The organism is Mycolicibacillus koreensis, assembly GCF_002104795.1.
GTDB classification, from domain to species: Bacteria; Actinomycetota; Actinomycetes; order Mycobacteriales; family Mycobacteriaceae; genus Mycobacterium; species Mycobacterium koreense.
This window is the reverse complement of sequence record NZ_NCXO01000002.1, coordinates 1-183,513: the sequence shown is the minus strand read 5'-3', so window position 1 is coordinate 183,513 and position 183,513 is coordinate 1. Positions and strand designations below refer to the sequence as shown.

Genomic DNA, 183,513 nt, shown 5'->3' with positions numbered 1-183,513 from the left:
CCGACCACCTTGCCCCGTTTCACGGCCCCGGTCCGGGTGCTGCCGTCCCCGGTACCTGCCGCATCCGGCGTCCCGGCGGTGCCGTCACGTCGGGCGCCGGCGCGGGCGGTGGTCTCCGGCGGGGTGGGCGCGCTGGCCGCCCTGGCGGCGGGCTGGCTGTGGTGGGAGCGGGGCCGCAGCACCCGCGCACCCTCGGGCGGGCGACGGGCACGGGGGCGGCGCGCGACGCCATGGGCCGCTACCCTGTGAGGGTGAAATCTGTGAACTTGTCCGCGTCGCACCTCGCCCGCCTCCTCGGTTCGGCGGCCGCGGCGATGCTCGCGATCAGCTTCCTGCTCGTCACCCCGACCGCCCTGCCGGCGGCCGCGGCCGACGGCGACTGCACCGACGTCGAGGTGATCTTCGCCCGCGGCACCAGCGAGGCGCCCGGCATCGGCCGGGTCGGTGCGGCCCTCGTCGACGCGCTGCGCCAGCAGACCAGCCAGAACATCGGCGTCTACGCGGTGAACTACCCGGCGGGGCGTCTGCAGCTCGGCGGCGGTGACGGCGCCAACGACACGATCAACCGGGTGAAGTTCATGGCCGACAAGTGCCCCGAGACCCAACTGGTGCTCGGCGGCTACTCCCAGGGCGCCTCGGTGATGGACATCGTCACCGGCACCCCGGTCGGGATCAACTGGGGCTCCTCACTGCCGGCGGAGTACGCCGACAACGTCGTCGCGGTCGCGGTGTTCGGCAACGCCGCCAACCGCATGGGGGGCCCGATCTCCAGTCAAAGCGCGCTGTTCGCGTCCAAGGCGATCGACCTGTGCAACCCCGGCGACCCGATCTGCCACGAGGGTGAGGGCAACGACTGGAAGGACCACACCGACGGCTACATCCCGGTCTACACCAACCAGGCCGCCGCGTTCGTCGCGGGCAAACTCGCACCGTCGCACCTGACCCCCGAGGGCTTTATCAATTAGGTGCGCTAACATATCGACGTGGCTATCCTTCGTCGTGGTTCCCGCATCCTGGCCGCAGCGGTCGCTCCGGTAGCGCTGCTGATGGCATCCGCACTGCTGCCGGCGCCGTTCTCCGCGGTGCTGCCGAACGCCTCGGCGGCGTGTTCGGACATCGAGGTCGTGTTCGCCCGCGGCACCAACGACTCCCCGGGGGCGGGTCGTGTCGGGGATGCGTTCATCAGCGCCCTGCGCTCCCAGGTGGGGGGCCGCTCGGTGGGGGTGTACGCGGTGAACTATCCGGCCAGCTACGACTTCCGGGCGGCCGCCGACGGCGCCAACGACGCCAGTGCGCACGTTCAGGGCACTGTCAACGACTGCCCGGACACCCGGATCGTGCTCGGCGGCTACTCGCAGGGCGCGGCGGTCATCGACGTGATCGCCGCCTCCCCGGTGCCCGGGCTGGGCTTCTCGATGCCGCTGCCGCCGGGCACCGACTCCCATGTCGCGGCGATCGCGGTGTTCGGCAACCCGTCGGCCAAGCTGGGCCAGCCTCTGTCGAACAGCCCGGTCTACGGCAACCGCACCATCGACCTGTGCGCCAACGGGGACCCGGTCTGCTCCGCCGGCGACGACTTCGACGCCCACAGCGGCTACGTGCCGGGGCTGACCAACCAGGCCGCCGCGTTCGTGGCCGGGCGGGTGTAACGGCGCTACAACTCGTCGCGACACCGCACGTCGCGGGTGACGACGGTGCGGGCGGCAAGCTGGTCGTCGGGCGGGTAGTCCACCCCCACCAGGGTGAGCCCGCGCGCCGGCGCGGCGGCGAAATCGCTGGACCGGCTGGTCACGGTCAGCAGCCCGGCGAGCCAGCCGCCGTCGCGGCGGCCCTCCCCCACGGCGAGGACCGCGCCGACCAGTGAGCGCACCATGTTCCAGCAGAACGCGTCGGCGACCACCCGGGCGCTGACCCGGTGATCGGCGCGGCTCCAGGTGAACTCCTGCAGGTCACGGATCGTGGTGGCGCCGGGGCGGTGACGGCAGAACGCCGCGAAATCGTGCAGGCCGTGCAGCGGCGCGCACGCGGCGTTCATCGCATCCACGTCGATGTCGCGCGCCCAGGCGGTGACATAGCGGGCCTGCTGCGGGTCCACCCCGTAGGGCGCGGTGGACAGCCGGTAGCAGTAGTGGCGGCGCAGCGCCGCGAATCGGGCGTCGAACCCGGCCGGGGCACGGCGGATGGACCGCACCCGCACGTCGGGGGGCAGGAACCGGGCCAGCCGACGCACCAGCGGCAGGAATTCGGGCTGCCCGGGCCGCGGGCTGCGCGGATAGCCGTGGTGCAGCGCCGCGGTGGGCACGTCGACGTGGGCCACCTGCGCCTCGGCGTGCACCCCGGCGTCGGTGCGCCCGGCCACCACCAGCCGCAGCGGGGTGCGGAACACCGTCGCCAGCGCCTCTTGCAGGGTGCCCGCGACGGTGCGCTGCCCCTCCTGGACCGCCCAGCCGGCGAACTCGGTGCCGTCGTAGGCGAGATCGAGGCGCAGCCGGGTCGTCGGCTCGCTCACCCCGCTCAGGTCCGCTCTAGGCGTCGTCGGTGTCGTCCGTCTCGGACGCCGCCCCATCAGCAGCCTCAGCGGTCTCGGTCTCCGCGGCCGCTACAGTCTCCTGGGCCTCCTCGGGGGCCTCCTCGGGGGCCTCCTCGGCAGCGGTCTTGGCCCGCGCGTTGTCGGCGGCCTGCTTGGCCGCGGCGCGGCGCGCCCGGTCGGCCTCGGAGGTGACGGTCTTCTCCTGCACCAGCTCGATCGCCGCCATCGGGGCGTTGTCGCCCTTGCGCGGCTCGAGTTTGATGATGCGGGTGTATCCGCCGTTGCGGTCGGCGAAGTGCGGGCCGATCTCAGCGAACAGGATGTGCACCACGTCCTTGTCGCGGATCTTCTTGAGCACCTCACGCCGGTTGTGCAGCGCACCCTTCTTGGCGTGGGTGATCAGCTTCTCGGCGTAGGGCCGCAGTGCCCGCGCCTTGGCTTCGGTGGTCCGGATCCGGCCGTGCTCGAACAAGGACGTGGCCAGGTTCGCCAGAATCGCCTTCTGGTGGGCGGAGGACCCGCCGAGGCGGGGACCCTTGGTGGGCTTGGGCATTGCGACTTCTCCTCAGTGGGGCCGACCCCCGTATCAGGTAGGGCCGGGACGGGCCTTTATCAATGTGTCTGTCAATGTGTCCGGGTCCTCAACGGCCGCAGCGGACCGCATCGTCACCGGACAGCGGTTACAGCTGCTCGGTTTCGGCGTAGTCCTGGTCGTCGTAGGCGGCGTCAGCCGACCAGGTGCCGCTGGCGGCGTCGTAGCCGGCGACCTCCGACGGGTCGAAGCTGGCCGGGCTGTCCTTGAGCGCCAGGCCCAGCTGGTGCAGCTTGACCTTCACCTCGTCGATGGACTTCTGACCGAAGTTGCGGATGTCGAGCAGGTCGGACTCGGTGCGGGCGACCAACTCCCCGACGGTGTGCACGCCTTCACGCTTGAGGCAGTTGTAGGAGCGCACGGTCAGGTCCAGGTCGTCGATCGGCAGCGCGAACGACGCGATGTGGTCGGCCTCCGCCGGCGACGGTCCGATCTCGATGCCCTCGGCCTCGACGTTGAGCTCGCGGGCCAGCCCGAACAGCTCCACCAGGGTCTTGCCGGCCGACGCCAGGGCGTCGCGGGCGGTGATGGAGTTCTTGGTCTCGACGTCGAGGATCAGCTTGTCGAAGTCGGTGCGCTGCTCGACACGGGTGGCCTCCACCTTGTAGGTCACCTTGAGCACCGGCGAGTAGATCGAGTCGACCGGGATCCGGCCGATCTCGGCGCCGGTGGCCTTGTTCTGCACGGCGGGCACGTAGCCGCGGCCGCGCTCGACGACCAACTCGACCTCGAGCTTGCCCTTGTCGTTCAGGGTCGCGATGTGCATGTCCGGGTTGTGCACGGTGACCCCGGCCGGCGGCACGATGTCACCGGCGGTGACCTCACCGGGACCCTGCTTGCGCAGGTACATGGTGACCGGCTCGTCCTCCTCGGAGGAGACGACCAGGCCCTTGAGGTTCAAGATGATGTCGGTGACGTCCTCTTTGACCCCGGGCACGGTGGTGAACTCGTGCAGCACCCCGTCGATGCGGATGCTGGTGACGGCCGCACCGGGAATCGACGACAGCAGGGTGCGCCGCAACGAGTTCCCCAGGGTGTAGCCGAATCCGGGCTCGAGCGGTTCGATGATGAACTGCGACCGGTTCTCGGCGATGACCTCTTCGGACAGGGTGGGACGCTGAGAGATCAGCATGGGTGTTCCTTCTCCTTCTCGGCACCCGCTATTTGATGCCGCTAGGTGGTCCCGCGGTGATCGGCGCCGGCCCGGTGTCGCCGTGCCGGCGTGATCGCCGCGGGTGCCCCCGCACCTCGCGGTGCGGAAGTACTGCTACTTCGAGTAGAACTCGACGATCAGCTGCTCGGTGAGCGGGACGTCGATCTGGGTGCGCTCCGGCAGCTGGTGGACCAGGATGCGCTGCCGCTCCCCGACCACCTGCAACCAGGCGGGGATCGGGCGGTCGCCGGCGGTCTCGCGGGCGATCTGGAACGGCAGGGTGTTCAGCGACTTCTCCCGCACGTCGATGATGTCGTACTGCGACACCCGGTAGCTGGGGATGTCGACCTTCACACCGTTGACGGTGAAGTGGCCGTGGCTGACCAGCTGGCGGGCCATCCGGCGGGTCCGGGCCAGCCCGGCCCGGTAGACGACGTTGTCCAGCCGGCTCTCGAGGATCTTCAGCAGCTCGTCGCCGGTCTTGGCGGCGCGGGCGGCGGCCTCCTCGTAGTAGCGGCGGAACTGCTTCTCCATCACGCCGTAGGTGAAGCGGGCCTTCTGCTTCTCCTGCAGCTGCAGCCGGTATTCGCTCTCCTTGACCCGGGCGCGGCCGTGCTGGCCGGGCGGGTAGGGACGCTTCTCGAACGCCTGGTCGCCGCCGATCAGGTCGACACCGAGTCGACGCGATTTGCGGGTGGCGGGTCCGGTGTAACGAGCCATGTTTGTTCTCCTCCTCGAACCCGATTAGACCCGGCGCCGCTTGGGCGGACGGCAGCCGTTGTGCGGCTGCGGGGTGACGTCAGAAATCGCGCCGACCTCCAGGCCGGCAGCCTGCAGCGACCGGATCGCGGTCTCCCGGCCGGAGCCGGGGCCCTTGACGAACACGTCGACCTTGCGCACGCCGTGCTCCTGGGCCTTGCGGGCGGCGTTCTCGGCGGCCAACTGCGCGGCGAACGGGGTCGACTTGCGCGACCCCTTGAAGCCGACGTGACCGGAAGACGCCCAGGCCAGCACGTTGCCGGCGGGGTCGGTGATCGTCACGATCGTGTTGTTGAAGGTGCTCTTGATGTGGGCGGCACCATGCGGGACGTTCTTCTTCTCCCGCCGGCGGGACTTCTGCCCCTTCTTGGCGGAGGACGACGTTTTCTTCGTTGCCATGGGTTACCTGGCCTTCTTCTTGCCGGCGATGGTGCGCTTGGGGCCCTTGCGGGTGCGCGCGTTGGTCTTGGTCCGCTGACCCCGGACCGGCAGGCCGCGACGGTGACGCAGACCCTGGTAGCAGCCGATCTCGATCTTGCGGCGGATGTCGGCCTGGACCTCGCGGCGCAGGTCACCCTCGACCTTGAGGTTGCCTTCGATGTAGTCACGCAGTTGGGTCAGCTGGTCGTCGGTGAGGTCCTTGCTGCGCAGGTCCTTGTCGATGCCGGTGGCGGCGAGGATCTCCCGCGACCGGGTGCGGCCGACACCAAAGATGTAGGTCAGCGCGATCTCCATCCGCTTGTCACGCGGCAGATCGACGCCCACAAGTCGAGCCATAAGTGGCGTTCCTTACTTCTTCATGGGGAGGTCTGGTCCCAGCCCATCCCGGCCGACTGCTCCGGGGCCCGGCCTCCGTCCGGACGTGCGATGAGCGGCCTATCCGCTCACAGGTACTGGGAGGTCTGCATTCAGTTGTGTCGCTGGCGGGTCGATCCCGGACGGGCCCGGGCTCTAGCCTTGGCGCTGTTTGTGCCGCGGATCGGAGCAGATCACCATGACCCGCCCATGCCGGCGGATCACCCTGCATTTATCGCAGATCGGCTTGACGCTCGGGTTCACCTTCACGGCTGTTGTGATCCTGTTCTCGCTGGTTGCTTACTTGTACCGGTAGACGATGCGACCTCGGGTGAGGTCATAGGGGGACAGCTCCACCACCACCCGGTCCTCCGGGAGGATGCGGATGTAGTGCTGGCGCATCTTGCCACTGATGTGGGCGAGCACCTTGTGTCCGTTCTCCAGCTCAATGCGGAACATCGCATTGGGCAGCGGCTCAACCACTCGGCCTTCGACCTCGATGGCGCCGTCTTTTTTGGCCATGACTTCTCGGCGATCCTCCGTTTTGCCTGCTCCGGTGTGTCAGCGCAGCCCCGTCCGACTCCCAAACGTGAGCCGATGGTCGGAAATTCTGCGAATCAATTCTGCGAATCGTCGAAGACTTCCAGGACAGGGCACGCAACGAGTCGGCGCGGTGGCCGCACCGACGCTCCACGATACCCGCATCCCCGGCGTCGGCCAAAATCCGTGCCGAGGGACCCGCGCGGGCACCGATCCGGGCCGCGTCACCGGCCCGGTGATGTTGGATTCTGCCAGGACGTCGGGTATAGACCGGGGTGAACCCCACCGCGCCGCGCGGTGACCCACTCACCCCGATCCCCCGCCGCGGTCCCCGACCACAGACCCGAACCACACAGACCCGAACCACAGACCCCCGAGGAGCCATCCGATGACCGACGCGATCGCACTCAAGCCCGACCTGGGCCGCTACGGCGTGTGGACCTTCGGCCGGGTCACCGCCGAACAGGCCCAGACCGTCGAGAAGCTCGGCTACGGCGCACTGTGGGTGGGCGGCTCCCCCGGCGCCGAACTCGACTTCGTCGAACCGATCCTGGAGGCGACGTCGACGCTGCAGGTCGCGACCGGCATCGTCAACATCTGGTCGGCTCCCGCCCCGGAGGTGGCGGAGTCGTATCACCGCATCGAGGACGCCCACCCGGGCCGGTTCGTCCTGGGCATCGGCGTCGGCCACCGCGAGCACACCGAGGATTACCGCAGCCCCTACCGGGCGCTGGTGGACTACCTCGACGCGCTGGATTCCGCGGCGGTGCCCACCAGCCGCCGGGTGCTGGCGGCGCTGGGCCCGAAGGTGCTGGAGTTGGCCGCGCAGCGCAGCGCCGGCGCCCACCCGTACCTGACCACACCCGAGCACACCGGGCAGGCCCGCGAACTCGTCGGCAACACGGTGTTTTTGGCCCCGGAGCACAAGGTGGTGCTCGACTCCCACGACTCCGACGCCGCGGCGGCACGTTCGCTGGGCCGCGACGCGCTGGCGATGTACCTGGGCCTGTCGAACTACGTGAACAACTGGCACCGACTGGGCTTCACCGCCGAGGATGTCCGCCCACCCGGCAGCGACCGGCTGGTCGACGAGATGGTCGCCCACGGCAGCGCCGAGCAGATCGCGGCTCGCCTCGGTGAGCACCTCGACGCCGGCGCCGACCACGTCGCGATCCAGGTGCTCGGCGGCTGGGACGCGTTTGTGCCGACGTTGACCGCCCTGGCCGAGCCGCTGGGCCTGTAAACGGCCTGTCACCCCCCCCCCCGGCTCGCGTCGAGCCGCACGCTTTGGTGCGTTTTACGGCCTTGAGTTCAAGGGGTAAACGCACGCAAACGTGAGTCTGGACGCCCAGCCCGGTTAGGGTTTGGCGCATGCGGCTGCTGGTCACCGGGGGTGCGGGGTTCATCGGCGCCAACTTCGTGCACACCACGGTGCGCCACCGCCCCGACGTGGCGGTCACGGTGCTCGACGCGCTCACCTACGCCGGCAGCGAGGAGGCGCTCGCCCCGGTCGCCGACGCGGTTCGGCTGGTCCACGGCGATGTCGCCGACGCGGCGGTAGTCTCCGCGCTGGTCGCCGAATCCGACGCGGTGGTGCACTTCGCCGCCGAAACCCACGTCGACAACGCCCTGGCCGACCCGGCGCCGTTCCTGCACTCCAACGTGGTGGGCACGTTCACCGTGCTGGAGGCGGTGCGAGCCCACCGGGTGCGGTTGCATCACGTCTCCACCGACGAGGTCTACGGCGATCTTCGCCTCGACGACCCGGCCCGGTTCACCGAGGCCACCGCCTACAACCCGTCGAGCCCGTACTCGTCGACCAAGGCCGCCGCCGACCTGCTGGTCAAGGCCTGGGTGCGCTCCTACGGGGTGGCCGCGACACTGTCGAACTGCTCCAACAACTACGGGCCGTACCAGCATGTGGAGAAGTTCATCCCCCGCCAGATCACCAACCTGCTCACCGGGCGGCGCGCCAAGCTCTACGGCCGCGGCGCCAACGTGCGCGACTGGATCCACGTCGACGACCACAACGACGCGGTGTGGCGGATCCTGGAGGCCGGCCAGATCGGGCGCACCTATCTGATCGGCGCCGACGGTGAGCGCGACAATCGCACGGTGCTGCAGATGATCCTGGCGCTGATGGGCCACGACCCCGACGACTTCGACCACGTCACCGACCGGGCCGGCCACGATCTGCGCTACGCCATCGACCCGACGCCGCTGCGCGAGGAGTTGGGCTGGCGCCCCGCGCGCACCGACTTCGAGGCGGGCCTGCGTGCCACCATCGCCTGGTACCGCGACAACCAATCCTGGTGGGCCCCACTGAAGGACGCCGTGGAGACCGGCTACGCGAAACGGGGGCAGTGAGATGACCGTGCGTGAACTCGCCGTCCCGGGCGCGTGGGAGATCACCCCACGCCAGCACCGCGATGCGCGCGGGGTGTTCTTCGAGTGGTTCACCGACCGGGAGTTCACCGGGTTCGCCGGGCACCGGCTGGATCTGCGCCAGGCCAACTGTTCGGTGTCGGCCGCCGGGGTGCTGCGCGGGCTGCACTTCGCCGCGGTGCCGCCCGGCCAGGCCAAATACGTCACCTGCGTGGCCGGGGCAGTGTTCGACGTCGCCGTCGACATCCGGGTGGGCTCCCCGACGTTCGGACACTGGGACGCGGTGCTTCTCGACACCCGTGAGCGACGCAGCGTGTATCTGTCCGAGGGGCTGGCGCACGGCTTCGTGGCCCTGCAGGACGACTCGACGGTGATGTACCTGTGCTCGGCGCCGTACCGCCCCGAGGCCGAACACACCATCGCCGCCACCGACCCGGCGCTGGGCATCGACTGGCCCGACCGGCATCGGCTGATCGTCTCCGAGCGCGACGCCGCCGCCCCGAGCCTCGCCGAGGCGCAGGCGGCGGGGCTGCTGCCGTCGTGGACACAGACCCGCGCCTTCGTCGACGGGTTGCGCGCCGAGCACGACCGTCAGGGGCCGTAGCGCAGCCACAGCGGCATGACGGTATCCAGCCGCTGCATGAATTTGCGCAACCCCACCCGGTACTGCCCCGAGCCCAGCGGGTCGACCCAGTACTCGGGGTAGGCGATGCCCACCCCAAACAGCCCGGGCGCGAGGATGCCGGTGGCCGGGTCGTAGGCCGGCACCGGCGGCGTCGAGGCGATGCTGCGGGCAACGAATCCGACCGTGTGCACGACGCGGTCGCAGCGCCGCAGTGCGGCCGGCAAGGCCGGGTCGTCGACGTGGTAGCGGCGCAGCCGCGGCGGGGGTGTGCCGTCGATGTTCTCCCGCGCCCAGTGTGCGGCGTGGCCTTTGAGGCCGGTGTCGTCGTAGACGGTCCAGTCCTGCAGCGCCACCGCGTAGCGCAGCGGGCTGCGGTAGACGTTGATCACCGTGGCAGCCGCGGTGTCCAGCAGGTTCGGCAGCGCGATCATCGCCGAATGCGAGGAACCGAACACCGCGACGGTCGCACCGTCCAGCGGCTCGGCGGCCAGCTTCTGCGGGTCGAGCACCGTGTCCAGCGGGATCTCCGGCGCGGCGACGCCGGGCAGGCGGGTGGGCACCGACCCGATCGCCAGGATCACGTTGTCGGCGGTGATCGACCCGGCTCCGGCCGCGGCGCCCGCCTTGTGGTCGAGATCGAGGTCGAGGACCCAGCGTCGCTCGCGCAGCGCCAGGTGGGTCACGACGGTGCGCAGGGCGCACACCCGCGCACCCAGCCGCTCGGTGATCGCCTGCAGCGGGTCGGCGACCAAGCCCAGCGGGCAGGTCTGGTGCGGGTCCAGCGAGCTCAGCGGGAATCCCGCGGCAGCGCTGAAGCCGAACGCCGGGGAGGCGGTGAGGTAGTCGAGGAAATGCGCGACGGTGGTGTTGCTGGGCACCGCGCGCCACTTCCCCCCGAAGTCGCCGACGACGAACTCCGGGTCGATCCAGGCGATGGTCGACGCGGCCACACCGTGGTCGAGCAGGCGCCCCACCGCGGCGATGCCCGCCGGCCCCGCTCCCACAACCGCCCAGCGGTAGTCGCTCATGTCCGTCGCCTCACTCGGTCCCTGGCGCCCGGTGACGCCGAACCCGATGCTGCCGAACCATCGCGGCCACCGGTAGGGGTGCTGTTCTTGGCGGGGCACAAGGTGGGCTTGTGGCCGGGGTGCGGCCGGGGCGCCTCTACGGCGAGGCAGGGGGCCCGAGCGCGGCGATGTGGGCCAGCAGGTCACGGACGGCGCCGGCCGGCGGGGTGCGCCCGCCGAGCCAGATCGCGCGCAGCTCGCGACGCAGGTCCAGCCCGGCCACCGCGACCGGACGCAGCCGCCCGACGGCGAGGTCTTCGGCCACGGCCAGCCGGCTCATCACCGCCGGCCCGGCCCCGGCGAGCACCGCGCCGCGCACCGCGGTGGCCGAGGACAACTCCAGCACCGGGTCGGCCACCGGCGTGGTCGCACCGAGCGCGGCCTGCAGCGCCACCGTCAACGAATCCCGTGTCCCCGAACCGGGTTCGCGGCAGACCAGCGGGGTGTCGGCGAGTTCGGCGGCGCCGACCGCGGTGGTGCGGCGGGCCCATTGGTGATCGGGTGGGACGACCACCACCAGCTCGTCGCGGGCGACGAGCCGGCTGCGCAGCCCGCCCGGCTCCCCCGGGCTCTCGATGAACCCGAGGTCGGCGGTCGCGTCGCGGACCGCCGCGATGACGTGGTCGCTGTTGGTGGCGGTGAGCACCACCTGGGGCGCGGTGGTGCCGTGGCGGGCGGCCGCGGTCCGCAGCGACACCAGCCATCGCGGCATCAGATGCTCGGCAACGGTCAGGCTCGCCGCGACCGTGACCCGCTGGCGGCTCTCGGTGCGCAGCGACGCCAGCCCGGCATCGACGTGGTGAGCGACGTCGAGCAGCCGGTCGGCCCACTCGGCCACCACCACCCCGGCCGCGGTCAGCCGTGACCCGCGCGCGGTGCGGACCACCAGTTGCACCCCGGCCTGCGATTCCAGCGACGTCAGCCGCGCCGACACGGCCTGCTGGGTCAGCGAGAGTTCGCGGCCCGCCGCGCCGAGGCTGCCGGTGCGGGCCACCGCCAGCAGCACCTCGAACGCGGAGAGCTGCGGCATCCGCGCACTCAGCCTCATCCCGCCATCCAAACACGCACCCGTCGCGCACCGATCGGGTCTTGCCCACACCCCCGCCGATTTACTAGGATGTCCTAGTAAGTTTTTCGACTGCACACTCCGCGGGACGGCCATGACACGACAGATCGACCACTTCATCGACGGGCAGGCGAACGCCGGCACGTCCGGGCGCACCGCCGAGGTGCTCAACCCCAGCACCGGCGCGGTGCAGGCGACCGTCGCGATGGCCAACACCGCCGACGTCGACGCCGCGGTCGCCTCCGCGGCGATCGCCCAGCGCGACTGGGCAGCGACCAACCCGCAGCGCCGCGCGCGGGTCCTGATGCGGTTCATCGAGCTGGTCAACGCCCACAGCGACGAACTCGCCGCGCTGCTCTCCGCCGAGCACGGCAAGACCCTGGTCGACGCTCACGGCGACATCCAGCGCGGCATCGAGGTCATCGAGTTCTGCGTGGGCATCCCGCACCTGCTCAAAGGCGACTACACCGAGGGCGCCGGCCCGGGCATCGACGTGTACTCGCTGCGCCAGCCGCTCGGCGTCGTCGCCGGGATCACCCCGTTCAACTTCCCGGCGATGATCCCGCTGTGGAAGGCCGGCCCGGCCCTGGCCTGCGGCAACGCCTTCATCCTCAAGCCCTCCGAGCGGGACCCGTCGGTGCCGGTGCGTCTCGCCGAGCTGTTCGTGGAGGCCGGTCTGCCGCCGGGGGTGTTCCAGGTCGTCCACGGCGACAAGGAGGCCGTCGACGCGTTGCTGCACCACCGCGACGTCGCCGCGGTCGGGTTCGTCGGCAGCTCCGACATCGCCCAGTACATCTACGCCACCGCCGCCGCGCAGGGTAAACGCGCCCAGTGTTTCGGCGGCGCGAAGAACCACATGATCGTGATGCCCGACGCCGACCTCGACCAGGCGGTCAACGCGCTCATCGGCGCCGGCTACGGCAGCGCCGGGGAGCGCTGCATGGCGATCAGCGTGGCCGTGCCGGTCGGCGCGGAGACCGCCGACCGGTTGCGCGCCAAACTGGTGGAGAAGATCGGCCAGCTGCGGGTCGGGCACAGTCACGACCCCAAGGCCGACTACGGCCCGCTGATCACCGGGGCGGCCCGCGAGCGGGTGCGCGACTACATCGGCCAGGGCGTGACCGCCGGCGCCGAGCTGGTGGTCGACGGCCGCGAGCAGGGCAGCGCCGATTTGCAGTTCGGCGACGACAGCCTCGAGGGCGGGTTCTACCTCGGGCCGACCCTGTTCGACCACGTCACACCGGAGATGTCGATCTACACCGACGAGATCTTCGGACCGGTGCTCTGCATCGTGCGCGCCGACGACTACGAGGAGGCGCTGCGGCTGCCGTCGGAGCACGAGTACGGCAACGGCGTGGCGATCTTCACCCGCGACGGCGACGCGGCCCGAGACTTCACCGCCCGCGTGCAGGCCGGCATGGTCGGGGTCAACGTGCCGATCCCGGTGCCGGTGGCCTACCACACCTTCGGCGGCTGGAAGCGGTCCGGCTTCGGTGATCTCAACCAGCACGGCACCGCCTCGATCCAGTTCTACACCAAGGTGAAAACCGTCACCCAGCGTTGGCCGTCGGGCATCAAGGACGAGGCCGAATTCCACCTGCCCACCATGGAGTAGCCGGGCGATGAGCAGCTTCGACCTCGACGACGACGAACGGGTCATCACCGAGACGGCCGCCGCGTTCGCCGCCAAACGCCTCGCCCCGCACGCCCTGGACTGGGACGCCGACGGGCACTTCCCCGTCACCGAGCTGCGTGCGGCCGCCGAGTTGGGGATGGCGGCGATCTACTGCGGCGAGGATGTCGGCGGCAGCGGGCTGCGCCGCCTGGACGCGGTGCGCATCTTCGAACAACTCGCGACCGCCGACCCGACCGTGGCGGCGTTTTTGTCCATCCACAACATGTGCGCCTGGATGGTCGACCGGTTCGGCACCGCCGAACAGCGCGGCACCTGGGTGCCGCGGCTGGCGACGATGGAGGCGATCGCCAGCTACTGCCTCACCGAACCGGGTGCCGGCTCGGATGCGGCGGCACTGGCCACCCGCGCGGTCCGCGACGGCGAGCACTGGGTGCTCGACGGGGTCAAGCAGTTCATCTCCGGCGCGGGCAGCTCCGATGTGTACGTGGTGATGGCACGCACCGGCGAGCCAGCCGCCGGGCCCCGCGGCATCTCGGCGTTCCTGGTCGAAAACGGCACCCCGGGGCTGAGTTTCGGTGCGCAGGAACACAAGATGGGCTGGCACGCCCAGCCGACCGCGCAGGTGATTCTCGACGGGGTGCGCATCCCCGCCGACGCGATAATCGGCGGGCCCGGCGGCGAGGGAACCGGGTTCGGCATCGCCATGCAGGGACTCAACGGCGGCCGGATCAACATCGCCGCGTGTTCGCTCGGCGGGGCGCAGGCCGCCTACACCCGCACCGTCGACTACCTCGCCGACCGGCAGGCGTTCGGCGGCGCCCTGCTCGACGAGCCGACCATCCGGTTCACCCTGGCCGACATGGCCACCGCGCTGGAGACCTCCCGGCTGCTGCTGTGGCGTGCCGCCGACGCCCTCGACGCGGACGCGCCGGACAAGGTGACGTTGTGCGCGATGGCCAAGCGCTACGTCACCGACGCCTGCTTCGACGTCGCCGACGCCGCGCTGCAACTGCACGGCGGCTACGGTTACCTGCGCGAGTACGGGCTGGAGAAGATCGTGCGGGACCTGCGGGTGCACCGCATCCTCGAGGGCACCAACGAGATCATGCGCGTGGTGATCGGCCGGGCCGAGGCCGCGCGTGCCCGCACCTAGCCCGCGCACACCCCCCGGCGAAGGAGAACCGATGACACAGACGGCCACGGTGGCGTTTCTCGGCTTGGGCCACATGGGTGCCCCGATGGCGGCGAACCTCGTCGCCGCCGGGTTCACGGTGCACGGCTTCGATCCCGCGCCCGCGGCGCTGGCCGGGGCGGTCGAGGACGGGGTGGTCGGATTCGACTCGGCCGCCGACGCGGTCGCCGGGGCCGACGTGGTGATCACCATGCTGCCCAACGGCGCGGTGGTGCGCCGCTGCTACGAGCAGATCCTTCCGGCGGTGCCCGAGGGGGCCCTGCTCATCGACTCCTCCACGATCTCGGTCGACGACGCCCGCGCCCTGCACACCCTGGCCGCCGAGCACGGTCTCGCGCAGCTGGACGCGCCGGTCTCCGGCGGGGTGCCCGGCGCGGCGGCCGGCACGTTGGCGTTCATGATCGGTGGGCAGCCCGACGCGGTCACCCGTGCGCGCCCGGTGCTCGAGCCGATGGCCGCCAAGATCATCCACTGCGGCGCCAGCGGCACCGGCCAGGCCGCCAAGATCTGCAACAACATGGTGTTGGCGGTGCAGCAGGCGGCGGTCGCCGAGGCGTTCGTGCTCGCCGAGCGCCTCGGACTGTCGGCGCAGTCGCTGTTCGACGTGATGACCGGGGCGACCGGCAACTGCTGGGCGGTGCACACCAACTGCCCGGTGCCCGGACCGGTGCCGACCTCACCGGCCAACCACGACTTCGCGGCCGGTTTCGCCACCGCCCTGATGACCAAGGATCTCGGGCTGGCGATGGATGCGGTGGCCTCCACCGGCGCGCGCGCCCCGCTGGGCGGTCACGCCGCCGACCTCTACACCGAGTTGGCCCGCGAACATCCCGACGAGGACTTCAGCGTCGTGATCACGACGCTGCGCTGAGCCCCCGGTCGGTCAGCCAGCGGCGGCGCAGCTGCTGGCAGCCGGCGGCCAGCAGCGGACCGCTGCCGTCGGTGTAGCCGTCGTATCCGCGGCGCACCGCCGCGGCGTCCGGGAACGCCGGGGTGCGTCCCGGGGCGATGACCACCGCGGGCAGGCCCGCCTCGGCGGCCGAGCGCAGCGCCCGGTCGGTGCCGACCACCGCGAGCGCCTGCTCGGGGGGCACCCCCAGCTCCCACAGCGCCAGCCGGTGCGCCTCGGTGCGCCGCCGGGGGCAGCCGTCGGGCAGGTCCTCGCCGGTGACGATCGTTTCGACCAGGCCGTCGCCGATCAGCTCGCGCACCATCACCTGGGTGCGGCGCCGACGCCCGGTGCTGACCACCGCCACCCAGATCCCGGCCACGAACAGGCTCATGACCAGATCGATCAGGCCGGCGCGCGGGGTGGGGTCGCCGTCGGCGTCGATCTCGCCGAGCGCGTCGATGTCGAACACCACCGCCCGCAGCGGCGGGACCTCCGGGGCGATTGGACGTTCCCGGTCCCACCAGAACGTCCGCGTCTCGCGGCTGGTTCGCATGCTCTTCAGCCTGCACCGCCGCGGCGGTGCGCGCCTCCCCCAGTGGGGGGAGGCCGGTGAGGAGTTTTGCGCGCCGGACGCCGGGGCGGCTCTAGAGTATGGCCATGACCGAAGACCCCGGCGGCGCGCCGGTGCGCCTGGTCCTCGTCGACGACCACGAGATGGTCATCGAGGGTCTCAAGGCGATGCTCACCGCGTTCGCCGACCGGGTGGAGGTCGTCGGGCACGCCGTCGGCGCCGAACGGGCGGGGGCGGTCATCGCCGACCTGCAGCCCGACGTGGTGCTCTGCGACGTGCGGATGCAGGGCGCCAGCGGCCTGGACCTGTGTCGTCAGCTGCGCGAGGACGACCCGCAGCGCAAGGTGGTGATGCTCTCGGTCTACGACGACGAGCAGTACCTGTTCCAGGCGTTGCGGGTGGGGGCGCGCGGCTACCTGCTCAAAAGCATCAGCAGCGACGACCTGGTCCGCCAGCTGGAGTTGGCCCACCGCGGCGAGCTGGTGATCGACCCGGGGTTGGCCGCTCGCGCCGCCGACACCGCCGCGCGGCTGCAGCGCGACGAGTTCTGGCCCGGCGCCCGTCAGGGCCTGACCCAACGGGAAAGCGAGATCTTGTCCTACATGGTGGCGGGGCTGTCCAACCGCGGCATCGCCACCAAACTGGTCATCGGCGAGGAGACCGTCAAAACCCACCTGCGGGCCATCTACCGCAAGCTGGAGGTCTCCGACCGCACCGGGGCGGTGGCCACCGCGCTGCGGGAAGGCATCTACCAGTGAGCGCCACCCGCGGCCGGCACGCCCGCGGCTCGGAGGCGGTGCGCGAACTCGTCGACAACGCCCACGAGCTGGCGCTGCTGCGCGAACTCATCCAGGCCGCCTCCGCCGGCCCCGGGGTGGAGCCGCTGGCCGCGGCGGCCGCGCGGATGATCACCGCCTCCACCGGCGCGGACGTCTGCTTCGTGCACGTGCTCGACGACACCGAACGGTCGTTGACGCTGACCGGGGCGACCCCGCCGTTCGACGGGCAGGTCGGCAAGATCCGGCTGCCGCTGGGGTCGGGGATCTCCGGGTGGGTCGCCGCCCACCGCCAGCCGGTGGTGATCACCGACGACAAGGAGTCCGACCCGCGGTATCTGCCGTTCGAGTCGCTGCGCGGGCGCGATTTCACCTCGATGGTGTCGGTGCCGATGGAGACCGATCCCGGCGGGCTGGTGGGGGTGCTCAACGTGCACACCGTGACGCGCCGAGAGTTCACCGACGGTGATGTGGAGCTGCTGCTGGTGATCGGCCGGCTCATCGCCGGGGCGTTGCACCAGGCCCGGCTGCACCGGCAGCTGGTGGCCCGCGAACGCGCCCACGAGCTCTTCGTCGAGCAGGTCATCGAGGCCCAGGAGATCGAGCGACGTCGCCTCGCCGGCGACATCCACGACGGCATCTCCCAGCGGCTGATCACCTTGTCCTATCGTCTCGACGCCGCCGCCCGGGCCGTCGGCAGCGACCCCGCCGACGCCTCCGAGCAGCTCGACGAGGCCCGCGACCTGGTCCGGTTGACGTTGGAGGAGGCGCGCGCGGCGATCGGCGGTCTGCGCCCGCCGGTCCTCGACGATCTGGGGCTGGCCGGCGGGCTGGCCAGCCTGGCCCGGTCGGTGCCGCAGCTGGCGTTGGAGGTCGACCTGGCCGACATCCGGCTGCCCGAACACATCGAGGTGGCGCTGTACCGGATCGCCCAGGAGTGCCTGCAGAACATCGTCAAACACGCCCACGCCAGCATGGCCCGACTGCGGTTCGGCGTCGCCGAGCAGGTGGCGCGGCTGGAGATCACCGACGACGGGGTCGGCTTCGACACGTTCGAGAACCCGCTGGGCGGCGACGAGATGGGCGGCTACGGACTGCTGTCGATCGCCGAGCGGGCCGAACTGGTGGGTGGGCGGCTCAACATCCGCTCCCGACCGGGCGTGGGCACCACCGTGACCGCGCTGATCCCGGTCGGGGTGGGCGCCGCGCAGCGCTGACCGGGGTCTCGGCGTGCCGGTCTCGGTGTGCCGGTCTCGGCGTGCCGGTCTCGGCGTGGCCCCCGTCGGTTGTGCCGATTCGTCCGCGACACGCCGCTTGGGGCGGACCGATCCGCACACGGACCAGCCCGCCGCGAGTCCCCCGCGCCTCCTCGCGCGGCCGGTCAGAAGTCGCCGGCGGTGCGGCGCAGGGTCTCGATCACCGCGGCGAGGGTCTGCGACTCGCGCGCCGACATGCCGATGTCGGCGAACACCTCGGCGTTCAGCGCCAGCGTGGCCTGCTCCACCGTGGTGCGCCCGCGGTCGGTGATCGCCACCAGCGTGGTGCGCCCGTCGGTGGGGTGCGGGCGCCGGCGCACCAGCCCGGCGCCCTCCAGCCGGCGGATCGCGTGGGTGACGCTGGTGACGTGCACCTGCAGCCGGTCGGAGGCCTTGGCGATCGGCAGCGCCCCGGTGCGGCTGAACGCCAGCAGCCGCAGCAGCTCGAACCGGGAGAAGCTCAGGTCGTAGGGCTTCAGCGACGCCTCCACCCGGGCCAAAAGGATCTGATGGGCCCGCATCACCGAGGTGACCGCGACCATGCCGTCGGCCACCTCCCCCCAGCCGGCGCGCTCCCAGTTGGCCCGCGCCGCCGCGATCGGATCACCGTGGTCGGCCCGAGCGGCCGGATCGGATGCAGCCACGCCTTTTCCTACCGCATTCCCGGCCGCGCCGTCAGGCCAGCGTCAGGATGCGGGGGCCGTCGTTGGTGACCGCGACGGTGTGTTCCCAGTGCGCGGCGCGCGAGCCGTCGGCGGTGACCACGGTCCACTCGTCGTCGAGCACGACGGTCTCGGCGGTGCCGAGGGTGAGCATCGGCTCGATGGCCAGCACACTGCCGTGCTCGAGGCGCGGGCCCCGCCCGGGCGGGCCCTCGTTGGGCAGAAACGGGTCCATGTGCATCTGCCGGCCGATGCCGTGCCCGCCGTAGCCGGCGACGATGCCGAACGCGCGGCCCAGCCGGGTCCCCGCCGCGCGGGTGCCCGACTCGATCGCGTGCGAGACGTCACCGAGCCGGTTGCCGGGCACCATGGCCGCGATCCCGGCCTGCAGCGACTCGCGGGTGGCCGTCGACAGCGCCTCGTCGTCGGCCGACACCGCCCCGACCCCGAAGGTGATCGCCGAATCGCCGTGCCAGCCGTCCAGGATCGCACCGCAGTCCACCGAGACCAGGTCGCCGTCGCGCAGCGTCTCGGTGGCCGCCGGGATACCGTGCACCACCCGGTCGTTGACCGAGCTGCAGATCGACGCCGGATAGCCGTGATAGCCCAGAAACGACGGGGTGGCCCCGGCGTCGCGGATCACCGCTTCGGCGATCCGGTCGAGTTCGCCGGTCGACACCCCGGGCCCGGCCGCGGCCCGCACGGCGTGCAGCGCGGCCGCCACCACCGCACCGGCGGCGGCCATCGCGTCGAGTTCACCGTCGCTGCGCTGCGGCACGACCCTGCGGCTGCGCCAGCCGGGCAGCGCCATGGCCTAGCGTCCCAGGGCGCGCAGGGCCCGCTCGAAGACCTCCTCGACGTCGCCGACGGCGTCGACGGTCTTCAACTCGTCGCGGTAGTACTCCAGAAGCGGTGCGGTCTCGTCGCGGTAGACCTGCATGCGGTGGCGGATCACGTCGTCGGTGTCGTCGGCGCGGCCGCGCCCCTTGAGCCGGGCCAGCAGCTCCTCCTGGGAGACCTGGAAGTCCACGACCGCGTCGACGCGGGTGCCGCGCCGCTCCAGCATGGCCTGCAACGCCTGGGCCTGCTCGGTCGATCGCGGATAGCCGTCGAGGATGAACCCGCCGGCGGCGTCGGGCTGATCGATGCGGTCCTCGACGAGGGCGTTGGTCAGCGATGCCGGCACCAGGTCGCCGGCGTCGAGGTACTTCTTGGCCTGAACGCCCAGCTCGGTCCCGGTGGAGATGTTGTGCCGGAACAGATCGCCGGTGGAGATCTGCGGAATCCCGAGCTTGTCGGCCAGCTTGACGGCCTGGGTGCCCTTGCCCGCCCCGGGCGGTCCGAGCAGAACGACTCTCACTTGAGGAACCCTTCGTAGTTGCGCTGCATGAGCTGGCTCTCGATCTGCTTCACCGTGTCCAGACCCACACCGATCATGATCAGCACCGCGGTCCCACCGAACGGCAGGTTCTGCACCGCCCCGGTGTTGCCGATCTGCAGGAACAGGTTCGGTAGCACCGAGATCACACCGAGGTAGATCGACCCGGGCAGCGTGATGCGGTTGAGCACGTAACGCAGGTAGTCCGCGGTCGGGCGGCCCGGGCGGATGCCGGGGATGAAGCCGCCGAACTTCTTCATCTCGTCGGCACGCTCGTCGGGGTTGAACGTGATCGAGACGTAGAAGTAGGTGAAGAAGATGATCAGCCCGAAGTACACGGCGATGTAGACCATGTTCGACGGGTCCGACAGGTAGGTGCCGACCAGCTTGTCCCACCAGCCGTCGCCGGCGCCGCCGCTGCCGCCGCTGCGCACCAGCTGGGTGACCAGCTGCGGGATGTAGATCAACGAGGACGCGAAGATCACCGGGATAACACCGGCCTGGTTGACCTTGAGCGGCAGATAGGTCGAGGTGCCGCCGTACATCTTGCGGCCCACCATCCGCTTGGCGTACTGCACCGGGATGCGGCGCTGACCCTGCTCGACGAAGACGACGCCGACGATGATGATCAGTGTCGCCAGGCAGACCATGGCGAACACGGTGCTGCCGCGGGAGTCCAGGATCGACTTGCCCTCGATCGGGATGCGCGCGGCGATACCGATGAAGATCAGCAGCGACATCCCGTTGCCGACACCGCGCTCGGTGATCAGCTCACCCATCCACATCACCAGCGCCGCGCCGGCGGTCATCACCAGCACGATCACCACCAGGGTGAAGATCGACGAGTCGGCGATGATCTCGTGGGAGTAGGTGCAGCCCTGCAGCAACCCGCCGTTGGCGGCCAGTGCCACGATCGAGGTGGACTGCAGGATCGCCAGCGCGATCGTCAGATACCGGGTGTACTGCGTCATCTTGTTCTGGCCGGACTGACCCTCTTTGCGCAGCTCCTCGAACCGCGGGATCACCACGGTGAGCAGCTGCACGATGATGCTGGCGGTGATGTAGGGCATCACGCCCACCGCGAACACCGTCAGCTGCAGCAACGCACCGCCGGAGAACAGGTTGATCAGGGAGTAGACCTGCGCGGCCTCCCCACCGCTGACCTCCTCGATGCACTGCTGCACCTTGGGGTAATCCACCCCCGGGGACGGGATCGCCGCCCCCACCCGGTAGAGGACCACGATCCCCAGCGCGAACAGGATCTTCCGTCTCAGGTCGACTGTCCGCATCGATGAGATGAAAGCCGAGAGCACTCTTCTCCTCCTGCACACGCCGGGTTCTTCGGCACGGCGTGTAAATGGGCTGGTCGCACCAGCGTCCGGACAGTCCTACATCATGCGTCGAGCCCCCGAAGGCCGTGCCAGACGGCCTGACGCGTGAAGCAGTCTATGAGAGTAACAGTCCCCCCGACCCGGTCTTGAACAACGGCTGGCCCGCCACCGGCGCCCACCGGCCACCGACCGGCCCCCGTGCGCATATACTTACCGTATCTAAATAACTTGGAGAGAGGGGGCGGTGATGGCACGCACCGATAACGACAGTTGGGACCTGGCCTCCAGCGTGGGGATCACGGCGACCGCGGTAGCCGCCGCCCGGGCGGTGGCCAGCGACGAACCCGACGCGATCATCGATGACCCGTTCGCCGCGCCGCTGGTGCGCGCGGTCGGGGTGGAGGTGTTCACCCGCCTGGTCGACGGGGAGCTCACCGCCGCCGACCTGGACGCCGACGGCACCGGCACCGGCGCCGATCAGCGGCGGATGACCGCGATGATGGCGGTGCGCACCCGCTACTTCGACGACTTCTTCACCGCCGCCGCCGACGCCGGGATCCGCCAGGCGGTGATCCTGGCCTCCGGGCTGGACTCGCGCGCCTACCGGCTGGCGTGGCCGGCGGGCACCACCGTCTACGAGATCGACCAGCCCGCGGTCATCGAGTTCAAAACCCGCACCCTGGCCGACCTCGGCGCCGAACCCACCGCGACGCGCCACGCCGTCGCGGTCGACCTACGCGATGACTGGGCGGCGGCGCTGCGCACCGCCGGCTTCGACCCGACGGCGCCCACGGCGTGGAGCGCGGAAGGACTGCTGGGTTATCTACCCGCCGACGCCCAGGACCGGCTGCTGGACACCATCACCGCCTTGTCGGCCCCGGGCAGCCGCCTGGCCACCGAGAACACCCCGGCTCCCGGCCCGGACCGCCAGGAGAAGATGCTGCAGCGGATGCGCGTCACCGCGCAGGGGTGGCGCCGCCACGGCCTGGACCTCGACCCCGACGGGTTGTTCTTCCCCGGGGAGCGCACCGAGGCCGCCGTCTACCTCAACGAGCACGGCTGGCAGGTGCAGTCGCGCGCCGTCACCGACCTGCTCGCCGAGCACGGGTTCCCGCCCTTGGGCGACTCCGGGGGCGACTCCGGGGAAGATCCCGGGGAAGACCCCGCCGGCGACCCCGGGTTTTTGGACCTGCACTTCATCACCGCCACGCTTTAGGGTGAAGCCAATGTCACGCACCGACTCAAGAACGCCCGGAGACAGCTGGGATCTGGCCTCCAGCGTGGGAGCGACCGCCACCATGGTGGCCGCCGCGCGCGCCCTGGCCAGTGACGAACCCGACGCGATCATCGACGACCCGTTCGCCGCGCCGCTGGTGCGTGCGGTCGGGGTGGAGTTCTTCACCCGGGTGGTCGACGGGGAGATCACTTTCTCCTCCGACCCCTCCGACCCCGCCGACCCCGCGGCCGACGGGCCGGCGCTGATGACCGCGATGATGGCGGTGCGCACCCGGTTTTTCGACGACTTCTTCACCGCCGCCGCCGACGCCGGGATCCGCCAGGCGGTGATCCTGGCCTCCGGGCTGGACTCGCGCGCCTACCGGCTGGCGTGGCCGGCGGGCACCACCGTCTACGAGATCGACCAGCCCGCGGTCATCGAGTTCAAAACCCGCACCCTGGCCGACCTCGGCGCCGAACCCACCGCGACGCGCCACGCCGTCGCGGTCGACCTGCGCGATGACTGGGCGGCGGCGCTGCGCACCGCCGGCTTCGACCCGACCGTGCCCACGGCATGGAGCGCGGAAGGACTGCTGGCGTATCTGCCGCCGCAGGCGCAGGATCAGTTGTTCGACACGATCACCGCGCTGTCGGCCCCGGGCAGCCGTCTGGCCACCGAATACCACCCCGACGGGGGCAAGGCGCTCGGCCAGCGCAGCCAGGTGATCAGCGACGCGTGGCGTGAGTACGGCTTTGACGTCGACCTCTCGGAGCTGTTCTACACCGGCGAACGCACCCCGGCGGCAGAGTATCTGCGCGATCAGGGCTGGCAGATCAGCTCCCGGACCCGCCCGGAGGTCTTCGCCGACTACGGTCGCCGCTACCCGGATTCCGATGCCGTGGATTCGATGCGTAACTCGGTGTCGATCATCGCCACCCTCACCCAAGGAGATTCCGATGGCCCGCACCGACGATGACACCTGGGATCTGGCCTCCAGCGTCGGGTCCACCGCGACGATGATCGCCGCCGGTCGCGCGATGGCCACCCGCGACCCTCGCGGACTCATCGACGACCCGCTGGCGGCCCCGCTGGTGCGTGCGGTCGGGGTCGACTTCTTCACTCGGCTGATGGACGGCGAACTCGACCTGGCCGCGGTCGAAGAGGGCGCCGCCGACCGGATGCAGGCGATGGTCGACGGGGTCGCGTTGCGCACCAAGTTTTTCGACGACTACTTCCTGGCCGCGACTGCTACCGGGGTGCGCCAGGCGGTGATCCTGGCGGCCGGGCTCGACGCGCGCGCCTACCGGCTGGCATGGCCGGCGGGCACCACCGTCTACGAGATCGACCAGCCCGCGGTCATCGAGTTCAAAACCCGCACCCTGGCCGACCTCGGCGCCGAACCCACCGCGACGCGTCGCACCGTCGCCATCGACCTGCGCGAGGATTGGCCGGCGGCGTTGCGGGCAGCGGGTTTTGACCCCGAGGAGCCGACCGCGTGGGTGGCGGAGGGCCTGCTGATCTACCTGCCGCCGGAGGCTCAGGACCGGCTCTTCGACAACATCACGGCCCTGTCGGCGCCGGGCAGCACGATCGCCACCGAATATGTGCCCGGTCTCAAGGATTTCGACCCGGAGAAGGCCCGCGCAGCCTCAGAACGGTTCCGCGAACACGGCTTCGACCTCGACATGGGGGACCTGATCTTCACCGGCGAGCGTCACCACGGCGCCGAGTACCTGCGCGAGCACGGCTGGACGATGAACGAGCTCTCCCGCGCCGAACTCTTCGCCCGCCACGACATCCCGCTGCCCTCCCTGGAGGACACCGATGATCCGCTGGGCGAGATCATCTACCTCGACGGCACCCTGAGCGCGTAACCGCGCTCAGCGGCGCGGGTCCCCCAGCCACAGCACACTGGCACCGTTGACGGTGCGGTCGATCTCGTCGACCACGCCGGTCAGGGTCCGCATCAGCAGCCCACCGGCGGCCTCGCTCAGCGACGCCGCCGCCGGCTGCGATGACGGCCGTGGACGCAGCAGCTCCAGCAGCGACGAGCCCGGATAGTGCAGCGTGCGGGTGTCGGCGTCGGGTTCGAGGCCGGCGAGCACGCGGGCCCGCCGGATCGCGGTGCGCAGCCCGCCGAGTTCGTCGACGAGGCCATGGGCGAGCGCGTCGGCGCCGGTCCAGACCCGGCCGCGGGCCACCTTGTCCACCGCGTCGACCGCGAGGTTGCGGCCCTCGGCGACCCGCTGCACGAAATCGGTGTAGAACAGGTCGGCTTCGGCTTCCACCTGGGCCTGCTGTTCGGCGGTGAACGGGGCGTTGATCGACCAGGCGTCGGCGTTGGCGTTGGTGCGCACGGTGTCGCTGCCCACGCCGAGGCGTTCTTTGAGGTCGCGGGCGACGAGTTTGCCGGTCACCACGCCGATCGAACCGGTGATGGTTCCGGGATTGGCGACGATCGCGTCGGTGCCGGCCGAGATGTAGTAACCGCCCGACGCGGCGACCGCGCCCATGGAGGCCACCACCGGTGTGCCGTCCTCGCGCGCCTTGGCCACCGCACGCCAGATGGTCTCCGACCCGGTCACCGACCCGCCGGGGCTGTCCACCCGCAGCACGATCGCGGCGACCTCCTCGCTGGCGGCGGCCTCCCGCAGCGCCGCGGCGATCGTGTCGCCGCCGGCATTGGCCCGTCCCAGCGGGGACGGTTGGGGCCCACCGCGGCCGCTGACGATGCCACCGGCGACGGTGACGACCGCGATCGCCGGTTTGGGTTTGCGGCCCGGCAGGCTCGGCAGTCCCGGACGCGGCGCATTCGCCTGGGCGTAGCGCGACAGGTACAGCCGCGGCGGTGCGTCCGCATCGTTGTCGGGATCACCGCTGTCGGCGGAAATCCCTGGCGCGCCGATGAGTTCGGCGATACGGCCATAGGCTTGGTCGCGGAACCCGATCCGGTCGACGAGTCCTGCTTCCACCGCGTCGTCGCGCAGCAGCGGCGCCCGGTCGGCCAACGCGTCCAGCGCCTCGGCGGTCACGCCGCGCGACTGCACCACGGCGTCGCGCACCTGCGCGTGCAGACTCTCCACCAAGGCGGTGTCGGCCTCCCGGTGCGCCTCGGTGTAGCCGTCCTCGGTGAAAAGGTTTGCGGCGGATTTGTATTCACCGCGAGCGACGAACTGCGCCTCGATACCGGCCTTCTGCAGGGCGCTGCGCAAAAACAGTGCGTTGGTGGCGAATCCGATCAGGCCGACGGTCCCCGACGGCTGCATCCACACCTCACCGAACGCCGAGGCGAGGTAGTACGACAGCGTCCCCGGATAGGTCTCGGCCCAGGCCAGGGACGGCTTGGCGGCGCTGAATGCGGCGATGGCGTCCCGCAGTTCCTGCACCGGTCCGGCGGTGGCCGCCGGAAGCTGCACCCGCGCAATCAGTCCGGCGACCCTCGGGTCTTCGGCGGCCCGGTACAGCGCGTCGACGACGTCGCGCAGCACCGGTGGGCGCCCGCCGGCGCTGAGGATCGCCAGCGGGTCGAAGGTGCTGGTCTCCCGCGGCACCGCCTGCAGGTCGAGTTCGAGCACGCAACCGTCGGGCACACCTCGGTGGCGCGCGGTGTCCACACGGCGCAGCACCCCGCGCAGTTCATCGGCGCCGGGCAGGTCGGGCAGCAAGGAGAACATGGTCTGAGCCTACCGACGTAGCGTGAGGAGGTGCGATGGTCCATCTCGATCCCGCAGTTCGACCTCACCGGCGACGACGCTCCGGCGCTGCGGTCCTATCTGGCTCGCGCCGAAGCGTTGGGTTTCGAGGGCGGCTGGACGCTGGAGCAGGCGCTCGGCGCGGCCCCGGTACTGGCTCCCCTGGAGGTGCTGGCCTACGCCGCGGCGTGCACCGAGCGGCTGCGGCTGGGCGTGGCGGTGCTGGTGAGCACCGTCCACGACCCGCTGCAGTTGGCGGCGGCGGCCACCACGATCGACCGCCTCAGCGGCGGCCGGCTCGACCTCGGCATCGGCACGGGCGGCCCGTCGCGGCGCTTCGCGGCGTTCGGTGTCGAGCGCGCCACGTTCATCGCCCGGTTCACCGAGGGCGTCGAGCTGATGAAGGCGGCCTGGTCGCCGGATCCGCGGATCAGCTTCACCGGGCGTTTCCGCCAGCTCGAGGACGTCGCGATCGCCCCCAAACCGATCCAGCGTCCCCATCCCCCGCTGTGGTTCGGCGGGCACGCCGACGCCGCCCTGGCGCGCGCGGTTCGCCACGGCGACGGGTTCATGGGTGCCGGCTCGGCGACGACGGCCGCGTTCGCCGAGCAGGTCGGTGTGCTGCGTCGGGAACTGGCCGCCCAGGGTCGCGACGGGTCGGGGTTCCGGATCGGCAAACGGGTGTATGTGACGGTCGACGCCGACGCGGACCGCGCCCGGCAGCGGGTGCTCGCCGGAATCGACCGGATCTACGGGGGCCGGTTGCGCGATGCGGCCGCCGTCGCGGTGGCCGGCACCGCCGCCGATGTCGCCGGCGGGCTGGCCGCGGTCATCGACGCCGGCGCCGAGACCGTCGTGCTCAACCCGGTCGGCGCCGGGGTGCCCGAGGATCACGACCAGATGGAACAACTGGCCGCCGAGGTGCTGCCGCAGCTGTTATAACCGCGGGATGCCCCGTAAAACCCCGGTTCCTGCTGACGCTGTCCACGGCGACGTCGACGACGGATACGGCCCGGTCGCCGATGCGTTCCGGGCGAATTTCGCCCGGGGCGCGGAAATCGGGGCGGCGGTGGCGGTGTATCGCAACGGGCGCAAGGTCGTCGACCTGTGGGGTGGCTACCGTGACGGCCGGACCCGTGCACCGTGGCGTCCCGACACCGTCGTCAACCTCTACTCCACGTCCAAGGGGATCTCGTCGCTGGCGCTGGCGGTGGCCGCCTCCCGCGGTCTGCTCGACTACGATGCCCGCGTCGCCGACTACTGGCCGCAGTTCGCCCGGGCCGGCAAGGCCGACATCACGGTGCGCCAGCTGCTGGCCCACCAGGCGGGCCTGCCGGCACTCGACACGCGGTTGCAGGTCAGCGACCTGGCTGATACCCAGCGGCTCTCCGATGCGCTGGCCGCCCAGGCCCCGGCGTGGCCGCCGGGCACCCGGCACGGCTATCACGCGATCACGCTGGGCTGGTACGAGTCCGAGCTGCTGCGCCACGCCGACCCGGCCGGGCGCACCCTGGGCCGATTCTTCGCCGACGAGGTCGCCGCGCCCCTGGGGCTGGATCTGCACATCGGCCTGCCGCCCCAGGTCGATCGCGACCGGGTCGCCCACCTGCACGGCTGGCACCGCGCCGCCGCGCTGCTGCATCTGGGGGCGCTGCCGCCGCGGCTGGTGCTGGCGTTGCTGAACCCGTTCGGCTTGACCGGGCGCGCGGCCAACATCATCGCCGGGATCGACCCGACGCGCGACTTCAACCGCGAGGAGATCCGCACCGTGGAGATCCCGGCCGCCAACGGCATCGGCACCGCCGATGCGGTGGCGCGCGCCTACGGGTGCGCCGCCACGGGAGGCCGGGAGCTGGGGCTGACCGCCGCGACGCTCGCCGAGTTGGCGACCCCGGCGCCGACGCCCAGCGGCGGTCCGCGCGACAAGGTGCTCCACGTGGATTCGGCCTTCTCGCTGGGCTATTGCAAACCGGTGCCGCATTTCCGGTTCGGTTCCTCCGATGCGGCGTTCGGCACACCCGGCCTCGGCGGATCGTTCGGGTTCGCCGACCCTGACACCGGCACCGGGTTCGCCTATGTGATGAACCGGATGGGCTTCCACCTCTGGAGCGATCCCCGCGAACTCGCTGTGCGCCAAGCCCTGTTCGCCGACGCGCTGGGTGCTCGCGCGCAGACCTGACCCGCAGACGCGAAAGCCCCCGGCACGCCGGGCGTGCGGGGGGCTGTTGCGTCTGCTCGCGGGTCGCTGGGACCTACAGTTCGGTGGCCGATCCGCCGGCGGCGGTCAGCTTCTCGCGGGCGCTGCCGGAGAACTTGTGGGCGGTGACGTCGAGTTTGACGCTCACCTTGCCGTCGCCGAGCACCTTGACCAAGGTGTTCTTGCGGACCGCACCCTTGTCCACCAGCTCGTCGACCCCGACGGTCCCGCCGGACGGGAACAGCCGGGCCAGGTCGCCGACGTTGACCACGGCGTACTCGGTGCGGAACCGGTTGCGGAACCCACGCAGCTTGGGCAACCGCATGTGGATCGGCATCTGGCCACCCTCGAAGGTGACCGGCACGTTCTTGCGGGCCTTGGTGCCCTTGGTGCCGCGCCCGGCGGTCTTGCCCTTGCCGGAGCCGTCACCGCGACCCACCCGCATGCGCTTGGTCTTCGACCCCGGGGCCGGCGCCAAGTCGTGCAGCTTGATCGGCGTCATGATGCCTCCTCAACATTCACCAGGTGGTGGACCGCCTTGATCAGACCGCGGGTCTGGGCGTTGTCCTCGCGGACGACCGTCTGGCGGATCTTGCGCAACCCCAGTGTGCGCAGGCTCTCCCGCTGGTGCCACCGGGCACCGATGGTGGAGCGCACCTGGGTGATCTTCAGTTCTGCCATGGCTATGCGGTTCCTTCGCTGGCTGTCGAGGCGGCCACCGCCTCGCTCTCCCGCCGGGCCTGCAGCATCCGGGCCGGCGCGACGTCTTCGATCGGCAGACCACGGCGGGCCGCAACCTCTTCGGGGCGCTGCAGCATCTTCAGCGCGGCCACCGTGGCGTGCACCACGTTGATCGCGTTGTCGCTGCCCAGCGACTTCGACAGGATGTCGTGCACGCCGGCGCATTCGAGCACCGCACGCACCGCGCCCCCGGCGATCACACCGGTACCGGCGCTGGCCGGGCGCAGCAGCACCACCCCGGCCGCGGCCTCGCCCTGCACCGGGTGGGTGATGGTGCCCCCGATCATCGGCACCCGGAAGAAGGCCTTGCGGGCTTCCTCGACACCCTTGGCGATCGCGGCGGGCACCTCCTTGGCCTTGCCGTAGCCGACACCGACCATGCCGTTGCCGTCACCGACGACCACCAACGCGGTGAAGGAGAACCGGCGGCCACCCTTGACCACCTTGGAGACCCGGTTGATCGCGACGACGCGCTCCAGGTAGTTGCTCTTGTCGTCCCGGTCCCGGCCGCCCCGGCCACCGTCGCGACGGCCGCGGCCACCACCGGTGTTCGGCGCGCCCGCGCCGCTCGGCTGCTCCGCCATCATGCGGTCCTTCCGTAGCTGATCGTCATTAGAAGTTCAATCCGTCCTCGCGGGCGGCATCGGCCAACGCCGCGATCCGTCCGCCGTAGCTGTAGCCGCCGCGGTCGAAGACCACCGACTCGACGCCGAGGGCCTTGGCCCGCGCGGCGATCAACTGTCCGACCCGCACACTGTGGGCCTTCTTGTCGCCGTCCACGGCGCGCACATCGGGTTCGATCGACGACGCGGCGGCCAGCGTGGTGCCGTTGAGGTCGTTGACCAGCTGCACGTGAATGTGCCGCGACGACCGGTGCACGACCAGACGCGGACGCTGCGCGGTGCCGGAGATGGTTTTGCGCAACCGGGCGTGCCGACGCTTGCGGGCGACCCGTCGCGCTGCGGAGATGTTCTGCCCCACCGGCTTCCAGTCGGTGGCTGGCTGTGTTTGCGCCATGACTACTTACCTGTCTTTCCGACCTTGCGGCGGATCTGCTCGCCGGCGTAGCGCACGCCCTTGCCCTTGTAGGGGTCGGGGCGGCGCAGCCGACGGATGACCGCCGAGATCTGACCGACCTGCTGCTTGTCGATACCGGAGACGGAGAACTTCGTCGGGGACTCCACCGCGAAGGTGATGCCCTCCGGGGCCTCGATCACCACCGGGTGACTGAAACCGAGAGCGAACTCGAGGTTGGAGCCCTTGAGTTGCACGCGGTAACCCACGCCGTGGATCTCCATGTTGGTGGTGTAGCCCTGGGTCACCCCGGTGACCAGGTTGGCCACCAGCGAGCGGTTCAGCCCGTGCAACGCCCGGTTGTCCCGGTGGTCGTCGGGGCGGGTGATGACGATCGCGCCGTCGTCGTTGCGGGAGACGCCCAGCGGCTCCGAGACGTTCAGCTCCAGAGCTCCTTTGGGACCTTTGACCGAGACGTGCCGGCCGTCGATGGTGACATCGACGCCCGCCGGCACCAGCACCGGATCCTTACCAATTCGCGACATATCTTCTACCTAAGCTTCCTGTCCCCGCTACCACACGAAGGCGAGGACTTCGCCGCCCACGCGTTGCCTGGCTGCCTGTCGGTCGGTGACCAGCCCGGAGGATGTGGAGATGATCGCCACGCCCAGACCGCCCAGCACGCGGGGCAGGTTGGTCGATTTCGCGTACACCCGCAGCCCCGGCTTGGAGATGCGACGCAGCCCCGCGAGGCTGCGTTCCCGGTTCGGGCCGTACTTGAGTTCCACCACCAGCGTCTTGCCCACTCGCGCGTCCTCCACGTGGAAGTCGCTGATGTAGCCCTCCCGCTTGAGGATCTCGGCGATGTTGGCCTTGAGCTTGGAGTGCGGCAGGCTCACCTCGTCGTGGTACGCCGAATTGGCGTTGCGCAGACGCGTCAAAAAGTCTGCGATGGGGTCCGTCATCGTCATGACAGCCGGGTCACCTTCCTTGCGGTGGTTCCCTGCTGGGCCTTCCGCATCTGTGGGGTTCGGGTAAAGGGGGCCGCGTTCATCGGCTCACCAACTGCTCTTCTGCACGCCGGGCAGTTCGCCGGCGTGCGCCATGTCGCGCAGGCAGATACGGCACAACCCGAACTTGCGGTAGACCGCGCGCGGGCGCCCACACTTGTTGCAGCGGGTGTAGCCGCGCACCTTGAACTTGGGCTTGCGCTGGGCCTTGTTGACCAGTGCCTTTTTTGCCATCTGTTCAGTTCTCCTTGAACGGAAAGCCGAGGGCCCGAAGCAGCGCTCGTCCTTCATCGTCGGTCGTCGCCGAGGTGACGACGGTGATGTTCATCCCGCGGGGCCGGTCGATGGAGTCCACGTCGATCTCGTGGAACACCGACTGCTCGGAGAGCCCGAAGGTGTAGTTGCCGGTGCCGTCGAACTGCTTGGGCGACAGGCCACGGAAGTCGCGGATACGCGGCAGCGCGATCGAGGTGAGCCGGTCGAGGAACTCCCACATCCGGTCGCCGCGCAGCGTCACCCGCGCCCCGATCGGCATGCCCTCGCGCAGCTTGAACTGGGCGATCGACTTGCGGGCCCGCCGGATCTCCGGCTTCTGACCGGTGATCAGCGACAGGTCGTTGACCGCGCCGTTGATCAGTTTCGCGTCGCGGGCGGCGTCACCGACACCCATGTTGACCACGACCTTGACCATGCCGGGGATCTGCATGACGTTGGCGTAGCCGAATTCCTTGTTCAGCGCGTCGCGGATCTCCTCGCGGTAACGCACCTTCAGGCGTGGCTGAACTTTCTCTGCAGTGGTCATCAGATGTCCTCGCCGTTGCGCTTGGAGACCCGGACCTTCTTGCCGGTCTCCTCATCGACCCGGTACCCGACGCGGGTCGGCTTGCCGTCGGAGTCGACGACCATCACGTTGGAGACGTGGATCGACGCCTCCTGGGTGACGATGCCGCCGGACTGCGCCCCCCGCTCGTTGGTCGACACCGCGGTGTGTTTCTTGATCCGGTTGACGCCCTCGACCAGCACCCGGTTGCGGCTCGGGTAGGCCTGAATCACCTTGCCCTTGGCGCCCTTGTCCTTGCCGGCGACCACCAGCACCGTGTCACCTTTGTGCACTTTCATCTACAACACCTCCGGGGCCAGCGACACGATCTTCATGAAACGCTTCTCGCGCAGTTCCCGGCCGACCGGCCCGAAGATGCGGGTTCCGCGCGGGTCGTTGTCGGCCTTGATGATGACGGCGGCGTTCTCATCGAACTTGATGTAGCTGCCGTCGGGGCGGCGGCGTTCCTTGGCGGTCCGCACGATCACCGCTTTGACCACATCGCCGCGGCTGACGTTGCCGCCGGGGATGGCGTCTTTGACGGTGGCCACGATGATGTCGCCGATCCCGGCGTAGCGCCGCCCGGACCCGCCGAGCACGCGGATGCACAGGATCTCCTTGGCGCCCGTGTTGTCGGCAACCTTGAGCCGCGATTCCTGCTGAATCACTCGATCTCCTGACCTGGTGGTATAGACACGCCAGATACCGACCTGGACGTGCGCGGTCTTGTCGTTGGCCACGGGCACGCGGGGCCGACCGGTGACGGCCAGCCGAGGTCTGCCCTAGGCAACCCCTACATACTAGGGTGACCACCGCCTTTCCGCCAAATTGGCGCCGGTCGGGCACCTACACTGCAGCCCATGGCCACCACGACGACGCGACGGGGGTGCGACGGTACCCCCGCGGGGTCGGCCGCGGTGGTCCACGCCGAGGGGTTGACCCGGCGGTTCGGCGCCCACCGCGGGGTGAGCGACGTGGCGCTGAGCATCGACGCCGGTGAGGTGTTCGGGTTTCTCGGCCCCAACGGCGCCGGGAAGACGACGACGATCCGGCTGCTGCTGGGCCTGTACGCGCCCACCGCGGGGCGTGCGCGGGTGTTCGGCCACGACCCGTGGACCGAGGCGGTGGCGGTGCACCGCCGCATCGGTTATCTGCCCGGGGAGCTGACGCTGTATCCACGGTTGACCGGCCGGCAGATCCTCGACCGGTTCGCCCGCATCCGCGGCACCGACACTCCCGGCGACCGGCGCTGCCGCGACGACCTCGTCGACCGGTTCAGCGCCGAACTGGATCGCCCGATCCACACCCTGTCGAAGGGCAACGTGCAGAAGATCGGCCTGCTGCACGCCTTCGCCCACCGCCCGGAGCTGTTGGTGCTCGACGAGCCCACCTCTGGGCTGGACCCGCTGCTGCAGGACGAGTTCGCCCGGCTGGTGCGCGAGACGGTCGCCACCGGGCGCACGGTGTTCTTGTCCTCGCACGACCTCGACGAGGTGCAGCGGCTGGTCGACCGGGTGGCGATCATCCGCGACGGGCGGATCGTGGTCACCGACACCGTGGAGAACCTGCGGGCGACGGCCCCGAAGACGGTGCGGCTGCGTTTCGCCGCCCCCGTCGACCCCGTGCGGTTCGCGGCTCTGGACGGCGTGGCGGTGCTCGGCGGTGACGGCCGCGAAGTCGAGTTGTCGGTGACCGGCCCGATCGGGGCGCTGCTGCGGGAGGCCGCCGAGGCCGACGCGGTGGACATGACGGCGCGCCCGGCGAGCCTCGATGAGCTGTTCCGCGACTATTACCGCGGCGAGGAGCACCGCGGGGAGGAGCCGCGATGAGCACGGCGGTCACCCTGCTGGATCTGCGGCTGCGCCGCCGGCTGATCATCGGCTACAGCCTGGGGATGGCGGTGTACGTGTTCCTCGTGGTGACGCTGTACCCGGTGGTGAAGAACGACACCGACCTCGACGCGCTCACCAACTCCACCCTCGGCGCCCTCGTCGGCGCGGCCGGGTCGGGGCTGACCTCCCCGGACGGCTGGCTCAACGCCAACCTGTACGGCAACTTCGTGCCGCTGATCGTGTTGATCGCCACCATCGGCTACGGCGGGTCGGCCATCGCCGGGCAGAACGAGGACGGCAGCTTGGCGCTGGTGACGACGCTGCCGGTGAGCCGGCGCTCGATCCTGCTGGCCAAGCTGGCGGCGTTGGCCCTGCAGGCGCTGCCGGTGCCGGTCGTCACCGCCGTGTGCGTCCTGACCGGGCGCTGGTTCGATCTGCGGATCGGGTCGGTCGCGCTGGTGGGAGTCACCGTCGGCGTGTGGCTGTTGGGGCTGGTCTTCGGGACGCTGGCGTTGCTGATCGGGACGGCCACCGGCAGCCGCGGGCTCGCGCTGGGGGTGACATCGGGGATCGCGGCGGCCACCTACCTGATCAACTCGCTGGCGCCGGTGGTCGACTGGCTGCATCCGCGGCGGTTTTTCTCCCCGTTCTTCTACGCGGTCGGCGACAACCAGCTCCAGCACGGCCTGTCGTGGGCCTGGGCGCTGGCGCTCGCTGCGATGACACTGGTGTTCGCTGCGGCGGCGCTGGTCGCGTTCCGCCGCCTCGACGTGCACTGAGCCGCACCCGGGCCCGGCTCACGAGGCGACGTGGCCCTCCTCGGCGGGCAGCGGCGGCGGCAGCGGGGTGCTGGGGGCCGGGGTGTCGGCGGGGCTCTGCTCCTCCGGCGGCGAACTGTCGGTGTCGGTGTCGGCATCGGTGTCGGTGTCGGTGTCGGGCTGCGCGCCGTGGAAGTCGACCATCGGCTCGGTGCGGATCGTCCGGTCGCCGTCGGTGATCCTCAGCGATGCCGCCGACACCGTGTAGGTGATCCCGTCGCGGGTGGCGGTGTAGGTTCCCGACCCCGACGAGGACGCCGCGGCGATCAGCTTCGCGCCGTCTTCGATGCGCACCCCGCGGTACTGGTAGCCGCCGTCGCCGTCGTCACAGATCGCCACCCGGGACCGCTCGGTGGCCCCGAAGACGACGGCGGTGGTGCTGCAGCGCGCCGTGGAGTTCACATAGCCCTGCTCGTCGAAGTCGGGGGCCGCGCCGGCCGGCGCGGCCACAGCCAGCCCGACCAGCGCCGCCGCGACGGCCGCCAGCGGGTATCGCATCGAGATCACCGGGTAGCTCATCGGATCCAGCAGACCATGACCGGTGGCGTTGTCCGCGCCGCGGCACGCCCCTGCAACCGAATCGTTAACACCGCGCCGGGGCCGCCCACGCCGAGCGGCTTCCGCGGTCCGCCGGCACGTCATCGCCCTACTATGGGAGCGCGACGGCGGCGACCACCGACAGCGGGAGCGGATATGGGCACAGCGGACGTGGCGGCGGACCGGATCGCCGACGAGCAGGTCGATACCTGGCGGGTGGCGACCTGGGCGGTGCCGATCACGGCCGAGATCGTCATCGCGGTCATGATCGGCGTGTTGTGGCTGTTGGCGACGACATCGGCCTTCGCGGACCTGGAGCTCGGTTGGCTGTTGACCGGGGCCGCGATCACCGCGGGGGCCGCGATCGCCGCAGCCGGGTATTTGACGCGGGCCCCGTCGTCGTGGCGACGAGGCCTGGGCCTAAGTGTCGCGGCGTCGGCCGGCATCGTCGCCGTCGGGGCCACCGCTATCGGCGTCGTCTTCCACCGGTGAGGCTCCGCAGATGACCGCGTCCACGGAGCAGCGCAGCGCACAGCGCTACGGCGCTGCGGGTTTCCTGGCGGCCGGCCTCAACGTGCTGCTGGGCAATCTCGCGGCCTGGTTCGCGGTCCCGTATTTCCTGCTTTATCTGCTGTTCGTCCCGGTCATCGTGGTCGACCTGGCGGTGGCCGCCGCCCTGGTCCGCCGCGGCGGCCGGTCCGGGCAGATCGGTCGCGGCATGCTGATCGGGCTGATCTCGGTGCCGCTGGCACCGGCCGCGATCGCCGCCGGCTACGCGATCGCCGCCGTCGCCGGGCTGGCGAGCGCCTGAGCGGAATCGGGGACCCGCCTCACCCGTCGGGGCCGCTGACGCAGCGGAACCCGATGTGGCTGGTCGCGGTGTCCTGGGCTTGCGGGGAACGCGCCGCGGGACGGTAGCGCCGGCAGTACTCGGGGGCGCACAGATGCGAACCGCCCTTGAGGACCTGGCTGATGTCCGGGTCGGCCCGGTGCGACGGGGCGCAGCATGCCGCGTCGGGGGCCTCGGGGGCCTCGGGGGCACTGCCACCGTGGCGCGCGGCGAAGCGGGTGGCGGTCCACTCCCAGACGTTGCCGATCATGTCGACAAGACCGAAGCCGTTGGCGGGAAACGTCCCCACCGGGGAGGTGCCCACCCAGCCGGCGGCGCCGTCGTTACGGTACGGGAACGCGCCCTGCCAGGTGTTGGCCATCAACCGCCCACCGGGGTGCATCTCGTCGCCCCACGGGTAGACGGTGTCGGCGCCGGCGCGCGCGGCGTACTCCCATTCGGCTTCGGTGGGCAGCCGCCGGCCCGCCCACCGGGCGTAGGCCGCCGCGTCGGGGTAGGCCACCTGCACCACCGGGTGATCGGGGATGGCGTCGATGCTGCTGCCGGGACCGCGGGGGTGACGCCAGCACGCCCCGGGCACCCACGACCACCATTGGCGCCAATCCCGCAGATCCACCGGTCCGGCGGTGGGCGTGAACACCAGTGCCCCGGCGACCAGGTCCGCCGCGTCGGCCCCCGGGTACAGCGCCGGATCGGGGGGCTGCTCGGCGACGGTCACGTAACCGGTGTCGGCGACGAACCCGGCGTACTGCGCGTTGGTGACCGGGTGGCGCTCCACCGCGAACGCCGCCACCGTGGCGGGGTGCGCGGGCGCCTCCTCCGGGTAGAAGCCGATCGCCCCCATGGTGAAGGTCGCGGCGGGCAGATCGACCAACTCCGAGAGCATGCGAGCAGCCTACGGCGGTGACGGCCTCGCTCAATCGCGCGCGAACGCCGCCGCCAGCTCCCTTTCCACGTCGATGTAGGGCTCACCGGACACATCCACGGTGACGTCGCGGATCCGTCCGCCGGTGAACGGGTACGGCGCCACGTACGCGTTCGACACCGCTTGGCCGGTGTTGCGGCCCACGCTCACTCCCCCGCCGGCCAGGGCGAACGCGCCGGGCTGGGTGATCATCTCCGGCAGGGTCGCCACCGCGGTGTCGTCGACGTACAGCGTCGCCGTCCCGATCCCGGTGGGGGTGGCCGGCACGGTGCCGGACCGCTCGTAGCGCACCCCGAGGATGTGCTCACCCACCCCGACGGGCTGCGGCGCCGACAGCCACTGTTCCCGCTCGCCGAGGAAGTTGTAGACGTAGTGCAGGTGCCCGTCGCGCAGGAACAGCACGTGGCCGCCGTGGCGGGCGCCCTGCTTGATCAGCACCCCGGCGGCGTCGCGACGTTCCACGTGCACCCGGGCGAGCAGCGCGAACGAGCGGCCCCGCAGTTGGACGCACGCCCCCAACGGCACCTCCGCGGTGCCGGGATAGTAGACGTAGCGGTCCCGTTCACCGGCCAGGGTCGGGCGGTGCCGGGCCATCATCTCCAGGACGTTGAGGTCGCTCAGCGGCAGCGCCTGGTATTTGTGCGCCTCGGCGGACCACAGCGTTTGGAGCTCGGCGAGCTTCTCCGGGTGCTCGGCGGCCAGGTCGCGGACCTGGCTGCGGTCGGACTCGAGATGGTAGAGCTCCCAACGATCGGCGTCGAAGTGGCCCCAGCCCGACGGTGCCGCGGCGTGCACCGTGCCGGCGAACCAGCCTTGATGCCAGATGCCGCGGGTGCCCAGCATCGAATAGAACTGGGTCTGCTTCCCGGTCGCCGCGGCCGGGTCAATCAGCGCCGCTTTGAAGCTCACCCCCTCCAGCGGCTTCTGCGCGACACCGCGCACGGTGGCGGGCGGGGTGATGCCGAGCAGGTCGTAGACGGTCGGCGTCACGTCGCAGACGTTGATGTAGGTGTCGAGCACCCGGCCGCGCGCCGCGATCCCCGCCGGCCAGGAGATGATCGCCGGGTCGGCGATCCCGCCTTCGTGCGAGGCGTAGCGTTTGAACAGCTTGTAGGGGGTGTTGAACGCCATCGCCCACCCGATCGGGTAGTGGTTGTAGGTTTCCGGGGAGCCGAGCAGCTCGAGGGCTTGGGCGGCCTCCTCGGCGGTGTCGAGGTAGCCGTTGAAGAACTTGTTCTCGTTGGCGGAGCCGTTGGGGCCGCCTTCCCCGCTGGCGCCGTTGTCGGAGATGACCACGATGACGGTGTTGTCGAGCTGGTCGGTGTCGGCCAGATAGTCCAGGACGCGGCCGATCTGGGCGTCGGTGTAGGACAGGAACCCGGCGAACACCTCCGCCATCCGGGCGAACAGGCGTTTCTCGTCGGCGCTGAGGGTCTCCCATGGCCGCACGGTGTCCAGCGCCGGCCAGGGGTGCCCGTCGGCGCTGGTGGCGTCGGCATACGGGTTGACCGCCGACAGTGCGGTGTCGGCGGGCACCAGGCCCAACCGCTTCTGGTTCTCCAGCACGATCTCGCGGTAGCGCTCGTAGCCCATGTCGAACCGGCCGGCGTAGCGGTCGGCCCACTCGGCGGCCACATGGTGCGGGGCGTGCCCCGCGCCCGGGCACACGTAGGCGAACCACGGTTTGTCCGGCGCGATCACCGTGGCGTCGCGGATGAACTCGATGGTCTTGTCGGCGATGTCGGCCGACAGGTGGTAGCCCTCCTCGGGGGTGGCCGGCGGGGCGACCGGATGGTTGTCGTACACCAGGTCGGGGTACCACTGGTTGGTCTCCCCGCCGAGGAACCCGTAGAAGCGTTCGAAGCCGCGCGCGATGGGCCAGTGCCGTTTACTGCCCGCCAGGTTGGCCTCCTCCAGCGGCGTGAGATGCCATTTGCCGGTGGCGTAGGTGTTGTAGCCGTGCTCGGCGAGCACCTCCGAGAGCAGGGCCGTCTCGGCGGGGATACGGCCGTGGCTGTTGGGGAATCCGTCGGTGAACTCCTCGATGGTGGCCATCCCGACGGTGGTGGGGTTGCGTCCGGTCAGCAGCGCCGCCCGAGTCGGCGAGCACAGCGCGGTGGTGTGGAACTGCGCCAGGCGCACCCCGGCGGCGGCGATCCGGCTCATCGCCGGCATCTCCACCAGCCCGCCGAAGCAGTCCCAGGTGGCGATGCCGACATCGTCCCAGACCAGGTACAGCACGTTGGGCGCCCCGGCGGCGGCACGCGGCGCGACGTAGGGCTGCCAGTCCGGCTCGGAATCGCGGATATCCAGGCCGATCTTGCCGTCGAATTCCATGGGCCGCCTCCCGGGTTCACCCGCCGGACTGACACGAAAGTCCCCGCACGCTCGGCGTGGCGGGGACTTTCGTGTCTGCTCGCGCGGCTTGTCTGGCCAAAGACTAGCCGGGAAGCCGCGGGCTACTTGGCCTTTTCCAGGATGTCGACGAGGCGCCACCGCTTGGTGGCCGACAGCGGACGGGTCTCCATCAGCGACACCCGGTCGCCGACGCCGGCGATGCCGTTCTCGTCGTGCGCCTTGACCTTGGTCGTGGTGCGGATGATCTTGCCGTACAGCGGGTGCTGCACGCGGTCTTCCAGTTCGACGACGATGGTCTTCTGCATCTTGTCGCTGACGACGTACCCGATGCGGGTCTTACGCCGCCCCCGGGTCCGCTCGGTGCGCGGGGTGTGCTTGGGCCCCTTGGTCTGGTTGTCTGCCATTACGATTCCTCACCATCGGGGCCCGACGCCAGGCCCAGCTCACGTTCGCGCAGCACGGTGTAGACCCGCGCGATCTCCCGACGCACGGTGCGCAGCCGGCGGTTGTTGCTCAACTGGCCGGTCGCCATCTGGAAGCGCAGGTTGAACAGCTCTTCCTTGGACTCGCGCAACCGGTCGGTCAGCTCCTCGTCGGACAACTCGCGCAGTTCACCGGCGGAAACTCCCACTGCCATCAGAACTGCTCCTCTCGGGTGACGATGCGCGCCTTCAGCGGCAGCTTGTGCATCGCCCTGGTCAGTGCCGCCCGGGCGATCGCCTCGTTGGGGTAGCTCAGCTCGAAGAGCACCCGGCCCGGCTTGACGTTGGCGACCCACCACTCCGGCGAGCCCTTACCCGACCCCATCCGGGTCTCGGCGGGCTTCTTGGTCAGCGGGCGGTCCGGGAAGATGTTGATCCACACCTTGCCGCCACGTTTGATGTGCCGGTTGATCGCGATACGCGCCGACTCGATCTGCCGGTTGGTGACGTAGGCGTGGCTGAGCGCCTGGATACCGTAGTCACCGAAACTCACCGTGGTGCCACCGCTGGCCAGGCCACGCTGGCGGGGGTGGTGTTGCTTACGGTGTTTGACCTTGCGGGGAAACAACATGGTTCAGCTCTCCGTGCTCTGCGGTTCGGCCGCCGGCTCGGTGGCACCTGCGGTGGCGGGCGCCTCCTCGGCGCCGGATGCGGCGCGACCGGCGTCGGTGCTGGTCGCGGTCGTGCCCGAGGCGCCGCTGCGACGCGGCCGACCCCCGGCGGGGCGTTCCCGGCGCGGACGGTCGGCACCGGCCGGCGCGGCGACCAGTTCGCGTTTGCCGCCGACGACGTCGCCCTTGTAGATCCACACCTTCACGCCGATGCGGCCGAAGGTGGTGCGGGCCTCATACAGGCCGTAGTCGATGTCGGCGCGCAGCGTGTGCAGCGGCACCCGCCCCTCGCGGTAGAACTCCGAACGGCTCATCTCCGCACCGCCGAGACGCCCGGAGCACTGCACCCGGATGCCTTTGACGCCGGGCTGACGCATGGCGGACTGGATCGCCTTGCGCATGGCGCGGCGGAACGCGACACGGTTGCTCAGCTGCTCGGCGACCCCCTGGGCCACCAGCTGGGCGCGCGACTCGGGGTTTTTCACCTCGAGGATGTTCAGCTGCACCTGCTTGCCGGTGAGCTTCTCCAGGTCGCCCCGGATCCGCTCGGCCTCGGTGCCGCGACGACCGATGACGATGCCCGGACGCGCGGTGTGGATGTCCACCCGAACCCGGTCACGGGTGCGCTCGATCTCCACGTCGGCGATGCCGGCGCGTTCCAGACCGGTCGAGAGCAGCCGCCGGATCGCGACGTCTTCCTTGACGTAGTCGGCGTACTGCTTGTCGGCGTACCAGCGGGACTTCCAGTCGGTGGTGATACCGAGCCGGAAACCGTGCGGGTTGATCTTCTGGCCCACTACTGCGAGCCTCCCTTCGCGTCAGGGGTCTCGGGAGTTTCAGACGGGCCGGCCTTCTCAGCCTTCTCGGCCTTGGTGGCTGTGGTGGCTGTGGTGGCCTTGGCGGCCGGTGCCTTCTTCGCCGCGGCGGCCTTGCTGGCCTGGGCGCGGCGCGCCCGGGCGCTGCTGGCCGACCCGCTGCCGCGCTGACCCTTGTCCGGGCGGCTCTCCACCACCACGGTGATGTGGCTGGTGCGCCGCCGGATCCGGAACGCGCGGCCCTGGGCGCGCGGACGGATCCGCTTGGCGGTGGGGCCCTCGTCGGCGTAGATCGCGGCGACGACCAGGGTGTCGGGGTCGAGCCCGTCGTTGTTCTGGGCGTTGGCCGCCGCACTGGCGATCACCTTGGCCACCGGAGTGCTGGCCTGCTGCGGTGCCCAGCGCAGGATGTCGAGCGCCTGGGCCACCGACTTACCGCGCACCAGGTCGATGACCCGGCGCGCTTTCATCGGCGCCACCCGCACGAAGCGGGCCTTGGCGGTCGCGGAGGGGTACTCAGTGGAAACACTCATCGGCGCTTGCTCTTCCGGTCGTCCTTGATGTGACCCTTGAACGTGCGGGTCGGCGCGAACTCACCAAGTTTGTGGCCCACCATCGATTCGGTGACGAACACCGGGATGTGCTTGCGCCCGTCGTGCACGGCGAAGGTGTGCCCGATGAAGTCGGGAATGATCGTCGACCGACGCGACCAGGTCTTGATGACCTGCTTGGTGTTCTTCTCGTTCTGTGCGTCGACCTTCTTGAGCAGATGGTCGTCGACGAACGGACCCTTTTTCAGGCTGCGTGGCATCGCTGGCTACTCCTCGACTTCCTAGCGCGACTTCTTGCCGGTGCGCCGGCGTCGGACGATGAGCTTGTCGCTCGGCTTGTTGGGTTTACGGGTACGTCCTTCGGGCTTGCCCCACGGGCTGACCGGGTGGCGACCACCGGAGGTCTTACCCTCACCACCACCGTGCGGGTGGTCGACCGGGTTCATCACCACACCACGGACGGTGGGGCGCTTGCCCTTCCATCGCATGCGGCCGGCCTTGCCCCAGTTGATGTTGGCCTGTTCGGCATTGCCCACCTCGCCGACGGTGGCGCGGCAGCGCACGTCGACGCGCCGGATCTCACCGGAGGGCATGCGCAGCGAGGCGTAGCTGCCTTCCTTGCCGAGCAGCTGGATGCTCGATCCGGCGGAACGGGCCAGTTTCGCCCCGCCGCCGGGACGCAGCTCGACGGCGTGGATGACGGTACCGGCCGGGATGTTACGCAGCGGCAGGGCATTGCCCGGCTTGATGTCGGCGTTGGGACCCGACTCGACGACCGCGCCCTGCTTGAGGCCCTGCGGGGCGATGATGTAGCGCTTCTCGCCGTCCAGGTAGTGCAGCAGCGCGATGTTCGCGGTGCGGTTCGGGTCGTACTCGATGTGGGCGACCTTGGCGTCGACGCCGTCCTTGTCGTGGCGACGGAAGTCGATCACCCGGTAGGCACGCTTGTGCCCGCCGCCCTTGTGGCGCGTGGTGATCCGGCCGTGCGCGTTGCGCCCGCCCTTGCCGTGCAGCGGACGTACCAGCGACTTCTCCGGCGTGGACCGGGTGATTTCAGCGAAATCGGAGACGCTGGCACCGCGACGACCCGGGGTCGTCGGCTTGTACTTGCGAATTCCCATAGCTATTACGTCTTTCTCTATCGACGGCTAGGCCGGCGCTCCGAACAGGTCGATGGGCTTGCTGCCGTCCACCAGCGTGACGATGGCGCGCTTGGTGTTCTTGCGCTTGCCGAACCCGACCCGGGTGCGCTTGCGCTTGCCCTGGCGGTTCGCGGTGTTCACCGACGCCACCTTGACGCCGAAGATCTTCTCGACAGCGATCTTGATCTGCGTCTTGTTCGAGTTCGGGTGCACGAAGAACGTGTACACGTTGTCGTCGATCAAGCCGTAGGCCTTCTCCGAGATGACCGGGGCCAAGATGATGTCGCGGGGATCGGTGATCGTTGCCATCAGGCCGAAACCTCCTCGGTACTGGCGGTGTGCGCCTCGATGTAGGCGTTGAGCGCCTCCACCGAGAACACCACGTCGTCGGCGCGCAACACGTCGTAGGTGTTGAGCTGGTCCGGCGAGAGGATGTGCACGCCCGGCAGGTTGCGCACGCTCTTGGCGCCCACCTCGTCGCTGCGCCCGATGACCAGCAACACCTGCTTGCGCTCGGTGAGGGTGGCCAGGAACGCCTTGGCGCTCTTGGTCGACGGGGTCTGGCCGCTGACCACCTCGGTGATCGCGTGGATGCGGTCGTTGCGGGCCCGGTCCGACAGCGCCCCGCGCAACGCGGCGGCGATCATCTTCTTCGGGGTCCGCTGGCTGTAGTCGCGCGGCTTCGGACCGTGCACCACACCACCACCGGTGAACTGCGGGGCGCGGATGGAGCCCTGGCGGGCGCGACCGGTGCCCTTCTGCCGGTAGGGCTTACGACCACCGCCGCGGACCTCGCCGCGCGACTTGGTCGAGTGGGTGCCCTGGCGCGCGGCGGCCCGCTGTGCGGTGACCACCTGGTGCATCAACGCCACGTTGGCCGGGGCGTCGAACAGCGCCGCCGGCAGCTCCACGGAGCCTTCCTTCTTACCGGACGGCGAATGCACGTCAATCTTTACCGAAGCCATTACTTCTCACCCTTTTTGATCGCGGTGCGGACCATGACCAGCCCACCGGCGCGGCCGGGGACCGCGCCCTTGATCAGCAGCACGCCGTTTTCGGCATCGACCTTGTGCACCAGCAGGTTCTGCGTGGTCACCCGGTCGTTGCCCATCCGGCCGGCCATCCGGGTGCCCTTGAACACCCGGCCGGGGGTGGCGCAGCCACCGATGGAGCCGGGGCGACGGTGCACCGCCTGGGTGCCGTGGCTGGCGCCCTGTCCGGCGAAGCCGTGCCGCTTCATGGTCCCGGCGAAACCCTTGCCCTTGGAGGTGCCGGTGACGTCGACGTAGCTGCCGTCGACGAAGATCTCGGCGGTCAGTTCCTGACCGACCTCGTAGTCGGCGGCCGCGGCTTCGTCGTCGAGACGCAGCTCGGCGAGGTGCCGACGCGGGTTCACCCCGGCGGCGGCGTACTGGCCGGTGACCGGCTTGTTGACCTTGCGGGGGCTGATCTCTCCGTAGGCCAGCTGCACGGCGGAGTAGCCGTCGCGCTCGGGGGTGCGGATGCGGGTCACCACATTCGGACCGGCCTTGACCACGGTGACCGGGACGACCCGGTTGTTCTCGTCGAACACCTGCGTCATGCCCAGTTTGGTGCCCAGGATGCCTTTACGTGCCATGGTTTCTCTGAACTCCCGGATCCCTATTGGATGTTGACGTCGACGCTGGCGGGCAGGTCGATGCGCATCAGGGCGTCGACCGTTTTCGGAGTCGGATCGAGGATGTCGATCAGCCGCTTGTGGGTGCGCATCTCGAAGTGCTCCCGCGAGTCCTTGTACTTGTGCGGGGACCGGATGACGCAGTACACGTTCTTCTCGGTCGGCAGCGGCACCGGACCCACCACGTTGGCCCCGGTCCGGGTGACCGTCTCAACGATCTTGCGCGCCGACGCATCAATAGCCTCATGGTCGTAGGCCTTGAGCCTGATGCGGATCTTCTGTCCCGCCACGCTGTTCCTACCTCACTCCTCGAAGGCCCGCCCTGGGCCTCAGTGGTCCGTGGTGCCCCACACCCGCAGGTGGGAGGCGTTGCCGCCGCTGTTTACCTGTCCTGGTACACCGGTCCCCCGCGGTCGGGTGTGTCGCCCGTACCTGCACCGGGTCGCGCCGAGAATTCGTCGCGCTCCGAGGTGGGACCGGAGGCGCCCGGGTGGGCGCCGGTCGGATGCCCTGCCCGGACACAGCCCGGCTCAAGGCAACCTGAACAGTATGCCCCAGATCGGGGCGTCGGCCAAATCCGCCCCCACCCCGCCGGCGAGGGCCCCACCGGCGGGTTTGTCACCGTCGCGGGCCGCCGCGCCCGGTGGTGCTCAAACTCACAGCCGCCGCGTGCGACGCGAGCACCGACGGCTTGATCTTACTCCAGAGTAAGGTAGCGGGTAGGGTCTGACGGTATGACCGATTCCACCAGCACCTACCGAGCCTGGCAGCGCCTGGCCGGCCGTCCCGGCGGCAGCCGGTTGTTCTCCGCGGCGGCGATGGCGCGGGTCCCCTACTTCGCCTCGGTGCTGCCGCACGTGGTGCGCATGGAGCCCGGACTGGCCCAGGTGCGGATCCCGAAGTGGTTTTTCATCCACAATCATCTGCACACCGTGCACGCGATCGCCTCCTGCAACGCCGCCGAGATCGCGATGGGAATGCTGATGGAGGCCACCGTGCCGAAAAGCCACCGCTGGATCCCCAAGGCGATGACCGTGCAGTACCTGGCCAAGGCGACCACCTCGCTGCGCGCCGAGGCGCGCCTGCCGGTGATCCCGGACTTCGCCGCGATCACCGAGGGCACCGAACTGGTGATCCCGGTCAGCGTGACCGACCGGGACGGCACCGAGGTGGTCCACGCCGAGATCACTACCTGGGTGACCCCGGCCGACTGAGCGGTGCCGGCCCCGGGGCGCGGCTCAGCGCTCCCGGGCGGCCAGCGCGTCCCAGAACCCGCACTGGTGATCGGCGGCGAAATCGGTGATGACCCGGCTGCCGTCGGGGCGCAACGACATCCACCGGGCTCCACCGGTGCGGTCGGTGAAGGCCGGCCAGCGGGGCTGGCCGGGGCCGTTGGGATCACCGGTGATCACGAAGCGGGTCCAGTAGTCGATCATCTGGTCGGCGAGGCGCCGTTGGGCGGGGCTGGGGGCCGGTAGCCCGGCGATGTCGAACAGGTAGCCCACCTCCAGCGCGTGGCTGGCGCCGAGCGGAAACGGGATCCCGGCCAGCCCCTGCGGCGCCGGGGGGTGCGGATCGGCGAACTCGTAGGCGTACACCGGCGGCGGGTGGGCGGCCAACGCCTCGGCCATCCGGTTGGCGACGCAGGCGAACACGTGGTCACCGACCGCCGCGGAGAACGCCAACGAGACGCTGCCCCCGTGGCGGGCGGGCGGATACTGGGCGCGCACCGCGGCCGCGTCGTCGCCCATCGTGCGCGCCAGCGCCGCCGGGTATTCCGCGGCGGTCAACGTCGCGCCGGTGCGCCGATAGGTCAGCGCGGCGAACATCGTGAACTCGTCGTGGTTGCTGCCCACCAGCACCGGCACCCGCGCACCCCGGCCGGCGGCGAAACCGTCGACCGGGTCGACCGGCAGCACCGCGGTGCCGGTGACCGGGCCGGTCAGCGAGTGGGTGTCGATGTGGACGTACCACGGCGAGGTCGCCAGCCGGTCGGCCGGCAGGGCGCGCAGACACCGGGCGATGTCCTGCGGGTCACCGTCGGGGCCACCGCAGCCGAGGTCGGCGGCGAACGTCTCGCTGATCCGTTCGCCGGTGTCGATGTCGACCTGGGCGTGGCACGGCCCGCTCTGGATGATCGCCGAGCGGAACAGCCCCGCCGACGCCGGCGCCACGAGGTGATCGCAGACCGACATGGCGCCGGCGGACTCCCCCGCGATGGTCACCTTGGCCGGATCACCACCGAAGTGGCTGATGTTGTCGCGCACCCACCGCAGCGCCGCCTGCTGGTCGAGCAGACCGTAGTTGCCGACGCGGCCGTGCGGCCCGAGGGCGGGGTGGGCCAAAAACCCCAGGGCGCCGAGCCGGTAGTTCAGGGTCACCACGACGATGTCGCCGCGGGCGGCGAGCCGGCGGGCGCCATAGATATCGCCGTGGCCGTTGATGAAGCCGCCGCCGTGGATCCAGACCAGCACGGGGCGGCGCTGGGCGGCCCGACGCACCGGAGTCCAGACGTTGAGGGTCAGACAGTCTTCGCGGCCCGCCCCGGTGAGGTCCTGGATGCACGCCGGGCCCGGCCGGGTGGCGTCGCGCACCTCGGTCCACGGGGCGGGCGCGCGCGGCGGCTGCCAGCGCAGCGGACCCACCGGCGGCGCCGCGAAAGGGATTCCGGCGAAGAGCCGGTGGTCGGCCTCGACCACACCGCGCACCGGGCCGGATTCGGTGCCGACCACGGCCGCATCCGGGGTGACCACCGCCGCCGGTGGCGTCGCCTCGAGCGCCGCGGCGGGCACGGCACCGTGGCCCTGGGCGCAGCCCGAACCCACCAGCACCGTCACCAGGGCCATCAGCAGCAGGCGCATCCACGCCCGGCGGCGTGACGATCCGGTCCACACGCCTTGGAAGCCTACTGGGAGCAATCGCCGCAACGCGCCCCGACAGGCCCACCGATCGGCCAGACTGGACACCAGTTGACACCCGTCACGTGGAGGAGCGCCGGATGCCCGCACCGATCGTCGACCAGGCCGCCGCGGTGCTGGCCGACCCGACCGCCTACACCGACGAGGACCGCCTGCACGCAGCGCTGAGTCATCTGCGCGTCCACGCCCCGGTGTCGCTGGTGGACCGTCCGCCGTATCGGCCGTTCTGGGCGGTCACCCGCCACGCCGACATCATGGACATCGAGCGCGACAACGCGCTGTGGATCAACGCGCCGCGCCCGGTGCTGACGACCGCCGAGGCCGACGACATCCAGCAGGCGCAGCTGGCCGCCGGCATGGGTCTGCGCACCCTGATCCACATGGACGACCCGCACCATCACAAGATGCGGGCCATCGCCGCCGACTGGTTCCGGCCCAAGGCGATGCGGGCGATGAAGGCGCGCGTCGACGAACTGGCCAAGATCTACGTCGACAAGATGGCCGAGATCGGACCCGACTGCGACTTCGTCCAGGAGGTCGCGGTCAACTACCCGCTGTACGTGATCATGTCGCTGCTGGGGTTGCCGGAGTCGGATTTCCCACGGATGCTCAGGTTGACCCAGGAACTCTTCGGCGGAGACGACGACGAGTACCGGCGCGGGTTCACCCCCGAGGAGCAGTTCCCGGTGCTGCTGGACTTCTTCAACTACTTCGCCGCCCTCACCGCGCAGCGCCGTGCCACCCCGACCGACGATCTGGCCTCCACCATCGCCAACGCCCGCATCGACGGTGCGCCACTGTCCGACGTCGACACCGCGTCCTACTACGTCATCTTGGCCACCGCCGGGCACGACACCACCAGTGCCGCCATCGCCGGGGGTCTGCGCGCGCTCGTCGAACACCCCGATCAGCTCGACCGGTTGCGTGCGGACCCGACGCTGATGCCGACCGCCGTGGAGGAGATCATCCGCTGGGTCACCCCGGTCAAGGAGTTCATGCGTACCGCGACCGCCGACACGACCGTCGCCGGAGTGCCGATCCCCGAAGGGGACTCGGTGTACCTGTCGTATGTGTCGGCCAACCGCGACGAGGCCGTCTTCGACGATCCGTTCCGCTTCGATGTGAGCCGCGATCCGAACAAGCATCTGTCGTTCGGATACGGCGTGCACTTCTGTGTGGCGTCGGCGTTGGCCCGCATGGAGATCAACAGCTTCTTCACCGAGTTGGTCCCACGGCTGGAGTCGATCGAACTCGCCGGTGAGCCGCAGTTGATCGCCACGACGTTCGTCGGCGGGCTCAAGCACCTGCCGATCCGCTACCGGGTGCGTTGAGCGGACCCGTCTCCGACGAATTCTGCCGCCCGGTGGGCGAGCATCGCGATCGTGGCGTGCGGGCCGCGGCGGGGAATCACCGGTAGCGCCGCGCCGTCGATCACCCACAGCCCGTCGACGCCGTGGACCCGGCAGCGCTCGTCGATGACTTGGCCCATCGGGGCACTCCCACACAGATGCTGCGATGTGGCCCACACCGGCGACGAACCCGCCGCGCCGACGAGTTCGTCGACCAGCAGTGCGCCCCTTTCGAGGTCGGCGACATCGGCGGGCTCCCGGTCATAGTCCTGCTCGATCCGCGGAGCGATCGACGGATCCGCCGAATCCAGCGTCACAAGAACCCGCCGTCGCGGTCGCATCAATGCCACCCCGATATGAACCGGATCATCCTGCCCGCCAGTCGATTCACCGACCATCGATCTGAATCCCGTAGTATAGGGCCGAATTTCAAGACCATCCGCGGTGGTCAGAACCACTTCCAACGGGGGATGCCCCGACACCGCGGGCCACTCGACCGCAAACAGCCACTCGGGATGGTCGACACAGTTAAGGCCGACCGGTAATGGCTGCACCAACGGGATCCCCAGTCGGCCCAACAGGCCCTCGTCGCCGATCCCGGAAAGCATCAACAGCTGCGCTGTCCCGATAGCACCGGCGCACAACACGATTCGGTCCGCATAGATCGTCGACGGACCGTCGGGACCGACGATATCGACCCCGACGACCCGCCCGGCGGCGATCTGTAGCCGCACCGCGGTCGTCTCGGTCATCACCGTGACATTGGGTTGCCCCGCCACCGGCTGCAAGAACGCTGTTCCCGGGTCACTCCTGTTGCCCTGCAGAATGTTCAACGGCACCGCCCCGACCCCGTCGGGCAGGTCGTGTCCGGCGTCGTTGAGGTCGGGGATCCACCGGAATCCGGCGTGTCGCGCTGCGGCGACAAACGCCTCGGTGGCACCGACGAAATCGCTGCTGCGCGCCACCACGATGGGTCCGTCGTGGCCGTGGGCGGGGCCGGCGAAGTCGCGGTCGTCTTCGAGCGCCCGGAAGTGTTCCAGTGCCTGCGGCCAGGCCCAGCCGGGCGGCCAGCCGGTGTCGAAGTCGGCCGGCATCGCGCGGCAGAAGTATCCACCGTTGACGGCACCGGACCCGCCGACGGTGCAACCTCGCACCAGCTGCGTCCAGCGCGGTGGCGCGGCCGTGAGGCGGCTGGGGTACCGCTGCACCACGGTGGAGCGCTCGCCGAGCGGAAGCCGGGCCGCCGACCGGGTTCCGGCAGGCGGGTGGGTACCGGTCTCGATCACGGTGACCGCGCAGGAGGGGTCGGCGGCGAGGCGGGCCGCCACGACAGAGCCCGCGCTGCCGGCACCGATGACCACCACATCGCGGGTCGGCGCGGACAACGTCCTAGGCCCGGATCACGGGCCGCAGTGCCCGAAGGCTGTGCTCGCGGGCCATCCCGTTCCAGACGCCGACCCCGTAGGCGAGATCGTCGAGACGCTTGAGCAGCAGGTAGATCAGGGGGCCGATCGGTTTGAGGTCAGATTCGGCGGTGCGACTGCGGCGCAGCCAATCCACCAGCCCCTCGACCACGGCGATGATCACCACCGCCTGCCGGCACCTCCGTGACACCAGCACCCCGATCAGCGCCAACGGCCAGTACTCGCGGCACAGCGCCGACGCCAGTTGCAGCACCGAGGACATCAGTCCGCGCAGCAGCACGACGACCACGTCGTAGGCCCGGGTATCGGGTCCGCGCATCGCCCGCGCGACCCTTCCGCCGGTCAGCGCGGCCAGAACCAGCGACGCCGGATAGCCCACCCGAGCGCCGAGCATCATCACCGCCCAGATCGCCATCGTCCACCCGGAGACCACCAGCGGCGCGGTCTTGTCGGGGTGGCGCTCGCTGAGCGGCGCGGCGGACTGACCGTAGTAGGCCTTGCGGGAGAGCCAGCCCCCGAGGCGGGTGCGGTGATCGTGGGCGACCAGCGCGACCGGCTCGTAGCGCAGCCGGGCACCGGTTTCCACCAGTCGCCAGCACAGGTCGACGTCTTCACCGGAGCGCATGCCCTCGTCGAAACCGCCGATGTCGGTGAGGATGTCACGTCGGCAGATGATCGCAGCGCTCGGCACATACGACACTGTGCTGTACGGGATGACCGGAGCCTCACGCCCGCCGAGATCGAGCGATGAGTGCACCGCCTCGTAGCGGGCGATCGGGGTGTCGTCGTGGGCCAGGCTGACGATGCGGGGGGCGACCAACGCCACCGTCGGATCGCAGAAATGCCCCAGCAGCGCCTCCAGCCAGCCGCGACGTGGCACCACGTCGGAGTCCAGGAAGGCGACGTAGTCACTGGCGGCCGCCCGCAGACCGGTGTTGCGGGCGGCGGCGGGCCCGCGGTTGCTGCCGTGGCGAAGCACCTCAACGGCGCATTCGGCGCCGCCGAAATCCTCGGCTCGGAGCGGTTCGGCCGAGCCGTCGTCGACAATGATGACCCGCAGTCCGCGTAGCGCACGCATCAGCCGGTGCACACCGGATGCGTTGTCGCGCACCGGGACAACAACAGTCACGTCGTGATGCGAGGGGCCGCTTTCGGGCCGGGGATGGGCCACGGTCGCGTCCAGCAGTGTGCGCGCGAGCCGGGCGCTGTCGGCGTCGCGCACCTGCAGCCGGCCGTCGGTGAGCATCATCTGAGCTGCCGGCGCCAGCCGCAGCAGTCGGGTCGGCGACCCGCCGAGCAGCGCCGAGCCGCGGCCGAGCACCCGGACCCGGCGGTCCATCTGCACGGCGAAGCCATCGGGCAGGCGAGGCTGGTTCATCCCAGCATCCCGTCAGCACCCACGGCCCCGGCGGTGATCCGCCGGACACACTCGGCGACCATTTCGGTGAAGATTCGCTGACCGTCGCTCGCGGTCGCCGTCGTCGGATCCCCCAGCACCCCTACCTCGCTCACCGCACGGATGCCGCCGCGCCGGATGGCCGGCATCAGCTCGGCCAACGATGCGTCGTTGCCCCGTTGGAGCCGGTCGGTCACCACCTCCAGCGGCGACAGATACAGCATCACCGACGTTTCGGTGTGCCCGGCGTGTGCGTCGGCGCCCACCGTAGTACACGGCACCCAGGCGACGTCGCGGCCCTCCCGGCGCAGCAGGGCCACTGCGGCCCGCAGGGCCTGCACGTTGCCGCCGTGGCCGTTGACGAAGACCAACCGGGGCGCCCACTGCGCGGCGGACCGACCGTATTCCACCAGCACCGTCGTCAGGACCTCCGTGCCCAGCGAGATCGTGCCGGCAAAACCCTGGTGCTCACCGCTGGCCCCGTAGGCCAGGGCGGGAGCCAGCCTCCACGGCGTGTGCTCGGCCAGCCGCGCGGCGGCCCCACCGGCCACCGCGGTGGCGATGCGGGTGTCGGTGTCCAGCGGGAGATGGGGGCCGTGCTGCTCGGTCGACCCGACCGGGACCAGCAGCGCGGCCGAGGACTCAGACACCTGTGCAGCTGTCAACCCACCAAGTTCGACAGGGAAAGCCACTCGCCGATGGTAGGTCGAATCCGCCTGGAGCGCGAGACTTTCGCCGGGTTCGGCGGAGTTTTTCCGCCCAACCGCACCCGGCGATGAACAGGCCGTCACGTTCGTCACGCCTGCACCGTCCGCACCGTGACTCAGCGGCCGAGGCGCTCCGCTGCGTCGACTCCGAGCGGACGGGCGAAGCCCTCGGGGATCAAGATGTGCTCCGGGGTGAGGTCGTGGACCGACGAGCAGCCCAGCCCCATCAACGCCGAGTCGATCCCGCCGCGCAGGATGTCGAGGACGTTCTCCACCCCGGCCTGCCCCGCGGCGGCCAGCCCCCACAGATAGGCGCGCCCGATCATCACCGCGCGCGCTCCCAGTGCGAGCGACTTCACGACGTCACTGCCACGGCGGATACCGCCGTCGAGAAGGACCTCGATCTGGTCGCCCACCGCGTCGGCGATCGCCGGCAGCGCCCGAATCGCCGCGGGTGTGCCGTCGAGGTTGTTGCCGCCGTGGTTCGACACTGAGATCGCCGAAACTCCCGCGTCGACAGCCTTTTTCGCGTCATCGACCCGCATCACACCCTTGAGCATGAACGGGCCGCCCCACAGCTCGCGCAACCAGGCGATGTCATCCCAGGTCGGCGGCGGCGTGCCCATCCACTCGCCGTAGGCGTCGAAGAAAGGCGGCCCCGCCTCGCCGCGTTTGCCCTGGTTGGGCACCCGCAGGTTGGGCGGGTGCAGCGTCTTGCCGAAGCGCCACAACCAGCCCGGACGCGCCAACGCCTCGGGCATCATCCGGGCCATGGTGCGCAGATCCATCTTCTCGGGGATCTTCGGGCTGCCCCAGTCCCGGCCGTGCGAGAACGACCAGTCCGTCGTGGCGATCAGGCCGACCGCCCCGGCGGCACGGGCCCGTTCCACCCGTTCGGCGATCGCGTCGCGTCCACCGAGCCAGTAGATCTGGAAGAACACCTGCGGGTTGGCCGCGATGACCTCCTCCATCGGCTTGCTGGCGAACGAGGAGAGCCCCATCGCCGTCCCCCGTGCGGCTGCGGCGCGCGCGACGGCCACCTCACCGTCGGGGTCGACAGCCTGAACACCAGTCGGGGAGATCACGACGGGCATCGAGATATCTTGGCCCATAACGGTTGTGGCAAGATCACGTTTAGCCGGCGCCCCGACGACGTGCGGCGCGAATCCGAGTTCGCCGAAGGATTCGACGTTGTCCGAAACCGTGATTCCCTTTTCGCTCGCCGAGATCAGCGATGAATACGCCGATTTGGGCAGTCGCTTCTTGGCGCGCTGTTGCGCGATAGCGACTGTCTCGAACCACTGGTCACGGGCCATCACTACACCGGGCTTTCATCACAGAGTCGTTTGGGCGGTGCGCTGAGGGTCAGCGGCACCGGCGTGGCGGGCCGACCCCGGTGGGAGTGGTCACCGCTGGGTCGGGGCTTCTGGCGGTCAGCGGCCAGCGCCGATTCGCCGTAGCCCTGGATGCATTCGGGATCCGGGCCATCCAGGGGCAGCCCGGTGAAGAACTTGGCCGCCATGCACCCGCCGCGGCAGCTGTCGAAGAACTCGCAGGTGGCGCACGCCCCGGCGGCCTGCGGCTCGCGTAGTTCCAAAAACAGCGGGGCGTTCTTCCAGACGTTGTCGAATCCGCCGTCGCTCAACACGTTTCCCGCGAGGAACCGGTCGTGGATGGCGAACGGGCAGGCGTACACGTCGCCCACGGGATCGATCAGGCAGACGACCCGGCCGGCACCGCACAGGTTGAGCCCCGACAGTGCGCCGGGTTGCCCCAGTCCGGACAAGTGGAAGAACGAGTCCCCCGTCAGCACGTGATCACCCTTGGCGACCAGCCAGTCGTAGAGTTGACCCTGCTGGGCCGCGGTGGGGTGCAAGTCATCCCAAACATCCACGCCCCGACCGGAAGGGCGCAGCCGGGTGATCCGCAGGGTTGCTCCGAAGCGGTCGGCCAGCGCGGCGAAATCGTCCAGTTGGTCGATGTTGTGCCGGGTGGCGACCACCGAGATCTTGGCGTCGGCGAAACCGGCGTCGGCGAGGTTCTGCAGAGCCCGAATGGCCATGTCGTAGGAGCCGACCCCGCGGACGGCGTCGTTGACCTCCGCGGTGGCACCGTCGAGGGAGATCTGCACGTCGACGTAGTCGCTGGCCGCCAGCTTGGCAGCCACCTCCGGGGTGATGCGCAGGCCGTTGGTGGAGAACTTCACCCCCACGTGGTGAGCGGTGGCGTAATCGACCAGTTCCCAAAAGTCCGGCCGCACAGTCGGTTCGCCACCACCGATGTTCACGTAGAACACCTGCATACGTTCGAGTTCGTCGATGATGTCCTTGCACTGCTGGGTGGACAGTTCCCGCGGGTCACGCCGGCCCGACGAGGACAGGCAGTGCACGCACGCCAGGTTGCAGGCGTAGGTCAGCTCCCAGGTCAGGCAGATCGGCGCATCCAAACCGCTTTCGAACTGGTCGACCAGACGTGGGACGGGGGCTACGGAGGTCATGGCTTCTCCTCGGGGACGAGCATGTTCGAGCGGGCCAGCACGCCGAGGGCGTGAAGATAAGGGGCGCTGTCCTCGTCGGCGATGCCGGCCGCCCGACACGCCGAACGCGCGTCAGGGTGCTCGGCCAGCAGGTTCACCACCTCGACGATGGTGCGGTTTTTCAGAAACGACAGCTTGCGGGTTCCGAAGTGGTACAGCAGCGCCCCGAACGGTTCGGGGCGCACCGCCACCTGAGGATGCAACCGCCAGGTGACGTCGGGGTCGAAGTCCGTCACGGCGGGTGCGGGCACGCTCAGTAGACCCCGCACATCCCGTCGATCGAGACTTCCTCCACAAGGCTCTCGGTGACGAGTTCGGTGTTCTCGGTCTGCTGGTCGGCGTCCATGAGACTGGCCTTTCGTCGGCGGGGACTCGACATGGGGCTGTCGGGTCGGTCACAATCGGTGACCATAATATGGCATCGAGTGCCAGAAAAGGAAGACGGTGGTCGCCATGCAACGTGGTCCGGGCCCCTCTCCGCGGACTCGGGCGGGGCGTCGCCGGTCGACGACCCCCGACCACATCAGTGATGTGGCGATCGACCTGTTCACCGCCCGCGGTTTCGGTGAGGTCAGCGTCGATGACGTCGCGCAGGCCGCCGGGATCGCCCGGCGCACCCTGTTCCGCTACTACGGATCGAAGAACGCTCTGCCCTGGGGCGCCTTCGATGACCACCTGCAGACGCTGCGCGCACTGCTCGACCACGTCGATGACGCGGTGCCGTTGGGCGATGCGCTACGCGATGCGCTGTTGACGTTCAACACGTTCGACGAACTGGAAACCGCGCGGCATCGTCAGCGGATGCGGGTGATCTTGGAGACCGCGGAGCTGCAGGCGTATTCGATGACCATGTACGCCGGGTGGCGTGCGGTGATCGCCGAGTTCGTCGCCGAGCGCACCGGCACCCCCGCCTCGGCGCTGGGACCGCAGACGGTGGCCTGGACGATGCTCGGCGTGGCGTTGAGCGCCTACGAGCGCTGGCTGGCCGACGACTCGGTGTCGCTGCCGCAGGCGCTCGGTGATGCGTTCGACGTGGTGCGCGGCGGATTCGACGCCGCCTTCTAGTCCATCACCTCGGTGATCGGGGCGCCGGCCGCGATCTTGGCCCGCACCTTCATCACCTTGCCCGGCAGTCCCGCTCCGACCACCCCGGCGATCACCCCGTCACGGTCGTAGTAGGCGAGGAACTTCCGGCCGTCGTCCTCGACGAGGTGGACGACGTCGGTGGCGGCGGGCTCGCCGAGGCATTGGATCTTCACGTCGTACTGGTCGCTCCAGAAGTAGGGAACGACCACCGTGGCGGGTGCGTCCTGGCCGAGCAGCGCCGGCACGACCACCCGGGCCTGTTCGGCGACGTTGCTCCAATGCTCCACGCGCACCTGGTGTCCGGACTGGTCGCGCCAGGAGGCGACGTCGCCGAGTGCCCACACGTGCGGCGCACTGGTGCGCCCGGCCGGGTCGCACAGCACCCCGTTGTCGACGTCGATGCCGCTGCCGTCAAGCCAGTCGGTGGCCGGGCGCGACCCGATGCCCACCACGACCAGGTCGGTGTCGATTTCGGCGCCGTCGCTCAGGACCACCGACTCGACGTGGCCGTGCCCGCGGATACGCGAGACCCCCACCCCGGTGCGCACATCGACCCCCTCGTCGCTGTGCAGCCGGGCCACCAGGGCGCCGATCTGTTCACCGAGCACCGACGCCAGCGGTGCGGGCTGCGGTTCCACCAGCACCACCTGCACGTCGAGCCCGCGCAGGCTGGCCGCGACCTCGCAGCCGATGAAGCCGGCCCCGATGACCACCGCGCGGCGGGCCGAGGCCGCGGCACGGCGCAGCGCCAGGCTCTCGTCGAAGGAGCGCAGCACACAGATGCCGTCGAGGTCGGGCATGTCAGGAATGCGTCGCGGCACCAGCCCGGTGGCCAGGACCAGCTCGTCGTAGCCCACGGTGCCGCCGTCGGCGAGGCTCACGGTGCGGGCGGCGGTGTCCACGCCGGCGGCCGCCGCACCGAGGCGCAGCGTGATGTCGTTGTCGTCGTAGAACTCCTGCGGTTTGAGGGTGACGTCGGCCAGGCCGTGGTCCTCGCTGCGCAGAACCTCCTTCGACAGCGGCGGCCGGTCATACGGCAGGTGCTCCTCGTCGCTGAGGATGGTGATCGGGCCGGAGTAGTCGGCTCGGCGCAGCTGCTCTGCTGTGCGTGCCGCCGCCAGCCCGCCGCCGACGATGACGATCCCCTGCGTTCCGCTGCTACTGCCCATCTGAAGTTCATACACGATCGCGGCGGCCCTTGTGCATCCGGCCGTGAGCATTCCTGCCGCAACGTGCCGGCGGGCCAGAAAACCGTGCCGGGCCGGCCGCCGCCGGCGACAGAAAGGCCCCGGTGGTCGTCGTACCGCGTCAGTTGGTGCCCCGCAGGCCGTCGAACGCTACCTACAGTGAGCCGCGTGGGCCGCGTCAGTACTTCAGCGAGCCCTTGTCGATGGGGATCTGGGCGCCGGACAGGGTCGCCGAGGCGTCACCGGCCAGCCAGAGCACCACATCGGAGATCGCGTCGGGGCTCATGAAGCCGTCGTTTTTGACCGGCATCGGCGGGAATGCGTGCAGATACGCCGGATGATCGGCGAAAACCTTTGCCATCGCCTCGGGTTCGATCATCGGGGTGTCCACCGAGTAGGGGTGAATCGAGTTGACCCGGATACCGTACTCGCCGACCTCCAGCGCCAGGGTGTTGGTCAGCGCGACCAGCCCGTGCTTGGTCGCCGAGTAGTGGCCGTTGGCCGGGGTCGCCTTCACCCCGGCCGAGGAGGAGACCACCACGATCGATCCGCCGTTGCCGGCGGCGATCATCGCCGGGACCGTCGCGCGCAGCGTGCGCCAGGTGCCGGTGAGGTTGACATCGACGATGGTGTTCCACTGTTCGTCGCTGAGTTCCCACAGCCGGCCCCAGGTCAGCACGCCGGCGTTGGCGACGACGATGTCGAGGCGACCGAACTGCTCGACGGTGTCGGCGACCAAGCCCTGCAGCGCGGCGTCGTCGCGGACGTCGACCTGACGCGCCAGCGCCTTTCGGCCCTCGGCCTCCACCAGTCGGGCCGTTTCGGTCAACTCCTCCGGCGTGGCCGGCGGATAGGTGATGCACTCGGAGACCGGGGCGCAGATGTCGGAGATGACGACGTCGGCGCCGGCGCGGGCCAGACGGACCGCATGCGACCGGCCCTGCCCGCGGGCGGCGCCGGTGACGAACGCCACCTGTCCGTCCAGCGGCTTATCGGGGTTCTGGTTCTCGCTCACCCAGGTGAGGCTAGCAGCCTAAACTGCAACACGTTCCACCCGTCGGCGAGGGCGTGACGCGCAGAATGCGAAAGTCCCCGGCACACCATGGTGTCGGGGACTTCCGCATCGGCTCGCGCCAGGGGCTCGCGCCCTGCGTTGAACCTACTTGATGATCTTGGTGACCTGGCCGGCACCGACGGTGCGCCCACCCTCACGGATGGCGAACCGCAGGCCCTCGTCCATGGCGACCGGCTGGATCAGCTTGACGGTCATCTCGGTGTTGTCACCGGGCATCACCATCTCGGTGCCCTCCGGCAGCGTCACCACACCGGTCACGTCCGTGGTCCGGAAGTAGAACTGCGGACGGTAGTTGGTGAAGAACGGCGTGTGCCGACCGCCCTCGTCCTTGGACAGGATGTAGGCCTGGCCCTCGAACTCGGTGTGCGGGGTGGTGGTGCCGGGCTTGACCACGACCTGGCCGCGCTCGACGTCCTCACGCTTGATCCCGCGGATCAGCAGACCGACGTTGTCACCGGCCTGGCCCTGGTCGAGCAGCTTGCGGAACATCTCCACACCGGTGACGGTGGTCTTGGTGGTATCCGGACGGATCCCGACGATCTCGACGTCCTCGTTGACGTTGATCACGCCACGCTCGACACGGCCGGTCACCACGGTGCCACGCCCGGTGATGGTGAAGACGTCCTCCACCGGCATCAGGAACGGCTTGTCGGTGTCGCGGACCGGGTCCGGCACCTTCTCGTCGACGGCCTCCATCAACTGGGCGACCGACTCGACCCACTTCTCGTCACCCTCGAGGGCCTTCAGCGCCGACACCCGGATCACCGGGGCCTCCTCGTCGAAGTCCTGGGCGCCCAGCAGCTCGCGGACCTCCATCTCGACGAGCTCGAGGAGCTCCTCGTCGTCGACCATGTCCGACTTGTTCAGGGCGACCACGATGTAGGGCACACCGACCTGACGGGCCAGCAGCACGTGCTCGCGGGTCTGCGGCATCGGGCCGTCGGTCGCCGCGACCACCAGGATCGCGCCGTCCATCTGGGCGGCACCGGTGATCATGTTCTTGATGTAGTCGGCGTGGCCGGGCGCGTCGACGTGGGCGTAGTGCCGCTTGTCGGTCTGGTACTCCACGTGGGAGATGTTGATCGTGATACCGCGCTGCTTCTCCTCGGGCGCATTGTCGATCTGGTCGAATGCGCGCGACTCGTTCAGGTCGGGGAACTTGTCGTGCAGAACCTTGGTGATAGCCGCGGTCAGCGTGGTCTTGCCGTGGTCAACGTGACCGATGGTCCCGATGTTGACGTGCGGCTTCGTCCGCTCGAACTTCGCCTTCGCCACTTCTGTGTCCTCCTGGACTTGTTGGTGCCTGTTACAGCAGTGTGGATGTTTTCAGTTGTGCCGCGGTAGTGACCGGGCAAGATTACTCCGGGTGCGTCAGCGGACGCTCATGCACCCGTCGTCGTGCGGTGTCGTGGGCGGGTGCTCACTCCCCCGTCGCCTTGGCGATGATCTCCTTCGACACCTGCGCCGGCACTTCGGCGTAGGAATCGAACACCATGGTGTAGTTCGCCCGGCCCTGTGACTTCGACCGCAGGTCGCCGACGTAGCCGAACATCTCCGACAGCGGGACGTGCGCCTTGACGACGCGGGCACCGCTGCGCTCTTCCATGGCCTGGATCTGGCCACGGCGGGAGTTCAAATCACCGATCACATCGCCCATGTACTCCTCGGGCGTGGTGACCTCGACAGCCATGATCGGCTCGAGGATGACCGGTTGGGCCGCCGTCGCGGCCTTCTTCAAAACCTGGGAGCCGGCGATCTTGAACGCCATCTCCGAGGAGTCGACGTCGTGGTACGCGCCGTCGAGCAGGGTGAGCTTGAGGTTCACCAGCGGGTAGCCGGCCAGCACGCCGTACTGCATGGCGTCCTGCGCCCCGGCGTCCACCGACGGGATGTACTCGCGCGGGATGCGCCCCCCGGTGACCTTGTTCTCGAACTCGTAGGTCGCGCCCTCCTCGTCGGTGAACGGCTCCAAGGTGATGATGACCTTGGCGAACTGCCCCGAGCCACCGGTCTGCTTCTTGTGGGTGAACTCGACGTTCTCCACCTTGCGCTTGATGGTCTCGCGGTAGGCCACCTGCGGCTTACCGACGTTGGCCTCGACCTTGAACTCGCGGCGCATCCGGTCGACGAGGATGTCCAGGTGCAGCTCGCCCATCCCGCCGATGACGGTCTGGCCGGTCTCGGCGTCCAGGTGCACCTTGAAGGTGGGGTCTTCCTCGGCGAGCTTCTGGATCGCCAGCGACAGCTTCTCCTGGTCGCTCTTGGTCTTCGGCTCGATGGCGACCTCGATGACCGGGTCCGGGAACGTCATCGACTCCAGCACGATCTGCTTGTTGGCGTCGCTGAGGGTGTCGCCGGTGGTGGTGTCCTTCAGTCCGATCACCGCGTAGATGTGGCCGGCCGACGCCGACTCCACCGGGTTCTCCTTGTTGGAGTGCATCTGGAACAGCTTGCCCAGCCGCTCCTTTTTGCCCTTGGTGGAGTTGACGACCTGCGCACCGGAGTCGACCTTGCCGGAGTAGACCCGCACATAGGTCAGCTTGCCGAAGAACGGGTGCACGGCGATCTTGAACGCCAGCGCCGAGAACGGCTCGTCGACCGACGGCTTGCGGAAGATCTCCTGGTCCTCGTCGCCGGGCACGTGGCCGCGCACCGACTCGACGTCCAGCGGCGACGGCAGGTAGTCGATGACCGCGTCGAGCATCGGCTGGACGCCCTTGTTCTTGAACGCACTGCCGCACAGCACCGGGTACATCTCGCTGGAGACGGTCAGTTTGCGGATCGCGCCCTTGACCTCCTCGACGGTGAGTTCCTCCCCGCCCAGGTACTTCTCCAGCAGCGCCTCGTCGGTCTCGGCGACCGCCTCGAGCAGCTCACCGCGGTACTGCTCGACCTTGTCGGCGAGCTCGGCGGGGATCTCGACGGTCTCGTAGGTCTCGCCCATCTTGGTCTCGCCGCGCCACACCTTGGCGGTCATCTCGACCAGGTCGACGACGCCTTCGAAGTCGTTCTCCGCACCGATCGGCAGCTGGATGACCAGCGGCTTGGCGCCGAGGCGGTCCTTGATGGTGCCGACGGTGAAGTAGAAGTCCGCACCGAGCTTGTCCATCTTGTTGACGAAGCAGATCCGCGGCACGTCGTACTTGTCGGCCTGGCGCCACACCTGCTCGGACTGCGGCTCCACGCCCTCTTTGCCGTCGAACACCGCGACCGCACCGTCGAGCACCCGCAGCGACCGCTCCACCTCGACGGTGAAGTCGACGTGGCCGGGGGTGTCGATGATGTTGATCTGGTTGTCGTTCCAGAAGCAGGTGACCGCCGCGGAGGTGATGGTGATCCCGCGCTCCTGCTCCTGTTCCATCCAGTCGGTGGTCGAGGCGCCGTCGTGGGTCTCGCCCATCTTGTAGTTGACGCCGGTGTAGAACAGGATTCGTTCGGTCGTCGTCGTCTTGCCGGCGTCGATGTGCGCCATGATGCCGATGTTGCGGACCTTGTTCAGGTCGGTCAGCACGTCCTTCTGTGCCACAGAAGTTTTCCCAACTCTTTTCGGTTACTTGACTTCGATGTTCGTCTGCGCCGGCGGGCGGCGCGCCAGCTCACCAGCGGTAGTGAGCGAAAGCCCGGTTCGCCTCGGCCATCTTGTGGGTGTCCTCACGGCGTTTGACCGCGGCCCCCAGGCCGTTGCTGGCGTCGAGGATCTCGTTGGCCAGCCGCTCGACCATGGTCTTCTCCCGACGCTGCCGGGAGAAGCTGACCAGCCAGCGCAGCGCCAGCGTGGTGGAGCGGTCCGGACGCACCTCGACCGGCACCTGGTAGGTGGCGCCACCGACACGACGGCTGCGCACCTCCAGCGACGGCTTGACGTTGTCCAGCGCGCGCTTGAGCGTGATGACCGGGTCGGTGCCGGTCTTGTCGCGGGCCTGTTCCAGCGCACCGTAGACGATGCGCTCGGCCAGCGATTTCTTTCCTTGCACCAGCACCTTGTTCACCAGCTGGGTGACCAGCTGCGACCCGTAGACCGGGTCGTTGAGCAGGGGACGCTTGGGAGCCGGACCCTTACGCGGCATCAGCTCTTCTCCTTCTTGGCGCCGTAACGGCTGCGGGCCTGTTTGCGGTTCTTCACACCCTGGGTGTCCAGCGAGCCGCGGATGATCTTGTAGCGCACACCGGGCAGGTCCTTCACCCGGCCGCCGCGCACCAGCACCATCGAGTGCTCCTGCAGGTTGTGGCCCTCGCCGGGGATGTAGGCGGTGACCTCCACGCCGCTGGTCAGCTTCACACGCGCCACCTTGCGAAGCGCCGAGTTCGGCTTCTTCGGTGTGGTGGTGTACACGCGGGTGCACACCCCGCGGCGCTGCGGGCTGCCCTTGAGGGCCGCGGTCTTGACCTTGGCGGGTTTGTCGCGGCGCCCTTTGCGGACCAGCTGCTGAATGGTTGGCATCTACCGGCTTCCTGTGTCGCTCCGTTGTTAAAAGTTTGTCGTACTGCAGTTATGCCCTGCCGCAGTACCCCGCGACCGGGTGTGTCGCATGCGCTGGCCGCGGATTTCCTCCGTTGCACACTGGACACGCGAATCGGCCCGGCTGCACGCCTGACGGTCACCCGAGGCGCCGTCAGCGGCCAGGCACGAGGTCCTACGATACCCGCCGCTGGTCGGGCAGGTCAAAGCAGCAGCCGTCACCGGGGCCCGGCGGCGCGCCCGGCACCGGTCCGAGACCGGTCTAACACCGGCCCGGCACCCTCAATGGGTGCCGTCAGCGCCACCGCTGCGCCCCGACAGCGCCGACCCGACGGCCTCGGCGGGCGCGGATTGCTGCTGGCTGACGCGGAATCGCGGCAGCGCATCGGGGTAGGTGCGCTGCAGCCAATCGATCAGGCCTTCGCGCACCGCACAGCGCAACAGGAACAGCGAGTCGGCGTCGGCGGCGCTGACTGTCGGACGCACCCGCAGGTAGCCGCCGACGGCGTCGGTGACCCGCAGCGAGGAGGCGCGCCCGTCCCACAGTTTGTTGTCGGCGAGTATGCGCTGCAGTTCGGCGCGCATCTCGTCGACCGGGACGGTGAAGTCCACATCCATCTCGACGGTGCCGAACAGTTCGGTGGCGTTGCGGGTCCAGTTCTCGAACGGGTTGGTGGTGAAGTAGGTGGTGGGCAGCACCAGCCGGCGCTGGTCCCAGATCTGGACGACCACGTAGGTCAGGGTGATCTCGTCGATGCGGCCGTACTCGCCCTCCAGCACGACGATGTCTCCGACGCGGATCGCGTCGGAGAACGAGATCTGCATGCCGGCGAACACCGATCCCAGGGACGTCTGGGCGGCCAGACCGGCCACCACCGAGAGCACCCCGGCAGAGGCGAACAGTGTGGTGCCGATCTGGGTGAACCCCGGGAAGGTCATCAGTGCGGCCGCCGCGCCGAGCACGATGATGATGACGATCGCCAGCCGCCGCAGCGTCATCACCTGGGTTTGGATCCGGCGCCGACGCCGGTGCCCGCCGGTGAGGTGGTCGTCGCCGACGGTCAGTCGGGCCACGGCGCGCCGCTCGGCGACCATCACCAGGCTGGCGATCAGCCAGGTCAGCGCGGCGATGATCACGATGTGCAGCCCGTGGTCGATGCGGGGGCGCCAGACGGTGTCGGCGGGGACGGTGGCGGCCAGCGCGATGTTCGCCGCGATCGCCATCAACGTCGTGCGAAACGGCCAGCGGGTGAACGTCGCCAGGTCGTGGACGATGCCGCTGTCGTGGCCGAAGCGCCGCAGCAGCCAGGAGATCACCCAGCCCAGCAGATACGCCACGGCGATCGCGGCGATCACCCAGGTGGCGATCCCCGCGATGTGGGTGACCGAGGAGAGTCGGGGGTTGGAATCCAGCTCGAATCCCTCGAGCATGCGTTATCAACTCCTGCGAGTCGCGGCCGGTTGGGATCTGTGTCCAACCCTAGGGCAGATCGGCGTTCCCGTCAGGCCCCCGCCGGGGCCGGCCCCGGCGACGTTCAGCGGGTTCGGCGTTCGATCCCGGAGGCGAGCCGTTGCACCATGTCGGTGTAGAGCGCATCGGGGTCGACGCCCTGCATCGCCCCGGTCATCTCCAGCAGCACGAATCCGTGCATCGCCGACCAGAACTCCAGCGCGGCGCCGAACGCCTCCTCCCCGCCGAGCCCGTAGGAGGCCAGCACCGCGATGATCGGTCCCGCCGCCGCCCGGGTGGCGGCGGTGAACTCCGGATCGTCGCCGGCCAGCGGCATCCGGGTGAACGCCGAGTACCGGCCGGGGTGGTGGTGGGCGTAGCTGCGGTAAGCGCCGGCCATCGCCACGACCGCGTCGTCGCGCTCACGGCCCTGACCGACCCGGTTGAGCATCCCGATGATGTCGTCGACGACGCGCATCCGCACCGTGCGGAGCAGATCTTCGAGACTGTCGACGTGGTTGTACAGCGACGGGCCCTTGGTTCCGAGCTGGGCGGCGAGGGCGTTGATCGTCAGCGGCTCCCAGCCCTCCCGGTCCAGGAACGTCAGGGCACCGTTGACGATGCTCTCCCGACTCAGCCGCGCCGGCCGCGTTGTCATGCGTCTCCATCCCGCTCATGTTCCACGGCCCCGCCGCCGCTTCGCCGCGCCCAGACGCGTTCAGACCGCACTGTAGTGGACCGCCCGTGCCGCGGAGTCGGCCAACTCACCCATCACCGGCCCACAGCGCCCCCGACCGTCGTAGTCTGCTCGTAGTGTTCTCGGGGGCTTCTCGGGGACACCTCTAGGCTCGTCATGGGCTCGTCATAGGCTCTCGGGACCGATCCGAGCAATCGGATCATCCGCGACTCCCCCGGAGGTGGTGCACGGTGAAATCGACGACCGTCGGCGCGCTGGCCGCAGGGTGCGCCACCGGCCTCGCCGCGGCGCTGATCGTCCCGATCGCCCCGGCCGGGGCGATCTACGGCGACACCCACATCATGGGCCAGGGCATCCACCAGACCGTGGACTGCAACAACGCCACGCTCTATGTGAACGGCTCGCAGAACGTCATCAACGCCGTCGGCACCTGCTGGGCGGTGACGTTGCAGGGCTCGGGCAACACCGTCATCGCCGACACCATCGTCAACGACATCACGGCGTTCGGCATCGACCAGACGGTGTTGTTCCACAACGGCGAGCCGGCGCTGATCGACCGCGGCCGCGAGTTGGGCATGGCCAACCGGTTGCAGCGCATCCCGGCCTAGCATGCGCCGTCACCGCGTCCCGGCCGCGCTCGCGGTGCTGCTGCTCGCCGGCGTGCCGGTCGGGTGCGGTTCGCGCCAGGACTCCGCCGAACCCGCCTCCGGCAGCCCCACGGCGCAACTGCAGGTCGGCGACACCGTCAACTACGGGTCGGTGGGCACCACCGCCGAACTCGACTGCGGGGACGGCAAATCACTCAACGTGGGCGGGTCGAACAACACCCTGACGGTGACCGGGACCTGTCACTCGGTGAAGATCGGCGGCACCGACAACAAGATCACCGTCGAACGCATCGACGCTGAGTTGTCGATCGTGGGGTTCAACAACACCGTCACCTACCGCGACGGCGATCCGGCCGTCAGCGACCTCGGTTCGGAGAACACCGTCCACCGGGGTTAACCGGGTGCGCCGTGCCGGCCCGCCCCGGCACTGAACCGCCCCGCCCCGGCGGCGGCTTCGGCGGCGACCGCGGCGAAGCTGTCGAACTCAGATGCCAACGCGTCGGCCTCCGGGCGGCCCCACTGGTGCAGCACCGAGGACCGGTCGGCGCGCAGGCAACGCTGCGGCAGGCCCGCGAGTTCGGCGGCCATCTCCTCGGCGGCGACCCGCGCCTGCCCGGCCGGCACGACCCGGTTGGCCAACCCGATCGCCGCGGCCTCGCGGGCGCCGACCGCGCGGCCGGTGAGGATCATGTCCATCGCGCGACTCTGACCGATCAGCCGCGGCAGCCGTACCGTGCCCCCGTCGATGAGCGGCACGCCCCACCGGCGGCAGAACACCCCGAACACCGCGTCCTCGGCGGCGACCCGGAGATCGCACCACAGCGCCAGTTCCAGTCCGCCGGCGACCGCGTAGCCGTGCACCGCGGCGATCACCGGCTTGGACAGCACCATCCGCGTCGGCCCCATCGGGCCCGGGCCGTCGGGGGCGACCCGGTTGACCTCACGGGTGCCGAACGCCTTGAGATCAGCTCCGGCGCAGAAGCTTTCGCCGGCTCCGCAGAGCACCGCCACGGCGGCGTCGTCATCGGCGTCGAAAGCGGCGAAGGCGTCGTAGAGCGCCTCGGCCGTCGGGCGGTTCACCGCGTTGCGTGCCGCGGGCCGGTTGATCACCACAGTGGTGACCGGTCCGGACCGGTGCACCTCGACCAGATCGGTCATGACACCTCCACACTGTCAGCGGCGAATTCGGGATGCGCGGCGCCACCGGGCAGGCGCGCGGAGAATTCGGCGGCGAATTCCCGGTAGGCCCGGCGCAGCCGCTCGCCGGGCCACCGGTCGGGCAGCAACTCGCTGGGCAGCACCGGGTCGGTGAGCAACAGCCTCACGATCGCTGCGGCCACGACGAACCGGCCCGGGACGTCGCCGGCGTCGGCCATCTCGGTCAGCAGGGCTTCGCCGTCGCGCGCCCACCGGGTCAGATCCCACAACTGCCGAGCCAATTCACGCGGCGCACTGTCACGCGAGCGCAGCACGCGCAACCGGGCCGCTGTGGCGTCGTCGAGGACCGGCCGTAGATTGTCCGGACGCATCCACACCCCCTCGCGCAATTCGGCGAAACGGTGGTGCTGCAGGGTGGTTCGCAGCTCCGCACGGGAGCGCGCATCGTTGCCGATACTGGTGATGATCAGCGTCGTCCAGTCACCGTGCCAGCTGCGGGTCTGCGGGTCCAGCGCTTCGTCCTGGCGGCGCTGGCGGGCCAGCAGTCTCGGGGCGAGCCGATAGCCGTCGTCGGACCGGATGAGATCACCGGCGCCCACCAGGCGGGTCAGCGCTACCCGCAAGGTGGTGTCTCTGATGCCGAAATCATCAGTGAGACGGATCAATTCGGCTGCATCGGCGTGTGCGGGGTGCGCGCCCAGCAGCACCGACAGCACCACCGATCGGGCGGTCAGCCGTCGCGGCGGGCCCGGCACCGGCTACACCCCGGAGGCGCGCCGGCCGTGGTCGCCGAACGGTTCGTCACGGTGGCGCACCGCCTCACGGAAGCCGTTGCCGGTGGCGTCGTCGACGAAGGCGTACCCCTCCGGGGTGTGGCGGGCGATCCCGTCGAACACGGTGGAGAGCATCTGGCTGGTGGCGACACCTTGTTGCAGCAGCGCGCTGTTGAGCGCCAGTTTGGCCATGATCAACTGGTTGACCGGCATCGCGGCGATCCGGGCGACCAACCGCTCGGTGCGCTCGTCGAGGTCGGCGGCCGCGGGCGCCTCCACCGCCAGGCCCCACTCGGCGGCCTGCGCCCCGGTGAGGCAGTCACCGGTGAACAGCAGTCGTTTGGCGCGCTGGTCACCGAGGCGGTGGGCCCACAGTCCCGCCGCCGGGACTCCCCACACCCGCATGGGCGGGTAGCCGATCTTGGCGTCGTCGGCGGTGATGATCTGGTCGGCGTGCAGTGCGATGTCGGTGCCGCCGGCGATGCAGTAGCCGTGGATCTTCACCACGGTCGGTTTGTCGGCGCGCATCAGCGAGGAGAAGCCGCGCACGAACCGGCTCATCATCTGGTAGTCGACCATCGGGTCCCAGGGCCGGTCCGGGCGATGGTTGTCGGCCTGGACCTTGCCGTCGAGCACGCTGCCGCGGTAGTTCTCTCCGCCGGCCGGGGCGCTGCCCTCGGCGTAGGCCCCGAGGTCGAAGCCCGCGCAGAAGCCCTCCCCGCGGCCCGACACCAGGATCACGTGCACGTTCGGATCCAGGTCGGCGCGCTCCACCAGCGCCGAGAGCTCCAGCGGGGTGTCGGCGGTGATCGCGTTGCCCCGCTCGGGACGGTTGAACGTGATGCGGGCGACGCGGTCGGTGACCTCATAGGTCATCGTCCGCAGGTTGTCGTATTCGACCGGGGCGATGTGGTGGCGCATGCCGTCAGTCTGTCACCAGGACACGCCCGAGGATGGGATCCAGATCCAACCCGCTCGGCAATGTCCCGTACGCCGATCCCCCCTTGCGGTCAAAGCGGGTCGCCAGAAACGCCTCGCTGACCGCCGGGTTGCCGTGGCGGATCAGCAGCATGCCCTGCAGGGCAAGGGCGATGTCCTCGGCGATCTGGCGGGCCCGGTACTGGGCGCCGGTCACGTCATCGAGGTCGCCGAGGGTGGCCTTGAGGGTGTCGACGTGGCGGGCCAGCCGCGGGTCGGCCCCGGCGGTGCTCGCCAGGTCGTCGAAGAGCACCTCAACCGATTCGGGGCGGGTCACGATGGCGCGCAGGGTGTCCAACGCGCTGACGTTGCCCGATCCCTCCCAGATCCCCATCAGCGGCGCCTCCCGGTACAACCGCGGCATCTGCGAGTCCTCGATGTAGCCGTTGCCGCCCAGGCATTCCATCGCCTCCGCGGCATGACCGGTGGCGCGTTTGCAGACCCAGTATTTGCCGGCGGCCAGGCCGATGCGCCGCAGCGCACCGTCGCGCTCGTCGCCGCGGATGGCATTGTCGGTGGCCCCGGCCATCCGCATCGCGAGCAGGGTGGCGGCCTCGGCCTCCACCGCCAGGTCGGCGAGCACGTTGCGCATCAGGGGCTGGTCGATCAGGTAGTCGCCGAATGCCCTGCGGTGCTGGGTGTGATAGATCGCCCGGCTCAGTCCGGCGCGCATGCTCGTCGCGCTGGCCAGGGTGCAGTCCAGGCGGGTCAGGTTGACCATCTCGATGATCACCGCGACGCCGCGGCCCTCCTCCCCCACCAGCCAGGCCGTGGCGCCGTCGTATTCGATCTCCGAGGAGGCGTTGGCATGGTTGCCGAGTTTGTCCTTGAGACGCTGCAGGTGCATCCGGTTGCGGGTGCCGTCGGCCAGGATGCGGGGCAGCAGGAAGCAGCTCAGCCCGCCGGGCGCCTGGGCGAGCACCAAAAAGATGTCGCCCATCGGCGCGGAGGTGAACCACTTGTGCCCGGTCAGGGTGTAGCTGCCGTCGGCGTTGGGGGCGGCCTCGGTGCTGTTGGCGCGCACGTCGGAGCCGCCCTGTTTCTCGGTCATCGACATGCCGGCGGTGATCCCGGCCTTGGTGGCGGGCACCGTCAACTGCGGGTCGTAGGTGCGGCTGGTCAACAGCGGTTCGTAGATCGCGGAGAGTTCGGGGTTGTAGCGCAGGGCCGGCACCACCGCGTAGGTCATCGAGATCGGGCACAGATGACCCGGCTCCGGGGTCCACACCCCCATCTTGGCCGCACGCACCACGTGGGCGCCGGGCCGGTCATCGGCCCACGGCGCGGCGTGCAGACCGTGTTCGAGCGCGGTGCGCATCAGCTCGTGGTAGGCGGGGTCGTATTCGACCTCGTCGATGCGGTTGCCGATGGTGTCGTGGGTGTGCAGGATCGGCCGGTTGCGGTCGGCGAGTTCTCCCCAGCGCTGGGCCTGGGCGGACCCGGAGAGTGCGCCGAGTTCGGCGACCTCCTCGACGCCCCACTCACCGCCCTCCCGGATCAGGGCCTCGCGGAGCACCGGCGATGTCGCCGGGTTGTAGCCCTGCAGGGGCGCCACTTGGTTGGTGACGGTGTGCGTATCAGCCATAACCTAGTGTTACATTATTGCGCCAATCGCACAAGAACTGTAATTGCAGGTGGGGCGGGGCCTGCCGGTGCCCCGCCGGGGCCCACTGGCCGAAGTCATGACTGAGATCGATGCCCCAGCGGACATACACCCGCGTATATGACGGTGTGTGTCCGCTGGGGCGTCGATCTCAGCAGCATCTGCGGCTTTCGCCGCCGCCTCAACGCCCGAGACGGGGCGAGGTTTGGCACTCCGGGGCGCGCGGCGATTCAGCGCCCGGCGGCCACGTGCTCTTTGAGGAAGGCGATGTCGTCTTTGCGCCCGTCCTCGGCGGTCTCGCAGATCACCGGTGCGCCGGCGGCTTTCACCACCGCCACCAGCAACTGCGGGTCGATCTGGCCGGTGCCGAGGTTGGCGTGCCGGTCACGGCCGGACCCGGCGGCATCCTTGGAGTCGTTGCAGTGCACCAGATCGATGCGCCCGGTGATCGCGGTGATCCGCTCCACCGCGTCGATGAGCGCCTCACCGGCCGCCCAGGTGTGGCAGGTGTCCAGACAGAAGCCGACACCGGTGTCGCCGATGCGGTCCCACAGTCGGGCGATCACGTCGAAGCGGCGCGCCATCGCCCGCTCCCCACCGGCGGTGTTCTCCAGCAGCACCGGCACGTCGGAGTCCAGTTGGTCGAGGGCTTTGCGCCACCGGGCGAACCCCTCGGCGAGGTCATCGTCGAGTTCGGAGTCGGCGGTGACGTGGCCGCCGTGCACGATCACCCCGGCAGCCCCGATGTCGGCGGCGGCGTCGCAGGTCTGCTGCAAGATCTTGCGGGATGGGATCCGAACCCGGTTGTTCGCCGAGGCCACGTTGATCAGATACGGCGCATGCACGTAGATCGGCAGATCCGCATTACGCAGGGCTGCAGCGTCGGCACGCGGTGTCGGCGGCTTCCAGCTCTGCGGGTTGGACAAAAAGATCTGCACCACGTCCGCGCCGTCGGCTTTCGCCGCCGCTATCGGATCCTTGGGGCTGACATGAGAACCGATGAGCACGCCGGCCAGTCTAGTGACCGGCCGAACCGGTCCCGCCCCGCCGCACGCCGACCGCGTGGCCACGCGCACGCCCACCGCGCGCCGAACGTGAAGATAAGTTCACCCTCGGCGCCTAACGTGAAACCAGCTTCACGTTCGGCGCCGAGGGTGACTCGAGGGTGACTCCAAGGGCGACTCGGGGGCGCCTTCGAAGCGCAGGCAGGCGCCCTTACCGGTAGTCGGAGTAGCCGTAGTCGTCCAGGGGCACGGCGGCACCGGTGGCGGTGCCGAAGTCCGGGCTGTAGTACTGATCTTCGTACGACGGGATCGTGTACGCAGCGGCCCGAGCCTCCTCGGTGGGCTGCACCTGGATGTCGCGGTAGCGGCTGATTCCGGTCCCGGCCGGGATCAGCTTCCCGATGATCACGTTCTCCTTCAGGCCCTCGAGGCGGTCGCTGCGGCAGTTGATCGCCGCGTCGGTGAGCACCCGGGTGGTCTCCTGGAACGATGCCGCGGACAGCCACGAGTCGGTGGCGAGGCTCGCCTTGGTGATCCCCATCAGCACCGGACGACCGGCGGCGGGCTCCCCACCCTCGGCCATCACCCGACGGTTCTCGGCCTCGAACTCCGCCCGCTCGGTCAGCGACCCGGGCAGGAACTCGGTGGAACCGGAGTCGATGATCGTCACCCGACGCAGCATCTGGCGCACGATCACCTCGATGTGCTTGTCGTGGATCGACACACCCTGGGCGCGGTAGACCTCCTGGACCTCCTTGACCAGGTGGACCTGCACCTCCCGCGGGCCCTGCACGCGCAGCACCTCGTGCGGGTCGGCGGAGCCCTCCAGCAGCTGCTGACCCACATCGACGTGGTCGCCGTCGGCCAGGAGCCGCTCGGAACCGTCATCGTGCTTGTAGACCTTCAGCCGCTGACGCTTGGACAGCTTGTCGTAGACCAGCTCCTCACCGCCGTCGTCGGGGATGATCGTGATCTTGTAGAACCGCTCATCCTCCTCCAGGCGGATGCGCCCGGCGACGTCGGCGATCGGCGCCTTGCCGCGCGGCACCCGGGCCTCGAACAGCTCCTGCACGCGCGGCAGACCACCGGTGATGTCCTCACCGACACCACCCTGGTGGAAGGTGCGCATGGTCAGCTGCGTGCCCGGCTCACCGATGGACTGGGCGGCGACGATGCCGACGGCCTCGCCGATGTCGACCAGCTTGCCGGTGGCCATCGAGCGGCCGTAGCACAGCGCGCACACCCCGGTGCCGGTGGCGCAGGTCAGCACCGAACGCACCTTCACCGCGGTGATGCCGGCGGCCAGCGCCGCCTCGATCGCCGGGTCGCCGAGGTCGTGGCCGGCCTCGACGATGACGGTGCCGCTGTCGTCGACGGCGTCGACGGCCAATGTCCGTGCGTACGCCGAGGTCTCGATGAACGGGTCCCGGATCAGCGTGCCGTCGGGCTGGCGCTCGGCGAGCTCGACGGTGATGCCGCGCTCGGTGCCACAGTCGTGCTCGCGCACGATCACGTCCTGCGACACGTCGACCAGACGACGGGTCAGGTAACCGGAGTCGGCGGTGCGCAGCGCGGTGTCGGCCAGACCCTTACGGGCACCGTGGGTGTTGATGAAGTACTCCAGCACGGTCAGGCCCTCGCGGAAGCTGGACTTGATCGGACGCGGGATGAACTCACCCTTGGGGTTGGTCACCAGACCCTTCATCCCGGCCAGGGTGCGGGTCTGGGTGAAGTTACCGGTGGCGCCGGACTCCACGATCGTGATGATCGGGTTGTCGCTCGGGTAGTGCTCCCGCAGCGCGTTACCGACCTCCTCGGTCGCTTCCTTCCAGATCTCCACCAGCGCCTCGGTGCGCTCGTCGCGGTTGAGCGCCCCACGCTGGAACTGCTTTTCGACCTTGTCGGCCCGCTCCTCGTAGGCGTCGAGGATCTCCTTCTTGCGCGGCGGCACGAGCACGTCGGCCATGGAGACGGTGACACCACTGCGGGTGGCCCAGTAGAACCCGGCGTCTTTGAGCTTGTCGACGGTCTGGGCGACGACGATCATCGGGTAGCGCTCGGCGAGATCGTTGATGATCGCGGCCTGCACCTTTTTGTGCATCTGCTTGTTGACGAACGGGTACCCGACCGGCAGCAGCTCGTTGAACAGCACCCGCCCCAGCGTGGTCTCGGTGGTCCAGGCGTCGCCGGGGCGCCACCCGTTCTCACCGAAGAGCTCGGTCTCCACCTCGACCGGCGGACGCTGGTCGGTCAGGCGCACCTTGATCGTGGCCCGCACCGACAGCGCGCCGCGGTCGGCGGCCATGATCGCCTCGGCCGGCGAGGAGTACACACCGGATTCCGGGGCGTCCTTGGCCGCCGGGGTGTATTCGCCGGTCTCACCCTCGATCTCGGTGGTCAGGTAATACAACCCGGTCACCATGTCCAGACGCGGCATGGCCAGCGGCCGGCCCGACGCCGGCGACAGGATGTTGTTGCTCGACAACATCAGGATGCGGGCCTCGGCCTGCGCCTCGGCCGACAGCGGCAGGTGCACCGCCATCTGGTCACCGTCGAAGTCGGCGTTGAACGCCTCACACACCAGCGGGTGCAGCTGAATCGCCTTGCCCTCCACCAGCTGCGGCTCGAAGGCCTGGATACCCAGACGGTGCAGGGTGGGCGCACGGTTGAGCAGCACCGGGTGCTCGGCGATGACCTCTTCGAGGACGTCCCACACCTGGGGGCGCTGGCGCTCCACCATCCGCTTGGCGCTCTTGATGTTCTGCGCGTGGTTGAGGTCGACCAGCCGCTTCATCACGAACGGCTTGAACAGCTCGAGTGCCATCAGCTTCGGCAGACCGCACTGGTGCAGCTTGAGCTGCGGGCCGACGACGATGACCGAGCGGCCCGAGTAGTCGACACGCTTACCGAGCAGGTTCTGACGGAAGCGTCCCTGCTTGCCCTTGAGCAGATCGGAGAGCGACTTCAGCGGGCGGTTGCCCGGGCCGGTGACCGGCCGGCCGCGACGACCGTTGTCGAACAAGGCGTCGACGGACTCCTGCAGCATCCGCTTCTCGTTGTTGACGATGATCTCGGGCGCGCCGAGGTCCATCAGACGCTTGAGCCGGTTGTTGCGGTTGATCACCCGGCGGTACAGGTCGTTGAGGTCGGAGGTGGCGAACCGGCCACCGTCGAGCTGCACCATGGGGCGCAGCTCCGGCGGGATCACCGGAACCGCGTCGAGCACCATGCCCATCGGCGAGTTGCCCGACTGCTGGAACGCCGCAACCACTTTGAGACGCTTGAGCGCCCGCAGCTTCTTCTGGCCCTTGCCGTTTTTGATGACGTCGCGCAGCGACTCCGCCTCGGCGTCGATGTCGAAGTTCTCGATCAGCTTCTGGATCGACTCCGCGCCCATCGCGCCGGTGAAGTACTCGCCATAGCGGTCGACGAGCTCGCGGTAGATGCTCTCGTCGATGATGAGCTGCTTGGGGGCCAGCTTGGTGAACGTGGTCCAGATCTCCTCGAGCCGGTCCAGTTCGCGCTGGGCACGGTCACGCAGCTGACGCATCTCGCGCTCACCGCCGTCACGCACCTTGCGCCGCGCGTCGGCCTTGGCTCCCTCGGCCTCCAGCTCGGCGAGGTCGGCTTCGAGCTTCTGCGCCCGGGCCTCCAGGTCGGCGTCACGCTGGTCCTCGACGGCCTTGCGCTCCACGCCCATCTCGGCTTCGAGGGTCGACAGCTCGTTGTGCCGCATCTCGTCGTCGACCGCGGTGATCACGTAGGCGGCGAAGTAGATGATCTTTTCCAGATCCTTCGGCGCCAGGTCCAGCAGGTAACCGAGCCGGCTCGGCACACCCTTGAAGTACCAGATGTGGGTGACCGGGGCGGCCAACTCGATGTGGCCCATGCGCTCACGGCGCACCTTGGCGCGGGTGACCTCCACGCCGCAGCGCTCACAGATGATGCCCTTGAAGCGGACCCGCTTGTACTTGCCGCAGTAGCACTCCCAGTCGCGAGTCGGTCCGAAGATCTTCTCGCAGAACAGGCCGTCCTTCTCCGGCTTGAGGGTGCGGTAGTTGATGGTCTCCGGCTTCTTCACCTCGCCGTAGGACCATTGCCGAATGTCCTCGGCGGTGGCCAGACCGATTCGGAGTTCATCGAAGAAGTTGACGTCGAGCACGTAACTCCCTTTCCCCTTGCGGGTTTTGGTAACGAATAAAGCTGATGGCTAGTCGATAGCGGCGATAACTAGGCCAAGTCCTCGACGGACGCGGACTCGTTGCGCGACAGGTTGATCCCGAGGTTCGCCGCGGCGCGCTCCAGGTCGTCGTCCTCGCCTTCGCGCAACTCGATGGCCGCACCGTCAGACGACAGCACCTCGACGTTGAGGCACAGCGACTGCAGCTCTTTGAGCAGCACCTTGAACGACTCGGGAATCCCCGGCTCGGGGATGTTCTCGCCCTTGACGATCGCCTCGTAGACCTTGACCCGCCCGACGGTGTCGTCGGATTTGATCGTCAACAGTTCCTGCAGCGTGTAGGCCGCACCGTAGGCCTGCATCGCCCAGCACTCCATCTCACCGAAGCGCTGACCACCGAACTGCGCCTTACCGCCCAGCGGCTGCTGGGTGATCATCGAGTACGGCCCGGTGGAGCGGGCGTGGATCTTGTCGTCCACCAGGTGGTGCAGCTTCATGATGTACATGTAGCCGACGGTCACCGGGTACGGGAACGGCTCCCCGGACCGGCCGTCGAACAGCACCGCCTTGCCGTCGCTGTTGACCTGGACGTTGCCGTCGCGGTCGGGCAGCGTGGAGGCGAGCAGGCCCTGCAGCTCCTCCTCCTGGGCGCCGTCGAAGACCGGGGTCGCGGTCTTGGTGTCGGGCCCGGACTCCAGCAGTTCCTCCGGCAGTGTGGTCGCCCACTCCGGGGTGCCGGCGGCGACGTCGACGTTCCAGCCGGTCTTGGCGATCCACCCCAGGTGGGTCTCCAGGATCTGGCCGATGTTCATCCGTCGCGGCACACCGTGGGTGTTCAAGATGATGTCGACCGGGGTTCCGTCGGGCAGGAACGGCATGTCCTCCTGCGCCAGGATCTTGCCGATCACACCCTTGTTGCCGTGCCGGCCGGCCAGCTTGTCACCGTCGGAGATCTTGCGCTTCTGCGCGACGTAGACCCGGACCAGCTCGTTGACCCCGGCCGGCAGCTCGTCGTCGTCCTCGCGGGAGAACACCCGGATTCCGATGACCTTGCCGGATTCCCCGTGCGGCACCTTCAGGGAGGTGTCGCGGACCTCGCGGGCCTTCTCCCCGAAGATCGCGCGCAGCAACCGCTCCTCGGGGGTCAGCTCGGTCTCCCCCTTCGGGGTGACCTTGCCGACCAGGATGTCGCCGTCGCGGACCTCCGCACCGATGCGCACGATGCCGCGCTCGTCGAGGTCAGCGAGCACCTCGTCGGAGATGTTGGGGATGTCGCGGGTGATCTCCTCGGCGCCCAACTTGGTGTCGCGGGCGTCGATCTCGTGCTCCTCGATGTGGATCGAGGTGAGCACGTCATCTTCGACGAGCCGGTTGGACAAGATGATGGCGTCTTCGTAGTTGTGCCCCTCCCACGGCATGACCGCCACGAGAAGGTTCTTCCCGAGCGCCATCTCGCCGTCTTCGGTGCAGGGACCGTCGGCGACGACCTGGCCGGCCTCCACCCGCTGCCCGGCGTCGACGATCGGACGCTGGTTGGCGCAGGTGCCGTGGTTGGACCGGTTGAACTTGCGCATCCGGTAGGTCCTGCGGGTGCCGTCGTCGGCCATCACCGTGATGTAGTCGGCGGAGACCTCCTCGATCACCCCGGCCTTCTCGGCGACGACGACGTCACCGGCGTCGATGGCGGCACGCAACTCCATGCCGGTGCCGACCAGCGGGGCCTCGCTGCGCACCAGCGGGACCGCCTGACGCTGCATGTTCGCGCCCATCAGGGCACGGTTGGCGTCGTCGTGCTCGAGGAACGGGATCATCGCGGTGGCCACCGAGACCATCTGGCGCGGCGAGACGTCCATGTACTCCACCTCCGCGGAGGACACGTACTCGACCTCGCCGCCCTTGCGGCGCACCAGCACACGCGGCTCGCTGAACCGGCCCTGCTCGTCGAGCGGGGAGTTGGCCTGCGCCACCACGTAGCGGTCTTCCTCATCGGCGGTGAGGTAGTCGATCACGTCGGTGACCACCCCGTCGGTGACGCGCCGGTACGGCGTCTCGATGAACCCGAACGGGTTCACCCGCGCGTACACCGACAGCGACCCGATCAGACCGATGTTGGGGCCTTCCGGGGTCTCGATCGGGCACATCCGGCCGTAGTGGCTCGGGTGCACGTCGCGGACCTCCAGCCCGGCCCGCTCCCGCGACAGACCACCGGGCCCCAGCGCCGACAGACGGCGCTTGTGGGTCAACCCCGACAGCGGGTTGTTCTGGTCCATGAACTGCGACAGCTGGCTGGTGCCGAAGAACTCCTTGATCGCGGCGACCACCGGGCGGATGTTGATCAGGGTCTGCGGCGTGATCGCCTCGACGTCCTGGGTGGTCATCCGCTCGCGGACCACGCGCTCCATCCGGGACAGCCCGACCCGGATCTGGTTCTGGATCAGCTCGCCGACGGTGCGCAGGCGCCGGTTACCGAAGTGGTCGATGTCGTCGGTCTCCACCGGGACCTCGACCCCGCCGGGCACCGTCATCTCGGTCTGGCCGTCGTGCAGCCGCACCAGGTACTCGATGGTGGCGACGACGTCCTCTTCGGTCAGCGTGGTCGAGGTGATCGGGGTGGACCCGTCACCCAGGCCGAGCTTCTTGTTGATTTTGTAGCGCCCCACCCGGGCCAGGTCGTAACGCTTGTCCTTGAAGAACAGGTTCTCCAGCAGGGTCTGCGCCGACTCCTTGGTGGGCGGTTCGCCCGGGCGCAGCTTGCGGTAGATGTCCAGCAGCGCCTCGTCGGGGCCGGCGGTGTTGTCCTTCTCCAGCGTCGACATCATGATCTCGGAGAACCCGAAGCGTTCCCGGATCTGCTCGTTGGTCCAGCCGAGCGCCTTGAGCAGCACGGTGACCGGCTGACGGCGCTTGCGGTCGATGCGCACACCGACGGTGTCGCGCTTGTCGATGTCGAACTCCAGCCAGGCGCCCCGGCTGGGGATCACCTTCACCGAGTGCAACGTCTTCTCGGTGGACTTGTCGATGCTCTCGTCGAAGTACACCCCCGGCGAGCGGACCAGCTGGCTCACCACGACACGCTCGGTGCCGTTGATGATGAAGGTGCCCTTCTCGGTCATGATCGGGAAGTCACCCATGAACACCGTCTGGCTCTTGATCTCACCGGTGTTGTTGTTGATGAACTCGGCGGTGACGAACAGCGGGGCCGCGAAGGTCATGTCCTTGTCGCGGCACTCCTCCTCGGGCGCCTTGACGTCATCGAAACGCGGATCGGAGAACGACAGCGACATCGTGCCGGAGAAGTCCTCGATCGGCGACAGCTCGTAGAGCACGTCCTCGAGGCCGCCCTTCGGGTCGATCTCGCCGCGGTCGATCGCTTTCTGCCGCCACTCGTCGGCACCGATGAGCCACTGGAACGAGTCGATCTGCACGTCGAGCAGACCGGGAACTTCGAGCGGCTCGCGCAGCTTCGCGAAGGAGACCCGGTTGGGCGCGCCGGGCACGGAGCCGTTGCGTGGGGTTGAGGGGTTCGTCTTGCTCTGGCGGGAGACTGCCAAGATGCGTCCTTCCAGCACCTCATGCGACCGGCGGGTCGACCGACCCGTTCGCCGCGATATCTGCGTCGGTTCGGCTGGCAGACGGCCTGTCCGGGTCTCACCCACACGGCCGAGTCACTGAGCGTGGAGCGAGCTCAGGCTAGGGCCACGATGTCTGATGGGCGTGAGGTGGGCAGGGGGCAGCCAGCGCAACCTCACACGATAGCGCAGCGCCCGGCATTCCTCAACCGCGATGCCTCGGCGACTCCGCGGACCGTCGGGCGCTGGCTACCGCCCGATTCGTCCCAACCACTTCCGGCAACGACATGTTGACCAACAGATTGACCTGTTTACGGCCTTCCGTCAAGCATTTCCGCGGACCGATCTGCCGCGGCGGCGGGGGGCCGCCGCACCGGTCGCCCGCCGGATACACGAAACCCGGCAGGTGAGTTTCCTCACTGCCGGGTTTCGTGAACGACGCGCGGTGGTCAGCCCTGCTGCGGGGGGATCACCGCGGTCGGCGCCTCATCGGGGTACTCGATGACGTCGGTGCCGAGCTCGTTGGGCTGGTAGGAGCGGGTGTCCTCCAGCGACTCGCGGATCGCGTCCTGAGCGGCCTGCGGCAGCGTGTGCATGATCGAGCGCACCCGATCCTGGCGCCGGTGCACCGCCTGGCGGTCGGGCATCCCCGGCGAGGCGGACAGCTGCGGCGGCACGCCCTCGATCTCCTCGACACCGCCGTGGTGCTGGCCGGCGTCGAGCATGGCCTGCTCCTCGGCCATCGTCGACTCGTCCTTCTCCTCCGACATCCCGATCGGGCCGATCCGGCGACCGTTGAGGAACTGCTTGACCACCGGCTCGTCGCTGGTCAGCAGCACCTCGCGGGGGCCGAACATGACCAGCTCCTTGCGGAACAGCATGCCCATGTTGTCCGGCACGGTGCGCGCGATGTTGATGTTGTGGGTCACGATGAGGATCGTGGCGTCGATCTGGGCGTTGATGTCGATGAGCAACTGGCTCAGGTAGGCGGTGCGCACCGGGTCCAGACCGGAGTCCGGCTCGTCGCAGAGGATGATCTGCGGGTCGAGCACCAGCGCGCGGGCCAGCCCGGCACGTTTGCGCATACCACCGGAGATCTCCCCGGGGAACTTCAGCTCGTCGCCGCCGAGCCCGACGAGGGTGAGCTTGTCCATGACGATGTCACGGATCTCGCTCTCCTTCTTCTTGGTGTGCTCACGCAGCGGGAACGCCGTGTTGTCGAAGAGGTTCATCGACCCGAACAGCGCGCCGTCCTGGAACAGCACCCCGAACAGCGTGCGGATCTCGTAGAGCTCCTTGGCCGAGCACTGGATGATGTCGGTGCCCTCGATCTTGATCGAGCCGCGCTCGGGACGCAGCAGACCGATCAGCGACTTGAGGAACACCGATTTACCGGTACCCGACGGGCCCAGCAGAACGCTGACCTCGCCCGCCGGGATGGTCATCGTGACGTTCTCCCAGATTCGCGACGAGCCGAAAGACTTGGTCAGCCCCTCGACCTCGATTGCTACGCCCACGCGACATCCTTCCGCTTTACGCTTGTGGCCACCTGCGTTACCCCTGTGGCACCCGTCACTGTAACTCACGGGCGGGCGCTGCATCACGTTTGTGCGCGCCCACCGAAATTTGCCTGTCGCAGCACACTACGACAACGCCCGTCTCCTGATGCGCAGAACCCCCGGGATACCGCGTATCCCGGGGGTTCTGCGAACGGTCGACTACTTGAGGGTGACGGTGGCCCCGGCAGCCTCGAGCTTGGTCTTCGCCTCCTCGGCGGCCTCCTTGGCGACACCTTCGAGCAGCGGCTTCGGTGCGCTGTCGACCAGGTCCTTGGCCTCTTTGAGGCCCAGACCGGAGACGACCTCGCGCACCACCTTGATGACGCCGATCTTCTTGTCGCCGGCGGCCTCGAGGATGACGTCGAACTCCGACTGCTCCTCGGCGGCCTCGGCGGCACCGGCCGGGGCGGCCCCGGGGGCGGCGGCCACGGCGACCGGGGCGGCCGCGGTGACGTCGAAGGTCTCCTCGAACTTCTTCACGAAGTCCGACAGCTCCAACAGGGTCATTTCCTTAAAGACGTCGAGCAGTTCGTCGGTGGACATCTTGGCCATGGTGTGGGTCCTTTCCTAGTTACCAGGGTGGGTTTCGGGGTGGGGTGTGTAGTTGTGGTGCGCGCCGGTGCTACTCGGCGCTCTCCGGGGTTTCCTCGGCAGCGTCGGCCGGGGCCTCGGCGGTCTCGGGGGCGTCACCGGTTTCAGGGGCGGCGGCGGTGTCCGCCGCGTCGGCCGGCTTTTTGTCCTGCAGTGCCGCGGCCAGCCGCGCCACCTGGGAGGCGGGGGCGCTGAACAACCCGGCCGCCTTGGACAGGTTGGCCTTCATCGCGCCGGCCAGCATCGACAGCAGCACCTCGCGGGACTCCAGGCTGGCGATCTGCTCCACCTCGGCGACGCTGAGCGGGCGGCCGTCCATGTAGCCGCCCTTGATGACCAGCGCCTTGTGGTCCTTGGCGAAGTTCTTGATGGCCTTCGCGGCGTCGACGGGTTCACCGTCGATGAACGCGATCGCCGTGGGACCGACGAACAGATCGTCGAGACCTTCGATGCCGGCCTTCGCAGCGGCACGCTTGACCAGCGTGTTCTTGGCCACCGAGTAGGTTGCCGAACCGCTCAGGGAGCGGCGCAACTCGGCCAGGTTGCCCACCGTCAGGCCCCGGTATTCGGTGATGACGGTGGCAGTCGATGCCTTGAACTGCTCGGCGATGTCCGCAACCGCGGCGGCTTTGTCAGCCCTCGCCATGCGTACCTCCTGAGGGTCGTATGGTGGCGGGTCGGTCGCCGCGGGCGATCAGCGCAGAAGCCCCGAGAAAACGCGAACGCCCCGACGCAGGATGCGGTCGGGGCGTGAACAGCGATCGGAGCGCCCGATCGTGGTGCCTCGTCCTCCTGCGCAGGTCGCCGGGTTTTCCCGGACCTTCAACCGATTGCTCGGTGACCGACGGTCTTCGGTGGATCTGTGGTGGAACGCCGACCACCTTAGCGTGGCGGGCGCCGGTCAGCCAAAACGCGGTCCGTGCGGCCGGGTCAGCGCGGCCGCCCCGACCAGCCCGGCGTCGGCGCCGAGCGCGGCGGGAACCACCCGCAGCCCGCGCAGGAACGCCAGCCCGGTGTGGTCGGCCAGCGCGGCGCGCAGGGGGTCGAACAGCACCGCGCCGGCGCGGGAGACGCCGCCGCCGACCACGACGAGATCCAGATCGCAGGTCGCGGCGACCGAGGCGATCATCGCCGCCAGCGCCGCGGCGCCGCGGGCGAACGCCGCGGTCGCCACCGGGTCGCCGGCGGCGGCCGCGGCGGCCAGCGTTTTGGCGTCGCTGCCGGTCCAGCCGTTGCTGCGGGCCCAGCCGACCAGCGCCGGCGCCGCGGCGACGGTCTCCACGCAGCCTCGCCCGCCGCAGTGGCACGGCGCCCCGGCGGGATCGACCACCACATGCCCGACGTGCCCGGCGTTGCCGGTGCGCCCCGGGTAGGGCGCGCCGTCGAGGATCAGTCCGCCGCCGACCCCGGTGGAGACCACCATGCCCAGCATGCTGGGGACCCCTCGACCGGCCCCGCGCCAGGATTCGCCGAGCGCCATGGCCGTGCCGTCCCCGCCGAGGTGCACCGCCACCCCGGGCAGCGCCGCCTGCACCCTCGCGCGCAGCGGGAAGGAGCGCCACGCGGCGATGTTGATCGGGCTGACGGTGCCGGCGTCCCGCTCGATCGGGCCGGCCGAGACCACCCCGGCGGCGCGCACCCGCCCGCCGGCGGTGCGCACCGTCTCGGCGATCAGGGCCGCGACCTGGGCCCACACCGTTTCGGCGTCACCGTGGGGGGTGGGGCGCACCGCGGTGTGCACCAGGGTGCCGGCCGCGTCGACGAGGCCGACGGCGATGGTGGTGCCGCCGATGTCGACGGCCAGATCGGCGGGGGCCGGCGCGCTCACCGCACCACCAGCCGCACCGCCGGGCTGTAGAGCAGCTGCCCGGCGGCGCCGACCCGGATCAGCGCCCACCACTGCCCCGGGCTCACCCAGGGCGGCGGCGCCACGGCGAACCGCAGCGTGGCGGTCCCGCCGGCGGGCACGGTGGCGCCGCGACACGGCGGACCGGTCCATTCCCAGGTGCCCCACGGGCTGATCAGGTGCGCCTCGACCGCCAGGTCGGCGCGGGCGTCGGTGCCGACGGTGACCGACAGCGTGGCCCGGTCCCCGGCGCTGAGATCGACCTCGGCGGGCTCGTCGACCAGGTACAGCAGCCGCGCGGCGGCCGGGTCGCCGACGGTGACCACGCACACGTCCTCGACGGGCTGCCCCCAGGCGGCGGGCAGGCCGGGGTCGGTGAGCCGCAGCCGCGCGGTGACCGGATACAGGCCGGCCTCGGCGTGGGCGGGCACGTCGACCACCACCTCGGTGTCGGTGTGGGCGCCGGGGGCCAGCGACACGGTGCGTACCGGCGCCGTCGCCCAGCCGGGTGCGCCGGTGACGGTGAGTTCGGCGGTGAGGGCGGTGTCGGTGCAGTCGCTGGCCGCGGTGAGCCGCAGCCCCAGCCGCTCGCCGGGGCCCGTCTGCGCGGCCGGGGGGTGCAGGTGCGCCACCGCGGGCAGCCCACCGAGCGGGGCCGGCCCCCGGTTGTGCAGCCAGTAGCGGGCGAACAGCGGCTGGGCGGCCTCGGTGTCCAGCCGCGGATCCGGCGGGCTTGGTCTGGTGGGGATCGGGTCGACGTGCAGGCGGGTGAGCACGGTGGCGGTCTCGTAGCCGTGCAGTCGCCGCGGGGTGTCGTGGGCGCGGGGCTGTTCGAGCAGATCGGCGCGGCCGAGCACGTCGAGGCGGCCGGGTCCGGTCCGCAGGTCCACCTCGGCGGGCCGGCCGTGGGTCTCGGTGAGCCGCACGGTGACCGCGGCCGGGTCGACGGGGCGGGCGCTGCCGTGCGCCAGCGGGTTGCCGGTCGGCTTGACCGCGCCGACGCGCACCGCCCCGTCGGTGTCGGCGCGCAGCAGCGCCCCGGTGGGGGGCAAGGCCCCCGCGGTGTCCGCCGCCGGTGGCAGCACCGCCTGCAATTCGGCGGCGAACCGCGCGGCGTGTCCGGCGATGCCGGCGGCGCGCCAATCCCCGTCGGCGGCGACCAGCGCGTAGTCGAAGGTGTGCGTCCAGTGCATCGACTGGAAGGGGCTGCCGTCGGGTGCGGTGCGGCGCGGCCCGTCGGTCCAGGCTCCCGACGGCCATCCGGTGCAGGAGCGCAGCAGCGCGGTGTGCAGGGTGCCGGCGGTGTCGACGGCCATACCGGGGGTCCCGCGGTTGAGCAGCGCGATTGTGCGGTCCTCGAACGGTTCGGGTTCGGCGGCACCGGGCGGGGGGTGCTGGGCGACGGCGATCTCGGCGTCGACGAGGTCGTCGACGAGCGCGTCGACGGCGGCCTGCCCGCCGGCGACGATGAGCACCGGCAGCGCCCGCGGCGCGCGCAGATCCACCGGGCCGTCCTCGGCGGTCCACACCGCGGTCAGCGGGGTGGCCGCCGGCACCCACACCCGGGCGTGCCCGCGCGCCTCGAGCTGGCGGTTCAGTTCGGCGGTGTAGGCCGGGTCGGCGGCGGCCAGCACCGCCCGGGTGAAGGTGTTGCGCTGCGGACCGCCGATCGCCAGGCGCACATCCGGCAGGTTGGAGTCGACGCTCAGGTCGCCGTAGCGCGGCCGGTCGGCGTGCCCGCAGGTGGCGGTCACCCCGGCACCGGCCAGCGCCGTCATCAGCCGGCGGGCCTCGATGCCGGACCCGGCGGAGAGCACCACCTCGGCCACACCGATCGCGCGCACGACCGCGCCGATGCGCACCCGCGCGGTGCTCGACAACGCGAACCACCGGTGCGCGGCGGTGTCCAGCGTCCACGGCTGGCGGGCGGTGTCCACCGAGCGCCCGTCGGCGGTGTGCAGCAGGGCGAAACCCCGGCCGATCACCGCGTCGCCGACCTCGGCGACCGGCAGGGCGGCCCCGGGGACCGGGCACGGCCACCGCAGCCGCAGCAGCTCGTCGGAGCCGGTGAACCCCTCGACGCGGGTGGTGCAGTCGACCCGGTCGATGCCGTGCCAGACGGTCAGGGTCTGGGTGTAGGCCAGCCGCGGCCCGAACCGCCCGGCCAGCCGGCCGTGCACCACCAGCCGCTCCCCCAGCGGTCCGCGGTAGGCCTGCACCCGCTCGGCCGGGCAGTCCGCCGAGCCGTCGACCCGGCCGCTGGGCACCAGGTGCCACGGCCCCTCCCCGGAGCGCGGATGCGCCGGATACTCCTCGTAGAGCGCCAGTTCGTTGCCGACGGCGCCGTCGGCGATCAGCTCCCGGCCGTCGCGGCGCCACGAGGCCACCCCGCCCCCGCGATCCGGGTCCACCGCGATGTGGTGACGGCCGTTGGTGATGCCGGTGCCGGCGATCGGCGTCCAGCCAGTGACGGTCTCGGCGGGCACCAGCCGATAGCTCTGCCAGCCCAGCGACGGCATCTGGTCGGCACGCCAGGTCACGGTGTGCCCGTTGTCGTCGACGTGGGCGGGCACCACCGAGCCGGCGACGTTGAGGACCCGCACCCCCGCCGGCAGTGGCGCGCCGAGATGCACGGTGACCAGGTCGGTGCGGTCCTCGGCGACCGGGTTCCACACCACCACGTCGCGGACCCCGCCGACCGCCGCCGACAGCGCGGCCAGCGCGTGACGGCGTGCGGCGGTGCCCAGCTGCCAAGCGTCCCGCCACCCGGTCAGCAGATCCAGGTACACCTGGTCGGATTCCGAGCCGGTGATCGCGTCGTGGTGGGCCCCGTAGGCCAGCTGGGTCCACGCCTTGGTCAGCGCGGCCTGCGGGTAGTGCATCCCGGTGAGCGCGGCGGCGAACGTGGCGAAACGTTCGGCGTCGCCGACCACCTGTTCGGCGGCGCGGTGGGCCTGTTTGGTGTCGATGTAGGACACCGCGCACCCGGTGTAGATCGGGTTCATGTCCCGGGTCTGCGGGGCGGGCTCGACGCGGCGCGCGGCCAGCTCGGCGCGCACCGCCGCGAAGAAGTCCCGCGGCAGGGCGCAGACGAACCGCGGCCAGGTGTAGCGGGCGGCCCAGTCGCGGTGGATCGCGGTGATCCACCGGTTCGGCGGGGTGAAGTCGGTGCCGACCGGCAGCAGCACGTTGCGGGTGGCGGCGACCTTCTTGAGCCCGCAGAACAGGTCATAGACCGCCTCCTCGGCGGCGGCGAGATCGGTGGCGGCGTCCATCCACCAGCCGGCGGCGTAGTGCGCCGGCATGTAGTGGGTGAGCACACCGCGCCCGCTGGGCGCGATCCACTCGAATTCGCTGGGGAACTGCATGCGCCGCGGGTCGCCGCCGTCGGCCATCGGCCCCCACTGGTGGTGCGGGCCGCGCGCCCAGGCGGTGGAGGACAGGCCCGCGTCGGCGGCCAGCCCCGGGTACTGCGGGTCGTGGCCGAACACGTCGAGCTGCCAGCCGGTGGCGGGGTCGGCGCCGAGCACGTCGCGCTGGAAGCCGATGCCGTGGATGAGGGTGCGCACCGTGGTCTCGGTTCCGGTCAGGGTGGTCGACGGCTCGTTGTAGCAGCCGCCCATCACCTCCACGCGGCCGTCGGCGAGCAGGCGGCGCAGCTCGGCGCGGTGCTGCGGGTGGGTGTCCCAGAACGGCTTGAGATAGTCCAGTTCGGCGAGCACGAACCGGTAGTCGGGGTCGCGGCGGGCAAGCTCGAGGTGCGCGGCGACCAGGTTGAGGCCGTTGTCCTGACGGCAGGCGCCGGGCGGGTCCTCGGTCCAGGCGCTGGTGTAGTTGGCCTGGGTGTTCCACCACACCGGGTCGTAGTGGAAGTGCCCGATCAGATACATCGTCCAGCCGGGCTCGGCGACGGTGAAGGTGAAGTCGGAGCCGGCGTCGGCGCTGTCACCGGTGTGCAGTCGGGCGTGGCGGCGCTGCCCGGGCACCGCGCCGTGCACCCGCACCGGGATCTCGAGGCACTCACGGGACGGGTCGGCCACCGCCCGCCCGGACACCCCGTCGCCGCCGATGTGCACCGGGGTGGGGGTCACGCAGCCGGTGTAGGTCAGCCGCACCAGTTGCTGGGGGTCCTGCGCCGGGCCGACGAACAGTTCGGTCGCCTCGACGCTGAGAACCCGCATCACCGCACTGTACGGCCGCGGTCCGCCCCGCCGACGCGATTCCGGGTCTGCGCACCGGGCGACACCGCTGGTGAGGGCGCTCACGATAGTTGCCAGCCGCCACCGGAGATTTGGCACACTACGGGGATGACTCCCACCAACAATCGTGAGGTGGCCACGCTGGACCGGGTACCGCTGCCGGTGGAGGCCGCCCGAATCGGCGCGACGGGGTGGCAGCTGACCCGCACGTCGCTGCGGGTGTTGACCAGCCTGCCGGGGCGCGGTTCGCTGCAGCACAAGGTGATCCGGCAGATCCCGCAGACCTTCGCCGACCTGGGCCCCACCTACGTCAAGTTCGGTCAGATCATCGCGTCGAGCCCCGGGGCGTTCGGGGAGCCGCTGTCGCGGGAGTTCCGCAGCCTGCTCGACGCGGTGCCGCCGGCCGACCCGGCCGCGGTGCAGAAGCTGTTCATCGAGGAGCTCGGCGCCCCGCCGGAGGAGCTGTTCGCCAGTTTCGATCACACGCCGATCGCCTCGGCGTCGATCGCCCAGGTGCACTTCGCCACCCTGCACAGCGGCGAGAACGTCGTCGTCAAGATCCAGCGTCCCGGCATCCGCCGCCGCGTCGCCGCCGACCTGCAGATCCTCAAACGGTTCGCGCAACTGGTGGAGATCGCCAAGCTGGGGCGGCGGCTGTCCGCCCAGGACGTGGTGGCCGACTTCGCCGACAACCTCGCCGAGGAGCTCGACTTCCGCATCGAGGCGCAGTCGATGCAGACCTGGGTGACCCACCTGCACGCCTCCCCGTTGGGGCAGAACATCAAGGTGCCCGATGTGCACTGGGATCACACCAGCCGGCGGGTACTGACGATGGAGCGGGTGTCGGGCATCCGCATCGACAACGCCGCACAGATCCGCAAGGCCGGTTTCGACGGGGTGGAGCTGATCAAAGCGCTGTTGTTCGCGACGTTCGAGGGCGGCCTGCGCCACGGGCTGTTCCACGGCGACCTGCACGCCGGCAACCTGCTGGTCGACGACGCCGGCCGGGTGGTGTTCCTCGACTTCGGCATCATGGGCCGCATCGACCCGCGCACCCGCTGGCTGCTGCGGGAGCTGGTGTACGCGCTGCTGGTCAAAAAGGACCATGCCGCCGCCGGCAAGATCGTGGTGTTGATGGGTGCGGTCGGCACGGTCAAGCCCGAAGGGCAGGCCGCCAAGGACCTCGAGGCGTTCGCCACCCCGCTGACGATGACGTCCCTCGGCGACATGTCCTACGCCGAGATCGGAAAGCAGCTCTCCGCCCTGGCCGATGCCTACGACGTGAAACTGCCCCGCGAGCTGGTGCTGATCGGCAAGCAGTTCCTCTACGTGGAGCGCTACATGAAGCTGTTGGCTCCGCGCTGGCAGATGATGTCCGACCCGCAGCTGACCGGATATTTTGCGAACTTCATGGTCGATGTGAGCCGCGAACACACCGACGATCCGGCCGCGGCGATCGCCGCGATCGATCCCCCCGCCGACGGCGAGGTGTGAGCATGGAGGTCCGCACCGGCACGGCACGCTCCGGCGAGCTCGACATCGTCTATGAGGACATGGGCGACCCCGCCGACCCGGCGGTGCTGCTGATCATGGGGCTCGGCGCGCAGCTGCTGCTGTGGCGCACCGGGTTCTGCGAGCGCCTGGTCGCCCAGGGGCTGCGGGTCATCCGCTACGACAACCGTGACGTCGGACTCTCCAGCAAACTGGACCGTCGTCGCACCACCAGTCCGGTGCCGGTGCGGATGGTGCGGTCGTGGCTGGGCTGGCGCAGCCCGGCGGTGTACACCCTGGAGGACATGGCCGACGACGCCGCCGCGGTGCTCGACCATCTCGGGCTGGAGCGCGCCCACATAGTGGGCGCCTCGATGGGCGGGATGATCGCCCAGGTCGTCGCCGCCCGCTTCGCCGAGCGCACCACCTCCCTCGGGGTGATCTTCTCCAGCAACAACCAGCCGTTCCTGCCGCCACCGGCGCCACGGGCGCTGCTGTCGCTGCTGACCGGGCCGCCACCGGACTCCCCGCGGGAGGTGATCATCGACAACGCGGTGCGGGTCAGCCGGATCATCGGCAGCCCCGGCTACCCCACCCCGGAGGCGCAGCTGCGCGCCGACGCCATCGAGGGCTACGAGCGCAGCTTCTACCCGTGGGGCGTGGCCCGGCAGTTCGGGGCGATCCTGGGCACCGGCAGCCTGCTCGGCTACGACCGGCAGGTCGATGCGCCCACGGTGGTGATCCACGGCCTGGCCGACAAGTTGATGCGCCCGTCCGGGGGCGCGGCGGTGGCCCGCGCGATCGACGGTTCACGGCTGGTGCTCGTCGAGGGCATGGGCCACGACCTGCCCGAACCGCTGTGGGACAGGGTGGTCGGCGAGCTGACCGCCACGTTTGCGCTCACCCGGTGACCGGATCGCTCAGTTTGGGCGCGACCCCCGCCGCGAGGTAAGATCGGAGATTGGTCTATTCCGCGCCGCCGGATAGTGCGGTCAACGTCACAGTCACGCCATCGAACGGTTTGGGAGATTTAATTTCATGGCCAAATTGGAGCCAAAGTACGAGGAACTGCAGTCGATCTACGACATCTCCGACGAGTTCTACGAGCTGTTCCTCGGGCCGACGATGGGCTACACCTGCGGGTACTTCGAGCGTGACGACATGACCACCAGCGAGGCCCAGAACGCCAAGTTCGACCTCGCGCTGGGCAAACTCGGCCTGGAGCCGGGGATGACGCTGCTCGACATCGGCTGCGGTTGGGGCGGCGGCCTGCAGCGGGCGCTGGAGACCTACGACATCAACGTGATCGGGTTGACGATCAGCAAGAACCAGCAGAAGGCGGCCGAGGAACGGCTGGCCAAGATCGAGACCGACCGCACCGTCGAGGTGCGCCTGCAGGGCTGGGAAGAGTTCGACGAGAAAGTCGACCGGATCGTCTCGATCGGCGCGTTCGAGCACTTCGGGTTCGACCGCTACGAAGCGTTCTTCGACACCACCTACAAGGCGCTTCCCGCCGACGGTCGGATGCTGCTGCACACCATCTGTGTGCACGACTTCACCGACCCGGACGGCGAGCACCCGCCGGTGACGATCAGCACCGCGAAGTTCACCAAGTTCATCATGGACGAGATCTTCCCGGGTGGGCGGCTGCCGACGATCGCGATGGTCGAACAGCACGCCGAGGGTGCCGGCTTCGCCGTCAACCGGGTGCACTCGCTGCAGCAGCACTACGTGCGCACCCTGGAGCTGTGGGCCCAGGCACTGCACGCCAACAAGGAGAAGGCGCTGGAGATCCAGGGCCAGGTCGCCTACGACCGGTTCGACAAGTACCTGGTCGGTTGCGCCGACTTGTTCCGCGGCGGCTACACCGACATCAACCAGTTCACCCTGCAGAAGTAGGGCTGCGGCTCGTCGTCGGCGAGCACCCCGCGCCCCCAGGCTGCGGCAGTAGCATGGGGCGATGGCCGAGCTGACTCCCAAATACGGCGAGCTGCAGGCGATCTACGACATCTCCAACGACTTCTTCGAGCTGTTCCTCGGCCCGCGTTCTTCGAGAAGGCCTACCGGGTGCTGCCCGCCGGTGGGCGGATGTTGCTGCACACGATCACCGCGATCACCCAGGACGACGCCCAGCGGCTCGGCCTGCCGCTGACCATGTCGCTGGTGCGGTTCAACAAGTTCATCATGACCGAGATCTTCCCCGGGGGTCGGTTGCCCACGGTGTCGATGGTGCAGGACCACGCCGAGCAGGCCGGCTTCACGGTGTCCCGCGTGCACGAGATCGGGCCGAACTATGTGCGGACCCTGCAACTGTGGGCCGAGGCACTGGAGGCCAACCGCGAGCAGGCCATCGCCGCCCAGTCCCAGCAGGTCTACGACCGTTACTACAAGTACCTCACCGGCTGTGTGGGCCTATTCCGAGACGGCTACACCAGCGTGCACCAGTACACCCTGCAGAAGTGACCGGAGCGCCCCGGCGGACGGCGGGGCACCCGGCGCCGGGTCTTCGACGTCAGGCCTCGGTGAAGTTGCGGGTGATCGACGGGTCGACCGGGATGCCCGGGCCGGTGGTCGTCGACACGACGATCTTCTTCAGGTAGCGGCCCTTGGACGCCGACGGCTTGAGCCGCAGGATCTCATCGAGGGCGGCGCCGTAGTTCTCCGCCAGCTTCGTCTGGTCGAAGGAGGCCTTGCCGATGATGAAGTGCAGGTTGGCCTGCTTGTCGGCGCGGAAGTTGATCTTGCCGCCCTTGATGTCGGTGACCGCTTTGGTCACGTCGGGGGTGACGGTGCCGGTCTTCGGGTTGGGCATCAGCCCGCGCGGGCCGAGCACCCGGGCGATCCGACCGACCTTGGCCATCTGGTCCGGGGTGGCGATCGCCGCGTCGAAGTCGAGGAAACCGCCCTGGATCTTCTCGATCAGGTCGTCGCCGCCGACGATGTCGGCGCCGGCGGCGGTGGCCTGCTCGGCCTTCTCCCCGACCGCGAACACCGCCACGCGGGCGGTCTTACCGGTGCCGTGCGGCAGGTTGACGGTGCCGCGCACCATCTGGTCGGCCTTGCGGGGGTCGATCCCGAGCCGGATGACCACCTCGACGGTGGCGTCCTGCTTGGTCGAGGAGGTCTCTTTGGCCAGCGCGGCGGCCTGCAGCGGGGTGTAGAGGTTGTCGCGGTCCACCTTCTCGGCGGCGGCGCGGTATGCCTTGCTGTTCTTGCTCATTGAAAACAATCCAATCGGTGGTGTTGGAGTCGTGGTCGGCGGGCCGAAGCGAGCCCTCCCACGCGGTTCGTATTCAGTTGTGGGGCGTTCAGTTGTGGGGCGTTCAGGTGTGGGGAACGCCGCTACTCGACGGTGATCCCCATCGACCGGGCGGTGCCGGCGATGATCTTCGCACCGGCCTCGACGTCGTTGGCGTTGAGGTCGGCCTTTTTGGTCTCGGCGATCTCACGCAGCTGGTCCCAGCTGACCTTGGCCACCTTGTCCTTATGCGGCTCCCCGGAGCCCTTGGCCACACCGGCCGCCTTCAACAGCAGCTTGGCAGCGGGCGGGGTCTTCAGCGCGAACTCGAAGCTGCGGTCTTCGAAGACGGTGATCTCCACCGGCACGACGTTGCCGCGCTGGTTCTCCGTCGCGGCGTTGTACGCCTTGCAGAAGTCCATGATGTTGACGCCGTGCTGGCCCAGCGCCGGACCGACCGGCGGGGCGGGGTTGGCCTGACCGGCCTCGATCTGCAGTTTGATCAGCCCGATGACCTTTTTCTTCGGGGCCATGAGTGGGGTCCTTTCTCGCACTCGGTGATCGCCGGCGCGCAGGTCGCGCCGAGATCGCTCTAAATCTTGGAGACCTGGGTGAAGGTCAGTTCGACGGGGGTTTCGCGACCGAAGATCGACACCAGCACCTTCAGTTTCTGCTGCTCGGCGTTGACCTCGCTGATGGTGGCCGGCAGGGTCGCGAACGGACCGTCCATGACCGTGACCGACTCGCCGACCTCGTAGTCGACCTCGATGGTCGGCTGCTCCAGCCCGGACTCGGTGACCGCGGCCGCGGTGCTGGCCGCTCCCTTGGCGGCCTTCTTGGCCGGGGTGCGCGGCAGCAGGAACTTCACGACGTCGTCGAGCGACAGCGCCGACGGCCGGGAGGTGGCGCCGACGAACCCGGTGACGCCGGGCGTGTTGCGCACCGCCGCCCAGGAGTCGTCGGTCAGATCCATCCGCACCAGGATGTAGCCGGGCAGCACCTTGCGGTTGACCTGCTTGCGCTGGCCGTTCTTGATCTCGGTGACCTCCTCGGTGGGCACCTCCACCTGGAAGATGTAGTCACCGACGTCGAGGTTCTGCACACGAGTCTCGAGGTTGGCCTTCACCTTGTTCTCGTAGCCGGCGTAGGAGTGGATGACATACCAGTCGCCCGGCTTGGTGCGCAGTTCCGCCTTGAGCGCGACGGCAGGGTCGACCTCTTCGACCTCGTCAACCGCTGCTGCGGTGTCGGCTGCGTCCACCGCCTCAGCGGACGGTGTGTCGCCGTCGAAGGTAGTCACGGCTGTCATTCCTCTCTATTGCTCGGTTCGTCGCGGTAGTCGGTCACGTGTTCTGCCCGAATACCAGCATCACCAGCTTGGCCAGACCGTAGTCGGAGAGCGCCACCAGGGTGACCATGAACACCAGGAACGCCAGCACCACCGAGGTGTAGGTGATCATCTGCTTGCGGTTGGGCCAGATCACCCGGCGCAGTTCGTTGACCACCTGCTTGAGGTAGTTGAAGACGAACAGGAACGGGTTGCGCGACGGCCCCTGGGAGTCTTTGGAATCTTTGGCGCCTTTGGAACCCCTGGCGCCCTTGACCGATTTGGCGCCCTTGCCGGTTTTGGCGTCTTGGGAATCTTTGGCGTCTTTGGGCTCTGCGCCCCCCTTGGCGTCCTTGGACTTGACCGCCTCGTCCCGATCGGCGGCAGCACTGTCGGCAGCGTTGGCGAGCTGACGCGACCGTTTACCGGTGGGCCGCTTCGGCTGGGTCACCACAGCGCCCTGGGCGTCGGCTGCCCCGGCATCGGTGGCGTCGGCACCGTCGAGCTCGTCGCTCACCGCGTGCTCCTTACGTTCGGTCGTCGGTCATGCTCGGCGTCACTGTCCTAGTGTCCACCATTACACGTATTCACTTGAGCACGGGCGACAGGACTTGAACCTGCAACCTGCGGTTTTGGAGACCGCTGCTCTGCCAGTTGAGCTACGCCCGTTTGAGGTTGGCAGCCCAACCCGCACGCCGAGGCTTACACGAGCGCCGCCGCTTCCCATCGGCGTCGGCGTTCATGACTAGCGCGCTCCCCGTCCGGCCGGTGAAAACCGATAGGCAGCGCGCTGGTAGAGGGAAAACCCCGAGGTCCGAGTGTACCCTGCCGCAACCCTCGGTTACTAATCAGTCCTTGCGGACGACCTGACCGGTCTCGGGATCAAACCTCACCCCGATCGAGTCGTCGCCCTCATGGCCCATCATGGTGGTGTATCCCTCCATGACCAGGTCCCCGTCGTCGTCACGCAGGCTGTTCTTGGTGACCACGATGTCGGCGCCGAACCGTTCGTTGACCGACTCGACCTCCATGCGCGCCCACACCTTGTCGCCGGCGTAGAGCGGCTTGTGGTAAACGAACTTCTGGTCGACCTGCACGATCTGCATGGTCTCCATGCCCATGTCGACCACGCGGAAGAAATGCTGCTGCACCAGCAGCGCCATGGTGGAGATGAAGGTCAGCGGGGCGACCAGAGCACGGTGTCCGAGTTCGGCGGCGGCGTCCTCGTCGAAGGTGGCAGGGTCTTCGGCCTTGACCGCCTTGGCGTATTCGCGGACCTTCTCCCGCCCGACGATGAAATAGTCCGGATAGTCGTGGACCATCCCGCGGATATCCCTGTTCAGTGCCATCGGCTCGGGACCCGCCTACGCCAGCTTCGCCGAGGCCGTGGCACGCCCGAAGATCTTCTTGCCCCCGGTGGTCGCCGACATCGCGATCGTCACCGACTTCGATTCGGGGTCCACCGACTTCACCCGGCCGGAGAACACGATCTCCGCACCCTTGCCGTCGTTGGGCACCGGCACCACCGCGGTGAACCGCACGTTGTACTCAGTCACCGCGCCCGGGTCGCCGACCCAATCGGTGATGTAGCCGCCGCCGATGCCCATGGTCAGCATGCCGTGGGCGATCGCGGTGTCCAGCCCGACCAGTTTCGCGATCTCGTCGTCCCAGTGGATCGGGTTGAGGTCGCCGGAGACGCCGGCGTAGTTGACCAGGTCCTGCCGGGTCAACGGAATCGTTTTCTCCGGCAACTGGTCACCGACCTGGACCGAACTGAACTCACGCAGTGCCATCGGAAAAGCCACTCTCCCCATCTTCTTCGCTACGCCCCGCGAGCGTGGTGTAGCTCTCCTGTACCACTTCGTCGTCCCGGTTGGTGACGATGTTCTTGGTGACGATGATGTCGGTGCCGTGCGCGGTGCGCAGCGAGTCGACGCTCACGTCGCAGTAAAGCTTGTCTCCGGCCACCACGGGTCGGTGATATTTGACCACCTGGTCGACCTGAACGATCTGAGCGTCGTTGAGGGAGACACCGACGTGGTCGAAGAACGCGATCTGGGCCTTGTAGACGAACACCGAGATGAACGTCAGCGGTGCCGGCAACGTCGCATAACCGCGTTCAGCCGCGATCGCTTCGTCCTGGAATATCGCGTCGGAGTTTTTGACCGCGAGGGTGAACTCGCGAATCTTTTCCCGCTCCACCTGGTAATGGTCGGGGTAGCGGTAGTGCTTCCCGACGAGCTCTTGAGATAGCGCCACGTTCTGCGATCCTACGGGTTTGGCGCCTTAGCGCGACTCGCGGTGCGGCTGATGCTTGCCGCAGTTGGGGCAGAACTTCTTCAGTTCCAGCCGGTCGGGGTCGTTGCGCCGGTTCTTCTTGGTGATGTAGTTGCGGTGCTTACACACGTCACAGGCCAAGGTGATCTTGGGCCGTACATCGGTACTGGAGGCCACGTCTGCTGTCCTCTTTCACACTTGGGGGTTGACTTGTAGCGATGGCCGGACTTGAACCGGCGACCTAACGATTATGAGTCGTTCGCTCTAACCACCTGAGCTACATCGCCTCGGGTACCCGCCGCCAGCCTGCCCGGCGTCACCGAGCCCCCTAACGGAATCGAACCGTTGACCTTTTCCTTACCATGGAAACGCTCTGCCGACTGAGCTAAGGGGGCCTTACCCGCTGGTCGCGCAGCGGGCCAGAAAAGAGGGTACCGTCTGGCCCCCATCCGCACCAAACCGCAGGTGACTACGCTGTGTTCATGGCTGATTCCGACCGCCTCTACTTCCGCCAGTTGCTCTCCGGACGTGACTACGCCGCCGGGGACCCGATCGCCACACAGATGCGCAACTTCTCCTACCTGCTCGGTGACCGGCAGACCGGCGAGGCGGTGGTGGTGGACCCGGCCTATGCCGCCGCCGATCTGGTCGACGCGGTCGAAGCCGACGGGATGCGCCTGACCGGGGTCCTGGTCAGCCACCATCACCCCGACCATGTCGGCGGGTCGATGATGGGCTTCGAGCTCAACGGCCTGGTGGAGTTGCTGGAACGGACCAGCGTGCCGGTCCACGTCAACAGCGCCGAAATCGACTGGGTGTCGCGGGTGACCGGGGTGGCCGTGGGTGACCTGACCGGCCACGAGCACGGCGACCGGATCACTGTCGGCGACATCCCGATCGAGCTGCTGCACACCCCGGGGCACACCCCGGGCAGCCAATGCTTCCTGCTCGACGGACGGTTGGTCGCCGGCGACACGTTGTTCCTCGACGGATGCGGCCGGACCGATTTTCCTGGCGGCGACTCCGACGAGATGTATCGCAGCCTGCAGAAAATCGCCGCGTTGCCGGGTGATCCCACGGTGTATCCGGGCCACTGGTACTCCACCGACCCCAGCGCGGCACTCTCGGAGGTCACCCGCAGCAACTATGTGTTCCGCCCCACCACCCTGGAACAGTGGCGCATGATGATGGGCGGCTGACCCCGGCTGTCAGCGTCGGCGGCGGTATGAGCGGAGGATGATTGTGACCAGGTGGCTTGACGACCGGTGGTATGACCTGACACACGCCGGGCCGGTGACGTGGTTGGCCATCGCGGTGTGGTTGACCCTGGTGCTGGCGCTGCTGGCGCTGCTGTTCGTGCTCAGCCAGCTGCGTAAGGCCCGTCAGCTGCGCGCCGAGGAGTCCCGGCCGGCGGCGGCGATGTTCATGGAGCCGCACCCCACCGACTGGCATCTGATCGAACTGGTGGTCCGCAACTTCGGCCAACGCACCGCCTACGACATCGGGTTCTCGTTCACCAGCCCGCCGACGGTGGCGGCCTACGAGAACGCCGCCGACGGTTTCGCCGACGTCGTGGAACTCGACCTCCCGGAGCGTCTGCCGAGCCTGGCGCCCGGGCAGGAGTGGCGGCTGGTCTGGGATTCGGCCCGCGACCGCGCCCAGATCGGTAGTCAGATCGAGTCGGTGTTCACCGGCACCCTCACCTATTACGACCGGCCCGCCGACGGCGGCGGCCGGTGGTGGCGGGGCCGGCGGTCGCGGCGCACACCGCTGCGCAGCGAGATTCTGCTGGACTGGACCGCGCTGCCGCCGACCCAACGCATCGAGTTGATGACCACCCACGACCTGGCCCGCCGGGAGAAGCAGAAGCTGGAGCTGCTGCGTGGGGTGCTCAGTTACTTTCACTACGCGGCCAAAGAGAACCGCCCCGAGGTGCTGCGCGAGGAGATCGACCGGATTGAGCACGCCGCCCGCGACGTCCAGGAACGCTGGCGCGACCAACAGGCCCCTCCGGCGCCCCAGGGCCCACCGCCCCCGCAGCAGGGGGTCGACCCCGACGCCACCGTGCGCCTCGACACCGCCGCGGCGGGCCGCCACCGCGGACTGCCCGAGACCCCTCCCCGACCCAGGAACGGTGACGATCCACGATGAATAACCCCGTCAGCTATCGCCGCGAGGACTCGATCGCGACGATCACCCTCGACGACGGCAAGGTCAACGCGCTCGGCCCGGCGATGCAGCAGGCCATCGGCGAGGCCCTCGACCAGGCGGACCGCGACGATGTCGGCGCGCTGGTGATCGCCGGCAACCAGCGGGTGCTCAGCGGCGGGTTCGACTTGAAAGTGCTGACCGGCGGCGACATTCAGGCGGGCATCGGCATGCTGCGCGGCGGGTTCGAGTTGGCCCACCGGTTGTTGTCGTACCCGAAACCGGTCGTGATCGCCTGCACCGGCCACGCCATCGCGATGGGGTCGTTCCTGTTGTGCTGCGGCGATCACCGGGTGGCGGCCCCGGCCTGCAACATCCAGGCCAACGAGGTCGCCATCGGGATGACGCTGCCGTATGCCGCGTTGGCGATCATGGAGTTGCGGCTCACCCCGTCGGCCTACCAGCAGGCGGTCGGGCTGGCCAAGGTGTACTTCGGGGAGGCTGCGCTGGCGGCCGGCTGGGTCGACGAGATCGTGCTGCCCGAGGTGGTGCTCGACCGCGCCGAGGAGGCCGCCCGGGAGTTCGCGGGGCTGCACCAGCGGGCCCACGCGGCCAGCAAGCTACGCGCTCGCGCCCGGGCGCTGGAGGCGTTGCGCGCCGGAATCGACGGCATCGAAGCCGAATTCGCGACCTGAGGAACCGCCTTACGGGCCGTCAGGCGTCGTCGGCGGGTGACTCGGGATGCCCGTCTCGGGATGAACCTCGGGATGCACCTCGGGTTGCACCTCGGGATGCACATAGTGCGATCGATCGAACATGCGCAGATAGGCCGGCCAGTCCCAGGTCGTGAGGAATTCCTGCATCGCGGCGTAGCCGTTGTCGCACAGTTGCTCCAGCCGCGCGCGGGACACCCCGAAATCGAGCACACCGATGTCGGTGGGGTTGACCCGGATCGCGCGCACGTTGACCCACGGCTGGGTGAGGTAGGCGTGATCGTGGCCGACCAGGATGGTCGTGATCAGGTTCTCCAGCAGCGAGGCATGATCGAAGAGCCGCAAGGGTTTCAAGACCGGCACCAGTTCTTCGATCCCGCCCGGGCCGGCGCTGAGTTCGGGCATCACCGTGATCCCGAACGTCGGCCACAACGGTGCGCGACCGTCCCGACGGTCGAACGAGTACACCGGAAAATTCGACAGCACGCCGCCATCCACCAGGGTCGACATCCGGCCGTCGACGCTGCGCAGGGTGACGGGCCGGAAGAAGAACGGCACCGCCATCGACGCGCGCACCGCATCGGCGACGGACTGCTCGTCGGGATCCAGGCCGTAGACCCGCCGGTAATCCCACGGCAGGCGCACCAACTGCCCGGTGGTCACATCAGCGACGTTGACCACCGCCCGGTAGCGGCGCTCCGGTAGCAGCGCATCGCCGTCGTAACGCAGATCCCCCCAGGTCCGCACGCCGAGGTTGGCCAACTCGCCGCGGATCCAGTCGTGGGCAACATCGCCGCGATAGAGCGCGGAGTCGCGCAGCAACCCCCAGGCCTGCCCGACCAGGGGCAGCGGGCCGGCGTCACGCCATCGCCGCAGCGGCACCGACAGCGCCAGCTCCTTGATCTCCGCCGGGGTCAGCTGATCGCCCACCGACGCGGCCGCCAGCACCGTACCCACCACGGAGCCGCCGGAGACCCCGGCAACCCGCTCGACGGAGTATCCGGCTTCCATCAGCGCGACGACGGCGCCGACCAACCCGATGAATCGCACGCCGCTGCCGGACAGGACCAGATCGGCCCGCAGCGGCGAGCCCGCAGATGCCTCGGCCGGTGCCACGGTTGTCGATGCTAACTCGGCCGCCCCGCGCCCGTGACCGCTATCACCGGTTATCGCCGGTTACCGCTCGGCGGCGGAAACCCACTCATAGGGAAGGAATTTGCCGTCGAAGGTCACCACCACCCGATCCCCGCTGGGATGGGGTTTTTTCTGCAGGTCGACGCTCATGTTGATCGCGCTCATGATGCCGTCGCCGAACTGTTCGTGGATCAGTTCCTTGATCGCCGTGCCGTAGACCTGCACCGCCTCGTAGAACCGGTAGATCGTCGGATCGGTCGGCACCGGGGAATCCAGGGCGCCCCGCATCGGCACCGCGGCGAGCACCGGCACCGCCGCCGCGTCGAGTCCGAGCGTGTCCACCACGATTTTGGCGGCCTCCACCGGCAGCGGATGCTGACCCAACAGCGCCGAGGTGGTCCACACGACCGGGCGGCCGATGGCGTCGGCCAGGTCCTGCCAGCTCAGCCCCGCCTGCAGCCGGGCCACCACGATCTGTTCGGTGATGTCGTTTCTGTTCATGCCTTCCAGCATGCGCCCTCCCGGATCGGTACGGTGGTCGGCAATGTCCACCGTGGTGCCTTCGCTGCCGTCGTCCACCGCCGTGGGGCGCCGTGGCCGGCTCGCCTCGCTGCTGGTGGCGCTTGTCGGTGTGCTGCTGGTGTTCGCCGGCTGCGGCAGCGCCGCGGAGAATCCGCCGACGTCGGGTGAGGGCCCGCCGCAGCTGCAGTTCCAGGCGACCACCCTCGACGGCGACGCCTTCGACGGCGCCACCCTGCGCGGCACCCCCGCGGTGTTCTGGTTCTGGGCGCCGTGGTGCCCGACCTGTCAGCGGGAAGCCCCGATGGTCGGCGCCGCGGCCGACGCCCACCCAACGGTGACGTTCGTCGGGGTCGCCTCCGCCAGCCAGCCGCCGGCGATGCGGGAGTTCGTCGAGAAGTACTCGCTGGGGCAGATGACCCACCTGGCCGACACCGACGCCACGGTGTGGAAGAAGTTCGGCGTCACCGCGCAGCCGGCGTTCGCGTTCGTCACCGCCGACGGCGAGGTCAGCGTCGTCAAAGGCGAACTCTCCGCCGACGACCTCGACCAGCGGGTGGCGGCGCTGACCGGATCGTGATCGACACCGCGGCCCTGGGCCTGGCGTTGGGTGCCGGCCTGGTCGCCGCCCTCAACCCGTGCGGTTTCGCCTTTCTGCCCGGCTATCTGATGCTGGTGATCGCCGGCGGCGCCCAGCCGCGATCCCAGCCGGCCGCACTGACCCGGGCGGCAGCGGCCACGGTGACCATGGCCGCCGGGTTCCTCACCGTCTTCGGCGTCTTCGGGTTGCTGATCGCACCGCTGGTCGTCTCCGCGGAGAAGTATCTGCCGCTGGCCACGATCGGGATCGGGGTGATGCTGATCGGTGTGGGCGCCTGGCTGCTGTCGGGTCGGGATTTCACGGTGCTCATGCCCAACCCGGTCGGTGAGCGTGCTCCGGGCGCGGGCCTGCGGTCGATGTACGGCTACGGCGTGGCGTACGCGACGGCGTCGCTGTGCTGCACCATCGCCCCGTTCCTCGCGGTCGTGGGCACCGCGTTCCAGCAGGGCTCCGTCGTCACCGGTCTGCTGGCCTTTCTCGCCTACGCCGCGGGGATGACGATCACGGTGGGTCTCGCGGCGCTGGCGGTGGCGTTGGCCGGTGCGTCGGCGGCCGCCGCGCTGCGCCGGGTGCTGCCGCACATCAACCGGATCGTCGGGGCGGTGGTGCTGCTCACCGGGCTCTACGTCGCCTACTACGGCTACTACGAGGCGCGGATGTTCTTCACCGACTCCACCCCCGACGACGACCCCGTCATCGGCGCGGCCGCCGCGGTCCAAGGCTGGCTGGCCGGGCTGGTCGACGCCGTGGGGGTGTGGCCGCTGCTGGCGGGTCTGGCGGCGCTCGTGGCGCTCGCCGCGGTGCGGTGGCCCCGGCGAGACGGCGCCGCGCGCAGCGACTGACCGACGTCGCACCCGCACCCTAGCGAGTCACCCCAGTCCGATATTAATATTTCGGATGTCCAAACTTTTTGTTGAGGAAGGGTGGCATATGGAGTCGGTCGTGATGGTGCGCAGCGCCCGATGACCGCGCCGGTCTGGATGGCGGCGCCGCCGGAGGTGCACTCCACGTTGCTGCACTCCGGGCCCGGCCCGGCCGCACTGCTCACCGCCGCCGACTCCTGGGCCGCGCTGAGCACCAGCTACGCGGAGGCGGCCGCGGACCTCGAAGCGGTGCTGGCGGGCGTGCAGGCTGAGGCATGGCAGGGCTCCACCGCGACGATCTACCGCGGCGCACACCTGCCCTACCAGGCATGGCTGCAGCAGGCCAGCCTCGACGCCGCGACAGCCGCCGGGCGCCACGACGCCGCCGCGGCGGCCTACACCACCGCGCTCGCCGCGATGCCGACCCCACCGGAGTTGACCGCCAACCACGCCGTGCACGCCACGCTGGTGGCGACGAACTTCTTTGGGATCAACACCATTCCGATCGCGGTCAACGAGGCCGACTACGTGCGGATGTGGGTGCAGGCGGCGACCACCATGAGCCTCTACCAGGTCGCCAGCGAAACGGCCCTGGCGGCGATGCCGGCCACCACGCCCGCTCCACCGATCCTGCGCGCCGAGACCACACCGGCCGAGCCCACCGAGCCGTCGCCGGCCAACCCGCTGCAGCCGCTGCTCGATGCGCTGGAGCCGTTGCTGAAAAGCCTCGGGATCGAGAACTCCCAGACCGCGCATCAGCCGATGATCTCCAACGCCCTCACCGATGTGGTGGCCCGCGTCCTCGACGTGTTCGGAGTGCACTGGGATCCCGCCGCCGGGCTGCTCAACGGCAACCCGTACGACTACTACTGGAATGCGGCCGAACCGATCTGGTATCTGGCCCGCTCGCTGGAGCTGTTCGAAAACGCCTTGGAGTTCGGCCAGAACCCGGCGCAGGCGCTGCAGTCGATGCAGTATCTGGTCGCGGTGGCCCTGTTCGACTGGCCCACCCACGTCGCGCAGATGATCACCGCGATCAGCCAGTCGCCGCAGTTGCTGCTCGCGGTGGCCGGCGCCGCGCTCGCCCCGGTCACCGCCGGCGGCGGGCTGGCGGGGTTGGCGGGCCTGGCCGCCCTGGCGCCGCCCGCTCCGCCGGCGACGCTGCCGCTGCCGACCGACCTGCCCGCCGACTGGACCCCGCCCGCGGCCGCCGGCGCTCCGGTGGCCGCCCCGGGAACACCGGCGCCGGCGCCCGGTTCGGCACCCGCCGGCCCGGCACCGGCACCGGCCTCCGGCGGGCCGCCGCCGTCGGCACCGCCCGCGACCGGCGCGGCGACGGTCGTGCCGCCGTTCGTCGCCGGGCCGCCGCGCATCGACATCGATTCGGGGATGCGTACCGGGGCCGGCACACCGCGGCAGGCCCGCGAACCCGACGGCGCCGCGGCCGCCGCGGCAGCACGGGCGGCGACCGCCGCGGCACGTCGTGCCCGCCGGCGTCGCCACGCCACCCGACACGACCACGGCAACGAAACCGTCGACATGACCGTCGAGGTCGAACCGCAGTGGGCCGGGCCGGCCGCGACCGGCCCCGCCACGACCACCACGGCCTCCGAGCGGGGTTCGGCCACGGTGGGCATGCCCGGAACCGCCGCGACCGTCGAACCGATCGCGGCATCCGGGCTCACCCGGGCGGCCGGCCAACCCCACCCCGAAGACGACACCGCCGGCGGCCGGATGCCGCTGCTGCCGGGGACCTGGGGCTAACCGGCGGGCCCGGCGCTGTCGGGTTTCGTGGCGGTCACCAGATGCGTTGGCGCCCAAGGACCGCCGTACCACATGCGCCACCCCAGATTGCGGCGCAGCACCCGCTGCCAACCCAGTTCACCGAGTCGGTGGGCGTGACGGTCGGTGCCCCACAGGTCGGCGATCGCCAGCCGCCCACCGGGACGCAGCACCCGCACCGCCTCGTGCAGGGCGGCCAGCCGGCCCTCCTCGCCAGGAATGTTGTGGATCGCCAGGTTGGAGACCACGACGTCGATGCTGGCGTCCTCCAGCGGCAGCGCGGTCATGTCGGCGGTGCGCACCTCCACCCGGTCGGCGACCCCTTCCAGGGCTGCATTGGCCAAGGTGGTCTGCGGGGTGTTGCCGGTCTGGTCGGCCTGCCACAGATCCACACCGATCGCATGGCCGGTGGTGAGCCGCGCTGCCGCGGCGCACAGCACCGCACCGCGGCCACAGCCCATGTCGAGCACGGTCTCGTCGCCGGTGAGCGCGAGCGCATCGAGGATCTCCGCCCACACCGCGAACTTGCCGCGCCGGGTGGCGTGCAGATACAGCCCGGCCTGACCGCACAGCCCCGCGTCCAGCGCCGCCGCCACCGCCGCCCGCCCCCAGCGGGATCGTGACGCGCTGCGCAGGGCGTATCCGCCCAGGCCGACCGCCGCGACGGTCAGCGCCGCGGCCTGTCCGCGCGCCGACACCGTGTGAAACGACCCGTCGATCCCGTACTGCCCGCGCGGGGCCGTGCTGGCTGCCATGGGCCCATTGTCGCACCGGCTCCCACCGGGATTACGCCGCCGATACGGAAGTCCGCCTACACCGGCACCACGTCGATCAGGGCCTCCAGTCCACGGAATTCGTCGACGTTGCGTGTGTAGAGCCTGGCCGAGTGTGCATGGGCGGTTGCCGCAATGAGCAGATCCATCGAGCGGGCACGTGGCTGCCGCCCGGCGTCGAGCACCGCAGCGCCGATCTGCCCGAAGCTCGCGGCCACAGCGCCATCGACCGGCAGCGCGTCGAAGGACCGTTGCAGCACCAGCAGTCGACGTAACCGTTCGGCCCGAACCGTGCGTTGCGCGGCCGCCAGGACACCAAAATGCAGCTCGGCCAGTGTTACAGCGCTGATCGCGAGGTCTCCGTCCAGTGGACCGACATCCGTGGCGACGACCACGCTCGTGTCCAGCAGAGCCTTCACCGGGGCCCGTTCGAACCGTCCATCACTGCTGTGAAGGCCAACACCTGCCCGAAACGCGCGGTCAGCCGGGGCGTGGCGGTGTATTCGGTCACGGTGCTCATCCTCCCGATCTGTCTGCCAGCCGGGCATGAGGTCTCGCCGGCCGGGCCGCGGTTCGGTGTCGGGGCGAGGTCCTAAGGTGGGCGATGTGCCGCTCCATCTGCACCGCGCCGAGCGCACCGACCTGCTCGCCGAGCGGCTCGGTGCGCTGCTGGCGGTCCCGCCCACCGACCCGTTCGCCACCGATGTGGTGATGGTGCCGGCCCGCGGCGTGGAACGGTGGCTGTCCCAGCGTCTTTCGCATCTGCTGGGCGCCATCGGCGGCGACGGGGTCTGCGCCGGTGTGCAATTCCGGTCCCCGGCGTCGTTGATCGCCGAGCTCACCGTGCACACCGGGATCGACGGTCCCGAGCGGGCCGACCCGTGGTCACCGGAGGCACTGACCTGGCCGCTGCTGGCGGTCATCGACGCCCACTGCGATCAGCCGTGGTGCCGCATTCTCGCCGCCCACCTGGGCCACTTCGACGACGGCGCGGAGGCGCTGCTGCGGCGCGGCCGCCGCTACGCGGTGGCGCGCCGGCTGGCCGGGCTGTTCGCCTCCTACGCCCGGCAGCGCCCGCACCTGCTGGTCGACTGGCTCGACGGTGCGGACACCGATGGCGCCGGCGGTCCCCTCGACGAGGACCTGGCCTGGCAGCCGCCGCTGTGGCGGGCCCTGGTCGCTCTGGTCGCCGTGGACGGGGTCGTCCCCCCGCATCGGCGCCACCAGCAGATGCTCGACCGGCTGCGCGCCGCGGCGCTGCCCGCGGTGCCCGCCCGGCTGTCGCTGTTCGGGCACACCCGGCTGGCGGTCACCGATGTGGAACTGCTGACCGCGTTGGCCACCCACCACGAGCTGCACCTGTGGCTGCCGCACCCCTCCGACGCGCTGTGGCGTCAGATGCAGGACATGGCGACGGGACCCGCGGTGGCGCGCCGCGACGATCCCAGTGCCACGGTCACCGCCCATCCCCTGCTGACCACGCTGGGCCGCGACGCGCGCGAGCTGCGCCGCGCCCTGCCGACGGCAGCGACCGACGACTATCTCGGGCCGGCACCCGCCGCCGACACTCTGCTGGGGTGGCTGCAGTCCGACATCGCCGCCAACGCGGTGCGCCCGGCCGGGCGCCACCACCGCGCCGGGGACCGCTCGGTGCAGGTGCACTCCTGTCACGGCGCGGCCCGGCAGGTCGACGTGCTGCGCGAGGTGCTGCTGGGCCTGCTCCACGACGACCCGTCCCTGCAGCCCCGCGACATCGTGGTGATGTGCCCGGACATCGAGACCTACGCCCCGCTGATCGCCGCCGGGTTCGGTCTCGGCGAGCTCGCCGGGGAGAACCATCCGGCGCATCTGCTGCGCGTGCAGCTCGCCGATCGGGCGCTGCACCAGACCAATCCGCTGCTCGCGGTCGCCGCCGAACTGCTCGACCTCGCTGACGGGCGGGCCACCGCCTCGGCGGTGCTCAACCTGGCGCAGGCGCCGCCGGTACGGGGCCGGTTCGCCTTCACCGACGACGACATCGAGGTGATCACCGGCTGGGTGCAGCAGACCAACATCCGCTGGGGTTTCGACGCCGAGCATCGACGCCGTTACGGCCTCGGCGATTTCGTGCACAACACCTGGCGGTTCGGCTTGGACCGGATCCTGACCGGGGTGGCGATGTCGCAGGATTCGCAGGCCTGGCTGGGCACCGCGCTGCCGCTCGACGACGTCGGCAGCAACCGGGTGGAGTTGGCCGGTCGGCTCACCGAGTTCGTCGACCGGGTCCAGCGGGCCCTCGACTCGCTCACCGGCGCTCAGCCGTTGCCCGCGTGGCTGGCCGCGCTGACCGATGCGGTGGCCGCTCTGACCCGCGTCGACACCGACGACGGTTGGCAGCAAGGACAACTCGACCGCGAATTCGCCCAGGTGCTCACCGATGCCGGTGACCGCGCCGGGACCGACCTGCTGCTGCCCGACGTGCGGTCGCTTTTGGGCAACTGCCTGGCCGGGCGGCCCACCCGGGCGAATTTCCGCACCGGGTCGCTGACCGTGTGCACCATGGTGCCGATGCGGTCGGTGCCGCATCGGGTGGTCTGTCTGGTCGGCGTGGACGACGGGGTGTTCCCCCGGCTGGATCTGCCCGACGGCGACGACGTGTTGGCCCGTGCGCCGCGCACCGGTGAGCGCGACATCCGTTCCGAGGACCGCCAATTGCTGCTCGACGCGGTCTGCGCGGCCACCGAGACGCTGGTGATCACCTACACCGGCGCCGACGAGCACACCGGTAAGACCCAGCCGCCGGCGGTGCCACTGGCCGAGCTGCTCGACGCGTTGGACGCCACCACCGCCGAGCCGGTGCGCACCGCCGTGCTCACCGGTCACCCTCTGCAACCGTTCGACGCCGCCAACGTTCGCCCCGGAGCCCTGGGCATCCCCGACACCCCGTTCACCTTCGACCCGGTCGCGCTCACCGCCGCCGAGGCGGCGGCCGGGCGGCGCAGCGACCCGCCGGCGTTGTTCGGAGCCCGGCTGGCCACCCCGCCCGCCACCGACGTCGCGTTGACCGACCTGCTGGGTTTCTTCGCCGACCCGGTCAGGGGGTTCTTCCGGGCCCTGGATTTCGCCCTGCCGTACGAGGTCGACGGCGTCGACGACGCCATGCCCGTCGAGATCGACAACCTGGCCAAATGGTCCGTCGGAGACCGGATGTTGCACGACATGCTCGCCGGGATGCACCCCGATTCGGCGGCCAACGCCGAGTGGCGCCGCGGAACGCTGCCGCCCGGGCGCATCGGGATGCGCGCGGCCTGCGAGATCCGCGACCAGGCCCGCGGACTGGCCGAGGCGGCGCTGCCGCACCGGGTCGGCGATCCCGCCGGCTACGACGTCGACGTCGACCTCGGTGACGGCCGGCGCCTCAGCGGCACCGTGTCCCCCGTCTACGGTGAACGCACCGTGGCGGTGACCTACTCGCGGCTGGCCGCGAAACATCTGTTGCAGGCCTGGATCCCGCTGCTGGCGTTGGCGGCCGGCCATCCGGGACGGCAGTGGAGCGCGCTGTGCATCGGACGGGGTCGCGGCACCCGCGCCGCGCAGCGGCTGCTGGCGCCGTCGCCGGACCCGGCGGCCACCCTGGCCGAACTGGTCGCCTGCTACGACACCGGCCGGTGCGAACCGCTGCCGCTGCCGTTGAAGACGTCCTACGCCTGGGCCACCGCCCGGCGCAACGGCGACGACCCCGTTGCTGCGGCCGCCGCCGAATGGAACAACGGGAGGTTCCCCGGCGAGAACGACACCCCCGCGCACCGGATGGCGTGGGGCGCCGGCGCCGACCTGCAGCGCCTGCTCACCGCGCCGCGCCCCGAGGAGGCCCGGGCCGGGGAGGCAACCCGGCTGGGCGCGTTGGCGATGCGGGTGTGGACACCGCTGCTGGCCGCGGAGACGACGCTGTGAGCGCCGCGCCGTTCGAGCTGTCCGGCCCGCTACCCTCCCCCGGGTCCACCCTGGTGCTGGAGGCCAGCGCCGGCACCGGCAAGACGTTCGCGCTGGCGGGCCTGGTCACCCGGTACGTCGCCGACGGCCACGCCACCCTCGACCAGTTGCTGCTGATCACCTTCGGCCGGGTGGCCAGCCGGGAGTTGCGCGAGCGGGTGCGCGACCAGATCGCCGCCGCACTCGCGGTGCTCGAAGACCGGCGCAGCCCGGCCAACACATTCGAAACCCAGCTGCGCGACGTCGACGAGGCGGTGCGCGCCGAGCGGGTGCGCCGGCTTCGGGCGGCGCTGGCCGGGTTCGACGCCGCCACCATCGTCACCATCCACCAGTTCTGTTCGCTGGTGCTCAAATCGTTGGGGGTCGCCGGGGACACCGACCCATCGGTGACCCTGGTGGAGAGCCTCACCGATCTGGTCACCGAGATCGTCGACGACCTCTATCTGGCCCGGTTCGGCCACGACGAGAACCCGCCGGCGCTCACCCGCAACGAGGCCCTGGAGCTGGCGACCCGCGTCGTCGAGGACCCGGCCGCACAGCTGCGACCGCGTGATCCCGAGCCGGGCTCGGCGACCGCCGCGCGCCGGCAGTTCGCCCTGGAGGTGCTCGACGAGCTGGACCGGCGCAAACGCCGCCTGGGGGTGCTCGGCTACAACGACCTGCTGACCCGGCTGGCGGATTCGTTGAGCCAGGCCGGATCTGATGCCGCCGAACGGATGCGGCGGCGCTGGTCGATCGTGATGGTCGACGAGTTCCAGGACACCGACCCGGTGCAGTGGCAGGTCATCGACCGGGCGTTTCGCGGCCACTCCACGCTGGTGTTGATCGGTGACCCGAAACAGGCCATCTACGGGTTTCGCGGCGGCGACATCTACACCTATCTGGCCGCCGCCCGCAGCGCCGACGACCGGCGCACCCTGACCACCAACTACCGCAGCGACGCCGTGCTGGTCGACAGCCTGCAGGTGCTGCTCGGCGGTGCGCAGCTGGGCCACCCGGAGATCGTGGCGCAGCCGGTCGCGGCGGACCGGCCCGGTCACCGGCTCAGCGGGGCACCGCACAACGCGCCGGTGCGGCTGCGGGTCGTGGCCCGCGACACCGTGGGCGCCAGCGGAACCCAGACGGTGCCGATCTCGGTGCTGCGCGACCACATCCCCGCCGATCTGGCCGCCGACATCGGCGCATTGCTGGGCTCCGGGGCGCAGTTCGACGGCCGGCCGGTGCAAGCCGGTGACATCGCGGTCATCGTCGGTGCGCACGCCGACGCCCGGGCCTGCCGCGACGCACTGGTCGAGGCGGGCATCCCGGTGGTCTACACCGGCGACACCGACGTGTTCACCTCACCGGCCGCCCGGGACTGGCTGTGCCTGCTGGAGGCGTTCGACCAGCCGCACCGCAGCGCGCTGGTGCGGGCCGCGGCGTGCACCGCGTTCTTCGGGGAGACCGCCGAGACGTTGTCGCGCGAGGGCGACCTGCTCACCGACCGGGTCGCCGACACGCTGCGCGAGTGGACCGATCATGCCCGCAGCGCCGGGATCGCCGCGGTGCTCGAGGCCGCCCAACTCGCCGGGATGGGCCGGCGGGTGCTCAGCCGGCACGGCGGGGAACGGCTGATGACCGACCTGGTGCACGTCGGTCAGCTCCTGCAGGAGGCCGCCCACCGTGACCGGCTGGGGCTGCCCGGCCTGCGCGACTGGCTGCGCCGGCAGTGCGAGGAGCGCACCGGCGCCGCCGAACGCAACCGCCGGTTGGACAGCGACGCCGCGGCCGTGCAGATCATGACCGTGTTCGTCGCCAAGGGCCTGCAGTTCCCGATCGTGTACCTGCCGTTCGCGTTCAACCGGCACATCTTCCGCGACGAGATCCTGCTCTATCACGACACCGCCGACGGCGCCGACGTCCGCTGTCTACACCTCGGTGGGCGGCACGCCCCGGATCGGCGTGCGGTCAACGAGTTGCACCGGCTCGAGGCCGCCCGCGACAACATCCGGCTCACCTATGTCGCGTTGACCCGGGCGCAAAGCCAGGTGGTGGCGTGGTGGGCCCCGACCTACGACGAGGTCAACGGCGGGTTGTCGCGGCTGCTACGCGGCCGGCGCCGCGGCGAGGCGGAGGTCCCGGTGGCCTGCGAGCGCGCCGTCACCGACGCCGACGCGTGGGCGGTGTTCACCGACTGGCAACAGGCCGGGGCGCTGACGCTGGAGCCCTCGGTGGTGGGCCCGCCGGTCACCGCGCCCCGGCAGGAGGCCGACGGCCCGTTCGCGGTGCGCCACTTCGATCGCGCGATCGACCTCGGGTGGCGGCGCACCTCCTATTCGGCGTTGCTGCGCCACGCCGAGCAGGCCGGAACCGCCGGGGTGCATTCGGAGCCGGAGGTCGCGGTGCGTTCCGACGAGCCCTTCGATGAACCCTTCGACGAACCCCAGATCGCCGCGGCCGCCACCGGCGTCGCCGACACTCCCGGTACCCAGATCCGTTCGCCGATGGCCGATCTGCCACGCGGGGCGGCGTTCGGGTCCCTGGTGCACGCCACGCTGGAGACCACCGACCCGACGGCAGCTGATCTGACAGCGGCGTTGCGCACCGAGATCGAACGGCACACCCAATGGTGGCCGATCGACGTTGCCCCCGCCGATCTGGCCGTCGCGTTGCTGCCGATGCAGGACACCCCCCTGGGGCCGCTGGCCGAGGATCTGACCCTGCGTCAGATCGGTCTTCAGGATCGGTTGTGCGAGTTGGATTTCGAGATCCCCCTGATGGGCGGTGACGGCCCAGACGGCCCGGAGTTGCGACTGGCCGACCTCGCCCCGCTGCTGCGTGAGCACCTGCCCGCCTCCGATCCGTTCGCCTGCTACGCCGACCGGCTGGCCTCAGAAGCCCTCGGCGGCCAATCGTTGCGCGGTTACCTGTCCGGGTCGATCGACGCCGTGCTGCGCCTGCCCGGCCCCCGCTATCTGGTGGTCGACTACAAGACCAACTTTCTGGGCGAGTCGGCGGGCGACTACGGCCCCGCGGCGCTGGTCGAGGCGATGCTGCACTCGGACTACCCGCTGCAGGCACTGCTGTATGCGGCGGTGGCACACCGGTTCCTGCGGTGGCGCCAGCCCGACTACAATCCGCGGCGCCACCTCGGCGGTGTGGTGTATCTGTTCCTACGCGGCATGTGCGGGCCCGACACCCCCCGCATCGACGACCATCCGACCGGGGTGTTCAGTTGGCTGCCGCCACCGGGATTGGTCACCGCCCTCTCGGAGTTGCTGCACCGCGGGCCGGTGGCGTCATGACCGCGACACCCGACGGCGCGACGCCGTGGACCGGGCCGGACTGGCGGATCGCCGCCGGAGCCGGCGGCGTGCTGCGGCAGTTCAACGACGCCGGGGTCCTGGAGACCGCCGACGTGCACACCGCCCAGCGCCTCACCGCCCTCGGCGCCGATCCCGATCCGTCGGTCGCACTCGCGGTGGCGCTGGCGGTGCGCGCACTGCGAGCCGGGTCGGTCTGCGTGGATCTGCACCGGGTGGCCGCCGAGGTCGCGGCCGCAGCACCCGGCGACGGTGTGGACCCGGCCACGCTGCCGTGGCCGGAGCCGCGGCAGTGGCTGGCGGCGATCACGGCCAGTCCCCTGGTGGCCGCGCAGGTGCTGCACGTCCACGACGACCGGCTGCTCTACCTGGATCGCTACTGGCGGGAGGAACAGCAGGTCTGCTCCGATCTGCTGGCGCTGTCCGCACCGCGACCGGTCAGCACCGACGCGGCCGCCTTCGACCGGTACTTCCCACCCGGACGCTACGGCGAGCAGCGCGCCGCCGCGGAGGTGGTGTTGGGGCAGTCGGTCACCGTGCTCACCGGCGGCCCGGGCACCGGCAAGACCACGATGGTGGCGCGACTGCTGGCGCTGCTGGCCGCGCAGGCTCAGCACGACGGGCGGGCCGGGCTGCGGATCGCGCTGGCCGCCCCGACCGGCAAGGCGGCCGCCCGACTCACCGAGGCGGTCGCGGAGAAGGTGGCCGAACTGTCGGCCGCGGACCGTGACCGGCTCGCCGGGTTGCAGGCCACCACCGTGCACGCGCTGCTGGGTTGGCGCCCGGGCAGCTCGGTGCGGTTCCGCCACGACCGGACCAACCGGTTGCCCTACGACGTCATCGTCATCGACGAGACCTCGATGGTGTCGCTGACGTTGATGGCGCGGCTGCTGGAGGCGGTGCGCCCCGACACCCGGCTGGTGCTGGTCGGTGACCCCGACCAGCTGGCCTCGGTCGAGGCCGGGGCGGTGCTCGCCGACCTCGTCGACGGGTTGACCGCCCGCCCCGACACCCGGGTGGCGACCCTGGCCACCTCCCACCGGTTCGGCGAGTCGATCGGGGCGCTGGCCAGCGCGATCCGGGACGGTGACGCCGATGCGGTGATGGGGCTGCTGGCCGCCGGCGGCGAGCACCTGGAGTGGATCGGCGCCGACGACGGCGTCGACCCGGCACCGCGGGTGCGCGCGGTGGTGGTGCCGCACGCGTTGGCGGTGCGCCGCGCCGCCGTGAGCGGCGACGCCGAGGCGGCCCTGGCGGCCCTCGACGCGCACCGGCTGCTGTGTGCGCACCGCAACGGCCCGCACGGGGTGGCGCACTGGAACCGGCAGATCCGCCGGTGGGTGGCCGAGCAGACCGACGACCCGGCGTGGGCGCCGTGGTACGCCGGTCAGCCGCTGCTGGTCACCGCCAACGACTACGGCCTGGGTGTGCGCAACGGCGACACCGGGGTGGTGGCGGTGCACGGTGAGGGGCTGCGCGCGGTGCTGGCGACGGCGAGCGGGCCACTGCCGGTGGCCACCAGCCGGCTCGCCGACGTGGAGACCATGTACGCGATGACGATCCACAAAAGCCAGGGCAGCCAGGTCGACGAGGTCAGCGTGCTGATGCCGCCGATGGAGTCGCGGCTTTTGACCCGGGAGCTGTTCTACACCGCGGTGACCCGCGCGCAGCACAAGGTCCGCATCGTCGGCTCCGAAGCCGCGATCCGCGCCGCGCTGCAACGCCGCGCCGTGCGGGCCAGCGGGCTGGCCGAGCGGCTGCGCACCACCTGAGCCGCCGCGCCACCGGGTCGAGTCGGGGGCTCTTTTCGCCACCCCCGGGCCGATAGACCACACTGGTGCCATGACGGAAACCGGCGACACCCGGGTGGCGGTCTACCTCGACTTCGACAACATCGTGATCTCCCGCTACGACCAGGTCAACGGACGCAACTCGTTTCAGCGTGACCGGGCCAAGGGCCTGGACAAGTTCACCGAGCGGCTGGCGCGGGCCACCATCGACGTCGGCGCGATCATCGACTACGCCTCCTCGTTCGGCACCCTGGTGCTCACCCGCGCCTACGCGGACTGGTCGGCGGAGGTCAACGTCGGCTACCGCCACCAGCTGGTGGGGCGCGCGGTCGATCTGGTGCAGCTGTTCCCGGCCGCCGCCTACGGCAAGAACGCCGCCGACATCCGGCTGGCGGTCGACGCCGTCGAGGACATGTTCCGGCTGCCGGATCTGACCCATGTGGTGATCGTGGCCGGCGACTCCGACTACATCCCCTTGGCGCAGCGGTGTAAACGGTTGGGCCGCTATGTGGTCGGCATCGGGGTGGCCGGGGCGACCAGCCGTGCACTGGCTGCGGCCTGCGACGACTTCGTCAGCTACGACGCGGTGCCCGGGGTGCCGCCGCTGGCCCCGGTGGACAAGGCCACCGACAAGGATGCCGAGGACGCCGAGGACGCCGACGGCGAGGCGGATCTGGAACCCGAGGACGCCGGTCCCGATCCGCAGGAGGACGCCACCCGGCTGTTGACCCGGGCGCTGCAGATCGGCTCGGAGAAGGACGACGTCGACTGGTTGCACAACTCGGCGGTCAAAGCGCAGATGAAGCGGATGGACCCGTCGTTCAGTGAGAAGTCGCTGGGGTTCAAATCGTTCAGCGATTTCCTGCGTTCCCGCTCCAAGCTGGTGGAACTCGACGAGAGTTCCACCACCCGGATGGTGCGGTTGCGCGGTTAACCGCGATTGCGCCGGTAGCGCTCGGCGAGCCCAGCGCCGGCGGCGGTGCGGATGACCGCCTCCGCGCTGGCCAGATCGTCGAGCGCGGTGGGGTTCGCCAGCCCCGGAATGCAGACCGTCTCCCCCCGCTCCAAGGCGAGCAGCGAGGCGGTCACCACGTCGCCGGCCGGCATGCCGCCGTCGTCGTGCACCTGTTCCCGGGCACCGGGCACCGGGGTGCTGCCGTCGCTGAGGTGGAATTCGGTGGCGGTCAGCCCCGGGCACAGCGCCTGCACCCGCACGGTGGTGTCGGCCAGCTCGGCGGCCAGCACCCGGCTCAAGGTCACGATGTAGCCCTTGGTGGCCGCATAGACCGCTCGGTGCGGCATCGGCGCCGCCGGCGGCACCCCACCGGAGAACGCCAGCACCGACGCGACGTTGATGATCGCCCCGCCGCCGCGTCCCAGCATCGCCGGAACCGCGGCCCGGGCCAGCGCGGTCGGTGCGGACACGTTGACCTCGACGACGCGGGCCAGCAGCGCCGGGCCGGTCTGATCGAACGGGCCGAACCCGCTGATGCCGGCGTTGTTGATCAGCAAGCCGATGTCGCCGGCGCCGAACCGGGCGGCAACGGCGGCGGTCTCGGTGGGCACCGAGAGGTCGGCGACGAGCACCTCGGCCTCGATGGCGTGGGTCTCGGCGAGGCGCCCGGCGAGACCCTCGAGGCGATCGGCGCGACGCGCCACCAACACCAGGTCGTGTCCGCGCTCGGCGAGTTCTTCGGCGAACGCCGCGCCGATGCCCGAGGAAGCGCCGGTGACCAGCGCCCGCTCGCGTGGTTTGCTTGAGCCGGCCATGAAGGAACGATAGGCGGCTCGGCGCGGTCGCTGCCAGTCGACACCGGCGCGCCGGTGCCCGTATCCGACGCGATCTGGAGGTGGGGATGTGAGCGAACCGACCGAGGAGCCGCGCGCGTTCTGGGAACAGTTCTACGGCGAGACGGAACGCACGTGGAGTGGCCGCGCAAACGCTCAGCTCGTCGCCGAGGCGGCTGAGCTGACGCCGGGCCGCGCGCTGGATTTGGGTTGCGGTGAAGGCGCGGATGCGGTGTGGCTCGCCGAGCAGGGCTGGCAGGTGGTGGCCGTCGACATTTCCGCGACCGCGCTGCAGCGTGCCCAGGCTTTCGCCGAAGAACGAAACATGGCATCACGCATCCGTTTTGAGCGCCACGATCTGTCTCAGAGTTTTCCCGAGGGGACCTTCGATCTGGTGTCGGCGCAGTTTCTGCACGCGCCGGTGGAGCTGGACCGCGCCGCGATCCTGGGTCGTGCCGCCGGTGCTGTCGCCGACGGCGGGGTGTTGCTGATCGTCGATCACGCCGCCGCCCCCTCCTGGGCGCCGGATCACCACGAGCATCACTTCGACACCGTCGATGAGGTGCTGGCCGCGTTGGCGTTGGACAATGCGCGCTGGCAGCGGGTGCGCGCCGAGGCCCGCGTCCGTGACGCGGTGAGCCCCGCCGGGGACCCGGCCACCCTCACCGACAACGTGATCGTGCTGCGCCGCGTCGGCTGAACCCGGCCTCCCGGCACGCGCCGCCCCGCAGGCTTCCGCTATCCCGGCGCGGTTGTCGGTGCCGCGGTGCATACTGCGGTTGTCGAAGGAGACGCAGGTGGCGACGGCAAAGACGCAGGGTGGCCGCACGTTCGGTAAATACCGGCTCATGGAGTTGCTCGGTGAGGGCGGGATGGGCCAGGTGTGGGAGGCCGAAGACACCGAGAAGCACCGCACCGTCGCGCTGAAGATCCTCGCCGAACAGTTCTCCGGAGATGACCGGTTCCGCACCCGGTTTCAGCGCGAGTCGCATGCCGCCGCGATCCTGCAGGAGCCGCACATCATCCCGATCCACGACTGGGGCGAGACCGACGGCCGGCTCTACATCGACATGCGGCTCGTGCACGGCCACACCCTGCACGAGCTGATCGCCGCCGGGCCGCTGTCCCCGGATCGCGCGGTCGCCCTGGTCGGTCAGGTCGCCGAGGCGCTCGACGCCGCCCACACCGAGGGTGTGGTGCACCGCGACGTCAAACCGCAGAACATCATCGTCACCGCGTCCGACTTCGCCTACCTGGTGGATTTCGGGCTGGCCGAAGGCAAAGACGACACCCGGTTGACGGTGACCGGAACCCAGATCGGCAGCATCGCCTACATGAGCCCGGAACGGTTCTCCGATGCTCCGACCACACCGGCGGCCGACATCTACGCGTTGGCGTGCGTGCTGCACGAGGCACTGACCGGTGTGGCGCCGTTTCCCGGGACCAGTCTGGAGTCGGTGATGGCCGGGCATCTGCGCGGTGTGCCGCCGCGTCCCAGTGAGCTCAACCCGGCGGTGCCCGCCGCCCTCGACGTCGTGGTGGCCCGCGGCATGGCCAAAGAACCCGACGACCGTTACGGCAGCGCCGCAGCACTGGGTCGGGCCGCCCAGCGCGCCCTCGCCGGGACCGCGACCGGCTTCACCCAGGCCGATACGCTGCTGGCCGCCGCCCCGGGCGCACCGGCGTCGACCGCGGCGACGGTGGCCGCCACGTCCGCGGTGAGCACCGACCGGCCCGGGCGGTGGATCCTGCCGGTCGCGGTGGGGTTGGCCGCCGCGCTGCTGCTCGGCGCGATGGGGGTGATCATCGGGTTGATGATCAACCGTGATCCCGGCGGGCCCGCCGAGGCCCCCCGGTCGCTGGTCGCGCAGCCGACACCGCCCTACCCGAGCCCGACCCGTCCGACCCCGAGCCCGACAACCACCACCGCCCAGCAGCGGCCGGTCACCTCGACCACGACGATCACCGCCGCCGCGCCGCCGCCGGCCACCGCGGCTCCCCCGCTGGTCGGGACCGCACCGGAGACAAGCGGCGACCGGCTGCGCTACGTCGCCGAATCGGACCTTCCGTACGTGCGCGTCATGATCACCGACCGGTGGGTGCCGCAGCTGAGCTCCAAACGGCCCGGCGTCGTCGACGACGGCGTGGTGTGGGACGACACCATGACCCTGCGGGAGCACCTGATGCTGCGCCAGCGCTACCCGGGGGCACGGCTGTTGTGGTCGGGCGACTGGTCGACGTTCTCCGCCCCGGATTACTGGGTGACCGTGGCCGGGGTGACGTTCCCGGATTCGGCCGGGGCGCTGATGTGGTGTCGCCAGCAGGGTTTCGACCGTGACCACTGTGTCGCCAAGATCGTCAGCACCACCCGGCCGGTCGAGGGCAGCACCGCCTACAACTGAGCCGCGCCCGGCCCGAGCATCCTTGACATCTGTCAACTCCCACCCGACCATGAGTGTGTCGCAGTTCACAATCGCGTGTCGCGGTGCCGCGTCACGGTGAGGGAGGCGTCATGACCACCGTCAGCACCCCGCACTACCTCGTGGACCGGGTCAGGCGGCGGGTGACGCCGACGGTGAACACCATCCCCGGAATGGGAGCGTTGGAAAAGCGCCTGGTCGACCGGGAGTGGAAGCGCAGGGTGCTCGCCGAACCCCCGCCGGGCAGCGGGTTGCGTCCGGTGGTCGGCGACGGCGGGTTGCCGATCATCGGCCACACCATCGAAGCCGTCCGCCAGGGACCGGATTACCCAATGCATCTGTACCGCACCCACGGCCCGGTGTTCTTCGCCGACTCCCCGGTGCTGCCCTCCGTCGTCGCCACCGGCCCCGACGCCACCCAGACCATTTTCGCCAACAAGCAGAAGGACTACTCGACCTCGGGGTGGGTCAAGGTCATCGGCCCGTTCTTTCCGCGCGGGCTGCTGCTGCTCGACTTCGATGAGCACCTGCACCACAAGCGGATCATGCAGGAGGCGTTCACCCGGCCCCGGATCGCGGGGTATGTGACCGAGATGGACCGGGTGGCCAGCGCACTGGTCAGCGATTGGCCCACCGATGATCCGCGGTTCCTGTTCTACCCGGCCGTCAAGGAACTCACCCTCGATGTGGCGTCGGTGGTGTTCATGGGCCAGGACCTGCGCGGTGATCGCAAGCTCGTCAACGCGGTGAACCACGCGTTCGAACAGACCACGCGCGCCGGCGGCGCGATCATCCGCACCAGCGTGCCGCCGTTCAAATGGTGGCGCGGGCTGCGGGGGCGGCGGGTGTTGGAGGACTACTTCACCCAGCGTGTCGCCGAACGGCGCGGCACCGACGGCACCGACATGGTCTCGGTGCTCTGCCGCGCCGCCGACGAGGACGGCAACACCTTCAGCGACCGCGACATCGTCAACCACATGATCTTTCTCATGATGGCCGCCCATGACACCACCACGTCGACGTTGAGCACCATGACCTACCACTTGGCTGCCCATCCGCACTGGCAGGAGCGGGCCCGTTCGGAGTCCGCGCAGCTCGGCGACGGCCCCCTGGACATGGACGCATTGGAGAGTCTGACGACGCTGGACCTGGTGATGAACGAGTCGCTGCGGCTGGTCACCCCGCTGCCGCTGAATGCCCGAGAGACCGTGCGCGACACCGATCTTCTCGGCCATTACCTGCCGGCCGGCACCCTGGTGATGACCTGGCCGGGGATGAATCACCGGCTGCCCGAGCTCTACCGCGATCCCGAGCGGTTCGACCCCGACCGGTTCCTGCCGCCGCGCGAGGAGCACAAGAAGCACCGGTATGCGTGGGCGCCGTTCGGCGGTGGCGCCCACAAGTGCATCGGGATGGTCTACGCCCGGATGGAGATCAAGACGGTGCTGCACCGGCTGTTGCGCCGGTACCGCGTGGAGTTGGCCCACCCCGGTTACCGCGCGCACTGGGACTACGGGGGCATGCCCGTTCCCATGGACGGCATGCCGATCGTGCTGCGCCGGCTGTAGCGTCGACCCGGGCGCGTCGGTGGGCGCGCCTCGAGGAAGGGAACACCTCCGGTGACACAGGGCGGCATCGTGGTCGGGTTCGACGGGTCGGCGTCCTCACGCGCGGCGGTGCGCTGGGCCGCGGGCGAGGCCGCCGACCGCGGTGTGCCGCTGACCGTCGTCCACGTCATCGACACCCCGCCGTGGAATCTGCTGGCGGTCGGCGGTCCGGTCGCCGCGGTGCCCGATGAGCCGAGCCTGCGCCAACGGCAGGGCGCACAGCGCGTCATCGACGAGGCGCTGGCGGAGATCGATCGGGGTGGCGGGCCGCGCCCGCAGATCCACTCCCAGGTGTTCTTCGCCGCCCCGGTGCCCACCCTGGTGCAGGTGTCCGCCGACGCGCTGATGCTGGTGGTGGGCCGGCGCGGCACCGGGTTGCTGCGCCGGTTGCTGCTCGGGTCGGTCAGCACCGGGGTGTTGCATCATGCGCAGTGTCCGGTCGCGGTGATCCACGCCGACGCAGCGTCGGCGGCCGAACGGTCCGCTCTGCCGGTGGTGCTCGGCGTGGACGGCTCACCGGTTTCGGAGGTCGCCACGGCGCTGGCGTTCGAGGAGGCGGCACGCCGTGGCGTCGAATTGGTCGCACTGCACGCCTGGAGCGATGCCGAGGTTCTCGACTACGTCGAATTCGATTGGCCGGCCATCCGCCCCGACGCGGAGCTCACCCTGGCCGAGCGGCTCGCCGGGTGGCAGGAGCACTACCCCGATGTGGTGGTGCGCCGGGTCGTCGAACCTCACCAGCCCACCGCGCACCTGATCGCGTTGGCCGAGTCGGCCCAGCTGGTGGTGGTTGGCAGCCATGGCCGGGGCGGGTTCACCGGAATGCTGCTGGGGTCGGTCAGCGCAGCGGTCGCACAGACGTCACCGGCCCCGGTCATTGTGGCGCGCAAATGAACTCGGCTCATCCGTCGACGGCCTTGGCGAAATACGGTTCGACGTAAGCCCACCGGCACACTGCGGTGCCGAGAACAGCCCGGCCGCCGTGGCCGGCAGGTCGTACCGATCAGGAACGCAGGACGACGCAGCATCGGCCGGTGGCGGGCGCCAGCGTCGCACACCCGGTGTCCTCACCGAGCGCTTCGAGCATGCCCTGGATCAGCTGCAGGTTGAGTTCGCAGACCAATTCCGGGTGTTCGGTGGCGATGCGGTCAAACGGACAGTTGCGCAGCGTGATCACTCCGTCGTCGCCCGGCACCGGTTGATAGCCGTAACCGCCGAGCGCCTCGATCAGATCACCGCCGGCCGCGTTGTCGCTGCCGTAGCGGCGGGCCGCACCGGCGACCGCAGCGCCGACCGCGCCGGTCCCGTCGGCCGCGACGGCCTCGGCCAGCAGCGCCGCCAACAGTCCGTAGCTGCGGGGCGGCACGCTGACCGACAGTTCCTCGCGGGCCAGCGAATAGTACTTCGCCGGGCGCCCCGCCCCCGGTCCGCGCCGATCGGAACGATGTTCGTAGCTGACAGCCAGGATCCTGGCGTCGACCAACTTGTCCAGGTGGTAGGCGACCAGTGAGCGACCGACACCCACCGCGGCGGCGGCGCCGTCGCGCGTCACCGGCGCCGGCCGCGCGGCGACATAGTCGTAGAGCCGGCGGCGGACCGGGTCGTCAAGGCTGCTCAACTCGGCGATCCCGGCCAGGTCATCTCCTGTCGGGTTCACGTAGCCAATCTAACACCAACAAATATTGACAAAATAGAGCGTTCAGAGCAGTCTAAATATGAGATTTCTCTAAGAGCACTGAAGGGGTGCATTTACCTCAACGTGATCGTGTCGCAGCCCACGCTGATCGAGCTCTTTTCTCCCGGAATTGCCCGCCGGGAGTAAATCAGCGTGATCAGCAGTGACACAGCACAATCAGGGTTTCTGTTCCTGTTCTGACGAGTCAGCACTGTGGCTGGGTGAGGGAGTAACGATGGCAGACGAATTCGCGCCCGTCACCGTCACTCCCATCGCCCGCACGCTGCCGGATCTGTTGCTTCGCCAAGCCGCCCGTTATCCCGATCGGGTGGCTTTTTCGTTCTCCCGTGACGGTGAGGAACAACACAGCACCGAAATAACCTATCGGGAGTTGGACACTCAGGCCCGGCGTATCGCGGCGAACCTGCAGCAGCAGGGCACCGTCGGGGAACGGGTTCTGGTGCTCTGCCCGCCGGGGCTGGATTTCATCGCCGGACTGTTCGGCTGTCTGTACGCCGGGGCGATCGCCGTTCCGGTGCATCCACCGATGCGTGAGCACCTGGTGCCGCGGGTGGCGTCGATCGTCGCCGACGTCGAGCCGCGGTTCGCGCTGACCGTCGGGGAGCTGCACCCGCGGATCGCTCCCACCGTCGATGCGCTGCTGACCGGTGAACGGGCGTTGCACTGGTGTGTCACCGATGCGTCCGACGGCGACGAAGATCGCTGGGACACACCCACGTTGGACCCCGACACGATCGCGATGGTGCAGTACACCTCCGGATCGACCAGCACCCCCAAAGGGGTGATGCTCAGCCACGCCAACCTGATGCACAACCTGGAGACCATCCGGCAGACCTGGAACGGTGACGACCACGCCGTCGGGGTGTTCTGGCTGCCGCCGTTCCACGATATGGGTCTGATCGGGGGGATCCTGGAAACCCTCTACGTCGGCGGCAGTTCGGTGCTGATGTCACCGACCGCCTTCATCAAGGGTCCACTGCGCTGGCTGGAGGCCATCTCTCGGCACCGGGCCACGATCACCGCCGCACCCAACTTCGCCTTCGACATGTGCGTGGAACTCACCACACCGGAGCAGCGGGCCGCCCTGGACCTGTCCTCGTGGTCGGTCGCGATGTGCGGCGCCGAGCCGGTGCGTCCGGCCACCCTGCGTGATTTCGCCGCGGCGTTCGCGCCGGCGGGATTCCGTCCCGAGGCCTACTACCCGGTCTACGGCCTCGCCGAGGGCACCCTGCTGGTCTCCGGAGATTCCGAATCCCCGCAGCCGATGGTTCTCGATGTCGATCGGGTCGCGTTGCGCGACAACCGGATCGTCGTCATCGCGTCCGACGACCCGGCCGCCACACCGTTGGTGGGCTGCGGCCGTCCGCAGGGCGGGCAGCGGGTTGTCATCGTCGATCCGCAGACCCACCGGCAGTGCCCGTCCGGCCACGTCGGTGAGATCTGGGTGCACGGGCCCAGCGTCGCCCGCGGCTATTGGGGTCGGCCCGAGCAGTCCGCCGAGACGTTCGGTGCCCGCCTCGCCGACACCGGCGAAGGCCCGTTCCTACGCACCGGGGATCTGGGTTTCCTTCACGACGGCGAACTGTTCGTCACCGGGAGAAGCAAAGACCTCATCATCATCCGCGGCACCAACCACTACCCGAACGACATCGAGTTGACCGTGCAGGACTGCGACCCGGCGTTGCTGCGCGGCCGGGGCGCGGTCTTCGCGGTCACCCCGGAATCCGGTGGCGGTGAACAGCTTGTCGTGGTCCAGGAGGTCGACCCCAGCCGGCTCGGTGCGGCCGAACTCGACACGCTCATCGACCGGATCCGTACCGCGGTCACCACCACACATCAGGTTCGCACCCACGCGGTGGTGCTCGCCCAACCGCTGCAGCTTCCCACCACCTCCAGCGGCAAGATCCAACGTCACGCCGCACGCCGGCAGTACCTCGATCACACCCTGCCCGTGGTCACCGCCTGGCAGGCGGCGAGCCCGTCGCCGGTGGCCGACACCGTCGAGGCAGGCGCCGAACCCGCCCCGGCGACGGCCGCCGCGGGACCGCGCAGCGTGACCGAGATCCGCCAGTGGCTGATCGCGCGGCTCGCCGCGGAGGTGGAGGTGCCGGCCGCCGAGATCGACACGAGCCAGCCGTTCGCCTACTACGGGCTGGACTCGGTGCACGCCGTCCGGTTGTCCACCGCCTTGGAGCAGTGGCTGGGCACCGAGCTGACCCCGACGATCGCCTACGAATACCCGAGCATCGACATCCTCTCCCGTCACCTCGCCGGTGCCGACGACGAACCCGCGGCCACGGCCGGCGACCAGCCTGCCGCGCCGCGCGACGAACCGGTCGCGATCGTGGGGATCGGCTGCCGCTTCCCCGGCGCCGACGGCCCGGATGCCTTCTGGCAGTTGCTGACCGGCGGGGTCGATGCGGTCGGCCGGGTTCCCGCCGACCGGTGGGACGCGGATGCGTTCTACAACCCGGACCCTGCGGTGCCGGGCACCGCGGTCACCCGCGACGGCGGGTTCCTGCGCGGGGTCGACCAGTTCGACGCGGCGTTCTTCGGGATCTCCCCCCGCGAAGCCGACCAGATGGATCCCCAGCAGCGACTGCTGCTGGAGGTGGCGTGGGAGGCACTCGAGGACGCCGGGCAGGTTCCCGAGGATCTGGCCGGCTCACGCACCGGGGTGTTCGTCGGTATCGCCACCAACGACTACGGCGCCCTGCGGTTGGGGCAGCCCCAACTTGTCGACGCCTACACCGGCACCGGCAACGCGTTGAGCATCGCCGCCAACCGGCTGTCCTACATGTTCGACTTCCACGGCCCGTCGCTGGCGGTCGACACGGCCTGCTCGTCGTCGCTGGTGGCGGTCGATCTGGCTTGCCGCAGCCTGCGCGACGGCGAGTGCACGATGGCGGTGGCCGCCGGGGTCAACGTGATCCTGTCGCCGGCGCTGATGATCAACTTCACCAAGGCGCGGGTGATGGCCGCCGACGGGCACTGCAAGACCTTCGCCGCCGACGCTGACGGCTATGTCCGCGGTGAAGGCGCCGGGGTGGTCGTGCTCAAGCCGCTGAGCCGGGCCATCGCCGACAACGACCCGATCTACGCGGTGATCCGGGGCAGTGCGACCAACTCCGACGGGCGCACCAACGGACTCATCGCCCCCAGCGCCGCAGCGCAGGAGGCCGTGCTGAAAGAGGCCTACCGGCGCGCGGGCATCGCCCCGGCGGCGGTCGGCTACGTCGAGGCGCACGGCACCGGCACCGCCCTGGGGGACGCGATCGAGGCCAAGGCGTTGGGCGCGGTGCTCGCCGCCGGGCGTCGCGACGGCGACCGCTGCCTGGTCGGGTCGGTCAAGACCAACATCGGGCACCTGGAGGCGGCCGCCGGGGTGGCCGGACTGATCAAAGTGGCTCTGGCGCTGCGGCATCGGCAGATCCCGGCCAGCCTGCACTTCACCGACCCCAACCCGCACATCCCGTTCGCGGAGCTGCCGCTGCAGGTGGTGGACACCCTGACCGCGTGGCCGGAGGACACCGGTCGCGCTGTCGCCGGGGTCAGTTCGTTCGGTTTCGGTGGCACCAACGCCCACGTCGTTCTCACCGAGGCGCCGCAGGTGCGGGCCACTCCCGCCGCCGCGGCATCCCGCCCGGAACTGCTGGCGTTGTCGGCGCGATCACCGGAGGCGCTCGACGCGCTCGTCGGCGAGTACGAGATGCAATTGGTGACCGGGGCGCCGCTGGGCGATCTGTGTTACACCGCCGGAGCACGGCGCGGCCACCACGACTACCGACTGTGCGTCGTCGGCGACTCCCAGTCGGCGATGTTCGAAGCCCTGGCCGCGTACCGCCAGCACGAGGAGCGCCCGGGACTGTCGGTCGGGCGCCGGCGGCCCGGCCGGGCGCCGACGGTGACGTTCGTGTTCTCCGGGCAGGGCTCGCAGTGGCTGGGCATGGGTCGGCGGCTCCACGAGCAGGAGCCGGTGTTCGCCGAGGCGCTGCTGGCGTGTGACCAGGCGCTGCAACCCCACCTGGGGATGTCGGTGATCACCGAGATGACCGGTGTCGGTCAGCACAGCGGCACGCCGCTGGGCGATATCGGGGTGATCCAGCCGGCGATCTTCGCGATCCAGGTGGCGCTGGCGGCACTGTGGCGCTCCTGGGGAGTGCATCCCGCCGCCGTCGTCGGGCACAGCATGGGCGAGGTGGCCGCCGCGCACGTGGCCGGTGCGCTCACACTCGACGACGCCGCGCGGGTGATCGCCACACGGGCCCGGCTGCTGCGCCGGGTGCGGGGGCAGGGCACCATGGTGCTGACCGAGCTCACCGAGGCCGAGGCCGGCGAGCTCATCGCCGGGCACACCGACCATGTGGCGGTCGCGGCGCACAACAGCCACCGCTCCACGGTGCTATCCGGGGCTCAGCCGGTGTTGGCCAACCTGATGGCCGAACTGGAACGCCGGGACCGGTTCTGCCGCTGGATCGACGTCGACGTGGCCTCTCACAGTCCCCAGATGCAGTCGCTCACCATCGATCTGCGCGCTGCGCTGGCCGATCTGACCCCGACCGCACCGACCGTTCCGTTCTATTCGACGGTCACCGGGGGCCTGCTCACCGACCGCCCCCTCGACGCCGACTACTGGGTGGACAACCTGCGCCGCCCGGTGCGGTTCTCCCCGGTGGTGCAGGATCTGCTGCGGTCCGGCCACGACACCGTCGTCGAGATCAGCCCGCATCCGATCCTGCTGATCGGGGTGCGCGAGGACGCCGCGCATCTCGACACGCCGTGCACGGTGCTGCCGTCGTTGCGCCGCGAGGACAGCGGCCAGCTCGGTCGGGCCGCCGCCCTGGGGTCACTGAGCGCCCTGTACACCCTCGGCCAGCCGATCGCCTGGCGGCAGGTGTTCCCGGCGGGGTCGCGCCCCATCCCCGCCCCGACCTATCCCTGGCAGCATGTGCGGGCCTGGCTCGACGCCGGCGCGCTGCCCACCCCGGCAGGCGCGGCCCCCGCGCGACCCGCCGAGACGGGGCTGGCGTGGGTCGGCCCGCTGCACTCGGCGGCCCACCCCGACACCGTGATCGCCGAGGTGTCCGTGGGCACCGAGGCGCTGCCGGCACTGGCCGGGCACCGGATCAACGGCACCACCGTGGCACCGGCCGCGTTGGTGCTGCGGCTCGCGCTCGTCGCGATCACCCGGACGTTCGGGCGCGCACAGCGGACGGTGCGCGACGTGGTCTTCGACCGGCCGTGGGCGCTGCACGACGCCGCCGGACAGACCCTGCAGGTGGTGCTGCGCGGCGACCCCGCCACCGCGGTGAGCTTCGACTGCTACACCGCCGATCACACGGCCGGCGCGACGCACCCGCGGAGTTGGTCGCGCCTGGCGCACGGCACCGTCGCCACCGCGCCACCGGCCGTCGCCGCTGACGCCACCGGCCCCCTCGACGTCGTGCGGGGGCGCTGCGCCAGCGAGGTCGACGGCGACCGGTTCTACGACGAACTCGACGACGCGGGACTGCACTACGGGTCGGCGCTGCGCGTGGTGACCACGCTGTGGCGCCGCGACGGTGAGGCGCTGGCCCGTCTGGGCCCCGGCGCGCAACGCTGCACGGTCGACGACATGGACGCCGCGGCCGTGGTCGACGCCTGTGTGCGGGTGCTGGCCGCGACGCTGCCCGGCGCCGAGGCCGGGATCTTCGTGGCCTCCGGGATCGAGGCGATCGACAAGACCGGAACACTGGCCGACGTCGCCTGGTGCCATGCCGTCTTGACCGACGCCGCCGTGCCCACCGGCGAGGTCACCCTGCTCGACGACAACGGTGCGGTGGTGGTGCGCGCCGCCGGGCTGCGCCTACAGCGGTTGACCCCGGCGCTGCCGCCGCTGCCGGTCGATCTGCGCGACCGGCTGTACCAACTGCACTGGCAGCCGGCGTCGATCACACCCGAATCCGACGGCGCGGAGCCCGCGGCGCCCGCCGGCAGCTGGCTGATCTTCGGTGACGGCGCGACCGTCGAGGACACGCTGCGTGATTACCTCGAGGCCCACGGGCAGTCCGGTGTGTTCGTCGCCGCCGTCCCCGGACTCGACGCCGTGGCACGGCCCACCGCCGACACGTTCCATCTCGATCCCGCCCGCCCCGAGCAGTTCCGCGTCCTCGTCGACATTCTCGCCGCCGAGCAGCGCCCGCCGGTGCGTGCCGTGGTCCACCTGTGGAACCTGCTGGCATGTCCGACGCGAGACACCACGCTGTCCGGTTTGCAGGACGCCGCGACTGTCGGCACCGCCAGCGTCGTGCACCTGGTGCAAGCGCTCTCCCGCGCCGACTGGCCCGTACCGCCGCGGCTGTGGCTGGTCACCGGCGGGGTACAGGTCACCGACGACGAGCCCGCCGCCGCGGTCGCCGTCGCCCAGGCCCCGGTGTGGGGATTGGGACGCACCGTCGACCACGAGCATCCCGAATTGCGCTGCACCCTGGTCGATTTGTCCGCCGACCCCGGCGCCCAGGAGTTGCGCGCCCTGTTCGGTGAGCTGTGGGCGGACTCCGCCGAAACCGAGGTGGTGCTGCACGGCTACCGCCGCTATGTGGGACGCCTGATCGGCTACGACGACGTCGACTCCGAGCGACTCGCGGTGACCGTGGCCGACCATCCGACGATCACCGACATTCGTGATGATGCGACCTATCTCATCACCGGCGGACTGGGTGCGGTCGGGTTGGTGGTCGCCGAATGGCTGGTGGAACGCGGCGCACGGCACCTGCTGTTGACGGGGCGCAGCGCGCCGGGGCCCTCAGCCCGCGACGCGATCGCGGCACTGGAAGCCACCGGCGCGCAGGTGCAGGTGGTCGCCGCCGACGTCACCCGCATCGACGAGGTGAAAGCCGTTGTGGCCGAGACGGCCGCGGCGGGGATGCCGCCCCTGCGCGGGGTGGTGCACGCTGCCGGCACCGTCGCCGACGCGATCCTCGACCGCCTCCAGACCTCCGACCTGCGGGCGGTGATGGCCCCGAAGGTCGACGGCGCCTGGAACCTGCACACCGCGACCGCCGGAACCGAGTTGGATTTCTTCGTGCTGTTCTCCTCGGCGGCCTCCGTGCTGGGCTCCCCCGGGGCGGCGAACTACGGTGCGGCCAACGCTTTCTGCGACGCGCTGGCCTGGCACCGCCGGTCTCTGGGTCTGCCGGCGCTGGCCGTCAATTGGGGGCCGTGGGCCGATCTGGGGTTCTTCACCCGCTCCGAACTGCACCGGCATTTCAGCCACTACGGGGTCCACGCGCTGACTGCGACCGACTCGCTGCGGGCGCTGGCGGTGTTGCTGCCGCGTTCGGCCACCCAGGTAGCGGTGCTCGACATCGACTGGGCGCAGTGGCGTCCCGGTTCCACCATCCCGATGCTCACCGCGCTGCGCGATGCCGCGCCGGCCGCCCCGCCCGCGGCCGCCGGGGATCTGCGCCTGCGGTTGCGCGACGCCGATCCGGATCGACGCCGGGAAGTCATCGAGACCTACTTGCGGGATCTGACGGCAGCCAAGCTGGGGCTGGCCCCCGCGCGGCTGGACCTCGACGCACCGCTGAACAACCTCGGCGTGGATTCGCTGATCACCTTGGAGCTGCGCATCCAGGTGGAACGCGAACTCGGTGTCGTGGTTCCGGTGGCCCGACTGCTCGACGGGCCGAGCGTGCGGGCGTTGGCCGACTGGCTCAGCACTCAATTGCCCGGCGATCTCGGTGCCCCGCCCCCCGCCGCCGAACCCGGTGCCCCGGCAGCCCCGGCCCCGACGCCGGACATGGACCTGTTGGCCCAGGTAGGCGATCTCTCCGATGACGCCGTGGACGAGTTGCTCCGGGACGTCCTCTCCACTGCGGCCCCCCGGAACCTGCCTGCGAATGAGGAACACCGATGACCGACACCCCGATCGACGTTTCCGCGCTCACCCCGGAGGCGAAACGCGCGCTGCTGGCGCGCCTGTTGATGCAGAAGGCCGAGCGCTCCGCCAGTGAACACCCTCTGTCGCAAGGCCAGCGCTCGCTGTGGTTCGTCCACCAGCTCGCCCCCGACAGCGCCGCCTACACCGTGGTCTACGCCGGTCGGATCAGCGGCGTCCTCGACACCGCGGCACTCGAGCGCGCCGCCCAGGCGCTGGTCGACCGGCACCCGATGTTGCGCACCACCTACACCGAGCGGGATCGCCAACCGTGCCAGCTGGTGCACCCGTCGTGGCCGGTACGCATCGCCCACCACGACATCGGCACCGACCCGGCGGAGGTGCACAGCTGGATCCGCCGTGAAACCGACCGCCCCTTCGACCTGTACACCGGACCGGTGTTGCGCCTGACCCTGCTGCGGCGCGGCCCCGAGGAACACATCCTGGTGCTGGCGGTGCACCACATCGCGGTCGACTTCTGGTCGATCGACATCATTCTCGACGAGCTGCGCCGTCTCTACGCCGCCGAACACGGCGGTCCGGTGCCCCCGCTGCCCGCCGAGCGTTACGTCGACTACGCCGAGGATCAGGCGCGCAGGCTCGACGGTGAGGACGGGCAGCGGCTGTGGTCCTACTGGCGTCAGCGGCTGGCCGGGGATCTGCCCACCCTGCAGCTGCCCACCGACCGGCCCCGACCGGCCGTGCAGACCTACCGCGGTGCGCTGCACCGATTCTCGATCGACGCCGCAACCACGGCCGCACTCAAGGACGCGGGGCGCGCCGCCGGCGCCACTCCGTACATGACGCTGCTGGCCGCCTACGCCGCGCTGCTCGCCCGTTACAGCGGTGCTGACGACCTGATCATCGGCTCGCCGTTCGCCTGCCGGGACCGTGCCGGGGTGACCGGACTGGTCGGCTATCTGGCCAACCCGGTGGCGTTGCGGGTCGATGTCGGTGACGACCCGACGTTTCGCGCGCTGCTGGCCCAGGTCAAGGACACGGTGCTCGGCGCGATCGCCCACCAGGACTACCCGTTCCCGCTGTTGGTCGAGCGGCTGCGCCCACCCCGCGACGCGGGCCGCACCCCGGTGTTCCAGGTGTCGTTCGCCTGGGAACAGACCCGCAACTTCACCGACCATCCTGCCGATACCGCCGAGACCGCCGAGACCCGGGCCGTCCCCGGGCAACTGCCGCTGGAGACCGTACACATCGGGCAGGGCGGCGCCCCGTTCGACGTGACCATGCAGATGGGTGAGCACGGCCCCGACGACCGGCGGGTCCTCGAAGCCGCCCTGCAGTTCAACACCGACCTCTTCGACGCGGCCACCATCGAGAGGATGGCCGGGCATTTCACCACCCTGCTCGCCGGGATCGCCGCCGACCCCGACACCAAGGTCTCGGCGTTGCCGTTGCTCACCGCCGATGAGCAGCGACAGCTGGGGCAGTTCAACGACACCGCTGCGCCACCCGACGACGCCGGGCACTGCCTGCACGAGCTGGTTGCCGCCACCGCCGCGCGCCGCCCCGAGTCGCTCGCGGCCCGCTGCGGCGACCACACCCTGAGCTACGGCGAGCTGGAGCGTCGCGCCAACGGGCTCGCCCACCGGCTGCACCAGCTCGGGGTCGGCCCCGACGTGGTGGTGCCGGTGCTGCTGGACCGCTCGGTGGAACTGGTGGTGGCGCTGCTGGCGGTGCTCAAGGCCGGCGGTGCGTTCGTGCCGGTGGATCCGGCGCAACCGGCCCACCGGATCGCGGCGATGCTCGACGACATCGCCGACGCCCCGGCCTGCCTCACCGACCGTCGGCACCTGGGGCAGCTGCCCCCCGAGTTCACCGGCGCGCGGCTCTGCCTGGACGCCCCGGCGATCTCCGCGCTCACCGCCGAGACCGCACCGGTCACCGGGGTCGGTGCCGACAACCTGGCCTACGTCATCTACACCTCCGGGTCGACCGGAACCCCCAAGGGCGCACTCAACGCGCACAGCGGCATCACCAACCGGCTGCGGTGGATGCAGTCGGCCTATCCGTTGACCGAAGCGGACCGGGTTCTGCACAAGACCCCGTTGAGCTTCGACCCGTCGATGTGGGAGATCTTCTGGCCGTTGATCACCGGCGCCGGATTGGTCATCGCCAAACCGGAGGGCCACAAGGACGCCGCCTACCTGGTGCGCACCATCGTCGACAACGCCATCACCACAATCCATTTCGTGCCGTCGATGCTGCGCCGGTTCCTCGCCGAACCGGATGCGACCGAATGCGTCGGCCTGCGTCGGGTGTTCTGCAGCGGCGAGGTTCTCCCCGCAGACCTGCGTGACGATTTCTTCGCCGCCCTCGGCGCCGAGCTCTACAACCTCTACGGCCCCACCGAGGCGGCCATCGACGTCACCCACTATCACTGCCGGCGCGGTGTGGACGAGCAGGTGATCCCGATCGGCCGACCGATCGCCAACGCCACCATCCACCTGCTCGACGCTCACGGGCAGCCGGTGCCGGTCGGGGTGGCCGGCGAGCTGTTCATCGGCGGGGTGGCGGTGGGCCGCGGCTACCTGGACCGGCCGGAGTTGACCGCGGCCGCGTTTCGCCCGGACCCGTTCTCCGCGAACCCCGGTGCCCGGCTCTACCGCACCGGGGATCGCGCCCGCTACCGCGCCGACGGCAACATCGAGTACCTGGGACGTATCGACAACCAGGTGAAGGTCCGCGGGTTCCGCATCGAGCCCGGCGAGGTGGAGGCCGCGCTGACCCGTCACCCCGGCATCGCCGACGCCGCCGTGGTCGCCGCCCGCGACGGCCACGGCGCCACCCTGCTGGTGGCGCACGTCGTCCCCGCCGGTGCGGCGGCCCCGGGCACCGGCGAACTGCGCCGGTTCCTGCTCGAATTGCTTCCCGCGGCGATGATTCCGGCGGTGTTCCGGGTCACCGACGCGCTGCCGTTGACCTCCAGCGGCAAGGTGGACCGGCGGGCGCTGGCCGCCGCCGATGCGGCCGCGCCGTTGACGCTGGCCGAATACATCGCCCCGCGCACCCGGACCGAGCAGGTGCTCGCCGAGATCTGGCGGTCGGTGCTCGACGTGGACCGCGTCGGGGTCACCGACGACTTCTTCTCCCTCGGCGGCGCCTCCACCCAGGCGTTGGAGGTGGCGATGCAGGCCGGAGATCACGGGTTGGCGCTGCGGCCGGAATCACTGTTCGTCTACGGCACCATCGCCGAACTGGCCGCCGAGTTCGGGCCGCTCCCCGACGCCACGGAGGTGGTCCCCGCGGCCACCGGGGCAGCCCCGGCGGCACCCACGGCCGCACAGGCGGCCCCGGTCGCCGCGCCGCGCACCGCGGCGCGCGCGCACCCCACGGTGATCGAGAGCCTGGGGGTGTACCTACCGCCGCGGGTGGTGGCCACCGAGACGGTCCTCGCCGGGTGCCGCAACGAGGTGCGGATTCCGTTGGAGCGGCTGACCGGAATCAAAAACCGCCGGATGGCCGGTGACGGCGAGTACGCGATCGATCTGGCGCGCAGCGCCGCAGCACAAGCGCTTTCCCGGTCGACTTACCTGCCCGAAGACATCGACTTGATCATCGCCTGCAACATCTCCCGTTGCGACGGTCCGGGCCACATGTTCAGCTTCGAACCCAGCACCGCCGCCCGACTCCGCGATGTCTGCGGGCTCTCCCACGCAGTGGCGTTCGACATCAACAACGCTTGCGCGGGCATGTTCACCGGCATCGATGTCGCCGACGCGTTCTTGGCCACCGGGCTGATCCGGTCGGCGCTGGTGGTCAGCGGCGAGTACATCAGCCATCTCACCGAGACCGCCCAGCGCGAGATCGCCGGCCCGATGGATCCGCGGCTGGCCTGCCTGACTCTCGGTGACGCGGGGGCCGCGGTGGTGCTCGAGCGCGCCACCGGCGACCGGGTCGGGTTCCGTGACCTCGACATGGCCACTCTGAGCCGCTACGCGAAACTCTGCATCGCCAAGGCCACCGACGGCCCGCACGGCGGGGCGATCATGGTCACCGATTCGGTCACCCAGACCGCGGTGGCGGTGAAACATTCGGTGCCCTACGTCGCCGAGGTGATGGGGCGCCATGGTTGGCGGCCCGACACCATCGACCACCTGCTGATGCACCAGACGTCGGAGTCGTCGATCAACGACGCGGTCGGTGCCATCAACCGTGTCTTCGGTGCCGGCGCAGCCCATCGGGGCAACACCATCTACAACCTTGCCGAACGCGGAAACACCGCGACTACCAGCCATTTCGTGGCGTTGGCCGACAGCATCGCCGCCAACCGGATCAACTCCGGCGACAACGTGGTGTTCTCGATCACCGGCTCCGGTCAGACCGTGGGCACCGCGCTGTACACCTTCGACGACCTGCCCGACCGACTGCGTCTGGCCGCCGATTCCGGGGGGCCGAGGCCCCCGGCCCGCAGCACTCGCCGCAGCGCGGACCGCCGAGACCTGCCGGCGACACCGCGGGTGCGTATCGACAGTGTCGGATTGGCGCCGGCGGTCGACCCGGCGGCCACATCGTCGATCGGTGCGGCGGTCGCCGCCGCCCGGGCCTGCCTGGACCGCGCCGAGGTGGCCCCCCAAGCGGTCGGGCTGATGATCCACGCCGGGATCTACCGCGACGATTTCCTCTCCGAGCCCGCGGTGGCGGCGCTGGTCGCCGGGGAACTGGACATCAACGGCGACATCCACTCCGCCGCCGAGCCGACGACGCTGGCGTTCGATGTGCTCAACGGTGCGGTCGGTTTCCTCAACGCCTGCCACGTCGCGGCCGGGATGATCGCTGCGGGCCGCACCGGCCATGCGATGGTGCTGGCGTCGGAGATCGAGAACAACACCCCCGAGAGCGGCTACCCGCTGTACGGGATCGCCGAGACCGGATCGGCGCTGCTGCTCAGCGGCAACGCCGACCCCGACGGGGAAGGCTTCGGCCGCTTCGTCTTCGACCACCACCCGGAGTACCGCGAGGCATTGACCACTTACACCCAGCAGCGCGACGGACGAACCTGGCTGCGCATCGACCGCGACCCCGACCTCGCGGCGGTGTACACCAGTTGCATCCCGTCGGCGGTCAAGCAACTGCTGACGGCCGACGGGCTGGAACCCGCCGACATCGCGGTGGTGCTGCCCCCGCATTTGCCGGGTGCCGCCCTCGGTGAGTTGGCCGCCCGCATCGACATCCCGCGGTCGCGGTTCGTCGGGGTGGCCTCCGACACCGATCTGTTCACCTCGTCGCTGCCGTACGCGATCGACCACGTCCGCCGCCACAATCTGGTCGCCCCCGGCGATCTCGGGTTGATCATCACCGTCGGCTCCGGGGTCGAGGTCGGCTGCACCACCTACCGGTTCTGAGGCGCGATGCGGGCGTTCGTCACCGGCGGTACGGGATTCGTCGGAGCCAACCTGGTCGCCGGCCTGATCGACCGCGGTGTGCAGGTACGGGTGCTGCACCGGGCATCGTCGTCACCGGCAGCACTGCAGGGTCTGACCTATGAGGGTGTCATCGGCGACGTTCTCGATGATGAACACCGTCTCGCCGAGTCGATGACTGACTGCGACTGGGTGTTCCACACCGCCGCGATCTCCGACTATTGGCGCTACCGCGGCCGCGAGCAGCTTTACCGCACCAACGTGATCGGTACCCGCACGATGGCTGCGGCCGCCCTGCGCGCCGGGGTCACCCGATTCGTCTACACCAGCTCCATTGCCGCACTGGGGGTCCCGCCACCGGGGCACCAACTTCTCGAGACCGATGCGTTCAACCTGGCACCGCGCCGGTTTCCCTACGGGCACAGCAAGTGGCTGGCCGAAGCGGAGGTGGCCCGCGCGGTCGCCGCCGGGCTGCCGGCGGTGACCGTCAACCCGTCGGTGGTGATCGGTCCGCGCGATGTGAACCGGATCGCCGCGGCGATGGTGGTGCAGGCCGCCCAGGGGCGGCTGCGGGTGGCCGCACCCGGGGGCACCAACTTCGTGTCGACCACCGATGTGGTGGCCGGTCACCTCGGCGCGGCCGAGTGTGGGAGGGTCGGCGAGCGCTACATCCTGGCCGGGCAGAACCTGACGTTTCACGACGCGTTCAGCACCGTGTGCGAGATGGTGGGCTCCCCGCCGCCGGCGGTGACGTTGCCGCGCTGGATCATTCCGGTGGCCGCCGGGGCGGTGGCCGCGGTGCGCACGGTGATCGGCCCGCGGTTGCCGATCGACGCCAAGCAGATGCGCCTGTCCGGCTACGGCATCTACGCCGACGGCACCAAGGCGCGCACCGAACTGGGGGTGCCGTGCACACCGTTCGCGACCGCGATCAGCGAGGCCTACCGCTGGTATGCCGCCGAGGGTCTGGTGCCGGCGCCGCGCTGAGCGCTGGGGTGCCCGTGTGTCTACACCGCGGTGGGCGCGGCGGGTTCGATGTTGTGGTTGAGCGCGAACCGGTTGGTCGGGTCCAGGCGGGCCTTCAACGCGGCGAGGCGGCGATAGGTCTCGTCACCGAAGCTGGCCCGGATGCGTTCTTGGCCTTCGTCTCCGACGAAGTTGAGATAGGCGCTCGAGGGGCCGAGCGGGCGCAGGATCTCGTAGGCTTGGCCGGCCCAGGCGCGGCACCGTTCGGTGTCGGCCGGGTCGGTCCAGGTGGTCATCAGGTGAATGATGTACGGGTGGGTGCGGGTGGCGATCGCGGTCGCCTCCGGTGCGACTCGTCCGGCCACCCCGCCGAGGCGGATCAGGTGGAGCCGTGTCTGCGCGGTCGGGCGGGCGCGGCCCAGCAGCGAGATGCGGCGGATCGCTTCGTCGGACAATTCGGTGAGGAACACCGACTTCCAGTAGTTCAACCAGCCGAACGGCGCGGTCTGGTCGATCACCTGCTGCCAGGTGGCGTAGCGCAGGGTGTGCCGCAGCGCCACCGCGGGTTCGGTGGACGCCGCAGGCACCGTCAATAGCGCATCGACGTCGTTCTGCCCGGTTGCGTCGGTGCGTGTCGAGCAGCCGAGGATATTGACCAGGTTGCGTCCGGAGGTGATGTCGGTGGAGAAGTCGAGGATCGCCGCGAGGTGGTCGGGTGCGCCGTCCATGCGGTCGCGGAAATGCCGGAGCACGGTGTCGGCCTCGGTGTCGGCGTAGCTGTACACCCCGGCGACCACCTCGTCGACCGGGTGCAGCCGCAACACGAATCGTGCCACCACACCGAAATTTCCACCGCCCCCGCGCAGGCCCCACAACACCTCGGGGTCGTCGGTCTCGCTGACCGTGAGCACCTCGCCCGTGGGCGCCACCACATCGGCGCCGACGAGGTTGTCACAGGTCAACCCGTAGGCACGGGAGAGCCAGCCGATGCCGCCACCGAGGGTGAATCCACCCACCCCGGTGGTCGACACCACACCGCCGGGGCAGGCCAAGCCGTGCGCGGTGGTGGCGCGGTCCACGTCGGCCCAGGTGGCACCCGGTTCGACCATCGCGATCCGTCGTTGTGGATCGACCTGCACGCCACGCATTGCTGAAAGGTCAATGACCACACCGCCGTCGGTGCTGGAATGTCCGGCGACACTGTGCCCGCCGCCACGCACCGCGATCTGCGCACCGGACTCGACCGCGTAGCGCACCGCCGCGACGATGTCGTCGAGGGTATGGCAGCGCAGCAGGACCGCGGGGCGCTTGTCGATGAGTCCGTTGAACACCTGTCGCGCCGTGTCGTAGCCGGGGCTGTCGGGATAGATCGCGTCACCGGTGAAACCGGGCACCGGGGTGACCCTCGATGTCATCGTGTTCTCCGTATTCGTGTCTAGAGAACGCACCGCGTTGTGCGCCCTGGCCGAAAACCTACTCGTCGCGCAGTTCGACCGCGGGAGTGGATCGGGTGGCGCGCCAGGCCGGGATCACCGCGGCGGCCACCGCCGATACGGTGGCCGCGACCGCGTAACGCAGGCCCTCGTTCCACGGGAACACCATCGGCGCGATCAGCCCGACGTTGACGATGGCGGCGTGGCGGACCGCCTGGATCACAACAAGCGACAGCACCGCCCCGCACAGCGCTCCGGTTGCCCCGGCGATGATTGCCTCGGTGGTGGTGATGGTGAACACCCGCCAGCGGGTGGCGCCGAGTGCCTGGATGAGCGCCACCTCACGGCGTCGGCGCATCCCCACCAGCAAAAGGGTGGCCAACACCGAGATGAACGCGATCGCCAGCAGCCCGTATTTGAGCGCATTGAGCGGGTTCAGGTAGCGCGACACCGACTCGGCGATATCGCCGGCGTAACCGTCGGTGGTGACCGGGTGGACCTCTTGGTCGAAGTCGGCGGCGGTGATGTCGGCGATGAGTTCCGCGGCGGTGGCGTCCGGGCCGGGGGTGAGGAACACAAGCCCGGGCGGTTGTGGACCGTAGAGCTGTTCGGCCAGATCGTAGGGCAGGTAGATGCGCTGACCGCCGTACTCGGGGGTCGCGACGATCGACCCGATCGTCATGTTGCGCCCGCCCGGCTGACTGCCCAGATAGATCTGGTCGCCGACGCGCACCTGTTTCTCGCGGGCCAGGATCCCGCCGACGACCAGTTCGTCGGCGTCCAGAGCGTCGCGGGGGACGCTGCCCTGCAGCAGGCCGAACGGGAAGGTCGGGCGGTCCTGGGCCTGCACATGTGCCAGCGACCCGTCGAGCAGGTTGACTTCGATCTCGGCCATCCGCTCGACGCTGCCCAGGCTCGGCAGCGACCGCAGCGTGGCCATCGTCGCGGGTGAGAAACGGGCGTCGAGCGGGCCGTAGTCGGCGAAACTGCTGGTCGTCACCGCCACCCTCTGGTAGGCCTGCGCTTCGGCGACATCACGCCCACCGGCATTGATGGCCAACAGGAATCCCGACAGCAGGATCGCCACCACCACCGGTACGGCGACCGCGCCGGCGATTGCCGCGGTGCGCGAGGAGTCCGCTCGCAATCCGGTGAGCGCCAACGCCGGTGCCGGGTGACGGGGAAGGTCGGGGCGTTGCCGGATCCACACGATCAGCTGGGCGCTCAGGTACGCCGCCGCCAGCAGGACCCCGATGATCGCGGTGACCGCTCCGACATCGGCGACGGTCGCCTGCCACGCCAGCAGCCCGCCGCTGCGGGTGGCCAGGGCCGACGCGCCCATCCCCCCCAACCCGAGTGCCAGTAACGCAGCAGCCTTGAGCCACAACCGCTGTGGTTTACCCAGACCCTGGCCGGCGCGACCGGAGAGCTCGTCGACGATCGGGGTTCGCGCCGCCGACAACGCCGGCAGCCAGGCGGCGGCGACGGCCAGCAGCAGGCCGATCCCCGGCCCGACGGCGAAGATCCGTGGATCGAGCACCAAACGAACACTCACCCCGAGGAATTGGCGAGTAAGTTCACTGGCACTGGCAACGACCGGGATCGCGATCCCGATACCCACGACGATGCCCAGCACCGCGCCGACCGCGCCGAGAAGGGCCGCCTCGGAGAGGAACCCGGCGGCGATCGAACGGGGCGAAGCGCCCAGCGCGGCGGCGATCGCGATCTCGCGGCGGCGTTCCTCCACCGACAGCCGGGTGATCTGGACGATGAGGATCACCCCCACCCCGACGGCGATCAGCGCGAATATCGCCAACAGCGGCAACAGGATCGAGTTGACGTTGAAACCGCGGGCCGGTTCGCTGCGCGGCTGCACCGTGTATCCGGCGCCGAGTTCCTCGCTGAGCGCCGCCCGCACCTGTTCGGGGTCGGCGTCGGGCGCCAGGGTGACGTAGAGCATGTCCACGTTGGGCCCGCGGGAGAACTGCGTCTGGGCCACGCTGAGCGGCAGCACCACCACCAGGCCGTTGTTGATCGCGTCGAGGTCGTCGATCTGCTGGAAATCCGCCAGGGGCATCGACCCGACATCGGTCATCAACGCGGCCCCGGGGGCCAGGGAGGCGCCGAGCACCGCAGAGGTGGCCGGCGGTGGTTCGCTCTGGCCGGCTTGGCAGACCTGCGGATCGACGATCCACTGCGCCGAGCAGTCCACGCCGAGCCCGAGCCCGAACGCCTCGGTGTCGCCGTCGCGGATCAGCGTCACAGCCCGCACCACCGGGACAATGGTGGCGGCACCGGCGGTGTCGCGGACCGTCGTCACCGCCTCCGGGGTGATGCCGCCGCGGGTGGCCGCGCCGACCACCCGCAGCGGTGCGGGCCCGGCGATCTGATAGCCCACGTCGTCGACGGCGGTCTGCACACTGGTGGTTTCGATGAGCACGGCGACCACGACGGCGACCCCGCCGCCGAGGGAGAGGGCCGCCAACGCGGCGCGCAGTACGTGGCGGCGGATGGCCCGGAGGTTGATGATCCGCAGCACGCTGAGGGTGGCCAGCGGTCCACGGATCATGGCTGGTCGGATTCCGGGTCTTCGGCGGGGTCCACCTCGCCGGGGTCCTCTGCGGGGTCCTCGCCGGGTTCGGCGCTGTCGGCTTCGATACTGCCGTCGCGCAGCGAGATCAGCCGGGGTGCCGCGTCGGCGATGGTCTGGTCGTGGGTGACCAACACGATGGTCTGGCCGGCGGCGTTGAGCCGGTAGAGCACGTCGATGACCTTGCGGCCGTTGGGGGTGTCGAGGTTCCCGGTCGGCTCGTCGGCCAGGATCACATCGGGGTTCATGAACAGGGCGCGGGCGACCGCGACCCGCTGCTGCTCACCGCCGGAGAGCTGTGCGGGCACCCGCTTGGCCAGTCCGGCCACCCCGACCTGGTCGAGGAGCCCGATCGCCCGACCGTGTTCGGCGGGGCCGGATCGGCCGGCCAGCAACCCGGGAAGCATCACGTTCTCGACGACGGTCAGCCCCGCCAGCAGGTTGAACGACTGGAACACGTAGCCGAGGGTGCGGCCCCGCAGAGCGGCAAGTTTCTTGCGCGACAACGTCGTGACGTTGGTGCCGTTGAGCAGCACGTCACCGCTGGTGGGGGTGTCGAGCAACCCCAGAATGCTCAGCAGGGTCGATTTCCCCGATCCCGACGGACCGACCAGCGCCACGAATTCGCCGCGACGGATCTGTAGGTCGATGCCGGTGAGGATCGAAGTGACGGCCGCCCCGCGGCTGAACGACTTGTGAAGCCCACGGGTTTCGAGGACGACCGGTGCCGCAACCGATTCGGGGCATGGCTCCACCCGGGTAGCTTAGCGTGGCTCGATGAGGCGCCCGCACGACCGGTCGCCGCATTCGCCCGGCGGCCCCGGTGTGACCCACTACACTCTGCGGCGACGGCAATCGACGGCACGAGGTGAGCAATGAGCGGGTACCGATCGCGGGGGCCGCGGTGACCGGGGCGGCGGGGTCGGACCGGCCGGGCGAGCCGACCGACGGCGCCGACGAGCACACCTATGTGCGGTTGCCGTCGATCACCGGTGGGCAGCGCGGCGAGGTGGTGGTGGCGCTGTCGCCGGAGGGTCTGCTGATCGGTGGCGATCCCGACGGGGTGGAGTCCTATCTGGATCGGTTGCGCGCAGCGGCCGGCGAGCGGTTGGCGGTCGCGGGGCTGGAGTCGGCCACCGGCGGGGAGGGCTTCTCCGGTTTGGTGGCCGGGGCCGCGGGGATGTTCGGCCGAGCCGGCAAATTCGTCGCGTTGGGCCCGGAGAGTCTGCAGGCGATCCGTGAACGCAGTCTCATTCCCGGCGCGACGGGGCTGTTCCGTCTGGTGAACCGCGCCGCCGACAGCCCACTGATGCAGCAGCTGCAGTGGCGTCCGGCCGCGCTGAACCCGCTGCAGCGGTTGGCGACCCGGCTGTTGGTGATGCAACTGGCGGTGGAAACCGCGGTGTGCGAGGTGGAGGCCGCGGTGCGCCGGGTGGAGAGCAAGGTCGATTCGCTGCTCAACCCCGGCGAGCCCGAACCGCAGGATTGACGCCGAACCGGCACGGTCATCACGACGGGTCGAAGACCGCTTCGGCCGCCGGCGGATGGGCGAGAAGCGCAGGCAGCAGGAACACCCGAACGTAGCGCCGGACCTGCGCCGGGTCGCGACTGCCGGGCACCTGCCCCGACAGCAGGCTCAACGCCGACAGGATGAGGAAATGCGCCGCGTCGAGGGTTTGAAGGCCGGGGCGCAACACCTCACCCGCCGGGCCGTCGGCGACGTCATCGAGCATCGCGTCCACCGCCGACACCAACGGTGTCGCCGCACTGAGCAGACCACCGACCGTTCCGGATTCGGTTCGCTCCGACAGGATCGTGTAGATCGGGTCGTCGACGAGTTCGGTTGCCACCACGACGAACGCTTCGACGATCTTGGTCGCCAGATCCGGCGCATCGTCGAGGCGGTCCATGATGTGGCGGGCCTGCCGTGTGGTGTACCGACGCACCACAGCGCCCATCAACTCATCGCGGTTGGCGAAATGACGGTAGATGATGGTGCGCGTGCACCCCGCCGCGTGCGCAATGGATTCCATCGTCGAGCCGCGGTAACCGTGGGTGAGCAGCGAACGCTCCGCGGCGTCGAGCAGCTCCGCGCGGGCCTGGTCGGCGGGTTTGCCTCCCCCGGGCGGGCGACCGACACGACGTGTCGACTGCGCCGATCGTCGCGGCATCGGTTCTCTCCTGTGGCGCTTCAGTCCGGCACCGGGCTCAGGTATTCCGCGGGACTGCGGACCGCGACGCCCTGGCTCCTGACCGGTGCAAACCTACCGAAATCCGACGCATCACGAACGCTTGCGCCGATATCCGGGCTCGCCCCGACCGCGCCGGGACCACTTATTGACACATTATTCGTGATGTGCACTAATTGGGTGCGGTGGCCCCGTGGCGGTCAGTTCCCCGATGGCCGGCGGCGCCCCGCGGCGACGGCCGAAACAAGTTAGGTGCGGCGATGCGAGTTCATCACCTCAATTGCGGGACCATGGCGTTCGGGACCGTCGATCACTGCCTGGCGATCGAGACCGCCGCATCCGGGCTGGTGTTGGTCGACACCGGCTTCGGACTGAATTGCGTGCGTGACCCCGGGTTGCTGGGGTGGTCGCGCCACCTCATCCGGCCTGCGCTGCGGGAGAGCGAGACCGCGCTCCGGCAGATCGAGGCCCTGGGCTATCACCCCACCGATGTGCGTCATATCGTGGTCACTCATCTCGACTACGACCACACCGGAGGACTGGCCGACTTCCCGTGGGCCTCGGTTCACGTTCACGGCCCGGAGTATCGGGCCAGCCGGCGACCGACCCCGATCGAGCGGATCCGCTACCGGACCGAGCAGCTCTGCGGGCACGGCGTCAAGTGGGAGGTCAACGAGGGCGGCGGCGGTCAGCGGTGGTTCGGCTTCGAGGCGGTCCGTGACCTTCCCGGCGTTCCGCCGGAGATCCTGGTGATCCCGCTGTACGGGCACAGCCGCGGGCACTGCGGCGTGGCCGTCGACACCGGCAGCGGATGGCTGCTCCACGCCGGCGACGCCTACACCCTGCCCGCCGCGATCGACGGCGGCGCCGCCCGCCCCCTGGCCCTCGCGGCACAACTGGTCGCCGGACACCCCAGCAGTCCCCGCGCGCAACTTCAGAACTTGCGACGGCTGTCGGAGCTCGTCGCCGACCACGGCGACGAGGTCACCGTCGTCGGCAGTCACGATCGCAGCGCCTGGGACCGCGTCGGTGCCCTGCCGCGGCGATGAACGTCCGCTTGTGGCCGCCGAGAACACGAATCGGTGGGGCTGACCGCTTCGCCGCAACCCGACTGTCAGGAGACGCCCGTGGCCGACGATCCACTCTCTGATTTCACCCGCGAACCGTTCAGCCACGGTGGGATCACCCACACGGTGCTGCGTTCCGGTACCGGCCCCGCCGTGATCGTGATGGCCGAGATCCCGGGCATCACCCCCAAGGTGGCCGAGTTCGCCCGCCGCCTTCGCGACCTGGGGCTCACCGCCGTGCTGCCGGACCTGTTCGGCATCGCCGGCCGCGATCCGAACCCTCAGGCGCACGGCTGGCCGGCCAGCGCGGGATACATGGCGCGCACGGTGCTGCAGATCTGCGTCCGCCGCGAGTTCGTGGTCCTGGCCACCGGGCGCAGTTCACCGGTCACCGCCTGGCTGCGCGCCCTCGGCGCCCACGAGCATGAGCGCTGCGGCGGGCCGGGCATCGGCGCTGTGGGCATGTGCTTCACCGGCGGGTTCGCCTTGGCCATGGCCGTCGACGACCGGTTGGTGGTTCCCGTTCTGTCTCAACCGTCGATGCCGGTGCCGCTGACCCGCCGACAGCGCTGCGGTATCGACATCAGCGACGAGGACCTGGCGACCGTGCAACAGCGCTGCGCTGACGGGCTGACCGTGCTCGGGCTGCGCTTTAGAAGCGACCGCTTCGTTCCCGACGAACGGTTCGCCTACCTGCGCCGCCAACTCGGCGATTCCTTCATCGCCGTCGAACTCGCCGACCAGGACGCCAACCCCGAGGCGACGATGGCTCCGCATTCGGTCCTCACCGAGCATCTCATCGATGAGCCGGGCCAACCCACGCGCAGCGCCCTCGACACGGTGTTGACGCACATGCGCGAGCGGCTACTGGGCTGACGGCGGTGGCCCCGCTACGTGCCGCAGAACGTGCGGTAGGGGCCGAATTCCGGTGGGGCCGCCTCGGCGTAGCGCTCCAGCCCGTCGCGGGCGCGGTAGGGGTCGGTGACGGCGTCCAGCAGCCGCTGCACCGGTCCCAGATCCCCCTCGGTGCCGGCGGAGAGTGCTTGTTCGACAAGGTGGTTGCGGGGAATGTAGATCGGGTTGACCCGGTCCATCACGGTGCCGTCCGGGTTCAGCGCCCGCCAGCGCTGCGCCCACCCGTCGAAGCCGGTGGCGTCGTCGAACAGCGCCCGCACCGCCGTATCCTCGCCGCGCGCCGCCGCCGACAGCCGCCGGAAGAACCCGGTGTAGTCGACCTGGTGGCGCTGCAGCAGCTCCAACACGTCCTCGGCGAGGCCTTTGACCTGATCGTCGGAGGTGTCTTCGCCGACACCGAGTTTGGCACGCATCCCGGCCAGCCACGCGGTGTCGAAGCGGGGACCGAACGCATCGAGGTGCTCCATGGCGACCTCCACCGCCGCCTCACCGTCGTCACCGAACAGCGGCAGCAACGTCTCGGCGAACCGCGCCAGGTTCCACTGCGCGACCGCCGGCTGGTTGCCGTAGCGGTAGCGCCCGCCGGCGTCGATGGAGCTGAACACGGTGTCGGGGTCGTAGGCCTCCAGAAAGGCGCACGGCCCGTAGTCGATGGTCTGCCCGGCGATGGTCATGTTGTCGGTGTTCATCACCCCGTGGATGAACCCGACCAGCATCCACTGCGCCACCAGGTCGGCCTGCGCGGTGAGCACCGCGTCGAACAGCGCCAGATACGGCGCGGGCGCCGCGGCGGCCTGCGGGTGGTGGCGGGCGATCGAGTAGTCGGCCAGCCGGCGCACCAGGTCGGTCTTGCGTTCGCGGGCATCCAGTTGCGCCGCGTACTGGAAGGTCCCCACCCGAAGGTGGCTGGCGGCCACCCGGGCCAGCACCGCCCCGGGCAGTGGCGTGTCGCGCAGCACGGTCGCGCCGGTGGCGGTGACCGCCAGGGCGCGGGTGGTCGGCACCCCGAGGGCGTGCATGGCCTCGCTGATGACGTATTCGCGCAGCATCGGCCCGACCGCCGCCAACCCGTCGCCGCCGCGGGCGAACGGGGTGGGCCCGGAGCCCTTCAGGTGCAGATCGCGGCGGCGCCCGTCACGGTCGGTGAGCTCCCCCATCAGCAGCGCGCGCCCATCGCCGAGGCGCGGCACATACCCGCCGAACTGATGGCCGGCGTAGCCCTGCGCGACCGGGGTGGCGCCGTCGGGCACCGCGGTGCCGGTGAGCAGCCCCAGCCCGTCGGGGCCGGCCAGCCACGCCGGATCCAACCCCAGCTCGGTGGCCAGCGGCGCGTTGAGCACCAGCAGGCGCGGGACGGGCACGGCCGCGGCCTGCCAAGGCGGCGCCAACTCCGGGAACAGGCGGGCGAATTCGTCGTCGAGCTGGATCACGCCGCCGGTGGCGGCCGCGGGGGTCGATGGCACGCTCACTCCACCAGCCTACGGACCGGGTCGCCCAGCACGGCCCCGCCGGCGGCGACGGCGGGCTAGCCTCGATCGATGGCCGACCCGGAACTGACGGACCCGGTGGATCTGTGCAACCCCGACGGAACCGTGAACCCGGCGGCGATCGGCTGGTCGCGCCGGCCGCTGCACCGGGCGAACCTGCACGGCTGGGGCCGCACCAAACGGTGGGAGCACTGGTGTGTGACCACCCCGACCCACCTGCTCGCGCTGACCGTGGCGGACCTGGATTTCCTGCGGCTGCACGCGCTGTACTTCCTGGATTTCGCCGGACCCACGCCGCGGGAGGTCTCGCGCGCGACGATCGCCGGGCCGGCGCGGTCCACGGTGTTGCCGGAGGTGATCGCCGGCAGCGCCGCGGGCACCGACGTGGTGGTCGGCCCCCGCGACCCCGGGCGCTTTCGGCTGCGTATCGCGATCAGCGCCGTCGACGGCGGCACCCGGCTGCAGGCCCGCACCGTCACCGACGACGGAGCACCGCTGGACGCCGACGTGACCGTGACCGCACCCGCCGGGCACGAAAGTTTGAGCGTGGTGGTGCCGTGGAGCCCGCGGCGTTTCCAATACACCTCCAAACATGTGGCGCGTCCGGCCCACGGCGCGGTGCACATCGGGCAGCGGGCCTACCCCGTCGGCGAGGACGCCTGGGGCACCCTCGACCACGGGCGGGGCCGCTGGCCGCGCTCGGTGCGCTGGAACTGGGGTGCGGCCGCCGGGCGCACCGACGGCCACGTGGTGGGTCTGCAGTTCGGTGGCCGGTGGACCGACCACACCGGCACCACCGAGAACGCGCTGTGCGTCGACGGCCGGCTCACCCGCATCCCCACCGATCTGCACTGGGAGTACGACCGGCGGGATTATCTGCGGCCGTGGACGGTGCGCACCCGCGACTCCGATCAGGTGGCGGTGACGTTCACCCCGTTCCACTACAACCGGGCCCGCGCCGAGGCGGGGCTGCTGGCCACCCGCACCGACCAGTGTTTCGGGTATTACCGCGGCCACGTCCGTACCGAGGAGGGCACCCGTATCGCCGTCGAGGACCTGCTGGGCTGGGCCGAGGACGTGGCGATGCGCTGGTGAGCGCCGGGGAATCTCACCAGCCCGCCCGTACGGGCATCGCAGCGCCTACGGTCGACTCATGACCACCCTGCTGTTGCGCCGCACCGTTGAAGCGCCCGCCGCCGTCGTCTGGGCGTTGCTCACCGACCCCGACGCGATGAACACCTGGTCGACCGCGCGCATCGAACTGCTCGACGCCGGAGATCGCGGCCGCGCCGACGGGGTGGGGGCGCTGCGCCGGGTGCACCTGCCCGGTGGGCGCACCCGGCTCACCGAGGTGATCCACGCCGCCGCCGCACCGCACAAGTTCGGCTACACGGTGGTCGGCGGGGCCGCCGCGCTGCGCGAGCACACCGGGCGGATCAGTCTGCACGCCGCCGGGGCGCAGGGCACCGAGATCCGCTGGGAGGTGGTGATGCGCTTCGCCATCCCGGGCATGGCCGCGGTGATCCGTCCGCTCATCGGCCGGGAGTTGGCCACGTCGCTGCGGCGGCTGGCCGAGGTGGCCCCGACCGCACCGGCACCGGCCGAACCCGCTCCGCCGCCCCGACGATTGGGCGCCGGGGACCTTCCCGCCCTGCGCGAGGACGTCGCCGCGGTGCTCGCCGAGCAGCGCGGAATCGCCGACCGGCTGGCCGGCGCCGGGGACCCCAAACAGTGGTTCGCCCGGGTCTACCAGTACGTCACCGAGGAGCAGCTGGCGCACCTGGAGTCCGGGCGGGTCGACAACCCCGAGTGGGTGCTGCGGCTGATCCCCGCCTTCCACGAGCTCTACCGGCGCAACCTGGTGGCGTTCGAACGCGGTGAGCCCACCGAGGAGCCGTGGCGCAAGGCGTGGGGGCTGGCCGAGCGTGCCGGAGAGACCGGCTCGTCGACGCGGATGATGAAGGCGCTGCTGCTGGGGGTGGCCGCCCACATCGAAGCGGACCTGCCGCGCGCGTTGCGGTCGGTCTACGTCGAGCACTTCGCCGAGCGCGTCGACTACGTGTATTTCCGTGCGGACTACCTGCGGATGGCCGACGTGTTCCGGATCGCCTCGGACCGGCTGATGGGCGACCTGCCCCGCACCTACACGCCGACGTGGCTGCGGCTGACGCGCGCGCTGTTGCCCCCGGAACTGCGCGACCAGTTGATGCGGCGCTATTACGACATCCCGCGACGGCGCCTGGCCGCGTTCGCCGCCGGGGGCCGTCCCCCGCACGACACCGCCGAGGCTCCGCTGGCCGGGGCCGATGGGTGAACGTTGGGTAGCCCGCCGGGTTTCGCGGACATGTTTTAGGGTTTCTGGCGTGTCCCACCGTCCCCACAGCCCACGGGGCGCCGGGTGCCTGCCCAAGGCGCGGCGCTGATGGCCGACATCGACGAAGCCCACGTCCGTCGGATCCTCGACGTATCGCTGCGCTTCGGGCAGCTGCTGCTGGGGTCCCAGGCCGGGACCGCCGACGTGGCGTCGTCGATCGGGGCGGTGGCGTCGGCCTACGGGCTGGCCCACATCCAGGTCGACATCACCGGCAACTCGATCACGGTGTCGATCCCGCGGGGGGTGCCCGGCGCGCCGGTCACCGCGATGTACATGGTGCAGACCCGGTCACTGGACTACACCCGGCTGCAGCTGACCACCGACCTGGCCCGCCACGTCGTCGACACCACCCCCGAACCGGAGTGGGTGCAACGCCAGCTGGACAACCTTGAGCACGCCCGCCACCCCTACCCGCGGTGGGTGTCCACCCTGGGCTGGGCGGGGATGGCCGGCGGGTTCTCGGTGCTGATCGGCGCGGTGCCGCTGGTGGCGTTGATCGCCGCGGTGACCACGGCGTTCATCGACCGGGTGGGCCGCGTCCTCAACCGCTACCGGGTGCCGCTGCTGTTCCAGCAGGTGGTGGCCTCCGCGCTGGCGACCGGGGTGGTCATTTTTCTGCACAGTGTCGGCTGGTTGCCGGCGCACACCCCGATCTCACCGGTGGTGGCGGCCAACATCGTGGTGTTGCTCTCCGGGCTGGCCACCGTCGGTTCGTTCCAGGACGCGATCACCGGTTATCAGCTCACCGCGCTGTCGCGGATGATGGACATCCTGCTGTCCTCGGCGGGGATCCTGGTCGGCATCTCGATCGCGGTGCGCATCGGCGGGCTGGCCGGGGTGTTCGTCCGGGTCAACCCGGTCACCCCGGTGGCCGCACTCAGCGTGCCGGTGTATGTCGTGGCCGGGGCGTTCGGCGCGGCCGCCGCCGCGATCGCCGGCTACGCCCCGGTGCGTGCGGCGTTCGCCGCCGCGATCGCCGGGTCCACCGCGACGCTGCTGTTCTTCGGGCTGCAACTCGTCGACGCCGACCCGATCGCCAGTTCGTTCGCCGCCGCCGCGGCCACCGGGCTGGTCGGCACACTGCTGGCACCGCGGCTGAAGGTCACCCCGCTGGTCATCATCACCGCCGGCATCGTGCCGCTGGTGCCCGGGCTCACCCTGTATCGCGGGTTCGTGAAACTGGTCAACGGCTCCCCCACCGCGCCGGCCACCATCGGGATGGCCGCCGGGCTGGCGTTGGCGCTGGGTGCCGGGGCGGTGCTGGGCCCGCTGCTGGCGCCGTCGGTGCGCCGCGAGCTGGTGAAGTCCCTCGGGCCGGTGCGCAACCGGCGGGTGCGTCGCGGGCTGGCGTTGCGGCTGCCGCAGCTGGCCGGGATTTCGCGGCTGCGCGGCCGCTGAGCCCGTCGCTCAGCCGCGCCGGAACGTGTCGGGGCTGGCCGCCGCCCACGGCTTGGCCCACGACGCCGGCGGCTCGTCGAGCAGCTCGCCGGGCTCGAGCCATTCGTAGAGCTCCTCATAGGACTGCACCAGCGCCGGGGCGACCCGTTTGCGCAGCAGATGGGGGGTGAGGTCGCGCGGGGAGTACGCCCCCAGCGACGCCATCATCTGCACCGCCTGGGCGACGGTGGCTTGCTGGTACTGCTGTACCCGCACGCTTTTGTCGGCGACGTTGAGTGCGCGGGTGCGTTTGGGGTCCTGGGTGGCCACCCCGACCGGGCAGGTGTTGGTGTGGCAGCGCTGCGCCTGGATGCAGCCGACCGCCATCATCATCGCGCGCGCGGCGTTGGTGTAGTCCGCGCCCTGGATGAGCCGTTTGACGATGTCGGTGGCCCCGGCGACCTTGCCGCTGGCACCGAGTTTGATGCGGTTGCGCAACCCGGTGCCGACCAGCGCGTTGTGCACGGTCATCAGCCCGTCGGTCAGGGCGAGCCCGATGTGGTCCTCGTACTCCAGCGGCGCGGCGGCGGTGCCGCCCTCGGCGCCGTCGACGACGATGAAGTCCGGGGTGATGTCCTCGGCGACCATCGCCTTGCAGATCGCGAGCACGTCGGCGCGGGTGCCGACGCAGAGTTTGAACCCGGTCGGTTTGCCGTCGGAGAGCTCACGCATCTGGGCGATGAACCGCACCAGTTCGCGCGGGGTGGCAAACGCCGAGTGATACGGCGGGCTGACACATTTCTCCCCGACCGGCACGCCGCGGTACTGCGCGATCTCGGCGCTGACCTTCGCCGCCGGCAGCACCCCGCCGAGACCGGGTTTGGCGCCCTGACTCAGTTTCAGCGACACACATTTGACGTTGGGGTGCGCGGCCTTGTCGGCGAACATCCGCGGGTCGAATGTTCCGTCGGCGTGGCGCGCCCCGAAATACCCCGACCCGATCTCCCAGATCAGATCGCCGCCGTTCTCCAGGTGATACGGGGTGAGGCCGCCTTCGCCGGTGTCGTGGGCGAACCCCCCGAGGGCAGCGCCTTTGTTCAGGGCACGAATAGCGTTGGCGCTCAACGCCCCGAAGCTCATCGCCGAGACGTTGAGCAGCGCCATCGAGTAGGGCTGGCGACAGTCGGGGCCGCCGATGAGCACCCGCGGCGCCTCCGGCGGGGCGGGCACCGGCGCCACCGAGTGGACGAGGTGTTCGTAGCCGACCTCGTCGATGTCGCGTTCGGTGCCGTAGGCCTGTTCGGCGTGCACCCCTTTGGCGCGTTCGTAGATGATCGAGCGCCGGCCCCGGTCGTAGGGGCGCCCGTCGTAGTTGCGTTCGATGAAGTACTGCTGGATCTCCGGGCGCAGCGCCTCCATCGCGAAGCGCAGGTGCCCCAGGATCGGGTAGTTGCGCAGGATCGAGTGGCGTCGCTGGGCCAGGTCGTAGAGGCCGACAGCGGTCAGGAGCGCGGCCGGCACGGCCAGCAGCAGCCACCACCGGGAGTCGACGACGGTGGCCGCGCCGGTGAGCACGGCGAGCAGGGTCACGACGGTGAGCGGGACGAAACGATACATAGGCACGTCAATCGTAGGCGGCGAACCTGACAGGTCGGTGAGGGCCGGTCAGTACAGCGGGCCGCCGCCGAACAGGTCGCGGTGCGAGTCGGGCTGGTTGCCGGCCACGTCGGTGACGGCGTAGTCGCGGGCGATCTCGGCGGTGATCAGGGTGTGCCCGCTGCGCTCGGCCAGCGCGGGGTCATCGGCGAGGGCGACGATGACCCGGCCGATGAACTCCGGGGTTTCGGCGTTGGCCAGCGGAAACCCTTGGAAGTCCTGCAGTCCGCGGTCCATCAGCGCGGTCATGGTCTCGTTTTTCACCAGCCCCGGCCACAGCGAAACCGCCGTGACGCCGGTGCCGGCCAGGTCGACGGCCATGTCGGCGGCCATCTTGTCCAGGCCGGCCTTGGAGACGCCGTAGAGCACCGAGTGCAGATAGCCGCGGGTGCCGAACGAGGAGATGTTGACGATCAGCCCGGTGCCGCGGGCCACCATCAGCGGCGCGGCCGCCACCGCGGCGACGTAGTGGGCGCGCAACCCCACCGAGATGAGGGTGTCCCAGTCGTCGAGGGGACGCTCCCAGAACGGCTGGTGGTGGCGGGCGAAGCCTTTCGGGGCGGCCCACACGTTGTTGACCAACAGGTCCAGCCGGCCGTCGTGGTCGGCGGCGATGCGGTCGACGAGCGCGGCGATCTGGGTGTCGTCGCGGTGATCGCAGACCACCGCGATCCCGCGCCCGCCGCGGGCGCTGACCTCCTCGGCTGCGGCGGCAAGGGGAGCCTCGGTGCGCCCGGTCAGATACACCGTCCAGCCGGCGTCGCCCAACGCCAGTGCCACGCCCTTGCCGACGCTGCGGCTCGCGCCGGTGACCAGGGCGACTCGGGATGTCATCGCAGCCACTCCACCTCGGTGTCGGTCAGCGGCCGGGTCAGCGACCACAGGGCGTCGAACCGGCTCGCCGCGATCTTCCACCGGCCGTCTTCGAGGACGTACTCGTCGTCGTAGTCGCCGGTGAGGATCTTCTCGGTGTTCTCAATCAGGTTGAGCTGCCGAAATTTTAACGTCCACCGCCCCTTCGCCCGGTCGGGGGCGAGCACGGTGATGTCGGGGTGGATGCCGTGGTGCATGTCGAGAACGGCGGGCTTGCCGTCGACGGTGTGTCCCGCGATACGCCGGAATATCGCTGCGAGATGGTCTGCGCTGTCGAATGTTCCGAGAGCACCGTAGTCGAGGCGCGCGCCGTCGGCGCAGAAGCAGTCACGGAACGTCGCGGCGTCCTTGGCGTCGCAGGCCCGAAAATAGCGGTGTTTGAGGGCTTTGATCGCCTCGATCTGTTCCAGCGCGTCCAGGCGGTTTTCGATGTTCACAGCGGTCCTCGTCCGTACACGCAGTCGTCAGTACACATAGTTCTCGCCGGTGGCTCGCACCGTGATGTCGCTGATGGTGATCCCCCAGGGCTGGTCGATGACGTGCACCACCGCGTCGGCGAGGTCCTCGGGGGTGATCAGCCAGTAGCCCACCGAGTCGACGTCGCGCTGTTCGGGGCGCAGCGCGCCTTCGGCGAACCGGGTCATGTTCTCGGTGAACTCAGCGCCGCGTTGGGCGACGACGCCGCCGATGGCGGCCGGGTTGATCACCCAGGCGCCCAGTTGGGTTCCCAGCACCCCGGTGGGTTTGACGGTGGTGACCTTGATCTTGCCCTGGGTCTCCACCCGCAGCGAGTCGGAGAGCGCGTCGACGGCGGCTTTGGTGGCGCTGTAGACCCCGGAGCCTTCGGTGCCGGCATTGCCGTAGATCGAGGAGATGTTGACCACGTGCCCGCGGCCCTGGGCGATCATCGTGTCGTAGACCGCAGCGATGCCGTTGACCACGCCTTTGATGTTGATGTCGATCGCGGTGTGCCATTTGCGCCAGGCTTTTTCGTGGTCGGCGAAGTAGGCCAACGGCATCACCCCGGCGTTGTTGACGATCACGTCGATCCCGCCGTGGGCGGTGGTGGCGTGGTCGGCGGCCGCGCGCATCGCCGCCAGGTCGGTGACGTCGGCGACCTGGGCGCTGGCCGTTCCGCCGGCCGCGGCGATGCCGTCGATGACCGCGGCGAGCCCGTCGGCGTCGACGTCGACGCCGACCACCTTCGCGCCGCGGGCCGCGCATTTCTGCGCGATCAGCCGCCCGAAGCCGCTGGCCGCCCCGGTGACGACGATGACCTTGCCGCGCAGGTGATCCGGCTCCGCCGATGCGGTGATGGGGGCGGCCATGGGGCTCCTCTGTGCGACGGGTCTACTCGAAGGGGATCGGGGGCAGGGTCACCACCTGGGCGGCGTAGCTCAGGCCGGCGCCGTAGCCCAGCAGCAGCGCCAGATCACCGGGCTTGGCGGCCCCGGTGGACAGCAGCTCCTCCATCGCCAGCGGGATCGACGCGGCCGAGGTGTTGCCGGTGTGCTCGATGTCGTTGGCCACCACCACTTCCGGGCCGAGCTGCAGGCTTTTGGCCAGCAGCTCGTTGATGCGGCTGTTGGCCTGGTGCGGCACGAACACCTGCAGTTCTTCGGCGTCGACGTGGGCGGCGGCCAGGGCCTGCTGGCCGACTTTGCTCATCTCGAAAGCGGCCCAGCGGAACACCGCGGTGCCCTCCATCCGCAGGAACGGTCGCGCGCCGTCGGGGGCGGCGGCGAAGTCCATCCAGTCGATGTCCTGGCGCACCGCGTCGGCCTGTTTGCCGTCGCTGCCCCACACGGTCGGCCCGATTCCCTGGGTGTCGGTGGCGCCGACGACCACTGCCCCGGCGCCGTCGGCGAAGATGAAGCAGTTGCCGCGGTCGTGCATGTCCAGTGCCGGGGAGAGTTTCTCGGTGCCGATCACCAGCACCTTGGCCGCGCTGCCGGCGCGCACCATGTCCGCGGCCAGTCCCAGGGCGTAGCCGAAGCCCGCGCAGCCGACACTGACGTCGAAGCCGGGCACCCCGTGGGCGCCGACCGCGGAGGCCACCATCGGTGCGGCCGCCGGGGTCTGCAGGTAGTGGGTGTTGGTGGCGACGATGACGGCGTCGATCTCCGCGCCGGTGAGCAGCGCGTTGACGATGGCGCGCCGGCCCGCCTCGATCGCCATCGTGGCCGCCGACTCGTCGTCGGCGGCGAAGCGGCGGGTCTTGATCCCGGTGCGGGTGTAGATCCACTCGTCGGAGGAGTCGATGTGGGTGCAGATCTCGTCGTTGGTGACCACCCGCTCGGGCCGGTAGGCACCGATGGACAGCATCCCGACGTTGGCGGTCCCGGTGGTGGTGGTGTGGATCACGGCCATGCCGTGCAGCTTAGGCGCTGGCCGTTTCCCCACCGGGTCCGGCACCGCCGCCGGTCACCCGAACGGGCAGCCCGCGGCCCGCTGCTGCGGGACCGCGAACGTGTCCAGCCCGTAGCGTTCGTAGAAGCCGGCCAGCCAGGCGTTCTGTCGTCCCAGACGCCGCACCGCCCGCTGGTAGCGGGCCCGGCTGCGGGGACTGTCGTCACGGCGGGCCCGCAGCGCGTCCAGGCGCACCCGGTTGTAGTGGATCGGTTCGAGCAGCAGCCGATCCGGCAGGAACCGCCAGGCCAGCTGCAGCGCCCGCGAGTAGAGCACGAACTCCCAGTCGTGGTGGGCTTTGAGCTCGAATCCGATCATCGCCAGCACGTCGGGGTGCATGGTCTTGGCGGAGCAGACCTGCACCACGCGCCCCGCCAGCGGGCGTACCACCAGCCAGGGCGGGGTGAGCACGGGACGCAGCCACCGCGGCAGCAGCATCGTCGGCAGCGGCAACCGGGTCAAGGTGGCGAACTGCCGGCGCAGGAAACCGTTCTCGGTCAGCTCGGTGGCCACGGTCCGGTCGTAGTAGGCGACGAACGCGGGGTAGCTGTCGGGCAGCCGGCCCCGCTTGCTGGGCAGTTCCATGTCGGCGAAGAGGTGCCGCAGGTACTGGTAGGCGGCATCCTGTTCGGCGGGACGCAAGGTGGTGCCCGAGATGACCGGGTAGGCGGTCATGATGGCGTGTGCTGCGCTGGCGATGATCCACAGCCACAGCGCGGGGTCCAGGGCGCTGTAGCGCACACCCTCGTACTCCCCGACCCCGGTGCCGCGCACGCTGCGGTGCTGGTCTTTGAGCCACTGGGCGTGCCTGCGGCGCTGCTCGGGGTCGGCGAGGATTCCCTGACCGCTGAAGCCACTGCGCAGCGCACGGTCGGTGAAGTTCTCCCGGAACCGGCCGGTGTGATCGACCGAGGCCGCGATCGGCAGCATCGCCACCTCGTCGAAGAGCATCCCGCCGAACACCCCGGTGAGCACACTGCCGACGTGTTTGCGGAAATCGGCCATCACCGCCGGGCGCAGCCCGGGGCCGGCCAGCAAAGCCAATCCGTCGCTGTCGTCGATGGCGTCGTCGATCGCGTCGAGTGCCGCCACATCGGCGTCGGGGAGCAGTTCGGTCACCACAACCTCCTGATGTTAGTAAGTTAGCGTTAGGCTAACATCATCACAGCCCGTGGGGAAGGCGACTGTGCGACGATGGGTCCATGCCTGGCGATGCGACCGGCGAGCGCATATTGGACGCGGCACTGCAGACGATCCTCGATTTCGGTGTGCGCCGCGCGTCGGTGGAGGAGATCGCCCGCCGCGCCGGCGTGTCCCACATGACCGTCTACCGGCGTTGGGCGACCAAGAAGGATCTGCTGGTGGCCACGCTGGGCAAGGTGACCGACTCGATCCTGGCCGCCGTCGACGCCGAGGTGGCCGCGCTCGACACCTACGAGGACCGCTTCGTGGCCGGGTTCACCGGAATCTATTGGCGCGTCTACACCCATCCGATGCTCAGTCGCACCCTGCAGACCGACCCGGACGCGGTGCTTCCCGCACTCACCACCGGGGCGGGACCTTCGCTGGAGTTGGCGACCACCTATCTGGCCGGCCACATCGCCGACACCGCCCGCCACAGCGGGATCGAGATCGACGACCCGCGCGGACTGGCGGAGATCTTCGTGCGCCTCACCCACTCGCTGGTGCTCACCGAGCGGGTCCACGACCCGCTGACCACCCGCGCCGACGCCGAACGCTATGCCCGCCAACACCTCCTGCCTCTGGCGCTGGCGACGCTGCGGCCGGCGCAGACACCTGCTCGCTGAGGCGCTCACAGCGCCAGCAGCGCCAATCCGATCAGCAGGAGGTAGCCGTAGACCACGATCCGCAGGCTCGTCGGCCAGGCCCGGCCCCGGCGGGAACGCAGGTAGGTCGCGACGGCGCCGGCCACCACGATCACCGGAACGGTCAGCGGCCATAACGTCACCACGATCAGCGGAGCGAACACCAACGGCCACACCACGAGCAACACGACCCGCTCGCCGACGTCCCCCATCGGGTCGGCGAGATCGATCAGCGCGGTGGCCAGCCCGCCGGCAGCCCCGATCGCCAGGGCGAGCAGCGAGGCGGCCACCGCGAGCCCCTCGCCGAGGCGCGCCAACCGTGTCGCGGTGGAGTCCACCCGTTGACGTTAGCTGTGGGGGCAGGGATGTCCGACCCGACCCGTAACGTCGCGACCGTGCACACCCCGAGGCAGTGGAACCCGGTGGCGGCGGTGCGCAGGCGGCGGGACGCCGCTCGGCGTCGGCGGGCTGGCCTGCGCGATCGCGCCGACGAACAGCACCGGTGGGCGATCCTCGGAGACACCCGGGGCACCTACGGTGTCGCCGGCGCTGAGCAGATGCGGGCGTTTGCGCCGCCGCCGCGAATCGAGACGCCACCGGACGTCGACGCGACGGTCGAGGTGGCCCGGGTGGCGTGGACTCCGGCGGAGCTCACCGAACTGCTGGCCGAACGCAAACCGGGCTGGCACTGGATGGCGTTCGGATCGGTGTTGGTGCAACGGCGCGCGGCCGTGCAGGAGCGGCTGCGTGACCAGCAACTGTGCTTCGCCCCGCCGAGCGGTCGGCGTGCCGAGACCCCGCAGGAAGCCGCCGCGCTGGCATTGGATTGGGCCGGCGAGATCGCGGTGTTGGCCGAACAGGTCGAGCAGGTGATGCTCAGCAACGGGTTTCAGACGCTGTTCACCACCGACTTCGACGAGGAGAACGGCGACGCCGACGCGGCTATGCGCCCGGCGCAGCGGCTGATGGACCTCCACGACGGCCTACTCGAGATCGCCGAGGCGGTACGCGGTTTGGCGGTTCCCCTGCAATGCCGGGAGCTGTTCGTCGATTTGGGTCTGCTCGCCGATGTTCCGCTGGCCGGATTCGCGACGTTCATCGACGACTACCTCGACCGGATGGCGGAGCTGCCCGAACTGCTGGCGATCATCACGCGGCGCGGGCTGCGCGGCCCGGTCCCCACCGACCCCGTGCTGCTGGTCATGGACGACAGCACCGAGGTGATGCAGCGGTTCTTCGCGCGGCTGCGACCGATGCTGGCGGAGTAGCGCCGCGGTGGTGGCGCCGAGTCAGCTCGGCGCGCGGGAGATCCCAGGCGTCAGGGGCCTGGCGCGCCGTTCAGGGCGGCGACGATGTCGACCTCGTGGTCCTTGAGATGATCGGTGACCCGCTGGCCGGCGATGATCAGGTCGGTGTCGCGCAGTTGCTTCTCGAGCAGCTTCCAGACATGTTCTTCGGCGGCGCTGCCGAAGCGCGGCTTGTCCGGGTGGCGGGTGCGGCATCGTGGGCCGGACTTTACGCAGTGGCGTTGGCATCGGGGGCCTCCAACCACAGTCGCCGGGTGAACCCGCCTCGGGTGGCGCGTTTGCTCGCCGCCCAGGTGATGATGTCGGCCAGGCACGCGTCGTGGTGTTCGGCGAGGGCGGTGAGCACCTCCAACACGTCGGCCAACTCCTCCAGCAGGCCCGCGGTGCTGGCCGCGGCGCGTACCTCGGCGGCCTCCTCATCCAGCTTGTCGCACAGCGCAACACGGTAGGCGTCGTCCTCGAGCACCCGAACCTTCGGCGTGCGCCCGGACGCCGTGATCAGGTCGGGGATCTTGTCGCGAACCAACTTGCCCATGAGTGTCACCGCTCCTTGCCATACTTCGCTTTGTGCAGTCATACCTCGGCGGTCCGACACAAGCGGGGTCGTGCCGTGGCTGAGCCGGCGATCGATCCCCTGCTGTTGGGCCAGCGCGTCGTGGCGATCCTGGAGACCGGGCCACGCACCGCCACCTACAAACTGGCCACCTTGATGGCGTTGATCGACCAGTGCATCGAGCACCTTCCCGACTCCCCGGATGACGTCCTGGCCGTGCCGGTCGGCGACCTGGCCCACCGGGTCCTCGAGTTGTACTGGCCGCAGGTGCGGCCCTTTCACGGGCAGCTGCTCCAACAGATCCACGGCAGCCCGAACGCGGCGATCCCCCGCGCGGCACGCACGCTGCGGGCGCAGGCAGACATCGGTGAGACCAACCTGCCGATCGGGGTGGCTCAACTGCGCGCCCCGCAGGCCTATGAAGCCGCGCTCGATGAGGTGAGCATTTGCCTGGCCAACCAACCCCTGCGCCGGCTGCAACGGGTGAGCGGCTCCGCCGACGGCGATGCGTTCCTCTACGACGACACCGTTCTGCAAACCACCACCCGCTCGGCGAAGCGGGCCCGCGGGTACGTCGTCACGTTGAAACCCGGTGTCGCCACCGGCCTGGCACGTCTTGCGGGGTTATTGAAACCGGCGCTGGAGATCATGTGGGTCAACGATGTTCGCCGGATGAACAAATTCCTCGACGCCGAGGTGCCGGACGTGGCCGGTCACCTGTTCGGCCGGGAGCGCGTCTCGCTGGCCCGGGTGCGCGAGCCGTTCAAGGAGGCTTTCGGCGGGCGGTGTTTCTACTGTGCGGCACCGCTGAGCGCCGACAACCCGATCGATCACGTCCTGCCCTGGTCGGTGGTCGGCCTCGACGGCCTGGCCAACCTGGTGTTGTCGTGCGCGGCGTGCAACACCGACAAGAGTCATGCGCTGCCGTCGGCGCCGATCATCGACCGGGTCCTCGGACGTGACCGCGACGTGTTGGAACAGATCGCCGCGGCGATCACCTGGCCCACCCAGTACCCACGGGTGGTCGCCGCGGCACGCGGCCTGTACCTCGGTCAAGCCCCGGGCGTGCCGACGTGGGCCGGATATCGGCGCAGTGAGCGCCTCGACCTCGGGCACCCGCGGTGGTGGATCCGGGTGGACGGCGCCGACCACTACGCTCACCGTCACGTTCTCGACCAACCACAACCGTGAGGCCACATGAGCGGACTGCCGTTGCACGGGATCACCGTGATCGCCGTCGAACAGGCCGTCGCCGCCCCGCTGGCGACCCGGCATCTGGCCGATTTGGGTGCGCGGGTGATCAAGGTGGAGCGGTGCGGTGACGGCGATTTCGCCCGCCACTACGACGCGGCGGTACGCGGGCTGGCTTCTCATTTCGTCTGGCTCAACCGCGGAAAGCAGTCCCTCGCCGTCGACCTGAAACACCCCGACGGTGTGGCCGTGGTGCATCAGCTGATCGCCGGCGCCGACGTGGTGGTGCAAAACCTCGCACCCGGCGCGGCGGAACGTCTGGGGCTGGGCGCGCAGCACTTGCGGGAGAAACACCCGAGCCTGATCGTGGCGACTCTGCGCGGTTACAGCGCCACCGGCCCCTACCGGGACCGCAAGGCCTACGACATGTTGGTGCAGGCCGAGACCGGGCTGTGCTCGATCACCGGCACCCCCGACGGGCCGGCCAAGGCCGGTGTCCCCGTCGCCGACATCGCCACCGCGATGTACGCGCTCTCAGCGATTCAGGCCGCGCTGTTCCGCCGGGAGCGCAGCGGACAGGGCGCCACCGTCGAGGTGAGCATGTTCGACGCCACCACCGAATGGCTCGGCCGCCCGATGTACATCCAGCGGTACCGCGGCGAGCAGACCCCGCGAATGGGCATGGGCCACGCCGCGATCGCCCCGTACGACACCTACCCGACCGCCGACGGCCAGATCCTCATCGGCGTGCAAAACGACCGCGGCTGGCGCGCCCTGGTCACCGACGTGTTCGCCGCGCCGGCCCTCGCCGACGATCCGCGGTTCGCCACCAACATCGACCGGGTAGAGCACCGCGGTGAGGTCGACGCGGTCGTCGCCGAGCACACCCGGGTGCGCACCACCGCCGACCTGGAGGAGCGGCTGGCCGCCGCGGGGGTGCCGGCGGCCCGGCTCAACACGATGGCCGATCTCGTCGCCCACCCGGAGTTGGCCGACCGATGGCGGCGCGTCGACACCGAGGCCGGGCCGGTCGACGCGCTGGCGCCGCCGATGGATTTCGCCGATGTCGCCCTGGCGATGGGACCGGTGCCCGCGCTCGGCGAGCACACCGATGCGCTGCTCGCCGAGATCGACCTCACCGCCGAGCGCATCGCGGACCTTCACGCCCGGCGCGTGGTGCAGTAGCGTCGCAACGCATGACCACTTCCGTCGACGCGCGTCCCGCGCAAGTTCGGGCACGCTGGCTGGCCGCGATGCTGCTCGGGGTGGGGGCCACCCACTTCGCCTTTCCGGCGCCGTTCGACTCGATCGTGCCGGTCGAGCTGCCCGGGAAACCGCGGGCCTACACCCACGCCTCGGGGGTCGCCGAGATCGCCACCGGGGCGCTGCTGCTGGCCCCACGCACCCGCCGGCTCGGCGGGCTCGTGGCCGCGATCCTGTTCGTGGCGGTGTTTCCCGGCAACCTCAACGCGGTCCGGCTGTACTGGTCCAAACCGGCAGTGCGGGCGGCGATGCTGGCCCGGCTGCCGCTGCAGATCCCGATGATCACCGCCGCGCTGCGGGTGTGGCGCGCCGGCTGACGACGCACCGCGCTCACACCACCAGCGTCTGGGTGGCGTCGCCCACCGGGCCGGAGCGGTCGAACACGGTGGTGTGCGCCAACGCGCCCTCCCCCGGGGTGACCGTGGTGCGCGAGTCCAGTCCGATCCACGGCCCCGCCGGGTCGCGGTGCAGCGCCACCACCACGTCGCAGTTGATCGCCGGGTACTCGCTCGGCGGGGCGCAGATGCTGATGCCGCTGCCCGAGTCGGCGACGGTGAGCACCCGCTGCCACGGCGTCATCTGCTCACCGGCGACCAGGTCCACTCGCGGACGCGCCCAGGCCCGCGCCGGCCCGAAGGCGGCGAAGTCCCCGGATTCGAACGACCAGTCGATCGCCGACAGGTAGCCGTCGCTGTGGAATCCCGCGGGATACCCGAGTGCCTGGGCGGTGGGCTCAGCACCTTGGGGCCCGGGGGCCTCGGCGGGGAAATCCGCTGTGGCGGCCACCACCCGCCATGCCCGGGCCAACAGCACCGTGTGCCCGCCCGACTGCGCGCGGGCCTGCAGCAGCTGCACCCGTTTACCGGTGCGCACCGCCTCGACGCTGATGTGCAGCGGCGCCACCGGAACGGGACGCAGAATGTCGATGCTGACCCGGGCCAGCCGGTGTCCGTCGCGCGGTTCGTGGTGTTCGAGTTCGCGGGCCATCAGCGCCGAGGGCGGCCCGCCGTGCTGGGCGGTCGGTGTCCATGGCCCGGCGGTCAGCGGCGAGCTGGTGAACACCCCGTCGTCGAGCTGGGTGTAGAACGCGTCGTGATCCACGGGCCTCACGCTACCGAGACCGGTCTCTAAGCTGGATGACCGTGGCCAATGAGGAACAACAGCGGGCATGGGCCGAGCAGGGCGTCGACTGGGTCACCCACGCTGCGATCTTCGAGGCGGTGCTCGCCCCGTTCACCGATGCGGTGTGTGCGGCCGCCGATCTGCACCCCGGCGCCCGGGTGCTCGACGTGGGCTGCGGGTCGGGCGCGTTGTTGCAGCGTGTCACCGAGCGCGGCGCCGACGCGGTCGGTGTGGACATCTCCGAGCCGATGGTGGCCGCGGCGCGCCGACGGGTGCCGACGGCCACGGTGGCGCTCGGCGACGCCCAGACCGTCGATCTGCGCACGCTCGGCGGCGGTGGCGTCTTCGACCGGGTCGTGTCGCGGTTCGGGGTGATGTTCTTCGAGGATCCGGTGGCGGCGTTCGCCAACATCCGCGCCGCGGCCGCACCGGCGGCACGGTTGGCGTTCGTGTGCTGGCGCGACGGCGACAACCCGATGTTCACCGCCGGGGTCGATGTGTTGGCCGCGAAGCTGGAGTCCCCGCCGGCGCCCCCGGAGCCGGGCGCCCCGGGCCCGCTGGCGTTCGGCGACGCCGACCGGGTGCGGGCCATCCTGACCGACGCCGGGTGGGGCGAGGTGGCCGTCGAGGCGTTCGACGGGGTCTGCGATTTCAGCACCGCGACCAGCGACGGCGTCGAGGAACGATTGACGATGCTGCTGGCGAACCGCACCGGCGTGCAGGCCCGCGCCGAGGTGACCGAACGTCACGGCGCCGACGGCTGGGACGCGGTGGTCGAGGAGTTGCGCACGGCGCTGCGCGGGTACCGCGTCGACGGTGTCTTGGCGTTTCCCGGCCACACCTGGGTGGTGACCGCCACCAACCCGGCGGCCTGACCGGACTCCGAAGCGCCTCAGGCGGCGGCGCCGAACCCGTCCCCGGTGCCGGGTGCCGTGACGGTCGTCGACCGCGCGACTCCGTTGGGCAGCGCCAGCCGGCACACCGTGGCCAGGATGCCCAGATACTGGCGCACCAGCGGGCCGGTCGTGTACGGCAGGCCGTAGCGCGCGCAGACGGCCTGCACCCGGTGGGAGATCTCGGCGTAGCGGTTGGACGGCAGGTCCGGGAACAGGTGGTGTTCGATCTGGTAGCTCAGGTTGCCGCTCATGAACGCCATCACCGGGCCGGCATGGAAGTTCGCGGTGCCCAGCAGCTGACGCAGGTACCACTCGGCCTTGGTTTCGCTGTCCAGCACGGCCGCGGTGAAGGTCTGCGCCCCCTCGGCGAAATGCCCGCAGCAGATCACCACGTAGGCCCAGACGTTGCGGATCAGGTTCGCGACCGCGTTGGCGGCAAGGGTGCGCCGCCACCGCCACAGGCTCAGGGCGGGGAAGAACAGGTAGTCCTTGGTCGCCTGGCGGGTGATCTTGGCCGCCAACACGCGACCGCGGGTGGCCCGCTCCGCGGCGTTGGACGCGGCCTGGCGGGTGGAGTGCAGTCCCTGCAGCGCGATGCCCCATTCGAACAGCAACGCCAGCAGGATGCTGCGCACCGGCTGGATCAGGTTGCTGGGGCGCCACCGCTGGTCGCGGGTGACCCGCATCACCCCGAAGCCGAGGTCGTGATCCATGTCGATGATGTTGGTGAACACGTGGTGGCGGTAGTTGTGGGAGTGACGCCAGTGCGCCGACGCGCCCGCCATGTCCCACTCCCAGCTGGTGGAATGGATCTCCGGGTCGTTCATCCAGTCCCACTGGCCGTGGCCGATGTTGTGGCCCAGTTCCATGTTCTCGATGCTTTTCGCCGCCGCCAGCGCGGTGGTGCCCAGCACCCAACCGAGGGTGCCGCGGCTGACCGCGATGGTCAGCCGGGCGGCGGCCTCCAGGCCACGCTGAAAAGCGATCGTGCGCCGGATGTAGGCACGGTCCTTGGCGCCCAGCGAGGCCTCGACGTCGCAGCGGATCGCATCCAGGTCGGCCCCGAGCTCCTCGACGTCGGCGGCGGACAGATGGGCGTAGGCCGCGACGTCGGCTATCGCCATGGCGGGCTCACCGGCGGTGTCGGTGCGGCGGCGTGGCGGGGCTCCCCGGCGGCCGAGGTGTGAGACAACACGTGGTGATCACTTCCGTTGGTGGTGACGCCGACCGGTCCCGCGTGGCGCGGTGTCGGGCAGTGGCGCAGCATCCGGCGCGTTGTTTCCAGCCTCGATGGTCGGCGATCCGCGCGCCCCTGCTACGGGCCTTTCGGCTACACCTTACCGTGTGCCGGCGAGCCGCCCCGGTGCGCGGACTACCCTTCGGCGGCTACCAGCGACCGCAACGCCACCTCGGGGTGGTCCCGTTGGAAGCCCTGCAGCCGCCAACTGTTGGAGAACACCGCCAGGTGCACGCCGTCGGAGCGGGTGAGAACTTCGGCGAGCGCCTGTTTGTCGACGAAGTCGACGTCGGCGGGCTCGGCGATGCGCGCCACCTGATACGGCAGCGACTCCAGCGTGATCGGGGCGCCGAACTCGGTGGCCATCCGGTGAGCGGCCACCTCGAACTGCATCGGACCGACCGCGGCGAGCACCGGCGCCTGCTCGCCCCGGCGATCCGAACGCAGCACCTGCACCACACCCTCCTGGTCGAGCTGTTCGATGCCGCGGCGGAACTGCTTGTGTTTGCTGGGGTCGGTGTTGCGGGCCACCGAGAAATGCTCGGGGGAGAAACTGGGGATCGGCGGGTAGCGCACCGGGGTCTCGCAGTACAGCGTGTCGCCGGGGCGCAGGGCGGCGGCGTTGGCCAACCCGATCACATCGCCGGGCCAGGCGGTGTCGAGGGTGGCGCGCTGTTGACCGAAGACCGACTGGGCGTATTTGGTGACGAACGGTTTTCCGGTGCGCGCGTGGGTGAGGACCTCGCCGCGCTGGAATGTTCCCGAGTACACCCGCGCGTAGGCGATCCGGTCGCGGTGGGCCGAATCCATCCCGGCCTGCACTTTGAACACGAACGCGCTGAACGGGGCGTCGACGTCGCGGCGGACGCCGTCGGCGTCGAGGGCTCCTGACGGCGGCGGGGCCAGCTCGGTGAGCACGTCGAGCAGCTGGTTGACCCCGAAGTTCAGCGCCGCGGAGGTGAACAGCACCGGGGTGGCCGCGCAGTCGAGGAACGCCTGAAGGTCGTGGTCGGCGCCGTCGGCGCTGAGCAGTTCGGACTCCTCGACCGCGGTGTCCCAGTCCGAACCGGCGGCGTCGTGGGCGTCGTCGGGCCCGATGTGTTCCTCGGGGGCGATGGTGGCTCCCCCGGCGGTGCGGGTGAACCGGATGAAGTGCCCCGACCGGCGGTCGAGCACCCCGTGGAAGTCCCCGGCGATGCCGACCGGCCAGGTCAGCGGGGTGGGGCGCAGCCCGATCCGCTCGCTGATCTCGTCGATCAACTCCAGGGCGTGCCGGCCCGGCCGGTCCCATTTGTTGATCACCGTGATGATCGGGATCCGGCGGTGGCGGCACACCTGGAACAGTTTCAGGGTCTGCGGCTCCAGCCCCTTACCGGCGTCGATGAGCATGACCGCGGCGTCCACGGCGGTGAGCACCCGGTAGGTGTCCTCGGAGAAGTCGGCGTGGCCGGGGGTGTCGAGCAGGTTGATCACGCAGTCGCGCCCCGCGTCGCTGCGGTAGGGAAACTGCAAGGCGGTCGACGTGATGGAGATGCCGCGGGCTTTTTCCATCTCCATCCAGTCCGACACGGTGGCGCGCCGGCCCGCCTTGCCGTGCACCGCGCCGGCCTCGGCGATGGCCCGGGCGTGCAGCACCAGCGCCTCGGTCAGGGTGGATTTGCCCGCATCGGGGTGGCTGATCACCGCGAAGGTGCGTCGACGGGCCGCCTCGGCGGCGACCCGGCCGGTGGAGGGTGTGGGGGCGACCGCCGCGGTATCGGAGGCGTTGTCGGTCATGTCGCGAGAAAGTGTAGGGGCCGATCCGGGTGCGGCGATAATCGAGGCCCGGGCCTCAGGCAAGCGGATCATCGCGCGCCGATGATGGGCTCGCTCCGAGCGACCCGTTACACACCGCGACGAACCGGTCCCATTCCGCTGCGGTCGGCAACACCCCGGAGTTGACGACCGCATCCTCACCGACGGCGAGCCCGGGCGCCAGTGGACTCAGCAGCGCCGCGAGATCGGCGATGTGCCCCGCCGGGCTGTCGGCGAAACTCTGATAGACCCGGTCGCGGATCCACTGCACCGCGCGGTCGGCGCCGGCAACCACATCGAGTCCCGGTAACCGCAGCGCACGCCCGCACCGGCGGGCCTGTTCTTCGAAGCGATCGCCCCAGCTCTCGGTCCGCCAGCCCGGCCACACCTTCGGCAGTTCGGTGCAGATACCCATGTTGTCACTGGTGTGCCACTCCCCCACCGTCTTTCGCGCCACATCAACATGGACCCCGCCTTCGGGGATGGTGTGCAACCGGATCCTGCTCAGCCCGGGCCCGGGGAGCCGGTCCAACAGGGCCGGGCCGTGCCAAGCCTTGCTGAGTTGCCACCACAGCGGCCACAGCCGCAGCCTCCCGGCGTCGTTGACGACCGAGACCAGGTGACACAGCGTGTTGCGTTTTTTCGCCAATCGCAGTTGTGGGATGACATCACCGCGCCCCACGTAGCCGTCGACGCCGACGTAGGCGGCCAATTCGGCGAGCCCGTCGTAAGCCCAGCCAACCGAGTACCCGCGCCACAGGTCCGGAAGAACGGCCAGCATGGCACGCCGTTGAGCCATATCGACCATCAACTCATCACCGAAGAACAGCAGGCGGGACCGGTCCAGGTCGATGAGCACGCCGCCGTCGGCCCAGGCGGGATCGAGCCACTGGGACTGACTGCACGCCCGCAGCGAACCCGCATAGCGCAGCGCCAGCTCCGGGCCCCCGATCAGCGCGTCGAGGATCCGGCACCCCGCCCAGTGCGCGTAGTACAGCCGCCAATCTCCGTTTTCCACGACGACGAAGTTCGCTCGATTCCCCATCACGCACCTCCCGGTTGGCGACGAGTATGGAGCGGCGGGCCGAGTGCAGGTAGTCACCGCCACGGTGGCTGTGGATGGCGAGGTCCGCGTCGCCGGTCGCGTGGTTGCTCACTGGTTGCGTTGCTCGGCAACGAAACGGTCCCATTGCGCGCGGCGCTGATCCATCGACCCGCGATAGCGCCCGCGCGACTGTTCGTGGTGGCGGGCGGCTCTGGCCGCCTGATCGGGGCTGCGACACGGCTCGAAATAGTCGCAGTGCAGACACACCGCGGACGCATCGGCGATCACCGCCTCCACGACCGCGCCGGGGTGCCGCGTCGGCCAGCGGTGCGGGTCGCTGCCGTGCACGGTCTCGTAGGTGCGGCGCGCGTTTTCGCGGTCCCTCCACAGCAGGCGGGCGACGTTCACCCCGGTGGAGGCGCGTTTCCAGTTGATCCAGCCGGAGATCATCGCCGGTGCGAACAGCACCTCCCAGTACGGGCCCCAGCTGGTGCGTCCGTACTCGGAGAATCTTTTCGCCGGTGTTCTCGGTTCGCGCGGTGCACCGGTGTTCATGGTGCGCTGGCGGCGATGACGTGAACCTCGGGCATGGTGCCCTCCCACTTCCGGGGCCTCGGACCCGAGGCGCTCTTGCGACCGCCGGGTGACGTTCGGCCGCTTCGTCATCCGAGCCACCCACGAGCGTGGGGTTGGCGCGCCATCCAGTCGGAGCTTGTCGACGACGTCTCGTGAAGCTGCACCCAGTGTAGTTTGCGCAGCCGACAGCGGCGCTCTTCAGTCGAGCGCGACCGGGTCGAGGTCGCGGATCGCGTGGCGCGGCCCGGTGAGGTGGGCGTGGGCCCACGCGGCGACCTGATCCTCCTGGGTGAAGATCACCACCTGCCGCTCGGCGGCGATCTGCAGCAGCAGATCCAGGATGGCGTCGGTGCGTACCGCGTCGGCGTGCACGGTGACGTCGTCGAGCAGCAGCGGGCAGATGTCGTGGTCGGCGGTGAGATGATCGGCCAGCGCCACCCGCAGCAGCAGGTACACCTGTTCGGCGGTGCCGTGGGACAGCAGATCGGCTCGCCGCCACCGCCGCGACGCACCGCACACCTGCACCCCGAGGGTCTGCGGGTCGACCAGCACATCGGTGTAGCGCCCGCCGGTGACCGCGGGCAGCCAGGTCCGCAGCGTGGCCGCCAGCTGCGGGGCGATGTCGCGGTGCACGCGGGTCTGCGCCTTCTCGAGGAACGTCCGCGTCAACTCCAGGGTCTCTTTGAGTTCCAGCACCCGATGCAGCTCTCCGCGGGCCCGGGCGAGGTCTTCCTCGGCTTCGGCGACACTGCCGAGGTTCATCGCCATCTGCCGCACCTCACCTTCTTCGGTGTGCGCCCGCGCCGACGCCCGGTCCGCGGCCTGCCGAAGTGCCGGCAGGTTCACCGCACTCGATGTCTGCTGCGCCGCTTCCAGTAGCTCCGCGTCGACGCCGTCGGCGAGCTCTGCCGCCCGGGCGGCGGCGTCGTCGGCGGCCCGGCGCAAATCAGCCGGTGTCGCACCACCGAGCAGAGCCTGCAGCTCGGCCCACTCCTGTTGTGCGGTGCCGAAGTCCGCCAGCCGCGACTGTCGTCGGGTCATCCAGTCCTGCAGCGCCGCAACGGTATCCTGCGCGGTCTCGGCGACGATTGCGCACCGGTCGGCGGCGGCCCAGACCGCCTCGGCGGCCTGGGCGCGGGCGTGTTCGTCGGAGGCGACGCGGCGTTCGACGGCCTGGGTGGACGCCAGCTGCTGGAGAAGGTCGTCGCGGCGGGCGGCCTGGGCGGCTTGGGCGGCGCGCTGTCGGCACGCCTGCCGATAGTGTTCGACCCCGGCGCGCAGCACCTCCTGTGTCGAGCCCTCTGGTGGGTGACCGCGGGCGGTCAGGGCGTTATGCAGATCGATTGCGCTGGCCTGCAGTGCATCCCGAAGTTCCTCCTGCCGGATGTGTTCGTGGTGCAGGGCGGATGCCCGAGCCCGCGCGACCGGGATCGCGCGCAGCGCCGCCGGGTCGGCGGGCACGCCGAGTTCGATGCAGCGGGCGGCGGCCTTCTCACGCCGACTGGCCTGATCGGCGGTGTGTGCCTGCGCGGCCTGCACGTGCGCTTCGGCGCGGGCGAGATCTCGTGTCACCGCGCCGGTTCCGCCGCGGTGTCGGTGCACCGCACCGGCGAGCATCAGCGCGATACCGGCGATCAGGGCGAGCACCCCGACTGGCCGGCTCACGGTGGCCGCCAACGCCGACCCGGTGACGGCGACGGCGACGCCGGCGGCGATCACCGCCACCGACGGACGCGAGTGTGTCTGCTCGGCGGCGCGCCGTGCCCGGGTCTCGCGGTCGATCAGCTCCGCAGGCACTTCGGGCACCGGGGTCTGCAGGGTGCGGGCCAGATCGAGCAACTCGTCGTCGTGCGCGTCGACCTGGGGTGCCGCGTCGGTCTCCGGGTGTGGCCGTGGGTAGGACTCCAGTTGGGTGGCGGCTCGCGTCCACCGCTCGGCGGCTTGCAGCACGCTCGGGTGCTCTTGGGTGTCGCCGTGCGGGGGGGCGGGTAGGGCATCGATGTCCTGCTGGATGCGGGACGCGGAGCGCTCCGGTGGACCCGGCGGTGCCGGGCGTGAGCGCCACTGCGTCAATGCCGCAGACACCTGGTGGGCCAGCGCGTCGCCGTCGGCGCCAGAGGGTGGCGGCGTGTCGCCGTAGCGGGTGTGGAGTTCAGCGGCGCGGCGGGCCCGGTTCTGCGCCTCGACCGCCGCTGCGGCCGCCTCAGCGGCCTCGTGGGCGCGGACTTGGGCTGCCGCGGCGGCCGCTTCGCCGTGGAGGCGCTCGACCTCCTCGACCCGGGACAGGTATGCGTCGTGGGCTCGGATTCGCTGCTCGTAGTCGTGTTGGCGTGCCGCGAGTGCGTCTTTGGCGGCTCGCAGCGGTCGGGTCGTGTTGGCCCGGTCGAGCCCGACGTGCTCGCGGGCATAGGCGTCGATACGGTCCAGGGCGGTGTTGGCCGTCGATGCCGCACCCGCGGTGGCCGCGGCCCGCTGCAGGTAATCCTGCAGCCCGTCGGCGTGGTCGCGGACGCGCAGCATCTGTCCCTGCTCGATGCAGGCGGTCGCGACGAAGGTGGTGCGGTCCAGCCCGAGCCAGGTGGCGGCGTCGGGGGCGCCGTCGTTGATGATCTCCGCGGAGATGTCGCGGCCCAGCACCAGATCTTTGGCGTGGCAGTCGATTTTGCCGGCGAGGTCTTGACGCAGTTCGATGTCGCGGCCGTCGTCGAGCCGGATCTGCGCGGTCACCAGCCAGTCCCCGTGGCCCCACGGTTTGTGCAGGTCGATGAAGCGTTGCTCGTCGGCGCGGGGTTTGCCCCGGCCGCGGCGTCGCCCGCAGAGCGCGGCGAAGATCGCCGCATGCCAGGAGGATTTCGCCGACTCGTTGTCGCCGATGACGACGGTCATTCCCTCGGCCAGCTCCAGGGTCTGGTTGTGCAGCGGGCCGAACGCGTGGGCGTTCACCGACCGGATCCACATCAGTGCACCTCCAGCTCACCGGTGCGCCCATCGAGGGCGCGCAGCCCGGTGAGCAGGACGCGGTGGCGCTGGTCGTCGTCGAGGGTGTCGTCGGCCAGCACGTCGCGGACGAACTGTCCGCGCACGGTCGCCTCGGTGGTTAGCTGTTCGTAGTCGTCGGTCAGCGCCACGGTCAGCGCGCCGAAGCGGGTCACCAGCGCCTCCAGATTCGCCGGACGGGCCGCGTCGATGTCGGCTGCGCGCAGGTCGACGTCGGGGCCGAGCGCACCGTGCAGGGTGACCCGCACATAGCCGCAGAGGTCTGTGAGCGCGTCGAGGACCTTTTGGCGGGCCTGCCCGGCGTGGGTCACGCCGGTGATGTCGACGTCGATGTCGGCGACCGTGGAGGTCGCTGTCGGCAATCGCTGTCGGGTGATGGCGCCGTCGCCGGCGATCGTGACCAGTACCGCTTCGCCGGGCCAGCTCTCCCCGAAGGTCAGCGGGTCGGGGTTGCCCGGATAGGTGTGATCGGGTGCGTCGACGGGGTGATGGAAATGGCCGAGAAGTGCGTGGTGCAGCCCGGATCGGCGGATCTGATCGGCCCGAAACGGTGCGTGGGGCACTTTGTCGGTGTGTTGGATCGCCAGGTCGCCCTGGGCGGAGCCGTGGAAGAGACCGAGGTGCACACCGCCGCGGTCGACGCGGAAACCGTCGAGGAACCCGCGGGTGTTCGCCGGTGCGCCGTGGGCGGCACCCCACAGCGTGAGACCGTCGGCCAGGGTGATCGGTTGCAGCTCGTCGGTGTCGAAGATGTGCACGTTCGGTGACCAGGCGACCTGGCGGTAGAGGCTCTTCGGGCCGAACCAGTCGTGGTTGCCGGGGGCGAGATACACCGGCAGCGGGGCGATCTCGGCGAACGTGGTGCGCAGGAACTCCGCGGTGTCGGGGGTGAACCGCTCCTGCTCGTACAGATCCCCGCCGCAGGTAAGGGCATCGACTTGCTGCTCGACGGCGAGGTGGCAGATGCGCTGCAGTGTCGCCCGCAGCGCGTGGCGGCGGGCACGTGCCTGCGGGCGGGTCGCCCAGCCGAACAGCGTGTCGAGGTGCAGATCCGCGAAGTGCAGCAGCTTCATGGGGTCGGTTTTCTGCTGCACCGTGGTTTCACTCGCGGGTTGGTCGCGCTGTTGTCGTTGCGCACATTGCGACGCGGGGCGCCGATGCCGGCGCGGTTTTGCTGCCGGGGCGCTTCGGGCATTGCGGACTCCTCGTCGGTTGGCTGCTTTCTGGACGGTAGCGGGTAATACCGACAGTCGTCCGCGAGAACCGCGCTGGATCGTCGACTACCGGTAGGTGTCGCTGCGTTTGGCGACAGTGAAAATGATGATGGTCTGCTCCGCATCGTTGATCTCGTACACGATGCGGTACTGCCCAAACCTGATCCGCCAGTCGTCGTGGGCTCCGATGAGTTTCTTGGCATCGTTCGGGCGCGGATCGTGCGCCAGCCCGATGATCCTTTGCAACGCGGTCTCGAACGTCTCGCGGGGCAGGCACTGCAGTTGTTTGAGGACGTCGGGGTGGAAGGCGACCTTCACGACACGACAACCGACGCGGCGTCCACGCCGAGCCGGTCGAGCATCTCCGACATCGACAGGCTGCGGAAATAGGCTGCGGAAATCTGTTGAACGGATGGTCTGCAGGCGCAACGCATCGACGATGTCGGCGTGTTCGTGTAGGCGCTCGTAGTCGGCCAGCACATCGTTGGGTCGTTAGCGCAGCTTGGCGCGCAACGTCGCCGACGAGCTTGACCCCTGCGGAGGTAGCCGGCGGCACCTGCCACAGCACCTCGGCCGTCTCGAGGCAGGGAGACGATGGCGCCGCGCAGGGCGGCGACCGGGGCGTACCGGCGTCGGTGACCCGTGCCTCAGCCGTAAACCGTAGACCCGGCCGGGCTCAACAAACTGGGCGTCCACCAAACTAGGGAGGTTCAGACATTGGGGCCCGTGGGTGGTCGACTCGGCGTGTAAGTACCCCTCTCGTCACTCCCCAGGACCCGCCTACATCCCCAACCTCACCGCCTCACCCCGAACGGGCTCAGGGGCTTGCAATCGGAAATGGTCAGTAAAGTCCGAGACCAAGTCAGGCCGGGACTACGATCCCGGTCAGCCCGCCGCCCGGAACTCCGCGAACCGCTCCGCCAGCCGCTCCCGCGCCGGCCGGTCACTGCGACGCCCCGGCAAGGTGATCCGCCGTCCGTCCATCTCCTGTAGCCCATAGCGCAGCATCGGCCCGTCGACCTCTTCCATCAAATCCCGGTTGATCCGCACTTGGTAATCCGGGGAGATCCCGAGCAGGTTCGCGTCGTAGGCGGCGTGATGGATCTTGCACAGACTCAGTCCGTTCTCGACTACCGGCAGACCGTTCGGCTTGTCGTCACCGATGATGTGCGCAGCGTCCAGCAGCTTGCCGTGTTGGAGGCGACAGACCGTGCACCGCTCGGCATAGGCGAGCATGACCCGACCGCGGAACTCCGGCTGATGCAGCCGCTGTTTTATCGCACGCCGTGCATACTCGCGCTCGATCGGCGCCAGGTGCAGCGGATCGGCGACTGAACGCAGGCCCTCGTCGAGCGCGATCACGAACCGGCGGTTCGGCAGATCGTCAGCGACGACATACACCGGAAAAATCGGCACGTACACACCGGTACCGATCTTGCGGAGCAGGATGATCGGCAACCCGAGTTCGTAGGCGCGGCGCAGCTTCAGATTGTCGCCGTCCGTGCTGCCCGCACGGTAGTCGTAGGCGAACAGTGAATCACTTACCTGCGTATCGGCATACGGCCCGTCCGGACTCGACACAACTGACAGGGTTGCCGCCATTTCCCGGGGATTCCAGATGCCGCGGTTCCGGTCGATGACCCGTCGCGGCTGCCCACCGACGTGCAGCGCCTCAAGTTGAGCCCGGGTAACGACGCCGTGATCGGCGACGAGTTCGGCGAGGCGCTCAAAAATCATCTCGCGCAGCTGCAACTCGACCGCGCTGTCCATGGTGAAATCTTGTCATGCGGCGGCCAACTTCATTCTGCAATGGCTGATACCCTGATCCGCTGCTGCCTGGGGCCAGGTTGTCGCGACGATCCTAGAGACTGGGCTACGCACAGCCACCTAAATGCTGGCCACCCTTGTCACAGCAGGACCCCGAATCTCACAACAGGTCGGCCCGGTCGAAGTCCTGCTGCAGTCGCGGATGGCTCCGGCGCTGATCACCACCAAGGGCGAGAAGCTCGTCGACCAGTGAGGCCTCAGCTGATCTCGCGACTAGGTTGCGCCTCTTTCAGCCAGCGGGCTCGGCATCGGCATGGGAAATGGCGATCAAGACCCGCGCCGGAAAGCTTCCCGGCGGCGATGCGCTGCTGTCGGTGTGGGAGGAGAACCTGGTGAACATCCGGGCGCAAGCGATCGACATCGCCGCAGCGGACGCGATCATGGCGGGCACCCTGCCGTGGCCGCACCGCGATCCGTTCGACCGGATGCTGGTCGCCCAGGCCGCCCGCCGCGGCCTGACGCTGGCCAGCGGCGACCCGGCCGTGCTCGCCGGGGCGATGTCGGCGTCCCTCGACACCCGCCACTGAAAACCCTCACCCCTTCAACAACGCCCCCACGCTCCCCGACCGCCACTCCCTGTCGGTCTCGGTGCGCTGCCCGGAGGAGTTGAGCACCCGCGCGGTCGCCGCCTGCGACACCCCGCAGGCGTTCACCAGCCACCGCACATAGTCGGTCACTTGAGGTTTTCGGTAGCGCCACGGCACGTGGGCCGGCGGCAGCACCGGCGGGCCCGCACTCTCCCCGCCGCGGTGATCGTCGCCGCTCACCGACGTGCGCCGGGTACCGACCGTGCGTGCCGCCGCGGCCACCAGCGTCCGTTCGATCTCCGCGCTCAGCTTCTTCACCCCGGCCGCGGCCAGCGCGGCGTTGTCCAACGCGTCGACCGCCCGCACCTCGGTGCGCAGCGCCCAGTCGATCTCGTTGACCCCACTCTTGGTGGGCAACGCCGCGAGCTTCTGGCCTGCCAGCAGGTTCAGCCCGTGGCGCTGCAGCACCAGGCTGATCCGCCGCGGGTGCTGCTCACGCCCCAAATCGGGGCTCAGAAACGGCACCCAGATGTCCAGGTGATCGGCGATGGCTCTGGTCAGGGCGGCCACCACCGCGGCGACCCCGGTCAGATCGGCGGTGCGGCCGGGCTCCCACACGTCGAACGCGTAGATGTCGGCGATCGCGTAGCCACGCCGCTGGGCGGTCGCGGTCAGCTCGTCGCAGTGCGCCATGGTGTCGGTGTCGCCGAGGAGAAGTACCGACGGCGTCCGCGTCCACGGCCCCACCAGTGATGTCATCGCTTGCCTCCCGATGTCGTCAGGCCCCCACCCGGAGGCGCTCTTACCGGTGCCGGTCGGCACCGGTCGCTTCGTCATCCGAGCCACCCACGAGCGTGGGGTTGGCGCGCCGCCCAGTCGGAGCTTGTCGACGGCGACTCATGAAGCTGCCCTTACGGTATCGCCGACCTCTGACATTCCTGGCCCGCCGAAACCGCGAGCTACCGGAGCCGGCGGACCGTCCCGGATTCTGCGCTCGCCCACCGCATCGAGTCCGCCGCACCGGAGCACGGTCACGCGGCAGCAGGTCACCCACACCCCCAGTCCAGCGAAGTGTCGCTGCGAGGCGGGCACCAGCGGCCACTACAGATACGCGCCGATCGGCGCTGCGGCATCATGGCCGAATGTCCTACCGTTTCCCGGCCCTCGCCGACGTCATCGCCACCCTGAAGGTGGAGCCGCTCACCGAGCACCGCTTCCGCGCCACCCAGTTGGACAATCCGGCGCACCACATCGTCGGCGGGCACATCGCCGGGCAGGCGCTGATGGCCGCCGCGCTCACCGCGCCGGGACGTGTCCCGCACAGCGCGCACACCTACTACGTGCGCGCCGGGGACGCGAGCCGCCCGGTCGAGCTGCGGGTGGCGGTGATCCGTGACGGCGGCACATTAGCCACCCGGCAGGTCACCGCCCACCAAGACGACACGATCCTGCTGGAGACCCTCGCCTCGTTCAGCACTGACATCGACGCCTTCGACTACCACCGGCCCCCGCCGGATGTCCCCGACCCGGACACCCTCCCGCCGGTGCAGCAGCAGCTGGCCGGCTACGCCGACGAGCACGGCGGGGTGTGGACCCATCCCCGCCCGTTCGAGCTGCGCTACATCGACGCCCCACCGCGGCTGGCCCAGGATCTGCCCGACCCGCCGCCGCGGACCCGGCTGTGGTGGCGGCCGAGCGAACCGGTGCCGAACGACCCGGTGCTGGCCCCGTGCCTGCTCACCTACCTGAGCGGGGTCACGATGCTGGAGTCCGCGCTGGTGGCCCGCCGGGCCACCCAGGTCAGCACGTTCAACGCGCTCATCGACCACGCGCTGTGGTTTCAACGCCCCGTGGACCTGTCCGATTGGGTGCTCTCCGACCAGTCCTCACCCAGCGGGACCGGTGGGCGCGGCCTGGTCAACGCCACCATGTACAACCGCTCCGGACACCTGGTGTGCACCGCCACCCAAGAGCTGTACTTCGGCCGCGGGTAGCGCCGCGACGATCAGCGCACCCCAGCCATCAACCGCCGCACCACCGGCGAACACAACGCCAACACCACCCCGGCCAGCACCGAGACCGCCCCGAGCGACCCGAAGTAGGGAACCTCGCGGGCCGGGTCGTAGTGGCCGGCCAGGATGCCGGCGCCGGTGGTGCCCAGCGACACCGACAGGAAGAACAGCGCCACCATCTGGGTGTGAAACGCCTTGGGCGCCAACTTGGTGGTCACCGACAGCCCGATCGGGGAGATCAGCAACTCGGCGACGGTGAACAACGCCACGATGCCGACCACCGCCGCCAGCGGCACCCCGGCGCGCCCGGCCAGCGGCACGAACCCCCAGAACGCCACCCCCATGATCGTCAACCCGAGGGCGAACTTCGTCGGTGTTCCCGGCTGGCGATTCCCCAGCCGCGTCCACAGCGCGGCGAACACCCCCGACAGCGCCACGATGAACACCGGGTTGATCGCCAGCACCCAGCTCGGCGGGATCTGCCAGCCGAGAATCACCCGGTTCACCCGCTGATCGGCGTAGAGCGCCAACACGGTGAACTGTTGCTGGAACAGCGCCCAGAACACGATGCTGGCCGAAAACAGCGGCAAGAACCCCAGCACGCGACGCCGTTCCACCGCGTCCAGGCGCCGACTGGACAGGATGACGATGAGGTAGCCGAGGGCGGCCAGGCCCGCGGCGGCCGCCATCACCGTCGCCAGGTTCGCCGCGGTGATCACCCCGTCGCCCACCAGCGCGCCGATCACCACGGCCAGCCCGATCGCCGCCATCACCACCCGGCGCCGCCACTGCGGGGCGAGCGGGTTGGCCACCTCGTGTGCGGAGGCGGGCAACCCGCGGCGGGTCGCCGCGTACTGGCCCAACCCGGCAGCCATCCCGACCGCGGCCGCACCGAAACCGATGTGAAATCCCCAGCGACTCTGCAACAGACCGGTCAGCAGCGGACCGAGTAGAGCCCCGATGTTGACCCCGAGATAGAACAGCAGGAACCCGGCGTCGCGGCGCGGATCGTCGATGCCGTACAGCGAGCCGACCAACGCGGTGGCGTTGGCTTTGACCCCGCCGCTGCCGAGTGCGATCAACACCAGACCAGCGGCGAGCCCGCCGGTTCCCGGTGCCAGCGCCAACACCACATGCCCGGCCATCACCGCCACCGCGGAGCCGAACAGCACCCTCTCGCAACCGAATACTCGGTCGGCGAGCCACGCGCCGACGATCGTCGCCAGATACACCCCGCCGCCGTAGGCGCCGACGATCCCGGTGGCCACCGTGACGTCGATGCCCAGACCACCACGGCTGGCGGCGTAGTACATGTAATACAGCACGATGCCTTGCATCCCGTAGAACGAGAAGCGCTCCCACAGCTCCAACCCGAACAGGTTGGCCAGCATCCGCGGATGGCCGAAAAAGCCGCGCGGTGGGGGTTTTCGGGTTTCGGACACCGGCCGGCGACCCCGGTTCAGCGGAACCGGTTGAGCGACGGGAACTTATCGATCACCCGATCCCGCAGCCGCGGAGGCGGCGGGGGCGGAGCCGGTGGCGGGACGTACACCGGCTCGGGGGCGGCCTCCGGCGCCGGTGGGGGCACCTGCTCGGGGGCCGGCTCGTCGAGCACCGGCGGTGCCTGCGGGGCCGGTTCGACCACCGCGGGCGGCTGCGGGTGCCGCGGGGCATCCGGGGCCGGCGGCTGGCGCTTCGGGTGTTCGGCGACGGTGGCGGGACTGGCCGGTTTGGGGTCGGGGGCCGAATCACGGGTCGATGCGCCGATCGACACCCCGGCGATGGCGACCGCGCCGGCGGCCACGGCGGCGATCAGCGCCGCCGGCAGCGCTTTGCGCCGCGGCTTGGCCACCGGTGCGGCGGCGGTGACCGCGCGGGCGGCGGCCAACGCCACCCCGCGGGGCAGCGCGAACGCCGCCTCGCTGGCGGTGATCACCGGCTGGGTCGCGGTCTGTTCGACCGCGGCGACCAGCGCGTCGACGTCCCCGGAGCCGAGCACGAAGATCGCATCCGGGCGCGGGCGCACCGCGGCGACCCGGGCGGCGACGTCGGCGATCAGGTCCGAAGAATCGGGGCGCTCGACGCGCTCGACGGTCAGGCGCTGTGAGCCGACCGTCGCGACGGCGGTGGCGTCGGGCTCGATGTCGCAGACCACCACGAACGGGCAGCCGGCCCGTTCGGCGACGCCGGCGGCGAGCACCTTGAGCGCGTCGTTCTGGGTGATCGCCACCTCGCGGGACCCGATCCCGTGGGTTTTGCAGGCGGCGTGCACCGCCATCGCGGCGCTCTCCCCCGCCGCCGACCAGCTCAGCCCCACCGCGTGCAGCCGGTGGGCGTCGACCAGCTCCGCGATCAGCGGCTCGGGGTCGAATCCGGCCGACTCGTCGATCGCCAGCACGCCGCTGTCGACCGTCGCACCGGCGCCGGTGGTCCCGTCGATGAGCACCCAGCGCAGCTCCGCAGCACTGATCGCCAGACCGAGCACCCGGTCCACGGCCCACCTCCCATCCTGCGACGATCCCGCGATTACCCCGCGCCGACCCGGCGCCGGCCCGGCGCCACTCCTGCCCGGAAACCGGGTCCGAGGCTACCGGGAATCCCCGAGCGGCCCGGAGCGGCCCGAATCCGCGACGGCCCGACCCGGTACCGTGCAGGTATGGCTTTGCCCCCGGATGTCGTATCCGGGCCGAGCCCTATCCCCACGGTGACCGGTGCCCACGGCGGCCACGGTGCTGTTCCCCACCCACTGCCTCGCCGCCCGCTTCCGAAGGAGCCGACGGCCGGCGACACCGTCTGAGCCGGGATGGGTCCCCGCTGATGCGTGTTGACGGCCGCGAGGTCGAGGTCACCGGCGATCTGCTGCAACCGTTGACCCGGCGCACCGGTGATCTGCTGCGCCTGGCCGCCGCGCTGGCGGTGCTGACGCTGGTGATCGCCAGCTCACTGATCACCCGACCGGAGTGGGTGGCGCTGGAGAAATCCCTGTCGCAGGTGCTCGGCCCGCTATCGGCGACCCAGGGCCACGTGGTGCATGTGGCCTACGGGGTGGCGCTGCTGGTGTTGCCGTTCGTGATCCTGGTGGCCTTACTCATCTCCGGGCATCGTCGTCTGCTCGGCGCCGCGCTGGCCGCCGCGGCGGCCGCGGGGGTGATCATGTCGATCCACGGCACCAGCATCCGCCCGCCGCGCTGGAACCTCGACCTGCCGCACGAGCCGGGCAGCGTGCTGGTGCAGTTCCTCGATGACTCCCGCTGGGTGGCGATGCTCGCCGCGCTGTTGACGGTGGCCGGGCCGTGGCTGCCGGTGCGCTGGCGGCGCTGGTGGTGGGCGCTGCTGCTGGCGTTCGTGCCGGTGCACCTGGCGATCAACGCGGTCGTGCCGCCCCGATCGGTGCTGGGCCTGACGGTCGGTTTCCTCGTCGGTGCGCTGGTGGTCCTCGCCGTCGGCACCCCCGCGTTGGAGGTGCCGCTCAAAAGCGCGGTGCGCGCCCTGGCCGGGCGCGGCTACGTGGTGTCAGCACTCACGGTGCTGCGTCCCGCGCGCCGCGGTGGGCTGCTGCTGTTGGCGCGCGCCACCGGACCGGACCCGACCCGCGAGGCCACCACCTCAGTGCTGCTGGAGCTGTACGGGCCGCATCAACGCAGCGGCGGGGTGCTGCAACAGATCTGGCACAAACTGCGGCTGCAACCCACCGAAACCGCCCCGCTGCACGCCTCGATGCGCCGTCTGGTCGAACATCGCGCGTTGATGTCGATCGCGATCGGGGCGGCCGGGGTCGCCAACACCGCCCCGCTGGCCGCCGACGAGCTCGATCGCGGCTGGACGCTGTACGCCTACCGGCCCGTGCACGGCACCCCGCTGGCCGAGTGCGCCGACACGACCGCGGTGCACCGGGTATGGGAGTCGCTGCGCCGACTGCACGACCATCGCATCAGCCACGGCGATCTGCGCGCCGACAACATCACCGTCGTCCACGACGGTGACGCGCTGCAGGTGCTCTTCGGCGGGTTCGCCAACGCCGAATACGGCGCCAACCCCGCGCTGCTGGAATCCGACATCGCCCACCTGCTGGTGACGACCGCCCAGGTGTATGACACCGAGTCGGCGGTGACCGCGGCGATCGACGTCTTCGGTGCCGACGCGGTGCTCACCGCGTCGCGTCGGCTCACCAAAACCGCGGTGCCCGGCCGCATCCAACGCTCGGTGCCCGACGTCGGGGCGCTGATCGCCGCGATCCGCGCCACCGTGATGCAGCACACCGGCGCCGACCAGATCGAACCGGCGGCGATCACCCGGTTCACCCGCAGCCAACTGATCCAGCTGGCACTGCTGGTCGCGCTGGTCTACGTGGCCTACCCGTTCCTCAGCGCCGCACCGTCGTTTGCCTCCCAGATCGTCGAAGCCAACTGGTGGTGGGCGCTGGGCGGGCTGGCGGTGATGGGCGGCACGTTCGCCGCGGCGGCGACCGCGCTGTGGGCCTCCGCCGACGGGTTGGTCAGCTGGCGGCGGTTGACGCTGATGCAGGTGGGCAACACCTTCGCCGCGACCACCACCCCGGCCGGGCTCGGCGGGCTGGCGCTGTCCACCCGGTTCCTGCAGAAAAGTGGCCTGCCGGCGCTGCGGGCCACCGCCGCGGTGACGTTGCAGCAGGTGGTGCAGGTGCTGGTGCACCTGGTGCTGCTGGTCGCGGTCGTGGCCGCCGCCGGCAGCTCCACCCAGCTCGCCAGCTTCGTGCCCGACGCCAGTGTGCTGTACCTGGTCGCCGGGATCGTGCTGGGGCTGATCGGCATCAGTGTGCTGGTGCCGCGGCTGCGCCGCTGGCTGGCGACCTCGGTGCGCCCGAAGCTGCAGGAGGTCACCGCCGAGTTGGTGGAGGTGATCCGCCAACCCAAACGGCTGGCGCTGATCGTGCTCGGCGACGCCGGCACCACCCTCGGTTCGGCGGTGGTGCTGTGGATGAGCATCCACGCGTTCGGCGGGATTGTCGGGTTCGCCACCGTCGCGATGGTGACGATGGTCGCCGAGACCCTCGCGTCGGCGGCACCCACCCCCGGCGGGGTCGGCGCGGTGGAAGCCGCCGTCATCGGGGCGCTGGCCGCGTTCGGGGTGCCCGCGGCCCTCGCGGTGCCCGCCACCCTGCTGTATCGGGTGGTCAGCTGCTGGATCCCGGTGTTCGCCGGGTGGCCGGTGATGCGCTGGCTGACCCGCAACGATTTGATCTGATCCCGCCGAAACGGTTGTCACCGGCAGCGTTGTGGGTCGATGCTGGGCAGCAGGACGCGCTGGCGCAGCGCAGGATTGAGGAGCGTGACCATGGAGGTACTGCGAACCCCCGAGTCGCGGTTTGCGAACCTGACCGGCTACCCGTTCGCCCCGCACTACCTGAGCGTCGCCGCCGACGACAGTGCGCCGCTGCGGATTCACTACGTCGACGAGGGCCCCGCCGACGCCGCCCCGATCGTGCTGCTGCACGGCGAGCCGACATGGAGCTACCTGTACCGCACCATGATCCCGCCACTGGCCGCCGCCGGGCATCGGGTGCTCGCGCCGGATCTGATCGGGTTCGGCCGCTCCGACAAACCCGCCCGCATCGACGATCACAGCTACCTGCGTCACGTGCAGTGGGTAACCGACTGGATCGAGAACCTCGACCTGCACGACGTCACCCTGGTCGTGCAGGACTGGGGGTCGTTGATCGGGCTGCGCATCGCCGCCGAGCACGGTGATCGGGTGGCGCGCATCGTGGTGGCCAACGGCTTCCTGCCCACCGCCGACCGCCCGGTTCCGTTCGCGTTCCGCGTGTGGCGGACCTTCGCCCGCTTCACCCCGGTGCTGCCGACCGGCCGGCTGGTGTCGGCGGGCACCGTGCACCCGGTGTCGGCGGCGGTGCGCGCCGGCTACGACGCCCCGTTCCCCTCCCAGCGCTATCAAGCCGGGGCGCGGGCCATGCCACGGCTGGTGCCGACCGACCCCGACGACCCGGCGGTGCCGGCCAACCGCGCGGCCTGGGAGACGTTGGGGCGCTGGGACAAACCTTGCCTGGCACTGTTCGGGGCGCGCGATGCCATCCTCGGGCGCGCCGACCGCCCCCTGATCGCGCACATCCCCGGCGCGGCCGGTCAGCCGCACGCCCGGCTCAACGGCGGCCACTTCGTGCAGGAGGACTGCGGCCCCGAGCTCGCCGAACGGATCCTGGCCTGGCACAACCGGTGAGCCGCACCGAACCGGTGCGGCCGCGCACCCCACCGGGGTGGACCTGCATCGGCTGCGGCGGGCCCGCACCGTTCGTGTCCTGGGCGAGCTACCGGCTGCCCGACGGGTCGACCTACGAGTGGCGCGCCCGCCCGCACCGCAAACGCGCCGGGCCGCACCGGCTGGCCTGGTGGCTGGCCGTGCTGTTTCTGATCGGGTCGGCGCTGTTCGTCGCCGGGGCGGCCGGGTCACTGCTGCCGTCGCTGTTCGGCGGGCAGTGGCGCATGTCGCTGTTCGCCGAGGGCTGCTATTTCACCGGGCGCTGCTGTTCACCGCCGCCACCTACGGACTGCTGCTCGAGGCGCTCAACACCGACCCCGACGTCGTGCTGGACGGCACCGCCGCGCAACGCCGCCGGTTCCGCTGGTTTGTCCGCTCCCCCGCCGAGCTCACCCGCCTGGAGGTGGCGATCCCGGTGGTGTTCCTCGTCGGGTCGGTGACCTTCAACTACGAGACCACCGGCGCGCTGGGTCACCTGCTGCACCTTCTGCCCCGGGTCGGTCTGTGGCAGGCCACCATGGTCGGGTCGGTGCTGTTCCTGGCGGCCTCGGTCCTGCAGTTCATCGAGGCCGGTCACCGCTACGTCAGCCTGGAGGCCCGCGACATCTCCTGGTGGATCGGGGCGACGTTCGTGGTGGGTTCGGTCGGGTTCGTCGTCGGTTCGCTGCCCGGGCTGGGAACCCCGGGGCTGCCCGCCGCCACCCAGGACGCCGGGGCGCTGATCGTCAAGGTCGGGTTCCTCGCCGGTGCGCTGGCCTACCTCGCCGGCAGCTACCTGATGCTTCCGGAGTTGGTCGCCCAGCTGCGCGCCGCGCCGGCACCCGAGACCCGCTGACGACGCCGGCGACCGTATCGTCGCCCGGGACACCAACCCGCGGGAGGATCCCGATGACCGCTGCGCATCCGTTCGACCACGCCGTGCACCTCGATCCCGTCGGGGACCCCGCCGACACCGTCCGGGGGCACACCCACCCGGACTGGGCCAACATGGTCGGCCCGTTCGGCGGGATCACCGCAGCGACCCTGCTGCAGGCGGCGGCCACCCACCCGGAGGCGACCGGCGACCCGGTGGCGCTGACGGTGAACTTCGCCGGCCCGATCACCGACGGCGCGTTCACCATCAGCCGCCACGCGGTGCGCACCAACCGCAGCAACCAGCACTGGTCGCTGGAGCTCACCCAGGGCGACGCGGTCGCCACCACCGCCACCGCGGTGTTCGGCGCCCACCGCGACACCTGGGCCGACACCGAGATCACCGCCCCGGCAGCGCCGGCACCCGAGCAGGTGGACCGTGGCGGGCTGATCGATTCGATCGCCTGGGCCAAGCGCTACGACATGCGTTTCACCGACGGTGCGCTGCCCGCCGACGGCACCGGATCACCGTCGTCGGTGACCACCCTGTGGGTGCGCGACAGCGCAGGACGCCCGCTGGATTTCCCGGCACTGGCCGCACTGTGCGACGTGTTCTACCCGCGGGTGTTTTTGCGCCGCGGCGGGTTCACCCCGGCCAGCACGATCTCCCTGACCACCTATTTCCACATCGACGCCGCCGAGTTGGCTGAGCTGGGCAGCGATTACCTGTTGGCCAGTGCGCACGCCAACCGGTTCTCCCGCGGTTATTTCGACCAGAGCGCACACCTGTGGTCGCGCACGGGTCAACTGGTGGCCAGCACTCATCAACTGGTGTATTTCAAAACCTGAACCGGCCCGTCACAACCCGGTCACGCTGGGCGCGTCGGCGTCGCCCCGGCGGAGTGGAGCCGATAGCTTCCCGTTGCCACGACAGATGGGAAGCCCGATGCACCAGGCCGACACCCACGGCGCACTGCACCGCACCCTGCTGGCGGTGCTGGGGGCGCTGCTGCTCACCGCGACAGTCGTGAACCCGCTGGCGGTACCGAGCGCCGCGGCGTTCTCCCCCGAGGGCCTGCCGGTGGAATACCTGCAGGTGCCGTCGGCGGCGATGGGCCGCGACATCAAGGTGGAATTCCAAGGCGGCGGCCCGCACGCGCTGTATCTGCTCGACGGGCTGCGCGCCCAGGACGACTACTCCGGGTGGGACATCAACACCGCCGCGTTCGAGTGGTACCACGACTCGGGGCTGTCGGTGGTGATGCCGGTCGGCGGCCAGTCCAGCTTCTACACCGACTGGTACAAGCAGGCGTGCGGCACCAACGGCTGCCAGACCTACAAGTGGGAGACGTTCCTCACCCAGGAGCTGCCCACCTACCTGCAGACCGAGAAGCAGGTCTCCACCACCGGCAACGCGGTCGTGGGGCTGTCGATGTCGGGGGGCACCGCGCTGACGTATGCGATCTGGCATCCCGAGCAGTTCGCGTTCGCCGGGTCGCTGTCGGGCTTTTTGAACCCGTCCAACGGGTGGTGGCCCACGTTGATCGGGTTCGCGATGAAAGATGCCGGCGGCTTCAACGGCACCGACATGTGGGGCCCGGCCGCCGATGTGGCGTGGCGACGCAACGACCCCACCGTCAACGTCGCCCGACTGGTCGCCAACAACACCGCGGTCTGGGTGTACTGCGGCAACGGCACCCCCTCAGATCTCGACACCGCCGGCGGCAACGCCGGGACCGCCTTCAGCGCCCAGATGCTGGAGAACATCACGGTCAGCTCCAACAAGGACTTTCAGAAGAAATACCTCGCCGCCGGTGGGCACAACGCGGTGTTCAACTTCCCCACCAACGGCACGCACAGCTGGGGCTACTGGGGTGCACAGCTGCAGGCGATGAAATCGGATCTGCTCAAGGTGCTCAAGGTGGGCCAGGAGGAGGAAACACCTGCGCCGACACCGGACCCGGCTGACCCGGCGAACCAGGCTGCCCCCGGCACGGCGCCGACACCGGCGAACCCCGCTAATCCGGCTGTTCCGGGCAACCCGGCTGTGCCGCAGGTTCCCGCCAACCCGGCGAATCCGGCGGTACCGCGGACTCCCGCCAACCCCGCTTACCCCGCGAACC

General features: G+C 70.1%; 173 protein-coding genes, 3 tRNA genes, 1 pseudogene and 2 riboswitches. Of the genes and pseudogenes, 65 read left to right on the top strand and 112 right to left on the bottom strand.

Annotated features, from left to right (window positions below; all coding sequences use genetic code 11):
• A partial coding sequence (locus B8W67_RS21060; RefSeq protein WP_207567694.1) for a hypothetical protein occupies positions 1-182 on the bottom strand: 182 nt, incomplete at its 3' end.
• A gap of 132 nt (positions 183-314) precedes the next feature.
• Here B8W67_RS21060 and B8W67_RS01930 point away from each other — a divergent pair.
• Together B8W67_RS01930 and B8W67_RS01925 are read left to right on the top strand one after the other, a co-directional pair.
• On the top strand, positions 315-965 hold the full coding sequence (locus tag B8W67_RS01930) for a cutinase family protein (protein WP_109561690.1): 651 nt from the start codon (positions 315-317) through the stop codon (positions 963-965).
• 18 nt (positions 966-983) lie between these two features.
• On the top strand, positions 984-1,649 hold the full coding sequence (locus B8W67_RS01925) for a cutinase family protein (protein WP_272937725.1): 666 nt from the start codon (positions 984-986) through the stop codon (positions 1,647-1,649).
• A 5-nt stretch (positions 1,650-1,654) separates the two neighbouring features.
• On the opposite strand, the gene truA is transcribed toward B8W67_RS01925, so the two are convergent.
• From truA to infA, 8 genes are all read right to left on the bottom strand, one after another.
• Positions 1,655-2,566, bottom strand: a complete 912-nt coding sequence (truA, locus tag B8W67_RS01920) for a tRNA pseudouridine(38-40) synthase TruA (RefSeq protein ID WP_085302012.1) — start codon at positions 2,564-2,566, stop codon at positions 1,655-1,657.
• Positions 2,526-3,083 carry a 50S ribosomal protein L17 gene (gene rplQ, locus B8W67_RS01915; protein ID WP_085302010.1) on the bottom strand — a complete coding sequence of 186 codons (558 nt, stop codon included), beginning with the start codon at positions 3,081-3,083 and terminating at the stop codon, positions 2,526-2,528. Before rplQ ends, truA begins: the two co-directional genes overlap by 41 nt.
• 127 nt (positions 3,084-3,210) lie before the next feature.
• Positions 3,211-4,254: a DNA-directed RNA polymerase subunit alpha gene (locus B8W67_RS01910; RefSeq protein ID WP_069391056.1), complete on the bottom strand. Its 1,044-nt coding sequence runs from the start codon at positions 4,252-4,254 to the stop codon at positions 3,211-3,213.
• Positions 4,255-4,389: 135 nt separating this feature from the next.
• Positions 4,390-4,995 (bottom strand): 30S ribosomal protein S4, encoded by a 606-nt coding sequence (gene rpsD / locus B8W67_RS01905; protein WP_069391055.1) that lies wholly within the window; start codon positions 4,993-4,995, stop codon positions 4,390-4,392.
• Between the two features lie 24 nt (positions 4,996-5,019).
• Positions 5,020-5,433: a 30S ribosomal protein S11 gene (rpsK, locus tag B8W67_RS01900; RefSeq protein WP_069391054.1), complete on the bottom strand. Its 414-nt coding sequence runs from the start codon at positions 5,431-5,433 to the stop codon at positions 5,020-5,022.
• 3 nt (positions 5,434-5,436) lie between these two features.
• Complete coding sequence (rpsM, locus tag B8W67_RS01895; protein ID WP_069391053.1) at positions 5,437-5,811, bottom strand: 30S ribosomal protein S13; 375 nt, start codon at positions 5,809-5,811, stop codon at positions 5,437-5,439.
• Between the two features lie 174 nt (positions 5,812-5,985).
• Positions 5,986-6,099 (bottom strand): 50S ribosomal protein L36, encoded by a 114-nt coding sequence (gene rpmJ / locus B8W67_RS01890; protein WP_003879483.1) that lies wholly within the window; start codon positions 6,097-6,099, stop codon positions 5,986-5,988.
• Between the two features lie 30 nt (positions 6,100-6,129).
• A complete protein-coding gene (gene infA, locus B8W67_RS01885) occupies positions 6,130-6,351 on the bottom strand; it encodes a translation initiation factor IF-1 (RefSeq protein WP_005140011.1) in 222 nt (73 codons plus the stop codon).
• Between the two features lie 406 nt (positions 6,352-6,757).
• Here infA and B8W67_RS01880 point away from each other — a divergent pair, with 406 nt between their 5' ends.
• From B8W67_RS01880 to rfbC, 3 genes are all read left to right on the top strand, one after another.
• On the top strand, positions 6,758-7,612 hold the full coding sequence (locus tag B8W67_RS01880; protein ID WP_085302008.1) for an LLM class F420-dependent oxidoreductase: 855 nt from the start codon (positions 6,758-6,760) through the stop codon (positions 7,610-7,612).
• Between the two features lie 128 nt (positions 7,613-7,740).
• Positions 7,741-8,736, top strand: coding sequence for a dTDP-glucose 4,6-dehydratase (gene rfbB / locus B8W67_RS01875; RefSeq protein WP_085302006.1), 996 nt, complete (start codon positions 7,741-7,743; stop codon positions 8,734-8,736).
• A gap of 1 nt (position 8,737) precedes the next feature.
• On the top strand, positions 8,738-9,358 hold the full coding sequence (gene rfbC, locus B8W67_RS01870; protein ID WP_085302004.1) for a dTDP-4-dehydrorhamnose 3,5-epimerase: 621 nt from the start codon (positions 8,738-8,740) through the stop codon (positions 9,356-9,358).
• Here rfbC and B8W67_RS01865 read toward each other — a convergent pair.
• Positions 9,346-10,407 carry an FAD-dependent oxidoreductase gene (locus B8W67_RS01865; protein WP_085302040.1) on the bottom strand — a complete coding sequence of 354 codons (1,062 nt, stop codon included), beginning with the start codon at positions 10,405-10,407 and terminating at the stop codon, positions 9,346-9,348. The genes rfbC and B8W67_RS01865 overlap by 13 nt on opposite strands.
• 136 nt (positions 10,408-10,543) lie before the next feature.
• Entirely contained in the window at positions 10,544-11,494 is a 951-nt protein-coding gene (locus B8W67_RS01860) for a LysR family transcriptional regulator (RefSeq protein ID WP_085302002.1), read from the bottom strand.
• Positions 11,495-11,606: 112 nt separating this feature from the next.
• Here B8W67_RS01860 and B8W67_RS01855 point away from each other — a divergent pair, with 112 nt between their 5' ends.
• From B8W67_RS01855 to mmsB, 3 genes are read left to right on the top strand one after another with little or no spacing between them, the layout of a single operon-like run.
• Positions 11,607-13,127: a CoA-acylating methylmalonate-semialdehyde dehydrogenase gene (locus B8W67_RS01855; protein WP_069392742.1), complete on the top strand. Its 1,521-nt coding sequence runs from the start codon at positions 11,607-11,609 to the stop codon at positions 13,125-13,127.
• Positions 13,128-13,134: 7 nt separating this feature from the next.
• On the top strand, positions 13,135-14,301 hold the full coding sequence (locus tag B8W67_RS01850; protein ID WP_085302000.1) for an acyl-CoA dehydrogenase family protein: 1,167 nt from the start codon (positions 13,135-13,137) through the stop codon (positions 14,299-14,301).
• Positions 14,302-14,332: 31 nt separating this feature from the next.
• Positions 14,333-15,211 carry a 3-hydroxyisobutyrate dehydrogenase gene (gene mmsB / locus B8W67_RS01845; protein WP_069392744.1) on the top strand — a complete coding sequence of 293 codons (879 nt, stop codon included), beginning with the start codon at positions 14,333-14,335 and terminating at the stop codon, positions 15,209-15,211.
• On the opposite strand, the gene B8W67_RS01840 is transcribed toward mmsB, so the two are convergent.
• Positions 15,195-15,785 carry an HAD family hydrolase gene (locus tag B8W67_RS01840; protein WP_085301998.1) on the bottom strand — a complete coding sequence of 197 codons (591 nt, stop codon included), beginning with the start codon at positions 15,783-15,785 and terminating at the stop codon, positions 15,195-15,197. The genes mmsB and B8W67_RS01840 overlap by 17 nt on opposite strands.
• 104 nt (positions 15,786-15,889) lie before the next feature.
• Between B8W67_RS01840 and B8W67_RS01835 the strand changes: the two genes are divergently transcribed.
• Positions 15,890-16,561 carry a response regulator gene (locus B8W67_RS01835; RefSeq protein WP_069392746.1) on the top strand — a complete coding sequence of 224 codons (672 nt, stop codon included), beginning with the start codon at positions 15,890-15,892 and terminating at the stop codon, positions 16,559-16,561.
• A gap of 38 nt (positions 16,562-16,599) precedes the next feature.
• Entirely contained in the window at positions 16,600-17,796 is a 1,197-nt protein-coding gene (locus B8W67_RS01830) for a GAF domain-containing sensor histidine kinase (protein ID WP_069392826.1), read from the top strand.
• A gap of 164 nt (positions 17,797-17,960) precedes the next feature.
• On the opposite strand, the gene B8W67_RS01825 is transcribed toward B8W67_RS01830, so the two are convergent.
• Genes B8W67_RS01825 through secY form a run of 4 tightly spaced genes read right to left on the bottom strand, consistent with a single transcriptional unit; the run spans position 17,961 to position 21,188 of the window.
• Positions 17,961-18,479, bottom strand: coding sequence for a MarR family transcriptional regulator (locus B8W67_RS01825; RefSeq protein WP_069392747.1), 519 nt, complete (start codon positions 18,477-18,479; stop codon positions 17,961-17,963).
• Positions 18,480-18,510: 31 nt separating this feature from the next.
• Positions 18,511-19,308 (bottom strand): type I methionyl aminopeptidase, encoded by a 798-nt coding sequence (map, locus tag B8W67_RS01820; RefSeq protein WP_069392748.1) that lies wholly within the window; start codon positions 19,306-19,308, stop codon positions 18,511-18,513.
• A 3-nt stretch (positions 19,309-19,311) separates the two neighbouring features.
• Positions 19,312-19,857, bottom strand: a complete 546-nt coding sequence (locus B8W67_RS01815) for an adenylate kinase (RefSeq protein ID WP_069392749.1) — start codon at positions 19,855-19,857, stop codon at positions 19,312-19,314.
• The gene (secY, locus tag B8W67_RS01810; protein ID WP_069392750.1) at positions 19,854-21,188 is read right to left on the bottom strand and encodes a preprotein translocase subunit SecY; all 1,335 of its coding nucleotides are present in this window, start codon (positions 21,186-21,188) and stop codon (positions 19,854-19,856) included. The genes B8W67_RS01815 and secY overlap by 4 nt, the downstream gene beginning before the upstream one ends.
• Before the next feature lie 265 nt (positions 21,189-21,453).
• On the opposite strand from secY, the gene B8W67_RS01805 reads away from it, so the two are divergent.
• Genes B8W67_RS01805 through B8W67_RS01795 form a run of 3 tightly spaced genes read left to right on the top strand, consistent with a single transcriptional unit; the run spans position 21,454 to position 24,296 of the window.
• Positions 21,454-22,422: a class I SAM-dependent methyltransferase gene (locus B8W67_RS01805; RefSeq protein ID WP_085301996.1), complete on the top strand. Its 969-nt coding sequence runs from the start codon at positions 21,454-21,456 to the stop codon at positions 22,420-22,422.
• A 10-nt stretch (positions 22,423-22,432) separates the two neighbouring features.
• Entirely contained in the window at positions 22,433-23,398 is a 966-nt protein-coding gene (locus B8W67_RS01800; protein ID WP_085301994.1) for a class I SAM-dependent methyltransferase, read from the top strand.
• Positions 23,379-24,296, top strand: a complete 918-nt coding sequence (locus tag B8W67_RS01795) for a class I SAM-dependent methyltransferase (RefSeq protein WP_085301993.1) — start codon at positions 23,379-23,381, stop codon at positions 24,294-24,296. The genes B8W67_RS01800 and B8W67_RS01795 overlap by 20 nt, the downstream gene beginning before the upstream one ends.
• A gap of 6 nt (positions 24,297-24,302) precedes the next feature.
• On the opposite strand, the gene sppA is transcribed toward B8W67_RS01795, so the two are convergent.
• The gene (gene sppA, locus B8W67_RS01790; protein WP_085301991.1) at positions 24,303-26,096 is read right to left on the bottom strand and encodes a signal peptide peptidase SppA; all 1,794 of its coding nucleotides are present in this window, start codon (positions 26,094-26,096) and stop codon (positions 24,303-24,305) included.
• A gap of 30 nt (positions 26,097-26,126) precedes the next feature.
• On the opposite strand from sppA, the gene B8W67_RS01785 reads away from it, so the two are divergent.
• Together B8W67_RS01785 and B8W67_RS01780 are read left to right on the top strand one after the other, a co-directional pair.
• Positions 26,127-27,056, top strand: a complete 930-nt coding sequence (locus B8W67_RS01785) for an LLM class flavin-dependent oxidoreductase (protein WP_085301989.1) — start codon at positions 26,127-26,129, stop codon at positions 27,054-27,056.
• 7 nt (positions 27,057-27,063) lie between these two features.
• Complete coding sequence (locus tag B8W67_RS01780) at positions 27,064-28,293, top strand: serine hydrolase domain-containing protein (protein ID WP_069392756.1); 1,230 nt, start codon at positions 27,064-27,066, stop codon at positions 28,291-28,293.
• Between the two features lie 73 nt (positions 28,294-28,366).
• Here the strand turns inward: B8W67_RS01780 and rplO are convergent, their stop codons facing one another.
• The 10 genes from rplO to rplN form a co-directional block, all read right to left on the bottom strand.
• Positions 28,367-28,813: a 50S ribosomal protein L15 gene (gene rplO / locus B8W67_RS01775; RefSeq protein WP_085301987.1), complete on the bottom strand. Its 447-nt coding sequence runs from the start codon at positions 28,811-28,813 to the stop codon at positions 28,367-28,369.
• Positions 28,810-28,992, bottom strand: coding sequence for a 50S ribosomal protein L30 (gene rpmD / locus B8W67_RS01770; RefSeq protein WP_069392758.1), 183 nt, complete (start codon positions 28,990-28,992; stop codon positions 28,810-28,812). Before rpmD ends, rplO begins: the two co-directional genes overlap by 4 nt.
• Positions 28,993-28,994: 2 nt before the next feature.
• Positions 28,995-29,636, bottom strand: coding sequence for a 30S ribosomal protein S5 (gene rpsE, locus B8W67_RS01765; protein WP_084228915.1), 642 nt, complete (start codon positions 29,634-29,636; stop codon positions 28,995-28,997).
• Between the two features lie 28 nt (positions 29,637-29,664).
• A complete protein-coding gene (rplR, locus tag B8W67_RS01760) occupies positions 29,665-30,069 on the bottom strand; it encodes a 50S ribosomal protein L18 (protein ID WP_085301985.1) in 405 nt (134 codons plus the stop codon).
• A 2-nt stretch (positions 30,070-30,071) separates the two neighbouring features.
• Positions 30,072-30,611 carry a 50S ribosomal protein L6 gene (gene rplF, locus B8W67_RS01755; protein WP_069392761.1) on the bottom strand — a complete coding sequence of 180 codons (540 nt, stop codon included), beginning with the start codon at positions 30,609-30,611 and terminating at the stop codon, positions 30,072-30,074.
• 27 nt (positions 30,612-30,638) lie between these two features.
• On the bottom strand, positions 30,639-31,037 hold the full coding sequence (gene rpsH / locus B8W67_RS01750; protein WP_069392762.1) for a 30S ribosomal protein S8: 399 nt from the start codon (positions 31,035-31,037) through the stop codon (positions 30,639-30,641).
• An 87-nt stretch (positions 31,038-31,124) separates the two neighbouring features.
• Positions 31,125-31,310: a type Z 30S ribosomal protein S14 gene (locus B8W67_RS01745; RefSeq protein WP_069392763.1), complete on the bottom strand. Its 186-nt coding sequence runs from the start codon at positions 31,308-31,310 to the stop codon at positions 31,125-31,127.
• A 4-nt stretch (positions 31,311-31,314) separates the two neighbouring features.
• Complete coding sequence (gene rplE, locus B8W67_RS01740; protein ID WP_069392764.1) at positions 31,315-31,878, bottom strand: 50S ribosomal protein L5; 564 nt, start codon at positions 31,876-31,878, stop codon at positions 31,315-31,317.
• Positions 31,878-32,195 carry a 50S ribosomal protein L24 gene (gene rplX / locus B8W67_RS01735; RefSeq protein WP_069392765.1) on the bottom strand — a complete coding sequence of 106 codons (318 nt, stop codon included), beginning with the start codon at positions 32,193-32,195 and terminating at the stop codon, positions 31,878-31,880. The genes rplE and rplX overlap by 1 nt, the downstream gene beginning before the upstream one ends.
• Entirely contained in the window at positions 32,196-32,564 is a 369-nt protein-coding gene (gene rplN / locus B8W67_RS01730) for a 50S ribosomal protein L14 (RefSeq protein WP_069392766.1), read from the bottom strand.
• Positions 32,565-32,756: 192 nt separating this feature from the next.
• Between rplN and B8W67_RS01725 the strand changes: the two genes are divergently transcribed.
• Both B8W67_RS01725 and B8W67_RS01720 read left to right on the top strand, forming a co-directional pair.
• Positions 32,757-33,725 carry an ABC transporter ATP-binding protein gene (locus B8W67_RS01725; RefSeq protein WP_109561687.1) on the top strand — a complete coding sequence of 323 codons (969 nt, stop codon included), beginning with the start codon at positions 32,757-32,759 and terminating at the stop codon, positions 33,723-33,725.
• A complete protein-coding gene (locus tag B8W67_RS01720; RefSeq protein ID WP_085301983.1) occupies positions 33,722-34,507 on the top strand; it encodes an ABC transporter permease subunit in 786 nt (261 codons plus the stop codon). The genes B8W67_RS01725 and B8W67_RS01720 overlap by 4 nt, the downstream gene beginning before the upstream one ends.
• Positions 34,508-34,525: 18 nt before the next feature.
• Here B8W67_RS01720 and B8W67_RS01715 read toward each other — a convergent pair whose 3' ends face one another.
• Positions 34,526-35,065, bottom strand: a complete 540-nt coding sequence (locus B8W67_RS01715) for a hypothetical protein (RefSeq protein ID WP_085301981.1) — start codon at positions 35,063-35,065, stop codon at positions 34,526-34,528.
• A 174-nt stretch (positions 35,066-35,239) separates the two neighbouring features.
• Between B8W67_RS01715 and B8W67_RS01710 the strand changes: the two genes are divergently transcribed.
• Both B8W67_RS01710 and B8W67_RS01705 read left to right on the top strand, forming a co-directional pair.
• The gene (locus B8W67_RS01710) at positions 35,240-35,575 is read left to right on the top strand and encodes a hypothetical protein (RefSeq protein ID WP_085301980.1); all 336 of its coding nucleotides are present in this window, start codon (positions 35,240-35,242) and stop codon (positions 35,573-35,575) included.
• A gap of 10 nt (positions 35,576-35,585) precedes the next feature.
• The gene (locus B8W67_RS01705; protein WP_085301978.1) at positions 35,586-35,894 is read left to right on the top strand and encodes a hypothetical protein; all 309 of its coding nucleotides are present in this window, start codon (positions 35,586-35,588) and stop codon (positions 35,892-35,894) included.
• A 19-nt stretch (positions 35,895-35,913) separates the two neighbouring features.
• Here the strand turns inward: B8W67_RS01705 and B8W67_RS01700 are convergent, their stop codons facing one another.
• The 13 genes from B8W67_RS01700 to rpsJ form a co-directional block, all read right to left on the bottom strand.
• Entirely contained in the window at positions 35,914-36,819 is a 906-nt protein-coding gene (locus tag B8W67_RS01700) for a formylglycine-generating enzyme family protein (protein WP_085301976.1), read from the bottom strand.
• Positions 36,820-36,849: 30 nt separating this feature from the next.
• On the bottom strand, positions 36,850-39,195 hold the full coding sequence (locus tag B8W67_RS01695; RefSeq protein WP_085301974.1) for an arylsulfatase: 2,346 nt from the start codon (positions 39,193-39,195) through the stop codon (positions 36,850-36,852).
• Between the two features lie 122 nt (positions 39,196-39,317).
• Positions 39,318-39,620 carry a 30S ribosomal protein S17 gene (rpsQ, locus tag B8W67_RS01690; RefSeq protein WP_069392773.1) on the bottom strand — a complete coding sequence of 101 codons (303 nt, stop codon included), beginning with the start codon at positions 39,618-39,620 and terminating at the stop codon, positions 39,318-39,320.
• The gene (gene rpmC / locus B8W67_RS01685) at positions 39,620-39,853 is read right to left on the bottom strand and encodes a 50S ribosomal protein L29 (protein WP_069392774.1); all 234 of its coding nucleotides are present in this window, start codon (positions 39,851-39,853) and stop codon (positions 39,620-39,622) included. Before rpmC ends, rpsQ begins: the two co-directional genes overlap by 1 nt.
• On the bottom strand, positions 39,853-40,269 hold the full coding sequence (gene rplP / locus B8W67_RS01680) for a 50S ribosomal protein L16 (RefSeq protein WP_069392775.1): 417 nt from the start codon (positions 40,267-40,269) through the stop codon (positions 39,853-39,855). Before rplP ends, rpmC begins: the two co-directional genes overlap by 1 nt.
• A gap of 3 nt (positions 40,270-40,272) precedes the next feature.
• Complete coding sequence (rpsC, locus tag B8W67_RS01675; RefSeq protein ID WP_069392776.1) at positions 40,273-41,106, bottom strand: 30S ribosomal protein S3; 834 nt, start codon at positions 41,104-41,106, stop codon at positions 40,273-40,275.
• Positions 41,106-41,657, bottom strand: coding sequence for a 50S ribosomal protein L22 (gene rplV, locus B8W67_RS01670; RefSeq protein WP_085301972.1), 552 nt, complete (start codon positions 41,655-41,657; stop codon positions 41,106-41,108). Before rplV ends, rpsC begins: the two co-directional genes overlap by 1 nt.
• Complete coding sequence (gene rpsS, locus B8W67_RS01665) at positions 41,654-41,935, bottom strand: 30S ribosomal protein S19 (protein ID WP_069392778.1); 282 nt, start codon at positions 41,933-41,935, stop codon at positions 41,654-41,656. Before rpsS ends, rplV begins: the two co-directional genes overlap by 4 nt.
• Positions 41,936-41,956: 21 nt before the next feature.
• Entirely contained in the window at positions 41,957-42,796 is an 840-nt protein-coding gene (gene rplB / locus B8W67_RS01660) for a 50S ribosomal protein L2 (RefSeq protein ID WP_069392779.1), read from the bottom strand.
• A gap of 27 nt (positions 42,797-42,823) precedes the next feature.
• Positions 42,824-43,126: a 50S ribosomal protein L23 gene (gene rplW / locus B8W67_RS01655; protein WP_069392780.1), complete on the bottom strand. Its 303-nt coding sequence runs from the start codon at positions 43,124-43,126 to the stop codon at positions 42,824-42,826.
• Positions 43,126-43,782, bottom strand: a complete 657-nt coding sequence (gene rplD, locus B8W67_RS01650; RefSeq protein ID WP_069392781.1) for a 50S ribosomal protein L4 — start codon at positions 43,780-43,782, stop codon at positions 43,126-43,128. Before rplD ends, rplW begins: the two co-directional genes overlap by 1 nt.
• A complete protein-coding gene (gene rplC, locus B8W67_RS01645; protein WP_069392782.1) occupies positions 43,782-44,435 on the bottom strand; it encodes a 50S ribosomal protein L3 in 654 nt (217 codons plus the stop codon). The genes rplD and rplC overlap by 1 nt, the downstream gene beginning before the upstream one ends.
• A 23-nt stretch (positions 44,436-44,458) precedes the next feature.
• Positions 44,459-44,764, bottom strand: a complete 306-nt coding sequence (rpsJ, locus tag B8W67_RS01640; protein WP_034266967.1) for a 30S ribosomal protein S10 — start codon at positions 44,762-44,764, stop codon at positions 44,459-44,461.
• Between the two features lie 444 nt (positions 44,765-45,208).
• Between rpsJ and B8W67_RS01630 the strand changes: the two genes are divergently transcribed.
• Positions 45,209-45,688 (top strand): hotdog fold domain-containing protein, encoded by a 480-nt coding sequence (locus tag B8W67_RS01630; RefSeq protein ID WP_085301970.1) that lies wholly within the window; start codon positions 45,209-45,211, stop codon positions 45,686-45,688.
• 24 nt (positions 45,689-45,712) lie between these two features.
• Here B8W67_RS01630 and B8W67_RS01625 read toward each other — a convergent pair whose 3' ends face one another.
• Positions 45,713-47,320 (bottom strand): carboxylesterase/lipase family protein, encoded by a 1,608-nt coding sequence (locus tag B8W67_RS01625; RefSeq protein ID WP_085302034.1) that lies wholly within the window; start codon positions 47,318-47,320, stop codon positions 45,713-45,715.
• A 152-nt stretch (positions 47,321-47,472) separates the two neighbouring features.
• Between B8W67_RS01625 and B8W67_RS01620 the strand changes: the two genes are divergently transcribed.
• Positions 47,473-48,723, top strand: a complete 1,251-nt coding sequence (locus B8W67_RS01620) for a cytochrome P450 (RefSeq protein WP_085302036.1) — start codon at positions 47,473-47,475, stop codon at positions 48,721-48,723.
• On the opposite strand, the gene mftG is transcribed toward B8W67_RS01620, so the two are convergent.
• The 7 genes from mftG to mftA all read right to left on the bottom strand — a co-directional run bounded on the left by mftG (position 48,708) and on the right by mftA (position 55,150).
• On the bottom strand, positions 48,708-50,126 hold the full coding sequence (mftG, locus tag B8W67_RS01615) for a mycofactocin dehydrogenase MftG (protein WP_174254738.1): 1,419 nt from the start codon (positions 50,124-50,126) through the stop codon (positions 48,708-48,710). The two genes, B8W67_RS01620 and mftG, sit on opposite strands and share 16 nt — an antisense overlap.
• Before the next feature lie 4 nt (positions 50,127-50,130).
• Positions 50,131-51,543 (bottom strand): mycofactocin biosynthesis glycosyltransferase MftF, encoded by a 1,413-nt coding sequence (gene mftF / locus B8W67_RS01610; RefSeq protein ID WP_069392785.1) that lies wholly within the window; start codon positions 51,541-51,543, stop codon positions 50,131-50,133.
• Positions 51,540-52,253: a mycofactocin biosynthesis peptidyl-dipeptidase MftE gene (gene mftE / locus B8W67_RS01605; protein ID WP_234793937.1), complete on the bottom strand. Its 714-nt coding sequence runs from the start codon at positions 52,251-52,253 to the stop codon at positions 51,540-51,542. The genes mftF and mftE overlap by 4 nt, the downstream gene beginning before the upstream one ends.
• Before the next feature lie 131 nt (positions 52,254-52,384).
• On the bottom strand, positions 52,385-53,584 hold the full coding sequence (mftD, locus tag B8W67_RS01600) for a pre-mycofactocin synthase MftD (RefSeq protein WP_069392830.1): 1,200 nt from the start codon (positions 53,582-53,584) through the stop codon (positions 52,385-52,387).
• Between the two features lie 2 nt (positions 53,585-53,586).
• Positions 53,587-54,765: a mycofactocin radical SAM maturase gene (gene mftC / locus B8W67_RS01595; RefSeq protein ID WP_069392787.1), complete on the bottom strand. Its 1,179-nt coding sequence runs from the start codon at positions 54,763-54,765 to the stop codon at positions 53,587-53,589.
• Positions 54,762-55,073 carry a mycofactocin biosynthesis chaperone MftB gene (mftB, locus tag B8W67_RS01590; protein WP_174254739.1) on the bottom strand — a complete coding sequence of 104 codons (312 nt, stop codon included), beginning with the start codon at positions 55,071-55,073 and terminating at the stop codon, positions 54,762-54,764. The genes mftC and mftB overlap by 4 nt, the downstream gene beginning before the upstream one ends.
• On the bottom strand, positions 55,058-55,150 hold the full coding sequence (mftA, locus tag B8W67_RS01585) for a mycofactocin precursor MftA (RefSeq protein ID WP_069392789.1): 93 nt from the start codon (positions 55,148-55,150) through the stop codon (positions 55,058-55,060). Before mftA ends, mftB begins: the two co-directional genes overlap by 16 nt.
• A gap of 107 nt (positions 55,151-55,257) precedes the next feature.
• Between mftA and mftR the strand changes: the two genes are divergently transcribed.
• The gene (mftR, locus tag B8W67_RS01580; RefSeq protein ID WP_069392790.1) at positions 55,258-55,869 is read left to right on the top strand and encodes a mycofactocin system transcriptional regulator MftR; all 612 of its coding nucleotides are present in this window, start codon (positions 55,258-55,260) and stop codon (positions 55,867-55,869) included.
• On the opposite strand, the gene B8W67_RS01575 is transcribed toward mftR, so the two are convergent.
• The 8 genes from B8W67_RS01575 to B8W67_RS01540 form a co-directional block, all read right to left on the bottom strand.
• Positions 55,866-57,059: an NAD(P)/FAD-dependent oxidoreductase gene (locus B8W67_RS01575; RefSeq protein WP_069392791.1), complete on the bottom strand. Its 1,194-nt coding sequence runs from the start codon at positions 57,057-57,059 to the stop codon at positions 55,866-55,868. The two genes, mftR and B8W67_RS01575, sit on opposite strands and share 4 nt — an antisense overlap.
• Positions 57,060-57,255: 196 nt before the next feature.
• Positions 57,256-58,062, bottom strand: a complete 807-nt coding sequence (locus tag B8W67_RS01570; protein ID WP_234793941.1) for a mycofactocin-coupled SDR family oxidoreductase — start codon at positions 58,060-58,062, stop codon at positions 57,256-57,258.
• Between the two features lie 174 nt (positions 58,063-58,236).
• The gene (gene tuf / locus B8W67_RS01565; RefSeq protein ID WP_069392792.1) at positions 58,237-59,427 is read right to left on the bottom strand and encodes an elongation factor Tu; all 1,191 of its coding nucleotides are present in this window, start codon (positions 59,425-59,427) and stop codon (positions 58,237-58,239) included.
• A gap of 145 nt (positions 59,428-59,572) precedes the next feature.
• The gene (gene fusA, locus B8W67_RS01560) at positions 59,573-61,678 is read right to left on the bottom strand and encodes an elongation factor G (protein WP_069392793.1); all 2,106 of its coding nucleotides are present in this window, start codon (positions 61,676-61,678) and stop codon (positions 59,573-59,575) included.
• Positions 61,679-61,748: 70 nt separating this feature from the next.
• Positions 61,749-62,219, bottom strand: a complete 471-nt coding sequence (rpsG, locus tag B8W67_RS01555; protein ID WP_069392794.1) for a 30S ribosomal protein S7 — start codon at positions 62,217-62,219, stop codon at positions 61,749-61,751.
• A complete protein-coding gene (rpsL, locus tag B8W67_RS01550) occupies positions 62,219-62,593 on the bottom strand; it encodes a 30S ribosomal protein S12 (RefSeq protein ID WP_069392795.1) in 375 nt (124 codons plus the stop codon). Before rpsL ends, rpsG begins: the two co-directional genes overlap by 1 nt.
• Positions 62,594-62,893: 300 nt before the next feature.
• Positions 62,894-64,042, bottom strand: coding sequence for a mechanosensitive ion channel family protein (locus B8W67_RS01545; protein WP_084228903.1), 1,149 nt, complete (start codon positions 64,040-64,042; stop codon positions 62,894-62,896).
• 104 nt (positions 64,043-64,146) lie between these two features.
• Positions 64,147-64,719, bottom strand: coding sequence for a TetR/AcrR family transcriptional regulator (locus B8W67_RS01540; protein WP_069392796.1), 573 nt, complete (start codon positions 64,717-64,719; stop codon positions 64,147-64,149).
• Between the two features lie 269 nt (positions 64,720-64,988).
• Here B8W67_RS01540 and B8W67_RS01535 point away from each other — a divergent pair, with 269 nt between their 5' ends.
• Entirely contained in the window at positions 64,989-65,366 is a 378-nt protein-coding gene (locus tag B8W67_RS01535) for a DUF3060 domain-containing protein (protein WP_069392797.1), read from the top strand.
• Position 65,367: 1 nt separating this feature from the next.
• Positions 65,368-65,763: a DUF3060 domain-containing protein gene (locus tag B8W67_RS01530; RefSeq protein WP_069392798.1), complete on the top strand. Its 396-nt coding sequence runs from the start codon at positions 65,368-65,370 to the stop codon at positions 65,761-65,763.
• On the opposite strand, the gene B8W67_RS01525 is transcribed toward B8W67_RS01530, so the two are convergent.
• From B8W67_RS01525 to B8W67_RS01470, 12 genes are all read right to left on the bottom strand, one after another.
• The gene (locus B8W67_RS01525; protein WP_085301966.1) at positions 65,760-66,524 is read right to left on the bottom strand and encodes a crotonase/enoyl-CoA hydratase family protein; all 765 of its coding nucleotides are present in this window, start codon (positions 66,522-66,524) and stop codon (positions 65,760-65,762) included. The two genes, B8W67_RS01530 and B8W67_RS01525, sit on opposite strands and share 4 nt — an antisense overlap.
• Positions 66,521-67,279 carry a PaaX family transcriptional regulator C-terminal domain-containing protein gene (locus B8W67_RS01520; protein ID WP_234806632.1) on the bottom strand — a complete coding sequence of 253 codons (759 nt, stop codon included), beginning with the start codon at positions 67,277-67,279 and terminating at the stop codon, positions 66,521-66,523. The genes B8W67_RS01525 and B8W67_RS01520 overlap by 4 nt, the downstream gene beginning before the upstream one ends.
• 3 nt (positions 67,280-67,282) lie before the next feature.
• Entirely contained in the window at positions 67,283-68,218 is a 936-nt protein-coding gene (locus B8W67_RS01515) for a crotonase/enoyl-CoA hydratase family protein (RefSeq protein ID WP_069392800.1), read from the bottom strand.
• A gap of 4 nt (positions 68,219-68,222) precedes the next feature.
• Positions 68,223-69,860, bottom strand: a complete 1,638-nt coding sequence (locus B8W67_RS01510) for an acyl-CoA dehydrogenase family protein (protein ID WP_085301964.1) — start codon at positions 69,858-69,860, stop codon at positions 68,223-68,225.
• A 248-nt stretch (positions 69,861-70,108) separates the two neighbouring features.
• Positions 70,109-70,885 (bottom strand): deoxyribonuclease IV, encoded by a 777-nt coding sequence (locus B8W67_RS01505; protein ID WP_085301962.1) that lies wholly within the window; start codon positions 70,883-70,885, stop codon positions 70,109-70,111.
• 208 nt (positions 70,886-71,093) lie between these two features.
• Positions 71,094-75,044, bottom strand: coding sequence for a DNA-directed RNA polymerase subunit beta' (locus B8W67_RS01500; protein ID WP_069392803.1), 3,951 nt, complete (start codon positions 75,042-75,044; stop codon positions 71,094-71,096).
• A gap of 68 nt (positions 75,045-75,112) precedes the next feature.
• A complete protein-coding gene (rpoB, locus tag B8W67_RS01495; RefSeq protein WP_085301960.1) occupies positions 75,113-78,631 on the bottom strand; it encodes a DNA-directed RNA polymerase subunit beta in 3,519 nt (1,172 codons plus the stop codon).
• 449 nt (positions 78,632-79,080) lie between these two features.
• Entirely contained in the window at positions 79,081-80,148 is a 1,068-nt protein-coding gene (locus B8W67_RS01490; RefSeq protein WP_069392805.1) for an ABC transporter ATP-binding protein, read from the bottom strand.
• 201 nt (positions 80,149-80,349) lie between these two features.
• Positions 80,350-80,742 carry a 50S ribosomal protein L7/L12 gene (gene rplL, locus B8W67_RS01485; protein ID WP_069392806.1) on the bottom strand — a complete coding sequence of 131 codons (393 nt, stop codon included), beginning with the start codon at positions 80,740-80,742 and terminating at the stop codon, positions 80,350-80,352.
• Positions 80,743-80,812: 70 nt separating this feature from the next.
• Positions 80,813-81,427: a 50S ribosomal protein L10 gene (gene rplJ, locus B8W67_RS01480; protein WP_069392807.1), complete on the bottom strand. Its 615-nt coding sequence runs from the start codon at positions 81,425-81,427 to the stop codon at positions 80,813-80,815.
• 255 nt (positions 81,428-81,682) lie between these two features.
• Entirely contained in the window at positions 81,683-82,609 is a 927-nt protein-coding gene (locus tag B8W67_RS01475) for an ROK family protein (protein WP_069392808.1), read from the bottom strand.
• Positions 82,606-86,808: a glycoside hydrolase family 38 N-terminal domain-containing protein gene (locus B8W67_RS01470; protein WP_085301958.1), complete on the bottom strand. Its 4,203-nt coding sequence runs from the start codon at positions 86,806-86,808 to the stop codon at positions 82,606-82,608. Before B8W67_RS01470 ends, B8W67_RS01475 begins: the two co-directional genes overlap by 4 nt.
• A gap of 126 nt (positions 86,809-86,934) precedes the next feature.
• Between B8W67_RS01470 and B8W67_RS01465 the strand changes: the two genes are divergently transcribed.
• From B8W67_RS01465 to B8W67_RS01450, 4 genes and pseudogenes are all read left to right on the top strand, one after another.
• Positions 86,935-88,320, top strand: coding sequence for an ABC1 kinase family protein (locus B8W67_RS01465; protein ID WP_069392810.1), 1,386 nt, complete (start codon positions 86,935-86,937; stop codon positions 88,318-88,320).
• 2 nt (positions 88,321-88,322) lie between these two features.
• A complete protein-coding gene (locus B8W67_RS01460) occupies positions 88,323-89,228 on the top strand; it encodes an alpha/beta fold hydrolase (protein WP_069392811.1) in 906 nt (301 codons plus the stop codon).
• A 127-nt stretch (positions 89,229-89,355) separates the two neighbouring features.
• Positions 89,356-90,216 (top strand): cyclopropane mycolic acid synthase family methyltransferase, encoded by an 861-nt coding sequence (locus tag B8W67_RS01455; protein ID WP_069392812.1) that lies wholly within the window; start codon positions 89,356-89,358, stop codon positions 90,214-90,216.
• A gap of 141 nt (positions 90,217-90,357) precedes the next feature.
• Positions 90,358-90,780 (top strand): annotated as a pseudogene (locus tag B8W67_RS01450) (class I SAM-dependent methyltransferase); the annotation flags it as partial.
• Between the two features lie 49 nt (positions 90,781-90,829).
• On the opposite strand, the gene rplA reads toward B8W67_RS01450, so the two are convergent.
• The 11 genes from rplA to B8W67_RS01395 all read right to left on the bottom strand — a co-directional run bounded on the left by rplA (position 90,830) and on the right by B8W67_RS01395 (position 95,554).
• Positions 90,830-91,537, bottom strand: a complete 708-nt coding sequence (gene rplA / locus B8W67_RS01445) for a 50S ribosomal protein L1 (RefSeq protein ID WP_069392813.1) — start codon at positions 91,535-91,537, stop codon at positions 90,830-90,832.
• Between the two features lie 122 nt (positions 91,538-91,659).
• Positions 91,660-92,088 (bottom strand): 50S ribosomal protein L11, encoded by a 429-nt coding sequence (rplK, locus tag B8W67_RS01440; RefSeq protein WP_069392814.1) that lies wholly within the window; start codon positions 92,086-92,088, stop codon positions 91,660-91,662.
• 59 nt (positions 92,089-92,147) lie between these two features.
• Complete coding sequence (nusG, locus tag B8W67_RS01435; RefSeq protein WP_069392834.1) at positions 92,148-92,855, bottom strand: transcription termination/antitermination protein NusG; 708 nt, start codon at positions 92,853-92,855, stop codon at positions 92,148-92,150.
• A gap of 43 nt (positions 92,856-92,898) precedes the next feature.
• Complete coding sequence (gene secE / locus B8W67_RS01430) at positions 92,899-93,399, bottom strand: preprotein translocase subunit SecE (RefSeq protein WP_085301956.1); 501 nt, start codon at positions 93,397-93,399, stop codon at positions 92,899-92,901.
• 79 nt (positions 93,400-93,478) lie between these two features.
• A tRNA-Trp gene (locus B8W67_RS01425) sits at positions 93,479-93,551 on the bottom strand.
• Between the two features lie 179 nt (positions 93,552-93,730).
• On the bottom strand, positions 93,731-94,231 hold the full coding sequence (gene hadC, locus B8W67_RS01420) for a (3R)-hydroxyacyl-ACP dehydratase subunit HadC (protein ID WP_069392816.1): 501 nt from the start codon (positions 94,229-94,231) through the stop codon (positions 93,731-93,733).
• A 15-nt stretch (positions 94,232-94,246) separates the two neighbouring features.
• Positions 94,247-94,675 (bottom strand): (3R)-hydroxyacyl-ACP dehydratase subunit HadB, encoded by a 429-nt coding sequence (hadB, locus tag B8W67_RS01415; protein ID WP_069392817.1) that lies wholly within the window; start codon positions 94,673-94,675, stop codon positions 94,247-94,249.
• On the bottom strand, positions 94,662-95,141 hold the full coding sequence (gene hadA, locus B8W67_RS01410; protein WP_069392818.1) for a (3R)-hydroxyacyl-ACP dehydratase subunit HadA: 480 nt from the start codon (positions 95,139-95,141) through the stop codon (positions 94,662-94,664). Before hadA ends, hadB begins: the two co-directional genes overlap by 14 nt.
• A 27-nt stretch (positions 95,142-95,168) precedes the next feature.
• Positions 95,169-95,336, bottom strand: a complete 168-nt coding sequence (rpmG, locus tag B8W67_RS01405) for a 50S ribosomal protein L33 (RefSeq protein WP_069392819.1) — start codon at positions 95,334-95,336, stop codon at positions 95,169-95,171.
• Positions 95,337-95,372: 36 nt separating this feature from the next.
• Positions 95,373-95,446, bottom strand: a tRNA-Met gene (locus tag B8W67_RS01400).
• Positions 95,447-95,481: 35 nt separating this feature from the next.
• Positions 95,482-95,554: transfer RNA gene (locus B8W67_RS01395), tRNA-Thr, on the bottom strand.
• Between the two features lie 87 nt (positions 95,555-95,641).
• Here B8W67_RS01395 and B8W67_RS01390 point away from each other — a divergent pair.
• From B8W67_RS01390 to B8W67_RS01380, 3 genes are read left to right on the top strand one after another with little or no spacing between them, the layout of a single operon-like run.
• Positions 95,642-96,358 carry an MBL fold metallo-hydrolase gene (locus B8W67_RS01390; protein ID WP_069392835.1) on the top strand — a complete coding sequence of 239 codons (717 nt, stop codon included), beginning with the start codon at positions 95,642-95,644 and terminating at the stop codon, positions 96,356-96,358.
• Between the two features lie 37 nt (positions 96,359-96,395).
• Positions 96,396-97,310, top strand: a complete 915-nt coding sequence (locus tag B8W67_RS01385) for a DUF8453 domain-containing protein (RefSeq protein WP_084228909.1) — start codon at positions 96,396-96,398, stop codon at positions 97,308-97,310.
• Positions 97,307-98,002, top strand: a complete 696-nt coding sequence (locus tag B8W67_RS01380) for a crotonase/enoyl-CoA hydratase family protein (RefSeq protein WP_069392821.1) — start codon at positions 97,307-97,309, stop codon at positions 98,000-98,002. The genes B8W67_RS01385 and B8W67_RS01380 overlap by 4 nt, the downstream gene beginning before the upstream one ends.
• Before the next feature lie 9 nt (positions 98,003-98,011).
• On the opposite strand, the gene B8W67_RS01375 is transcribed toward B8W67_RS01380, so the two are convergent.
• Positions 98,012-99,136 (bottom strand): patatin-like phospholipase family protein, encoded by a 1,125-nt coding sequence (locus B8W67_RS01375; RefSeq protein ID WP_084228911.1) that lies wholly within the window; start codon positions 99,134-99,136, stop codon positions 98,012-98,014.
• Positions 99,137-99,196: 60 nt separating this feature from the next.
• Positions 99,197-99,655: a cyanase gene (gene cynS / locus B8W67_RS01370; RefSeq protein WP_443677263.1), complete on the bottom strand. Its 459-nt coding sequence runs from the start codon at positions 99,653-99,655 to the stop codon at positions 99,197-99,199.
• A 64-nt stretch (positions 99,656-99,719) separates the two neighbouring features.
• Between cynS and B8W67_RS01365 the strand changes: the two genes are divergently transcribed.
• The 3 genes from B8W67_RS01365 (at position 99,720) to B8W67_RS21490 (ending at position 102,901) form a co-directional block, all read left to right on the top strand.
• Positions 99,720-100,253: a redoxin family protein gene (locus B8W67_RS01365; protein ID WP_372507455.1), complete on the top strand. Its 534-nt coding sequence runs from the start codon at positions 99,720-99,722 to the stop codon at positions 100,251-100,253.
• A complete protein-coding gene (locus tag B8W67_RS01360; protein ID WP_085301952.1) occupies positions 100,250-101,116 on the top strand; it encodes a cytochrome c biogenesis CcdA family protein in 867 nt (288 codons plus the stop codon). The genes B8W67_RS01365 and B8W67_RS01360 overlap by 4 nt, the downstream gene beginning before the upstream one ends.
• Positions 101,117-101,236: 120 nt before the next feature.
• Positions 101,237-102,901: a PPE domain-containing protein gene (locus B8W67_RS21490; protein ID WP_085301950.1), complete on the top strand. Its 1,665-nt coding sequence runs from the start codon at positions 101,237-101,239 to the stop codon at positions 102,899-102,901.
• Here the strand turns inward: B8W67_RS21490 and B8W67_RS01350 are convergent.
• Entirely contained in the window at positions 102,898-103,674 is a 777-nt protein-coding gene (locus B8W67_RS01350) for a class I SAM-dependent methyltransferase (RefSeq protein ID WP_069392445.1), read from the bottom strand. The genes B8W67_RS21490 and B8W67_RS01350 overlap by 4 nt on opposite strands.
• Before the next feature lie 56 nt (positions 103,675-103,730).
• A complete protein-coding gene (locus B8W67_RS01345; RefSeq protein ID WP_069392444.1) occupies positions 103,731-104,111 on the bottom strand; it encodes a type II toxin-antitoxin system VapC family toxin in 381 nt (126 codons plus the stop codon).
• A 187-nt stretch (positions 104,112-104,298) separates the two neighbouring features.
• Here B8W67_RS01345 and recC point away from each other — a divergent pair, with 187 nt between their 5' ends.
• The 4 genes from recC (at position 104,299) to B8W67_RS01325 (ending at position 113,690) form a co-directional block, all read left to right on the top strand.
• Positions 104,299-107,625, top strand: a complete 3,327-nt coding sequence (gene recC / locus B8W67_RS21205) for an exodeoxyribonuclease V subunit gamma (protein ID WP_085302031.1) — start codon at positions 104,299-104,301, stop codon at positions 107,623-107,625.
• Positions 107,622-110,948, top strand: coding sequence for an exodeoxyribonuclease V subunit beta (recB, locus tag B8W67_RS01335; RefSeq protein WP_085302029.1), 3,327 nt, complete (start codon positions 107,622-107,624; stop codon positions 110,946-110,948). The genes recC and recB overlap by 4 nt, the downstream gene beginning before the upstream one ends.
• Positions 110,945-112,738, top strand: coding sequence for an exodeoxyribonuclease V subunit alpha (gene recD / locus B8W67_RS01330; protein ID WP_085301948.1), 1,794 nt, complete (start codon positions 110,945-110,947; stop codon positions 112,736-112,738). The genes recB and recD overlap by 4 nt, the downstream gene beginning before the upstream one ends.
• Positions 112,739-112,808: 70 nt before the next feature.
• Positions 112,809-113,690: an NYN domain-containing protein gene (locus tag B8W67_RS01325; RefSeq protein WP_069392442.1), complete on the top strand. Its 882-nt coding sequence runs from the start codon at positions 112,809-112,811 to the stop codon at positions 113,688-113,690.
• On the opposite strand, the gene B8W67_RS01320 is transcribed toward B8W67_RS01325, so the two are convergent.
• Positions 113,687-114,526: an SDR family NAD(P)-dependent oxidoreductase gene (locus B8W67_RS01320; RefSeq protein WP_085301946.1), complete on the bottom strand. Its 840-nt coding sequence runs from the start codon at positions 114,524-114,526 to the stop codon at positions 113,687-113,689. The genes B8W67_RS01325 and B8W67_RS01320 overlap by 4 nt on opposite strands.
• Positions 114,527-114,614: 88 nt before the next feature.
• Here B8W67_RS01320 and B8W67_RS01315 point away from each other — a divergent pair, with 88 nt between their 5' ends.
• From B8W67_RS01315 to B8W67_RS01300, 4 genes are all read left to right on the top strand, one after another.
• On the top strand, positions 114,615-115,244 hold the full coding sequence (locus tag B8W67_RS01315; RefSeq protein ID WP_085301944.1) for an SAM-dependent methyltransferase: 630 nt from the start codon (positions 114,615-114,617) through the stop codon (positions 115,242-115,244).
• A 148-nt stretch (positions 115,245-115,392) separates the two neighbouring features.
• A complete protein-coding gene (locus tag B8W67_RS01310) occupies positions 115,393-116,946 on the top strand; it encodes a serine/threonine-protein kinase (protein ID WP_085301942.1) in 1,554 nt (517 codons plus the stop codon).
• A gap of 110 nt (positions 116,947-117,056) precedes the next feature.
• Positions 117,057-118,532, top strand: coding sequence for a cytochrome P450 (locus tag B8W67_RS01305; RefSeq protein ID WP_085301940.1), 1,476 nt, complete (start codon positions 117,057-117,059; stop codon positions 118,530-118,532).
• 51 nt (positions 118,533-118,583) lie between these two features.
• Complete coding sequence (locus tag B8W67_RS01300) at positions 118,584-119,465, top strand: universal stress protein (protein ID WP_085301938.1); 882 nt, start codon at positions 118,584-118,586, stop codon at positions 119,463-119,465.
• A gap of 109 nt (positions 119,466-119,574) precedes the next feature.
• Here the strand turns inward: B8W67_RS01300 and B8W67_RS01295 are convergent, their stop codons facing one another.
• Positions 119,575-120,228: a helix-turn-helix transcriptional regulator gene (locus tag B8W67_RS01295; protein WP_069392436.1), complete on the bottom strand. Its 654-nt coding sequence runs from the start codon at positions 120,226-120,228 to the stop codon at positions 119,575-119,577.
• Between the two features lie 253 nt (positions 120,229-120,481).
• On the opposite strand from B8W67_RS01295, the gene B8W67_RS21200 reads away from it, so the two are divergent.
• The 3 genes from B8W67_RS21200 to B8W67_RS01280 are packed head-to-tail and all read left to right on the top strand — an operon-like array spanning position 120,482 to position 134,550.
• Complete coding sequence (locus B8W67_RS21200; RefSeq protein ID WP_085301936.1) at positions 120,482-128,164, top strand: type I polyketide synthase; 7,683 nt, start codon at positions 120,482-120,484, stop codon at positions 128,162-128,164.
• Entirely contained in the window at positions 128,161-133,545 is a 5,385-nt protein-coding gene (locus tag B8W67_RS01285) for a non-ribosomal peptide synthetase (protein WP_085301934.1), read from the top strand. Before B8W67_RS21200 ends, B8W67_RS01285 begins: the two co-directional genes overlap by 4 nt.
• A gap of 6 nt (positions 133,546-133,551) precedes the next feature.
• Positions 133,552-134,550 (top strand): NAD-dependent epimerase/dehydratase family protein, encoded by a 999-nt coding sequence (locus B8W67_RS01280; protein WP_085301932.1) that lies wholly within the window; start codon positions 133,552-133,554, stop codon positions 134,548-134,550.
• Between the two features lie 20 nt (positions 134,551-134,570).
• Here the strand turns inward: B8W67_RS01280 and B8W67_RS01275 are convergent, their stop codons facing one another.
• The 3 genes from B8W67_RS01275 to B8W67_RS01265 are packed head-to-tail and all read right to left on the bottom strand — an operon-like array spanning position 134,571 to position 139,307.
• A complete protein-coding gene (locus B8W67_RS01275; protein ID WP_085301930.1) occupies positions 134,571-135,944 on the bottom strand; it encodes an FAD-binding oxidoreductase in 1,374 nt (457 codons plus the stop codon).
• Positions 135,945-136,002: 58 nt separating this feature from the next.
• Positions 136,003-138,531 carry an ABC transporter permease gene (locus B8W67_RS01270; protein WP_085301928.1) on the bottom strand — a complete coding sequence of 843 codons (2,529 nt, stop codon included), beginning with the start codon at positions 138,529-138,531 and terminating at the stop codon, positions 136,003-136,005.
• On the bottom strand, positions 138,528-139,307 hold the full coding sequence (locus B8W67_RS01265) for an ABC transporter ATP-binding protein (protein ID WP_085301926.1): 780 nt from the start codon (positions 139,305-139,307) through the stop codon (positions 138,528-138,530). The genes B8W67_RS01270 and B8W67_RS01265 overlap by 4 nt, the downstream gene beginning before the upstream one ends.
• Before the next feature lie 113 nt (positions 139,308-139,420).
• Here B8W67_RS01265 and B8W67_RS01260 point away from each other — a divergent pair, with 113 nt between their 5' ends.
• Entirely contained in the window at positions 139,421-140,041 is a 621-nt protein-coding gene (locus B8W67_RS01260) for a hypothetical protein (protein WP_085301924.1), read from the top strand.
• A gap of 19 nt (positions 140,042-140,060) precedes the next feature.
• On the opposite strand, the gene B8W67_RS01255 is transcribed toward B8W67_RS01260, so the two are convergent.
• Positions 140,061-140,723, bottom strand: a complete 663-nt coding sequence (locus B8W67_RS01255; RefSeq protein ID WP_085301922.1) for a TetR/AcrR family transcriptional regulator — start codon at positions 140,721-140,723, stop codon at positions 140,061-140,063.
• Positions 140,724-141,001: 278 nt separating this feature from the next.
• Here B8W67_RS01255 and B8W67_RS01250 point away from each other — a divergent pair, with 278 nt between their 5' ends.
• Both B8W67_RS01250 and B8W67_RS01245 read left to right on the top strand, forming a co-directional pair.
• Positions 141,002-141,790 carry an MBL fold metallo-hydrolase gene (locus B8W67_RS01250; RefSeq protein ID WP_085301920.1) on the top strand — a complete coding sequence of 263 codons (789 nt, stop codon included), beginning with the start codon at positions 141,002-141,004 and terminating at the stop codon, positions 141,788-141,790.
• A 78-nt stretch (positions 141,791-141,868) separates the two neighbouring features.
• Complete coding sequence (locus B8W67_RS01245; protein ID WP_085302027.1) at positions 141,869-142,684, top strand: dienelactone hydrolase family protein; 816 nt, start codon at positions 141,869-141,871, stop codon at positions 142,682-142,684.
• A 14-nt stretch (positions 142,685-142,698) separates the two neighbouring features.
• Here the strand turns inward: B8W67_RS01245 and B8W67_RS01240 are convergent, their stop codons facing one another.
• Positions 142,699-144,186 carry a protein adenylyltransferase SelO gene (locus B8W67_RS01240; RefSeq protein ID WP_372507456.1) on the bottom strand — a complete coding sequence of 496 codons (1,488 nt, stop codon included), beginning with the start codon at positions 144,184-144,186 and terminating at the stop codon, positions 142,699-142,701.
• Between the two features lie 75 nt (positions 144,187-144,261).
• Between B8W67_RS01240 and B8W67_RS01235 the strand changes: the two genes are divergently transcribed.
• The 3 genes from B8W67_RS01235 (at position 144,262) to B8W67_RS01225 (ending at position 147,982) form a co-directional block, all read left to right on the top strand.
• A complete protein-coding gene (locus B8W67_RS01235) occupies positions 144,262-145,305 on the top strand; it encodes a DUF2804 domain-containing protein (protein ID WP_085301918.1) in 1,044 nt (347 codons plus the stop codon).
• Positions 145,306-145,363: 58 nt separating this feature from the next.
• Positions 145,364-146,524: an SRPBCC family protein gene (locus B8W67_RS01230; RefSeq protein ID WP_069392427.1), complete on the top strand. Its 1,161-nt coding sequence runs from the start codon at positions 145,364-145,366 to the stop codon at positions 146,522-146,524.
• 84 nt (positions 146,525-146,608) lie between these two features.
• Complete coding sequence (locus tag B8W67_RS01225) at positions 146,609-147,982, top strand: threonine/serine exporter family protein (RefSeq protein ID WP_234793911.1); 1,374 nt, start codon at positions 146,609-146,611, stop codon at positions 147,980-147,982.
• 9 nt (positions 147,983-147,991) lie between these two features.
• Here the strand turns inward: B8W67_RS01225 and B8W67_RS01220 are convergent, their stop codons facing one another.
• From B8W67_RS01220 to B8W67_RS01195, 6 genes are read right to left on the bottom strand one after another with little or no spacing between them, the layout of a single operon-like run.
• Complete coding sequence (locus B8W67_RS01220) at positions 147,992-149,578, bottom strand: FMN-binding glutamate synthase family protein (RefSeq protein WP_069392426.1); 1,587 nt, start codon at positions 149,576-149,578, stop codon at positions 147,992-147,994.
• Positions 149,579-149,626: 48 nt separating this feature from the next.
• Positions 149,627-150,451 carry an SDR family NAD(P)-dependent oxidoreductase gene (locus B8W67_RS01215; protein WP_085301916.1) on the bottom strand — a complete coding sequence of 275 codons (825 nt, stop codon included), beginning with the start codon at positions 150,449-150,451 and terminating at the stop codon, positions 149,627-149,629.
• A complete protein-coding gene (locus tag B8W67_RS01210; RefSeq protein WP_069392424.1) occupies positions 150,448-150,927 on the bottom strand; it encodes a nuclear transport factor 2 family protein in 480 nt (159 codons plus the stop codon). Before B8W67_RS01210 ends, B8W67_RS01215 begins: the two co-directional genes overlap by 4 nt.
• Positions 150,928-150,954: 27 nt before the next feature.
• Positions 150,955-151,818 (bottom strand): SDR family oxidoreductase, encoded by an 864-nt coding sequence (locus B8W67_RS01205; RefSeq protein ID WP_069392423.1) that lies wholly within the window; start codon positions 151,816-151,818, stop codon positions 150,955-150,957.
• A gap of 22 nt (positions 151,819-151,840) precedes the next feature.
• Positions 151,841-152,860 (bottom strand): beta-ketoacyl-ACP synthase III, encoded by a 1,020-nt coding sequence (locus tag B8W67_RS01200; protein ID WP_069392422.1) that lies wholly within the window; start codon positions 152,858-152,860, stop codon positions 151,841-151,843.
• Positions 152,861-152,914: 54 nt separating this feature from the next.
• Positions 152,915-154,018, bottom strand: a complete 1,104-nt coding sequence (locus B8W67_RS01195; protein ID WP_234793910.1) for an oxygenase MpaB family protein — start codon at positions 154,016-154,018, stop codon at positions 152,915-152,917.
• 83 nt (positions 154,019-154,101) lie between these two features.
• On the opposite strand from B8W67_RS01195, the gene B8W67_RS01190 reads away from it, so the two are divergent.
• Entirely contained in the window at positions 154,102-154,707 is a 606-nt protein-coding gene (locus tag B8W67_RS01190; protein ID WP_069392421.1) for a TetR/AcrR family transcriptional regulator, read from the top strand.
• Positions 154,708-154,712: 5 nt separating this feature from the next.
• On the opposite strand, the gene B8W67_RS01185 is transcribed toward B8W67_RS01190, so the two are convergent.
• Positions 154,713-155,063: a hypothetical protein gene (locus B8W67_RS01185; protein WP_069392420.1), complete on the bottom strand. Its 351-nt coding sequence runs from the start codon at positions 155,061-155,063 to the stop codon at positions 154,713-154,715.
• Between the two features lie 57 nt (positions 155,064-155,120).
• On the opposite strand from B8W67_RS01185, the gene B8W67_RS01180 reads away from it, so the two are divergent.
• Complete coding sequence (locus B8W67_RS01180; protein WP_131814680.1) at positions 155,121-155,993, top strand: hypothetical protein; 873 nt, start codon at positions 155,121-155,123, stop codon at positions 155,991-155,993.
• Between the two features lie 50 nt (positions 155,994-156,043).
• On the opposite strand, the gene B8W67_RS01175 is transcribed toward B8W67_RS01180, so the two are convergent.
• Together B8W67_RS01175 and B8W67_RS01170 are read right to left on the bottom strand one after the other, a co-directional pair.
• The gene (locus B8W67_RS01175; RefSeq protein ID WP_069392418.1) at positions 156,044-156,277 is read right to left on the bottom strand and encodes a hypothetical protein; all 234 of its coding nucleotides are present in this window, start codon (positions 156,275-156,277) and stop codon (positions 156,044-156,046) included.
• Positions 156,241-156,567, bottom strand: a complete 327-nt coding sequence (locus B8W67_RS01170) for a nucleoside triphosphate pyrophosphohydrolase (protein WP_069392417.1) — start codon at positions 156,565-156,567, stop codon at positions 156,241-156,243. The genes B8W67_RS01175 and B8W67_RS01170 overlap by 37 nt, the downstream gene beginning before the upstream one ends.
• 75 nt (positions 156,568-156,642) lie before the next feature.
• Between B8W67_RS01170 and B8W67_RS01165 the strand changes: the two genes are divergently transcribed.
• The 3 genes from B8W67_RS01165 to B8W67_RS01155 are packed head-to-tail and all read left to right on the top strand — an operon-like array spanning position 156,643 to position 159,356.
• Positions 156,643-157,776: an HNH endonuclease gene (locus tag B8W67_RS01165; protein WP_234806630.1), complete on the top strand. Its 1,134-nt coding sequence runs from the start codon at positions 156,643-156,645 to the stop codon at positions 157,774-157,776.
• A gap of 6 nt (positions 157,777-157,782) precedes the next feature.
• Entirely contained in the window at positions 157,783-158,961 is a 1,179-nt protein-coding gene (locus B8W67_RS01160; protein ID WP_085301914.1) for a CaiB/BaiF CoA transferase family protein, read from the top strand.
• A gap of 11 nt (positions 158,962-158,972) precedes the next feature.
• Entirely contained in the window at positions 158,973-159,356 is a 384-nt protein-coding gene (locus B8W67_RS01155; RefSeq protein ID WP_069392413.1) for a DoxX family protein, read from the top strand.
• Between the two features lie 13 nt (positions 159,357-159,369).
• Here B8W67_RS01155 and B8W67_RS01150 read toward each other — a convergent pair whose 3' ends face one another.
• Positions 159,370-160,140: a thioesterase family protein gene (locus B8W67_RS01150; RefSeq protein WP_069392412.1), complete on the bottom strand. Its 771-nt coding sequence runs from the start codon at positions 160,138-160,140 to the stop codon at positions 159,370-159,372.
• Between the two features lie 35 nt (positions 160,141-160,175).
• Here B8W67_RS01150 and B8W67_RS01145 point away from each other — a divergent pair, with 35 nt between their 5' ends.
• Entirely contained in the window at positions 160,176-161,036 is an 861-nt protein-coding gene (locus B8W67_RS01145; protein ID WP_275080362.1) for a class I SAM-dependent methyltransferase, read from the top strand.
• A gap of 17 nt (positions 161,037-161,053) precedes the next feature.
• Here the strand turns inward: B8W67_RS01145 and B8W67_RS01140 are convergent, their stop codons facing one another.
• The 8 genes from B8W67_RS01140 to B8W67_RS01105 form a co-directional block, all read right to left on the bottom strand.
• The gene (locus B8W67_RS01140; protein ID WP_085301912.1) at positions 161,054-162,181 is read right to left on the bottom strand and encodes a fatty acid desaturase family protein; all 1,128 of its coding nucleotides are present in this window, start codon (positions 162,179-162,181) and stop codon (positions 161,054-161,056) included.
• Between the two features lie 248 nt (positions 162,182-162,429).
• Positions 162,430-164,070, bottom strand: a complete 1,641-nt coding sequence (locus B8W67_RS01135; protein WP_085301910.1) for a peptide chain release factor 3 — start codon at positions 164,068-164,070, stop codon at positions 162,430-162,432.
• A 55-nt stretch (positions 164,071-164,125) separates the two neighbouring features.
• The gene (locus B8W67_RS21195; RefSeq protein ID WP_174254740.1) at positions 164,126-165,133 is read right to left on the bottom strand and encodes a hypothetical protein; all 1,008 of its coding nucleotides are present in this window, start codon (positions 165,131-165,133) and stop codon (positions 164,126-164,128) included.
• Positions 165,134-165,241: 108 nt separating this feature from the next.
• Positions 165,242-165,688: a hypothetical protein gene (locus B8W67_RS01125; protein ID WP_197747556.1), complete on the bottom strand. Its 447-nt coding sequence runs from the start codon at positions 165,686-165,688 to the stop codon at positions 165,242-165,244.
• A gap of 66 nt (positions 165,689-165,754) precedes the next feature.
• Positions 165,755-165,867, bottom strand: a riboswitch (SAM riboswitch).
• A 40-nt stretch (positions 165,868-165,907) separates the two neighbouring features.
• Entirely contained in the window at positions 165,908-168,667 is a 2,760-nt protein-coding gene (locus B8W67_RS01120; protein ID WP_085301908.1) for an ATP-binding protein, read from the bottom strand.
• The gene (locus B8W67_RS01115; protein ID WP_234806629.1) at positions 168,667-169,800 is read right to left on the bottom strand and encodes a metallophosphoesterase family protein; all 1,134 of its coding nucleotides are present in this window, start codon (positions 169,798-169,800) and stop codon (positions 168,667-168,669) included. Before B8W67_RS01115 ends, B8W67_RS01120 begins: the two co-directional genes overlap by 1 nt.
• Positions 169,801-169,986: 186 nt before the next feature.
• A complete protein-coding gene (locus B8W67_RS01110; protein ID WP_085301906.1) occupies positions 169,987-170,400 on the bottom strand; it encodes a type II toxin-antitoxin system RelE family toxin in 414 nt (137 codons plus the stop codon).
• Positions 170,401-170,805: 405 nt separating this feature from the next.
• Positions 170,806-171,690, bottom strand: a complete 885-nt coding sequence (locus tag B8W67_RS01105; RefSeq protein ID WP_085301895.1) for an HNH endonuclease — start codon at positions 171,688-171,690, stop codon at positions 170,806-170,808.
• 121 nt (positions 171,691-171,811) lie between these two features.
• Between B8W67_RS01105 and B8W67_RS21485 the strand changes: the two genes are divergently transcribed.
• On the top strand, positions 171,812-171,940 hold the full coding sequence (locus B8W67_RS21485) for a hypothetical protein (protein WP_264033440.1): 129 nt from the start codon (positions 171,812-171,814) through the stop codon (positions 171,938-171,940).
• Positions 171,941-171,965: 25 nt separating this feature from the next.
• The gene (locus tag B8W67_RS01100; RefSeq protein WP_338043096.1) at positions 171,966-172,274 is read left to right on the top strand and encodes a PIN domain-containing protein; all 309 of its coding nucleotides are present in this window, start codon (positions 171,966-171,968) and stop codon (positions 172,272-172,274) included.
• A 6-nt stretch (positions 172,275-172,280) separates the two neighbouring features.
• Here the strand turns inward: B8W67_RS01100 and B8W67_RS01095 are convergent, their stop codons facing one another.
• Complete coding sequence (locus B8W67_RS01095) at positions 172,281-173,111, bottom strand: hypothetical protein (RefSeq protein ID WP_163797175.1); 831 nt, start codon at positions 173,109-173,111, stop codon at positions 172,281-172,283.
• Positions 173,068-173,179: riboswitch (SAM riboswitch) on the bottom strand. Its footprint overlaps the gene before it by 44 nt.
• A gap of 237 nt (positions 173,180-173,416) precedes the next feature.
• Between B8W67_RS01095 and B8W67_RS01090 the strand changes: the two genes are divergently transcribed.
• Positions 173,417-174,268 (top strand): acyl-CoA thioesterase, encoded by an 852-nt coding sequence (locus B8W67_RS01090; protein ID WP_085301891.1) that lies wholly within the window; start codon positions 173,417-173,419, stop codon positions 174,266-174,268.
• Positions 174,269-174,279: 11 nt separating this feature from the next.
• Here the strand turns inward: B8W67_RS01090 and B8W67_RS01085 are convergent, their stop codons facing one another.
• Together B8W67_RS01085 and B8W67_RS01080 are read right to left on the bottom strand one after the other, a co-directional pair.
• Complete coding sequence (locus B8W67_RS01085; RefSeq protein ID WP_264033441.1) at positions 174,280-175,728, bottom strand: peptide MFS transporter; 1,449 nt, start codon at positions 175,726-175,728, stop codon at positions 174,280-174,282.
• A gap of 17 nt (positions 175,729-175,745) precedes the next feature.
• On the bottom strand, positions 175,746-176,780 hold the full coding sequence (locus B8W67_RS01080; protein ID WP_085301887.1) for a DUF7159 family protein: 1,035 nt from the start codon (positions 176,778-176,780) through the stop codon (positions 175,746-175,748).
• Positions 176,781-177,103: 323 nt separating this feature from the next.
• Here B8W67_RS01080 and B8W67_RS01075 point away from each other — a divergent pair, with 323 nt between their 5' ends.
• The 5 genes from B8W67_RS01075 to B8W67_RS01055 all read left to right on the top strand — a co-directional run.
• Positions 177,104-179,509 (top strand): lysylphosphatidylglycerol synthetase family protein, encoded by a 2,406-nt coding sequence (locus B8W67_RS01075; protein ID WP_085301885.1) that lies wholly within the window; start codon positions 177,104-177,106, stop codon positions 179,507-179,509.
• A 90-nt stretch (positions 179,510-179,599) separates the two neighbouring features.
• Positions 179,600-180,499: a haloalkane dehalogenase gene (locus B8W67_RS01070; RefSeq protein WP_085301883.1), complete on the top strand. Its 900-nt coding sequence runs from the start codon at positions 179,600-179,602 to the stop codon at positions 180,497-180,499.
• A 256-nt stretch (positions 180,500-180,755) separates the two neighbouring features.
• A complete protein-coding gene (locus tag B8W67_RS01065) occupies positions 180,756-181,373 on the top strand; it encodes a hypothetical protein (RefSeq protein WP_085301881.1) in 618 nt (205 codons plus the stop codon).
• A 53-nt stretch (positions 181,374-181,426) separates the two neighbouring features.
• A complete protein-coding gene (locus tag B8W67_RS01060) occupies positions 181,427-182,239 on the top strand; it encodes an acyl-CoA thioesterase (RefSeq protein ID WP_085301879.1) in 813 nt (270 codons plus the stop codon).
• An 85-nt stretch (positions 182,240-182,324) separates the two neighbouring features.
• Positions 182,325-183,513 (top strand): esterase family protein (locus B8W67_RS01055; RefSeq protein WP_420845598.1); only part of this gene is annotated, 1,189 nt, incomplete at its 3' end.

Coding starts and splice junctions, on each gene's coding strand:
- B8W67_RS01930 (WP_109561690.1), top strand. CDS start 315: ATGCTCGCGATCAGCTTCCTGCTCGTCACCCCGACCGCCCTGCCGGCG.
- truA (WP_085302012.1), bottom strand. CDS start 2,566: ATGGGGCGGCGTCCGAGACGGACGACACCGACGACGCCTAGAGCGGAC.
- rplQ (WP_085302010.1), bottom strand. CDS start 3,083: ATGCCCAAGCCCACCAAGGGTCCCCGCCTCGGCGGGTCCTCCGCCCAC.
- B8W67_RS01910 (WP_069391056.1), bottom strand. CDS start 4,254: ATGCTGATCTCTCAGCGTCCCACCCTGTCCGAAGAGGTCATCGCCGAG.
- rpsD (WP_069391055.1), bottom strand. CDS start 4,995: ATGGCTCGTTACACCGGACCCGCCACCCGCAAATCGCGTCGACTCGGT.
- rpsK (WP_069391054.1), bottom strand. CDS start 5,433: ATGGCAACGAAGAAAACGTCGTCCTCCGCCAAGAAGGGGCAGAAGTCC.
- rpsM (WP_069391053.1), bottom strand. CDS start 5,811: ATGGCTCGACTTGTGGGCGTCGATCTGCCGCGTGACAAGCGGATGGAG.
- infA (WP_005140011.1), bottom strand. CDS start 6,351: ATGGCCAAAAAAGACGGCGCCATCGAGGTCGAAGGCCGAGTGGTTGAG.
- B8W67_RS01880 (WP_085302008.1), top strand. CDS start 6,758: ATGACCGACGCGATCGCACTCAAGCCCGACCTGGGCCGCTACGGCGTG.
- rfbB (WP_085302006.1), top strand. CDS start 7,741: ATGCGGCTGCTGGTCACCGGGGGTGCGGGGTTCATCGGCGCCAACTTC.
- rfbC (WP_085302004.1), top strand. CDS start 8,738: ATGACCGTGCGTGAACTCGCCGTCCCGGGCGCGTGGGAGATCACCCCA.
- B8W67_RS01865 (WP_085302040.1), bottom strand. CDS start 10,407: ATGAGCGACTACCGCTGGGCGGTTGTGGGAGCGGGGCCGGCGGGCATC.
- B8W67_RS01860 (WP_085302002.1), bottom strand. CDS start 11,494: ATGAGGCTGAGTGCGCGGATGCCGCAGCTCTCCGCGTTCGAGGTGCTG.
- B8W67_RS01855 (WP_069392742.1), top strand. CDS start 11,607: ATGACACGACAGATCGACCACTTCATCGACGGGCAGGCGAACGCCGGC.
- B8W67_RS01850 (WP_085302000.1), top strand. CDS start 13,135: ATGAGCAGCTTCGACCTCGACGACGACGAACGGGTCATCACCGAGACG.
- mmsB (WP_069392744.1), top strand. CDS start 14,333: ATGACACAGACGGCCACGGTGGCGTTTCTCGGCTTGGGCCACATGGGT.
- B8W67_RS01840 (WP_085301998.1), bottom strand. CDS start 15,785: ATGCGAACCAGCCGCGAGACGCGGACGTTCTGGTGGGACCGGGAACGT.
- B8W67_RS01835 (WP_069392746.1), top strand. CDS start 15,890: ATGACCGAAGACCCCGGCGGCGCGCCGGTGCGCCTGGTCCTCGTCGAC.
- map (WP_069392748.1), bottom strand. CDS start 19,308: ATGGCGCTGCCCGGCTGGCGCAGCCGCAGGGTCGTGCCGCAGCGCAGC.
- B8W67_RS01805 (WP_085301996.1), top strand. CDS start 21,454: ATGGCACGCACCGATAACGACAGTTGGGACCTGGCCTCCAGCGTGGGG.
- B8W67_RS01800 (WP_085301994.1), top strand. CDS start 22,433: ATGTCACGCACCGACTCAAGAACGCCCGGAGACAGCTGGGATCTGGCC.
- B8W67_RS01795 (WP_085301993.1), top strand. CDS start 23,379: ATGGCCCGCACCGACGATGACACCTGGGATCTGGCCTCCAGCGTCGGG.
- sppA (WP_085301991.1), bottom strand. CDS start 26,096: ATGTTCTCCTTGCTGCCCGACCTGCCCGGCGCCGATGAACTGCGCGGG.
- B8W67_RS01780 (WP_069392756.1), top strand. CDS start 27,064: ATGCCCCGTAAAACCCCGGTTCCTGCTGACGCTGTCCACGGCGACGTC.
- rplO (WP_085301987.1), bottom strand. CDS start 28,813: ATGACGCCGATCAAGCTGCACGACTTGGCGCCGGCCCCGGGGTCGAAG.
- rpmD (WP_069392758.1), bottom strand. CDS start 28,992: ATGGCAGAACTGAAGATCACCCAGGTGCGCTCCACCATCGGTGCCCGG.
- rpsE (WP_084228915.1), bottom strand. CDS start 29,636: ATGGCGGAGCAGCCGAGCGGCGCGGGCGCGCCGAACACCGGTGGTGGC.
- rplR (WP_085301985.1), bottom strand. CDS start 30,069: ATGGCGCAAACACAGCCAGCCACCGACTGGAAGCCGGTGGGGCAGAAC.
- rplF (WP_069392761.1), bottom strand. CDS start 30,611: ATGTCGCGAATTGGTAAGGATCCGGTGCTGGTGCCGGCGGGCGTCGAT.
- rpsH (WP_069392762.1), bottom strand. CDS start 31,037: ATGACGATGACGGACCCCATCGCAGACTTTTTGACGCGTCTGCGCAAC.
- B8W67_RS01745 (WP_069392763.1), bottom strand. CDS start 31,310: ATGGCAAAAAAGGCACTGGTCAACAAGGCCCAGCGCAAGCCCAAGTTC.
- rplE (WP_069392764.1), bottom strand. CDS start 31,878: ATGACCACTGCAGAGAAAGTTCAGCCACGCCTGAAGGTGCGTTACCGC.
- rplX (WP_069392765.1), bottom strand. CDS start 32,195: ATGAAAGTGCACAAAGGTGACACGGTGCTGGTGGTCGCCGGCAAGGAC.
- B8W67_RS01725 (WP_109561687.1), top strand. CDS start 32,757: ATGGCCACCACGACGACGCGACGGGGGTGCGACGGTACCCCCGCGGGG.
- B8W67_RS01720 (WP_085301983.1), top strand. CDS start 33,722: ATGAGCACGGCGGTCACCCTGCTGGATCTGCGGCTGCGCCGCCGGCTG.
- B8W67_RS01715 (WP_085301981.1), bottom strand. CDS start 35,065: ATGAGCTACCCGGTGATCTCGATGCGATACCCGCTGGCGGCCGTCGCG.
- B8W67_RS01710 (WP_085301980.1), top strand. CDS start 35,240: ATGGGCACAGCGGACGTGGCGGCGGACCGGATCGCCGACGAGCAGGTC.
- B8W67_RS01705 (WP_085301978.1), top strand. CDS start 35,586: ATGACCGCGTCCACGGAGCAGCGCAGCGCACAGCGCTACGGCGCTGCG.
- B8W67_RS01700 (WP_085301976.1), bottom strand. CDS start 36,819: ATGCTCTCGGAGTTGGTCGATCTGCCCGCCGCGACCTTCACCATGGGG.
- B8W67_RS01695 (WP_085301974.1), bottom strand. CDS start 39,195: ATGGAATTCGACGGCAAGATCGGCCTGGATATCCGCGATTCCGAGCCG.
- rpsQ (WP_069392773.1), bottom strand. CDS start 39,620: ATGGCAGACAACCAGACCAAGGGGCCCAAGCACACCCCGCGCACCGAG.
- rpmC (WP_069392774.1), bottom strand. CDS start 39,853: ATGGCAGTGGGAGTTTCCGCCGGTGAACTGCGCGAGTTGTCCGACGAG.
- rplP (WP_069392775.1), bottom strand. CDS start 40,269: ATGTTGTTTCCCCGCAAGGTCAAACACCGTAAGCAACACCACCCCCGC.
- rplV (WP_085301972.1), bottom strand. CDS start 41,657: ATGAGTGTTTCCACTGAGTACCCCTCCGCGACCGCCAAGGCCCGCTTC.
- rpsS (WP_069392778.1), bottom strand. CDS start 41,935: ATGCCACGCAGCCTGAAAAAGGGTCCGTTCGTCGACGACCATCTGCTC.
- rplB (WP_069392779.1), bottom strand. CDS start 42,796: ATGGGAATTCGCAAGTACAAGCCGACGACCCCGGGTCGTCGCGGTGCC.
- rplW (WP_069392780.1), bottom strand. CDS start 43,126: ATGGCAACGATCACCGATCCCCGCGACATCATCTTGGCCCCGGTCATC.
- rplD (WP_069392781.1), bottom strand. CDS start 43,782: ATGGCTTCGGTAAAGATTGACGTGCATTCGCCGTCCGGTAAGAAGGAA.
- rplC (WP_069392782.1), bottom strand. CDS start 44,435: ATGGCACGTAAAGGCATCCTGGGCACCAAACTGGGCATGACGCAGGTG.
- B8W67_RS01630 (WP_085301970.1), top strand. CDS start 45,209: ATGACCGATTCCACCAGCACCTACCGAGCCTGGCAGCGCCTGGCCGGC.
- B8W67_RS01625 (WP_085302034.1), bottom strand. CDS start 47,320: ATGGCCCTGGTGACGGTGCTGGTGGGTTCGGGCTGCGCCCAGGGCCAC.
- B8W67_RS01620 (WP_085302036.1), top strand. CDS start 47,473: ATGCCCGCACCGATCGTCGACCAGGCCGCCGCGGTGCTGGCCGACCCG.
- mftF (WP_069392785.1), bottom strand. CDS start 51,543: ATGAACCAGCCTCGCCTGCCCGATGGCTTCGCCGTGCAGATGGACCGC.
- mftD (WP_069392830.1), bottom strand. CDS start 53,584: ATGGCCCGTGACCAGTGGTTCGAGACAGTCGCTATCGCGCAACAGCGC.
- mftC (WP_069392787.1), bottom strand. CDS start 54,765: ATGACCTCCGTAGCCCCCGTCCCACGTCTGGTCGACCAGTTCGAAAGC.
- mftA (WP_069392789.1), bottom strand. CDS start 55,150: ATGGACGCCGACCAGCAGACCGAGAACACCGAACTCGTCACCGAGAGC.
- mftR (WP_069392790.1), top strand. CDS start 55,258: ATGCAACGTGGTCCGGGCCCCTCTCCGCGGACTCGGGCGGGGCGTCGC.
- B8W67_RS01575 (WP_069392791.1), bottom strand. CDS start 57,059: ATGGGCAGTAGCAGCGGAACGCAGGGGATCGTCATCGTCGGCGGCGGG.
- rpsG (WP_069392794.1), bottom strand. CDS start 62,219: ATGCCGCGTAAGGGTCCGGCTCCCAAGCGTCCCCTGCTCAACGACCCG.
- rpsL (WP_069392795.1), bottom strand. CDS start 62,593: ATGCCAACCATTCAGCAGCTGGTCCGCAAAGGGCGCCGCGACAAACCC.
- B8W67_RS01545 (WP_084228903.1), bottom strand. CDS start 64,042: ATGCTCGAGGGATTCGAGCTGGATTCCAACCCCCGACTCTCCTCGGTC.
- B8W67_RS01540 (WP_069392796.1), bottom strand. CDS start 64,719: ATGACAACGCGGCCGGCGCGGCTGAGTCGGGAGAGCATCGTCAACGGT.
- B8W67_RS01530 (WP_069392798.1), top strand. CDS start 65,368: ATGCGCCGTCACCGCGTCCCGGCCGCGCTCGCGGTGCTGCTGCTCGCC.
- B8W67_RS01525 (WP_085301966.1), bottom strand. CDS start 66,524: ATGACCGATCTGGTCGAGGTGCACCGGTCCGGACCGGTCACCACTGTG.
- B8W67_RS01515 (WP_069392800.1), bottom strand. CDS start 68,218: ATGCGCCACCACATCGCCCCGGTCGAATACGACAACCTGCGGACGATG.
- B8W67_RS01510 (WP_085301964.1), bottom strand. CDS start 69,860: ATGGCTGATACGCACACCGTCACCAACCAAGTGGCGCCCCTGCAGGGC.
- rplL (WP_069392806.1), bottom strand. CDS start 80,742: ATGGCCAAGATGTCCACCGACGAACTGCTCGACGTCTTTAAGGAAATG.
- rplJ (WP_069392807.1), bottom strand. CDS start 81,427: ATGGCGAGGGCTGACAAAGCCGCCGCGGTTGCGGACATCGCCGAGCAG.
- B8W67_RS01470 (WP_085301958.1), bottom strand. CDS start 86,808: ATGCGGGTTCTCAGCGTCGAGGCGACCGAACTGTTCGTCGGCCCGGCG.
- B8W67_RS01465 (WP_069392810.1), top strand. CDS start 86,935: ATGACTCCCACCAACAATCGTGAGGTGGCCACGCTGGACCGGGTACCG.
- B8W67_RS01460 (WP_069392811.1), top strand. CDS start 88,323: ATGGAGGTCCGCACCGGCACGGCACGCTCCGGCGAGCTCGACATCGTC.
- B8W67_RS01455 (WP_069392812.1), top strand. CDS start 89,356: ATGGCCAAATTGGAGCCAAAGTACGAGGAACTGCAGTCGATCTACGAC.
- rplA (WP_069392813.1), bottom strand. CDS start 91,537: ATGAGCAAGAACAGCAAGGCATACCGCGCCGCCGCCGAGAAGGTGGAC.
- rplK (WP_069392814.1), bottom strand. CDS start 92,088: ATGGCCCCGAAGAAAAAGGTCATCGGGCTGATCAAACTGCAGATCGAG.
- hadC (WP_069392816.1), bottom strand. CDS start 94,231: ATGGCACTGAACAGGGATATCCGCGGGATGGTCCACGACTATCCGGAC.
- hadB (WP_069392817.1), bottom strand. CDS start 94,675: ATGGCACTGCGTGAGTTCAGTTCGGTCCAGGTCGGTGACCAGTTGCCG.
- B8W67_RS01390 (WP_069392835.1), top strand. CDS start 95,642: ATGGCTGATTCCGACCGCCTCTACTTCCGCCAGTTGCTCTCCGGACGT.
- B8W67_RS01385 (WP_084228909.1), top strand. CDS start 96,396: ATGATTGTGACCAGGTGGCTTGACGACCGGTGGTATGACCTGACACAC.
- B8W67_RS01380 (WP_069392821.1), top strand. CDS start 97,307: ATGAATAACCCCGTCAGCTATCGCCGCGAGGACTCGATCGCGACGATC.
- cynS (WP_443677263.1), bottom strand. CDS start 99,655: ATGAACAGAAACGACATCACCGAACAGATCGTGGTGGCCCGGCTGCAG.
- B8W67_RS21490 (WP_085301950.1), top strand. CDS start 101,237: ATGACCGCGCCGGTCTGGATGGCGGCGCCGCCGGAGGTGCACTCCACG.
- B8W67_RS01350 (WP_069392445.1), bottom strand. CDS start 103,674: ATGGCAGCCAGCACGGCCCCGCGCGGGCAGTACGGGATCGACGGGTCG.
- recD (WP_085301948.1), top strand. CDS start 110,945: ATGACCGCGACACCCGACGGCGCGACGCCGTGGACCGGGCCGGACTGG.
- B8W67_RS01325 (WP_069392442.1), top strand. CDS start 112,809: ATGACGGAAACCGGCGACACCCGGGTGGCGGTCTACCTCGACTTCGAC.
- B8W67_RS01320 (WP_085301946.1), bottom strand. CDS start 114,526: ATGGCCGGCTCAAGCAAACCACGCGAGCGGGCGCTGGTCACCGGCGCT.
- B8W67_RS01310 (WP_085301942.1), top strand. CDS start 115,393: ATGGAGTTGCTCGGTGAGGGCGGGATGGGCCAGGTGTGGGAGGCCGAA.
- B8W67_RS01305 (WP_085301940.1), top strand. CDS start 117,057: ATGACCACCGTCAGCACCCCGCACTACCTCGTGGACCGGGTCAGGCGG.
- B8W67_RS21200 (WP_085301936.1), top strand. CDS start 120,482: ATGGCAGACGAATTCGCGCCCGTCACCGTCACTCCCATCGCCCGCACG.
- B8W67_RS01285 (WP_085301934.1), top strand. CDS start 128,161: ATGACCGACACCCCGATCGACGTTTCCGCGCTCACCCCGGAGGCGAAA.
- B8W67_RS01280 (WP_085301932.1), top strand. CDS start 133,552: ATGCGGGCGTTCGTCACCGGCGGTACGGGATTCGTCGGAGCCAACCTG.
- B8W67_RS01275 (WP_085301930.1), bottom strand. CDS start 135,944: ATGACATCGAGGGTCACCCCGGTGCCCGGTTTCACCGGTGACGCGATC.
- B8W67_RS01270 (WP_085301928.1), bottom strand. CDS start 138,531: ATGATCCGTGGACCGCTGGCCACCCTCAGCGTGCTGCGGATCATCAAC.
- B8W67_RS01255 (WP_085301922.1), bottom strand. CDS start 140,723: ATGCCGCGACGATCGGCGCAGTCGACACGTCGTGTCGGTCGCCCGCCC.
- B8W67_RS01250 (WP_085301920.1), top strand. CDS start 141,002: ATGCGAGTTCATCACCTCAATTGCGGGACCATGGCGTTCGGGACCGTC.
- B8W67_RS01235 (WP_085301918.1), top strand. CDS start 144,262: ATGGCCGACCCGGAACTGACGGACCCGGTGGATCTGTGCAACCCCGAC.
- B8W67_RS01230 (WP_069392427.1), top strand. CDS start 145,364: ATGACCACCCTGCTGTTGCGCCGCACCGTTGAAGCGCCCGCCGCCGTC.
- B8W67_RS01220 (WP_069392426.1), bottom strand. CDS start 149,578: ATGTATCGTTTCGTCCCGCTCACCGTCGTGACCCTGCTCGCCGTGCTC.
- B8W67_RS01215 (WP_085301916.1), bottom strand. CDS start 150,451: ATGACATCCCGAGTCGCCCTGGTCACCGGCGCGAGCCGCAGCGTCGGC.
- B8W67_RS01205 (WP_069392423.1), bottom strand. CDS start 151,818: ATGGCCGCCCCCATCACCGCATCGGCGGAGCCGGATCACCTGCGCGGC.
- B8W67_RS01200 (WP_069392422.1), bottom strand. CDS start 152,860: ATGGCCGTGATCCACACCACCACCACCGGGACCGCCAACGTCGGGATG.
- B8W67_RS01190 (WP_069392421.1), top strand. CDS start 154,102: ATGCCTGGCGATGCGACCGGCGAGCGCATATTGGACGCGGCACTGCAG.
- B8W67_RS01170 (WP_069392417.1), bottom strand. CDS start 156,567: ATGGGCAAGTTGGTTCGCGACAAGATCCCCGACCTGATCACGGCGTCC.
- B8W67_RS01160 (WP_085301914.1), top strand. CDS start 157,783: ATGAGCGGACTGCCGTTGCACGGGATCACCGTGATCGCCGTCGAACAG.
- B8W67_RS01155 (WP_069392413.1), top strand. CDS start 158,973: ATGACCACTTCCGTCGACGCGCGTCCCGCGCAAGTTCGGGCACGCTGG.
- B8W67_RS01145 (WP_275080362.1), top strand. CDS start 160,176: ATGACCGTGGCCAATGAGGAACAACAGCGGGCATGGGCCGAGCAGGGC.
- B8W67_RS01140 (WP_085301912.1), bottom strand. CDS start 162,181: ATGGCGATAGCCGACGTCGCGGCCTACGCCCATCTGTCCGCCGCCGAC.
- B8W67_RS01135 (WP_085301910.1), bottom strand. CDS start 164,070: ATGACCGACAACGCCTCCGATACCGCGGCGGTCGCCCCCACACCCTCC.
- B8W67_RS21195 (WP_174254740.1), bottom strand. CDS start 165,133: ATGGGGAATCGAGCGAACTTCGTCGTCGTGGAAAACGGAGATTGGCGG.
- B8W67_RS01125 (WP_197747556.1), bottom strand. CDS start 165,688: ATGAACACCGGTGCACCGCGCGAACCGAGAACACCGGCGAAAAGATTC.
- B8W67_RS01120 (WP_085301908.1), bottom strand. CDS start 168,667: ATGTGGATCCGGTCGGTGAACGCCCACGCGTTCGGCCCGCTGCACAAC.
- B8W67_RS01105 (WP_085301895.1), bottom strand. CDS start 171,690: ATGGACAGCGCGGTCGAGTTGCAGCTGCGCGAGATGATTTTTGAGCGC.
- B8W67_RS21485 (WP_264033440.1), top strand. CDS start 171,812: ATGCTGGCCACCCTTGTCACAGCAGGACCCCGAATCTCACAACAGGTC.
- B8W67_RS01095 (WP_163797175.1), bottom strand. CDS start 173,111: ATGACGAAGCGACCGGTGCCGACCGGCACCGGTAAGAGCGCCTCCGGG.
- B8W67_RS01090 (WP_085301891.1), top strand. CDS start 173,417: ATGTCCTACCGTTTCCCGGCCCTCGCCGACGTCATCGCCACCCTGAAG.
- B8W67_RS01075 (WP_085301885.1), top strand. CDS start 177,104: ATGCGTGTTGACGGCCGCGAGGTCGAGGTCACCGGCGATCTGCTGCAA.
- B8W67_RS01070 (WP_085301883.1), top strand. CDS start 179,600: ATGGAGGTACTGCGAACCCCCGAGTCGCGGTTTGCGAACCTGACCGGC.
- B8W67_RS01060 (WP_085301879.1), top strand. CDS start 181,427: ATGACCGCTGCGCATCCGTTCGACCACGCCGTGCACCTCGATCCCGTC.